Source organism: Enterobacter dykesii (genome assembly GCF_008364625.2).
GTDB lineage: Bacteria > Pseudomonadota > Gammaproteobacteria > Enterobacterales > Enterobacteriaceae > Enterobacter > Enterobacter dykesii.
The window spans coordinates 2,689,606-2,919,304 of record NZ_CP126604.1; the positions used below are offsets into that span (position 1 = coordinate 2,689,606).

General features: G+C 55.0%; 212 protein-coding genes, 7 tRNA genes, 3 pseudogenes, 1 riboswitch and 1 other annotated feature (2 of these 224 running past the window's edge). Of the genes and pseudogenes, 100 read left to right on the forward strand and 122 right to left on the reverse strand.

The genetic code is table 11. From position 1 onward, the window contains the following. The 5 genes from manX to mntP form a co-directional block, all read left to right on the forward strand. Window positions 1–548, forward strand: the 3' portion of a protein-coding gene (gene manX, locus F0320_RS12915) for a PTS mannose transporter subunit IIAB (protein ID WP_032658500.1). 418 nt of this gene lie to the left of the window's left edge; 548 of the gene's 966 nt are visible here — the last part of the coding sequence; the start codon falls outside the window, past its left edge; the stop codon is at window positions 546–548. A 46-nt stretch (window positions 549–594) separates the two neighbouring features. Beyond that, complete coding sequence (gene manY, locus F0320_RS12920; RefSeq protein ID WP_008500490.1) at window positions 595–1,395, forward strand: PTS mannose transporter subunit IIC; 801 nt, start codon at window positions 595–597, stop codon at window positions 1,393–1,395. Between the two features lie 12 nt (window positions 1,396–1,407). After that, on the forward strand, window positions 1,408–2,259 hold the full coding sequence (locus F0320_RS12925; RefSeq protein ID WP_006810994.1) for a PTS mannose transporter subunit IID: 852 nt from the start codon (window positions 1,408–1,410) through the stop codon (window positions 2,257–2,259). A gap of 54 nt (window positions 2,260–2,313) precedes the next feature. Further along, complete coding sequence (locus F0320_RS12930; RefSeq protein WP_045404374.1) at window positions 2,314–2,772, forward strand: DUF986 family protein; 459 nt, start codon at window positions 2,314–2,316, stop codon at window positions 2,770–2,772. A gap of 198 nt (window positions 2,773–2,970) precedes the next feature. Then, window positions 2,971–3,099, forward strand: a riboswitch (yybP-ykoY riboswitch). 71 nt (window positions 3,100–3,170) lie between these two features. After that, a complete protein-coding gene (gene mntP / locus F0320_RS12935) occupies window positions 3,171–3,737 on the forward strand; it encodes a manganese efflux pump MntP (RefSeq protein WP_047652722.1) in 567 nt (188 codons plus the stop codon). On the opposite strand, the gene rlmA is transcribed toward mntP, so the two are convergent. From rlmA to mgrB, 7 genes and pseudogenes are all read right to left on the reverse strand, one after another. After that, the gene (rlmA, locus tag F0320_RS12940) at window positions 3,734–4,549 is read right to left on the reverse strand and encodes a 23S rRNA (guanine(745)-N(1))-methyltransferase (protein WP_047652303.1); all 816 of its coding nucleotides are present in this window, start codon (window positions 4,547–4,549) and stop codon (window positions 3,734–3,736) included. The genes mntP and rlmA overlap by 4 nt on opposite strands. Before the next feature lie 65 nt (window positions 4,550–4,614). Further along, window positions 4,615–6,333 carry a peptidoglycan glycosyltransferase FtsI gene (ftsI, locus tag F0320_RS12945; protein ID WP_126330119.1) on the reverse strand — a complete coding sequence of 573 codons (1,719 nt, stop codon included), beginning with the start codon at window positions 6,331–6,333 and terminating at the stop codon, window positions 4,615–4,617. A 219-nt stretch (window positions 6,334–6,552) separates the two neighbouring features. After that, the gene (gene cspE, locus F0320_RS12950) at window positions 6,553–6,762 is read right to left on the reverse strand and encodes a transcription antiterminator/RNA stability regulator CspE (RefSeq protein WP_001062678.1); all 210 of its coding nucleotides are present in this window, start codon (window positions 6,760–6,762) and stop codon (window positions 6,553–6,555) included. Between the two features lie 13 nt (window positions 6,763–6,775). Then, window positions 6,776–6,920, reverse strand: a pseudogene (locus F0320_RS12955) (DUF2627 domain-containing protein). 525 nt (window positions 6,921–7,445) lie between these two features. Then, window positions 7,446–8,435 carry an MBL fold hydrolase gene (locus tag F0320_RS12960; RefSeq protein ID WP_047652305.1) on the reverse strand — a complete coding sequence of 330 codons (990 nt, stop codon included), beginning with the start codon at window positions 8,433–8,435 and terminating at the stop codon, window positions 7,446–7,448. Between the two features lie 22 nt (window positions 8,436–8,457). Further along, window positions 8,458–8,748: a YebO family protein gene (locus tag F0320_RS12965; protein ID WP_008500484.1), complete on the reverse strand. Its 291-nt coding sequence runs from the start codon at window positions 8,746–8,748 to the stop codon at window positions 8,458–8,460. Window positions 8,749–8,822: 74 nt separating this feature from the next. Next, window positions 8,823–8,966, reverse strand: coding sequence for a PhoP/PhoQ regulator MgrB (gene mgrB / locus F0320_RS12970; RefSeq protein ID WP_006175995.1), 144 nt, complete (start codon window positions 8,964–8,966; stop codon window positions 8,823–8,825). A gap of 161 nt (window positions 8,967–9,127) precedes the next feature. Between mgrB and F0320_RS12975 the strand changes: the two genes are divergently transcribed. Then, window positions 9,128–9,367 (forward strand): YobH family protein, encoded by a 240-nt coding sequence (locus tag F0320_RS12975; RefSeq protein ID WP_023312207.1) that lies wholly within the window; start codon window positions 9,128–9,130, stop codon window positions 9,365–9,367. A gap of 68 nt (window positions 9,368–9,435) precedes the next feature. Here the strand turns inward: F0320_RS12975 and kdgR are convergent, their stop codons facing one another. Beyond that, the gene (gene kdgR / locus F0320_RS12980; protein ID WP_023312208.1) at window positions 9,436–10,227 is read right to left on the reverse strand and encodes a DNA-binding transcriptional regulator KdgR; all 792 of its coding nucleotides are present in this window, start codon (window positions 10,225–10,227) and stop codon (window positions 9,436–9,438) included. Window positions 10,228–10,406: 179 nt separating this feature from the next. On the opposite strand from kdgR, the gene F0320_RS12985 reads away from it, so the two are divergent. Next, window positions 10,407–11,780 carry an MFS transporter gene (locus tag F0320_RS12985; RefSeq protein ID WP_126330121.1) on the forward strand — a complete coding sequence of 458 codons (1,374 nt, stop codon included), beginning with the start codon at window positions 10,407–10,409 and terminating at the stop codon, window positions 11,778–11,780. A 50-nt stretch (window positions 11,781–11,830) separates the two neighbouring features. Here F0320_RS12985 and htpX read toward each other — a convergent pair whose 3' ends face one another. From htpX to F0320_RS13005, 4 genes are all read right to left on the reverse strand, one after another. Next, window positions 11,831–12,712 carry a protease HtpX gene (htpX, locus tag F0320_RS12990; RefSeq protein WP_014884290.1) on the reverse strand — a complete coding sequence of 294 codons (882 nt, stop codon included), beginning with the start codon at window positions 12,710–12,712 and terminating at the stop codon, window positions 11,831–11,833. 193 nt (window positions 12,713–12,905) lie between these two features. After that, window positions 12,906–14,954 (reverse strand): carboxy terminal-processing peptidase, encoded by a 2,049-nt coding sequence (gene prc, locus F0320_RS12995; protein WP_029741991.1) that lies wholly within the window; start codon window positions 14,952–14,954, stop codon window positions 12,906–12,908. Between the two features lie 19 nt (window positions 14,955–14,973). After that, a complete protein-coding gene (proQ, locus tag F0320_RS13000) occupies window positions 14,974–15,660 on the reverse strand; it encodes an RNA chaperone ProQ (protein ID WP_014884292.1) in 687 nt (228 codons plus the stop codon). 96 nt (window positions 15,661–15,756) lie between these two features. After that, window positions 15,757–16,254 (reverse strand): GAF domain-containing protein, encoded by a 498-nt coding sequence (locus F0320_RS13005; protein ID WP_047652307.1) that lies wholly within the window; start codon window positions 16,252–16,254, stop codon window positions 15,757–15,759. Window positions 16,255–16,386: 132 nt separating this feature from the next. On the opposite strand from F0320_RS13005, the gene yebS reads away from it, so the two are divergent. The 4 genes from yebS (at window position 16,387) to F0320_RS13025 (ending at window position 22,138) form a co-directional block, all read left to right on the forward strand. Next, window positions 16,387–17,670, forward strand: a complete 1,284-nt coding sequence (yebS, locus tag F0320_RS13010) for a membrane integrity lipid transport subunit YebS (protein ID WP_023312213.1) — start codon at window positions 16,387–16,389, stop codon at window positions 17,668–17,670. After that, entirely contained in the window at window positions 17,639–20,272 is a 2,634-nt protein-coding gene (locus tag F0320_RS13015) for a PqiB family protein (RefSeq protein ID WP_047652308.1), read from the forward strand. Before yebS ends, F0320_RS13015 begins: the two co-directional genes overlap by 32 nt. A 77-nt stretch (window positions 20,273–20,349) precedes the next feature. Next, window positions 20,350–21,792, forward strand: coding sequence for a 16S rRNA (cytosine(1407)-C(5))-methyltransferase RsmF (rsmF, locus tag F0320_RS13020; RefSeq protein ID WP_149323929.1), 1,443 nt, complete (start codon window positions 20,350–20,352; stop codon window positions 21,790–21,792). 106 nt (window positions 21,793–21,898) lie between these two features. After that, window positions 21,899–22,138, forward strand: coding sequence for a YebV family protein (locus F0320_RS13025; protein WP_008500472.1), 240 nt, complete (start codon window positions 21,899–21,901; stop codon window positions 22,136–22,138). A gap of 34 nt (window positions 22,139–22,172) precedes the next feature. Here F0320_RS13025 and pphA read toward each other — a convergent pair whose 3' ends face one another. Beyond that, window positions 22,173–22,817: a protein-serine/threonine phosphatase gene (pphA, locus tag F0320_RS13030; RefSeq protein ID WP_126330125.1), complete on the reverse strand. Its 645-nt coding sequence runs from the start codon at window positions 22,815–22,817 to the stop codon at window positions 22,173–22,175. Window positions 22,818–22,983: 166 nt separating this feature from the next. On the opposite strand from pphA, the gene F0320_RS13035 reads away from it, so the two are divergent. After that, the gene (locus F0320_RS13035; RefSeq protein WP_126330127.1) at window positions 22,984–23,925 is read left to right on the forward strand and encodes a VirK/YbjX family protein; all 942 of its coding nucleotides are present in this window, start codon (window positions 22,984–22,986) and stop codon (window positions 23,923–23,925) included. A 175-nt stretch (window positions 23,926–24,100) separates the two neighbouring features. After that, window positions 24,101–24,997, forward strand: coding sequence for a benzoate transporter (locus tag F0320_RS13040; protein WP_126330129.1), 897 nt, complete (start codon window positions 24,101–24,103; stop codon window positions 24,995–24,997). Between the two features lie 440 nt (window positions 24,998–25,437). Here F0320_RS13040 and F0320_RS13045 read toward each other — a convergent pair whose 3' ends face one another. From F0320_RS13045 to yobA, 3 genes are read right to left on the reverse strand one after another with little or no spacing between them, the layout of a single operon-like run. Continuing rightward, complete coding sequence (locus tag F0320_RS13045; RefSeq protein ID WP_126330131.1) at window positions 25,438–25,776, reverse strand: YebY family protein; 339 nt, start codon at window positions 25,774–25,776, stop codon at window positions 25,438–25,440. Window positions 25,777–25,792: 16 nt separating this feature from the next. After that, window positions 25,793–26,662 carry a copper homeostasis membrane protein CopD gene (copD, locus tag F0320_RS13050; protein ID WP_126330133.1) on the reverse strand — a complete coding sequence of 290 codons (870 nt, stop codon included), beginning with the start codon at window positions 26,660–26,662 and terminating at the stop codon, window positions 25,793–25,795. A gap of 1 nt (window position 26,663) precedes the next feature. After that, on the reverse strand, window positions 26,664–27,035 hold the full coding sequence (gene yobA, locus F0320_RS13055) for a CopC domain-containing protein YobA (protein WP_126330135.1): 372 nt from the start codon (window positions 27,033–27,035) through the stop codon (window positions 26,664–26,666). Between the two features lie 137 nt (window positions 27,036–27,172). Here yobA and F0320_RS13060 point away from each other — a divergent pair, with 137 nt between their 5' ends. The 3 genes from F0320_RS13060 to exoX all read left to right on the forward strand — a co-directional run bounded on the left by F0320_RS13060 (window position 27,173) and on the right by exoX (window position 28,851). Next, a complete protein-coding gene (locus tag F0320_RS13060) occupies window positions 27,173–27,403 on the forward strand; it encodes a DNA polymerase III subunit theta (protein ID WP_008500465.1) in 231 nt (76 codons plus the stop codon). 110 nt (window positions 27,404–27,513) lie between these two features. Beyond that, window positions 27,514–28,164 (forward strand): carbon-nitrogen hydrolase family protein, encoded by a 651-nt coding sequence (locus F0320_RS13065; protein WP_126330137.1) that lies wholly within the window; start codon window positions 27,514–27,516, stop codon window positions 28,162–28,164. Between the two features lie 24 nt (window positions 28,165–28,188). Then, window positions 28,189–28,851: an exodeoxyribonuclease X gene (gene exoX / locus F0320_RS13070; protein ID WP_126330139.1), complete on the forward strand. Its 663-nt coding sequence runs from the start codon at window positions 28,189–28,191 to the stop codon at window positions 28,849–28,851. On the opposite strand, the gene ptrB is transcribed toward exoX, so the two are convergent. Then, entirely contained in the window at window positions 28,848–30,908 is a 2,061-nt protein-coding gene (gene ptrB, locus F0320_RS13075) for an oligopeptidase B (protein ID WP_126330141.1), read from the reverse strand. The genes exoX and ptrB overlap by 4 nt on opposite strands. 85 nt (window positions 30,909–30,993) lie before the next feature. Next, complete coding sequence (locus F0320_RS13080; RefSeq protein WP_126330143.1) at window positions 30,994–31,641, reverse strand: tellurite resistance TerB family protein; 648 nt, start codon at window positions 31,639–31,641, stop codon at window positions 30,994–30,996. A gap of 171 nt (window positions 31,642–31,812) precedes the next feature. Here F0320_RS13080 and purT point away from each other — a divergent pair, with 171 nt between their 5' ends. Then, entirely contained in the window at window positions 31,813–32,991 is a 1,179-nt protein-coding gene (purT, locus tag F0320_RS13085) for a formate-dependent phosphoribosylglycinamide formyltransferase (RefSeq protein ID WP_126330145.1), read from the forward strand. Window positions 32,992–33,032: 41 nt separating this feature from the next. On the opposite strand, the gene kdgA is transcribed toward purT, so the two are convergent. The 3 genes from kdgA to zwf form a co-directional block, all read right to left on the reverse strand. After that, a complete protein-coding gene (gene kdgA, locus F0320_RS13090; RefSeq protein WP_047652319.1) occupies window positions 33,033–33,674 on the reverse strand; it encodes a bifunctional 4-hydroxy-2-oxoglutarate aldolase/2-dehydro-3-deoxy-phosphogluconate aldolase in 642 nt (213 codons plus the stop codon). 39 nt (window positions 33,675–33,713) lie between these two features. Then, complete coding sequence (gene edd / locus F0320_RS13095) at window positions 33,714–35,525, reverse strand: phosphogluconate dehydratase (RefSeq protein WP_126330147.1); 1,812 nt, start codon at window positions 35,523–35,525, stop codon at window positions 33,714–33,716. Between the two features lie 232 nt (window positions 35,526–35,757). Continuing rightward, the gene (gene zwf / locus F0320_RS13100; RefSeq protein ID WP_023312228.1) at window positions 35,758–37,233 is read right to left on the reverse strand and encodes a glucose-6-phosphate dehydrogenase; all 1,476 of its coding nucleotides are present in this window, start codon (window positions 37,231–37,233) and stop codon (window positions 35,758–35,760) included. Window positions 37,234–37,589: 356 nt separating this feature from the next. Here zwf and F0320_RS13105 point away from each other — a divergent pair, with 356 nt between their 5' ends. Further along, window positions 37,590–38,459, forward strand: coding sequence for a MurR/RpiR family transcriptional regulator (locus F0320_RS13105; RefSeq protein WP_023312229.1), 870 nt, complete (start codon window positions 37,590–37,592; stop codon window positions 38,457–38,459). A gap of 140 nt (window positions 38,460–38,599) precedes the next feature. After that, a complete protein-coding gene (gene pyk, locus F0320_RS13110; protein WP_039263653.1) occupies window positions 38,600–40,042 on the forward strand; it encodes a pyruvate kinase in 1,443 nt (480 codons plus the stop codon). 45 nt (window positions 40,043–40,087) lie between these two features. Here the strand turns inward: pyk and lpxM are convergent, their stop codons facing one another. From lpxM to znuA, 3 genes are all read right to left on the reverse strand, one after another. Next, complete coding sequence (gene lpxM / locus F0320_RS13115) at window positions 40,088–41,059, reverse strand: lauroyl-Kdo(2)-lipid IV(A) myristoyltransferase (protein WP_126330149.1); 972 nt, start codon at window positions 41,057–41,059, stop codon at window positions 40,088–40,090. A 121-nt stretch (window positions 41,060–41,180) separates the two neighbouring features. Then, window positions 41,181–42,500 carry a murein DD-endopeptidase MepM gene (gene mepM, locus F0320_RS13120; protein ID WP_126330151.1) on the reverse strand — a complete coding sequence of 440 codons (1,320 nt, stop codon included), beginning with the start codon at window positions 42,498–42,500 and terminating at the stop codon, window positions 41,181–41,183. Between the two features lie 15 nt (window positions 42,501–42,515). Next, on the reverse strand, window positions 42,516–43,460 hold the full coding sequence (znuA, locus tag F0320_RS13125) for a zinc ABC transporter substrate-binding protein ZnuA (protein WP_126330301.1): 945 nt from the start codon (window positions 43,458–43,460) through the stop codon (window positions 42,516–42,518). 77 nt (window positions 43,461–43,537) lie between these two features. Here znuA and znuC point away from each other — a divergent pair, with 77 nt between their 5' ends. Both znuC and znuB read left to right on the forward strand, forming a co-directional pair. Beyond that, entirely contained in the window at window positions 43,538–44,293 is a 756-nt protein-coding gene (znuC, locus tag F0320_RS13130) for a zinc ABC transporter ATP-binding protein ZnuC (protein WP_023312233.1), read from the forward strand. Next, window positions 44,290–45,075, forward strand: a complete 786-nt coding sequence (znuB, locus tag F0320_RS13135) for a zinc ABC transporter permease subunit ZnuB (RefSeq protein ID WP_126330153.1) — start codon at window positions 44,290–44,292, stop codon at window positions 45,073–45,075. Before znuC ends, znuB begins: the two co-directional genes overlap by 4 nt. Before the next feature lie 59 nt (window positions 45,076–45,134). Here znuB and ruvB read toward each other — a convergent pair whose 3' ends face one another. The 6 genes from ruvB to aspS form a co-directional block, all read right to left on the reverse strand. Beyond that, window positions 45,135–46,145, reverse strand: coding sequence for a Holliday junction branch migration DNA helicase RuvB (ruvB, locus tag F0320_RS13140; protein WP_023312235.1), 1,011 nt, complete (start codon window positions 46,143–46,145; stop codon window positions 45,135–45,137). A gap of 8 nt (window positions 46,146–46,153) precedes the next feature. After that, window positions 46,154–46,768: a Holliday junction branch migration protein RuvA gene (ruvA, locus tag F0320_RS13145; RefSeq protein WP_023312236.1), complete on the reverse strand. Its 615-nt coding sequence runs from the start codon at window positions 46,766–46,768 to the stop codon at window positions 46,154–46,156. Window positions 46,769–46,848: 80 nt separating this feature from the next. Then, window positions 46,849–47,370, reverse strand: coding sequence for a crossover junction endodeoxyribonuclease RuvC (ruvC, locus tag F0320_RS13150; protein WP_003859749.1), 522 nt, complete (start codon window positions 47,368–47,370; stop codon window positions 46,849–46,851). Window positions 47,371–47,404: 34 nt separating this feature from the next. Beyond that, on the reverse strand, window positions 47,405–48,145 hold the full coding sequence (locus tag F0320_RS13155; protein WP_008500447.1) for a YebC/PmpR family DNA-binding transcriptional regulator: 741 nt from the start codon (window positions 48,143–48,145) through the stop codon (window positions 47,405–47,407). Between the two features lie 27 nt (window positions 48,146–48,172). Continuing rightward, a complete protein-coding gene (nudB, locus tag F0320_RS13160) occupies window positions 48,173–48,616 on the reverse strand; it encodes a dihydroneopterin triphosphate diphosphatase (RefSeq protein ID WP_047652324.1) in 444 nt (147 codons plus the stop codon). Window position 48,617: 1 nt separating this feature from the next. After that, the gene (gene aspS / locus F0320_RS13165; protein ID WP_126330155.1) at window positions 48,618–50,390 is read right to left on the reverse strand and encodes an aspartate--tRNA ligase; all 1,773 of its coding nucleotides are present in this window, start codon (window positions 50,388–50,390) and stop codon (window positions 48,618–48,620) included. Window positions 50,391–50,653: 263 nt separating this feature from the next. On the opposite strand from aspS, the gene F0320_RS13170 reads away from it, so the two are divergent. From F0320_RS13170 to cmoB, 5 genes are read left to right on the forward strand one after another with little or no spacing between them, the layout of a single operon-like run. Further along, window positions 50,654–51,220, forward strand: a complete 567-nt coding sequence (locus F0320_RS13170) for a hydrolase (protein ID WP_149323930.1) — start codon at window positions 50,654–50,656, stop codon at window positions 51,218–51,220. Then, complete coding sequence (locus tag F0320_RS13175) at window positions 51,217–52,035, forward strand: DUF72 domain-containing protein (RefSeq protein WP_126330159.1); 819 nt, start codon at window positions 51,217–51,219, stop codon at window positions 52,033–52,035. Before F0320_RS13170 ends, F0320_RS13175 begins: the two co-directional genes overlap by 4 nt. A gap of 51 nt (window positions 52,036–52,086) precedes the next feature. Then, window positions 52,087–52,482: an MAPEG family protein gene (locus F0320_RS13180; RefSeq protein ID WP_021240443.1), complete on the forward strand. Its 396-nt coding sequence runs from the start codon at window positions 52,087–52,089 to the stop codon at window positions 52,480–52,482. 40 nt (window positions 52,483–52,522) lie between these two features. Beyond that, window positions 52,523–53,266 (forward strand): carboxy-S-adenosyl-L-methionine synthase CmoA, encoded by a 744-nt coding sequence (gene cmoA, locus F0320_RS13185; protein WP_029741772.1) that lies wholly within the window; start codon window positions 52,523–52,525, stop codon window positions 53,264–53,266. Then, window positions 53,263–54,234, forward strand: coding sequence for a tRNA 5-methoxyuridine(34)/uridine 5-oxyacetic acid(34) synthase CmoB (gene cmoB / locus F0320_RS13190; RefSeq protein ID WP_126330161.1), 972 nt, complete (start codon window positions 53,263–53,265; stop codon window positions 54,232–54,234). Before cmoA ends, cmoB begins: the two co-directional genes overlap by 4 nt. Window positions 54,235–54,496: 262 nt before the next feature. Here cmoB and cutC read toward each other — a convergent pair whose 3' ends face one another. Next, a complete protein-coding gene (gene cutC / locus F0320_RS13195) occupies window positions 54,497–55,240 on the reverse strand; it encodes a copper homeostasis protein CutC (protein ID WP_045355966.1) in 744 nt (247 codons plus the stop codon). A gap of 78 nt (window positions 55,241–55,318) precedes the next feature. Next, window positions 55,319–55,879, reverse strand: a complete 561-nt coding sequence (locus tag F0320_RS13200; protein ID WP_047652331.1) for a VOC family protein — start codon at window positions 55,877–55,879, stop codon at window positions 55,319–55,321. A 239-nt stretch (window positions 55,880–56,118) separates the two neighbouring features. On the opposite strand from F0320_RS13200, the gene argS reads away from it, so the two are divergent. Beyond that, window positions 56,119–57,852, forward strand: coding sequence for an arginine--tRNA ligase (argS, locus tag F0320_RS13205; RefSeq protein ID WP_045404452.1), 1,734 nt, complete (start codon window positions 56,119–56,121; stop codon window positions 57,850–57,852). Window positions 57,853–57,887: 35 nt separating this feature from the next. On the opposite strand, the gene F0320_RS13210 is transcribed toward argS, so the two are convergent. The 5 genes from F0320_RS13210 to flhB all read right to left on the reverse strand — a co-directional run bounded on the left by F0320_RS13210 (window position 57,888) and on the right by flhB (window position 64,489). Next, window positions 57,888–59,027, reverse strand: coding sequence for a glycoside hydrolase family 88/105 protein (locus F0320_RS13210; RefSeq protein WP_149323937.1), 1,140 nt, complete (start codon window positions 59,025–59,027; stop codon window positions 57,888–57,890). 4 nt (window positions 59,028–59,031) lie between these two features. Further along, window positions 59,032–60,615 (reverse strand): MFS transporter, encoded by a 1,584-nt coding sequence (locus F0320_RS13215; protein WP_126330163.1) that lies wholly within the window; start codon window positions 60,613–60,615, stop codon window positions 59,032–59,034. A 262-nt stretch (window positions 60,616–60,877) separates the two neighbouring features. Next, window positions 60,878–61,270 (reverse strand): flagellar protein FlhE, encoded by a 393-nt coding sequence (gene flhE, locus F0320_RS13220; RefSeq protein WP_047652334.1) that lies wholly within the window; start codon window positions 61,268–61,270, stop codon window positions 60,878–60,880. Next, the gene (flhA, locus tag F0320_RS13225; RefSeq protein WP_126330165.1) at window positions 61,270–63,348 is read right to left on the reverse strand and encodes a flagellar biosynthesis protein FlhA; all 2,079 of its coding nucleotides are present in this window, start codon (window positions 63,346–63,348) and stop codon (window positions 61,270–61,272) included. The genes flhE and flhA overlap by 1 nt, the downstream gene beginning before the upstream one ends. Beyond that, the gene (gene flhB / locus F0320_RS13230) at window positions 63,341–64,489 is read right to left on the reverse strand and encodes a flagellar biosynthesis protein FlhB (protein ID WP_047652336.1); all 1,149 of its coding nucleotides are present in this window, start codon (window positions 64,487–64,489) and stop codon (window positions 63,341–63,343) included. Before flhB ends, flhA begins: the two co-directional genes overlap by 8 nt. Before the next feature lie 466 nt (window positions 64,490–64,955). Here flhB and F0320_RS13235 point away from each other — a divergent pair, with 466 nt between their 5' ends. The 4 genes from F0320_RS13235 (at window position 64,956) to F0320_RS13250 (ending at window position 70,121) form a co-directional block, all read left to right on the forward strand. Then, a complete protein-coding gene (locus tag F0320_RS13235) occupies window positions 64,956–65,570 on the forward strand; it encodes a fimbrial protein (protein ID WP_316326010.1) in 615 nt (204 codons plus the stop codon). Between the two features lie 137 nt (window positions 65,571–65,707). Further along, window positions 65,708–66,400: a fimbrial biogenesis chaperone gene (locus tag F0320_RS13240; protein ID WP_126330167.1), complete on the forward strand. Its 693-nt coding sequence runs from the start codon at window positions 65,708–65,710 to the stop codon at window positions 66,398–66,400. 9 nt (window positions 66,401–66,409) lie between these two features. Continuing rightward, window positions 66,410–68,950 (forward strand): fimbria/pilus outer membrane usher protein, encoded by a 2,541-nt coding sequence (locus F0320_RS13245; RefSeq protein WP_126330169.1) that lies wholly within the window; start codon window positions 66,410–66,412, stop codon window positions 68,948–68,950. Window positions 68,951–68,954: 4 nt separating this feature from the next. Then, window positions 68,955–70,121 carry a fimbrial protein gene (locus F0320_RS13250; RefSeq protein WP_126330171.1) on the forward strand — a complete coding sequence of 389 codons (1,167 nt, stop codon included), beginning with the start codon at window positions 68,955–68,957 and terminating at the stop codon, window positions 70,119–70,121. A gap of 48 nt (window positions 70,122–70,169) precedes the next feature. Here the strand turns inward: F0320_RS13250 and cheZ are convergent, their stop codons facing one another. The 11 genes from cheZ to F0320_RS13305 form a co-directional block, all read right to left on the reverse strand. Beyond that, complete coding sequence (cheZ, locus tag F0320_RS13255) at window positions 70,170–70,814, reverse strand: protein phosphatase CheZ (RefSeq protein ID WP_023312251.1); 645 nt, start codon at window positions 70,812–70,814, stop codon at window positions 70,170–70,172. A gap of 10 nt (window positions 70,815–70,824) precedes the next feature. After that, entirely contained in the window at window positions 70,825–71,214 is a 390-nt protein-coding gene (gene cheY / locus F0320_RS13260) for a chemotaxis response regulator CheY (protein ID WP_008500431.1), read from the reverse strand. Between the two features lie 17 nt (window positions 71,215–71,231). Then, a complete protein-coding gene (locus tag F0320_RS13265) occupies window positions 71,232–72,281 on the reverse strand; it encodes a protein-glutamate methylesterase/protein-glutamine glutaminase (RefSeq protein WP_008500430.1) in 1,050 nt (349 codons plus the stop codon). Next, window positions 72,278–73,144: a protein-glutamate O-methyltransferase CheR gene (gene cheR, locus F0320_RS13270; protein WP_014884342.1), complete on the reverse strand. Its 867-nt coding sequence runs from the start codon at window positions 73,142–73,144 to the stop codon at window positions 72,278–72,280. The genes F0320_RS13265 and cheR overlap by 4 nt, the downstream gene beginning before the upstream one ends. 19 nt (window positions 73,145–73,163) lie before the next feature. Next, complete coding sequence (gene tap, locus F0320_RS13275; protein ID WP_126330173.1) at window positions 73,164–74,765, reverse strand: methyl-accepting chemotaxis protein IV; 1,602 nt, start codon at window positions 74,763–74,765, stop codon at window positions 73,164–73,166. Between the two features lie 44 nt (window positions 74,766–74,809). After that, window positions 74,810–76,477: a methyl-accepting chemotaxis protein II gene (gene tar / locus F0320_RS13280; protein ID WP_126330175.1), complete on the reverse strand. Its 1,668-nt coding sequence runs from the start codon at window positions 76,475–76,477 to the stop codon at window positions 74,810–74,812. 84 nt (window positions 76,478–76,561) lie between these two features. Beyond that, complete coding sequence (locus F0320_RS13285; protein WP_126330177.1) at window positions 76,562–77,524, reverse strand: Csu type fimbrial protein; 963 nt, start codon at window positions 77,522–77,524, stop codon at window positions 76,562–76,564. After that, the gene (locus tag F0320_RS13290; RefSeq protein ID WP_126330179.1) at window positions 77,521–79,905 is read right to left on the reverse strand and encodes a fimbria/pilus outer membrane usher protein; all 2,385 of its coding nucleotides are present in this window, start codon (window positions 79,903–79,905) and stop codon (window positions 77,521–77,523) included. Before F0320_RS13290 ends, F0320_RS13285 begins: the two co-directional genes overlap by 4 nt. Beyond that, complete coding sequence (locus F0320_RS13295; protein WP_126330181.1) at window positions 79,881–80,636, reverse strand: fimbrial biogenesis chaperone; 756 nt, start codon at window positions 80,634–80,636, stop codon at window positions 79,881–79,883. Before F0320_RS13295 ends, F0320_RS13290 begins: the two co-directional genes overlap by 25 nt. 16 nt (window positions 80,637–80,652) lie before the next feature. Continuing rightward, window positions 80,653–81,201, reverse strand: coding sequence for a Csu type fimbrial protein (locus F0320_RS13300; protein ID WP_126330183.1), 549 nt, complete (start codon window positions 81,199–81,201; stop codon window positions 80,653–80,655). Between the two features lie 12 nt (window positions 81,202–81,213). Continuing rightward, window positions 81,214–81,786 (reverse strand): Csu type fimbrial protein, encoded by a 573-nt coding sequence (locus tag F0320_RS13305; protein WP_045404424.1) that lies wholly within the window; start codon window positions 81,784–81,786, stop codon window positions 81,214–81,216. 429 nt (window positions 81,787–82,215) lie between these two features. On the opposite strand from F0320_RS13305, the gene F0320_RS13310 reads away from it, so the two are divergent. Further along, window positions 82,216–83,493, forward strand: a complete 1,278-nt coding sequence (locus F0320_RS13310; protein ID WP_149323931.1) for a dicarboxylate/amino acid:cation symporter — start codon at window positions 82,216–82,218, stop codon at window positions 83,491–83,493. Window positions 83,494–83,597: 104 nt separating this feature from the next. Here the strand turns inward: F0320_RS13310 and cheW are convergent, their stop codons facing one another. The 6 genes from cheW to flhD all read right to left on the reverse strand — a co-directional run bounded on the left by cheW (window position 83,598) and on the right by flhD (window position 89,030). Then, window positions 83,598–84,101, reverse strand: coding sequence for a chemotaxis protein CheW (gene cheW, locus F0320_RS13315; RefSeq protein WP_023312262.1), 504 nt, complete (start codon window positions 84,099–84,101; stop codon window positions 83,598–83,600). A 19-nt stretch (window positions 84,102–84,120) separates the two neighbouring features. Next, the gene (cheA, locus tag F0320_RS13320; RefSeq protein WP_126330187.1) at window positions 84,121–86,157 is read right to left on the reverse strand and encodes a chemotaxis protein CheA; all 2,037 of its coding nucleotides are present in this window, start codon (window positions 86,155–86,157) and stop codon (window positions 84,121–84,123) included. A 4-nt stretch (window positions 86,158–86,161) separates the two neighbouring features. After that, the gene (motB, locus tag F0320_RS13325; protein ID WP_047652349.1) at window positions 86,162–87,091 is read right to left on the reverse strand and encodes a flagellar motor protein MotB; all 930 of its coding nucleotides are present in this window, start codon (window positions 87,089–87,091) and stop codon (window positions 86,162–86,164) included. Further along, window positions 87,088–87,975: a flagellar motor stator protein MotA gene (gene motA, locus F0320_RS13330; protein WP_008500417.1), complete on the reverse strand. Its 888-nt coding sequence runs from the start codon at window positions 87,973–87,975 to the stop codon at window positions 87,088–87,090. The genes motB and motA overlap by 4 nt, the downstream gene beginning before the upstream one ends. A 123-nt stretch (window positions 87,976–88,098) precedes the next feature. Continuing rightward, window positions 88,099–88,677 carry a flagellar transcriptional regulator FlhC gene (flhC, locus tag F0320_RS13335; protein WP_013096051.1) on the reverse strand — a complete coding sequence of 193 codons (579 nt, stop codon included), beginning with the start codon at window positions 88,675–88,677 and terminating at the stop codon, window positions 88,099–88,101. Window positions 88,678–88,679: 2 nt separating this feature from the next. Beyond that, window positions 88,680–89,030, reverse strand: coding sequence for a flagellar transcriptional regulator FlhD (flhD, locus tag F0320_RS13340; RefSeq protein WP_008500415.1), 351 nt, complete (start codon window positions 89,028–89,030; stop codon window positions 88,680–88,682). A gap of 794 nt (window positions 89,031–89,824) precedes the next feature. Here flhD and uspC point away from each other — a divergent pair. Next, a complete protein-coding gene (uspC, locus tag F0320_RS13345) occupies window positions 89,825–90,253 on the forward strand; it encodes a universal stress protein UspC (protein ID WP_033145878.1) in 429 nt (142 codons plus the stop codon). Between the two features lie 15 nt (window positions 90,254–90,268). Here uspC and otsA read toward each other — a convergent pair whose 3' ends face one another. The 5 genes from otsA to araF form a co-directional block, all read right to left on the reverse strand. Beyond that, window positions 90,269–91,693 (reverse strand): alpha,alpha-trehalose-phosphate synthase, encoded by a 1,425-nt coding sequence (gene otsA, locus F0320_RS13350; RefSeq protein WP_126330189.1) that lies wholly within the window; start codon window positions 91,691–91,693, stop codon window positions 90,269–90,271. Then, on the reverse strand, window positions 91,668–92,471 hold the full coding sequence (gene otsB / locus F0320_RS13355; protein ID WP_126330191.1) for a trehalose-phosphatase: 804 nt from the start codon (window positions 92,469–92,471) through the stop codon (window positions 91,668–91,670). The genes otsA and otsB overlap by 26 nt, the downstream gene beginning before the upstream one ends. Before the next feature lie 176 nt (window positions 92,472–92,647). After that, window positions 92,648–93,634: an L-arabinose ABC transporter permease AraH gene (gene araH, locus F0320_RS13360; protein WP_023312268.1), complete on the reverse strand. Its 987-nt coding sequence runs from the start codon at window positions 93,632–93,634 to the stop codon at window positions 92,648–92,650. Window positions 93,635–93,648: 14 nt separating this feature from the next. Further along, window positions 93,649–95,163 carry an L-arabinose ABC transporter ATP-binding protein AraG gene (gene araG / locus F0320_RS13365; protein WP_047652354.1) on the reverse strand — a complete coding sequence of 505 codons (1,515 nt, stop codon included), beginning with the start codon at window positions 95,161–95,163 and terminating at the stop codon, window positions 93,649–93,651. 69 nt (window positions 95,164–95,232) lie between these two features. After that, window positions 95,233–96,222: an arabinose ABC transporter substrate-binding protein AraF gene (gene araF, locus F0320_RS13370; RefSeq protein WP_003859687.1), complete on the reverse strand. Its 990-nt coding sequence runs from the start codon at window positions 96,220–96,222 to the stop codon at window positions 95,233–95,235. A 787-nt stretch (window positions 96,223–97,009) separates the two neighbouring features. Here araF and F0320_RS13375 point away from each other — a divergent pair. Together F0320_RS13375 and F0320_RS13380 are read left to right on the forward strand one after the other, a co-directional pair. After that, entirely contained in the window at window positions 97,010–97,513 is a 504-nt protein-coding gene (locus F0320_RS13375; protein ID WP_126330193.1) for a non-heme ferritin-like protein, read from the forward strand. Between the two features lie 591 nt (window positions 97,514–98,104). After that, on the forward strand, window positions 98,105–99,448 hold the full coding sequence (locus F0320_RS13380) for an anaerobic C4-dicarboxylate transporter (protein WP_126330195.1): 1,344 nt from the start codon (window positions 98,105–98,107) through the stop codon (window positions 99,446–99,448). Window positions 99,449–99,489: 41 nt separating this feature from the next. On the opposite strand, the gene F0320_RS13385 is transcribed toward F0320_RS13380, so the two are convergent. Together F0320_RS13385 and azuC are read right to left on the reverse strand one after the other, a co-directional pair. Then, a complete protein-coding gene (locus F0320_RS13385) occupies window positions 99,490–99,741 on the reverse strand; it encodes a DUF2766 family protein (RefSeq protein ID WP_008500405.1) in 252 nt (83 codons plus the stop codon). Between the two features lie 108 nt (window positions 99,742–99,849). Beyond that, the gene (azuC, locus tag F0320_RS13390) at window positions 99,850–99,933 is read right to left on the reverse strand and encodes a stress response protein AzuC (RefSeq protein ID WP_014884364.1); all 84 of its coding nucleotides are present in this window, start codon (window positions 99,931–99,933) and stop codon (window positions 99,850–99,852) included. A gap of 234 nt (window positions 99,934–100,167) precedes the next feature. On the opposite strand from azuC, the gene yecR reads away from it, so the two are divergent. The 3 genes from yecR to tyrP all read left to right on the forward strand — a co-directional run bounded on the left by yecR (window position 100,168) and on the right by tyrP (window position 102,670). Then, a complete protein-coding gene (gene yecR, locus F0320_RS13395) occupies window positions 100,168–100,506 on the forward strand; it encodes a YecR family lipoprotein (RefSeq protein ID WP_126330197.1) in 339 nt (112 codons plus the stop codon). Window positions 100,507–100,710: 204 nt separating this feature from the next. Then, on the forward strand, window positions 100,711–101,208 hold the full coding sequence (gene ftnA / locus F0320_RS13400) for a non-heme ferritin (RefSeq protein WP_023336146.1): 498 nt from the start codon (window positions 100,711–100,713) through the stop codon (window positions 101,206–101,208). 250 nt (window positions 101,209–101,458) lie between these two features. After that, window positions 101,459–102,670 carry a tyrosine transporter TyrP gene (tyrP, locus tag F0320_RS13405; protein ID WP_126330200.1) on the forward strand — a complete coding sequence of 404 codons (1,212 nt, stop codon included), beginning with the start codon at window positions 101,459–101,461 and terminating at the stop codon, window positions 102,668–102,670. Window positions 102,671–102,703: 33 nt separating this feature from the next. Here tyrP and F0320_RS13410 read toward each other — a convergent pair whose 3' ends face one another. Continuing rightward, window positions 102,704–103,372 (reverse strand): YecA family protein, encoded by a 669-nt coding sequence (locus tag F0320_RS13410; RefSeq protein WP_126330202.1) that lies wholly within the window; start codon window positions 103,370–103,372, stop codon window positions 102,704–102,706. 425 nt (window positions 103,373–103,797) lie between these two features. Here F0320_RS13410 and F0320_RS13415 point away from each other — a divergent pair, with 425 nt between their 5' ends. The 6 genes from F0320_RS13415 to F0320_RS13440 all read left to right on the forward strand — a co-directional run bounded on the left by F0320_RS13415 (window position 103,798) and on the right by F0320_RS13440 (window position 109,632). Further along, window positions 103,798–104,919: a branched-chain amino acid ABC transporter substrate-binding protein gene (locus tag F0320_RS13415; protein ID WP_033145885.1), complete on the forward strand. Its 1,122-nt coding sequence runs from the start codon at window positions 103,798–103,800 to the stop codon at window positions 104,917–104,919. A 99-nt stretch (window positions 104,920–105,018) separates the two neighbouring features. Further along, complete coding sequence (locus F0320_RS13420; protein WP_023312278.1) at window positions 105,019–105,933, forward strand: ABC transporter permease subunit; 915 nt, start codon at window positions 105,019–105,021, stop codon at window positions 105,931–105,933. A gap of 11 nt (window positions 105,934–105,944) precedes the next feature. After that, the gene (gene livM / locus F0320_RS13425) at window positions 105,945–107,219 is read left to right on the forward strand and encodes a high-affinity branched-chain amino acid ABC transporter permease LivM (protein WP_126330307.1); all 1,275 of its coding nucleotides are present in this window, start codon (window positions 105,945–105,947) and stop codon (window positions 107,217–107,219) included. Then, window positions 107,216–108,091, forward strand: coding sequence for an ATP-binding cassette domain-containing protein (locus tag F0320_RS13430; protein WP_126330204.1), 876 nt, complete (start codon window positions 107,216–107,218; stop codon window positions 108,089–108,091). The genes livM and F0320_RS13430 overlap by 4 nt, the downstream gene beginning before the upstream one ends. Continuing rightward, on the forward strand, window positions 108,088–108,804 hold the full coding sequence (locus tag F0320_RS13435; RefSeq protein ID WP_047741683.1) for an ABC transporter ATP-binding protein: 717 nt from the start codon (window positions 108,088–108,090) through the stop codon (window positions 108,802–108,804). The genes F0320_RS13430 and F0320_RS13435 overlap by 4 nt, the downstream gene beginning before the upstream one ends. A 366-nt stretch (window positions 108,805–109,170) precedes the next feature. Continuing rightward, window positions 109,171–109,632 (forward strand): OB-fold protein, encoded by a 462-nt coding sequence (locus F0320_RS13440; protein WP_064672744.1) that lies wholly within the window; start codon window positions 109,171–109,173, stop codon window positions 109,630–109,632. Window positions 109,633–109,915: 283 nt separating this feature from the next. Here F0320_RS13440 and F0320_RS13445 read toward each other — a convergent pair. The 6 genes from F0320_RS13445 to uvrY form a co-directional block, all read right to left on the reverse strand. After that, a tRNA-Leu gene (locus tag F0320_RS13445) sits at window positions 109,916–110,002 on the reverse strand. Window positions 110,003–110,014: 12 nt separating this feature from the next. Next, window positions 110,015–110,088, reverse strand: a tRNA-Cys gene (locus F0320_RS13450). A 46-nt stretch (window positions 110,089–110,134) separates the two neighbouring features. Beyond that, window positions 110,135–110,210 (reverse strand) — tRNA-Gly (locus F0320_RS13455). 152 nt (window positions 110,211–110,362) lie between these two features. Further along, complete coding sequence (gene pgsA / locus F0320_RS13460; RefSeq protein ID WP_008500348.1) at window positions 110,363–110,911, reverse strand: CDP-diacylglycerol--glycerol-3-phosphate 3-phosphatidyltransferase; 549 nt, start codon at window positions 110,909–110,911, stop codon at window positions 110,363–110,365. Between the two features lie 56 nt (window positions 110,912–110,967). Further along, complete coding sequence (gene uvrC / locus F0320_RS13465) at window positions 110,968–112,800, reverse strand: excinuclease ABC subunit UvrC (RefSeq protein WP_126330206.1); 1,833 nt, start codon at window positions 112,798–112,800, stop codon at window positions 110,968–110,970. Continuing rightward, window positions 112,797–113,453 (reverse strand): UvrY/SirA/GacA family response regulator transcription factor, encoded by a 657-nt coding sequence (gene uvrY / locus F0320_RS13470; RefSeq protein ID WP_013096026.1) that lies wholly within the window; start codon window positions 113,451–113,453, stop codon window positions 112,797–112,799. The genes uvrC and uvrY overlap by 4 nt, the downstream gene beginning before the upstream one ends. 387 nt (window positions 113,454–113,840) lie before the next feature. Between uvrY and F0320_RS21815 the strand changes: the two genes are divergently transcribed. Both F0320_RS21815 and F0320_RS13475 read left to right on the forward strand, forming a co-directional pair. After that, window positions 113,841–113,894: a hypothetical protein gene (locus F0320_RS21815; RefSeq protein WP_418885776.1), complete on the forward strand. Its 54-nt coding sequence runs from the start codon at window positions 113,841–113,843 to the stop codon at window positions 113,892–113,894. A gap of 25 nt (window positions 113,895–113,919) precedes the next feature. Then, on the forward strand, window positions 113,920–114,144 hold the full coding sequence (locus F0320_RS13475; protein ID WP_008500345.1) for a DUF2594 family protein: 225 nt from the start codon (window positions 113,920–113,922) through the stop codon (window positions 114,142–114,144). Between the two features lie 66 nt (window positions 114,145–114,210). Here F0320_RS13475 and sdiA read toward each other — a convergent pair whose 3' ends face one another. The 14 genes from sdiA to F0320_RS13545 form a co-directional block, all read right to left on the reverse strand. Continuing rightward, a complete protein-coding gene (gene sdiA, locus F0320_RS13480; protein WP_047652371.1) occupies window positions 114,211–114,933 on the reverse strand; it encodes a transcriptional regulator SdiA in 723 nt (240 codons plus the stop codon). 221 nt (window positions 114,934–115,154) lie between these two features. Beyond that, window positions 115,155–115,907: an L-cystine ABC transporter ATP-binding protein TcyN gene (tcyN, locus tag F0320_RS13485; RefSeq protein WP_047652372.1), complete on the reverse strand. Its 753-nt coding sequence runs from the start codon at window positions 115,905–115,907 to the stop codon at window positions 115,155–115,157. After that, window positions 115,904–116,572 (reverse strand): cystine ABC transporter permease, encoded by a 669-nt coding sequence (tcyL, locus tag F0320_RS13490; RefSeq protein ID WP_014884380.1) that lies wholly within the window; start codon window positions 116,570–116,572, stop codon window positions 115,904–115,906. Before tcyL ends, tcyN begins: the two co-directional genes overlap by 4 nt. 21 nt (window positions 116,573–116,593) lie before the next feature. Next, window positions 116,594–117,580, reverse strand: coding sequence for a D-cysteine desulfhydrase (dcyD, locus tag F0320_RS13495; RefSeq protein WP_126330208.1), 987 nt, complete (start codon window positions 117,578–117,580; stop codon window positions 116,594–116,596). 107 nt (window positions 117,581–117,687) lie between these two features. Further along, window positions 117,688–118,488, reverse strand: a complete 801-nt coding sequence (gene tcyJ / locus F0320_RS13500) for a cystine ABC transporter substrate-binding protein (protein WP_047652374.1) — start codon at window positions 118,486–118,488, stop codon at window positions 117,688–117,690. An 86-nt stretch (window positions 118,489–118,574) separates the two neighbouring features. Further along, the gene (gene fliZ / locus F0320_RS13505; protein WP_008500339.1) at window positions 118,575–119,126 is read right to left on the reverse strand and encodes a flagella biosynthesis regulatory protein FliZ; all 552 of its coding nucleotides are present in this window, start codon (window positions 119,124–119,126) and stop codon (window positions 118,575–118,577) included. Between the two features lie 54 nt (window positions 119,127–119,180). After that, window positions 119,181–119,900 (reverse strand): RNA polymerase sigma factor FliA, encoded by a 720-nt coding sequence (locus tag F0320_RS13510; RefSeq protein WP_014170714.1) that lies wholly within the window; start codon window positions 119,898–119,900, stop codon window positions 119,181–119,183. 101 nt (window positions 119,901–120,001) lie between these two features. Beyond that, window positions 120,002–121,126 carry an FkbM family methyltransferase gene (locus tag F0320_RS13515; RefSeq protein ID WP_126330212.1) on the reverse strand — a complete coding sequence of 375 codons (1,125 nt, stop codon included), beginning with the start codon at window positions 121,124–121,126 and terminating at the stop codon, window positions 120,002–120,004. 22 nt (window positions 121,127–121,148) lie between these two features. Then, a complete protein-coding gene (locus tag F0320_RS13520) occupies window positions 121,149–122,264 on the reverse strand; it encodes a Gfo/Idh/MocA family protein (protein ID WP_126330214.1) in 1,116 nt (371 codons plus the stop codon). A gap of 10 nt (window positions 122,265–122,274) precedes the next feature. Then, entirely contained in the window at window positions 122,275–123,441 is a 1,167-nt protein-coding gene (locus F0320_RS13525; RefSeq protein ID WP_126330216.1) for an ATP-grasp domain-containing protein, read from the reverse strand. Further along, on the reverse strand, window positions 123,438–124,598 hold the full coding sequence (locus F0320_RS13530; protein ID WP_126330218.1) for a DegT/DnrJ/EryC1/StrS family aminotransferase: 1,161 nt from the start codon (window positions 124,596–124,598) through the stop codon (window positions 123,438–123,440). Before F0320_RS13530 ends, F0320_RS13525 begins: the two co-directional genes overlap by 4 nt. A 64-nt stretch (window positions 124,599–124,662) precedes the next feature. Then, on the reverse strand, window positions 124,663–128,004 hold the full coding sequence (locus F0320_RS13535; protein ID WP_126330309.1) for a bifunctional class I SAM-dependent methyltransferase/glycosyltransferase: 3,342 nt from the start codon (window positions 128,002–128,004) through the stop codon (window positions 124,663–124,665). Between the two features lie 45 nt (window positions 128,005–128,049). Further along, on the reverse strand, window positions 128,050–129,444 hold the full coding sequence (locus tag F0320_RS13540; protein ID WP_126330220.1) for a hypothetical protein: 1,395 nt from the start codon (window positions 129,442–129,444) through the stop codon (window positions 128,050–128,052). Window positions 129,445–129,646: 202 nt separating this feature from the next. Continuing rightward, window positions 129,647–130,483, reverse strand: coding sequence for a flagellin (locus tag F0320_RS13545; RefSeq protein ID WP_047652381.1), 837 nt, complete (start codon window positions 130,481–130,483; stop codon window positions 129,647–129,649). A gap of 353 nt (window positions 130,484–130,836) precedes the next feature. On the opposite strand from F0320_RS13545, the gene fliD reads away from it, so the two are divergent. The 4 genes from fliD to amyA all read left to right on the forward strand — a co-directional run bounded on the left by fliD (window position 130,837) and on the right by amyA (window position 134,592). After that, the gene (fliD, locus tag F0320_RS13550) at window positions 130,837–132,255 is read left to right on the forward strand and encodes a flagellar filament capping protein FliD (protein WP_126330222.1); all 1,419 of its coding nucleotides are present in this window, start codon (window positions 130,837–130,839) and stop codon (window positions 132,253–132,255) included. Window positions 132,256–132,268: 13 nt separating this feature from the next. Beyond that, window positions 132,269–132,673, forward strand: a complete 405-nt coding sequence (gene fliS / locus F0320_RS13555; protein WP_023325565.1) for a flagellar export chaperone FliS — start codon at window positions 132,269–132,271, stop codon at window positions 132,671–132,673. A 5-nt stretch (window positions 132,674–132,678) separates the two neighbouring features. Beyond that, window positions 132,679–133,041, forward strand: coding sequence for a flagella biosynthesis regulatory protein FliT (fliT, locus tag F0320_RS13560; protein WP_047652383.1), 363 nt, complete (start codon window positions 132,679–132,681; stop codon window positions 133,039–133,041). A gap of 63 nt (window positions 133,042–133,104) precedes the next feature. Then, window positions 133,105–134,592, forward strand: a complete 1,488-nt coding sequence (gene amyA, locus F0320_RS13565) for an alpha-amylase (RefSeq protein WP_126330311.1) — start codon at window positions 133,105–133,107, stop codon at window positions 134,590–134,592. Window positions 134,593–134,694: 102 nt separating this feature from the next. On the opposite strand, the gene yedD is transcribed toward amyA, so the two are convergent. Next, a complete protein-coding gene (yedD, locus tag F0320_RS13570) occupies window positions 134,695–135,108 on the reverse strand; it encodes a lipoprotein YedD (RefSeq protein ID WP_023312299.1) in 414 nt (137 codons plus the stop codon). Between the two features lie 74 nt (window positions 135,109–135,182). Continuing rightward, the gene (fliE, locus tag F0320_RS13575; RefSeq protein ID WP_008500329.1) at window positions 135,183–135,497 is read right to left on the reverse strand and encodes a flagellar hook-basal body complex protein FliE; all 315 of its coding nucleotides are present in this window, start codon (window positions 135,495–135,497) and stop codon (window positions 135,183–135,185) included. Between the two features lie 228 nt (window positions 135,498–135,725). Between fliE and fliF the strand changes: the two genes are divergently transcribed. The 14 genes and pseudogenes from fliF to rcsA all read left to right on the forward strand — a co-directional run bounded on the left by fliF (window position 135,726) and on the right by rcsA (window position 147,263). Next, the gene (gene fliF / locus F0320_RS13580) at window positions 135,726–137,405 is read left to right on the forward strand and encodes a flagellar basal-body MS-ring/collar protein FliF (RefSeq protein ID WP_047652384.1); all 1,680 of its coding nucleotides are present in this window, start codon (window positions 135,726–135,728) and stop codon (window positions 137,403–137,405) included. Continuing rightward, window positions 137,398–138,396, forward strand: a complete 999-nt coding sequence (gene fliG / locus F0320_RS13585) for a flagellar motor switch protein FliG (RefSeq protein ID WP_023312301.1) — start codon at window positions 137,398–137,400, stop codon at window positions 138,394–138,396. The genes fliF and fliG overlap by 8 nt, the downstream gene beginning before the upstream one ends. Then, window positions 138,389–139,096 carry a flagellar assembly protein FliH gene (gene fliH / locus F0320_RS13590; protein WP_023312302.1) on the forward strand — a complete coding sequence of 236 codons (708 nt, stop codon included), beginning with the start codon at window positions 138,389–138,391 and terminating at the stop codon, window positions 139,094–139,096. The genes fliG and fliH overlap by 8 nt, the downstream gene beginning before the upstream one ends. Next, window positions 139,096–140,466, forward strand: a complete 1,371-nt coding sequence (gene fliI / locus F0320_RS13595; protein ID WP_023312303.1) for a flagellar protein export ATPase FliI — start codon at window positions 139,096–139,098, stop codon at window positions 140,464–140,466. The genes fliH and fliI overlap by 1 nt, the downstream gene beginning before the upstream one ends. Before the next feature lie 21 nt (window positions 140,467–140,487). Then, complete coding sequence (gene fliJ / locus F0320_RS13600; RefSeq protein WP_023312304.1) at window positions 140,488–140,931, forward strand: flagellar export protein FliJ; 444 nt, start codon at window positions 140,488–140,490, stop codon at window positions 140,929–140,931. Further along, window positions 140,928–142,163: a flagellar hook length control protein FliK gene (gene fliK, locus F0320_RS13605; protein ID WP_126330224.1), complete on the forward strand. Its 1,236-nt coding sequence runs from the start codon at window positions 140,928–140,930 to the stop codon at window positions 142,161–142,163. The genes fliJ and fliK overlap by 4 nt, the downstream gene beginning before the upstream one ends. A 106-nt stretch (window positions 142,164–142,269) precedes the next feature. Further along, window positions 142,270–142,740, forward strand: coding sequence for a flagellar basal body-associated protein FliL (gene fliL / locus F0320_RS13610; RefSeq protein ID WP_023312306.1), 471 nt, complete (start codon window positions 142,270–142,272; stop codon window positions 142,738–142,740). 4 nt (window positions 142,741–142,744) lie between these two features. Continuing rightward, entirely contained in the window at window positions 142,745–143,749 is a 1,005-nt protein-coding gene (gene fliM / locus F0320_RS13615; protein WP_023312307.1) for a flagellar motor switch protein FliM, read from the forward strand. Beyond that, window positions 143,746–144,159 (forward strand): flagellar motor switch protein FliN, encoded by a 414-nt coding sequence (fliN, locus tag F0320_RS13620; RefSeq protein ID WP_023312308.1) that lies wholly within the window; start codon window positions 143,746–143,748, stop codon window positions 144,157–144,159. The genes fliM and fliN overlap by 4 nt, the downstream gene beginning before the upstream one ends. 2 nt (window positions 144,160–144,161) lie before the next feature. Next, window positions 144,162–144,536, forward strand: coding sequence for a flagellar biosynthetic protein FliO (gene fliO / locus F0320_RS13625; RefSeq protein ID WP_121424285.1), 375 nt, complete (start codon window positions 144,162–144,164; stop codon window positions 144,534–144,536). Continuing rightward, window positions 144,536–145,273, forward strand: coding sequence for a flagellar type III secretion system pore protein FliP (gene fliP / locus F0320_RS13630; protein WP_126330226.1), 738 nt, complete (start codon window positions 144,536–144,538; stop codon window positions 145,271–145,273). The genes fliO and fliP overlap by 1 nt, the downstream gene beginning before the upstream one ends. A 9-nt stretch (window positions 145,274–145,282) precedes the next feature. Next, window positions 145,283–145,552 (forward strand): flagellar biosynthesis protein FliQ, encoded by a 270-nt coding sequence (gene fliQ, locus F0320_RS13635; RefSeq protein ID WP_008500315.1) that lies wholly within the window; start codon window positions 145,283–145,285, stop codon window positions 145,550–145,552. Between the two features lie 7 nt (window positions 145,553–145,559). Then, a pseudogene (fliR, locus tag F0320_RS13640) lies at window positions 145,560–146,361 on the forward strand (flagellar biosynthetic protein FliR). 278 nt (window positions 146,362–146,639) lie between these two features. Next, entirely contained in the window at window positions 146,640–147,263 is a 624-nt protein-coding gene (rcsA, locus tag F0320_RS13645; protein ID WP_008500313.1) for a transcriptional regulator RcsA, read from the forward strand. A gap of 101 nt (window positions 147,264–147,364) precedes the next feature. On the opposite strand, the gene dsrB is transcribed toward rcsA, so the two are convergent. Beyond that, window positions 147,365–147,553, reverse strand: coding sequence for a protein DsrB (gene dsrB / locus F0320_RS13650; RefSeq protein ID WP_013097741.1), 189 nt, complete (start codon window positions 147,551–147,553; stop codon window positions 147,365–147,367). 129 nt (window positions 147,554–147,682) lie between these two features. Here dsrB and yodD point away from each other — a divergent pair, with 129 nt between their 5' ends. Continuing rightward, window positions 147,683–147,910, forward strand: coding sequence for a YodD family peroxide/acid resistance protein (gene yodD / locus F0320_RS13655; RefSeq protein WP_008500310.1), 228 nt, complete (start codon window positions 147,683–147,685; stop codon window positions 147,908–147,910). A gap of 301 nt (window positions 147,911–148,211) precedes the next feature. Then, on the forward strand, window positions 148,212–149,012 hold the full coding sequence (locus F0320_RS13660) for a mannosyl-3-phosphoglycerate phosphatase-related protein (RefSeq protein WP_126330230.1): 801 nt from the start codon (window positions 148,212–148,214) through the stop codon (window positions 149,010–149,012). Here the strand turns inward: F0320_RS13660 and dgcQ are convergent. From dgcQ to F0320_RS13675, 3 genes are all read right to left on the reverse strand, one after another. Continuing rightward, window positions 148,997–150,697, reverse strand: a complete 1,701-nt coding sequence (dgcQ, locus tag F0320_RS13665; protein ID WP_047652388.1) for a cellulose biosynthesis regulator diguanylate cyclase DgcQ — start codon at window positions 150,695–150,697, stop codon at window positions 148,997–148,999. The two genes, F0320_RS13660 and dgcQ, sit on opposite strands and share 16 nt — an antisense overlap. 72 nt (window positions 150,698–150,769) lie before the next feature. Continuing rightward, window positions 150,770–150,952, reverse strand: coding sequence for a YodC family protein (locus F0320_RS13670; protein WP_023312315.1), 183 nt, complete (start codon window positions 150,950–150,952; stop codon window positions 150,770–150,772). Between the two features lie 78 nt (window positions 150,953–151,030). Next, window positions 151,031–151,942, reverse strand: coding sequence for a DUF808 domain-containing protein (locus F0320_RS13675; RefSeq protein WP_126330232.1), 912 nt, complete (start codon window positions 151,940–151,942; stop codon window positions 151,031–151,033). Window positions 151,943–152,120: 178 nt separating this feature from the next. On the opposite strand from F0320_RS13675, the gene yedA reads away from it, so the two are divergent. Beyond that, entirely contained in the window at window positions 152,121–153,035 is a 915-nt protein-coding gene (gene yedA / locus F0320_RS13680; RefSeq protein ID WP_047652390.1) for a drug/metabolite exporter YedA, read from the forward strand. Here yedA and F0320_RS13685 read toward each other — a convergent pair. The 3 genes from F0320_RS13685 to F0320_RS13695 form a co-directional block, all read right to left on the reverse strand. Next, on the reverse strand, window positions 153,007–153,498 hold the full coding sequence (locus F0320_RS13685; protein ID WP_126330234.1) for a very short patch repair endonuclease: 492 nt from the start codon (window positions 153,496–153,498) through the stop codon (window positions 153,007–153,009). The two genes, yedA and F0320_RS13685, sit on opposite strands and share 29 nt — an antisense overlap. Continuing rightward, window positions 153,479–154,894 carry a DNA cytosine methyltransferase gene (locus tag F0320_RS13690; protein WP_126330236.1) on the reverse strand — a complete coding sequence of 472 codons (1,416 nt, stop codon included), beginning with the start codon at window positions 154,892–154,894 and terminating at the stop codon, window positions 153,479–153,481. Before F0320_RS13690 ends, F0320_RS13685 begins: the two co-directional genes overlap by 20 nt. Before the next feature lie 61 nt (window positions 154,895–154,955). Then, a complete protein-coding gene (locus F0320_RS13695) occupies window positions 154,956–155,657 on the reverse strand; it encodes a phosphohydrolase (protein WP_126330238.1) in 702 nt (233 codons plus the stop codon). 284 nt (window positions 155,658–155,941) lie between these two features. On the opposite strand from F0320_RS13695, the gene ompC reads away from it, so the two are divergent. Beyond that, complete coding sequence (ompC, locus tag F0320_RS13700; RefSeq protein ID WP_126330240.1) at window positions 155,942–157,108, forward strand: porin OmpC; 1,167 nt, start codon at window positions 155,942–155,944, stop codon at window positions 157,106–157,108. Window positions 157,109–157,165: 57 nt separating this feature from the next. Here ompC and F0320_RS13705 read toward each other — a convergent pair whose 3' ends face one another. Next, the gene (locus tag F0320_RS13705; protein WP_126330242.1) at window positions 157,166–158,029 is read right to left on the reverse strand and encodes an N-acetylmuramic acid 6-phosphate etherase; all 864 of its coding nucleotides are present in this window, start codon (window positions 158,027–158,029) and stop codon (window positions 157,166–157,168) included. A gap of 163 nt (window positions 158,030–158,192) precedes the next feature. Between F0320_RS13705 and F0320_RS13710 the strand changes: the two genes are divergently transcribed. Both F0320_RS13710 and dcuR read left to right on the forward strand, forming a co-directional pair. Beyond that, complete coding sequence (locus tag F0320_RS13710) at window positions 158,193–159,809, forward strand: sensor histidine kinase (protein ID WP_029742130.1); 1,617 nt, start codon at window positions 158,193–158,195, stop codon at window positions 159,807–159,809. Next, the gene (dcuR, locus tag F0320_RS13715; RefSeq protein WP_032658686.1) at window positions 159,806–160,525 is read left to right on the forward strand and encodes a two-component system response regulator DcuR; all 720 of its coding nucleotides are present in this window, start codon (window positions 159,806–159,808) and stop codon (window positions 160,523–160,525) included. The genes F0320_RS13710 and dcuR overlap by 4 nt, the downstream gene beginning before the upstream one ends. Here the strand turns inward: dcuR and F0320_RS13720 are convergent. Then, a complete protein-coding gene (locus F0320_RS13720) occupies window positions 160,506–161,468 on the reverse strand; it encodes an FAD:protein FMN transferase (protein ID WP_149323932.1) in 963 nt (320 codons plus the stop codon). The two genes, dcuR and F0320_RS13720, sit on opposite strands and share 20 nt — an antisense overlap. A gap of 94 nt (window positions 161,469–161,562) precedes the next feature. Beyond that, complete coding sequence (locus tag F0320_RS13725; protein ID WP_126330246.1) at window positions 161,563–164,343, reverse strand: flavocytochrome c; 2,781 nt, start codon at window positions 164,341–164,343, stop codon at window positions 161,563–161,565. Window positions 164,344–164,947: 604 nt separating this feature from the next. Here F0320_RS13725 and F0320_RS13730 point away from each other — a divergent pair. The 4 genes from F0320_RS13730 (at window position 164,948) to F0320_RS13745 (ending at window position 170,542) form a co-directional block, all read left to right on the forward strand. Further along, window positions 164,948–166,456 carry an anion permease gene (locus F0320_RS13730; protein WP_023312327.1) on the forward strand — a complete coding sequence of 503 codons (1,509 nt, stop codon included), beginning with the start codon at window positions 164,948–164,950 and terminating at the stop codon, window positions 166,454–166,456. Window positions 166,457–166,511: 55 nt separating this feature from the next. Then, window positions 166,512–168,161: a class I fumarate hydratase FumA gene (gene fumA / locus F0320_RS13735; RefSeq protein WP_126330248.1), complete on the forward strand. Its 1,650-nt coding sequence runs from the start codon at window positions 166,512–166,514 to the stop codon at window positions 168,159–168,161. A gap of 282 nt (window positions 168,162–168,443) precedes the next feature. Continuing rightward, window positions 168,444–169,757 carry an MFS transporter gene (locus F0320_RS13740; RefSeq protein WP_023336204.1) on the forward strand — a complete coding sequence of 438 codons (1,314 nt, stop codon included), beginning with the start codon at window positions 168,444–168,446 and terminating at the stop codon, window positions 169,755–169,757. After that, window positions 169,754–170,542, forward strand: a complete 789-nt coding sequence (locus tag F0320_RS13745; RefSeq protein WP_149323933.1) for a substrate-binding domain-containing protein — start codon at window positions 169,754–169,756, stop codon at window positions 170,540–170,542. Before F0320_RS13740 ends, F0320_RS13745 begins: the two co-directional genes overlap by 4 nt. On the opposite strand, the gene F0320_RS13750 is transcribed toward F0320_RS13745, so the two are convergent. The 3 genes from F0320_RS13750 to F0320_RS13760 all read right to left on the reverse strand — a co-directional run bounded on the left by F0320_RS13750 (window position 170,517) and on the right by F0320_RS13760 (window position 173,181). Next, window positions 170,517–171,416: a LysR family transcriptional regulator gene (locus F0320_RS13750; protein ID WP_047652402.1), complete on the reverse strand. Its 900-nt coding sequence runs from the start codon at window positions 171,414–171,416 to the stop codon at window positions 170,517–170,519. The genes F0320_RS13745 and F0320_RS13750 overlap by 26 nt on opposite strands. A gap of 92 nt (window positions 171,417–171,508) precedes the next feature. Next, on the reverse strand, window positions 171,509–173,038 hold the full coding sequence (locus F0320_RS13755) for a cryptochrome/photolyase family protein (RefSeq protein ID WP_126330252.1): 1,530 nt from the start codon (window positions 173,036–173,038) through the stop codon (window positions 171,509–171,511). Continuing rightward, on the reverse strand, window positions 173,035–173,181 hold the full coding sequence (locus F0320_RS13760; protein ID WP_126330254.1) for a DUF2256 domain-containing protein: 147 nt from the start codon (window positions 173,179–173,181) through the stop codon (window positions 173,035–173,037). The genes F0320_RS13755 and F0320_RS13760 overlap by 4 nt, the downstream gene beginning before the upstream one ends. Before the next feature lie 215 nt (window positions 173,182–173,396). Here F0320_RS13760 and mtfA point away from each other — a divergent pair, with 215 nt between their 5' ends. Further along, the gene (gene mtfA, locus F0320_RS13765; RefSeq protein WP_047652404.1) at window positions 173,397–174,194 is read left to right on the forward strand and encodes a DgsA anti-repressor MtfA; all 798 of its coding nucleotides are present in this window, start codon (window positions 173,397–173,399) and stop codon (window positions 174,192–174,194) included. Here mtfA and F0320_RS13770 read toward each other — a convergent pair. Then, window positions 174,191–175,402, reverse strand: a complete 1,212-nt coding sequence (locus tag F0320_RS13770; RefSeq protein ID WP_126330256.1) for an MFS transporter — start codon at window positions 175,400–175,402, stop codon at window positions 174,191–174,193. The genes mtfA and F0320_RS13770 overlap by 4 nt on opposite strands. Window positions 175,403–175,540: 138 nt before the next feature. On the opposite strand from F0320_RS13770, the gene F0320_RS13775 reads away from it, so the two are divergent. The 7 genes from F0320_RS13775 (at window position 175,541) to F0320_RS13805 (ending at window position 188,322) form a co-directional block, all read left to right on the forward strand. Next, entirely contained in the window at window positions 175,541–177,283 is a 1,743-nt protein-coding gene (locus F0320_RS13775) for an IucA/IucC family protein (RefSeq protein ID WP_126330258.1), read from the forward strand. Then, the gene (locus F0320_RS13780; protein ID WP_126330260.1) at window positions 177,283–178,230 is read left to right on the forward strand and encodes a GNAT family N-acetyltransferase; all 948 of its coding nucleotides are present in this window, start codon (window positions 177,283–177,285) and stop codon (window positions 178,228–178,230) included. Before F0320_RS13775 ends, F0320_RS13780 begins: the two co-directional genes overlap by 1 nt. Further along, window positions 178,227–179,969 carry an IucA/IucC family protein gene (gene iucC / locus F0320_RS13785; protein WP_126330262.1) on the forward strand — a complete coding sequence of 581 codons (1,743 nt, stop codon included), beginning with the start codon at window positions 178,227–178,229 and terminating at the stop codon, window positions 179,967–179,969. The genes F0320_RS13780 and iucC overlap by 4 nt, the downstream gene beginning before the upstream one ends. Next, entirely contained in the window at window positions 179,966–181,291 is a 1,326-nt protein-coding gene (locus tag F0320_RS13790) for a lysine N(6)-hydroxylase/L-ornithine N(5)-oxygenase family protein (RefSeq protein ID WP_126330264.1), read from the forward strand. The genes iucC and F0320_RS13790 overlap by 4 nt, the downstream gene beginning before the upstream one ends. A gap of 26 nt (window positions 181,292–181,317) precedes the next feature. Then, on the forward strand, window positions 181,318–183,507 hold the full coding sequence (locus tag F0320_RS13795) for a TonB-dependent siderophore receptor (RefSeq protein WP_126330266.1): 2,190 nt from the start codon (window positions 181,318–181,320) through the stop codon (window positions 183,505–183,507). A gap of 164 nt (window positions 183,508–183,671) precedes the next feature. Next, a tRNA-Asn gene (locus F0320_RS13800) sits at window positions 183,672–183,747 on the forward strand. Between the two features lie 540 nt (window positions 183,748–184,287). Then, complete coding sequence (locus F0320_RS13805) at window positions 184,288–188,322, forward strand: NACHT domain-containing protein (protein ID WP_126330268.1); 4,035 nt, start codon at window positions 184,288–184,290, stop codon at window positions 188,320–188,322. 236 nt (window positions 188,323–188,558) lie between these two features. Here the strand turns inward: F0320_RS13805 and F0320_RS13810 are convergent, their stop codons facing one another. From F0320_RS13810 to F0320_RS13820, 3 genes are all read right to left on the reverse strand, one after another. Continuing rightward, a complete protein-coding gene (locus F0320_RS13810; protein ID WP_126330270.1) occupies window positions 188,559–188,891 on the reverse strand; it encodes a type II toxin-antitoxin system PemK/MazF family toxin in 333 nt (110 codons plus the stop codon). Further along, a complete protein-coding gene (locus tag F0320_RS13815; RefSeq protein ID WP_126330271.1) occupies window positions 188,892–189,149 on the reverse strand; it encodes an AbrB/MazE/SpoVT family DNA-binding domain-containing protein in 258 nt (85 codons plus the stop codon). Window positions 189,150–189,290: 141 nt separating this feature from the next. After that, window positions 189,291–189,680, reverse strand: coding sequence for a RidA family protein (locus F0320_RS13820; RefSeq protein WP_109845238.1), 390 nt, complete (start codon window positions 189,678–189,680; stop codon window positions 189,291–189,293). Window positions 189,681–189,821: 141 nt separating this feature from the next. Between F0320_RS13820 and F0320_RS13825 the strand changes: the two genes are divergently transcribed. Beyond that, window positions 189,822–190,742, forward strand: a complete 921-nt coding sequence (locus F0320_RS13825) for a LysR family transcriptional regulator (RefSeq protein ID WP_126330273.1) — start codon at window positions 189,822–189,824, stop codon at window positions 190,740–190,742. Window positions 190,743–190,817: 75 nt separating this feature from the next. Here the strand turns inward: F0320_RS13825 and F0320_RS13830 are convergent, their stop codons facing one another. The 3 genes and pseudogenes from F0320_RS13830 to F0320_RS13840 form a co-directional block, all read right to left on the reverse strand. Further along, window positions 190,818–191,120, reverse strand: a complete 303-nt coding sequence (locus tag F0320_RS13830; protein ID WP_029741460.1) for an XRE family transcriptional regulator — start codon at window positions 191,118–191,120, stop codon at window positions 190,818–190,820. 4 nt (window positions 191,121–191,124) lie between these two features. After that, complete coding sequence (locus tag F0320_RS13835; protein ID WP_126330275.1) at window positions 191,125–191,478, reverse strand: type II toxin-antitoxin system RelE/ParE family toxin; 354 nt, start codon at window positions 191,476–191,478, stop codon at window positions 191,125–191,127. Between the two features lie 177 nt (window positions 191,479–191,655). Then, window positions 191,656–192,336: pseudogene (locus F0320_RS13840) on the reverse strand (LysR substrate-binding domain-containing protein); the annotation flags it as partial. A gap of 195 nt (window positions 192,337–192,531) precedes the next feature. On the opposite strand from F0320_RS13840, the gene F0320_RS13845 reads away from it, so the two are divergent. Continuing rightward, a complete protein-coding gene (locus F0320_RS13845) occupies window positions 192,532–193,140 on the forward strand; it encodes a glutathione S-transferase family protein (protein WP_126330277.1) in 609 nt (202 codons plus the stop codon). Between the two features lie 43 nt (window positions 193,141–193,183). On the opposite strand, the gene cbl is transcribed toward F0320_RS13845, so the two are convergent. Beyond that, the gene (gene cbl, locus F0320_RS13850; RefSeq protein WP_047652424.1) at window positions 193,184–194,134 is read right to left on the reverse strand and encodes an HTH-type transcriptional regulator Cbl; all 951 of its coding nucleotides are present in this window, start codon (window positions 194,132–194,134) and stop codon (window positions 193,184–193,186) included. A 96-nt stretch (window positions 194,135–194,230) separates the two neighbouring features. After that, complete coding sequence (gene nac / locus F0320_RS13855) at window positions 194,231–195,148, reverse strand: nitrogen assimilation transcriptional regulator NAC (RefSeq protein WP_047652425.1); 918 nt, start codon at window positions 195,146–195,148, stop codon at window positions 194,231–194,233. A 320-nt stretch (window positions 195,149–195,468) separates the two neighbouring features. Here nac and F0320_RS13860 point away from each other — a divergent pair. Next, window positions 195,469–195,544: transfer RNA gene (locus F0320_RS13860), tRNA-Asn, on the forward strand. A 109-nt stretch (window positions 195,545–195,653) separates the two neighbouring features. Here the strand turns inward: F0320_RS13860 and F0320_RS13865 are convergent. The 5 genes from F0320_RS13865 to F0320_RS13885 all read right to left on the reverse strand — a co-directional run bounded on the left by F0320_RS13865 (window position 195,654) and on the right by F0320_RS13885 (window position 202,660). After that, a complete protein-coding gene (locus tag F0320_RS13865; protein WP_126330281.1) occupies window positions 195,654–196,673 on the reverse strand; it encodes a hypothetical protein in 1,020 nt (339 codons plus the stop codon). Next, the gene (locus F0320_RS13870; protein ID WP_185807260.1) at window positions 196,663–198,369 is read right to left on the reverse strand and encodes an AAA family ATPase; all 1,707 of its coding nucleotides are present in this window, start codon (window positions 198,367–198,369) and stop codon (window positions 196,663–196,665) included. Before F0320_RS13870 ends, F0320_RS13865 begins: the two co-directional genes overlap by 11 nt. A 160-nt stretch (window positions 198,370–198,529) precedes the next feature. Then, window positions 198,530–199,426 carry a L,D-transpeptidase gene (gene ldtA / locus F0320_RS13875; RefSeq protein ID WP_149323934.1) on the reverse strand — a complete coding sequence of 299 codons (897 nt, stop codon included), beginning with the start codon at window positions 199,424–199,426 and terminating at the stop codon, window positions 198,530–198,532. Window positions 199,427–199,487: 61 nt separating this feature from the next. Beyond that, the gene (locus F0320_RS13880; RefSeq protein ID WP_126330287.1) at window positions 199,488–202,181 is read right to left on the reverse strand and encodes a cation-transporting P-type ATPase; all 2,694 of its coding nucleotides are present in this window, start codon (window positions 202,179–202,181) and stop codon (window positions 199,488–199,490) included. Window positions 202,182–202,228: 47 nt separating this feature from the next. Further along, window positions 202,229–202,660: a universal stress protein gene (locus F0320_RS13885; protein ID WP_121424349.1), complete on the reverse strand. Its 432-nt coding sequence runs from the start codon at window positions 202,658–202,660 to the stop codon at window positions 202,229–202,231. 396 nt (window positions 202,661–203,056) lie between these two features. On the opposite strand from F0320_RS13885, the gene F0320_RS13890 reads away from it, so the two are divergent. From F0320_RS13890 to F0320_RS13900, 3 genes are read left to right on the forward strand one after another with little or no spacing between them, the layout of a single operon-like run. Beyond that, the gene (locus tag F0320_RS13890; protein ID WP_185807261.1) at window positions 203,057–204,142 is read left to right on the forward strand and encodes an efflux RND transporter periplasmic adaptor subunit; all 1,086 of its coding nucleotides are present in this window, start codon (window positions 203,057–203,059) and stop codon (window positions 204,140–204,142) included. Next, window positions 204,142–207,204, forward strand: a complete 3,063-nt coding sequence (locus tag F0320_RS13895) for an efflux RND transporter permease subunit (protein ID WP_126330289.1) — start codon at window positions 204,142–204,144, stop codon at window positions 207,202–207,204. The genes F0320_RS13890 and F0320_RS13895 overlap by 1 nt, the downstream gene beginning before the upstream one ends. Further along, the gene (locus F0320_RS13900; protein WP_126330291.1) at window positions 207,201–208,166 is read left to right on the forward strand and encodes an acyltransferase; all 966 of its coding nucleotides are present in this window, start codon (window positions 207,201–207,203) and stop codon (window positions 208,164–208,166) included. The genes F0320_RS13895 and F0320_RS13900 overlap by 4 nt, the downstream gene beginning before the upstream one ends. On the opposite strand, the gene pagP is transcribed toward F0320_RS13900, so the two are convergent. Further along, window positions 208,163–208,738 carry a lipid IV(A) palmitoyltransferase PagP gene (pagP, locus tag F0320_RS13905; protein ID WP_047652432.1) on the reverse strand — a complete coding sequence of 192 codons (576 nt, stop codon included), beginning with the start codon at window positions 208,736–208,738 and terminating at the stop codon, window positions 208,163–208,165. The two genes, F0320_RS13900 and pagP, sit on opposite strands and share 4 nt — an antisense overlap. A gap of 255 nt (window positions 208,739–208,993) precedes the next feature. Between pagP and shiA the strand changes: the two genes are divergently transcribed. The 3 genes from shiA to F0320_RS13920 all read left to right on the forward strand — a co-directional run bounded on the left by shiA (window position 208,994) and on the right by F0320_RS13920 (window position 213,623). Continuing rightward, on the forward strand, window positions 208,994–210,310 hold the full coding sequence (shiA, locus tag F0320_RS13910) for a shikimate transporter (protein ID WP_126330293.1): 1,317 nt from the start codon (window positions 208,994–208,996) through the stop codon (window positions 210,308–210,310). 73 nt (window positions 210,311–210,383) lie between these two features. Beyond that, a complete protein-coding gene (locus F0320_RS13915; protein ID WP_047652434.1) occupies window positions 210,384–211,838 on the forward strand; it encodes an AMP nucleosidase in 1,455 nt (484 codons plus the stop codon). 18 nt (window positions 211,839–211,856) lie between these two features. Continuing rightward, window positions 211,857–213,623, forward strand: a complete 1,767-nt coding sequence (locus F0320_RS13920) for an aminopeptidase P family protein (RefSeq protein WP_149323935.1) — start codon at window positions 211,857–211,859, stop codon at window positions 213,621–213,623. Window positions 213,624–213,766: 143 nt separating this feature from the next. Here F0320_RS13920 and F0320_RS13925 read toward each other — a convergent pair. Both F0320_RS13925 and emmdR read right to left on the reverse strand, forming a co-directional pair. Next, window positions 213,767–213,842 (reverse strand) — tRNA-Asn (locus F0320_RS13925). Window positions 213,843–213,945: 103 nt separating this feature from the next. After that, on the reverse strand, window positions 213,946–215,400 hold the full coding sequence (emmdR, locus tag F0320_RS13930) for a multidrug efflux MATE transporter EmmdR (protein ID WP_126331340.1): 1,455 nt from the start codon (window positions 215,398–215,400) through the stop codon (window positions 213,946–213,948). A gap of 161 nt (window positions 215,401–215,561) precedes the next feature. Here emmdR and F0320_RS13935 point away from each other — a divergent pair. Next, window positions 215,562–215,637: transfer RNA gene (locus F0320_RS13935), tRNA-Asn, on the forward strand. A gap of 53 nt (window positions 215,638–215,690) precedes the next feature. Next, window positions 215,691–216,026, forward strand: a complete 336-nt coding sequence (locus tag F0320_RS13940; RefSeq protein ID WP_126331297.1) for a gamma-glutamylcyclotransferase family protein — start codon at window positions 215,691–215,693, stop codon at window positions 216,024–216,026. 46 nt (window positions 216,027–216,072) lie between these two features. Here F0320_RS13940 and F0320_RS13945 read toward each other — a convergent pair whose 3' ends face one another. The 4 genes from F0320_RS13945 to dacD form a co-directional block, all read right to left on the reverse strand. Further along, on the reverse strand, window positions 216,073–216,408 hold the full coding sequence (locus F0320_RS13945) for a DUF496 family protein (RefSeq protein ID WP_008499467.1): 336 nt from the start codon (window positions 216,406–216,408) through the stop codon (window positions 216,073–216,075). 158 nt (window positions 216,409–216,566) lie between these two features. Then, window positions 216,567–217,625, reverse strand: coding sequence for an FUSC family protein (locus tag F0320_RS13950; protein WP_126331295.1), 1,059 nt, complete (start codon window positions 217,623–217,625; stop codon window positions 216,567–216,569). A 92-nt stretch (window positions 217,626–217,717) separates the two neighbouring features. Beyond that, window positions 217,718–218,191: a DNA gyrase inhibitor SbmC gene (gene sbmC, locus F0320_RS13955; protein ID WP_126331292.1), complete on the reverse strand. Its 474-nt coding sequence runs from the start codon at window positions 218,189–218,191 to the stop codon at window positions 217,718–217,720. 119 nt (window positions 218,192–218,310) lie between these two features. After that, window positions 218,311–219,477, reverse strand: coding sequence for a serine-type D-Ala-D-Ala carboxypeptidase DacD (gene dacD, locus F0320_RS13960; protein WP_126331290.1), 1,167 nt, complete (start codon window positions 219,475–219,477; stop codon window positions 218,311–218,313). A 198-nt stretch (window positions 219,478–219,675) separates the two neighbouring features. On the opposite strand from dacD, the gene sbcB reads away from it, so the two are divergent. Continuing rightward, window positions 219,676–221,112: an exodeoxyribonuclease I gene (gene sbcB / locus F0320_RS13965; RefSeq protein WP_407044002.1), complete on the forward strand. Its 1,437-nt coding sequence runs from the start codon at window positions 219,676–219,678 to the stop codon at window positions 221,110–221,112. A 64-nt stretch (window positions 221,113–221,176) separates the two neighbouring features. Here sbcB and F0320_RS13970 read toward each other — a convergent pair whose 3' ends face one another. The 4 genes from F0320_RS13970 to F0320_RS13985 form a co-directional block, all read right to left on the reverse strand. Further along, window positions 221,177–222,535: an APC family permease gene (locus F0320_RS13970; RefSeq protein ID WP_010432055.1), complete on the reverse strand. Its 1,359-nt coding sequence runs from the start codon at window positions 222,533–222,535 to the stop codon at window positions 221,177–221,179. Next, window positions 222,525–222,587: a membrane protein YoeI gene (gene yoeI, locus F0320_RS13975; protein WP_099458931.1), complete on the reverse strand. Its 63-nt coding sequence runs from the start codon at window positions 222,585–222,587 to the stop codon at window positions 222,525–222,527. Before yoeI ends, F0320_RS13970 begins: the two co-directional genes overlap by 11 nt. A gap of 219 nt (window positions 222,588–222,806) precedes the next feature. Beyond that, the gene (locus tag F0320_RS13980; protein ID WP_047652440.1) at window positions 222,807–223,736 is read right to left on the reverse strand and encodes a LysR substrate-binding domain-containing protein; all 930 of its coding nucleotides are present in this window, start codon (window positions 223,734–223,736) and stop codon (window positions 222,807–222,809) included. Between the two features lie 41 nt (window positions 223,737–223,777). Further along, the gene (locus tag F0320_RS13985; protein WP_149323936.1) at window positions 223,778–224,602 is read right to left on the reverse strand and encodes an SDR family oxidoreductase; all 825 of its coding nucleotides are present in this window, start codon (window positions 224,600–224,602) and stop codon (window positions 223,778–223,780) included. Between the two features lie 175 nt (window positions 224,603–224,777). On the opposite strand from F0320_RS13985, the gene hisL reads away from it, so the two are divergent. The 6 genes from hisL to hisH all read left to right on the forward strand — a co-directional run. Then, on the forward strand, window positions 224,778–224,828 hold the full coding sequence (gene hisL / locus F0320_RS13990; protein ID WP_001364200.1) for a his operon leader peptide: 51 nt from the start codon (window positions 224,778–224,780) through the stop codon (window positions 224,826–224,828). Next, window positions 224,804–224,927: a sequence feature (His leader region), on the forward strand. Its footprint overlaps the gene before it by 25 nt. Before the next feature lie 45 nt (window positions 224,928–224,972). Then, entirely contained in the window at window positions 224,973–225,872 is a 900-nt protein-coding gene (hisG, locus tag F0320_RS13995; protein ID WP_000886595.1) for an ATP phosphoribosyltransferase, read from the forward strand. Between the two features lie 5 nt (window positions 225,873–225,877). Next, entirely contained in the window at window positions 225,878–227,182 is a 1,305-nt protein-coding gene (gene hisD / locus F0320_RS14000) for a histidinol dehydrogenase (protein WP_126331283.1), read from the forward strand. Further along, entirely contained in the window at window positions 227,179–228,240 is a 1,062-nt protein-coding gene (gene hisC, locus F0320_RS14005; protein WP_126331281.1) for a histidinol-phosphate transaminase, read from the forward strand. The genes hisD and hisC overlap by 4 nt, the downstream gene beginning before the upstream one ends. Further along, window positions 228,237–229,304 (forward strand): bifunctional histidinol-phosphatase/imidazoleglycerol-phosphate dehydratase HisB, encoded by a 1,068-nt coding sequence (gene hisB / locus F0320_RS14010; RefSeq protein WP_126331279.1) that lies wholly within the window; start codon window positions 228,237–228,239, stop codon window positions 229,302–229,304. Before hisC ends, hisB begins: the two co-directional genes overlap by 4 nt. Beyond that, window positions 229,304–229,699: the 5' portion of an imidazole glycerol phosphate synthase subunit HisH gene (gene hisH, locus F0320_RS14015; RefSeq protein ID WP_126331277.1), read on the forward strand. 195 nt of this gene lie beyond the right edge of the window; only the first 396 of its 591 coding nucleotides appear in the window; its start codon is at window positions 229,304–229,306; its stop codon lies off the right edge, out of view. Before hisB ends, hisH begins: the two co-directional genes overlap by 1 nt.

Consider the following 229,699-nt stretch of genomic DNA (forward strand, 5'->3'; position numbering starts at 1 on the left):
CGCCTGCAGCGGCACCAAAAGCGGCAGCACCGGCAAAACCGATGGGTCCGAACGATTACATGGTCATCGGCCTGGCGCGTATTGATGACCGCTTAATCCACGGCCAGGTCGCCACGCGCTGGACCAAAGAGACCAACGTTCGACGCATTATCGTGGTCAGCGACGAAGTTGCCGCCGATACCGTTCGTAAAACCCTTCTGACTCAGGTTGCTCCTCCTGGCGTTACCGCGCACGTGGTGGACGTCGCCAAGATGATCCGCGTTTACAACAACCCGAAATACGCGGGTGAACGCGTGATGCTCCTGTTCACTAACCCGACAGACGTTGAGCGCATTGTTGAAGGCGGCGTGAAAATCACCTCCGTGAACATTGGTGGTATGGCCTTCCGTCAGGGCAAAACGCAGGTCAACAACGCCATTTCAGTCGATGCGAAAGATATCGAAGCATTCAACAAGCTGAATGCACGCGGTATTGAGCTGGAAGCCCGTAAGGTTTCCACGGACCAGAAACTGAAAATGATGGATTTGATCGGCAAAGTTGGGAAATAAGCCCGCGCCGGTTCTCATATAAAGTTTATGTAATAGGAGAAGTGCAATGGAGATTACCACTCTTCAGATTGTGCTGGTGTTCGTCGTCGCATGTATTGCGGGTATGGAATCCGTACTTGATGAATTTCAGTTCCACCGCCCTTTGGTGGCCTGTACGCTGATTGGGGCCGTTCTGGGTGACATGAAAACCGGTATCATCATCGGTGGTACCCTGGAAATGATCGCCCTGGGCTGGATGAACATCGGCGCGGCGGTTGCGCCCGATGCCGCTCTGGCCTCTATCATTTCGACCGTTCTGGTTATTGCCGGTCACCAGAGTATTGGTGCCGGTATCGCCCTGGCGATCCCGCTGGCTGCAGCAGGCCAGGTTCTGACCATCATCGTTCGTACTATCACCGTTGCCTTCCAGCACGCGGCGGATAAGGCGGCCGAAAACGGCAACCTCACGGCACTGTCGTGGATCCACGTTTCATCCCTGTTCCTGCAGGCGATGCGTATCGCGATCCCGGCGGTTATCGTGGCGATCTCTGTTGGTACCAGTGAAGTGCAGAGCATGCTGAACGCCATTCCAGAAGTGGTCACCGGCGGTCTGAACATCGCGGGCGGCATGATCGTGGTCGTTGGTTATGCGATGGTCATCAACATGATGCGCGCAGGCTACCTGATGCCGTTCTTCTACCTCGGCTTCGTGACCGCGGCCTTCACTAACTTCAACCTGGTAGCACTGGGAGTGATTGGTGCGGTGATGGCGATTCTCTACATCCAGCTCAGCCCGAAATATAACCGCGTCGCGGGTGCCCCAGCGCAGGCTGCTGGTAACAACGATCTCGATAACGAACTGGACTAACAGGTGAGCGAAATGGTTGATATGACAAAAACTACCACCGAGAAAAAACTCACTCCGGGTGATATTCGTGGCGTGTTCATCCGTTCTAACCTGTTTCAGGGTTCATGGAACTTCGAACGTATGCAGGCGCTGGGCTTCTGCTTCTCCATGGTACCGGCAATCAAACGCCTGTACCCGGAAAACAATGAAGCGCGCCGTCAGGCGATCAAGCGTCACCTGGAATTCTTTAACACCCATCCTTACGTAGCGGCTCCGGTTCTGGGCGTAACGCTGGCGATGGAAGAACAGCGTGCGAACGGCGCAGAGATTGACGACGGTGCTATCAACGGTATCAAAGTCGGCCTGATGGGTCCGCTGGCCGGTGTCGGTGACCCTATCTTCTGGGGTACCGTGCGTCCGGTCTTCGCGGCGCTGGGTGCCGGTATCGCGATGAGCGGCAGCCTGCTTGGCCCGCTGCTGTTCTTCATCCTGTTCAACGCCGTGCGCCTGCTGACCCGTTACTACGGTGTGGCCTACGGCTACCGTAAAGGGGTGGACATCGTTAAGGATATGGGCGGCGGCTTCCTGCAGAAACTGACTGAGGGGGCGTCAATCCTCGGCCTGTTTGTCATGGGGGCGCTGGTTAACAAGTGGACGCATGTGAACATCCCGCTGGTGGTCTCGACCATCACCGGTCAGGATGGTCAGACGCGCGTCACCACCGTGCAGACGATTCTGGACCAGCTGATGCCTGGCCTGGTACCGCTGCTGTTGACCTTTGCCTGCATGTGGCTGCTGCGTAAGAAAGTCAACCCGCTGTGGATTATCGTTGGCTTCTTCGTCATCGGTATCGCGGGCTACGCTGTCGGCCTGCTGGGTCTGTAAGTTTCAATGCTATAGACCGGGGGCTTGCCCCCGGTTTTTTTATCTGGAGGATGAATGACTGTCACGGACATCGTACTGGTTTTATTTATTGCTGCCCTTCTGGCTTACGCGATCTATGACGAATTCATCATGCCCCGCCGTCACGGCGAGACGCTGCTCTCCCTTCCCCTTCTGCGACGCGGGCGCGTGGATGCGTTTATCTTCGCGGGTCTCATCGTTATTCTTATTTACAATAACGTCACCAGTCATGGTGCAATATTAACCACATGGTTATTATGTGCGCTGGCATTAATGGCGGTTTATCTGTTCTGGATCCGCACGCCGAAAATCATTTTTAAATCCCGCGGATTTTTCTTCGCCAATGTGTGGATAGAATATAACCGTATTAAAGAGATGAATTTATCCGAAGACGGTGTGCTGGTGATGCAATTAGAACAACGCCGCTTGCTTATTCGGGTGAAGAATATTGACGACCTGGAAAAGATCTACAAGTTACTCGTTAAAACTCAATGAGTTAAATATATAGCAATGGCTATATTCTGTGTTTATCTTGCGCAAGAAATATAGCCAAAGCTATATCCATTTCGTTAATTTATTCTCTATTTGTTAACGATGCTTTTACGCTTAAAGACAAATGAAAATCGTTATCAATAAGCATTTTAAATAATGCCTCTTCGCTGTTGTTTTATATTCTCAAAATATGTTAAGGTTGCGCCCGTCGTTGGGGAGTAGCCGATTTCCTGTTCTCAGGAAATGTACGTGTCAACATACTCGTTGAAAAACGTGGCGCGTACGGTTCGCTGACAGCACATCTTGTGTGCGGCGCGATCAGGCGAGACCATAGATACATCAACTGCTGTTTACTGGGGGCAGTGATGTGTCATATGGATATCCCCGGTCTGGACGCTGTTATGAATATCTCCGCTACGATCCTCCTCGCTTTTGGCATGTCCATGGACGCATTTGCTGCTTCCATCGGAAAAGGCGCCACGCTCCACAAACCTAAGTTCTCAGAAGCCCTGCGTACCGGCCTCATTTTTGGTGCTATCGAAACGCTTACGCCGCTTATCGGCTGGGGATTTGGCATGCTCGCCAGCCAGTTCGTACTGGAGTGGAACCACTGGATTGCCTTCGTACTGCTGGTGTTTCTCGGTAGCCGAATGGTGATTGAAGGTTTCCGCGGCGGTGATGATGAAGACGAGGAGCCGCAGCACCGCCACGGATTCTGGCTGCTGGTCACCACGGCGATTGCCACCAGCCTTGATGCGATGGCCGTCGGTGTCGGTCTGGCATTCCTGCAGGTCAATATTATCGCCACCGCGCTGGCCATCGGCTGCGCAACGCTGATTATGTCCACGCTGGGCATGATGGTCGGACGGTTTATCGGCCCGCTGCTGGGTAAACGCGCCGAGATCCTGGGGGGAATTGTGCTGATTGGCATTGGCGCCCAGATCCTCTGGGCACATTTCGCCGGTTAATCTTCGCGCTGCCAGACGTGGATACTGAAATCCGTCTGGCAGTTAAATGTAGAGTGTGTAGCTAGCGCTTCCCATACTTCTGGTTTTGCCCGCCATGCGAACGGCGTCATCTGCAGCAGCGCGGTGGCCTCTTCGCCTTTCAGCGTCATTTCATACGCCACGGTTTGCTCCTGCTTAAGGGTAAAACCGGACAGCTGTTCAGAGTGAGGGGCATGCAGTCGCACTTCGTCGTAGATCAGCCCTTTCAGCTCCATAAGATGACGCGGGCCAGGCGTTACGGTGACTACCCATCCGCCCGGTTTCACCACGCGAGCCAGCTCTTCCGCCTTGCAGGGTGCGTAAATGCGGATAACCGCATCCATGCTGGCATCGTCAAACGGCAGCCGATGGCTGGATGCCACGCAGAACGTCACGTCAGCGTAACGCTTTGCCGCCGCGCGAATGGCCACTTTCGACACGTCCAGACCGAATGTCAACGCGCCCTTCTCACGGGCGATCCCGGCAAACCGTGCTGTGTAGTACCCTTCCCCGCAGCCGATATCGAGCATGGCGGTGGCTGAACCCGGCAGAATGTCATTCAGCAACTGCGCGACGGTCTCCCGCAGCGGCAAATAGTGCCCGGCATCCAGAAACGCGCGACGCGCCTGCATCATCTCTGCACTGTCGCCTGGATCGCGGGAGCGCTTATGCTGCACGGGCAGAAGATTCACGTAGCCTTCTTTTGCCACATCAAACTGATGCCCCTGCGGACAGGTATAGCTTTTATCTGAGTGCGTCAGGGGGGCGTGGCAAAGAGGACAGCTGAAGGACATGGTGACTCCGGAGCATAATCAAAGGGCGAAGTGTACCGCTATTCGCCCTGGTTATAAACGCCCGGTTAACGCATAACGATAAGGTGATCGGAGCCCGCCGGTAACCCGTCAGGTTTCACATTCTCCAGACGCAGCACGTTGCCCATAATCTCGCTGAAGACAGGCGCGGAAACGGCCCCGCCGTAGTAGGCCCCATTTTGCGGATCGTTAATGACCACCACCAGAGCGAAGCGCGGATCGCTGGCAGGCGCAACGCCGGCCGTATAGGCGACGTATTTATCGACGTACTTCCCGCTGTCGTCAATTTTCTTCGCCGTACCGGTTTTCACCGCCACCCGGTAATCACGAACGGCGGCCTTAACGCCCCCGCCGCCGGGCAGCGCAACGCTCTCCATCATGTGCTCCACCTCGTGCGCAATCTCTTCCGGCATGACGCGGTGCCCGATAACGGGTGGATCGATACGCGTAATCGAGAGAGGTCGCTCAAGCCCGAAGCCGCCAATCGTGGCGTAGACGTGCGCCAGCTGGAGCGGCGTCACCATCAGCCCGTAGCCGAAGGCAAAGGTCGCACGATCGAGCTGGCTCCAGTATTTACGATTTGGTAACAGCCCCGCGCTCTCGCCCGTTAAGCCAAGCCCCGTATTCGTGCCAAACCCAAAGTTTCGATAGGTATCAATAAGATGCTGGACAGGCATTGCCAGTGAGAGGCGGGACACGCCGGTGTCGCTCGATTTTTGCAGGATCCCGGTCATCGTCAGTTCAGGATAATAGCCCACGTCGCGGATACGATGCCCGTCAAGGGTATACGGGTGAGTGTCAATCACGCTGTCCGGCTGGACCAGGCCCTGCTGCAGGGCCGTCATCAGCACCAGCGGCTTGACCGTCGAACCGGGTTCGAACGTATCGCTGATCGCGCGATTACGAAAATCGTTTATCGTCGCACCTTCCCGATTATTGGGGTTGAAATCCGGATAGCTCGCCATGGCGAGTATTTCCCCGGTTGGGATATTAATTAATACCGATGCCCCAGACTCGGCCTTGTTCCAGACCACGGCGTTATCGAGCGCATCTTCGGTGATGGTTTGCAGCCGCTCGTCAATACTTAAGTGGATGTTATGCGCCGGTGCAGGCGCCACTTCCGTCAGGTTTTCAACCACGCGACCGTAGCGGTCTTCCCTTACCTGCCGCACGCCCGGCTTACCGGTCAGCTGAGCGTTAAAGCTTTTTTCCACGCCTTCAATGCCCTGCCCGTCAATATTGGTGAAGCCAATCAGGTTCGCTGCCACATGGCCAGCAGGATAAAAACGGCGGGATTCATCGCGTAAATTAATGCCGGGCAGATTCAGCTTATCGATCCACTTCGCCTGTGCGGGATCGACCTGACGGGCAAGATAAATAAAACGCCCCTGCGGGTTGGCGTTGATTCGTGCCGAGAGTGTGCCCAGGGAGAGATGCAGCGCGTTTGCCAGCGCCTGCCAGCGTTCGTCAATGCCAACGCCCCCTTTTGCCAGCACCGTTTTAGGATCGGCCCAGACGGCCCGGACGGGCACGCTCACCGCCAGAGGGCGACCTTCGCGATCCATTATCATGCCGCGCGGCGCATCAATCGCCAACTGGCGGAGGGAGCGCATATCTTCCTGCTTCACCAGATTGTCAGGCTTGATGATTTGCAGCCAGGCAACGCGGCCCAGCAAAAAAGCCAGACTACAAAAAATAGCTAAACAGAGCAGCACAAAACGCGCCGGCGTGAAATTTCCAGCGGTCGTTATCAATTTCTTCTTCACCTGAACCCCAGGACTGTTAAACAACGCCCTGATTTAACGGGAAAATATGGGTTAAAGGTGGCAAAACAGTGCTACTAACCTCGCAGCTTTGCAACAAGTTACTAACAAGACCGCCAATGGTAATATTTTGAAAGATAAAGGACATAAAAAAGCCCCGCGTTATGCGAGGCTTTATGTCTGAGATTGAAGTGCCAGGCGCTTCAGTCAGCAGCGGTTCGATCAGATAGCAGTTACGTTAACTGCAGCTGGGCCTTTCTGGCCGTCCTGAATTTCGAACTCAACGTTCTGGCCTTCAGCCAGAGTTTTGAAGCCGTTACCCTGGATTGCAGAGAAGTGTACGAACACGTCTTTGCTGCCGTCAGCAGGAGTAATGAAACCAAAACCTTTAGACTCGTTGAACCACTTAACTTGACCTTTAATCTTTGCCATTTTGCAAAATTCCTTAGAGTGTTTTCTTAGCCCGCAGGCATTAACTGAGATAAAACTGAGACATTACTGCATGAGGCACTAATATAAGGTTCGGCAGAGAAGCGGTATTCAACGACAACGTGTTTACTCAGGACTTCTTTACTGAAAATGCCACACATAAACAGAACTGTACCTCGTTTGACCCAAAACGTGTTATCACACACTATGTTTAATATGGCAAGCCATTTTTAAACATGTCTCGATCCGCCGCACAAATTCGAACAGTGCCTGTCAGGTTTTGCACAATTATGCGCATCACTTACAGACAGCTCTGCTGCGTAACAAAGACCCAGCGTTGCTTTCACAAGCGCTGTAATCTAAGACTTTTTTAACATAGCTCAATCATTACGAAGCGTCCAGCAACCGGGAAAAGAAATCTTACGTCCTGATTGAGTTAGAACAATTTGTGAAAACTTATGCTTAAATCATTGTAACGCGACCAAATTGTTTCAGAGAAAAAACACTGTTAATAACCCGCCCTGAACTGTATTAAAATGCACCAACTAATAAACAGTGTTATGCACCAAAATAATGAAATTTTTATGACTCTGCATCAAAAGAAGGCAAGCAAAACGTTTCGATTAAAATAAAACATTCCTTCACGGGTTTACAAACAGAATATATGCACTACTTTATCGCTTCGTTTATAAGGATAAATATTCACCAATTTTCAGTATCCTGAAAGAATGATTAACTGGTGCTAAATTATCTAGCGCTTCAGTTAACTCCCGCACAGGTTCATCGAGGGCTTCATCTGCCAGTTCAAACACGCCCCAGTGAATGGGAAACGCCAGAGGACAGCCCAGCTGCTGCCACAATGCCACCGCAGATTGCGGATCCATATGATGGACAGCCATGAACCATCGAGGGGCATAGGCACCAATCGGTAACGCGGCAGCATCGATATGGCCCAGGCGTTCAGGTATCAACAGCAGCTCGGGCGAATACCCCGTATCTCCGCTGAACCAGAAACGATGATGTCGACCTTCCATAACCCAGCCACACCATAATGAGCGATTGCGGTTCCATGGCGTGCGCATACTCCAGTGCTGTGCCGGTACGGCAGTCAGCGTCATCCCCTGCCAGGTGAAGCTCTGCCACCAGTCGAGCTCAACCACGCGTTTTGCTCCCCGGCGGCGAAACCAGTCGGCCAGGCCCAGCGGAACAAAAACACTGACGTCGGGAAAGCGTTTGAGAATACGGCGAATGGTCGCATCATCAAGATGATCGTAATGATTATGGGAGATGACGACCGCATCAAGCTGATTGAGTTGATCGACTGACAGCGCGGGAGGCGTTTTGCGCTGGGGTCCCAGGAAAGGCAGCGGAGAAGCGCGCCGTGAAAACACCGGATCGGTAAGGATGATATTGCCGTCCAGCTGCATCATCACGCTCGCGTGTCCCAGCCACCACACCCCATCTTCATGAGGTTGCGTAAGCTCAACCGGTTGCCACCACTGTTGGATAAAGTCTTCATAACCCAGCGCGGGTGGCTTCGGTAAACCGGCTTCTTTACGCGCTTTACGCCAACGGTCAAGGTCGCCGGGTTGATGTCCGACAGGATCGGTATTACGAAAACCGTTCGGGGTGTGATGTTTCAGGGAGGGGTCATACCAGGGATTTTTCCAGACCACAGCCACCTCCCGGACAAAAAGATTAACGCTCAGCCACCAGGCGGATAAAGTCGTCTTCGTCTTTGTTATCTTCAGCGACCGCGTCTTTCGGCGCGTCTTTCTCTTCCGGTTCGTTAGCCTCACACAGACGGCGTAGCAGCGCATTCTGACGTTTTTGCTGATCGAGCAGCGCTTCCAGCAGTTCAATCTGCTCGTTAGTACGGGAGCTGGCGCGGTTCACAAAAAACCAAATGACCAGGCCCACAAGCAGAACAACCAAAGAAATCATCAGGGATGCCATATTCAGCAGCCCTGAATTCAGTAACTCACCCATTTCACCACCTCAATAAAAACGTCTATTTTACCACTGGCGCGAAGGAAGGAAATCACCTTGAGAAAAAATGCGTATTACCACGGAATAAACTTATTAATTGCGCAAACGCCGCTAAAAAACTGTACATCCTGATCGCACATCACATTGATCGTCTGCGTCCATAACACCACGCATGCTATCAGCACGATAATCAGAATTACCCAGCGTATTTTTTTCACTCCAGACTCCGTCTAAAAACCTGATGTAACAAGGTTATCATGCTTATCTTAAACAGGGACTAACTGTACCGCCATCGCGCTTTTTTCAGAATCCTGCACTTGTTTCATGGTGTAAACCGTTTACGCTAGCATTATGATAACAACGACAAAAGAGGTTAATGATGCGCTTCATCATTCGAACAATTATTGCTCTGGCCATCGTCTGGATTGGCCTTCTGCTCACGGGTTACGGTGTGCTAGTGGGAAGCACCGAAAACGCAGCCGGGTTAGGGATTCAGTGTAAATATTTAACGGCACAGGGCGTCAGCACTGCGCAATATCTGCATACTGACAGCGGGATCGTTGGCTTGACCAACTGTCCGGTCCTGCGTAAGACATCCGTCGTGATTGATAATGGCTAATCGGCCGGTGATATGGCTGATATAAAAAACGCCGCAAGAGATGCGGCGTTTTTTTATGCGAGCAGAGATTAAAACGGGTAGTCGTGATAGCCCATTTGTTCAGAAATCTTTCGTGCGGCAGTGTGCAGAATAGCCACATATTCATGCAGGCGCTCTTCGGAGAAGCGTAAGGTTGGGAAGGAGATACTCAAGCCTGCGATCACCACCCCAAAGCGGTCAAACACCGGAACGCCGATGCAGCGCAGCCCCTCTTCCTGCTCTTCGTTATCTTCGCCATACCCCTGCTCGCGTACGCGATCGAGCACCGTTAACAGCGCGTCCGTGCTGGTAATGGTTCGTGAAGTACTTTGCTTGTATTCCACGCCTTCCAGGATCTGCTTCACTTCCTCACGATCGCGCCACGCCAGCAGAACCTTACCAATCGCGGTGCTGTACAGCGGGTTGCGACGACCAATGCGCGAGTACATGCGCAGATTGTACATGGAGTCGATTTTATGGATGTACACAATGCTGTCTTCATCCAGCGCACCGAGATGGATTGTCTCTTTGGTCAAGCGAGAGATTTCACGCATCTGAATATCAGCGCTACGGATCAGGTCAACATTTTGTAGCGCACGGGCGCCCAGCTCAAACAGCTTCAGCGTCAGAGAGTATTTTTCAGATTCGCCTTCCTGGGCTACGTAGCCCAGCGACTTCATGGTTTGTAAAAAGCGATATACGGTGCTTTTAGACATCATGACGCGCTGCGACAACTCTGTAATACCTATTTCACGCTCTTCCCCCAGCGCCTGTAAGATGCCAAACACCTTCAGCACGGAAGAAACAGAATCTGGCTGTTTATCCAAATCCGCAATAGCCATTTACCACCTCATAGAGAGTGTTTTATAAAAATCAGAACCGGTTTTTATTATAAGTTCCCGTCATGTCACCTGCAATCAATCCGCGTTTACTTCGTTACAAATCTGCGACATATCGCGGCTGTAACAATGCTAAAATAGTTATCATGAGAATAATTTCACGCTGAGCTTTTTTAATCCTAATGGAAAAAACCCTTTCCGATGGCCTGCCTTTACCCCAGCGGTACGGCGCTATAGCGACCATCATTATCGGTATCTCAATGGCCGTCCTTGACGGCGCAATCGCGAACGTTGCCCTGCCAACCATCGCCAGCGACCTGCATGCCTCTCCCGCCAGTTCGATATGGATCGTCAACGCCTATCAGATTGCGATTGTGGTTTCCCTGCTCTCGTTCTCTTTCCTGGGCGATATGTTCGGTTACCGTCGGGTGTACCAGTGCGGTCTGGTGGTTTTCACCTTCACGTCGTTGTTATGCGCCCTTTCAGTTTCACTGCATACCCTGACGCTTGCCCGCATAGCGCAGGGTTTTGGCGGCGCGGCGCTCATGAGCGTAAACACGGCGTTGATCCGCTTAATTTATCCGCAGCGTCATCTGGGGCGCGGCATGGGGATAAACTCGTTTATTGTGGCCGTCTCTTCCGCCGCCGGGCCAACCATTGCGGCGGCGATCCTTTCCGTTGCGTCATGGCAATGGCTGTTCGCCATTAACGTGCCGCTGGGTATCGTCGCTATATTCTTTGCCCTGCGCTTTCTACCTGCTAACGGTCCCAAAAGCACCATGCCGCGCTTCGATGTGGCGAGTGCGGTGATGAATGCCCTGACCTTTGGCCTGCTGATTACGGCGCTGAGCGGCTTTGCGCAGGGACAGTCTCTGATGCTTACCGGCGCGGAGCTCATCGCCCTGCTGGCGATCGGCTTCTTCTTTGTTCGCCGCCAGCTCACTCTCCCCGTGCCTTTACTGCCAGTCGATCTGCTGCGTATTCCCCTCTTTTCCCTCTCCATTTGCACGTCCGTCTGCTCGTTTTGCGCCCAGATGCTGGCCCTGGTTTCTCTGCCCTTCTTTCTGCAGAGCGTGGTCGGCCGTTCAGAAGTGGAAACCGGCCTGCTGTTAACCCCCTGGCCGCTGGCGACAATGGTGATGGCGCCGCTGGCAGGTTACTTAATTGAACGCGTCCATGCCGGTTTATTGGGAGCGTTGGGGCTGGCGGTGATGGCGACAGGCCTTTTCGCGCTTGCTCTGCTACCGTCATCGCCAACGGATCTGGACATCATCTGGCGCATGATCCTGTGCGGCGCGGGGTTTGGCCTGTTCCAGTCCCCTAACAACCACACCATTATCACCTCCGCCCCGCGCCATCGCAGCGGAGGTGCCAGCGGCATGCTGGGGACCGCACGCCTTCTGGGACAAAGCAGCGGCGCAGCGCTGGTCGCCCTGATGTTTAACCTTGCCGGGCAAAACGGCAACCATGTTGCGCTTCTCACCGCAGGTGCCCTTGCTTCCCTCGCGGCGGTCATCAGCGGCCTGCGGGTGACCCAGCCCAGGGTTCAGGCATAAAAAAAGCCGGGCGGAGTATTCTCCTGCCCGGCTTATTAGGGTTCTTAGCGTTACTTCAGGTATTCCCCACTGCGCAGCGCTTCGATACGTTTATCCAGCGGTGGGTGAGACATAAACAGCTCGCTCAGCGATTTGGATTTACCGTTAATGCAGAAGGCCATCATGCTGTTCGCTTCCTGCGGCTCGTAGCTGGTTTTCAGACGCTGCAGGGCGGCAATCATCTTCTCACGACCAACCAGCTTCGCCGAGCCGGCATCCGCGTGGAATTCACGGTGGCGGGAGAACCACATGGTGATGATGCTGGCCAGAATACCGAATACCAGCTCCAGAACCATCGACACGGCAAAGTAAATCAGCGGGTTGCCGTTGCTCTCTTCGCCTTCGTCACGGTTGCCACCCATAAAACCTGCCGCGATCTGCGCCAGAATACGGGAGATGAAGATCACGAAGGTGTTCACCACGCCCTGAATCAGGGTCATGGTCACCATGTCACCGTTTGCGATATGGCTGATTTCGTGGGCAATAACCGCTTCGGCCTCGTCACGGCTCATGTTTTGCAGCAAACCTGTGCTGACGGCAACCAGTGACGCATCGCGACGGGCGCCCGTGGCGAAAGCGTTGATGTCCGGTGCATGATAAATCGCTACCTGCGGCATGGCGATCCCGGCCTGGCGGGATTGCTGAGCCACCGTATTCATCAGCCACTGTTCCATGTCGTTACGCGGTTGTTCAATAACCTCACCACCCACCGATTTCAGTGCCATCCACTTCGACATCAGCAGGGAGATGAACGAGCCACCAAAACCAAACAGCAGCGCCATAATCAACAGACCCTGAACGCTGCTCGACTGAATTCCTGTCAGGCTTAGCACGAGCCCGAAAACCACCATAACCGCCAGGTTGGTGAGCAGGAAGAGCGCGATTCGCATCATAATTTTCTTTTTACCTCAGTTTAACAAAACGCACTATGCGATTACCCACATCGTATGGGTATTGCGGCTATTTTCAAGCATCCGGCGGGCGTAAGTCACCAGAAAGACACAACTTTACACAATTGGAAATCTGGCTGACGGAAGGATGCAGAACAAAAAGAAACAGGCACAATTTCTTGTGCCTGTTGGGAGGTTATTTTGCCGGAGCGGGCTGTACGGCAGGTTTCTCTTTTTCCTGATTCGCCAGGTCGAGAGCGATATGCACCGTCTCGTCCAGATACGGATCCGGCTCCTGGTAATCTTTTGGCAGATCGTCCAGTTTCTTGAGCAGAGGCTTGCCTTCGCGCTTGAAGCGATCGTTGATACGCGCCAGGCGGGTTGCATCGTCTTCGTTGTTCTCTTTCTCACGCTGAGCGTAGTTAAGAGAAACGATATTCCGCTTATCTTTCAGGGCATTGAATCGTGCAATGTCCTTCATGATGTACTGGAACTCCGGATCTTTCGCGATACGGTCGTTATGCGCTTTCAGCAGTTCAGGGCCAAATTGCGTCATATCACCCGCTTTCACGTAGGTCGCGGCATTGATGCTGTCCCACGGCAAGGCGTTATCTTCAAACTTCTCGCCGGTTTCGGTCTCTTCCGTGCCTGTCGGCATCATGATGTCCGGCGTTACACCCTTACGCTGCGTACTCCCGCCGTTCACGCGGTAGAATTTCTGAATGGTGTACTGAACCGAGCCCAGCGCAGGCCATTCCGGACGCAGCATCTGATCGTAGATACGATTCAGAGAGCGATACTGCTGAACGGTACCTTTCCCGAAGGTTGGCTCACCGACGATCAGCGCGCGACCATAGTCCTGCATTGCAGCGGCAAAGATTTCAGACGCGGAAGCACTGAAGCGGTCAACCAGGACCACCAGCGGGCCTTTGTAGTAGACCACACCGTCGTTGTCGGCATCTTCACGCACTTTACCGTTGTTATCGCGCACCTGAACCACAGGACCAGATGGAATGAACAGACCGGAGAGTGAAACCGCTTCCGTCAGCGCCCCGCCGCCGTTACTGCGCAGGTCGATGATAATGCTGCTGACGTTCTGCTTTTCAAGCTTCTGCAGCTGAACCTTCACATCGTCAGTCAGCCCCACGTAGAAGCCAGGAATATCCAGAACACCCACCTTCTCTTTACCCACGGTTTTCACCGACATTTTCACCGCGCGATCTTCCAGACGGATACGCTCGCGGGTCAGGGTAACGATACGGGTTTTGGTGCCTTTACCGGCAGGCAGAATTTCCAGACGAACCTTGCTGCCTTTCGGACCTTTGATCAGCGCAACCACGTCATCGAGACGCCAGCCGATCACGTCGACCATGTTCTGGCCTGTTTGTCCTACACCCACAATGCGATCGCCTACGCTAATCGCTTTGCTTTTGGATGCCGGGCCACCCGCGACCATGGAATTGATCACCGTGTAATCATCGTCCATCTGCAGCACCGCGCCGATACCTTCCAGAGACAGGCTCATCTCGGTATTGAACTGTTCGGTGTTGCGTGGAGAAAGATAGTTGGTGTGCGGGTCGATTTCGTGCGCAAAAGCGGTCATCGCGAGTGAGAAAACATCCTCACTGTTGGTCTGCGCCAGACGACGAATGGCAAATTTGTAACGACGCGTCAGCGTGTCACGGATCTCTTTTTCGTCTTTGCCGGTCAGCTTAAGACTCAGTTCGTCGTATTTAACTTTACCGTCCCACAGCGCGTTCAACTCGGCTTCATCTTTCGGCCAGGGTGCTTTACTGCGATCCAGATTAAAGGTGTCAGTACCGGTGAAGTCCATCGGACGTTCCAGCACTTTCAGCGCGTACTGATAGCGTTCAAAGCGGCGCTTTTGCGACAGGTTGTAGAGATCGTAGAACAGATCCAGCTTGCCTGAACGCAACTCGTCACCCACCTCGGATTTGCGCTTAGCGAACTGCTCGACATCGCTGGCGAGCAAAACGTTATGGCTGTAATCCAGCAAGTTCAGATAGCGGTCAAAGATTTTGGCCGAAAAGGCCTGATCGAGATCGAACTGACGATAGTGCGAGCGGGTAAAACGTGAGGTCACGCGCTCGCTCACCGTCGCGTGCTGCGTCTCTTCCTTGAGCACCGGAATTTGATCAACACGCGTGATATCGTCCACTGCAAAAGCGTGACCTGTTATAGCAAACAGGCCCGCCAGCGCGGTGAGCTTAAAAAAAGTGTTCATGCCAGGCTTGGCCTCCGTTTCAGAACAACAAGTGTTCTGCGCGTACAATCATTGACATACCAGAAGTCAGCTGTACACGAACGCCATCTTTGGTGATTTCCAGTACGGTGGCGTCCATAGCATTGTTACCCGCTTTAACCTTCAGTGCCTGACCTACGCTCAGGGCGTTAATGTCAGAAACCGGCGTATGGCGCGGCTCTTCACGAGGGGCACGCGGGGCTTTTGCTGCTGGTTTGTCTGCACGCGGTTTGCGATCGTTATTATCGTGACGACGCGGCGCAGGGCGTGGTTTACGCTCACGACGAGGCGCTTCTTCCTGGCCGTTTGCCGCTGCGGCTTCGCGTTTTTTCGCCTGCTGTTCTGCACGTTGTGCCTGAACGCGTGCTTTGGCTTCTTCAAGCTGCTTACGCGCGTGCTCAACGTGCTGCTCGTCCAGCTCACCACACGGGTTGCCGTCGAGATCCACGCGGGTCGCGCCAGGTTTGATACCGTACAGGTAACGCCAGCTCGAAGTATAAAGACGTAAGGCGGAACGCAGCTGAGTTTTGCTGAGGTTCATTTCCCCTTCAACACGCGCCACCAGATCCTGAAAAATACCGACTTTCAGGGGACGAGCTTCACCTTCCGCGCTGAAGCACTGCGGGAAACGCTCGGCCAGAAATGCGATAACTTCTTTACTGCTATTCAACTTAGGTTGATTTTCCATGAAATTTCCTGATTACAACGGACGTTGCCAACAAGCGCAGGCATGAACAGGCGTCATTATAATGACGCTATCAGTAAATGCTACGTTATCCGTTGATTATCCTGCGACGCTCGCAAAGAATTTTTGATAATCGGTTGCAGCGAGTACGTTTTCCAGATTCGCCACCAGCTCGCGCAGCCCCTGTTCGTCCTCGGTTGTAAAGCGACTGAAGACCGTGCTGTCGATATCCAGAACGCCAATAATCTGATTTTTGACCACCAGCGGCAGAACGATTTCAGAATTACTGGCGGCATCACAGGCAATGTGTCCGTCAAACGCATGAACGTCTTCCACACGCTGTACCTGATTCTCGGCCACCGCCGTGCCGCATACGCCACGCCCCACCGGGATACGCACGCAGGCCAGTTTGCCCTGGAACGGGCCGAGCACCAGCGTGTCACCTTCAAGGAGGTAAAAGCCTGCCCAGTTCACGTCAGAGAGACGTTCAAACAGCAATGCGCTAGTATTTGCCAGAGTGGCTAAGAAGCTGGTCTCACCCGCCATCAATGCCTTAAAATCGCGGTTAAGATCCGCGTAGAATTCTGTTTTGTTCATTATTCAATCACTTAGTTGTCTTACAAATTTACCGCATAGCCTATTAAAATAAGCATTAAATGCGCTCATGCTCAAGATGAATCCGTTCATGAGTTATTATAACTTTCAACAATACTTATTTGTGCGCAGCTGATGGCCTTAAAAACAACCAAAATTACGCCGACAAGAAAGATAACTGTCCATACGGTAAGCGAAGCTTTGCCACGTGCACATTATCAGCGTTGCCCCCAGTGCGATACGCTTTTTATGTTGCCGAAGATGAAATCGCACCAAAGTGCCTTTTGTCCGCGCTGCGACGCCAAAATTCGCGATGGCCGCGACTGGTCGTTGACCCGCCTCGCCGCCATGGCCGTCACCATGCTGCTGCTGATGCCCTTCGCCTGGAGCGAACCGCTGCTAAAGCTCTACCTGCTTGGCGTACGTATTGACGCCAACGTGCTGCAGGGTATCTGGCAGATGACCCGTCAGGGGGATCCCATCACCGCTGCCATGGTGCTGTTCTGTACCGTTGGCGCGCCGCTGGTGCTGGTCGCCGCCATTGCCTATCTTTGGTTTGGCAATATTCTCGGCATGAATCTTCGGCCGGTACTGCTGATGCTGGATAAGCTCAAAGAGTGGGTGATGCTGGATATTTATCTGGTGGGCGTAGGCGTTGCGTCAATAAAGGTGCAGGACTACGCCTTTTTGCAGCCCGGCATCGGACTCTTTGCTTTCATCAGCCTGGTGTTGCTGAGCATACTGACGCTTATCCACCTGAACGTTGAACAGCTCTGGGAGCGATTTTACCCTCAGCGCCCCGCCACGCGTCCTGATGAAAATCTGCGCGTCTGTCTGGGATGTCACTATACCGGCTTGCCCGACGCGCGTGGGCGCTGCCCGCGTTGCCACATTCCGTTGAGACTGCGGCGCAACAACAGCCTGCAAAAATGCTGGGCCGCGCTGATCGCCTCCCTGGTGTTTCTGATCCCAGCCAACATGCTGCCGATTTCCATCATTTACGTGAATGGCGGGCGTCAGGAGGATACTATCCTCTCCGGGATTATCTCCCTTGCACACAGTAATGTCGGGGTGGCTGCGATCGTTTTTATTGCCAGTATTCTGGTTCCCTTTACCAAAGTGGTGGTGATGTTTACCCTGCTCATCAGCATTCACTTTAAGTGTGAACAAGGCTTACGGACCCGCATTCTGCTGCTGCGGTTCGTCACCTGGATTGGCCGCTGGTCAATGTTAGATCTGTTCGTGATTTCGCTGATGATGTCGCTCATCAATCGCGACCAGCTACTTGCTTTTACAATGGGACCCGCGGCTTTTTATTTCGGCTCTGCGGTGATATTGACTATTCTTGCTGTGGAATGGCTGGATAGCCGCTTACTTTGGGATGCACATGAGTCAGGAAACCCCCGCTTCGCCGACTGAAGCGAGAATTAAAACAAAACGCCGCATTTCGCCATTCTGGTTGCTGCCCGTCATCGCCCTGATGATTGCAGGCTGGCTGATCTGGACGAGCTATGAAGATCGCGGGAGTACCGTCACCATTGATTTCCAGACCGCCGACGGCATCGTCGCCGGGCGAACGCCCGTTCGCTTCCAGGGAGTTGAAGTGGGTACGGTTCAGGACATCTCCCTTGGAAAAGGGCTGAACAAGATTCAGGTGCGGGTCAGTATTAAATCTGACATGCAGGATGCCCTTCGCAGCGAAACGCAGTTCTGGCTTGTCACGCCAAAAGCGTCTCTGGCAGGCGTGTCAGGGCTGGATGCGCTCGTGGGCGGTAACTATATTGGCATGATGCCGGGTAAAGGAGAGCCGCAGGATCACTTTGTCGCCCTGGATACACAGCCCAAGTACCGCCTCAACAACGGCGATTTAATGATCCATCTGCAGGCGCCGGATCTCGGTTCTCTGAACAGTGGCTCACTGGTCTATTTCCGCAAAATCCCGGTTGGCCGCGTGTATGATTACGCGATCAACCCGAATAAACAGGGCGTCACCATCGACGTGCTGATCGAGCGTCGCTTCACCAATCTGGTGAAAAAAGGCAGCCGCTTCTGGAACGTCTCCGGCGTGGATGCGGACGTCAGCCTGAGCGGTGCGAAAGTGAAGCTGGAAAGTCTGGCCGCGCTGGTGAATGGTGCCATTGCCTTTGACTCCCCGGAAAACTCAAGCCCTGCCACCGCGGATGACTCATTTGGATTGTACGCTGACCTGGCGCACAGCCAGCGCGGCGTGATCGTCAAACTCGCCCTGCCCGATGCTAAGGGGCTAAAAGCCGGTTCAACGCCGCTGATGTATCAGGGGTTGCAGGTTGGTCAGCTCACCAAAATGACGCTCAACCCGGGCGGCTCGGTCACCGGCGAAATGACGGTCGATCCGAGCGTGGTCGATCTCCTGCGCGAGAAAACGCGTATCGAAATGCGCAGTCCAAAGCTCTCCCTGAACGATGCCAGCCTCAGCACGCTGTTGACCGGCAATACGTTTGAGCTCATCCCCGGCGAAGGTGAGCCCAGCAATAGCTTCGTGATTGCCCCGGCAGATAAATCCCTGCTGCAAAAGCCGGGCGTAGTGACCGTCACGCTGAATGCGCCAGAAAGTTACGGAATCGAAGCCGGTCAGCCGTTAATTTTACACGGCGTGCAGGTCGGCCAGGTGCTGGAGCGTAAGCTCTCCGCGAATGGCGTGACCTTCTCGGTCGCCATCGATCCGCAGTACAGCGACCTGGTGCACGGTGACAGCAAATTCGTGGTGAACAGTCGCGTCGATGTGAAGGTGGGACTGGACGGCGTGGAGTTCCTCGGTGCCAGCGCCAGTGAATGGGTTAACGGCGGCATCCGCATTCTGCCTGGCGATAAAGGCCCCGTTCGCGACAGCTATCCGCTGTATGCCAACCTGGAGAAAGCGGTTGAAAACAGCCTCAGCGATCTCCCTACCACCACGCTGACATTAAGCGCCGAGACGCTGCCGGACGTACAGGCAGGATCCGTGGTGCTGTATCGCAAGTTTGAAGTCGGGGAAGTGATCACCGTTCGCCCGCGTGCGGACGCGTTTGATATCGAACTGCATATCAAGCCGGAGTACCGCAAGCTGCTGACGCCAAACAGCGTCTTCTGGGCCGAAGGCGGCGCGAAAGTTCAGCTTAACGGTAACGGGCTGACCGTGCAGGCCTCCCCGCTCTCACGCGCGCTGCGCGGAGCGATTAGCTTCGATAACCTCAGCGGCGCGGGCGCGAATCTGCGTAAAGGTGATAAGCGTATTCTCTTCCCGTCCGAAACCGCCGCACGCGCCGTGGGTGGACAGATTACCCTGCACGCGTTTGATGCCGGCAAGCTGGCGGAAGGTATGCCAATCCGCTATCTCGGCATTGATATCGGGCAGATCCAGAAGCTGACGCTGATTACCTCGCGCAACGAGGTGCAGGCCACCGCCGTGCTGTACCCGGAATATGTGCAGACCTTCGCCCGCACGGGTTCGCGCTTCTCGGTGGTCACGCCGCAGATCTCGGCCGCGGGCGTTGAGCATCTCGATACCATTTTGCAGCCTTACATCAACGTGGAGCCGGGCCAGGGCAATGCCCGTCGTGATTTCGAGCTGCAGGAAGCCACGATCACCGACTCGCGCTACCTTGGCGGCCTGAGCATCGTGGTGGAAGTGCCGGAAGCCGGCTCGCTGAGCATCGGCACCCCGGTACTGTTCCGCGGCATTGAGGTGGGTACGGTCACGGGCCTGACGCTCGGTACGCTCTCCGACCGCGTGATGGTGGCGTTACGCATCAGCGAGCGTTACCAGCACCTGGTCCGTAATAACTCGGTATTCTGGCTGGCATCCGGCTATTCGCTGGACTTTGGCCTGACGGGAGGCGTGGTGAAAACCGGCACCTTTAACCAGTTCATTCGCGGCGGTATCGCGTTTGCCACGCCGCCGGGCACGCCGCTGGCGCCGAAAGCGCAGCCGGGTAAACACTTCCTGCTGCTCGAAAGCGAACCGAAAGAGTGGCGCGAATGGGGTACCGCCCTGCCGCGTTAATCTGCAAGGCTCCGGTGTCAACGCACCGGAGCCTTTATGTTACACTGCGCACCTGAACTTTTCCCTGTGGTGTGCCCGTGGCTCAAAACTCCGTATTTCTTCCTGAACAATTCCTGGCGCAGATGCGCGAGGCGCTTCCTTCTCACCTGTCGTTAGATGATTTTATCGCCGCCTGCCAGCGTCCGTTACGCCGAAGTATTCGCGTCAACACGCTGAAAATCAGCGTCGATGATTTTCTGGCGCTGGTCTCGCCGTACGGCTGGCAGCTTACGCCGGTACCGTGGTGCGCTGAGGGGTTCTGGATCGAACGTGATGACGAAGCCTCCCTACCGCTGGGCAGTACCGCTGAGCATCTGAGCGGCCTGTTCTATATTCAGGAAGCCAGCTCGATGCTGCCGGTTGCCGCCCTGTTTGCCGATGGCAATGCGCCTGAGCGCGTGATGGATGTTGCCGCGGCGCCCGGCTCAAAAACCACGCAAATTGCCGCCCGGATGGGTAACCACGGGGCGATCCTCGCCAACGAGTTTTCCGCCAGCCGCGTGAAGGTGTTGCATGCCAACATCAGCCGCTGCGGTATTCATAATGTTGCCCTGACGCACTTTGACGGACGCGTGTTTGGCGCCGCTTTACCGGAAGCCTTCGATGCCATTCTGCTGGACGCGCCCTGCTCCGGCGAAGGGGTGGTGCGTAAAGATCCCGACGCGTTAAAGAACTGGTCAGTTGAGAGCAACCTTGAGATCGCCGCCACGCAGCGCGAGCTGATCGAGAGCGCATTTCACGCCCTGCGCCCAGGCGGCACGCTGGTCTATTCAACGTGTACCTTAAACCGCGATGAAAACGAAGATGTCTGCCTGTGGCTGAAAGCGAACTACCCGGAGGCAGTTGAGTTCCTGCCGCTTAACGATCTGTTCGCCTCGGCACAGGAGGCGGTCACGCCGGAGGGTTTCCTTCACGTGTTCCCGCAGATTTACGACTGCGAAGGGTTCTTTGTGGCGCGTCTGCGTAAAACGCAGGCGGTTGCTCCCCTGCCCGCGCCTAAATTCAAGGTCGGCAACTTCCCGTTTTCCCCTCTTAAAGGTCGCGATGCAGCACAGCTTGAAGCCGCCGCTAAAAAGGTTGGGCTGGTATGGGATGAGAGCCTGCACCCCTGGATGCGTGATAAAGAGATCTGGCTGTTCCCGGCACAGATCGAGCCGCTCATCGGAAAGGTCCGTTTTTCACGAATCGGGATCCGCCTGGCGGAAGTGCATAACAAAGGCTATCGCTGGCAGCATGAGGCCGTAATCGCCCTTGCCGGAGGCGAGAATACCTTTGCCCTGACGCATCAGGAAGCAGAGGAGTGGTACCGTGGCCGCGATGTCTATCCGGACAGCACCCCATCAGGTGACGAAGTAATAGTGACGTATCAGGGATATCCGCTGGGTCTGGCAAAAAAGGTCGGCTCAAGGCTGAAAAACAGCTACCCGCGCGAGCTGGTTCGGGACGGTCGGCTGTTTACCGGTAACGATCGCACGGATTGATAAAAAGCGCATTTTTTTACTGGCGATTTTGCTCTCTTTGTCTACGATCAAAAATGGGTGGCCACACTGGTCATACCAGATTTTGACAACCGACCCGGAGAGCACTATGACGAAAACCAGCGTGCGTATTGGCGCTTTTGAGATCGACGACGCAGAGCTGCGCGGCGAAGCACAAGGCGATCGAACGTTAAGTATTCCCTGCAAATCCGACCCGGATTTGTGCATGCAGCTCGATGCATGGGATGCAGACACCAGCGTCCCGGCAATACTTGATGGCGAACATTCTGTCCTTTACCGTGAGCATTACGATAGTAAAACCGATGCCTGGGTCATGCGTCTTGCCTGACCTAAAGAGAACCCGCCCGAAGGCGGGTTATTTATTACTGCAGCTGCGCCAGCGTGAAGTAACCGTCGAAAACTGCCCCCGTATCAATGTAGTGAAGATTATTAAAATCATACCTTCTGTCGAGGGGCGTATGCCCAAACCAGAAATGATCCGCGCCGCTGATGCCCTCTCCTTTGCCCACCATAAATCCCATCAGCCTGTCGCGGTTCCATAAAACGCGCTGGGGACTAACCGGTTTTTGCCACCGGTATTCCGCGGCCGGATAATCAGCATGGGCTATCACATTCAGACCGTTCGCACAGGTTATCTCGATGATATGCGGTAAATCGCGACAGGCATTGAGCAACGATAGGGCCAACTGTTGCTGGTCGCGTTCAAGATGCGAAAACCATATTCCGCCATTCATCGTCCAGAGTGAAAAATCGTTATTATCCAGACTGTCGAGAGCCATTTGCTCATGGTTTCCCCGCACGGCACGAAACCATTTTTCATGAATTAACTGCAGGCATTTAACGCTATCAGGGCCACGATCGATCACATCCCCGACTGAAATAAGTAAATCCTCATATGGGTTAAAATGACGGCGTTTAAGCTCATCCATAAGCCACTGGTAACAACCGTGTATATCGCTGACAACCCAGACGTGACGCCACATCCCACCTTCAATTCGCTGATACATAGAACCTCCTTTAAACAGTATAGCCGCCGCAGAAAAGGCGACAGACAGGCGCGGTCGTCACGAAGTGAAACAAACGGTAAACCAAACAGAAATAAAGATCCTCGCGCTATTAATCCCTTTTTATTGGCTCTTTAGAATAAGGGTATAAAAAAAGAGGGGTCATCACGTGTCTAATACGCACCTGCATAACGATGTTTTTTATCCGCATCGCACAAATATTATTTCCGAGCTGGTGAACGGCAAACGCGTGCCGGGGCCGATCTGGCGCAAACGCGAATATCGCCTGAAGTTCCTTTTACGCTCGCTTCTGTTCTGGTCTTCCACCCATCGCATGCTGGAAGCCCTTTCGGGGCGCGACGATTTTGACAGACTGCTGGCCTCTCAAATTACGTTGCCCAGCAAGACCCACCGACAGTATCTGATGCGCGGCCTGACGGCTAACGATCGCGCCGACGCTATCGTCAACCATTACTCCTGGATTGATAGCCTGAAAGAGAGCGGTCTCGCTCAGGCCCTGAGCAGCCCACAGGAGCAAGCCGTTGTGCATTTCCATGCCAAAGACGGTGTAACCTATACGGTCAATGCATCCTCTGCCGGGAAAGCCGAGCGCGAAGGCGAAAGCACGCTGTGGCTCCGCGACAACGAGGATACGCTGCTGGCCAGTCTGACCTTTAGCGTCGCGCGCAGTAACGGTCAGCAAGTCATAGTCATCGGCGGGCTTCAGGGGCCCCGTCGCTGCGTATCGCGAGATGTCATTAAACAGGCCACCCGCGCCTGCCACGGCCTGTTCCCTAAGCGCGTGTTAATGGAAGTTCTTTTTCAGCTGGCTGCGCAGTCATCTGTCCGGGCGATTTTTGCCGTCAGCGATGAAGGGCACGTTTTCCGCGCGTTGCGATATCGCCTGAGCAAAGGCCGCCATTTCCACGCCAGCTACGATGAATTTTGGGCATCACTGGACGGTAAAAAGCTTTCGGCCTTCTGCTGGCAGCTGCCGCTGCAGATGGAGCGTAAATCGCTTGAAGAGATTGCCAGTAAAAAACGTGCCGAATACCGCCGTCGCTTTGAGCTGCTCGATGAAATAGAGGCATCCGTTAAGTCCCATTTTTAAGCCCGGCTGGCGCCTTCGCCCACTGCATAGCGGATGCATTCTGTTTAAAAGAGGAATGATAAAGCAGTGCACTCTTGCACAGGGCGAGTGCGCTCAGTTAGCATTGCGCGAAATGATACCGGCGAATGCGTTGGGAAAAGCGCAATGTGGGCGCAAAAAATGAGGGACTTCGGTAATGATCTATGACTGCTTCTTATATTACGATGAAGATATGCTTCTCGAAATCAGGCTGAACACGCTCGCGGACGTTGTCGATCGCTTCGTTATCGTTGAGTCAACGCATACCTTTACCGGTAAAAAGAGGCAGCTGCATTTTGACATTAATAAATACAGTCAGTTTAAAGATAAAATTATCTACGTTGTGCATGATAAAGAACCGATTACGAAAGCCGCTGAAGAATCTCATCCGGCCCGAGAAGTGATTCCGGGTCTGCCAGAGGGTATGGTGGTGGATGCGTGGGCAAATGAAGCCGCGCAGAGGAATGCCATCATGCAGGGTTTGACGCATGCCAACGATGATGATTTGATTTTAGTTTCCGATGTCGATGAGATATTTTCACCCCAGGTGGTAGCATCGATAAATCCCAAAAAGCTCTGCACCACTATTTATCAGAATTTCTATAATTATCAGTTCAACCTGCAGGTTTTTAATACTGATAACACGCCAAGAAAATGCAAATTACCGAGAGCCACACAATATAAAAATCTCGTTAGTTTCTTTGGCGGCGAACCTGAATCATTCAGGAATCTTAAACGCACCCGAAGCGTTAAAAACTGGTCCTGGCTAAAGTGGAACTGGTTCAAGATTAACAACAGCATCATTGAAAATGGTGGCTGGCATTTCTCTTGGGTAATGACACCCGAGCGCATCTCAGAAAAAATGTCGACCATATCCCATACCGAATACGATCTTCCTGAGTTTAACAACCCGGAACACATCATGAAGGTCATTAAAAACGCGGAAGATATCTGGGGGCGCGACAGGACGTTAATCAAGCAAGAGCTAACGGTTGAAAACTTCCCGGAGTACATTGTCCGCCACAAAGACAAATTCAGCGCGTTCATTATTTAACTTACGGGTTGCCCTTTCGCACCGCAGAGGGCGTTTGCTCAGCGGTCGCTCTACCACAAAATTTTAACAAAGATCCCAAAAAACCCTGGACGCACGCGGTCATGAGTATGTTATGGTTTAGACAGGATATGGAATGTTCGAGAAAGTTTCGGGTAAGTTAGAGTCAACACCGAACAATGCTTTGAAAAACATACAGATAAAAAGAGACCGAATACGATTCCTGTATTCGGTCCAGGGAAATGGCTCTTGGGAGAGAGCCGTGCGCTAAAAGTTGGCATTAATGCAGGCTAAGTCGCCTTGCCTTTTAAGAATAGATGACGACGCCAGGTTTTCCAGTCCACAGCTAAAGCGGTCGGAAAAAAAGCGCCAGAGCATCATTAAAAGTGAAAAACCGCAGTGCTTTCGCAAGCATCTGCGGTTTTTTATTGGAAACCCGAACGTTAGCAGAGCTTGTCGGCGCGCTCAATAAACGGTGCCAGACTCATTTTTTGTCCCGGATGCGACGGGTCATCGATCTGAATAATGCTAATCGGCTGGCCGCTGCTCTTGCCGCTGGCTACCTGCTGCTCTGCGTTATCATTCAGCGGGTATTGCACCAGCGTGCTCGGGTTGATGGCATACAGTGCATGACCAGGACGGCAGGTCAGCATCACCTCTTCGCGATTGAACGCCCATTTGTCCTTACCCACTTCAAAACGGCTGACGGTGATAACCTGCGGTGCGGCAAGCGCGCTTCCCGTACAGGCCAGCAATATGAGAGAAAGTACTGTCTTTTTCATATGATATTTAACCTTGTCAGAAGGGTTCCCAGGTGGCGAACAGACTGACCGTTGCCAGCACCAGCGCTCCCAGCACCACTTCTGCCTGTGTCATCCTGATAAAAATCTGTTGTGCTCGTCCGCTCTCCGGACGAAACCGTGGCACCAGAAAATACCGATTTGCCAGCGCAATTACCACCATCAACGCCACCAGCGCACATTTGAACAACAAAAACCGCACGTAGCCAGCCTGCCAGGGAATATGGACACCCAGTATCATGAGCGTATTTATCACGCCGGTGAGCAGCACGCCCGCAACGGCGTAATGCCCCACGCGCGAGAAACGCATCATGGTAAAGATGGCGGCATTCTGCCAGCGTCCTTTCGCCAGGCGCATGCAGAACAGCAGAGGCAGTAATCCGCCGAGCCAGGTGGCGGCGCAGATCAGGTGAATAGCATAATTAAGACGCTGCAGCGCCCCCATCGGACCGTCGTTCATCGCCGCGTGCCCTACCCCAGCCAGCAGGATAAGCTGTCCCATTGCGAGCAGCAGCAGCCGCGAACCTTTCAGCGGTGCGAGCCATGCTGCGCCGACCGTTATCGCAGCGAGGATCATTTGCCACAGCCAGACGCCGCCAAAACGGGTTCCCATCACGCTGAACCAGACCTGTGGCGCAAACACATCTCCCCAGCCGTTGCCCATCAATCCGCCCTGCAGCATAAACATCAGGACCGCAGCCGCCAGGCTCACTAAGGCCGCCACTTTCTGCTGCGACTGGAAGCGCCGGGACATCAGACGGTGGAGAGAGGAAGGCGCAAACCAGACGCTGTAAAGCGCGTTGCCAAAAACAAGCATCAGCGCCCCGAAATGGATAAAGCGCAACCCGATATAACACAGCGCCAGCATGCTATTTCACGCTAAAGTGATAGCTGCCTTTGGTTTTATGGCCGTCCACGGAGACCACGTGCCAGTCTACCTGGTACGTCCCTGACGTCAGCGTTTGTTCCAGCGGCACGGTGAGTTGCGCTTTGTTCTGTTCGTCGCGCGTGGCGGTTCCCGTTTTGATGACCTGCTTTTGTGCATCCGTCACCACCACACCGCTAAATCCCGGTTCGATGCCTTCTGAAAAATTCAGCGTAAGTGCCTGCGGAGCGCTCGCCACGCTGTCCGCTGCCGGGCTCTGCTGTTTAAGATGTGCATGTGCCAGCGCGGAGGGCGCCATCATTATCGAGGCTACAAAAACCAGTGCGCATACCGCGCGGGAGGTGGAGAAACCCATCGCAATCATTCCTTTTTGTTATGTCTGTATGCTAAAGAATAACTCTGTATAATAAACGAGTCGAGGATCATCCTGCCTCCGCTTGTCATCGTCGTGCAATCGCGGTAACGTTGCCGCCGCAGAAAAAGGAGAAGGTAATGAAGATCAATCTGGCCGCCCTTCCGCAGGACGAGATGGATAAAGTGAATGTCGATCTCGCTGCCGCTGGCGTCGCGTTCAAAGAGCGTTACAACATGCCCGTCGTGGCTGAAGTCGTGGAACGGGAACAGCCCGCCCATCTGCGCGACTGGTTTCGCGAAAGACTCATCGCCCACCGCCTTGCCTCGGTCAACCTCTCCCGTTTACCGTACGAGCCTAAAGTTAAATAAGCTTAACGAGTCGTTACACTTCCTTACGCGGAATCTGGCAGGATAAGAAAACCCTGATTATTTTAGGTGTATTCTTAAATCTCTGCGACTCAGTGTATAAGGAAGTCACGATGTCACATTGGAATATAGCGGCAGCCCAGTATGGCGGGCTGCATCAGACTGTAGATGACCATGTTAAGCACCACCTGCGCTTCATCGCCGAAGCAGCACGGCAGCGGTGTGATCTGCTGGTTTTCCCTGAACTCTCATTAACGGGCTCTGGCGCTCCGACGCTACCTCCCCCACCCGATGACGCGCAGCTGGAGCCGCTGCTTAATGCAGCACATTTTTACCAGATTACCGTCATTGCAGGACTCCCTCTGGAACAGGATGGGCAGCGCCAGAAAGGCCTGGTGCTGTTTTCGCCTGCTCGCCATCGCATTTTGCGCTATCCGCAAGGGCGCGGAGCCAGCCTGGTGCCGGGGGACAAGCACCTTAGCATCCTTGATGCACATCCCGATTCTCCCAATCTCGATCCCAGAGCAACGCTTGTTACCAGCTGCCAGTCGGTGGGGGATAATCGCTGGCGGCAGTCCATCAGTAACCTGCAGCGCTTCGCGCATAAATATGCCATTGCGGTGCTGATGGCGAACGCCTGCGGCGGCAGCGCGCTGTGGGATGAAAAAGGCCAGCTGATCGTGCGCGCGGATAAGGGCGAGCTTCTGGTGACCGGCACGCTCGGCGGAGAGGGTTGGCAAGGCGATATCATTCCTTTAGGCTAGGCGTTTTAAGCTCAGGAGTTTTCAATGCTGCGCGTCATCGATACCGAAACTTGCGATCTTCAGGGCGGAATAGTGGAAGTGGCCTCTGTCGACGTGGTTGATGGTAAAATCGTCAACCCCATGAGCCATCTGGTGCGTCCCGATCGCCCCATCAGCCCTCAGGCGATGGCTATCCATCGCATTACCGAATCGATGGTGGCGGATAAGCCGTGGATCGAAGAGATCATTCCCCACTACTACGGTAGCCCGTGGTACGTCGCGCATAACGCCAGCTTTGACCGCCGGGTGTTGCCTGAAATGCCGGGGGAATGGATTTGCACCATGAAGCTGGCGCGTCGTCTCTGGCCGGGGATTAAATACAGCAACATGGCGCTGTACAAGTCCCGCAAGCTCAGCGTCCGTACCCCTGAGGGGCTTCACCATCACCGCGCGCTGTATGACTGCTATATCACCGCCGCGCTGCTGATTGATATTATGAATATCTCTGGCTGGACACCGGATGATATGGCGACGATCACCGGACGTCCCGCGCTGCTGACCATATTTACCTTTGGTAAATATCGCGGAAAGCCGGTGTCCGAGGTGGCGGATAAAGATCCGGGCTATTTGCGCTGGCTGTATAACAACCTCGACAGAATGAGCCCGGAGCTGCGCTTAACGCTGAAACATTATCTGGGCGATGCTTAACGCTCTGCACGGCCTGGCAGCGTTTCCTGCGCCAGGCCTATTAAAAAGGCATATTCCAGGGCAACGCCTTCGTACGATTTAAATCGGCCCGATTTACCCCCGTGTCCGGAATCCATGTCGGTACACAGCAGCAGCAGGTTGTCATCGGTTTTCAGCTCTCGCAGTTTCGCTACCCATTTTGCCGGCTCCCAGTATTGCACCTGAGAATCATGCAAACCGGTGGTGACCAGCATATGCGGGTAGGCTTGCGCCTCCACGTTATCGTACGGGCTGTACTCTTTCATATAGCGGTAGTACATCTCATCCTGCGGATTTCCCCACTCCTCAAACTCCCCGGTGGTAAGGGGAATGGATTCATCGAGCATAGTCGTGACCACATCGACAAACGGTACCTGCGCGACAATCCCCTTAAAGCGATCGGGACGCTGGTTGATGACCGCCCCCATCAGCATGCCGCCCGCGCTGCCCCCCATGCCAAAGCATAGCTGCGGAGCGCCGTAGCCCTGCTCAATCAGCGCATCACAGACGTCGAGGTAGTCATTGAAGGTATTTTTCTTTTTAAGGAATTTCCCGTCTTCATACCAGTTCTGGCCCAGCTCACCGCCGCCGCGAATGTGGGCGATGGCGAAAACAAAGCCGCGATCGAGCAGGCTTAACCGACTGCTGCTGAAATCGGCATCCATGCTTGAGCCATACGAGCCATAGCCGTACACCAGGATCGGGTTTTTGCCTTTCTGGAAATGGCCTTTGTGATAGACGAGCGAGACCGGGACCTCAACGCCATCGCGAGCGGTAACCCACAGGTGCTCGCTGCGGTAGTTTTCGGACTCAAACCCTTTGACCTCGGTCTGTTTAATCACTTGCCGCTGCCCGGTATCCATATCCAGCTCAAACAGGGTGTCCGGCGTGGTCATGGAGGAGTAGCCGTAGCGCAACCGCGACGATTCGGGTTCAGGGTTGAAACCAATCCACGTCACGTAGGCCGGGTCATCGAATGCAATCCCCACCACTTCCCGGGTTTTTCGGTTGATTTGCCGGATACTGGTCAGCCCGCGCTGACGCTCTTCCACCACCAGCCAGTCGGTAAAGAGGGTGAACCCTTCCAGCATCACCTGATCCCGCGCGGGGATAAGCACCTCCCACTTGCGCTCATCGCGCACTTTGGTTTTATAGAGACCAAAGTTTTTGCCCTCGCGATTGGAGCGCAAATAAAAGCTGTGCTGGAAGTGATCCAGGCTGTACTCGTGATCCTTGCGGCGCGGCAGGAAACAGAGCGGCTGGGCGTCCGGCAGTTCGGCATCCAGCAGCAGAACTTCCGACGTCGTCGCGCTGGCAAGGAAGATAATCACATAGTGGCGTGAGGAAGTTTTATGCAGGCTGACATAAAACGTTTCGTCTTTCTCTTCGTAAACCAGCTCGTCGTCAGCGGAGTCCGTTCCCACGGTATGTCGCCACACCTGGTAAGGGAGCAGCGTTGACGCGTGCTTTTTGACGTAGTAAACCGTCTCGGAATCATTCGCCCAGACAAAATCCGGGGAGACGTTTTCCAGCATTTCCGGATACCAGTTGCCGGTGTCCAGATTGCGAAACCGCAGGCCGTACTGGCGACGGGAGAGGTAATCCTCCGCCAGCGCCATCACCGCGTTGTCAGGGGAAATGGACATGCCGCCCAGGGTATAAAACTCGCTGTGGGCGGCGCGCTGGTTGGCATCCAGCAGAATATCCCACGCATCCCATTCGGCGCTTAACACCGACTGACGCTGGTAAATAGGATACTCATTGCCGGGCTCGTAAATATGGCGATAGCGATAGCCATTTTTGGTCCAGGGCGCGGAGATATCGCGCTGGGGAATACGCTGCACCATTTCATTCAGCAGCTGGTCCTGAAGCGTCTGCTGGCTGGACATGACCTTGCGGCCATAGTCGTTTTCCTCGTGCAGGTAGTCGAGTACCTCTGGCCGGGAGCGAGAATCGTCCCGTAGCCAGTAATAGTTGTCTATACGCGTATCGCCATGCGTGGTGATCGCATAAGGAGTACGTCGGGCTTTCGGTGGCATGTCATCATTCTTTTTCGTTTTACACCCTATAAGGTTGGCAAAACCCACGCATGATGCAAGCGAAACAGGGTCGCAACGGCGAGAACTATCCCTGTAACGCCTGTTTTTGCTCCCGGATGTCCCGCTCAATGCCTTCACGCACGTCTTGTGGGATCTTTAACGCATCGCCCAGGGCGTTAAGGTAGCTCCGCTCCATAAAGTGATCGATATCGATGGCGGCGCAGCTGAGGAAATAGAGTTCAAGCGCCTCTTCCTCATTTTTCACGCTTTGCGCCAGACGCTGCGGCTCCAGAGGCTGCTCGATGGCCTGCGCCACCAGCGTTCTGCCCTTCTCTTCAACGCCGGCTTCACGCAGCTGCTGCTCGATCGCCGCTCGCTCTTTATCGTCAATATGCCCGTCACTTTTCGCGGCAAAAACCAGCGCAAGAATGAGCCGCTCGGTACGCAGATCCAGCGGCGAGGTGTGCTCGCCGTAATGCGGTTCATCGCTGTGCGCGGTCCTAACTCTGTCCTTGTATTTATTCCACAGCACGGTGCCCGCGATGGCGCCCCCACCGGCCAGCAGTGCGCCTGTCCCGTACTTAGCCAGCAGCTTGCGCGAGGATTTATTCGCGACCAGCAGGCCTGCCAGCCCGCCGAGCGCCCCGGGTACCAGCAGTTTGCTGAGGTCCCGTTCGCCAGACGATGTTTTCTGCCCTAACAGGGATTGCAATTGATTTAACCAGCCAGACATGGTTTCCCTCACTTAACGGTGAACATATTCCACAGCGTAAGCGAGCGGGCGTCAGGAAATGTCTGGACGGGCTAAAGAAGCGCAAATTTCTTCTCCCTTCACCTGGCCATGTACAAGACAGACGCAAACGTTTTCGTTTATACTGCGCGCAACTTTTTCAGGGGGATTGTTATGATTCGTTTAGGAACTGCGCTGCGACCTGCAGCGACGCGAGTGATGCTGTTGGGATCGGGCGAGCTGGGAAAAGAGGTCGCCATCGAGTGCCAGCGTTTAGGTGTGGAAGTCATTGCCGTAGACCGTTACGCCGACGCCCCAGCCATGCACGTCGCCCATCGTTCTTATGTGATTAACATGCTGGATGGCGACGCCCTTCGCGAACTGATTACGCGCGAGAAACCTGATTTTGTCGTGCCGGAAATTGAAGCTATTGCCACCGATACGCTGATCGCCCTGGAGCAGGAAGGCCAGCGCGTGGTGCCCTGCGCGAAAGCCGCAAAGCTGACCATGAACCGCGAAGGCATTCGTCGCCTCGCGGCGGAAGAGCTGGAATTGCCCACCTCGAGCTATCGTTTTGCTGGCGATAAGGCCGCGTTTCTGCAGGCCGTCGAGGAGATTGGCTACCCGTGCATCGTTAAGCCGGTGATGAGCTCCTCCGGTAAAGGACAAAGCTTTATTCGCGACAGCAGCGCGCTGGATAACGCGTGGGATTATGCCCAGCAGGGTGGCCGTGCCGGAGCCGGACGCGTGATCGTCGAAGGCGTCGTGAAGTTTGATTTCGAAATCACCCTGCTGACCGTCAGCGCCGTTGACGGAGTCCATTTCTGCGACCCGATTGGCCACCGTCAGGAAGATGGCGATTACCGCGAATCCTGGCAGCCGCAGCAGATGAGCGCCCTGGCGCTGGAGCGTGCTCAGGAGATCGCCCGTAAAACCGTCCTGGCGCTGGGCGGCTATGGCCTGTTCGGCGTGGAGCTGTTTGTACGCGGTGATGAAGTGATTTTCAGCGAAGTATCCCCTCGCCCGCATGACACCGGCATGGTCACGCTGATTTCGCAGGATCTCTCCGAGTTCGCCCTGCACGTGCGCGCCTTCCTCGGCCTGCCCGTCGGCGGTGTTCGTCAGTATGGTCCGGCCGCCTCGGCGGTGATCCTGCCGCAGTTAACCAGCCAGAACGTCACGTTTGATAACGTCGACGGGGCGGTGGGCGCAGGATTGCAGGTACGTTTGTTCGGCAAGCCGGAGATCGACGGAACTCGCCGTCTTGGCGTGGCATTAGCTACCGGGGATAACGTTGACGACGCCGTGGCGAGAGCGAAAGCGGCCGCTGCGAGCGTCAAGGTAGAGGGATAAAAAAACGGGCCAAAAGGCCCGTTTTTCATGCTGCGATTAACTTACTGTTTCGCGCCTTCAACCGCTTCGCGAGCCAGTTTGGTAATGCGATCCCAGTCGCCCGCTTCCAGCGCATCCGCCGGAACCAGCCATGAACCGCCGATGCACAGCACGCTTTTCAGCGCCAGGTAGTCACGGTAGTTGGCAGGAGAGATACCGCCCGTCGGGCAGAAGCGTACCTGCGAGAAGGGACCCGCAATCGCCTGCAGCGCTTTGGTGCCACCGTTTGCTTCAGCCGGGAAGAATTTGAACTCTTTCAGACCGTAGTCCATGCCCAGCATCAGTTCAGAGACGGTGCTGATGCCAGGGATCAGCGGAATGGTACCTTCGGTGGCGGCTTTCAGCAGCGGCTCGGTCAGGCCCGGGCTGATGGCAAACTGCGCGCCCGCTTCGGTCACTTCAGCCAGCTGTTTTGCGTTCGTCACGGTACCCGCACCGATGATGGCGTCCGGCACTTCTTTCGCGATAGCGCGGATAGCATCCATCGCGCAGGCGGTGCGCAGGGTCACTTCCAGAACGCGAACGCCGCCCGCTACCAGCGCTTTCGCCATCGGTACAGCGTGCTCCAGCTTGTTTACCACGATAACCGGCACGACAGGGCCAGTGGTCAGGATTGCTTCTGCACTTGTTTTCCAGTTTTTCATCAGAGTTTTCTCTCGCCAGATCGTTAAAATCAAGTCGTCTTAAAACGTAATACAGGTTGCGCCCTGCTCCGCACCGGAGAGTTTCTCACGCAGCGCGCTGAACATTTCGCGTCCGGTCCCCACGCGCGATGCGCTCAGGTCAGGAATATGAGGCTGACGTGCCGCCAGCTCGGATTCATCCACCAGCAGGGTTAACTCGCCCGTCTGGCCGTTCACGCGGATCATGTCACCGTCGCGTACTTTCGCCAGCAACCCGCCGTCGTAGGCTTCAGGCGTCACGTGGATGGCTGAAGGCACTTTACCGGATGCCCCGGAGAGGCGTCCATCAGTGACTAACGCAATTTTGAAACGGCGGTCCAATAATACACCAAGTGGTGGCATAAGTTTATGTAATTCTGGCATCCCGTTGGCTTTAGGCCCCTGGTGACGCACCACCACCACGCAGTCTTTATCAAGAAGACCGGCGTCAAAGGCGGGTAATACGTCATGCTGGCTTTCAAACACCACCGCCGGCGCTTCGATAACCTGGTTCTCTTCCGGTACGGCAGAGGTCTTCATCACCGCGCGGCCGAGGTTGCCGCTCAGCACTTTGGTGCCGCCATGAGGAGAGAACGGTTTGTCGATGGTGGCAATCACCTGCGCATCAAGAGAGGCGCTCGCCCCTTCACGCCAGTCCAGCTCGCCGTTGTTCAGCCACGGCTCCTGGGTGTAGCGCTGCAGGCCAAAGCCCGCCACGGTATTCACGTCTTCATGCAGCAGTCCGCCTTTCAGCAGCTCGCGCATCAGCAGCGGTACGCCGCCTGCGGCCTGGAAGTGGTTGATATCCGCCGGACCGTTCGGGTATAGGCGCGCCATCAGCGGCACCACGGAAGAGATCTCAGAGAAGTCATCCCAGTTAATCAGAATGCCCGCCGCACGCGCCATGGCCACCAGATGCATGGTGTGGTTGGTTGACCCCCCGGTTGCCAGCAGCGCGACAATTCCGTTGACGATGACTTTTTCGTCGACCATTTTGCCCATCGGCATCCATTCGTTGCCGTTGCCGGTCAGACGCGTAACCTGACGGGCCGCGGCCTCGGTCAGCGCCTTGCGCAGCGGCGCATCCGGCTGGATAAAGGACGAACCCGGAAGCTGCATCCCCATAAACTCCACCACCATCTGGTTAGTGTTAGCCGTACCGTAGAACGTACAGGTCCCCGGCGCATGATAGGACGCGGCTTCCGCCTCCAGCAGCGCCTGACGGTCTGCTTTCCCTTCCGCATACAGCTGGCGAATACGCACTTTTTCTTTGTTCGGCAGACCGCTCGCCATTGGGCCGGACGGGACGAAGATCGCAGGCAGATGCCCAAACGACAGCGCCGCCATCACCAGGCCCGGGACAATCTTGTCGCACACGCCGAGGTACAGCGCGCCATCAAACATATTGTGTGACAGGCCCACCGCGGCAGACATCGCAATTACTTCGCGGCTCAGCAGGGACAGCTCCATGCCGTCCTGCCCCTGCGTCACGCCGTCACACATAGCAGGTACGCCGCCCGCCACCTGGCCCACCGCATTCACGCTGTGCAGCGCGTTACGGATGATAGTGGGATAGACCTCATACGGCTGGTGGGCGGAAAGCATATCGTTATAGGAGGTAATGATGGCGATATTGTTACGCAACATGCTTTTCAGCGACGCTTTATCATCAGGCTGGCAGGCGGCGAAGCCGTGCGCCAGGTTCCCGCAGGCCAGCTGAGATCGGTGGACGGTGCTGCTCTTTGCCTGTTCAATCCGGGCGAGGTAGGCCGAACGGGTCTCTTTCGAGCGCTCGATAATGCGCTGTGTTACGCGTAACAGTGTCGGATTCATAAAAGCTCCTCTAAATTATCTGTCCGGCTCGGGAGTTTACAAAGTCGCTGGCAGTTGTTAACAACGCTGAAACGCTTGCTGTCCGGAGCTCAGGGGCAAAATCACTTCCGGCAGTGTAATAAAAAAAGCTCCGCGGGTGAATCCACGCGGAGCTTAAAAGTTGAAAATTGTGCCACTAGCTGTGTTAGATCATGTTACCGGTAAAATAACACTTTCGAGCTAGAGGATTATCTTACTCAAATTCGTTCCAGGAGCGGCCATCGCGGGTGATCATCGCCACCGACGCGACAGGTCCCCATGTACCCGCCTGATACGGTTTTGGCGCATCCTGATCGGCAGCCCAGGCTTCGGTGATGGAGTCGACCCATTTCCACGCCTCTTCCACCTCATCGCGGCGCACAAAGAGCGCCTGGATACCGCGCATGGTTTCCAGCAGCAGACGCTCGTAAGCATCGGCCAGGTGCGTCTGATTGAAGGTTTCGGAGTAGCTCAGATCCAGCTTGGTGGTCTGCAGGTTGTGTTTATGATCCAGCCCCGGCACTTTGTTCAGGATCTGGATATCCACCCCTTCGTCCGGCTGCAGACGAATGGTCAGTTTGTTCTGCGGCAGTTCCTGCCAGGACTCTTTGAACAGGTTCAGTTCCGGGTTTTTGAAGTAAACAACCACTTCGGAACATTTGGCCGGCAGACGTTTACCGGTGCGCAGGTAGAACGGAACGCCCGCCCAACGCCAGTCGTCGATATCCACGCGGATCGCCACGAACGTCTCGGTGTTGCTGGACTTGTTCGCGCCCTCTTCTTCCAGGTAGCCCGGCACTTTTTTGCCTTGCGCAAACCCGGCGGTGTACTGGCCGCGGACGGTCTTCTCACGCACGTTGGAGCGGTCGATGCGGCGCAGTGACTTCAGCACTTTCACTTTTGCGTCACGGATGCTGTCAGCCGTCAGGTCAGACGGTGGAGACATGGCAATCATGCACAGAATTTGCAGCAGGTGGTTCTGGATCATGTCGCGCATCTGACCGGCCTGGTCAAAGTAACCCCAGCGACCTTCAATCCCGACCTCTTCCGCCACGGTGATTTCCACGTGGTCGATAGTGCGGTTGTCCCAGTTATTCACAAACAGGGAGTTAGCGAAACGCAGCGCCAGCAGGTTCAGTACCGTCTCTTTACCGAGATAGTGGTCGATACGGTAGACCTGGCACTCTTCAAAGAACTCGCCCACCTGGTCGTTGATTTCACGGGAGGTTGCCAGCGACGTCCCTAGCGGCTTCTCCATCACGACGCGCGCCGGTTTGGCGTTCAGTTTGGCTTCGCCCAGACCTTTGCAGATGGCGCCGAAGGTGCTTGGCGGCATGGCGAAATAGTTAATGGTGACACGGTTTTTCTGATCCAGCATCGCGCCTAAGCGGGTAAACGCGCTGACGTCATTGACGTCCAGGTTGCAGAAATCGAGGCGTCCACTCAGGGTATCCCACAAACTTTCATCAATTTTTTCTTTCATGAAAGTTTCGAGCGCCTCGCGGACGACTTTGGTATAAGCGTCCTTGTCCCAGTCAGCGCGCCCGACACCCAGGATACGGGTATCCGGATGAATTTGGCCCGCTTTCTCCAGTTGATACAGGGAAGGCAGCAATTTTCGGCGTGCAAGATCGCCTTTCGCGCCGAAAATGACCAGGTCACATGCCTGGGCTGTTTGCGTTACCGCCATGTCATTCTCCTCAGTTGGATCACCTGGTACTTCTGCCAGGTATCGTTGTAATTTTATTACAATGCACTGTACTGCTTTTACGTCATTCCCGAAACCATTAGCGCTTATCGTCGCGTGCGATAACGCGATTTTCCCCCCTTTGGAGGATTACGACGGCGCAATGACGCAACAACCGTCGTTTCTTTGCGCAACAGGGTCACAGCAAAACCCGACACCGATCAAGTAATGAAAAAAAACAACAACATTATCTTGTCGATTGTTACCCTTAATGGAAGCCACAAGGGTAATATCGGCTAAATCGAATCACGATTTCATCAATTTATGAAATCGTTTACACCCATGAGCGTCCTGTTAACATGAACATGCTGGAAAAAATCCAGTTTCAACTGGAACACCTTAGCAAATCCGAGCGAAAAGTGGCCGAGGTCATTCTCGCCTCCCCCGCTCAGGCGATTCATTCAAGCATCGCCGCTCTGGCACAGGAAGCGGGTGTTAGCGAACCGACGGTCAATCGCTTTTGCCGCAGCCTCGAAACGCGCGGCTTTCCTGATTTTAAACTGCATCTGGCACAAAGTCTGGCTAACGGCACCCCATATGTTAATCGTAATGTGGATGAAGACGACAGCGTTGATGCCTATACCGCGAAAATTTTTGAATCGGCTATGGCTTCGCTTGACCACGTGCGCCAGTCTCTGGACATGAGTTCCGTGAATCGCGCGGTGGATTTGCTCACCCAGGCCAAGCGGATTGCGTTCTTTGGTCTCGGGTCGTCGGCAGCCGTGGCGCATGACGCCATGAACAAATTTTTCCGCTTTAACGTCCCGGTTATTTATTCCGATGACATTGTGCTGCAACGCATGAGCTGTATGAATTGCAGTGAAGATGACGTCGTGGTACTGATTTCGCATACCGGCCGCACCAAGAGTCAGGTAGAGCTGGCGCAGCTGGCCCGTGAAAACGATGCCATGGTGATTGCCCTCACCACGGCAGGCACGCCGCTGGCCCGTGAGGCGACGCTGGCGATCACCCTCGACGTGCCGGAAGACACCGACATTTATATGCCGATGGTTTCCCGTCTGGCGCAGCTCACCGTGATTGACGTGCTGGCAACCGGTTTTACCTTACGCCGGGGCGCAAAATTCCGGGATAACTTGAAGCGGGTCAAGGAAGCGCTGAAGGAATCGCGTTTTGATAAAGAATTGCTTATAAAGAGCGATGTTCCCTGATAGTTGATAACGAAGACGTAACCAATAATTACGATGTAACGATTTACGGCATTCGGTCCCCTCTCCGCTGCCTTGCAGCAGATGAAGGCCGATTCAATGTTCACGCAACACCAAAGTTGTTTCAGTCAACGGAGTATTACATGTCCAGAAGGCTTCGCAGAACCAAGATCGTAACCACCTTAGGCCCGGCTACCGATCGCGATAATAATCTTGAGAAAATTATCGCCGCCGGCGCCAACGTGGTGCGCATGAACTTCTCTCACGGTACGCCAGAAGACCATAAGTTACGTGCCGATAAAGTGCGTGAAATCGCAGCCAAACTGGGCCGCCACGTTGCTATCCTCGGCGATTTGCAGGGTCCAAAAATCCGCGTATCAACCTTTAAAGAGGGTAAAGTTTTCCTCAATATCGGCGACAAATTCCTGCTTGATGCCAACCTGGGCAAAGGCGAAGGCGATAAAGAGAAAGTCGGTATCGACTATAAAGGCCTGCCGGCTGACGTGGTACCTGGCGATATCCTGCTGCTCGACGACGGTCGCGTACAGCTGAAGGTGCTGGAAGTTCAGGGCATGAAAGTGTTCACCGAAGTCACCGTCGGCGGCCCGCTCTCCAACAATAAAGGCATCAACAAACTGGGTGGCGGCCTCTCTGCTGAAGCGCTTACCGATAAAGACAAAGCGGACATCGTGACGGCTGCGCTGATCGGCGTTGACTATCTGGCGGTCTCCTTCCCGCGCTGCGGCGAAGATCTGAACTATGCGCGTCGCCTGGCACGGGATGCAGGCTGCGATGCTAAAATCGTCGCGAAAGTTGAACGCGCCGAAGCCGTTTGCGATCAGGATGCCATGGACGACGTGATCCTCGCCTCTGACGTGGTGATGGTTGCGCGCGGTGACCTGGGCGTGGAAATCGGCGATCCTGAGCTGGTCGGTATCCAGAAAGCGCTCATTCGTCGCGCACGTCAGCTGAACCGCGCGGTGATCACCGCCACGCAGATGATGGAATCGATGATCACCAACCCAATGCCAACCCGTGCAGAAGTTATGGACGTGGCTAACGCCGTGCTGGACGGCACCGATGCGGTGATGCTCTCTGCGGAAACCGCTGCGGGCCAGTATCCGGCAGAAACCGTGGCCGCCATGGCGCGCGTCTGCCTGGGCGCTGAAAAGATCCCAAGCATCAACGTCTCTAAACACCGTCTGGACGTGCAGTTCGACAACGTGGAAGAAGCGATTGCGATGTCTGCGATGTACGCGGCAAACCACCTGAAGGGCGTTACCGCGATCATCACCATGACCGAATCTGGCCGCACCGCGCTGATGACCTCTCGTATCAGCTCTGGCCTGCCGATCTTCGCCATGTCCCGTCACGAACGCACCCTGAACCTGACGGCGCTGTACCGCGGCGTGACGCCGGTTCACTTCGACAGCACCAGTGACGGCGTAGCTGCGGCACACGATGCCGTAAACCTACTGCGCGACAAAGGCTATCTGGTGTCCGGTGATATCGTCATTGTGACCCAGGGCGACGTGATGAGCACCATCGGCTCAACAAACACCACGCGCGTCATGACCGTCGAGTAATAACGCCTATGTTAAAAAGCCCTCTCCAGATGGAGAGGGCTTTTTTTATTTCTTCGGATAAAGATCTTTGCGTTTATAGGGCTCTGTTTCACCTGGCTTACGCGTTTTAAGCAGCTTCAGGATCCACGTGTACTGTTCGGCATGCGGCCCCACCAGGATTTCCACCTCTTCGTTCATTCGACGCGCGATCGTGTGGTCGTCCGCGGTCAGCAGATCGTCCATCGGCGGACGAACCTCAATACTCAGGCGATGCGTTTTACCGTCATACACCGGAAACAGCGGGATCACGCGGGCACGACAGACTTTCATCAGGCGACCGATCGCGGGAAGCGTTGCTTTGTAGGTCGCAAAGAAATCGACAAACTCGCTGTGTTCAGGGCCGTGGTCCTGATCCGGCAGATAGTAGCCCCAGTAACCCTGACGCACCGACTGAATGAAGGGCTTAATGCCATCGTTACGCGCGTGCAAACGTCCGCCAAAACGACGACGCACCGTATTCCAGACAAAATCGTAGATTTTATTTCCCTGGTTATGGAACATCGCCGCCATTTTCTGGCCCTGAGACGCCATCAGCATCGCCGGAATATCAACGCCCCAGCCGTGGGGGACAAGGAAAATGACTTTCTCGTCGTTGCGGCGCATCTCCTCGATGATGTCCAGCCCTTTCCAGTCAACGCGATCGACGATTTTATCCGGCCCTTTCAGCGCCAGTTCAGCCATCATCGCCATGGCCTGCGGCGCGGTGGTGTACATCTCATCAATGATTGCCTCGCGCTCGGCGTCGCTTTTCTCAGGAAAACAGTAATAGAGGTTGATCTGCGCGCGACGGCGGGCGCTCTTGCCTAAACGCCCGGCCAGACGGCCAATTTTCCCCAAAACGGGATCGCGAACGGAAGCAGGCAGTAACGCCATCCCCGCAAAGGCGTAGACACCAAGCCAAGCGCCCCAGTTGCGCGGATGGCGGAAGGATTTTTCAAACTCAGGAATGTATTCAATATTGTTTTTTTTGGTTTCCATGCTGGATCCAGGGTCTGATGACGCAAAATTTTATTCAGATAGTGTAGCGAGGCAGTCGTCCACGCACAAAAGAAAAAGCCGGCGTCAGTGTGCGCCGGCTTTTTTAACAAAAACAGAGGGCTTAGTTTAAGCTCAGCTGCGGTATCACCTCTTTCACCTGCGCCAGATAATCAGTACGATCTTTACCTGTCAGGCCTTCGGTGCGCGGCAGTTTCGCCGTCAGCGGGTTCACTGCCTGTTGGTTGATCCACACTTCATAGTGCAGGTGCGGGCCGGTAGAGCGTCCGGTATTGCCGGAGATCGCGATACGGTCACCACGCTTCACCTTCTGGCCCGGCTTCACCAGCAGCTTACGCAGGTGCATGTAGCGGGTCGTATAAGTGCGGCCATGACGTACCGCGACATAATATCCGGCGGCACCGCTACGCTTGGCCACCACCACTTCACCATCCCCTACCGCCAGTACCGGCGTGCCCTGCGGCATGGCGAAGTCAACGCCACGGTGCGGCGCGACGCGCCCGGTTACCGGGTTCAGACGACGCGGGTTAAAGTTCGAGGAGACGCGGAACTGTTTTGCCGTCGGGAAGCGCAGGAAGCCTTTCGCAAGGCCCGTACCGCTGCGGTCGTAGAACTTACCGTCTTCGGCGCGGATCGCGTAGTAATCTTTGCCTTCGGAGCGCAGACGTACGCCCAGCAGCTGGCTTTGCTCGCGCTTGCCGTCCAGCATTTCGCGGGACATCAGGACGCAGAACTCATCGCCCTTCTTCAGCTTGCGGAAATCCATCTGCCACTGCATGGCTTTGATCACCGAGCTGATTTCAGCGCTGGTCAGGCCCGCATCGCGCGCGCTGGAGACAAAGCTCGCGCCCACGGTGCCTTTCAGAACACTATTAACCCAGTCACCCTTCTGCAGTTCGCTGGTCATCTTGAAACCGTTTGCAGTGCGATCGTAGGTGCGGGTTTCGCGGCGGGACATTTCCCAGGTCAGACGCTGGAGATCGCCATCCGCCGTTAGTGTCCAGGAGAGCTGTTGTCCGATTTTCAGGTTACGAAGATCTTTATCCGCAGCCGCCAGCTGGCTGATATTACCCATGTCGATGCCGTACTGGTTCAGCACGCTGCTCAGCGTGTCCCCGGTAGAGACAACATATTCGTGGATACCCGCTTCGTTCTCGGTTTTATCGTCCAGCTCATCCTGCGGGATGGCTTCATCTTCCTGAGCCGCCTGGTCAATAGGCTCACTGGCTTCAGGCAGCAAAGAACGGATTTCGCTCTTTTCAAGCTCAATGGTTTTGATGATAGGGGCAGAACTCGGGTGGTAAACATAGGGCCGCCAGACGGCGACCGCTAAGGTGAGAACTGTAAGCGACCCCAGCATAACGCGGTGGGGTCGAGGCAGATTGTTAAATGCCAGGGCGACAGAGCGGGCTATCTGTTGCACGTATTCACTTCCTCGTTATTCTCCTTTCAGGCAGCTCGCATACTGGTTCGCCAGTTGGCTGAGGAACTGCGAATAGCTCGCTTTGCTCAACTGGATATTCGTACCTAGCGGGTCAAGGGTTCCCATGCGCACGGATGTTCCCCTGGCCACGGCTTCTACGACCGCTGGCCTGAACTGTGGCTCAGCAAAAACGCATGTCGCTTTTTGCTCAACCAACTGTGTTCTGATTTCATGTAAACGCTGCGCACCAGGCTGAATTTCAGGGTTGACGGTGAAGTGGCCCAGCGGGGTCAAACCGTAATGTTTTTCGTAATAGCCGTAGGCGTCATGAAAAACGAAATACCCTTTTCCTTTCAACGGTGCGAGCTCATTACCTACCTGCTTATCGGTTGCGGCTAATTGTGCCTCAAAATCCTTCAGGTTGGCGTCTAGTTTGGCTCGACTTTGCGGCATAAGTTCCACTAATTTGTCGTGGATTGCAACCGCTGAAAGCCGCGCTATCTCTGGGGATAACCAAAGATGCATGTTGTACTCGCCGTGATGGTGATCTTCATCACCTTTTTCACCGTCTGCAGCATGATGGTCATGTTCGTCTCCGTCGTCATCCGCCCCTTTCATGAGTAACGGTTTCACGCCGGGGAGGTCGGCAATCGCGACCTGTTTTTCACCCGCCACCTGTTTTGCTGACTTCTGCATGAACGCTTCCATTTCAGGACCAATCCAGACAACTAAGTCCGCGTTTTGTAAGCGTTTTACATCTGACGGGCGCAGGGAATAGTCATGCTCAGAAGCACCATCAGGGAGCAGAACCTGGGTCTCCGTTACGCCGTCGGCAATGGCGGACGCGATGAATCCAAGTGGCTTAAGCGAAGCGACAACCGCAGCGTTAACATCTTGTGCGGTTGTCCCCCAAAGGGCAGCAGATAATGCTGCGAAAAGAAGCGTATTTTTATGTAACATAATGCGACTAATCATCGTAGTGAATGCGTGGAATGTGATATTATAACATTCGTTGACTTCTTCAAGCTTAAAATGACATGACGACATTGGTTTCTCTTGAAAATATTTCGGTCTCATTTGGCCAGCGCCGCGTCCTCTCTGACGTGTCGCTCGATCTGAAGCCCGGCAAAATTCTGACGCTGCTCGGCCCCAATGGCGCAGGCAAATCCACCCTGGTGCGCGTGGTGCTGGGTCTGGTCGCACCCGATGAAGGCGTGATTAAGCGCGAGGAAAAATTGCGTATTGGCTATGTGCCGCAAAAACTACACCTCGACGCCACGCTGCCGCTGACGGTCAGCCGTTTCCTGCGTCTGCGCCCCGGCACTCGTAAAGCCGATATTCTTCCGGCGCTGAAACGCGTGCAGGCGGGCCATCTTGTCGATGCGCCGCTGCAAAAACTGTCCGGCGGTGAAACTCAGCGTGTTTTACTTGCCCGCGCGCTGCTGAGCAGCCCGCAGCTGCTGGTACTGGATGAACCGACTCAGGGTGTGGATGTGAATGGTCAGGTTGCGCTTTATGATTTGATCGACCAGCTGCGCCGGGAGCTTGATTGCGCCGTGCTGATGGTGTCTCACGATCTCCATCTGGTGATGGCAAAAACCGACGAAGTGCTGTGTCTCAACCACCATATCTGCTGCTCCGGTACGCCTGAAGTGGTGTCAATGCACCCGGAATTTATCTCCATGTTCGGCCCACGCGGCGCTGAACAGCTGGGTATTTACCGCCATCATCATAATCATCGCCATGATTTGCAGGGACGAATCGTACTGCGTCGGGGAAATGGACACTCATGATTGAACTGTTACTGCCCGGCTGGCTGGCCGGGATTATGCTTGCCTGCGCCGCGGGTCCGCTCGGCTCGTTTGTTGTCTGGCGCAGAATGTCCTATTTTGGCGATACCCTGGCGCATGCGTCCCTGCTGGGCGTTGCCTTTGGTCTGCTGCTGGATGTAAACCCCTTCTACGCGGTGATTGTGGTCACACTGCTGCTGGCGGCCGGTCTGGTCTGGCTGGAGAAGCGCCCTCACCTCGCTATTGATACGCTGCTTGGTATTATGGCGCACAGTGCCCTGTCGCTGGGCCTGGTGGTGGTCAGCCTGATGTCGAACATCCGCGTGGATCTGATGGCCTACCTCTTCGGTGACCTGCTGGCCGTGACGCCGGAGGATCTCATCGCTATCGCCATAGGCGTCGTGGTGGTACTCGCTATTCTGCTCTGGCAGTGGCGGAATTTACTGGCAATGACCGTCAGTCCGGATCTGGCGTTTGTCGACGGCGTGAAGCTGCAGCGCGTTAAGCTGCTGCTGATGCTGGTGACAGCGCTAACGATTGGTGTCGCAATGAAGTTTGTCGGCGCGCTGATTATTACGTCGCTGCTGATCATCCCTGCGGCTACGGCGCGTCGTTTTGCCCGTACGCCGGAGCAGATGGCCGGCGTGGCCGTGATTATCGGAATGATTGCGGTAACGGGGGGGTTAACCTTCTCGGCGTTCTACGACACGCCTGCGGGGCCGTCTGTGGTGCTTAGTGCAGCGGTGCTGTTTATCCTCAGTATGATGAAGAAGACAGCGAATTAACATGGAGGGCGCTGATGCCCTCACTCTGCCCCTCTCCCACCGGGAGAGGGAATTAAGGATTACGGCATCGCGGGCGGCGTAATGCCGAAATGATTCCACGCCCGCACCGTTGCCATACGTCCACGCGGGGTGCGCTGCAGGAAACCCTGCTGGATCAGATACGGCTCCAGCACATCTTCAATCGTCTCACGCTCTTCCCCAATAGCCGCAGCCAGGTTATCCAACCCGACCGGGCCGCCAAAGAACTTATCCAGCACCGCCAGCAGCAGTTTACGGTCCATATAGTCAAAGCCTTCGGCATCGACGTTAAGCATATCCAGCGCCTGGGCAGCGATCTCGGCGGAAATCGAGCCATCGTGCTTCACCTCGGCAAAGTCACGCACGCGGCGCAGCAGGCGGTTGGCGATACGCGGCGTACCGCGGGAACGCTTCGCCACTTCAAACGCGCCCTCTTCGCTCATTTCGAGCCCCATATAGCGGGCGCTACGGCCAACGATGTGCTGGAGGTCCGCCACCTGGTAAAACTCAAGACGCTGCACGATGCCGAAACGATCGCGCAGCGGAGAGGTCAACGACCCGGCGCGGGTGGTGGCGCCAATCAGGGTAAACGGCGGCAGATCGATTTTGATGGAGCGCGCGGCCGGGCCTTCACCGATCATGATATCCAGCTGGTAATCTTCCATCGCCGGATAGAGCACTTCCTCCACCACCGGCGACAGGCGGTGGATCTCATCGATAAACAGCACGTCATGCGGTTCGAGGTTGGTCAGCATCGCCGCGAGATCGCCCGCCTTCTCCAGCACGGGGCCGGATGTGGTGCGCAGGTTGACGCCCATTTCATTGGCGACGATATTCGCCAGCGTGGTTTTCCCTAAACCGGGAGGGCCAAAAATCAGCAGGTGATCGAGCGCATCGCCGCGCAGCTTTGCCGCCTGGATGAAAATCTCCATCTGGGAACGAACCTGCGGCTGGCCGATATACTCATCAAGCAGCTTAGGGCGAATCGCGCGATCCACCACGTCATCTGCCTGAATAGTGCCTGCCGACACCAGGCGGTCTGCTTCAATCATCCTTTACCTCACAATGCAGCGCGCAGCGCTTCACGAATCAGGGTTTCACTGCTGGCGTCCGGTTTGGCAATTTTGCTCACCATGCGGCTGGCCTCCTGAGGTTTATAGCCCAGCGCCACCAGCGCGGCAACCGCTTCCTGCTCGGCGTCATCATCCGTCGCAGGGCCGCCAGGAGAGGTCAGTACCAAATCAGCTGCCGGAGTGAACAGATCGCCATGCAGACCTTTAAAGCGGTCTTTCATCTCGACAATCAGGCGCTCGGCGGTTTTCTTACCGATGCCCGGAAGCTTAATCAGCGCCGCAGGATCTTCGCGCTCAACGGCATTCACAAACTGTGGTGCCGACATGCCGGACAAAATCGCCAGCGCCAGCTTCGGACCGACGCCGTTGGTTTTAATCAGCTCACGGAACAGGGTCCGTTCCTGCTTGTTATTGAAGCCATAGAGCAGCTGGGCATCTTCACGCACCACAAACTGGGTAAAGACAATCGCCTCTTTGCCCGCGTCCGGCAGCTCGTAGAAGCAGGTCATCGGCATATGGACTTCATAGCCCACGCCACCCACTTCCAGCAGCACTAACGGGGGTTGTTTTTCAATGATGATGCCTCTGAGTCTGCCTATCACGTGACGCTCCTGCGTTCTGGGAGAAATTAACTGCCGACATAATAAAAAAAGGCTGGATGTTTATCCAGCCTGATTTCTGATTATCGTAACCTGCCTCGCGCCAGATTGAGCCGCGACTCGCTCATTTGCATCGCATTCTGGCTGACGTGACAGTGGGTAATCGCAATCGCCAGCGCATCGGCAGCGTCGGCCTGCGGGTTCGCGGGAAGCTTCAGCAAGGTACGCACCATATGCTGCACCTGGCTTTTTTCCGCGCTCCCAATACCCACCACCGTCTGCTTAACCTGACGTGCCGCGTATTCGAATACCGGCAAATCCTGGTTCACGGCAGCGACGATGGCGACCCCGCGCGCCTGACCGAGCTTTAGCGCCGAATCGGCGTTTTTCGCCATAAAGACCTGCTCGATGGCGAAGTAGTCCGGCTGAAACTGGGTGATGATCTCCGACACGCCCGCATAAATGAGCTTCAGGCGCGAAGGAAGATCGTCCACTTTGGTGCGAATACAGCCGCTGCCCAGGTAGGTTAACTGGCGTCCCACCTGACGGATAACGCCATAACCGGTGACGCGTGAGCCTGGGTCAATCCCGAGAATAATCGACATCACGCGTCTCCTGTAACGGATTTATACGCTCTCATTAGAGAGTCGCTGCAACCTCATCAGAGATTTCACCGTTGTGGTACACTTCCTGCACGTCGTCGCAGTCTTCGAGCATGTCGATCAGACGCAGCAGTTTCGGTGCCGTTTCCGCATCCATGTCCGCTTTGGTGGACGGGATCATGGACACTTCAGCGTTGTCCGCTTTCAGGCCAGCCGCTTCCAGCGCGTCGCGCACGGCACCCATCTCTTCCCACGCGGTATAAACGTCGATAGCGCCGTCATCGAAGGTCACTACGTCTTCCGCACCGGCTTCCAGCGCCGCTTCCATGATCGCATCTTCGTCGCCTTTCTCGAAGGAGATGACGCCTTTTTTGCTGAACAGGTACGCAACGGAACCGTCAGTGCCCAGGTTGCCACCGGTTTTGGTGAACGCGTGGCGCACTTCTGCAACGGTACGATTACGGTTGTCGGACAGACATTCAACCATCACCGCCGTACCGCCAGGGCCGTAACCTTCATAAATGATGGTTTCCATGTTCGCGTCTTCGTCACCGCCCACGCCACGTGCGATTGCACGGTTCAGGGTGTCACGCGTCATGTTGTTTGACAGCGCTTTATCTACCGCCGCGCGCAGACGCGGGTTAGAAGCCGGGTCGCCGCCGCCCAGACGCGCTGCTGTCACCAGCTCACGAATGATTTTGGTAAAGATCTTACCGCGCTTGGCATCCTGTGCCGCTTTGCGGTGTTTGGTGTTGGCCCACTTACTATGACCTGCCATAAAAATATCCTCAAAGAGCGCGCCTTTTCAGGCAGCGTTAATTACAAATTCTTCAATCGCCTGCCGGTTGCTCCACGACTTGGTCAGTGCGGCGGCATCCGCCGCATTCACCCAGCGGTAGGTCAGGTGTTCGGTAAACACGATCTCCCGTTCATGGGGGAGCGCGAGACAGAACCACGACTCCGTATTGCGCTCGGTACCCGGCGCGTAGCGATGACGTAAATGGCTAAAAATTTCGAACTCCACCGTGCGCTGACAGTCCTTCAGGGTCAGTTGCTCGCGGACAACGTCAATGGCGACCTCTTCCTTTACTTCACGCGCGGCGGCCTGCGGCGCGGTCTCCCCCTCTTCCAGACTGCCGGTAACCGACTGCCAGAATTCAGGGTCATCGCGCCGCTGCAACATCAGCACCCGCTTCGTGTCTTCTGCATAAATGACCACCAGGACCGAAACGGGGAGCTTATATGTCATATCAGTTTTTCTCTTCCTTCTTCACCACCTCAATGCCCAGCTCAGCCAGTGCGGCCGGGTTGGCAAAGCTTGGCGCTTCGGTCATCAGACACGCTGCGGCAGTGGTTTTCGGGAAGGCAATAACATCACGAATGTTATCGGTGCCGGTCAGCAGCATGGTCAGTCGGTCAAGACCGAAGGCCAGACCCGCGTGCGGCGGCGTACCGTATTTCAGGGCGTCCAGCAGGAAGCCAAACTTCTCGCGCTGCTCCTGCTCGTTGATGCCCAGGATGCCGAACACGGTCTGCTGCATTTCACCGCTGTGAATACGCACGGAACCTCCGCCCACTTCGTAGCCGTTGATGACCATGTCATAAGCGTTGGCGACCGCATCTTCCGGTGCCGCTTTCAGCTCTGCCGCCGTCATCTCTTTCGGGGAGGTGAACGGGTGGTGCATTGCGGTCAGGCCGCCTTCACCGTCGTCTTCAAACATTGGGAAGTCGATAACCCACAGCGGCGCCCATTTGTTTTCGTCGGTCAGGCTCAGGTCTTTGCCGAGCTTCAGACGCAGCGCGCCCATCGCATCCGCCACGACTTTCTTGTTGTCTGCGCCGAAGAAGATCATGTCGCCGTCCTGCGCGCCGGTGCGCTCAAGGATCGCTTCCACGATGTCCGCGTTCAGGAATTTCGCTACCGGGCTGGTGATGCCTTCCAGACCTTTCGCACGCTCGGTCACTTTAATATAGGCCAGACCTTTCGCGCCGTAGATCTTGATGAAGTTGCCGTAGTCGTCGATCTGCTTGCGGCTCAGTGCCGCACCGCCCGGTACGCGCAGCGCTACTACGCGGCCTTTGGCGTCGTTAGCCGGGCCCGCGAAGACCGCGAATTCCACGTCTTTAACCAGATCAGCCACATCCACCAGCTCCATCGGGTTACGCAGGTCGGGTTTGTCGGAGCCGTAACGACGCTCGGCCTCAGCGAAGGTCATGATAGGGAAATCGCCCAGCTCAACGCCTTTCACGTCGTTCCACAGGCTACGCACCAGGGCTTCCATCACTTCACGCACCTGCTCGGCGGTCATGAAGGAGGTTTCCACATCGATCTGGGTAAATTCTGGCTGGCGGTCAGCGCGCAGGTCTTCGTCGCGGAAGCATTTAACGATCTGATAGTAGCGATCGAAGCCGGACATCATCAGCAGCTGTTTGAACAGCTGTGGGGACTGCGGCAGCGCGTAGAATTTGCCTTTATGAACGCGGGATGGGACCAGGTAATCGCGCGCGCCTTCCGGCGTGGCTTTGGTCAGCATCGGGGTTTCGATATCGAGGAAACCGTGGTCATCCATAAAGCGACGCACCAGGCTAGTGATTTTCGCACGGGTTTTCAGGCGCTGAGCCATTTCCGGACGACGCAGATCCAGGTAGCGGTATTTCAGACGCGCTTCTTCAGTGTTGACGTGGTTGGAGTCCAGCGGCAGCGCTTCCGCACGGTTAATGATCGTCAGATCGGACGCCAGCACTTCAATGGCACCCGTCGCCATGTCGGCGTTGACGTTTTTCTCGTCACGCGCGCGCACGGTGCCGGTAACCTGAATGCAGAACTCATTACGCAGCTCAGAGGCCAGCTTCAACGCATCTGCGCGATCCGGATCGAAGAACACCTGAACGATACCTTCGCGGTCGCGCATATCGATAAAGATAAGGCTACCAAGATCACGACGACGATTGACCCAACCACACAGGGTTACCTGCTGTCCGACGTGGGACTGACGCAGCTGCCCGCAATATTCTGTACGCATGAGATATCCCTTAATTAGCCGCAGGCTAAATGTCGCCTGGTATGCAGGCTACTATGTCGCAGCTTTCTGTATGTCACAACTGGATGAAAAAAGGCGGCTATTATACTGGAAATTCCGCCGGACGATAAGAGCGAACCACGGCCTGGCGGTCGTTTGCTGCACTCTTATTGCGCATTCTCACAAAAATTAACAAAATTATCCGCCCAGGAACAGGCCATCACGTCGTATGGTGTCTGGAAGTGATTCATTTAACGGGAGTAACGATGTTAACACTTGATGCCAGTAAAACCGCGCTTGTCGTGATTGATTTACAGGAAGGCATTCTGCCCTTCGCCGGCGGCCCGCATACCGCGGATGATGTGGTCAACCGCACCGCTCGCCTGGCGGAAACATGTCGTGCCAGCGGTGCGCCTGTGGTCATGGTGCGCGTCGGCTGGTCTGCTGATTACGCCGAAGCGTTAAAACAGCCCGTTGATGCCCAGGCTCCTGCACGCGCCCTGCCGGAAAACTGGTGGACGTACCCGGCCAAGCTGGGTAAACGCGACAGCGATATTGAAGTGACCAAACGTCAGTGGGGCGCATTCTACGGCACCGATCTTGAACTGCAGCTCCGCCGTCGCGGCATCGACACCATCATCCTGTGCGGCATTTCTACTAATATCGGCGTGGAGTCTACCGCCCGCAACGCGTGGGAGCTGGGCTTTAACCTGGTGATCGCCGAAGATGCCTGCAGCGCGGCTTCCGCGGAACAGCATCAGGGCAGCATGACCCATATATTCCCGCGCATCGGCCGCGTGCGCAGCACGGATGAGATTGTCAGCGCGCTATGATGTACGTAGGCCTGCCCCAGTGGTCGCACCCGAAATGGGTGCGCCTTGGCATCACCAGCCTTGAGGAATATGCCCGGCACTTCAACTGTGTCGAGGGTAACACCACCCTGTATGCGCTCCCCAAAGCCGAGATTGTTACGCGCTGGCGGGAACAAACGACCGATGACTTCCGCTTCTGCTTTAAGTTTCCGGCCACCATTTCCCACCAGGCCGCGCTGCGCAACTGCGGGGATTTGACCGAAGAGTTTTTTACGCGCATGTCGCCGCTGGCGAACCGCATCGGTCAGTACTGGATCCAGCTACCCGCCACGTTTGGCCCACATGATTTGCCCGCGCTCTGGCAGTTCCTGGATGCCCTGCCCCGTGACTTCACCTACGGCGTTGAAGTCAGGCATCCTGAATTTTTTGCGAAGGGCGAAGCGGAAAAAGCGCTCAATCGCGGCCTGCTTGAGCGTTCCGTAAACCGGGTGATTCTCGATAGCCGCCCGGTGCACAGCGCTGTCCCCCATAACGAAGCCATCGTTGAGGCTCAGCGTAAAAAACCGAAAGTGCCGGTTCACGCCATCGTGACCGCGAATAACCCATTGGTCAGGTTTATCGGCAGCGATAACATGCAGCAAAACCAGGCAATGTTCGCCGTCTGGCTGGAAAAACTGGCCTCGTGGGAGAACACCACCACGCCGTATCTCTTTTTGCATACGCCGGATATCGCCCAGGCGCCCGAACTGGTCGATGCTCTGTGGCAGGCCTTGCAGGCTGCGGTGCCGTCCGTGGGCAGCGCCCCTTCCATCCCACAACAATCTTCTCTTTTCTGATATCACCCCCTATCATAGTGAAGTGCCATCTGCCAAAAACAGGGAGTTTGTATGGTCAGCGCGCTGTATGCGGTGTTAGGTGCATTACTGCTGATTAAGTTTTCATTTGATGTTGTGCGCCTCAGAACGCTGTACCGCGTCTCTTACGGTGACGGCGGATTTTCCGAGCTACAAAGCGCTATCCGCATTCATGGCAACGCGGTCGAATACATCCCCGCAGCCTTAATCCTGCTGCTGTTTATGGAGATGAATGGCGCAGAAACCTGGATGGTGCACATCTGTGGCCTGCTTCTTATTGCTGGCCGCCTGATGCACTATTACGGTTTTCACCACCGCTTAATCCGCTGGCGTCGTTCCGGCATGAGTGCGACCTGGTGTTCGCTTTTGCTGATGGTGCTGGCTAACCTGTGGTATATGCCGTGGGAGTTGGTTTTCTCCCTCCATTAGCGCACAATACGCCACTTTATTTTTCCCGGATTTTTACGTTATGTCAGATCGCGACACGCTTTTTTCCGCGCCTATCGCCAGCCTGGGCGACTGGACCTTCGATGAACGGGTAGCCGAAGTCTTCCCGGATATGATCCAGCGCTCTGTTCCCGGTTATTCCAATATTATCTCTATGATCGGCATGCTGGCTGAGCGCTTCGTTCAACCCGGCACGCAGGTCTATGACCTGGGCTGCTCGCTCGGCGCGGCAACGCTGTCGGTTCGTCGTAACGTTCACCACGAAGGCTGCCGAATCATCGCCGTCGATAACTCCCCGGCCATGGTTGAGCGCTGCCGTCGCCATATTGACGCGTACAAAGCCCCTGTTCCGGTAGACGTGGTGGAAGGCGATATCCGCGAGATTGAGATCAATAACGCGTCGATGGTGGTGCTGAATTTCACCCTGCAGTTCCTGGTGCCTGAAGACCGCCAGCTGCTGCTGGACAAAATTTATCAGGGGCTGAATCCCGGCGGCGCGCTGGTGCTCTCGGAGAAATTCAGCTTCGAAGATGCCGAGGTTGGCGAACTGCTGTTTAATATGCACCACGATTTCAAACGGGCGAACGGCTACAGCGAGCTGGAGATCAGCCAGAAGCGGAGCATGCTCGAAAACGTGATGCTGACGGATTCCGTAGAAACCCATAAAGCGCGTCTGAGCAAAGCCGGGTTTGAGCACAGCGAACTGTGGTTCCAGTGCTTTAACTTTGGCTCTCTGGTGGCGCTGAAAGCGGGAGAATCCGCATGATCGAATTCAGCAACTTCTATCAGCTGATTGCCAAAAACCAGCTCTCCCACTGGCTGGAAACCTTGCCCGCGCAGATTGCCGCCTGGCAGCGCGATCAGCAGCACGGCCTGTTAAAGCAGTGGTCAAACGCGGTGGAGTATCTGCCCGAACTGACCCCGCATCGTCTGGATCTCCTGCACAGCGTCACCGCCGAGAGCGAAGAGCCGCTCCCGGCCGGACAGATCAACCGCATCGAAACGCTGATGCGTAACCTGATGCCGTGGCGTAAAGGACCGTTTTCACTTTACGGCGTGAACATCAATACCGAATGGCGCTCGGACTGGAAATGGGATCGCGTTCTGCCTCACCTTTCCGACCTGACCGGGCGCACCATTCTGGACGTGGGCTGCGGCAGCGGTTACCACATGTGGCGCATGATTGGCGCGGGCGCGCATCTGGCGGTAGGAATTGACCCGATGCAGCTGTTCCTGTGCCAGTTTGAAGCGGTGCGTAAGCTGCTGGGTAACGACCAGCGCGCGCACCTGCTGCCACTGGGCATTGAACAGCTCCCTGCCCTTAAAGCCTTTGATACCGTCTTCTCTATGGGCGTGCTGTACCACCGTCGTTCCCCGCTTGAACACCTGTGGCAATTGAAGGAGCAGCTGGTCAGCGGCGGCGAGCTGGTGCTGGAAACGCTGGTGATTGAAGGCGATGAACATGCCGTTCTGGTCCCGGGCGATCGCTACGCGCAGATGCGCAACGTTTACTTCATCCCTTCCGCGCTGGCGCTGAAGAACTGGCTGGAGAAGTGCGGGTTTGTGGATGTGCGGATTGCCGACGTCAGTGTGACGTCTATCGAAGAACAGCGCCGCACCGACTGGATGATCACCGAATCGCTGGAGCAGTTCCTCGACCCGGCCGACCACAGCAAAACCATCGAAGGCTATCCGGCTCCGATGCGTGCGGTGTTGATTGCGACTAAGCCGTAGCCTTTTAGCCGGGTGGCGGCTACGCCTTACCCGGCCTACTCGTAGCACGTTTTCTCCAAAATAGTTCAAGTTGCAGCAAGGCGGCAACGCAGCGAATCCCCGGGAGCTTACATCAGTAAGTGACCGGGGTGAGCGAGGCGGCCAACGCAGCTGCGGCTTGAAATATGAAGGAGAAAAAAAGGCCCCTGTGTAATTGGCAGGGGCCTGGTACAAGCAAGCATCATATTGGGCGACATGATGCGCGGTAAAAATCGGTACGTTGCTACACGTGATGGCGCTCAATCAGCGACTTCATTTCCGCAACCGACTCTCCCTCTACGCCATAGCGTGAATACTCATCCGCTTCAGCATCCGTCGACATTGACAATCCTGTATTGCGATAACGCATGGGTGAAGGTATCCATTTCCCCGCGGAGCTGTGCAGCTCTTCTACCCCGGCGTTTAAAAACCGTTCCAGATTGCTGGCGCGGACTCCCGCACCCGCCATTATTATTGGAACACCGGAATGTGCTTTTAGTTCCGTAATTAATTGCAGTCCTTTTTCAGCTGACGCCTGCTGACCGGATGTCAGGATGCGCGCCACGCCAAGTTCTCCAAGCGTTTCAAAGGCCTGAAGCGGATCTTTACACATATCAAATGCGCGATGAAAAGTGACGGCCAGCCCCTGCGCGGCGCTCATAATCTGACGCATACGCGGTATATCAATGTTGCCGTCTTCATCCAGCAGGCCAGTCACTAGGCCTGGAAAACCCAGGTCCCGAACGAGCGCGATATCATCAAGCATGGCACTGAACTCGCCCGCCGTGTAACAAAAATCACCGCCGCGCGGACGAATAATCGGGTGAACGGGAATGGTGACGGCCTGACGGGCAGACTTCAACACGCCGTATGACGGCGTCAGCCCGCCCTCTTTGGGTGCCGCACACAGTTCAATGCGGTCAGCCCCGTGCTTTTGCGCGGTCACGGCACACTCCACGCTGTAACAACAAATCTCCAGCAGCGCCATTTAATCCTCCTGAAATTCCACTAAACGAAACATCATGACACGCCGTCCGTTTTCAGTCCCGGCGTGAACTCACATCTCTTACGCTTCGCTGGCAACGATCTGCTCAATGGTCCACGGATGAAACTTCACCGTGACCTGTCCGTCAGTGACGGCCAGCGTCGGATTAGGTAACCGCTCGCGCTCGCCTTTGGGTGAACTCGTCTTCACAAAAATTCCCGGCTGGCTTAAGCCTTCGTCAGAAAGGAGGGCCAGCGCGCGCGCGTTTAACGTCTCCGGCTCACCCGGCAGGACAATTTCGATATGTTCCCAGCCTTCGTGCGGATAGCGTTTCTCTCCCGGCCACGGCAGTTCAACCACGGTGAATTGCCAGTGCGCCACGTTGACCGGCTGATGCAGTTTGAACAGGCAAATAGGGCGACCGTTAATGATGTTCTCGGACAGCAACTCGCCGCACCGTTCGAACCCGCGACGCCAGCGCTCGGCGGTGGCATTCTGATGACAGCGCAAAGAGATGTGATCGGCCTCAAGCGGCGCGATATCCAGACCGAGACGGGTGGCAAGTTCTGTGAACGCCTGGGTAAAGCGCGGTAAATCTGCGGAAATATCATGCAGTTCGTCAATGGATTGCCAGTTCGCCATAAGTCACTCTCTTTTCATGTCGCAAAGCCGCTAATTTACTCTGTTGCCCTGTTTTGACCAACCGCAGAATCCGGCTTTTTGCGACTGCATGATTATGCACACCTTCACCGCCTGGATTCTGAGCAATCTTCAGGCCCCGCAATGCTGACGCCAGAGGGCATTTGCAGTATACTCCCGCCCTAAATTCTTTAACTGGCGCGGGCGGTTGTAAGCCCGCATCAAAAACGTAAGGTATCCAGGTGAATATTCAGGCTCTTCTCTCCGAAAAAGTCAGTCAGGCACTGATTGCCGCAGGCGCGCCTGCGGATTGCGAACCGCAGGTTCGTCAGTCAGCAAAAGTACAGTTTGGCGACTATCAGGCTAATGGCGTGATGGCAGTGGCTAAAAAACTGGGCATGCCGCCGCGACAGCTCGCTGAGCAGGTACTGACGCATCTGGATCTTTCCGGCATTGCCAGCAAAACCGAAATCGCCGGCCCGGGCTTCATTAATATCTTCCTGGAACCTGCGTTCCTGGCAAGCCACGTTGACGCAGCGCTGAAATCTGACCGTCTGGGTGTTTCCCAGCCGGAGGCACAGACCGTCGTGATCGACTACTCTGCCCCGAACGTGGCGAAAGAGATGCACGTTGGCCACCTGCGCTCCACCATCATCGGTGATGCCGCAGTGCGCACGCTCGAGTTCCTCGGTCACAAGGTGATCCGCGCAAACCACGTGGGCGACTGGGGCACCCAGTTCGGCATGCTGATTGCTTACCTGGAAAAACAGCAGCAGGAAAACGCGGGTGAAATGGCGCTGGCGGACCTGGAAGGGTTCTACCGCGAAGCCAAAAAACACTACGACGAAGACGAAGCCTTTGCCGAGCGCGCGCGCAGCTACGTGGTTAAACTGCAGGGCGGCGACCAATACTTCCTCGAGATGTGGCGCAAGCTGGTTGATATCACCATGTCTCAGAACCAGCTGACCTATAACCGTCTGAACGTTACCCTGACCCGTGACGACGTGATGGGTGAAAGCCTCTATAACCCAATGCTGCCCGGCATTGTGGCTGACCTGAAAGCGAAAAACCTGGCGGTAGAGAGCGAAGGCGCAACGGTGGTGTTCCTTGATGAGTACAAAAACAAGGAAGGCGAACCGATGGGCGTGATCATCCAGAAAAAGGATGGCGGCTATCTCTACACCACGACAGACATCGCCTGCGCGAAATACCGTTACGAAACGCTGCATGCCGACCGCGTGCTGTACTACATCGACTCCCGTCAGCACCAGCACCTGATGCAGGCGTGGACCATCGTGCGTAAAGCCGGTTACGTGCCGGATTGCGTTCCGCTGGAACACCACATGTTCGGCATGATGCTGGGTAAAGACGGCAAACCGTTCAAAACCCGTGCGGGCGGAACCGTGAAGCTGTCCGACCTGCTGGACGAAGCGCTGGAGCGCGCCCGCCGTCTGGTGGCCGAGAAGAACCCGGACATGCCTGCCGACGAGCTGGAAAAACTGGCCAACGCCGTGGGTATCGGTGCGGTGAAATACGCGGATCTCTCCAAGAACCGTACCACCGACTATATCTTCGACTGGGATAACATGCTGGCGTTTGAAGGCAACACGGCGCCTTACATGCAGTATGCCTACACCCGCGTGCTCTCGGTGTTCCGTAAGGCGAACATTGATGAAAACGTACTGGCGAATGCGACAGTGACCATCACGGAAGATCGTGAAGCACAGCTTGCGGCGCGCCTGCTGCAGTTTGAAGAGACGCTGACGGTTGTCGCGCGTGACGGCACGCCGCACGTGATGTGTGCTTACCTGTACGATCTGGCGGGTCTGTTCTCCGGCTTCTACGAACACTGCCCTATTCTGTCTGCGGAAAACGAATCGGTCCGCAACAGCCGCCTGAAGCTGGCGCAGCTCACGGCGAAAACCCTGAAGCTGGGTCTGGATACCCTGGGTATCGAAACCGTAGAACGCATGTAATACAAAAAACCCGGCAAGCGCCGGGTTTTTTCTTATCAGAAATACTTCCGCAAATATTCCGTCAAACAGAGAATCGCCATCGCCTGTCCGTACGGCATCGACGTCAGCGGGATCTGGCGATAAAACTCAAGATCGCTGCCCATGCCCGTGCCGAACGACGTTTGCAACAGCTCGCCTTCCGGCGAAATATTTTTGACGATACCGCGAATCGCTTTTTCTGCCACTTCGGCATACTCCGCACCAACGTAGCGCTTGCGCACGGCTTTCAGAATGCCGTAGGCAAAACCTGCCGTGGCGGACGCCTCAAGATAAGAATGTGGATCGTCGAGCAGCGTATGCCATAGCCCGCTGTCGTCCTGATATTTCGCCAACGCGGCAATCTGCGCATTCAATACCTGCACCAGGTAGCGGCGCACCGCGTTGCTTTCCGGCAGATCCACCAGCTCAAGGAAGTCCGGGATGACGATGGTGAGCCAGCTGTTGCCGCGCGCCCAGCGGGCACGGGCAAAGTTATGATTACAGTCATAGCTCCAGCCGTGGAACCACAGCCCGGTCTCCCGGTCCATCAGGTTCTGCACGTGCAGCAGGAACTGATAGACCGCCTCTTCAACGTACTCCGGCTTATTGAGCAGCTTGCCGATTTTCGCCAGCGGCAGCACCGTCATCATCAGCGTGTCATCCCACATCTGTTGATGGTTTTCTTCCGCCAGGGTGATGTGCTGCATCCCGCCGTGTTCCGTGCGCGGCATCTCGGCCATCGCCCATTCCGCCCAGCTTTCCAGCCACGGCAGCCAGGCCTGATTTTTGGTCTCTTCGTAGCGATAAACCAGCGTAAGGAACGGCGACATGGTATTCACGTTTTTGGTGGTCGCGCCTTCCGCAAAGCGGTCGGCAAACCAGCTGTCGATAATGTCTCGCATACCTTCATCGCCGGTCTGGCAGTAATACTGCCAGATACCGTACAGGCCAACGCCGTGCGTCCACTCCCATCCGGCCCAGCCTTTGGTGTCGATCACGCGCCCGTCGTCCAGCCGCAGCAAAAATTCACCCGTTTTGTCGTGGATATTGACCAGGCTATGCGTCACCTTTTGAATCAGCGATTTCAGCTCGTCCCGGGCGATAAAGCGCTCTGGCTGACGCAGTAACGGGCTATGTTTGACAGGCCAAACTTTCATCATCTTAACCTCTGTTGTATGTCGAATTCAGTACCGCGCGCTCTTTCAGAGAGGGTGCCGCTGGCTTGTTGCGATTCAGATAACCGATGTTGTTATTGCCCCACAGCGACTCATAGGGCATACCGGCCAGCATCTCGACGGTGGCGCGGGCGTGTGGCGTCGCTGACTCAGGCATCGCATGACCACACTCACGCATTTTCGCGGTCTCCTCGCGCAGCGTGCTGTGGGTCTGCAAATTGAGCCTGAAGCGCAGGGAAACGAGGAAGCCGCAGAACAGCACCAGGATGGTGCCCACGCTCAGGATCGTCAAAATGGTGTGGCTCACTTCCGCAGGCTGTACTTTCTGACCGCTGACAAAGCCGGACATCTGCATCACAATGCCCACCAGCATCACCGCACCGGCCTGTGACGCCTTACGGGTCAGGGTCATGATGCCCGCGAAGATCCCTTCGCGGCGCTGGCCGGTGATCGCTTCATCCACGTCAGCAATGTAGGTGTAGGTATTCCATGGCACGTAGTTGATACCGCCGCGACCGAGGCCCGCCACCGCAGAGATCAGCAACAGCAGAGCGTAAACGTCGCTCAGGCCCGCGTAATAGAGCACGGCGTAGGAAATTGATGCCAGACCAAACAGCACCACCACCATGCGGTAGGACGGCGCAGGCCCGAAACGGATACACAGCGGGATCATGGCGATAACCGCAAGGAACTGGAAGATGGCCATCGTGCCCAGCAGACTGGACGCCATTGACGCTTCCTGCATCAGCACGAACACCACGTAGTAGGTGAATACCGCATTAAACACGTCCTGCGCGATATAGCCGCCGAGGTACATGCCCAGATGCTGACGGAAAATCTTGATGCGCAGCGTGGAGCTGAGCTCAACGATCAGGCGGTTGAGGCTCTGCCACAGCGTCAGCTTCTTCTTCTCTTCTTCAGCACGCAGCGCCGCTTCAGACCACTCTTCGCGCGGGCGTTCCCAGGTGAAGCACCAGACGAAGGTCAGCATCAGCGCGCAGAGCACGGAGAAGACCAGGCTTGCGTAGAAGAAGGAAACCGCGTTGTCTTTCCCGAACCAGGTCAACAGGATCCCCGGCAGGAAGGAAGCGAGAATGGCAGACATCTGGGCCATAGCGATACGCGCCCCGGAGAACTTGGTTTTCTGCTTAAAGTCATCGGTCATTTCCGGCACCAGCGTTTCGTACGGCACCAGAATCATGGTGTAAACAATATCAAACACCAGATAGGTCAGCAGGTAGTACCCGAAGCTCATGTCCCCAACCCACATCAGCGAGTAGCTGAACACGCACGGGATCCCCAGCAGGATAAAGAACTTACGACGGCCAAAGCGCTTGCCGAGCCAGGTCGTACCAAAGTTATCGGTTAAAAAGCCCATCAACGGGCTAACGACGGCATCCAGTACCCTTGCCGCTGCAAAGATGAACGTTGCTTCGATCGGTGAAAGCCCGCAGAAGGTGGTATAAAAATATAAAAGCCAGGCCGCCGTCAGGGCCGTGGTACCCGCCCCGAGAAAATCGCCTGACCCGTAAGCAAGATAATTCGCGAGTCCAATTTTACGTGTTTTCATTGCCGTCAGCCCTAATCAGTTTCAGGAGACTCCCTGCAAACGCGCTTCGTCCGGGAGCTTTTATACGGCTACAGTAAATGCATCGACCTGTTGATACCTTTCTGTTTCTGCCATTCCAGAGAGGGTGTATGGCAAAAATACAAAGGGTAGGGTCACGCGCGTCACTGATTTATAAAACAGCGTTTCTATTTGATCAAAAGGAGAGGTCAGTTTTGAGAGCCAGCCATCAGAATGTCCTGATGGCTGGTGAAAAGGCAGGGTGTTAGCGATAGTTCACGATGACGGAATTACTCTGGACTTTCAGCGCCGGGATTAAGCGCCCCCCGCCCGGCACTTCCCAGATGAAACGCAAAGGTTCAATGGCCGGTACGCCGTTGAACGCCTGCGTCGTGCCATTTTCACCGTCGATTTCCGTGCAGCGCGTCTGAGAGCAGAGGCGCACTCGCAGGCCTGCGGGTGTTGGGCCAATCAGCCGGTAATTCCAGACCACAAGGCCCATCAGACCGGAAACCTCTTCAGCAGGCGCCAGCGGGTTAGATGACATGGCAACACCCCGGTTGCTGAGGGTCACTCCCATGCTGCTTGCCTGCCACGTGCCCTCCCCGGCAGCCTGCGCCACCAAAGGGAAAAGCAAAATCCAGATCCATTTACCCATTATTTTCCTCCAATCGTCGCGGTCATGCGGATATGACGGTTATCCGACAGCTCCAGATTCGACAGCACGACCAGCTGGTTCAGGCTACGACGCAGGAAGCGCGACAGCAGCGGACGTAGCGCATGGTTCACCAGCAGCACCGGCGGCGCCCCCAGCATCTCCTGACGCGTCAGCGCCTCCTGCGTTTGCGCCAGCAGACGATCCGCCAGGCCCGGCTCCAGGCCGCCCCCGCCCTGCAGGGCCTGCAGCAGCAGGCGTTCAAGCGGCGTATCGAGACCAATGACCTGCACCTCTCCGGTTCCCGGGAACCACTGCTGGGTGATCGCGCGGCCCAGCGCAACGCGTACCACCGCCGTCAGCTCGTGCGGATCGTTTTGGATCGGCGCATGCTCGGCAAGGGTTTCGAGAATGGTGCGCATATCGCGGATCGGCACCTTCTCTTCGAGCAGCTTTTGCAGCACCTTGTGCAGCGTGGTTAAGGTCAGCACGCCCGGGACCAGGTCTTCCGTCAGCTTCGGCATTTCCTGCGTGACGCGGTCAAGCAGCTGCTGCGCTTCCTGACGGCCAAACAGCTCTGCCGAGAATTGCCCGATCAGGTGATTAAGATGGGTTGCCACCACGGTACTGGCTTCAACAACCGTATACCCCTGGATCTGCGCCTGCTCTTTCAGCGCACTTTCAATCCAGATAGCAGCCAGGCCAAAGGCCGGATCGATGGTTTGCTCACCCGGCAGGGTGCCTGCGGCGGTACCCGGGTTAATCGCCAGCCATCGGCCCGGATAGGCATCACCGCTGCCGATTTCGACCCCTTTCATGAGAATGCGATAGCGCGCGGGCGGCAGGTCCATATTGTCGCGGATGTGTACAACCGGCGGCAGGAAGCCCATATCCTGCGCGAATTTTTTACGGATACTGCGGATACGGCCAAGCAGCTCGCCATCCTGCTGGAAATCGACCATCGGGATCAGGCGATAGCCAACTTCCATTCCCAGGGAATCTTCCAGCTGAACGTCGTTCCAGGTCGCTTCGACGGCCTGGGTATTCTCCGGCATTTTTACCTGAACAGGTTCCGCTGCCGGTTTGATTTCACGGCCACGCATCCACCAGGCAAGCCCCAGCAGACCCGCCGTAAACAGCAGGAACACCAGGTTTGGCATACCCGGCACCAGGCCGAGCAAACCCAGAACCGCAGCGGCCAGCAGCATCACGCGCGGGTTGCTGAAGAGCTGGCCCACCATCTGCTCGCCAACGTCCTGGTCGGTACTCACGCGGGTTACAATCACACCCGCCGCAGTAGAGATAACCAGCGCCGGGATCTGCGCGACCAGACCGTCACCAATGGTCAGCAGCGTATAGCTTTCCGCCGCGTGGCCCATGTCCATCCCGTGCTGCAATACACCCACCAGCAGACCGCCGACCACGTTAATCACCATGATCAGAATGCCCGCGATGGCGTCACCGCGCACAAACTTACTTGCACCGTCCATAGAGCCGTAGAAGTCCGCCTCCTGCGTCACTTCCGAACGGCGTTTTTTGGCTTCATCTTCGGCGATAAGACCGGCGTTCAGGTCGGCGTCGATCGCCATCTGTTTGCCCGGCATCCCGTCCAGCACAAAACGCGCGCCCACTTCCGCGATACGCCCTGCACCTTTGGTGATAACCATAAAGTTGATGATAACGAGGATAACGAACACCACGATACCGATAGCGAAATTGCCGCCCACCAGGAAGTGGCCGAACGCCTCCACCACTTTACCTGCCGCTGCAGCACCGGTGTGGCCTTCCATCAGGATGATACGCGTGGAGGCCACGTTAAGCGCCAGTCGGAGCAAGGTGGTAAACAGCAGAATGGTCGGGAATGCGGCGAACTCCAGGGTACGCTGGGTGAACATCGCCACCAGCAGCACCATAATCGACAGCGCAATATTGAAAGTGAAAAGCAGATCGAGGATGAACGCCGGTAGCGGCAGTACCATCATCGACAGAATTAGCAGGATCAGAATCGGCCCGGCAAGGATCTGCCATTGGGTCGATTTCAGGTTGCCGGGCAGGCGCAACATTGCCACCAGATTAGCCATCAGTGTCCTTCTCGTTCATAAAATCCAGCGCGGCAGGCACCGGAAGGTTCTCAGGTTTCACAGGCCGCTGACCGCCAGCCAGACGCCAGCGCTTCAACTGCCACACCCAGGCCAGCACTTCCGCCACCGCGGCGTAGAGTTGTCCCGGGATCTGTTGTCCAATGTCCGCATGGCGGTACAGGGCACGCGCCAGCGGAGGGGCTTCGAGGATCGGCACGCGGTTTTCAGTGCCAATTTCCCGGATGCGCAGTGCGATCAGTCCGGCCCCTTTCGCGACGACCTTCGGCGCGCTCATTTTGTTTTCGTCATAGCGCAGCGCAACGGAATAGTGCGTCGGGTTGGTGACAATGACGTCGGCCTTCGGCACATCTTCCATCATGCGGCGACGGGCGGCGGCACGCTGCATCTGGCGGATGCGCCCTTTTACGTGCGGGTCACCTTCCATCTGCTTATATTCGTCACGAATATCCTGACGCGACATACGCAGCTTTTTGAAGTGGGTATAAAGCTGGAAGATCACGTCAAAACCCACCATCGGGATAATGCTGAGCACCACCAGCAGCGCGCAGAGCCCAACCAGATTCAGCGCGTTGCTCATCGCGGTGAGAGGCGATTCGCTGATAAGACGCATCATTTCCGGCCAGTGGTACCAGAGGTAAAACCCCGCAGAACTGCCCATCAGCACCGATTTGAGAACGGCTTTAAGCAGCTCAGCCCCGGTCTGCGCAGAGAACATTTTCGCAATACCCGACAGCGGGTTCAGTTTGGAAAATTTCGGCTGCAGCGATTTGGCACTGAAAACCAGACCGCCGAGCATCACCGGTGAGACCAGCGCGACCAGCACGACCCCGGTAATCAGAGGCAACAGTGCGACCATGGCCCCTTTGATAAGCTGAATAATCTGGCTGAGGATCAGATTCGGATCGTTGACCATGCTGTGGTCAAAACGTAAGCCGGTGGACAACATTCCCGCCAGCTTGCGGGCGAGCGACTCCCCGCCCCACCAGATAATGCACACCCCTACGATAAGGATCAGCAGGGAGGTTAATTCTCGGGATCGGGGGATCTGCCCTTCCTCACGCGCCTTTTCTAGTCGGTGGGGTGTGGGGGCTTCCGTTTTATCGTCGTTCTCTTCTGCCACAGTGCATGCTCAGCCCATTACGTCACGGGTATCATGCCAGCACAGCCTTTGATCAATGGGCTGATAAACCCCTATAACCGGGTCTTTTTATCCAGTTTAAGCCCACACTCCGCACGTTGGGTGAGAGAAGAGCGAACAAGTAATAACCGAAAAATAGAGTCCAGCTTTTGTGATGCGCTTCATATTACAAAATGAATTAAGCGCAGTTCAAAAGAACGTTTACTCTAAAAAAATTTCGAAAGGAAATTAACATAGCCGTCAATTTTAACTACCTGGTATTGCAGGAATGATATAAATATGTAAATTCAATAATTCAGGGAAATTCAAACCACATAATTCATTACCACACACAATCCAAAAATGAATTAATGCATATAACATTAGCCCTGAAACTCACTTACCAGTAGAATATTAAATGTTATAATTTCACGCGGCGTAATATACTTTTCACTAGAAAGCAAAATTTATGCCAGATATTTCTTTTTTACGTAAAGGGAAAATTAAGATGGATTTCAAAAAGAATATTATTGCGGGCTTAGCCCTTGCAATACTGTCGATGAATAGCTTCGCCGCAGAAATGAATGCCGGCACTATTCACTTCACGGGTGAAATTATCGAATCAAGCTGCACGATTCAGGGTGACAATGATACGGACAGTACTGTCCCGCTGGGTACCTATCCAATATCATTGTTTACTGCTGTTGGGACGGAAAGTGCACTTATGCCATTCTCCATCACGCTTGCCAACTGCCCATTGCAAAGCGATGGGCTTCCGGCTGTACAGCTGACCTTTAACGGCCCAACAACCCTGACCAAGGCCAAAACGCTGCTGGACGTCAGTAAAATTACCACCACGGGCGATACCGCGGCCACCGGTATCGGCGTTGCCGTCAGCCTGGCGGGTAAAGATGATAAGCTCATCACGATGGACGGCGCCGAAGGGCAGGTCTATATCGAACTGGCGTCAAAACCCGAAGATACGATTAAAGCTGATTTTAATGCTCGCTATAAATCATTTGCAACTGCGGTTACGGCCGGTCCGGCAGACGCTGATATGACGGTAAACATTCTTTACCGTTAATAAACACACTGCTGACATTCATAATATAAATAGATTTAGGCCTCATGACGTTTAAGGAGTCATGATCTGATATTAGTCCGAATCCGTATTCGGACTAATATCATTTCGCCTCACCCTCCTTTATTAAAGGTTTCACTATGCGCATATCACTCCATGTCTTATTATGTATTCCTGTCATTGCAAGCACTTTTTGTCACGCAGCAGGTATTCAGATAGGTCGCACACGCATAATCTACGATGCCGCGAAAAAGGAAGTTGCCCTGCCCTTACAAAATAATGATAAAGAGCTTCCATGGTTAATACAGTCATGGACGGATACGGGTGATGGTAAAACGCACGGACCGTTTATCGTGACACCGCCTCTCTTTCGACTCGATCCGCAAAAAGAGCAAAGCCTGCGCATTACCTGGAACGGGACAGCCTTATCCGGGGATAAAGAATCTTTGTTCTATATGAACGTGCGAACCGTCCCTGCCACGGCTACGGATGAGGATGACAAAAACGTCCTGCGGTTAATCTATAAAACGCGTCTGAAACTGTTCTGGCGTCCTGTCGGACTGAGCGGTACGCCCTCTGAATCCTGCAAAAACCTGCGATTTGCTCGTCATGGTCAGCAACTCACCGTCATCAACGCAGGGGCGTTCTACAGCGTCTTTGATTCACTTGCGCTGGGTGCGCACAAAGTGGAAAAAGCCGACATGGTTGCCCCTAAATCCCGCGCTGACATTCCTCTCCCTGGCAATGCTCAGGGGACGAACGTCACCTGGCGCTGCATTACCGATTACGGCAATGCTTCCGAAAAATATACCTCCCCCCTGGCGCAGGATTAAAAGACCTCGATGATGACAGGACGTAATGAGTTGTCATACGAGCGGCGCTTCAGACTGAATCCGCTTCTTCGCTGCCTTGGCGGTGTCTTGCTCATCGCGAGCTTCTCGACGCTGGCCCGTGAGTATCGTTTCTCTCCCTCATCGCTTGAAGGAGACATGCTGGCTCAGCAGGATATCGACCTTTCACTCTTTTCAAAGTCGAATGCTCAGCTACCCGGCACCTATTCTTCACGAGTGCAGGTGAACGAACGCCGCCTCAGCACCACCAATATCGCTTACGTCAGTTCCCCGGAAGGGTCACTGATACCGCAGCTCACACCGGATATGCTGCGGGCATGGGGGATTGCTATCGATCGGTATCCCGCCTTGCTTGCGTTACCCGCAAATAAGGCTTTGCCTGAAGATATCAGCAACTATATCCCTCTGGCCTCCGCGCGGCTTGAGTTTTCAACCATGACATTAGCGTTGAGTATTCCTCAGGCCGCGTTAAGTGGTACCAGTCGCGATTACATCGATCCTTCGCGCTGGGACGACGGTGTCCCCGTGTTGTTCAGTGACTACGCTTTCTCAGGATCAAAAAATAAGGAGAGCGGTGACAACAGCGCCACCAGTCAGTATCTGAATTTGCGCACAGGCGCCAACCTGGGAGGCTGGCGAGTGCGCAACTATTCAACGTGGAGCAATTCTGACAGTGAAAACCTGTGGGAAAACATCAATACCTTCCTGCAGCATGACGTTGACGCCCTCAAGGCGCAGTTCACGGCCGGGGAAAGCAACACGCGGGGCGAGGTATTTGATAGCTTACAGTACCGGGGCGTCAACCTTGCGTCAGATGAAGAGATGCTTCCCTATAGCCAACGCGGCTATGCCCCTGTCATACGCGGCATCGCAAGTTCAAATGCTAAAGTCTCGGTGCGCCAGAATGGCTATCTCATCTATCAGCAAAACGTCGCGCCGGGTGAGTTCGAGATCAACGATCTCTACTCCACGACCAACAGCGGCGATCTGGACGTTACGGTGAAAGAGGCTGACGGCACCGAGCATCACTTTACGCAGCCCTACTCCAGTATTGCGGTTATGCTGCGGCCTGGGCGTATGAAGTACGAAATGACGGCAGGCCGTTATCGTGCTGAAAGCGGGAGCGATCAAAAGGAACCCGACTTTTTCCAGGGAAGCATGATTTACGGTTTAAATAACCTTTTCACCTGGTTTGGAGGGCTGACGCTCTCGAAAGACTATAACGCAGCCAATACCGGTACCGGTATGGCGCTCGGGCCGCTGGGCTCGCTGTCCGCTGACGTTACCCTGGCCGATACCCGCCTGGACGATAACAGCCAGCATACCGGCCAGTCATGGCGTTTGCTTTATACCGGTAAACTGGATTCGACCGATACCAACTTCAGCCTCGGCAGCTACCGATACACCAGCCGCGGATATTACAGCTTTGTCGACGCCAACCAAATGCGTGACGGCCACGAAGACGATCTGCTGTTTCGTTACAATAAACGCAACCGCATTCAGGCCAGCATTAGCCAAACCGTTGCTGGGGCGAGTCTGTATCTTAACGGTTATCAGCAGGACTATTGGGGCACCACTAAAAAAGAGCGCAGCCTGTCGTTTGGATTTAATACCGTTGTTGCCGGCACGAGTTATCACATGGCCTATACGTACAGCAAAACCAACGACGAAGAGTCTGACAGGATGGTCTCTTTGGGATTTAGCATTCCTCTCGCCAGATGGCTGCCACGCGCCTGGAGTAGCTATAACATCAGCAATACTAAAAATGGCTATACGCGGCAAAACGTGGGCCTCAGCGGCACGCTGCTGGACGACGAGCGTTTGAGCTACTCGTTGCAGCAAAGCCATTCCAACCACGACGGGGAGGATATCAGCAGCGTCTATGGCAGCTACCGTTCGCAATACGCCAACCTGACCGCCGGTTATTACGCCTCCACTGATGACTCTCAGCAGCTTAATTACGGCATTAGCGGCGGTATTGTTGCCCATCCTGAGGGAGTCACGCTGGCTCAGCCTCTGGGCAGCCAGTTTGCTATCGTCAACGCCAACGACGCGTCCGGCGTCCGTTTCCTGAACCAGCGTGGTATTCAGACCGACTGGCAGGGTAACGCAGTCATTCCATCGCTCACTCCGTACCAGGAGAACAATATTCGTATTGATACCTCGAGCCTGCCGGAAAATGTAGACACCAGCGATACCGCCATCACCGTCATTCCCTCGCGCAACGCGGCGGTGTTGGCCAGATTTGACGCTCACACAGGCTATCGGATGTTGGTCACCCTGAAGCGTCCAAACGGCCTCCCCGTTCCTTTCGGTGCCATCGCGACCAGTAGCGCCCCGGTGATAAGCGGCATTGTCGATGATACCGGTACCGTCTATCTGGCAGGCCTTAGTGATACCGCACAGCTCACCGTGAAATGGGGCAACGGCAAGGGCCAACAGTGCCGCGCCAGCATTACGCAACAGTCAGCCAACCAAACCGAAAGCCCTAACGGTATTCGCTCGGTTAGCGAGCTTTGTCAGCAGGAATAAGCACATGAGAACAAAACTCAAGAAACAGGCCGTCTGGGCTTCATTGGCCACGGCACTGAGCCTGACCGCAACCTGCCCGTGCAGGGGTGCGGTGACTTTACTTCATAACTGCTTCGGTGCACCGCAAGCCTACACCACGTCGTTCGATCATGAATTTTCGTCCAGCGAAAATATCGCCAATCATGACTATGATGTGCCTAATCATCTGGTCGGCAATGGCCCGGTGATAGTGGCCAACTGCGACTGTCCCGGAAATTTGTTTTCATCAAGCATGGTCTATGAAAAAACGTTTGCCGGGAGTCCGCTGAGTCCGGGAACAAACGGATACGGCTATTTGACCGAAAAGATTGATGCCGATATCACCGCCTACGCGGATGCAATCAACTCTCCGGACGGCACTTCATTGACCCCGATAGCTGTCAATGAATACCCGACGTCCAGAAGTAATATGCGTAACACGACCGAGAATGCACTCGCCAAAACGGAGGGAGATGCCAACGTTTGCAGTAGTGACAGCCAGCCGAGTAATGCCGCTACAGTAAAGCGTAATTTCCGCTGGAACGTCGTTGCGATCCTGCTTCACGTTAAAAAAACCATCCTGGGTGAAGAGGTGATCCCTTCGACGATCGTCGCGCAAAACTATTCCTGTCTTTATTTCGGCTCGGGGGGAAGCTGCGATCCAGGGCAGGCTGACCAGGTCTCTGATATCTGGTTTGGCGGCACACTATCTGCGCCGCTAAGCTGCATCATCAACGCCGGCAGCACCATTGAGGTGGAGTTTGGCGGCATTGTCAGCAAGCAATTCGTCATCAAGGGGCAACCGCCAAAACGTTATGCCCTCAAAAACGTTGATATTGCCTATCACTGTGATGATAACGCAGTGGGAAACACGGACCGGATAAAGCTTACGCTCACAGCAGATCAGGGCGTGGTGGACAGCAGTACACCGTACATTGCAAAACTTCTGGACAGGAACGATCTCGGGGTGCGTATATATGATGAAAACAGTCAGAACGTTGCGCTGGACGGTACCTATGAGTTTCCGGTGACGATGGACGAGCAGGGAAACGGTGTGGTCAAAATTCAGGCTGCGCCGGTCGGCACAACGAATGCCCCCCCTGCCCCGGGCCGCTTTGAAGGTAACGTAACGGTGAAGATGGACCTTCGATAATTGAAATACCCTCAGGTTGACGCCGCAGCCTGAGGGTAATCAGAACAATCAGAAGCCGAGGCTGTCCAGCAGATCGTCGACCTGATCCTGGCTTGCCACAACGCCCGCCTTGCTGGCGTCGAGCTGTGGACCATTGAGCAGGCTTTCGTTCTCGCGTTTTGGACGGGCTGCTGGTTCCGGAATGTTCTCCAGCAGAACCATCAGCAGCTGACGCTCAATCTCCTGGATAACATCCATCATGCGCTTGATCACCTGACCGGTCAGGTCCTGGAAATCCTGCGCCATCATGATGTCCAGCAGCTGGGCGTTGGTGAAGCTGGTGTGCCCCGGCACATCACCCAGGTACTGACGGGTATCCGTCACCAGCTCACGGGCATCCGCCAGCTCGATAGGGTTCTCAAACCACTCGTCCCAGCGTTTGCTCAGCGCTTTCGCCCCCTTTTCCATCGCATCCTGGTGCGGCTGTGACGCTTCAACGCTGTTCAGCGCACGTTCCGCGGCCTGAGCGGTCATCTGCACAACGTAGTCCAGACGATCGCGGGCATCAGGAATGGCTTCCGCCGCTTCGGCAATCGCCTGATCCAGACCCAGCTCACGCAGGCTGTCACGCAGCATGCGCGTCAGGCTGCCGATGCGGACGATAATATCGCTCGGCGAGTGTTCTTCAACGGGTTTCATAGCAGGTTGCAACATTTCCATCACCTCACATGCCGAGTTTCTCGAAGATCTTACCGAGCTTCTCTTCCAGGGTTGCCGCGGTGAATGGCTTCACCACATAGCCGCTTGCGCCCGCCTGTGCAGCGGCGATGATGTTCTCTTTTTTCGCTTCTGCAGTAACCATCAGAACCGGCATAGACGCCATTCCGGCATCGGCACGAATGGTTTTCAGCAGTTCCAGACCGTCCATGTTTGGCATGTTCCAGTCGGAGATAACAAAACCAAACCCGCCAGCCTGCAGTTTGTTCAGCGCATCAACGCCGTCTTCTGCTTCTTCAACGTTGTTGAAGCCCAGCTCTTTCAGCAGGTTGCGCACGATGCGACGCATGGTGGAAAAGTCATCCACAACCAAAAACTTAAGCTCTTTATCCGCCATAAAATAATACTCCTGAGTCAAATACGTATTGCCTGTCCGGCACTGATTTTCGCCAGCATCTGCTGGCTTACCTGGCTAAGATCGACCACTTCGCTCACGCCACCCATATTGATGGCCTCGCGCGGCATGCCGAACACCACACAACTTGCTTCATTCTGCGCAATCGTCCAGGCGCCAGCCTGGTGCATTGCAAGCATTCCGGCGGCACCATCGTTGCCCATCCCCGTCAGGATCACCCCAACGGCGTTGCGCCCCGCATGTTTCGCCACCGAATGAAACAGCACATCCACCGACGGACGGTGCCGGTTGACCGGCGGTCCGTCATGAATTTTGATTTGATAGTTAGCACCGCTGCGCGCCAGCTCCATATGCTTGTCGCCCGGGGCGATATAGGCATGTCCCGGGAGCACGCGCTCGCCGTCTTCCGCCTCTTTCACGCTGATCTGGCACAGCTTGTTCAGGCGTTCGGCGAACGAACGGGTAAAGCCTGGCGGCATATGCTGCGTGATCAGAATACCAGGACTTGAAAGCGGCAATGGCTGGAGTACATGACGAATTGCCTCTGTTCCTCCGGTTGACGCCCCAATGACCAGCAGTTTTTCCGAGCTGAGTAAGGGACCGGCCTTCAGGGTCGCAGGCGCAGCCATCGGCGTGTGGGCGGCAAGCTTCGCACGCGACGCGGTGCGGATCTTCTCGGCGATCATTTCGCTGTACGCCAGCATCCCCTCGCGAATGCCGAGCTGAGGTTTGGTGACAAAATCCACCGCCCCCAGTTCCAGCGCGCGCAGGGTAATTTCCGATCCTTTTCCGGTCAGGGAGGAGACCATTACCACCGGCATGGGCCGAAGCCGCATTAATTTTTCGAGGAAATCTATGCCATCCATGCGCGGCATCTCGACATCCAGCGTTAGCACGTCGGGGTTATATTTTTTAATTAAATCCCGCGCTACCAGAGGATCGGGCGCAGTGGCCACCATCTCCATGTCGCTGTGGCTATTGATAATTTCAGTCATGATCTGACGCATCAGCGCTGAATCATCGACAGACAACACCCTGATTTTACTCATGCTTTTTCCTTACTCAGCGCATACACCGTTTGCCCACGCAGGCTAAACTCACGCGCGAGGTTGCTGAAGTTTTCCGAGTGCCCGGCAAACAGTAAACCGTCAGGCTTGAGCAACGGAACAAACCGACGCAGAATGTCCTGTTGCGTCGTTTTATCAAAATAGATCATGACGTTACGGCAAAAAATGGCGTCGAACGGCCCCGGCACGTTGTACTGCTTATCCAGCAGGTTAACGGGCGCGAATTCGACGCAGTTCGCCAGCTCCTGGCGTACGCGCACCAGGCCTTCATGCGGGCCCGTCCCGCGCATGAAATAACGCTGGAGCTGCTGCGGCGACAGCGTTTTCAGTTCATCCTGGCGATAAACGCCGTTACGCGCCTTCTCCAGCACCTCGGTATCGATATCGCTGGCGTAGACCTTCCAGCGTCCGGGTGCCATTCCCAGCGTGTCGGCAAGAGTGATCGCCAGCGAGTACGGCTCTTCACCCGTCGAGGCGGCAGCGCTCCATACGCGATACTCCCCGGTGCGACGGCGGGCGTGCTCGGCCAGAACCGGGAAGTGGTGAGCTTCACGGAAAAACGCCGTCAGGTTGGTGGTTAACGAGTTAATAAAAGCCTGCCACTCTGCGCTGTTCTGGTTCGCCTCGAGCATGCTCAGATAGCGGCCAAAATCATCCAGCCCCAGCGTACGCAAGCGCCGCACCAGACGGTTGTAGACCATGTCCCGCTTATGATCCGCAAGCACGATCCCCGCACGCTGGTAGATTAACTGACATATCCGACGAAAATGCGCGTCGGACAGCGCGAGGCGCTGTGTCATCTGCAACAATAATGACGTTTGCCCAGGGGGCATTGGTGATGTCATAGCGCCTTCTTAATTACATTCAGGATACAACTGGCACGGCCTGCGACCGCCCGACTTCTGTTACTGCTTCAACGTGCTCTTTCACATTAAACACCGCGACCAGTCCGGTCAGACGATCCGCCTGGCTGGCCAGCTGATCGGTTGCCGCTGCCGCTTCCTCAACTAACGAGGCGTTCTGTTGCGTCACCTTATCCATCTGGCTGACGGCCAGGGCAACCTGCTCAATCCCGCGACGCTGTTCGTCCGACGCCGAGGCGATCTCGCCCATGATGTCGTTGACCCGCGTCACGGAGGTGACGATCTCGTGCATGGTTTTCGCCGCCGTATCCACAAGGGTTGAGCCCTGCTGAACGCGCGAGACCGACTCTTCGATCAGCACCTTAATCTCTTTCGCCGCGTTGGCGCTGCGGCTCGCCAGGTTACGCACTTCCCCCGCCACCACCGCAAATCCGCGCCCTTGCTCACCGGCGCGCGCCGCTTCCACGGCGGCATTCAGCGCCAGAATGTTGGTCTGGAACGCGATACCGTCAATCACGCTGATGATGTCACCAATTTTCTGCGAGCTGGTGGCAATCTCCTGCATGGTGCTGGCGACATGGGACGCCTGGTCCCCGCCTTTCTTTGCCGTCATCGCCGCCTGTTTTGACAGGTCAGACGCCTGACGCGCGTTATCGGCGTTCTGACCTACCGTCGCGGTCAGTTGCTCCATGCTGGCCGCCGTCTGCGCCAGCGAGGCCGCCTGCTGCTCGGTGCGGGACGAGAGATCGTTGTTACCCGCTGCAATCTCAGAGATCCCGGTGTGCATGGCATAACTGCCCTGCCGCACGTCGCTCACCGTTTCCCGCAGCGATCCCTGCATCGCCTTCAGGCTGGCAAAGATCGCCGAAATTTCGTTCTTGCCGAACACCCCCACCGGACGCGCCAGGTCCCCTTTCGCAATACTGTCGAAGTGGCTGCTGATAATGGCCAGCGGCTGCACAATCATTCTGCGCGACCAGAGCAGCGCGGCACCGGTCAGCAACCCTGCCACAATCACCACCACGGCAAAGATGACGCCCGACATGTGATAACTTTGGCGGCTCTGGTCACCGGCACGTTGAACAGACTGGTTAATATCCTGCTGCCATGCGTTAAAGCTGCCGTCAAACGCCGCCTGCGAGGCCTGAACCGGTGCGGTCATAAAGTCCGAAAGCTGGTTGTTCTCAAGCCACGTCGCCTGGTGGTCCAGATTGCTGTACCACTGCTCAAAGTTCGTCTTCATGGCGGTCTTCAGCGCCTTCTCTTTCTCGCTGTCGGCGGCCTGCGCCGTAAAGGCTTTAAACTGTGCGTCAGCCTGTTTCAGGCTGTCGCGCGCGTTGGCCATCAGCGCTTTAATGTCATCCGGCGGATAACTCAGCGCGGTTAAGGTTCCCGCCTTGTTCAGCGCAGTGCTTGCCTGCAACAGCACGGCACGCGTTTGTGCCAGTGCGGAGCGCTGCTGATTACTCGCCTCAACTTCCTGCAAATTCTGATAGCCATCGCGAAACGCCCAAAAAGACAACCCGTTACTGCCAACCTGCAACACACCGCAAAGGATCAGAATCAAAAACAGTGTGGTCGAGATACGAATACGATTTAACATCCACGCTCCCATCAAGCGGCAAGCAGCCGCGGTTTAATTGTCAGTCAAAATGTTTCCCAGTTTTCATCTTGTCCGGTCGTCGCGGTACGCGTACGGAGTGCAGCCTGTTCAGCGGCTGGCGCGCGATACGTCGCCTGCGGGGTGACCGTGTTTCCAGCGAGTGAAGCGAGACGAAACGCCGAGACGGCCATCTTGAGACGGCTCGCCTGGTCTTCCAGGGCAGCGGCCGCCGCAGCGGACTCCTGCACCAGCGCGGCGTTTTGCTGTGTCACGCGATCCATTTCCGATACCGCCAGGGCAACCTGGTCGATACCACGACTCTGCTCATCGGACGCAGAGGCGATTTCACCCATGATGTCCGTCACGCGGGTGACGGCATTCACGATGTCATTCATGGTCTCCCCTGCGCTTTCCACCAGCACGGAGCCGGTATCCACGCGGGAGACGGAATCTTCAATCAGGGACTTGATCTCTTTTGCCGCGTTGGCGCTGCGGCTGGCCAGGTTGCGTACTTCCCCGGCCACCACGGCAAACCCGCGCCCCTGTTCGCCCGCGCGCGCCGCTTCCACGGCGGCGTTTAGCGCCAGAATGTTGGTCTGGAAGGCAATGCCGTCAATGACGCTGATGATGTCGGCGATTTTCTTCGAGCTGTCGGCGATTTCGTGCATGGTTTTCACCACGCCATCCACCACGCGGCCGCCGCGCTGCGCCGTCTCGGAGGCGCTTTCCGCCAGCTGAGACGCCTGGCGGGCGTTATCGGCGTTCTGCTTCACGGTCGCGGTGAGCTGCTCCATGCTGGCGGCCGTCTCTTCCAGGGCGGAAGCCTGCTGCTCGGTGCGGGATGAGAGATCGTTATTCCCCATCGCAATTTCGCTGGTGCCGGTGTAGATAGCCTCCGACCCGTTGCGCACGTTGGCGACGGTTTCGATTAACGAACGCTGCATATGGTCAACGCTGTTTGCCAGCTCGGTGATCTCATTGCGCCCGGAAACGGTCAGCGTTTTGGTCAGGTCACCGCCGGCAATTTCGCGAATGTGGGCAATGACGCGGCCGAGAGGGTTCAGCAGGATATGGCGAATGCCGTACCAGACCGCAACCAGCACAATAACCAGCGCCAGCGCCAGCACCGCCATCTGCCATTTCGCAAAGCGGTAGTCATTCTGGCTTGCAGTAAAGGCCGAGTGATAGAGATCGCCACTGGCCTTCGCGTATTCCCCCAACGCTACGCCGAGCGCGTTTTGCATCCCCTGCGTCGGCTGCGCGAAATAGGCGTCCATATTGCCGCTCTCCAGGAACTGAATCAGCTCTGCCAGACCGGCATGGTAAGCGTTGTATTTTTCGTCAATGTTCTGGCTCACCTGCTCCATCGCAGGCTGTGGGGTAATCTTTTTAAAGGCGTCGTAATGTTTAGCGGCGTCAGCGAGGGTGGCACGGGCATTTTTCAACAGATCGGTTTTGGCGCTGCTCTGCTGATTGTTGGGGTCCATCATCATGCGCGCGGACGAGCGGCTAAGGTTGATACGCGTTTGCAGCATCAGATCCCACGTCGACGTGAGTTCACTCTGCTGCAGGCGGAGATCGTTCGAGGCCGCGAAGCTATCCTGGTTCTGTTTTAATGACGAGAAAAAAAGCCCGCCGGAGATGAGCTGAAGAAGTGCGAAAATGACCAGCACCATCATGAGCATTGTGACAACGCGGATACGGTTCAACATACAACACCTTCTCATAGATTTATTAACGGTGTTATCGGCACAGCCCAGAGGAACTTTACATTTGCGAAAGGGAAAAGCGCGGGGTTAAAACGCCACGTCGACAATCAGCGTGTCGGTGTAGGTTCCGGCGGGCGGCGTGGCCTGATTGGTCAGGACCTTCGCGGTGTAGTTGTAGGTGCGCAGTAAACCGTCGGTACTGACCTGGGACGATACCGCGCTGGACCAGCGCTCGCTGCCGCTGCCGCCCCAGCGGTTACCGGTGGCTTCCTTATAGATGTCGTAGCTCATGGCGTTGCTGCCGCTCACCATCCGCCGCACGTTGTTCAGCGCGTTGGCACCGTTATTAATGCCGATGGTATACGAACTTCCTTTGGTACAGGTGACGGCAATCGCCTGTGAAACGGTGGGGAAACTTTGCACCAGCGGCGCGCTGTTGAAGCTCACATCTGGCGTGGTCATGGCGCTGCAGTCGTTGGTGACGGTCATATCCAGAAGGATGGTGGTTGTCGCGGTTCCCGTCTGGTTGATTGAGCAAAGGCCGAGCGCGCCCACGGAGCAGACGCTGTAGTTAATGCTGAAGGTTAACTGCACCTGATATGGCCCGGCAGTGACGTTTTGCCCGGCGACGGTGCGGAAATAGAGCGGAATGTTGTACTGCTTTGACCCCAGCAACCCCAGCAGGGTACTCCCGCTCCAGGTATACGATTTACTTATCTGTACCTCGCTGCTGCTCGCGCATCCCGATAACCCGCACAGCCGGGTGGGGATCACGTCGGTGATGGCCGCGTTATCCGTGCGTTTCATCGTGGCCCGGCTGCTGCCCGAAACCGATGCCGCAGTGTAGGTCAGCGTTACCGAGTCGCTGGTCAGCAGATTCAGTACGGCATCGCAGGCCACCACCAGCGTTCCGGTGGTTTGAACTTCCCCGCTTCCGCCGAGCGCGAATGAGGTGACGCTGCCAAACGACGCATTAACCGTACTGACGGTACACGCCGCCCAGCCGCCGCCGGAGAACAGCAGCAGGATCAACAGCAGCAGGCGCGTCATGGCTCCCCCCGACAAACCAGCGGCCCGTAGGTTTTCAGCTTGTGCTCCGGATTGGCCCCCACGGTCAGGGTAGTCTTGCAGCGCCTCCCGTCAGGTGCGATCACCTCCAGCGGGTTCACGTCGCTGAGATTTTCCAGCCAGGCGATGCCGTCATACCCCACCACCGCATTGCTGCGCGAGGCGCGTCGAACCTGGCTTCCCACCGGCAACGCCTTCCCGTTCGTATCATGCAGAATGACGCTTGCCACCCGCTCCTGCTCCATCGGGAAATCGACCAGATAGCCGCTGTGACGGCGGATTGCGATCCGGCGCTCGGTCTCTTTCAGACGGGTATCCGCCGGCAGATTCAGGGTATCAATCCGGTAGCTGGCCGGGTAATACGCCGACACCCCGCTCACCAGCAGGTAGCCGTTATTATTGGTTTTACCGACGGGCTGGTTCTCATAGCTGACGGGCACGTCCGGGTGGCCGTCGGTGCTGATGACCACAAACGCATCGTTAATCTTATTCGCCGCGAACAGCTCGCCGTCCATAAGCACAATGGCGCCCATCGCCTCGCCCCACCAGGTCATGGTATCCCTTTCGCCATAGCCGCCGCCCTGCAGCTCAATGTTGTTATTGCGCCAGCCCAGCGTACCCTGTTGATAATCACTGGATCTTGACTGGTTGGCCCAGGCCATGTTCCAGCTGAACCCACCGTCAGAAGGCATGGAGTGGTTATAGTTAATGCGCTGGGTACTGCCGGCATTCGGGGTATTTTCAACGGTGACGGCAGCGCTGTCGCGAGCCCCCAGCGGCACCTGCAGCGACAGCGCGACCGTCCAGTCTCCCCGCTGCCGATCCCGGCTGCCGGCCAGGTAAATGCTGCTCGCCCCCCACAGGTTGCGGCTCCAGGAGAGATTGAGCAGCTCGGTTTTTTGGCTGTCAAAACTCTCCACGCCGATCCAGGCCGCACCGATGTTGCCGTACCGTCCCAGATTGAAGGTCAGAGAATACTGGTCCGTGTTACGACTAAAGCTGGCGATGGGCTTATCGTTTTCGTCATACACCGTCGGCTGGTCGTAGAGGGCCAGATTGCCAAAGCCGCGATCGCGACGGGTGTGCTGGGTGGCGACGCTAAACTCGCTGGTACTGTACTGGTAACCCCAGTTGATTTGCCCGCCCGCATCACCGCGCATGCGGCTCTGCGAGTAAGCGGTATTCACCACGCCAAACTGGCCGAGTTTTATCACCGTCCCCGCGCCGCCCAGCGCCAGCTCCTGCGCCGCTTCCGCGTGGCCCTCCAGCGTAAGCCAGTCCGTCACCCCGTAGCGATACGAGCCGCTGCCTGCCGCCGAGCCGTAGTCAAAATTCTTGATACCGTAATTACGCCGCAGGCTGCCGAGCGTCACGGCACCATCGCTCAGCCCTTGTTTAAGCAGGTCGCTGGTGACGTAAAACGGGAGCGTGGTGCTCACCTGGCGCCCCAGCGCATCCGTTGTGACCAGTACCGCATCCCCGGCGCCGTTGATATAGGGCAGATTAGTCAGGGTGAAGGGGCCAGGCTGAAGCTGCGTTGAGCCGGAGCGATAGCCGTTGATAAAAAGATCGACCGAGGTGGGTACCGCGGCTTCCCCTGCGAACTCGGGCAGCGGCCATGTCACCAGGTCAGGACGCAGGGAGAAATCCCGCCCGACGCTTATCCCCCCCATCCGCACGCTGGAGCTCCAGCTCAGCGCATCGCTGATCACGTCCCCGGCGCTCCAGCTCATCGCGTCATCTTCGTTGGTGAACAGCAGGGTCGTGTCATAGCGGACATACCCTTCCTGCTGTCCGTCGTTACCGGTGAAATTTTCCCGCGCGTAACCGGTCGAGGAAAACGAGCCGTTTTCGTTGAAGTAGCGGAACTCATGCCAGATCGACGCCTGACCGCCGATATGTTCCGTGTGGTTGGTGTAGAGATCGTAATTCAGCAGCGCGCCGCGCCCGTAGTGCGGTTTGGCCTGCGCCGCTTGCGCGCTGAAAGGCGTCACGCGGGCCGTCACCCAGTCGCGGGGAACGGTCAGCAGCAGGCGCTGCGCGGCGCTGTCGTACTCCACCCGAACCTGAGCAAGCGAGGAGAGATTTACCTCTCCGGTGGGAACATGCGCCGGGGGCAGCCCCGCGCGCAGCAAATCGGCGCTGGAGATAAAGAAAGCGCCTTTACGCTGCGTCACGGGCACGACCAGGCCGGTGTCGTAGTGATTGACCACGATGGCCAGCTGGAAAACCGCTTCATCATTTATCGCCTGCGCCTGGGGAGGCGGCGGTAAACTGTCGTCGCCGGGCCCGGCCAGAGTCGCGGAACTGACGCATAGCAGTAACATCATCGCCGGCTTCAGTTGACGGGCGTCGACTGCCATTGTTCGTCCCTGGCATTAATCTGCGCGCTCATCCGCTCTGGCTGACGAACGCCAGCGGGTATAGGCCAGCTGCGGGTGCTGCCCGGCAGGACGTAACCCAGCAATCCTTCCGCCACCGTACGTTTCTGACCTCCCTGCTCCAGCGCCACCTGGCTCAGCCTGACGTGGACATCCCCCCGATTTTTAACCTCCAGCGCAGGCTTATCCTCCGCCTGCGTCACCCGCCAGCTCAGGTTTTGGGTCTCCGCCAGCGCGTGATGCGCGCCCTCTTTGATGGTCGGGATCCCCTGCCCATATACGAACAGAGGGATGGAGTAACGCATCTGCAATTTCAGGCCGATGGCGGGTTCGGTTTTGGCATCTGGCTGGGGGATTTCATCGACGATAATGCGATAGGCCTGTTCGACCCCTGCGGGAACCGAAGCCTGTTTGATAAGCCGAATAAGCTGCTTGCTGCCTGTGCCAATCGTGACGATGGGCGGGCTGGCGACCACGTCCTGCTGCGCGGTATAGCGCTCGTGTCCGTCCTCCTGCTTCCAGCGCACGATGCGAACCTGCATCGTCGTGGCGCTGTTTCCCTGGTTCTGGATCCACAGTTCCGTGGCGTTGGCGTCTGCAGCAAGCCAGGGATCGATCGGCCAGAGCAGGATGGTGGCCGCCGCCTGCGCCTGGCCAGCACCCGCCATTCCCAACGCGCCCGCCAGACAAACCGGTCTGAAAAATGGCTTCATCAACACTCTCCCTTTATTACCATGACAAGGTCACGGTGAGCTGATCGGAATAGGTTCCCGCCGGGCTAAACCCGGTCAGTAGCGCCACGCCAAAAAGCGGCAGCGCGATGTTATTGCTGTTGGTATAGGTCACCGCTATCGCCTGGTTGACGCCAATTTCGCTGTTCGCGGCCAGCGAGCTGCTGCTGTAGAGCCGGTATGGCACCATCTCGGCGCCGTTAGCACGCTTCATGCGGCGAACGGATGAATAATTTTGACCGCCATTAATGCTCATGCTCAGCGCCACGCCTGGCGTACAGGCAATAGACAACGCCCCGTTTGGCACAAAGCTGGTGCTCACCGGCGCGCTCTCGACGCCGTTATGGCTGCCAAAGTCCAGCGTACCGAGAAGCCCTCCGCTACCGGTGGCCACCGCGCATCCCGGGACAATCGTCGCGCTGACCTTAAACGACTGGGATGTCACCGCATCCGCCGTGGGCATCATGAGCAATCCGACGATCAGCGCGAAAAAAGGCTGCACGCGTCCCTCTGCGCGTTTGCGCAGACCTGTGAGAGATGCCTTCATGGCGGTTCGGGACTAGTAGGTGACGCTGACGTTAATCGTGTCTGTGTAGGTTCCCGGAACGACCGTCACGCTGTTACCGCCGCCGGTAATCCGTCCGTAGAGGGTGTAACTGTCCACCCCTCCGGCCGTAGACGCGATCGGCAGCGCGGCGTTATTGGCAATAACGGTATTAAACCCGCTGTCGCTGTACAGGCTGTAAGCCACGCCCTGTGCCGCGTTGGCCGTATTCACCAGATAGCGTTCAGGCGTGCCCGGCGAACCGACAACGGAGCCGGGCGCGGTGGAGTGGGTATTACCGGTGATCGCGACCGTATAGCTGGCGGTCGTGCATTGAATGGTGAAGGTGTTTCCGCCGCTGGCGCCGCTCAGCTGCGTCGTAAGCGTGGAGAAGGTAGCCGGATGGGTACCGAAATCGAGCGTACCGAAGTTGATGCCACTTTGCGCGGGCGATCCGTTTATCAGACACCCGTTTGTCAGCGTCAGCGTCGCGCCTATAGTGCCGCTGCTGGTGACGGCCAGCGCCTGATGGGCCATTGTCGCAGTCAGTAAGGTGCCTGCGCCGATCAAAAGAAGTTTTCTTTTCATTTACCACCCTCCAGAAGACGTCTCCGTTCCCTTGCCACATTTTATTTTTGTCGTTCAAGATGTTAGCCCCGCTTAACGTTCCTCAGAGGGGGTTACTGAGAATTTAGTTTACGGATATCGCTTCGACCACCTGCCCCTTAACGCATAAGGCATATGTCTTATTGACTAAATTTCATTATAAATAACAGTAAGTTAAATAAATTCAGGCAGCGTTTTTTTTATATCAGGGGAGAATATATCCATTAAAGTGTGACGACGATCACAATATATCGTCGGCGTATTAACAACAAAATTAATAAAACTTAAAAAGGAGTTGTATCCCCCTACACTTTGCGTCAATTTATGTGCCGAATAATTTCCCGCATCGTAATAAAAAATTTATATGTATTGATGCGGGCTACATCTGAAGCGCATAGAGGGTCTTTTTTCGTGGCAAGTGCAAACAAACTCACACTCTTCATCGTGATATTCATGCTGGCGGGTATTCTTTCAGGGGCAGCAATTCATGAGTATGCATCTGCGGATGCCATCAAAGCCTGGTCGGATAATATTACCCTTCTGACCGATATTTTCCTCCGTCTGATCAAAATGGTCATTGCACCGTTGGTCTTCAGCACGCTCACCGTCGGCATTATGAAGCTGGGCGAAACCTCCACCATTGGCCGCGTTGGCGGCAAAGCGATGGTGTGGTTTATCAGCTCATCCGTGCTCTCTATCTTGGTTGGCCTGTTTATCGTCACGCTGGAGCATCCGGGAAGCGGTCTGAACCTGACGGTTCCGACAGAAGCAGTGGATACCGGCCTGGCCGTGGGCGGCATGACGCTGAAAGCGTTCCTGTCGCACACCATTCCGACCAGTATCGCGGGGGCGATGTCGAACAATGAGATCCTGCAGATTGTGGTGTTCTCGATGTTCTTCGGCATCGGCGGCGCGTCGCTGGGGCAGAAATTCAACGCCCCGCTGGTGGCCGCGCTGGATGTGGTTTCCCATATCATGCTGAAGGTCACAGGTTACGTGATGTACGTTGCGCCGCTGGCCATTTTCGCGGCGATTTCATCCGTTATTGCCACGCAGGGTCTGGGCATTCTGCTGAACTACGCCTCCTTTATTGGCGGTTACTATGTTGCCATTCTTCTCACCTGCATGGTGCTGCTGGCCGTGGGTTACATGGTGCTGAAAAAAGAGGTGTTTCGCCTGGTGAGCATGCTGAAAGATCCGGTTCTGGTGGCGTTTACCACCAGCAGCTCTGAAGCCGCCTACCCGAAAACGCTGGAGCAGCTGGAGCGTTTTGGCTGCTCGCGCAACATCGCCTCTTTCGTTCTGCCGATTGGCTACTCCTTCAACTTGGTGGGTTCGATGGTGTACTGCTCATTCGCCTCAATGTTTATCGCGCAGGCGTACAACATTCATCTGAGCTTCTCGGAGGTGACGGTGCTGATGCTGACTCTGATGCTGGCGTCGAAAGGGATTGCGGGCGTACCGCGTTCTTCACTGGTGGTGCTGGCAGCAACCATTCCGAGCTTTAATATTCCGGTGGCGGGGATTCTGCTGCTGATGGGGATCGACCACTTCCTGGATATGGGCCGTTCAGCAATTAACGTGCTGGGGAATGGGATCGCAACCGCAATGCTGTCGCAGAATGAAGGCGCGCGGGAAGCAGAAGCAGAAGCAGAAGCAGAAGCAGAGCTGTTAAAGCAGGAAGCGTAAGGTGAAAAAAAGGGTGAGGCCTGATGCCCTCACCCCTGCCCTCTCCCACAGAGAGAGGGAGCAAACACAAAAAACGGCAACCTGGGTTGCCGTTTTGCATTTACCTACGCTACGTGACTCGCGGCGATATCCAGCAGCGCCATCTCATCGCTGTTCAGCAGCTTCTCAATGTTCACCAGAATCAGCATACGCTCGCCGAGCGCGCCCAGTCCGGTCAAATATTCGGTCGACAGCGTGACCGCAAACTCCGGTGCAGGACGAATTTGGTCAGAGGTCAGGGAAAGCACATCAGATACGCCATCCACCACGATACCTACCACGCGCTGCCCCAGATTCAGAACGATCACCACGGTATTGTCGTCGTAGTCAACGTCGCCCTGGCTGAACTTCACGCGCAGGTCCACGATTGGCACAATGACGCCACGCAGGTTGGTGACACCTTTAATAAATGCAGGCGTGTTAGCGATGCGGGTAACCTGGTCGTAACCACGAATTTCCTGCACTTTCAGGATATCGATGCCGTACTCCTCATCGCCTAAAGTGAATACCAGGAATTCCTGCCCTGATGGCTCGCCCGCCAGTTTCGTTACATTACTCATACCGGTCATGTTATTACCTTCTACTTAATCAGGCGGCTGTGTACGCCACACGTTGTTCACGATTTAATCCCTGAAGCGCCGACACATCGACGATCAGCGCCACGCTACCATCACCCAGAATGGTGGCGGCAGAAATACCCGGCACTTTGCGGTAGTTGCTTTCGAGGTTCTTCACTACCACCTGGTGCTGGCCAATCAGCTGATCGACCAGCAGCGCGTAGCGGCGGCCCGCGCTTTGCAGGATCACAACGATGCCCTGCGTGGCCTCTGTCTTCGCCCCGTCCACTTCGAACACTTTCCACAGTTCCACCAGCGGCAGGTACTCACCGCGCACTTCGAGGACGCGTTCGCCGCCCGCCAGCGGATGCAGATCTTCTTCACGCGGCTGCAGGGATTCCATCACGGCGTTCAGCGGCAGGATAAAGACTTCGTCCGCCACTTTGACTGACATGCCGTCGAGGATCGCCAGCGTCAGCGGCAGCAGGATGCGAATGGTGGTGCCGGAACCCTGTTTAGACTGGATCTCAACGTGGCCGCCCATCTCCTGGATGTTACGTTTCACCACGTCCATGCCTACGCCGCGTCCAGACACGTCAGTCACCTGCTCCGCGGTAGAGAAGCCCGGCGCGAAGATCAGCATGCCCACTTCTTCGTCGGTCATGTTGTCATTGACCGCCATCCCCTGCGAAATCGCTTTTGCCAGGATGCGCTCGCGGTTAAGACCGGCGCCGTCGTCGGTCACTTCGATGCAGATGTTCCCGCCCTGGTGTTCCGCAGAGAGGATCAGGTTACCGACCGGCGATTTTCCGGCGGCAATGCGGTTTTCCGGCAGTTCGATACCGTGGTCGAGGCTGTTACGCACCAGGTGCGTTAACGGGTCGATAATGCGCTCGATCAGGCTCTTATCCAGTTCGGTTGAGCTGCCCATCAGGGTCAGTTCAATCTGTTTATTCAGCTTGCTTGCAAGGTCGCGAACCAGACGCGGGAAGCGGCTGAAGACATATTCCATCGGCATCATACGAATGGACATGACCGATTCCTGCAGGTCGCGGGCGTTACGCTGCAGCTGACCCATGCTGGTGATCAGATCGCCGTGCGTGACCGGGTCCAGTTCGTTAGATCGCTGGGCCAGCATCGACTGGGTGATCACCAGTTCGCCAACCAGGTTAATCAGCTGGTCGACCTTCTCAACGGCAACGCGGATGCTGGTTGACTCGCTGGAGCGCGCGGCAGGTTTCTCCCCACGTCCAGGTGCCGCGGCCTCTTTTGGCACGGCCTTCAGCGCCGGGGCCGCAGGGGCCACAGCCGGTGCGGCGGCCTGAGCGACAACGGCCACCTCTTCCGTAGCGGCAGGGGCGTCAACCTCAGCCGTTTCGGTTTCGAAGGCGATCTGGTCAGCTTCAATCACAAAGCACAGTACCGCCACGATATCGTCCTGGCCAATACCGTCATCAAGCGTCGCGGCAAGGCTGTCTTTGCCTTTGACCACGTTGCTTAATTTCGCCAGGTTACCCAGCTCTTCTTCCAGCAGGTTAACTTCGTTCTCTTTGAGGCGTGACAGCACAACGCGCAGTTTGCCCGCTTGTGCAGCGGCTGGCGCGGCCTCGTCGGCAGCAACCGCATCGACAACGCTCAGTTTCGCCGCAGGGACAACGGCTGCAGCGACCTCACCTTTTGCTTCCAGGGCGAGCTGGCGCAGCGCATTGCAGATGTATTCAAAGCTGGCGGCATCAGGCTCTGCCGAACTTTTATAGGCGTCGAGCTGTTCCTGCATAATATCTTTGGTTTCCAAAAACAGGTTGATAATGTCGGTATTGAGCTGCATCTCACCGCGTCGTGCTTCATCAAGCAGGTTTTCCATTAAATGGGTTGTTTCCTGCAGGATGGTAAATCCAAACGTTCCGGCTCCGCCTTTAATAGAGTGCGCCGCACGGAAGATGGCATTGAGCTGCTCGGAGTCCGGTGCTTCGGGCACCAAATCGAGCAAGTGTTGCTCCATATCGGCCAACAATTCGTCGGCTTCATCAAAGAATGTCTGGTAAAAATCGCTAATATCCATGCTCACGCTATCACCTCGGATTGGCTGGTGGCGATGTTGGAACGGCAGCCGAAGGAACGGCCCCAGGCTGTTTTAAATCGTCCAGTGACTCATTCTGACTTTCGGCGTTTTCATGCAGGATGGCCTGCTCCGCCTGCTGGTTCAGCACTAAAAGACTGATACGACGGTTGATGGCATCATCCGGCCCGCGGTCGGAAACGCGCATGGTTGCGGCCATGCCGACTACGCGCAGTACCTTGCCATCATCAAGCCCACCTACCACCAGCTCGCGACGCGAGGCGTTGGCACGATCGGCAGAAAGCTCCCAGTTGCTGTATCCCTTCTCCCCACTGGCGTACGGGAAATCATCCGTGTGTCCTGACAGGCTGATTCGGTTAGGAATGCCGTTCAGCACCGGAGCAATAGCACGCAGAATGTCGCGCATGTACGGTTCAACTTCCGCACTTCCGGTTTTAAACATTGGTCGGTTCTGGCTGTCAATAATCTGAATACGCAGCCCTTCCTGCACCAGGTCGATCTTCAGATGCGGGCGCAGCGCGCGCAGTTTCGGATCCGCTTCAATCAGCTGATCGAGATCGCCACGCAGTTTCTTCAGGCGCGCCTGCTCCATCTTTCTTTTCAGCTCGTCGATGTTCGGCTCTTTTTTCACCTCACCCTTCTGCTGGGTGTAATCATCGCCGCCGCCCGGGATCGGGCTGTCGCTGTTAGAGATTCGCGGCCCACCGGTTACCGCCGTTGCCAGCGGCGTGCGGAAATATTCGGCAATCTGGATCAGTTCTTTTGGGCTGGAGATGGAGATCAGCCACATCACCAGAAAGAACGCCATCATTGCAGTCATAAAGTCGGCGTACGCAATTTTCCACGAGCCGTGTGCGCCATGCCCGCCGCCCTTGTGCTTGCGTTTTTTTACGATGACGATCGGATGGGACTGGTTTTTCATGCGTCCTCAGTTGTCGTCTGTTGGTTTGGGTTTTTCACCGCACGCACGTGTTCTTCAAGCTCGATAAACGACGGACGCTCGCTGGAGTAAAGCGTTTTACGGCCAAACTCAACCGCGATCGGTGGCGCGTAACCGTTGAGATTAGAGAGCAGCGTGATCTTCACGCACTGCATCATTTTGGTGGTTTCCGCGCTCTTCTGGCGCAGAACGCTCGCCAGCGGAGAGATAAAGCCGTACGCCAGCAAAATACCGAGAAAAGTTCCCACCATCGCGTGGGCAATCAGCGCACCCAGCTCGGCTGCCGGACGGTCTGCCGAGGCCAGAGCGTGAACCACGCCCATTACTGCGGCAACGATACCGAATGCCGGAAGCGAGTCGCCGACCAGCGCCAGGCTGTTGGCCGGCACTTCAGATTCGCTTTCGTGGGTTTCGATCTCTTCGTCCATCAGCGCTTCGATTTCGAAGGTATTCATGTTGCCGCTGATGATCAGTCGCAGATAGTCGACGATGAAATCCAGCATCATGGCGTCAGCAAGAATGCGCGGATAGCTGGCAAAAATTTCGCTCTCTTTCGGGTTTTCAATATCCCGTTCAAGGGAGAACATGCCCTGCTGACGCGACTTCGCCATCAGGCGATAGAGCAGTGCCAGCAGATCCATATACATGCTTTTGGTGTATTTCGAGCGACGGAACAGCAACGGAATCGCTTTCAGCGTGCCCTTGATCGATTTACCGTTGTTGCCAACGATAAAAGCCCCTACCCCTGCGCCGCCGATGATAATAAGTTCAGCCGGTTGATAGAGTGCTCCAAGGTGCCCGCCGGTCATCATGTAACCGCCGAAAACTGTACCGAGAACTACCAGGTAACCTAATAAGATAAGCACGACATCATCCTTCCGCTAGTGACTATGGCAAGGACGTCCAGCTCGCAGCGTTTACCGTTTGCGGGGTAAAAAAAAGCAGCGGTAATTGCTTACCGCTGCTGGAATTTTTCCCACACGTTCGGGTTAAACAGCTTGTTCGATCTGTTCATCCAGCAGTTGTGGAATAATATCGGCAGCATCCCGGGAAAGTTTACGTCTTTTTACTGCGCGGGATGGAGGCTGACATAAACTACAGGCGAAGCTGCCTGCAGGTTGATGAGCATGGGTAATAAAATTGCCGTCGCAGCAGTTGCAGCGCGACAGTTCAAGCATTCCGCTCTCAACAAAACGCACCAGCGTCCATGCGCGGGTCAGCGCCAGCAGAGGGCCTTCTTCCTGCTGTGGGCATTGTTCAAGGTAAAGTTTGTACGCTTTGATCACGGCGTCAACGCCGCTACACAAACCGGTTTTGAGAAGATACTGCCAGGCATTACAGAACATGGAAGCATGAATATTCTGCTCCCACGTCATAAACCAGTCGGTAGAAAACGGCAGCATGCCTTTCGGCGGGGGACTACCACGTAACTCTTTGTACAGTTTGATAAGACGACCACGGCTCAGTTGAGTCTCGCTTTCCAGCATTTGTAAACGAGCACCCAGTGTAATCAGCTCCATGGCCAACTGTATGTCACGCGCTTCCTGAACAATGCTTTTCTCGCTCATTGCTAGGCCCTTTTCTTACGGGCTACGTCATCAGGCTGGCTGATTTCGTTAAGCAAGCGAGTGGAAAGAAGAATACCGGTATGGATCTGTTGAAGATCGTCCACACGGGATTCCTGCGTCAGACGCGTTATTGTCTGTGAATCATCGAAACGGAACTGGCAAACCAGTTGATTCGTTTCAGCCAGTTTAACCATCTGCGGGAGGGTTAAACCGCCCAGCATGGTTGCCATTTCTTCGTTAATACCCAGACGAAACATCGCGGACGCCTTGTCCTGACTAATCAAACGCTGCGCGAGCAGTAAATACGACAAATTGATGTCATAGATATGTTTTAGCAACTCGGATGTATGCATTGTTCCCATCCCGAATAACCAACTATTATTTTTATGCGGAAAGACCGCACCCCGTGATGTCGCCGGGAAATCACCCGGTATAAAAAAGAAAAGGCTAAATGCATAGTTGAATTTAGGTTTGTATTCACTGAAACCGTAAGAGAGAAACCGCGAATGCGTCTCTTACATGATTTATCATTTCTTACAAATAACTAAGATTTTTCCTAATTCGACGCAAACTCTACTCGTCAGTTTTGCCACATACAATCCAGCCACCCTCAAATTTAAAAAAAATGTGATCCACATCACACAATTTAAGTGAATATGACCCATAAATCCATCAGTATGACTTGTAATTTGTTCAATATTTAGCCAATCGGTACTGTTTTGTATTCTTAATTGACGAATACTCATGCAGAAGGGTGATCCAAACTGGCATGCAACGTGCTTTTCCTGCGGTAAGCGCCGCGCGGAAACATTTACATCAGGCCCCTTTCCTGGAAACATTTTTCTTACCGTGAAAAAACATATAGTTATGCAGGCAGTACAAAAAAGATGTTTCATAACGTGATCATTCGAAATGAGTTTGTAACGGATCAAAACGATTTAACCGTCAAAGCGTGGAATTGTGTGATTTACGTTAAGTTGTTAATTTTTTTCATTTAGGCGCATTTTTCAGTTATTCTTCTTATAAGAATAATTAATGAATAATTATGATAAGCTTCACACTAATGTCGTAATCTGCTCTTGCAGAACCGGAGATTTCGCGGTAAAGGTGGTTAAACGCTGTCTTTGAGACATCTAAGGAGTGCGCCATGAGTTACTCCCATCTTCTTGTTTCCGTTGCAGTTTCCCCCGAAAGCCATCAACTCGTCGCCCGGGCAGTTTCCATTGCCAGACCTCACAATGCACGCATCAGCCTCATTACGCTCGCCGCAGAGCCAGAGATGTATAATCAGCTGGCCGCCCCCATGCTGGAGGATATTCGTGAGGTTCTTCAGGAAGAGACGCAGCAATTTCTGCGAGAATTAGTGGAAAAGGCACAATATCCCGTTTATGAAACCGTTATTGCGACCGGGGAACTCAATGCCCATATTCTCGATATGTGTCGCAGACAAAATATTGATTTAGTGATTTGCGGGAACCATAACCACAGCTTTTTATCGCGCGCAGCCTGTGCGGCGAAATCTATTGTTGCGTCAAGCCAGGTTGATGTGCTGTTAGTACCGCTTGGGGGGCATTAACCCCCCAGCAGAAAATCATGCGAGTTTAGGGAAGGTCGCGATCTTTTTTTGCAGATTGCACTCATGACTTTGCGGAACGATATCCCGGAGATCCTGAATAAAACGCGCCTGCCAGTGGTTAATATCGTTCTTCCGGATCGTCTCCATCATGTCAGCATGGCGGGAAATACGTTCCGTGAGCGGCATTGTCAGGGCACGATTCAGCGCGTTCGCCACGTCATCCCTGTCGTAAGGGTTAACGATGAGCGCCGACGTGAGCTCATTTGCGGCCCCGGCAAACTGGGAAAGCACAAGAACCCCCGGGTCGGCAGGATCCTGCGCCGCCACGTACTCTTTCGCCACCAGGTTCATCCCGTCGCGCAGCGGCGTGACCAGCCCAACGTCCGCATAGCGGAAGACCTTCATCAGGATCTTACGGTCAAAATGCTGATTCAGGTAAAACAGCGGAGTCCAGCCCAGCTGGCCGTAGCGGCCATTAATGCGCCCTGCTTCTGTCTCCAGCTGATGACGAATATCCTGATAAGCCTGAACCTCACCGCGCGACGTCGGCGCGATCTGGGTATAGCGAATTTTCCCGTGATGCTGCGGGTATTTATCCAGCAGCGTTTCATACGCCAGGAAGCGTTCCGGCAGCCCTTTGGAATAATCAAGACGTTCTACCGAGAAGATATTTTTCACGTGCTTGAGTTCATTCTTAAGCTGCGCCAGCTTCGGCGGCAGCGGGCCGGAAGCCTGCTCCGCGATTTCGTCTGGTTCAATCCCTATAGGATAGACCTCGGTGTGGAAAGTTTTCCCCCACGCCGTATGGGTTTTCCCGCCTTTGGTCACCAGACGCGCTTTACCTGACACGGAGTCAAGGAACGCGAGGCGGTCATTTTCGGTCTGGAAGCCGAGCAAATCGTAATCGCACAGCGCTTCCAGCAGCTCTTCATGCGGCGGCAGCGCGGTAAAAATTTCCGGCGTCGGGAACGGGATATGCAGGAAGAAACCAATGCGGTTATTCACCCCCCTCTTTCGCAGCTCTCTCGCGAAGGGTAACAGGTGATAATCGTGGATCCATAAAATATCGTCTTCTTCTATTAATGGCAGCAGTTTATCCGCCAGCAGCGCATTCACGCGCGAGTAGCCTTCGAAGGATTCACGCTGGAATTTGACCAGGTCAAGACGATAGTGAAACGCAGGCCACAGGACGGCATTTGAGAACTGCGAGTAATACTCGTCATAGTCTTTCTCTTTCAATGCAAATGAAGCCCACGTAATGTTTCCGCGCGTTACCTTTTTCAGCGGTTTCTCTTCTTCACTGATTTCTCCACTCCAGCCAAACCACAGCCCGCCAGCGGCTTTTAAGGCACCTAACACCCCTACCGCCAGGCCACCTGCACTGGCTTTTTTATCGTCAGGCGGTGCGATTCGGTTAGAGACGACGACTAAGCGACCCATAATGGTTTCCCCCTTTGCTTTGCGCTATTTGTTGTTGTTGCTGGTTAGCGATGTCAGATATCCACTGCCAGACGCTGGCGACATCCGCCAGTCGCCATTCGGCAACCGTGTCACCAGGCCCCACCTTGACGGCGATCCCTCCGGCCTGATTCACTACGCGAAACCCGGCCTCGTCGGTCAGGTCATCCCCAATGAAAACGGGCGTTCGCCCTTTAAAAGGCGGCGACGCCATAAACGCGGCGATGGCCGCGCCTTTATTAATCCCTTTCGGTTTTAACTCCACCACGCATTTGCCGGGCTGCAACGCCAGCTGTGAATGCGCATCTGCAATCTTCTGAGCAAGCGCAAGCACGGCCTCCTCATGCTGCGGCGCCTGACGATAATGCAGGGCAAAGGCCATGCCTTTGGCTTCCAGCTCGGTGCCGGGCAGTTCGGCCAGCGCTGCAGAGAGCTGCTTATGCAGCGTTTGCGTGAGTGCGTCGGGGAGTGAAACGATATGCGTGTGATCATGGATGTCGCGGCGCTCCGCTCCGTGTACACCGGCCAGCGGAAAGTGGTAAGGACTGGCGAGCGTATCCAGCTCGGCCATTGAGCGCCCTGATATCAATGCCAGTGCTCCCTCGTTCATGAGCGAGAGCTGATGCAAATCCTGTAACACCGCATCCGGAATAGACACCTGATCAGGGTGCGGTTTTATCCCGGCGAGCGTGCCGTCGAGATCAAAAAAGAAAGCATAGTGTCCGGGCAGTACAGGCGGTGCGGTTAACATGTCAGCCACCCTTTTCCTCCTTACGGTTTACGAGAGGTAAACGCCTTTACCTCTTTCATAGCCATGTAAGTATAGACAGTGTGACGTCGCTCGCCATTTGACAACCGCCCCGCCAGTTTTACTGGCGGGGCGGTTAAGGGGTCAACTATGGTTATAAGTTGAGCAATAAAAGACGGGGAAAAGGGTTACACGGTACGCTTCGCTTTTTGCTTGTAACGGTCGAAAATCACGGCTGCCAGCAGGATCAGACCACGAACCACGTACTGCGAGAACGGCGAAATATTCAGCAGGTTCATGGCGTTCTCCACCGTCCCTAAAATCAGGATACCGGCCACCACATATGAGATTTTTCCGATGCCGCCCTTGAGGGAAACGCCCCCTAAAACGCAGGCCGAAATGACGATCAGCTCGTAACCAATAGAGGTCATCGGCTGGCCGCTGGTCATACGCGAAGCCAGAATGATCCCCGCGGCGGCAGAAACCAGCCCTGAGAGCACGAAGATAATAATCTTGGTGCGCACCACTGGCACCCCGGCCAGACGGGCAGCCTCCTCGTTACCGCCAATCGCCAGCGTATTGCGGCCAAAGGTGGTCCGGTTGAGCAGGAAGCCGAACAGGATCAGGCAGGCCACGGTAAGCCAGATGGGCGCAGGCAGACCCAGCCAGTTGGCGTAACCCAGGGTAAAGAAGCGCTCGTCTTCAATCCCCACCGCTTTACCGTCGGAGATGATATAGGCCAGCCCGCGGACAATTTGCATTGTCGCAAGCGTGGTGATCAGGGCATTAATCTTCAGACGTGCGATAACAAAACCGTTCACCAGACCGCTGATGACGCCGAGTAGCAGACCAGCCAGAACGCCAATCCACAGGCTTTCCGTCATGTTGATCACCACTGCCGTCGTGACGCCCGCACAGGCAATAACCGACGCCACCGACAGGTCAAAATCGCCGGAGGCCAGGCAGAACAGCATCCCGCAGGCCACCATCCCGGACATGGAAATGGCCAGCCCCAGCCCTTTCATATTAATAAAGGTGGCAAAATTAGGGACAAAGATCGCGCAGGCGAGGAACAGCGCGGCAAAGACCACCAGCATGCCGTACTGATCCCAGATACGCCCAAAACTCAGCGCCGACTTCGACTTCGGCGCTCCGGATGTAGTAACAGAGGACATCATTAACTCCTTACTCAGGCGACAGCCTGGCTGACTTTAGGCATGGCGAGGTTCAACGCCTGTTGTTCATTCGCCTGTTCATGAAGTAATTCACCGGCAATTTCGCCTTCACGCATCACCACAATGCGGTCGGCCACGCCAAGCACCTCCGGCAGATCGCTGGAGGCGAAGAGCACCGCCACGCCGCGTTTTGCCAGCTCATAGATCACGTTATAAATTTCGTGTTTTGCCCCCACATCGATACCGCGCGTCGGCTCGTCCAGCAAAATGACCTTCATGTCTTCCGACAGCCAGCGGCCTAAAATCGCCTTCTGCTGGTTTCCGCCTGACAGATTCATGATCAGCTGTTCCGGACCCGGCGTTTTGATGTTAAGCGAGCGAATATGGTGGTCGGCGTTGCTCGACTCCCAGCCATCGTTTATCAGGCAGCCTGCGCGAATAAACTTGCGGCGAGCGGAAATATTGATGTTGTCGCGAACCGAATGCACCGGAATAATCCCCTCGGCTTTACGGTCTTCCGGGCAGAGCATCATGCCCGCCCTGATCGCGTGAGCCGGTTTCTGGATATCGACCCGTTCACCGTCAATAGAAACCTGCCCTTCGGTAATGCGGGTACCGCCGAACAGGCCTTTCATTAATTCACTGCGCCCCGCCCCCACCAGACCAAACAGCCCGACAATTTCGCCGCTGCGAACCGATAACGAAATCGGCGTGCGCACGCCCGGCGCTTTGACGCTGTCCAGACGCAGGCGTTCAGGGCCGTACTGGCGCGGCTGCCAGTGATAAATATCCCCCAGATCGCGCCCGACCATCGCCTGAACAAGCTGGTCATGGTTAACCTGCTGCATATCAGTAAAGGTGCGCACATAGCGCCCATCTTTAAAGACGGTGATGGCGTCACTCAGGGCAAATATCTCTTCCATGCGGTGCGAGACATATAAAATCGTACGGCCTTCCTGACGCAATTCGCGGATCACGCGGAACAGATTTTCAATTTCACGCGCAGAGAGCGAACTGGTGGGCTCATCGAAGGCGATAATTCTGGCGTTACGCGCCAGCGCCTTGGCAATTTCAACCATCTGCCACTGGCCGATGGAAAGATATTTCAGCGGCGTCTGGGGATCGACGTCCAGACCCAGGTGTTTAAGCTGCAGCCCCGCTTCATAATTAAGTAGCGAACGATTTACCACGCCGCCTTTGTGCGGAAGCTGACCTAAATAGATGTTTTCCGCCACGGTCATCTCGGGAATGAGGTGCAGCTCCTGATAGATGATCGCAACCCCGGCATTGAGCGCCGCCGTGGTATCGGCAAACGCCACCTCTTCGCCGCGAATGGCCAGCGTGCCGGTCGTAGGCGCGTAGTTGCCGCTGAGGATCTTCAACAGCGTGGATTTCCCCGCGCCGTTTTCCCCCATCAGGGCGTGGACCTGGCCGGCATAGCAGTCGAAGCTGATATCGGTCAGCGCGTTAACACCGGGGAAAGTTTTCCCGATGCCGCGAAAAGAGAGATACGGATCAGACTGTCGCATAACGTCTCCGTGATTCCTGTAGTGTGTACGTCTGGCCCCTCACGATGCGAGGGGCACAATCACAGCGTATTACTTACCGCCCAGCCCTTTTTTCGCCAGTTCCTCTTTGAAGTTGTCGCGGGTAATCAGCACCACGTCGGTCACTTCGGTAAATTTCGGCGGTTCGGCCCCTTTGGTTACCCAGTTGTAGAGCATCTCACTGGATTTGTAGCCGTGAACGTCCGGGCTCGGCAGCAGAGAACCGTAGAAGCCGGTAGCCTGCGCTTTAGACAGCTCGCTGACGGCGTCAACGCCGTTGATGCCAATCCCGATCACGTCAGGCGCTTTGAAGCCCTGGCCTTCCGTCGCGCGTACTCCGCCCAGCACGGTGTTGTCGTTCATGCCGACCACCAGCCAGTGTTTGACCTCCGGATGCTGGACCAGCATAGAGTTCGCGGCGTCGAATGCGCCCGGGATATCGTTGGATTTGGTTGGGACTTTATAGATCTGTTTTTCCGGGAAGCCGGCCGCTTTCAGCGCATCCATTGAACCGGTAGTACGACGACGGGCGGTGTCCAGCTCGTCAGCGGTGATAGCCATTACCGCGGTCTCTTTGACATCCCAGCCGCGCTTTTGCATCTCTTTATAGAGCTCCTGGCCCTGGCGTTCGCCGATTTTGGTCGCCGCCATCATGACCAGCGGGACGGTGTCCATCGGCTTGCCTTTGGCGTTAACGAACTGATCGTCAACCGCGATGACCTTCATGTCGTAACCGCGCGCTTTCGCCGCGATTGCCGATCCCAGTTTTGGATCCGGGGTACAGATAACGAAACCTTTTGCACCGCTGGCCGCCAGGCTGTCGATGGCGTTCAGGGTTTTTTCGCCGTCAGGCACGGCGATTTTAATGACTTCAAAACCTAAATCTTTCCCGGCTTTATCTGCGAATTTCCACTCAGTCTGGAACCAGGGCTCTTCGGGCTGTTTTACCAAAAAACCGAGTTTTAAATTCTCAGCGATAGCGGATTGTGACATAACGGCAGCCAGACCGATGGCCGCCAGCGCTTTAGTAAATTTGTGCATGGTAAACTCCAGCTTTAGCATTCTTTTCTGTAGGGAATAAGTGCGTGCTTCTTATTTAATCGGACTTAAAACAAGGCATTAGCGCTTACCTCGTCATAAGCGTTATTGCTGGTGATAGTTTTAGCGGGAAATTAATCATCCATAAGAGAGCCCCATCACACCGCAGAATTACAGTAATTGCGTACATAAATTCAGCGAAAAATGACATAAAAAAGACAGGATTTGTCAGACAAATAGAAGGGGGTTAAGCAGAATTATCCATAAGACTAGCCAAGATATCCCTGATGCCCCTCAGCGGGCAAAACGGCACCTGGCGTTAAAAGGGTTCAACATGTTTTTCATCACGAATGAACAATGCACCTGAAAAACGCTATTCCGCAGAATTTGATTTAGCGCAATTTTATTGACACATCATATATTCGAAACGATTAAACCGTATTTCTGTTTTTAACGGAGTAATATTCCAACTTAATATTCCCGAAAGAGCAACAATGCACTCTCACGGTAAAAACCCTTAATTATTATCACTTTAAATAAAACTCCATTTATGGCTAGCTAATTTTATTTCTGTACTATATTAAACTTTGTAATGTATGGTAAACACAGCCTAATTAAGAGTTTTCTTAGACCAAAGACAAAGGTATGCTTATTTATATCGAACACAGGAAGTGAATTTCGGTCGATTTCGCTCACGGCAGAATGTCTATATCTGCTTTTATCTTCGTATTTGCCTGGCGCTCAGGTTAAGCAACGGACATCACGTCCCACAGTCAATAAGGATATGAGTATGGCTACCCAAACGATGATGCAAAAACTTAACGCGCAGATGAACCTTGAGTTCTACGCCTCGAATCTGCACCTTCACTTAAGCGCGTGGTGTGCCGAGAATAGTCTCACGGGATCTGCCACCTTCTTTCGCTCGCAGGCGCAAAGTAACGTCACGCATATGATGCGTGTCTTTAACTTTCTGAAAGCCGCAGGGGCAAATCCTGTCGTCAAAGCCCTTGATGGGATAAACGAAAACTACTCTTGCCTGGAAGAACTGTTCCAGAAAACGCTTGAAGAGTACGAGCAACGCTGCAGCACGCTCAGCAAACTGGCCGATGAAGCCAAAGAGCAGCAGGACATTACGACGCTCAGATTCTTACGCGATATGGATAAAGAACAGCAGCAGGATGGCATGCTGCTGAAGACGCTGGCGGATGAGATCCATCACGCGCAGCAGGCGGGTTTATGTCCTGAGCAGACCGACCGTCATCTGCTCGACATTGTGTCGGTGCAGCAACACTGAGTTTTTTAATCTGCTCCAACCGGGCTGAGGGTTTCCCAAGAATTTATTAACCTGAAGCGATTAATTTTGTTTCAGGCAAGTGAATAACTGACAGCGATGTCCTGGTCCGGCTGTAAATCGCCGAAGCGTTTCCGTAAGGCCGGGGCGAGGCGCAGGGATGCGCCGAGAGGGTGTGGCCTGCAGGGATGCAGGCTCATGCCCGACCCGATAGCCTGAAGGAATAAGCTGAGGGCACCGCGAAGCGGCGATTTACCGCCGGGAGCCCGGGTCGCCAGGGCGGCGGCGATTGAGCCGCCCTGGCACGTTCACCGGTCATGTCGTTAAAGAGTAGCAAGGAACATGAAGTGAACGGAATGACCACCACAGCCGTATGTTCCCCCTCACCCCAGCCCTCTCCCTCAAGGGAGAGGGAGTCGTCCGTGCAGGCATTGTTTTGTGGGGATCCCTCCTCCCACCTGCGGCAGGATTCCTTTTCCCATCTCCAACCATCTGCTTTTGCTGACATTTAACAAATCAGATCTGGCTCCCAATGATTAACCACACAACGTGTGATGATTTATTTAGTTACATAATCATTGACGAGGGAGCATCATGATCACCATTGAGTTTGTTGTCATTCTCCTCTGCCTGCTGACGGGTACGCGTTTCGGCGGTATGGGGCTTGGGTTAATCAGCGGTATTGGTCTTTTTATTCTATGTTTTGTCTTTGGTCTGCAACCGGGTAAACCGCCGGTTGACGTTATGCTGACCATCCTTGCGGTGATCGGCTGTGCGGCTACGCTGCAGACTGCGGGCGGCCTCAACGTCATGATGCAGTTTGCTGAACGTCTGCTGCGCAAACACCCGCAGCACATCACCCTGCTCGCCCCTTTCACCACATGGATGCTGACCTTTCTGTGCGGCACCGGACATGTGGTCTACACCATGTTCCCCATCATTGCGGATATCGCCCTGAAAAAAGGGATCCGCCCGGAGCGCCCCATGGCCGTGGCATCGGTGGCATCACAGATGGCGATTACGGCATCCCCCGTTTCCGTTGCCGTTGTGTCGCTGGTGTCTATCCTGGCGGCCCAGCATGGGATCGGCCAAGCGCGGGGGATCCTGGAAATTCTCGCCGTGTCGGTTCCCGCTTCGCTTTTCGGCGTAGCCATTGCGGCCCTGTGGAGCTTACGCCGTGGGAAAGATTTGGCGGACGACATTGAGTTTCAGGAAAAGCTGAAAGATCCTAAGCAGCGCGAGTTTATCTATGGCGGAACGGAGACGTTAATGAATCAGCGTTTCCCTAAACAGGCCTACTGGTCCACGTGGATTTTCTTTGCCGGCATTGCCGTGGTCGTTCTGCTGGGCGCGTTCCCTGAGCTGCGCCCCGCCTTTGAGCTAAAAGGCAAAATGACGGCGCTGTCGATGAACCTTGTCATCCAGATGATGATGTTAATTGCGGGGGCCGTGATGCTGATGGCCTGTAAGGTCAACGCGTCGGCTATTTCCAACGGCGCGGTGTTCAAGGCTGGTATGGTCGCGATCTTCTCAGTATTTGGCGTGGCGTGGATGAGCGATACCTTTTTCCAGGCGCATCTCGACGAATTAAAGCTGGCGCTGGAAGGCGTGGTGAAAAGCCACCCGTGGACGTATGCCATCGTGCTGTTTCTGGTATCAAAACTGGTAAACAGCCAGGCGGCGGCGCTGACGGCCGTTGCGCCTATGGGGCTGATGTTAGGCATCGACCCGAAAATGCTGATCGCCTTTTTCCCGGCGTCATACGGCTATTTTGTCCTGCCGACCTATCCAAGTGATTTGGCCTGCATCGGCTTTGACCGGTCAGGCACGACCCGCATCGGCAAATTTATCATCAACCACAGCTTCATTTTGCCAGGGCTGATTGGGGTAAGCTGTGCGTGCGCGGCGAGCTACCTGCTGGTCCAGACGTTCTTCTGACCGCATAAAAGGGCGACACGTCCCGTCGCCCCTTCCCTGCTTCAGTGGGACTCACCCTGCGGCGTAAATCGTAGTTCAATCAGCGCGATGGCTTTCTGGATCGCACGAAGCGTAACCGGGTCTGCGGCTGCGGGATGGCTGGCGAAATCGATGTTTTTCAGCTGGGTAGACATCTTCTCGCGCACTTCAACCGGCGCAATCACGTCCAGAACATCAAGAATTTGTTTGATAACCAGCTGGCAGGCGACAACGTCAGAGACCAGTTCCTGATCGGCGCTCAGGTTTTGTGACATGGGGTTTTCTCCTTATTTAAAGGCCGCCATAGTAGCAAAACACGCCCCCTGACATCTTCCCTTCATCGCTTGCAGGTACAAAAAAACCCGCCGAAGCAGGTTTTTTTATCAGAACATGGCGCCTGGCGGCACGTCTTTGAACGTACGGCAGTAATTGGCCCACATGCTTTTCAGGATTTTGCGCAGTTTCACGATGATGCTCCATTAACTTGTTATACAACTTTATTGTCAACGTGCTTATAATATGACCATCGTCACAAAAATCAATCATTTTGTGATGCTCATCACATTTTTATAAGGGATTGACCTGATAGCACTCCCCTCTGACCCGTTGCGAAGAGTGAGGGCAGATTGTCCGGCTATTCCAGGCATTGCAGCGGGCATCTGCGGGTACGATAACGTATTTCCATCCACTCAGAGCGAACCATGAAAAGAGTCATTGTAGCCGGCACACTCCTGCTGCTCGCGGGATGCAGTATTAACGGCCAGGCGGAAGTCAGCAGCCTCGACGCGCCGAACGGCATCGTCCGCCTCGATTACGGCCAGGCAATGCTGCAAAATGCGTATTCCGATGAGTATGTGAATAACGGCACGGCGGCAAAAGCGTGTCAGAGCATGGGGTATGCCACCGCTTCAGCCTATGGTCAGCCCATTAAAACCTGCACCCTGACGAGCGGCTCTTTGTGTCTGAACGAGAGCGTGACTATCCAGTATAAATGTATGGGTTACGCCATTAACCCTAAGTCAAATAATCCCTGGTATTAATCAACGCTGCCAGCGTTTGCTGGCAGTGTATTTCATTACGAACAAAAACAATTCTCATTAATAAATTATAAAAATCGCCAATGCGTTTTATTCCCATTCGTATTTTAAATAAATAAAATAAAAATTTTACGTTTTGCAAATAATTAAATAACAACTTATAGTGTCGCTCATCGTGAACCAGAAATAATAACCCGGAGCGTCACCATGCTGAAAACTGAAATGATCGACAAGCTCAACGCGCAAATGAACCTTGAGCTTTTTTCATCCCTCCTCTACCAGCAGATGAGCGCCTGGTGCAGCTACCACAGCTTCGAAGGTGCGGCCGCGTTTCTGCGTCGTCACGCTCAGGAAGAGATGACCCACATGCAGCGTCTGTTTGATTATCTGACGGATACGGGCAGCCTGCCGCGCATTGAAACCGTGACATCACCTTTCGCTGAGTATAATTCTCTCGATGAACTGTTCCGCGCCACCTACGAGCACGAGCAGCTGATCACGCAGAAAATTAACGAACTGGTTCATGCGGCGATGACCAGCCAGGATTATCCAACCTTTAATTTCCTGCAGTGGTACGTCGCTGAACAACACGAAGAAGAGAAGCTGTTTAAATCTGTGCTGGATAAACTATCTCTGGTAGGTAAATCCGGCGAAGGTCTTTACTTTATTGATAAAGAACTTTCCACGCTAGATACTCAAAATTAATTTCTACGCGGTGCCGGTTTCCGGCACCGCGTTAATTTATCTTCCCTCCCCGCATCGAAATACCCATTTTATTCCCTGTACGCCCTGTTTACGTCACGCCTGAGCGTCGCCCCACGTGATAGAATTGCCGGCAGCGCAATGCGTAAACTTTTAATTACACTACTTGTAACGGTGATTTGACGAGTTACGGCTTTTCCCTTACTCTGCGCCGCAGATTTTGTCGCGGTTAAGAAGCGTTGTAGAGGAAAGCGTGAAAAACAGAACCCTGGGAAGTATTTTTATCGTCGCCGGAACGACAATTGGCGCAGGAATGCTGGCAATGCCCCTGGCAGCCGCGGGCGTGGGATTTGGCATGACCCTGCTGCTGCTGGGCACGCTTTGGGCACTAATGTGCTACACCGCCCTGCTGCTGCTTGAGGTTTACCAGCACGTGCCCGCCGACACCGGTCTGGGTTCGCTGGCGGCGCGCTATCTGGGACGCTATGGCCAGTGGATAACCGGCTTTAGCATGATGTTTCTGATGTACGCCCTGACCGCCGCCTATATCAGCGGTGCCGGAGAGCTCATCGCCTCCAGCGTCAACGACTGGTTTGGCTCTGACATTACCCCTGCGACGGGCGCTATCTTCTTTGCGCTCATCGGCGGCGGCGTGGTCTGCGTGGGGACATCGCTGGTCGATCTGTTTAACCGCTTTCTGTTCAGCGCCAAAATTCTCTTCCTGATTATCATGCTGGTGCTGCTGGCGCCGCACGTGCACAAGGTCAACCTGCTGACGCTGCCGCTGGAAAAAGGGCTGGCGCTTTCCGCGATCCCGGTCATTTTCACCTCGTTTGGCTTCCACGGCAGCGTGCCGAGCATCGTCAGCTATATGAACGGCGATATCCGCAAGCTGCGCCGCGTCTTTGTTATCGGCAGTGCCATTCCGCTGATCGCCTATATTTTCTGGCAGCTGGTGACGCTGGGCAGCATTGACTCCTCAACCTTTATTGGGCTGATGGCGCAACATGCTGGCCTGAACGGTTTTTTACTGGCGCTGCGCGAAGTCGTCACCTCCCCGCACGTGGAGCTGGCGGTACACCTGTTTGCCGACCTGGCGCTGGCAACCTCGTTCCTGGGCGTGGCGCTCGGCCTGTTTGATTACCTGGCCGACCTGTTCCAGCGTCGCAATACCGCGGCCGGACGGTTGCAGACGGGGGCCATCACCTTCCTGCCGCCGCTCGCTTTTGCGCTGTTTTATCCACGCGGGTTTGTGATGGCGCTGGGGTATGCGGGGGTAGCGCTCTCTATCCTGGCCCTGCTGCTCCCTTCCCTGCTGGCGTGGAAAAGCCGCCAGCAGCATCCTCAGCAAGGGTATCGCGTGGCGGGAGGAAAACCGCTGCTGTGCGTGGTGTTTTGCTGTGGTGTGGTGATTATTCTGGTGCAAGTGTTGATTGCAGCCGGGATGCTGCCGGAAGTGGGATAAATAAAAAAGGGGCTATCATCAGCCCCTTTTTTATTAGTGCAAACAGCAGCTCTTAAACTTCTTCCCGCTGCCGCAAGGACACGGATCGTTACGCCCGACCTTCGTGCCGTTCACCGTCGGCTTCTTCGCTTCCGGCTGCTGCGGGTTGTTTACCCAGTAGTTATACAGGCGCAGCGCCGCAGGCTGGATGCTTTCGATGCTGGAGATGTACTCCTCTTCGGACAGTTCATCAAGCTTCTCGCTGTTCTCTTCCGTCCCGTGCAGGGCAATCACGTCAAGATCGGCCTTCAGGGCTTCCGGCAAGGTTGACCAGTCCGTCAGCGCCACGCCGCGCATATAGCCATAGCACCACTCTTCCACCACGGTATAGCTCTCACCGTCCACGTCGTTATAACCGAACATCGGTTCAAACTGATCCGGGTACTCGCTCAGGCGCTCGGCAATATCGTTCATGTGCTTAAAGCAGAGATCGATAAAACGGTTCATCTCACGATCGTTTTTCCAGCGCGGAATGTACTTCTCGCCACCCCACACCGCCACCAGCCAGGCATCTGGCTCAACGACAACAGGACCGGAAAGCACTGCGGTAAGCATGCCGTCCAGTTCGGACACGTCAATCACGGACGCGTCGTCATGACCGTAAGACATTAACGTCTCTTCAAGCCACGCCATTTCGCTTTCATTCAATGGGCCTTCAGTCATCGCTGATACTCCTGCAAAAAAGGAAACGATCCTAACACATATCTCACGCCTCTCCGGGCTGAAGTTTAGGTCTTTATTGCTGCAAAAACGTGCAAATCGTGACCTTTGCACAACTTATGGGCTTTATTGTTAACGATATGTGATCTCCGCTGTAATTTCTTCTCCTCCCCTAAGGCGGCATAACGCGGCGCTCTATACTCAAACATGTCGCAAGCTCGTCAATGGGTTAACCATTCTGGCAACGTTTTTGCTTAACGTTCTTCGTGCGCCTCTGTGCAGGGAAATCTCGCCGTAATATGCAGGATGCCGTCTGTATCTTGTTCGTTTAGTGCATTTTGTTCTTGCTCGTGTTTCGGATTGGCTGCGCCGTCGGGCGTTCGGGTTTACGCCGTGGTGCAAAAACCTCTTTGCTAAGGAACATAATAATGTCGCTGAAATTAATCAGAACTCCTCTTTCTCTTGTGTTGGCCGGTTGCCTGGTGACGGCGTTTTCCGCCCGGGCAGATATTGTGATTGGCGTGGCCGGGCCGTTTACGGGTCCCAATGCGACCTATGGCGATCAGTACTGGCATGGCGCAACGCAGGCCGCTGAAGACATTAATGCCGCAGGCGGCATTAACGGCGAGAAGATCAAACTGGTTCAGGGGGATGACGCCTGCGAGCCCAAGCAGGCCGTCGCCGTCGCAAACCGTTTAGTTGACCAGGATAAAGTCAACGCCGTGGTCGGCCATTTCTGCTCCTCTTCCACCATGCCCGCCTCCGAGGTGTACAGCGACGCGGGCATTATCGCCATCACCCCAGGCTCGACTAACCCGCTGATCACCGAACGCGGCATGAGCGACATGTTCCGCATGTGCGGCCGCGATGACCAGCAGGGTCAGGTGGCCAGCGACTTCATCATCGACAAGCTAAAAGCCAAACGCGTGGTCATCATTCACGATAAAGACACCTATGGTCAGGGTCTGGCTGACGCCACCAAAGCGGCGCTGGCGAAGCGCGGGGTTCAGGATGTGATGTACGAGGGGTTATCCCGCGGTGAAAAAGACTTTAACGCGCTGGTGACCAAGATCGGCGCGCAAAAACCGGACGTCGTATTCTTCGGTGGCTGTCACCCGGAAGCCGGCCCGCTGGTTCGCCAGATGCGTGAACAGGGCGTGCAGGCGAAATTCTTCTCCGGCGACTGTATTGTCAACGAGGAGATGGTGACCGCCGCGGGTGGCCCGCAATACACCAACGGCATTTACATGACCTTCGGTAAAGATCCACGCCTTATTCCGGACGGTAAAGCGGTTATCGAGAAATTCCGCGCCGGTAAATTCGAGCCGGAAGGTTACACCCTTTACTCCTATGCCTCCGTCCAGGCCATAGCCGCGGCCTTCAAGGCCACCGGCGGCAAGGACTCTGCCAAAGCCAGCGAGTGGCTGAAAGCCAATTCCGTCGACACGGTGATGGGCAAAAAAGCCTGGGACAGCAAAGGCGATCTGAAAGTGTCTGACTACGTGGTTTACCAGTGGGACGACAAAGGAAAATATAAGGAAGTGCAGTAACGGGACGGAGTCACGCTCAACGTCGGCGGGTTTGCCCGCCGGCGCGTAATAAACATCAGGCTGCGCGGCTCGCGCAGCCTATAAAACGAGCGCGCTAAGATGAGTACATTCTTCCTGCAACAGTTAATCAATGGTTTAACGCTGGGCTCCGTCTACGGTTTAATCGCTATCGGCTACACCATGGTGTACGGCATTATTGGGATGATCAATTTCGCCCACGGCGAAGTGTATATGATTTCCGCCTATCTCTGCGCCATCGGCCTGGCGCTGCTCTCGTTCTTCGGTCTGCAGTCGTTCCCGCTGCTGATCCTTGGGACGCTGGTGTTCACCATCGTGGTCACCGGGGTGTACGGCTGGACCATCGAACGTATCGCCTACAAGCCGCTGCGCAACTCCACGCGCCTGGCACCGCTGATCTCCGCCATCGGGATGTCGCTTATCCTGCAAAACTACGCGCAGCTGAGCCAGGGTCCGCGTCAGCAAGGGGTGCCAACCATGCTGGACGGCGTGATTCGCCTGCATCTGGGCGACGGGTTCGTGCAGATAACCTACACCAAAGTGTTTATCCTGGTTGCCTCGTTTGCCGGCATGCTGGTACTCACCTGGATTATCAACCATACCCGGCTGGGCCGGATGTGCCGCGCGGTCCAGCAGGATCGTAAGATGGCCTCCATTCTGGGGATTAACACCGACCGGATTATTTCGCTGGTCTTTGTCATCGGCGCGGCGATGGCCGGTCTGGCGGGGGTGTTGATCACCATGAATTACGGCACCTTTGATTTTTACGTCGGGTTCGTGATCGGCATTAAAGCCTTTACTGCAGCGGTGCTCGGCGGCATCGGTTCCCTCCCCGGCGCCATGCTCGGTGGCCTTATCCTGGGCGTGGCGGAAGCCCAGTTCTCGGGCATGGTGAATTCGGACTATAAAGACGTCTTCTCATTCGGCCTGCTGGTCATGATCCTTATTTTCCGTCCACAGGGGCTGCTTGGGCGCCCGATTGTGGCCAAAGTGTGAGGGAGAGAATGATGACATCACACGGTTTTTCACTTAAACGCTGCATCCAGGACGCGATTTTTTCCGGGCTGATTGCGCTGATTATTTTCGGCCCCATTGCGGGCGTGGTGCTGGACGGATACAGCTTTAACTTCGCCGGGCAGCGACTGGCCTGGATGGTCGGCATCGTCATGCTCGGGCGTTTTCTGCTGAGCGCTTTTTTAGGTACCGCCGCGGGCGCCCGTTTCCAGGCGCGCTTCGAAGCCGATAGCGCGGGCGTATATGTCCGGCCACCGGAATATAAAAGCCGCATGCGCTGGATTATTCCTCTGGTGATCGCTCTTGCGATTTGCTTTCCGTTTGTCGCAACGAAATATGTACTGACCGTCGCCATTCTCGGGCTGATCTACGTGCTTCTCGGGCTGGGGCTGAATATCGTCGTGGGTCTGGCCGGCCTGCTGGATCTGGGATATGTCGCGTTCTACGCAATTGGCGCGTACGGTCTGGCGCTGGGATACCAGTATCTCGGCTTAGGCTTCTGGAGCATGCTGCCGCTGGCGGCCATCATGGCCGCCGCCGCAGGCGCCCTGCTCGGCTTCCCGGTACTGCGCATGCACGGTGACTATCTGGCCATCGTCACCCTCGGGTTCGGGGAGATCATTCGCCTGATACTGAACAACTGGTTGACCTTCACCGGCGGCCCAAACGGCGTCTCGGCCCCTCCCCCCACTTTTTTCGGCCTGGAATTTGGACGACGCGCGAAAGAAGGCGGCGTGCCCTTCCACGAATTTTTCCACCTGACCTACAACCCTAACATGAAGTTTATTTTTATCTACGCGGTACTGTTCCTGGTGGTGATGCTGGTGCTCTATATCAAGCACCGCCTGACGCGGATGCCGATTGGTCGGGCGTGGGAAGCCCTGCGTGAAGACGAAATAGCGTGCCGATCAATGGGGTTAAATCATGTTCTGGTTAAGCTGTCGGCCTTTACGCTGGGCGCCTCGACCGCGGGCATTGCCGGAGTGTTCTTCGCCACCTATCAGGGGTTCGTGAATCCCACCTCCTTTACCTTCTTTGAATCGGCGCTGATCCTCGCCATTGTGGTGCTGGGCGGTATGGGCTCTACGCTAGGCGTGGTGCTTGCCGCCTTTGTGCTCACGGTCACGCCGGAACTGCTGCGCAGTTTTGCCGAGTACCGCGTCCTGCTGTTTGGCATGCTCATGGTGGTAATGATGATCTGGCGTCCACGCGGTTTGATCCGCATTAACCGCAGCGGGTTTGCCGTGCGTAAGGGCGTAGCGCCATGAACGGAACGATATTGCGCGTTGAACATCTGATGATGCACTTCGGCGGGATTAAGGCGCTAAACGACGTCAACCTGGACGTGCAGCGCGGCTCAATTACCGCCCTGATTGGGCCAAACGGGGCGGGAAAAACAACCGTGTTCAACTGTCTGACGGGCTTCTACAGAGCCTCCGGCGGCAACATTTTATTTGATACCCGCCATAAAACGACAAACGTTATTCAGGTGCTCGGACAAAAATTCCAGCCGGGTGACTGGATTAACCCCGCGCAGTTCGGGCAGCGTCTGTTCTACAAAATGTTTGGCGGAACGCATCTGGTCAACCGCGCAGGGCTGGCGCGCACGTTTCAAAATATCCGTCTTTTTCGCGAGATGTCGGTCGTGGAAAACCTGCTGGTTGCGCAGCATATGCGCGTTAACCGCAATCTGCTCGCCGGGATCTTAAATACGCCGGCATACCGGCGGGCGGAAAGCGACGCCCTGGACAGGGCCTTCTACTGGCTGGAAGTGGTGGATCTGGTGGAGTGCGCCAATCGCCTGGCGGGAGAGATGTCGTACGGCCAGCAGCGGCGTCTGGAAATTGCGCGAGCAATGTGCACCGGGCCGGAAATGATCTGTCTGGATGAACCCGCCGCCGGGCTGAACCCGGTTGAAACGCATAAGCTCAGCAGCATTATTCGTTTTCTGCGGGATCATCATGACATCACGGTATTACTGATTGAGCATGATATGGGGATGGTGATGGAAATTTCGGACGACATTATCGTGCTCGACCACGGCGATGTCATCGCCAGAGGTAAACCCGAGCAGATCCAACATGACGAAAAGGTCATTGCCGCCTATCTGGGCACGGACGAAAGCGAGGTCACCCTATGAGCGAACCGCTGCTGGCATTTCGCGAGGTGGATGTGTTTTACGGCGTCATTCAGGCGCTGAAGCAGGTCTCCCTCGAGGTGAATAAGGGTGAAACCGTGGCGCTGATCGGCGCAAACGGCGCGGGCAAATCGACATTGCTGATGTCTATCTTCGGCCAGCCCCGTATCCGCAGCGGGCAGATCCTGTTTAGTGGTGAAGATATCAGCCATAAATCCACCCACTACGTCGCGTCCGGCGGCATTGCGCAGGCGCCGGAAGGCAGACGAATCTTCCCGGATATGACCGTTGAAGAGAACCTGCTGATGGGGACCATCCCCATCGGCAGCCAGTTTGCGGCTGAAGATATGCAAACCATGTTTGACCTCTTCCCTCGCCTTAAAGAGCGGCGCAAGCAACGCGCGATGACCATGTCCGGTGGGGAGCAGCAGATGCTGGCGATCGCCCGGGCGCTGATGAGCCGTCCTAAGCTGCTGCTGCTGGATGAACCCAGCCTGGGCTTAGCCCCGATAGTGGTGAAACAGATCTTCCAGACGCTGCGCGAGCTGGCCCGCAACGGCATGACCATCTTTCTGGTGGAGCAGAATGCGCATCACGCGCTGAAGCTTTCCGACCGCGGATATGTGATGGTTAACGGGCAGATCCGGCTGAGCGGCAGCGGTGAAGAGTTGCTGGGGAATCAGGAGGTGAGGAAGGCGTATTTGGGCGGGGTTTGACTACACGATGTTCATGAGCCATCGAATCACCTTTATACTGTTTAACATCGGCGTTTCAGCTGGCTTTCATGACGTGTGTCGCTGCGCTTCTTCTCCTCTAAGCCAAAACTATATCAATAAATCGCACTATTTATTGTAGGCCCGAGCAAGCGTAGCTCCAGCGGGAGGAACGCAAAAAGATACTTTGTCAGCAGTCTTAAGCTCTCCTTTTTGGGATATCACAACAATGCTTTCCTTGAAAAAGGATAAAATAATTTACTCGCGTAAATCCTTTTTATAGGCAATAAGCGTCCTTATGCGATAAAGTAATAAGGTGAAAACTTCACATTACTTACACAGCAAAACTATTAGCTTACAGGTGATTACATGAAGAAATTTATTAAATGGATTTTCTATATCTTTATTGCTTTGATGGTTCTGGGATATATCGTCGGTAAAAACGACAAATCTGAAGCAGGCGCGACTTCGTCTTCTGCATCAGTTGCGGATACGCAAGAGTCAGTACCGCAAAAAGAAGTGTTTACAACCTCCGCAAGGCAGCTTTTTAAAGCTTATGAAGAAAATGAAGTTGCAACCGATGAAAACATGAAAGGTAAGCTCATCGCAGTCAAGGGGGTTGTTCAGTCCATTGATAAAGATTTTACAGACTCAATTATCATCGGCTTACAAACAGACAACCAGTTCATGCCTGCACGAATGGAGATGGAAAACTCAGAAAAGGCTACTGCTGCAGCAATGAAAAAAGGACAGCAGGTCACTGTGATTTGTAAAAAAATGATCCGAGTAATGGGTGCTCCTTCTGGACGAGATTGTTTATTCGCAAAATAACGAATCGGGAGGGTTGCCCTCCCATTCCATTCTCCCGATCCATCCTGTCGCCAACATCATGCCACTTATCCATACCTGATATGCTTATATAATACCCTTATTCCACACGCCAATCGCGTTGCAGTATCGGGGTAACATAAAGATATGTAGACGCAATGATGTAATCGCCTGGCTGTACTTGCGAAAAGCTGGAATAATCGGAGAGCGAAATCAGAAAATAAAAAACCACCTTTCGGTGGTTTATACGACACTGCTTATTGCTTTGATTATTCTTTGTTTCCCATGGTACCCGGAGTGGGACTTGAACCCACACAGCGCGAACGCCGAGGGATTTTAAATCCCTTGTGTCTACCGATTCCACCATCCGGGCTCGGGAAGAAAGTGGAGGCGCGTTCCGGAGTCGAACCGGACTAGACGGATTTGCAATCCGCTACATAACCGCTTTGCTAACGCGCCGTAAAACTTTTCAAACTGACACCCGCTACTGCGCATGTCTTTAATCTGGAGCGGGAAACGAGACTCGAACTCGCGACCCCGACCTTGGCAAGGTCGTGCTCTACCAACTGAGCTATTCCCGCATGTCATCAAGTAAACATCTAACCACTTGATTTCATTATCGTCCGGCTTGCTGTGCCGCCGTTCGATGCGTTGCATTCTACTGATATGACGTTATGAGTCAACGTTATTTTTTGTATCCCCGGATCGTTTGCTGAAAATTACGGCGAAACGATCACTGATCAAGCAAATCCCCGCGCGCAGCGTTCAAATATTGCAGCATTGACCACAACGTCAGCACTGCCGCCACCCACAGGAGGCCAATCCCCGCCCACTCAACCCAGGCGTTCGGACGCCAGAGCATCCAGACCAGCGCCGCCATCTGCGCCGTCGTTTTCACTTTGCCAATCCAGGAGACCGCCACGCTGCTGCGTTTCCCCAGTTCCGCCATCCACTCGCGCAGCGCAGAGATAATGATCTCGCGGCCGATCATGGTTGCAGCAGGCAGCGTCACCCACCAGGTGTGATAGTGCTCGGCCACCAGCACCATGGCGATCGCGACCATCACTTTGTCCGCCACCGGATCGAGGAAGGCGCCGAAACGGGTGCTTTGATTCCAGCGGCGCGCCAGGTAGCCATCAAACCAGTCTGTTACCGCTGCGATAAGGAAGATCAACGCGCAGGCAAAGGGTGCCCAGACAACCGGCAGGTAAAATGCCAGTACAAAGAACGGGATGAGTACAACACGAAAGAGAGTGAGCAACGTAGGGATATTATATTGCATAGTGACGGTAACTATTTGTTGTCAGTAAAATTTAGCTCTATGTTGCTACAGAGCCCTCAATGTTTCAACGAGTAGTAGATCTTTTCTGCCAGCCCTTGCGAAATACCCGGCACTTTTGCAATTTCCTCCATGCTGGCGTTGAGTAATCCTTGCAATCCGCCCATATATTTCAGCAGCATCTGGCGACGTTTTGGCCCCACGCCTTCAATCGTTTCCAGGCTACTGGTGTTTTTCACCTTCGCCCGTTTTTTTCGGTGACCGCTGATGGCATGATCGTGTGATTCATCGCGAATATGCTGGATGACGTGCAGCGCCGGGGAGTCCGGCGGCAGGCTGAAGCCCTCACCTTCCGGCTCGAAGAACAGTGTCTCCAGACCGGCCTTACGATCGGCCCCTTTTGCGACACCCAGCAGCAGCGGATGGTTTTTGTCCCAGCTGACATCAAGCGATTCAAATACCGCTTTCGCCTGGCCGAGCTGCCCTTTCCCGCCGTCAATCAGGATCACATCCGGGATTTTGCTCTCCTCTATGGCTTTACCATAACGACGACGCAGCACCTGATTCATGGCCGCATAGTCATCGCCCGGCGTGATCCCGGTGATGTTATAGCGGCGATACTCGGCGCGCAGTGGGCCATTCGCATCAAACACCACGCAAGACGCCACCGTCTGTTCCCCCATCGTGTGACTGATGTCGAAACACTCCATCCGTTTCACTTCCGGAAGCTTCAGTAGCGCCGCCAGGGCCGCTAAGCGCTGGTGCACCGTCGACTGCTGCGACAGCTTAGTGGTGAGTGCCGTCGCTGCGTTGGTTCGTGCCAGCTTCAGATAACGCGCACGATCGCCGCGCGGTTTGGTCTGTACATTGACCCGACGGCCCGCCAGTTCAGAGAGCGAATCGGCCAGCAGGGTTTTATCGTCAAGGTTAAAATCGAGCAGGATCTCAGAAGGCAGCGTGCGCATCTGGCTCCCCTGCAGATAGAACTGGCCGACAAAGGTTTCCACCACTTCACCCAGTTCGGTACCGCCGGGCACTTTCGGGAAATAGCTGCGGCTGCCGAGCACTTTGCCCTGGCGAATAAACAGCACGTGCACGCAGGCCATCCCGGCGTCAAAGGCTACGCCGATGACGTCGAGATCGTCACCGGTATTCGAGACAAACTGTTTCTCAGTGACTCTGCGCACCGCCTGGATTTGGTCGCGGATACGCGCGGCCTCTTCGAACTCGAGTGCGGCGCTGGCTTTTTCCATCCGCGCGATCAGCTGCGTTAAGACCTGATCGTCTTTTCCGGCTAAGAACAGGCGCACATAATCCACCTGCTGGGCATACTCTTCTTCGCTTACCAGCCCTTCCACGCAGGGCCCCAGGCAGCGTCCAATCTGGTACTGCAGGCACGGGCGCGAGCGGTTACGGTAAACGCTGTTTTCACACTGGCGGATCGGGAAGATTTTTTGCAGCAGCGCCAGCGTTTCACGCACGGCATAGCCGTTAGGGAACGGCCCGAAGTATTCGCCCTTAGCGTGTTTTGCACCGCGGTGCATGGCGAGGCGCGGATGGGTGTCGCCGCTCAGAAAAATAAACGGGTAGGATTTATCATCACGCAACAGGACGTTATAGCGAGGCTGGTAGAGCTTAATATAATTGTGCTCAAGCAGCAGCGCTTCTGTCTCGGTGTGCGTGACGGTGACATCAATATTCTGAATGAGTGAGACCAGCGCTTCGGTCTTACGGGAGGCCAGGTTACTGCGAAAATAGCTGGAGAGGCGTTTTTTAAGATCTTTTGCCTTCCCCACGTAGATAACCGTACCGCCAGCGTCATACATGCGATAGACGCCAGGCTGGCTGGTTACGGTTTTCAGAAATGCTTTTGAATCGAACACATCACTCACTGACTTAACAACGTCTCCGCATTACACAAACCGTGCCGAATGGCCAGGTGCGTCAGTTCAACGTCGCCATGAATGTTCAGTTTACTGAACATCCGGTAACGATAGCTGTTCACCGTTTTCGGGCTAAGATTCAGCTGTTCCGAGATCTCATTTACCTTCTGACCTTTGGTGATCATCAGCATAATCTGTAATTCACGCTCGGACAAACTGGCAAACGGTGATTCGGTTTTCTCGGGCTCGATCTGACTCAGCGCCATCTGCTGGGCAATGTCGGAAGCTATGTAGCGCTGTCCGGCAAACACGGAACGGATTGCATTGACGACTTCCTGCGGCGCAGCACCTTTACTCAGGTAGCCCGCTGCACCCGCCTGCATCACTTTCGCGGGCAGTGGGTTTTCGGTATGCACGGTCAGCATGATGACTTTGGTATCAACAAAGGTACGCGCGATTTTGCGTGTTGCTTCAAGACCACCGATACCGGGCATGTTCATATCCATCAGTACCACATCGGCCGAGTTTGTGCGGCACCATTTTACCGCATCTTCGCCGCAGCACGCTTCACCGGCAACTTTAATACCTTTAATATCTTCAAGAATGCGTCGTATCCCTGCGCGCACCAGTTCGTGGTCATCAACAAGAAGGACGTTGATCAAAGGAAATGTCTCCAGAATAGGGATAACGCTACTGAGTGATAATTTGGTTTATATTAACGGTTTTCCTCGCAAGATTAAAACGTTAAAAAACCGGCTATTCGATTTTGCTCTCGTTTTTGGAAATTAGGCTGTACAGTCCGTGGAAAGAGAGACCATGCATTCAGGGCTTTTGCAGCTTTTTTTAAGCATCTGTATTCAAAAAGTTACAAAAAACTTGCAGGCTTTTCCTGCAAAAAAACAGATCTCAAATTTTTGTAACAATAATTAACGGCAAGCGAGCCGGGCATAAACAATTAATAGCCTTTAACGGCGGTTAAGTTTACCGGTACGTTCTGTTTACGCAATTAAACATCCACGTAAAAGTACAAAAAACAACCACTGCATTTTTTGCTTCAGCTTGTGGTATACTCCGCCGCCTTGACTTTCGTCGTCGCGCTTTAGCGCCGTTTAATAATGAGGAAAATAAATGAGCACACCTGAATTTGCCACTGCGGAGAATAACCAGGAACTGGCACAGGAAGTAAACTGCCTGAAAGCATTGCTAACGTTGATGCTGCAGGCGATGGGCCAGGCTGATGCCGGTCGTGTGATCATTAAAATGGAAAAACAAATCGCGGAGATGGAAGACCAGGCTGAATCTGCGGTATTTGCTAACACCGTTAAGCAAATCAAACAAGCCTACCGCCAGTAACAAAAAACGGCTGGATGCAGTGCATTCAGCCGTTCCCTCGTCTGTCACGCAGAACGTATTATCCTGTCAGATCAGCCCCGTTGCCGCCGCGTAACACGCAATCTGGGTTTTGTTAGGCGCATTGAATTTCTTCTGCATATTTTTCTGATGGAAGTTAACGGTATTCTCAGAGATAGAGAGAATGATCGCTATTTCCGCTGACGTCTTCCCTTCCGCAGTCCATTTCAGAATTTCGCGCTCGCGTTTGCTGAATTTCATTTCGGGTGGCATGACCATCTCATCTTCAAAACGCACCAGAGAAGTTAAGGCCATTTGCACCAACATTTGCAACCGCAGTTCTATTTCCTCACGGGCAAAAGGCCCTTCCAGTACACTAGTACGAGAAACAGACAGGAAGCCAAGCGCATGATTAGGCAACATCAGACACTGTGTTATTCCCTCGCGTAAACCGTGGTCCTGCGCGCTGTGCCATAATTCCTGCGCGTCCGCGAATAATGCGTCTGTCCAGGGTAAATGACCCTGAATGAAATTCTCCGGTTTTAAGACGGGATCAATAGCGAAATAGTTCGCGGATTGATATTGCGCCATCCACTGCTTTGGATAAGTGGTATGCACAGAGATCTTAGGCCGGGTAAACGGCACGGGATGGCGCACGCAGAGCGCGTAACAATCGAATTCAAGCGTCTGAGTTTGTCGCTGTAATTCCTGATATACCTCGTCGACACAGGTCAATTCCTGAAACCGGAGGGAGCAATCCCGTCGCCAGGTGAAAAAGTCTGAATCCTTCATACTTACTAAATGAAGCCTCTGAAAAAATAATCATTATTATGGTGAATATAACCTAACACATAAAACTTTTTTCTAACTACAAAATATCGGCAATAGCACAATTAACTTTGCTATTGATAAGGTTTTTCCGAGCTGGATGGAATAAAAAAACAAACGACAGCCCCCGAAGGGAGAATAATTTGCTCCAGCCTAAATTTCTGGAGCAAATTAGTGCGAAAATGCTACTGCATAAGGAATTTTTCAAGGAACTGACGGGTTCGCGGCTGTTGAGGGTTAGCGAACAGGCTTTTCGCCGGCCCCTGCTCCACAATCCGCCCCTGATCCATGAAGATGGCTCTGTCAGCAACATCGCGTGCAAAGCTCATTTCGTGCGTCACGATCACCATCGTCCGTTTTTCCTGCGCCAGCTGGCGAATGGTGTTCAGCACCTCACCCACCAGTTCAGGATCGAGCGCAGAGGTCGGTTCATCAAAAAGGATCACGTCAGGGCGCATAGCCAGCGCGCGCGCTATCGCCACACGCTGCTGTTGTCCGCCAGACAGACGGCGCGGATAGCTGGTCTCTTTCCCCGCCAGCCCAACTTTGGCGAGCAGTTCACGAGCCCGCGCAGTCGCTTCCTCTTTTGGCTCACCTTTAACGATAACCGGTCCTTCGATGATGTTCTCCAGCACCGTACGGTGCGGGAAGAGGTTAAAGTTCTGGAAAACGAAGCCGACATGCTGGCGCAGGCGGCGAATTAACCCTTTCTGCTGACTGATGGATTTCCCGGTATCAATCGTTATGTCCCCTACCCGAATGGTGCCGCCTTCCGGCTGTTCTAGCAGGTTAATACTACGCAGCAGCGTCGTCTTTCCCGAACCGCTCGGTCCGATAATCGCCACTACTTCACCCTGCTCGACTTCAAGATCGATCCCGTGGAGCACCGTTTGACCGTGGAATTTTTTCACCAGGTTTTTGACGTCGATAGCACTCATTTTGGATCACGCTCCTGGCGGTTAAGCTGGTTTTCGAAGTAGTTTTGCAGAGCAGACAGCACCGTCGCCATCACCCAGTAAATCAGCGAGGCGGCCAGATACATGGTAAAGACTTCAAGCGTGCGCGAAGTAATGAGCTGCGCCTGACGGAACAGTTCCGGTACCTGAATCGTTGCCGCCAGGGACGTATCTTTCACCAGGCTAATGAAGCTGTTACTCAGCGGTGGAAGAGCCACGCGCGCCGCCTGAGGCAGAATGGCCCGACGCAGCGTCTGCCATGGCGTCATCCCGATACTGGCCGCCGCCTCCCACTGCCCTTTGTCAATGGAGGAGATCGCTGCTCGCAGGGTTTCTGAGGTGTACGCCGCGGTATTGAGCGACAGACCAATCATCGCTGCGGGAATCGGATCCAGCTCGATACCAAACTGCGGCAAACCGTAGTAGATCATAAAGAGCTGGGCGATAAGCGGCGTGCCGCGAAATACGGAGATATAAAAGCGCGCCAGCCAGCGTACCGGCAGGATGGGTGACATGCGCATTAATGCCAGCACAAATCCCAGCACCAGGCCGAAGAACATCCCGCCGATGCTGAGCTGTAACGTAAATACCGCACCTTTCAGCAGATACGGCAGAGAATCAATAACCAGTTGAATACTTTCTTGCATTATTATTTTTCGACCTGATTTTTAGACATGAGGATGGTAGGCAAACAGCGCAGGCGCCCCGCCGGTATGGACAAATAAAATCGGCCCTTCATCCTTAAAGCGTTTCTGCGCAATGCCGTCAATCAGTCCGGCCATCGCTTTGCCGGTATAGACCGGATCGAGCAGTATCCCCTCGAGGCGCGCCAGCAACTTCACCGCTTCCATGCCCTCTTCGTTAGGCGTACCGTAACCCGGCGCAAAATAGTCGTCCCAGAGCAGAATATCGGCCTTTGCCTTCAGCTCGAGCTGCGCGGCTACCGCCTGCTGTAAAGTGACCACTTTTGGCTTCTGGTCCGCGACGCTGCGGGACACCGTCACGCCAATCAGCTCGACGTCCGGCAGCAGTTGTTCCAGCCCCACCGCCAGCCCGGCATGCGTGCCAGCGCTGCCGGATGCGACAACCACGGAGGAGAGGTTCACCGCGCCCTCGCACTGCTGCGCGATTTCCAGCGCACTTTCCACATACCCCAGCGCGCCCAGGGCGTTCGAACCGCCGACGGGGATAACGTAGGGGCGGAAACCCTGCGCTTCCAGACGCGTCGCCAGCTCGTCAAGCTGAGCGGCCGGGTTGGTCAACGCATCCACCATCTCAACCTGCACGTTAAACAGGTCCAGCAGCAGGCGGTTACCGTTGGTCAGATAGTTTTCTGCCCGCGTGCCAATCGGGTTTTCCAGCAATGCCACGCAGTGGAGTCCGAGCTTTGCCGCCACTGCCGCCGTCTGACGAACGTGGTTGGACTGGATAGCCCCGGCGGTAATGAGCGTATCCGCGCCTTCGCGCAGTGCGTCAGCCGCCAGAAACTCCAGCTTGCGCAGCTTATTGCCCCCCATCGCCATCGGCGTCACGTCATCACGCTTAATAAAAATATCGCGGCCTAAATAATCAGAAAATCGCGGCAGGTACTCCAGCGGCGTTGGCGCGCCGATAAACTCCAGGCGTGGAAAGCGCGTTAAATTCTGTAGTGGCATGGGTTCTCCGGTAACTCAGACAAAATGTGATATTTTTCATTATGCACGCAGACGCGTAAGAAATAAAAAAGGCGCTTTTAAAAGCGCCTTTTTTTACGTCAAAAGACTTATTTGGTGACGTCTGCACCGAACCACTTCTCGGAGAGCGCCTTCAGGCTGCCGTCTTTTTGCATGTCAGCAATCGCGGAATCAATCGCTTTGACCAGGTCTTCGTTACCTTTACGAACGGCAACGCCTGATTCCTGACGAGAGAACGCATCACCCGCTACCGCCAGGGTATTGTTGGTTTTCTTCACCAGATCCAGCGCGGCCAGGCGGTCAACCAGAATGGCGTCGATACGGCCCACGCGCAGATCCTGGTATTTCGTCGGGTCATCATCATAGGTACGGATATCCACGCCCTGCACGTTCTGGCGCAGCCACTCTTCGTAGTTGGTACCCAGACCGACACCGACTTTCTTCCCTTTCAGATCCGCAGCCGTTTTAATGGAGCCTTCGTTGCCTTTCTTCACCAGCGCCTGAATACCGGACACGGTGTACGGCGTAGAGAAGTCATATTTCTTCTTACGCTCGTCAGAAATGGTCACCTGATTAATCACCACATCAATACGTTTGGAATCCAGCGACGCCAGCATACCGTCCCATTTGGTCGGTTTCAGTGACGCTTTAACGCCGAGGTGCTTCGCCAGCTCTTCAGCAAACTCCACTTCAAAACCGGTCAGCTTACCGTCATCGCCCTGGAAGCTGAACGGAGGATAGGTTCCTTCCAGCCCGACCAGCAGCGTACCGCGCTCTTTTACTTTATTCAGCAGGTTTTCTGCGGCGAACGTTTTCACGCTCATGCCCGCAACCAGCGCAACGGCCATAACACCCATCAGCGCCTGACGACCCAGAAGTGCAAATTTCATAAATACCCCGATATAGTGGAATTTTTACGTAGTGTAGAGAAATCGCCTGCCACGTCAAAGGCGACTGCGCTACATCTTATTCTTTTTTAATATATATCAGAAGTTGTTCCGGCGTGGGCTTTCTGCTTTATGGCACCCGGCATTTGTACCTTGTATTGCGCATACTTGCGCAGCGCAATTCGGTAGTTATTGGTGCTGGTCGCAGGCAGCCACGGCTCCAGATTTTCATCCAGATAACCCGTTTTCAGCAGATCGCGAGAAATATTGTTTACGGTCAGATGTTGCCCAAGGCGTCGCAGGCGAACGACATATTCGCGAACGGTGCCGTGGCTCATCTCCGTTTGTTCAAACAGGAACTGCTTGAAGCCGATAATATCGAAGAAGTCGCTTTGCTCTTTGCAGTGGAGATCGCCACAGAAACGGCAAAGCGCCACCCACTCTTTTTGCTCTTCGAGCCATGCTGCTTCGTCCATCAACGTGTCGAGACGCGAAATCGCAATCTTATTGACGATTTCGCCCCGGCGAACCAGCGTGATACGATCGAGTAACTTGTTACAGTGGGCGCAATGCGTCTGGCTGTGTTTAAAGTCTTTCAGGTAGCGGCTTAAAGGCCGTCTTTTAGATTGCTGCACCGTCATGATAACTCCTGGTTGTCAATACGTTGTGCGGCATTTTTAAGGTGAATCAATCACCTATAACTTACCCAGCTTGGTTCGTAAGCGTTTAATGGCCTGGCTGTGCAGCTGGCTCACCCGCGACTCTCCCACCTCCAGAACAGCGCCAATCTCTTTGAGGTTAAGCTCTTCCTGGTAATAAAGGGTCAACACCAGCTGTTCGCGTTCAGGCAGAGCTTCAATAGCCTCCATGACGCGCTGGCGTAAATTCCCTTCCATTAAATGGTGTAACGGGTTTTCCTGCTGGTGCTCGTCCGTCACCAGCTCGATGCTATCGCCATGCTCTTCTCGCCACTCGTCATAAGAGAAGAGTTGGCTATTATTGGTATCGAGCAACATCTGACGATACTCTTCAACAGCAATGCCAAGACGTTCCGCCACTTCGGTTTCCGTTGCGTTACGTCCCAGTTCCTGTTCCAGCTGCCCCATCGCATGCGCCACTTCGCGCGCGTTGCGGCGAACGCTGCGCGGCACCCAGTCGCGGCTGCGCAGCTCGTCCAGCATCGCACCACGAATACGCTGAACTGCGTAAGTCGTAAATGCCGTTCCTTGCAGAGCGTCGTATCGGTCAACTGCATTCAATAACCCGATACCGCCCGCCTGTAGCAGATCGTCGAGTTCCACGCTCGCCGGCAAGCGCACCTGGAGGCGCAATGCTTCGTGACGCACCAGCGGGACATAACGCTGCCACAGCGAGTGTTTATCCATTACACCTTCAGCGGTATAGAGTGAATTCACGATAAACAGCCCTGCGTTAGTTGAGTTATCGGCATGATTATCCGATTCTGGAGGGCAATCAATTGGATGAATAATGGGTGAAATGGGCGTTTATTTGCCTATTACTGTAATAACCTCGATTTCGGCACAGCATATAAAACCAGTTCAAAAGCAAGTTCCGGATGGTGGCCACGAAGATAAAAATGGTAATCAGCGCTGAGTGATTGAATATATTGTGGAATAGTCAGAAGATCTTCCGGCTTATGATAAAGACTAATCGCTAATAGTGGGTGCCAGGCGCGAATGGTGCCCGCGGCGCCCTGGAGTGCTTTGAGCTCTGCACCTTCGACATCCATTTTTATGAAAGTGGCTTTACCGCCCTGCAAGATATTATCAATGCTATCGAGCTCAATCGTAACCGTATCGCGGCTTTGCTCCACAAGCCGCGAAGAGAGCGCATTTCCAGATTGAAAAGAGAGCACGGTTTTATTCTCCCATACCCCTTTTTGCACTGGCTGGCAGAATGGCCATTGTCGGGTATTATCACAAAGCTGAGAAAAATTACCGGCATCAGGTTCGAAACCGACAATTTTCTCCGGCATCTCAACGCCCTGATGGGCAACTTCCTGCATAAACGCGCCGATGCTATCACCATTGTAGGCACCACAATCAATGAACACTTCGTTATTCTGCAGGCGGAGTATATCGGCAGGAAAATAGTGGACTGGCTCGTATACTGCCTGGTAATAGCCGCGGGTTGCGCTGAGACGCTGTTTAAGGAACGCGACCAGCGTTTCTCTTGAACGTTCGTCCGCGAGGCCGGCATAGACGGCTTCAAGGGTATCGCTATGCTCGTCACAAAACGACTGTGTATACCACAGCGTGGTGCTGACTCCGATAAAGGCAGGATCGTAAACCAGCACGTTTGCGCCGCCGCGACGTAATTCCTGTTGCAATGCATCACGGACGTATTGCAGCGCAACGATACAGTTAAATTTACCGGGTTGTTCGATAAGGTCTTCAATTGCCACCACCGGCAGGCCATGGAAGGTCATGCCTTCAGTGATGTATTGTCGGTTTAACGCTACCTTATCGAGAGGCATATTTTCCCGGAACATAAATTCCGCGGTCATCTGCCCAAGGCAACCGGCTCCATAGAGAACCAGCGGAAGTCCGTTGGCGCGCATGTCGCGGATGCCCTTGAAGAAATGATTATCGTAGCCCTGTATCTGTTCGAGTAATGTCATGTAGTCCTCAGCTCAACCTTTATTAGCGATGTAAATTGACTTTGGCAGACGTCACGGCGCTCTGCTGCGCTTTTTCGAGAAACTCGAGACCGCGAACGGCCGTATCACAACTGAAGCTATATTCCGTAGGTTCACCGCGTAAACTAGCGGCGATGTCGGCGTAGTAGTTAGCGAATGCCTCAATGAATCCGGCAGGATGCCCGGCTTTAAAACGACAATAGCGAGGCTGATTAGCCACCTTGTTGTCCCCTGCCGTTCGATCAATCAGACGCACGTTGCCATGCCGATCGGCGAGTCGGAGATATTCTGGCTCCATTTGCAGCCATTCTGCGCTGCCTTCTGACCCATATATACGGATTCGCAAACCATTGCGGTAACCGAGCGCTGCCTTGCCGTACCAGTAGTTACAGACCATGTCGTCGCTATAGCGGGAGATCAGGTTAATCGTATCGATAACGTCCGATACGCGGGCAAAGGTGCTGTTGATCGCATAGACATCTTCGGCTTGCTTATCCGTCAGAAACTCCACCAGCTGGTGCACATGGACACCCAGGTCGAGCGAAACAGTAGGAATATCCCCATCAACTCGTCGCCATTCCTGAGGCTGAGGCACGCTGCCATCCTCGCGGCTGCGAATAAACCCTTCCTGGGGCATTTCAACCATAACATGCTGAATTTTGCCCAACTCGCCGCTAAGCAGACGATTACGCAATTCGCGAACCATGGGATAACCGGTGTAGTTATAGGTGACGTACAGTTGTCCTTTCATCTCGAAGACTCGCCGGGCGATATCCCTCGCGTCGCCTACACTTGCAACCATCGCTTTTTCACTGATCACCGGCAGGCCATACTCCAGACAGGCCAGGATAATTTCACGGTGTGAGGGTGTGGGCGTCAGTATGACGACAGCATCCATCTGCGCATGTTGTTCTTCAAGCAATGTGACTGCGCTGGAGTAAATGGCCTCGTCTTTAACCCCCCAAGCTCGACCCGTCTGCTGGTTCAGCGACGTATCGCGGCTAAAGCAGCCCGTAGTAAGCTGAAAATGCCCGTCCATTTGACTAGCGATGTTGTGAGTGAGACCGATGGCAGAATTGATCCCACCGCCGATAAACCCGAGAGACAGAGGCCTGTGCATAATCCGGTCCTTACAATGAATTAAATGAGAAATAGTTTTTTAGCTGCGGCGTGTAGCGTGCCATGGCATTGAGTTCGGTAAATTCAGCAAAAACCAGTCCGGCACGATCCTCTGGTGCTGGTCCGAGTTCATCGCCCGGCTTTTTCAGCGGGATAGTTTGAATGATCGTGGCTGGTAGCGGAGCGTAGCTGAAGCCAAAAAATCGACTCTGCTGTTCGCAAGAGACCGTATGGCGTACAACGTATCGCTGGCGCGCCGGTCGCCGATTCGGGAACGCACTCTCCCCACCGATAAAGGGCAACACAAATTCACGGCAATAATCTACGCCCGTCGAGAGTTCAATCAATTTCGAGTAGAGATCGCCTGGGCATCGGCGGGTGACTTCAATCAACCAAAAATCCTGTTCGTCAGCGATGAGTTGCGTGTGCAACAAACCATCCACCAGAGCTAAATCGCTGACAATGGCCTGCATACACTCGCTGATGCGGTCGCGCATCAGCTCGCTGAGATTGACGCTCAAGCAACTGCTATTTACCTGCCACGGATAGACCGTGCAAAACTCATCAACAAAAAATTCGCAGACAATTTGCCCATTGCGAATAAAAGCAGAATGGCTATATAGGGCTCCCTGGCAGAATGTTTCAATGACACACTGCCCTCCCGGCGATGCAGAGCAGGCGATTTTTACCGCCTCATCCAGCTCTGACGGCTGATGAATAAGTGAAATCCCCATACCACTGTAAGCATCAACAGGTTTAACCAGCAGCGGGAATGCTAGCAAGTGCGCGTCCTGCGGGCTTCTTACAGCCCGCGGTATTGGGTAGCCTTGGGCGCTGGCCCATTTTCTGAAGCGATCTTTCAAAAAGAGAAGATCGCTGACTTCGGGTGAGTCGAAGCCTGGAAGGCCAAGCTCATCCGCCACACGGCAACCTGAAAGATAGGACACATCAGTTACGCCGGGGGATAGCGCAGTAATTTTTTCATTACGGGCAATCGCCAGTACGGCTTTGCTATCGGCATAATTTTGCACGCAGGTCGCGTTGGCATATTTCATACCTGCATCCTGAGCTTTGCCGCTACAGGCGAGCGTACGAAAACCCGCCGCTTTTATGGCCTGTTGTAACGGCAGTGAGGCAAAACCCGCATCCAGGATCATTGCAGTGCGCATCACGGTCATACTACGAGCCCCGCGTATATTGCCGACTCGTTAGACGGTACCTCACCAGACAGAGATGCGCGTCTAAGAGCATTCACTACGCGATCTTGATCCTCTGGCGTTAATCCGGGATAAATTGGAAGGCACAGCACCTTGTCGGCGATATCATTGGCAACAGGCAGATGCTCTTCAGCAGAAGAAGGAAACCCTCTGTACATCGCAAAAGAACTAATTAATGGATAGAAATAGCGGCGAGTCAGAATGCCGTCAGCTTTAAATAATGTATAAACATCATCGCGACTCATGCCAAATTTCGGCTCAATGAGCACCGGGAAATACGCATGGTTCCAGCTCACATCGTCTGGCACGTCGACAAACGTTAATCCTTCCAGTCCTTTTAACAGCTCGCAATAGCGTTGATGAATCGCTTTGCGTTCTTCCAGAGCTTTATCAATATGCTTAAGTTGCAGAAGACCAAACGCCGCTTCCACTTCATTCATTTTGGCGTTTATGCCTGGTGCCACGATGCGGGTCTCACCGGCAAAACCAAAGTTCTTTAGATAGTCGATGCGCTGTTTAGTTTTAAGATCCTGGGAAATGATCGCCCCCCCCTCAAAGGTGTTAAAAACTTTGGTGGCATGGAAGCTGAGTACCGACAAATCACCATGGTTTAGAATGCTGATATCATTTTTTCGAACATTAAACGCATGCGCGGCATCATAAATTACCCGTAAGCCATAGACGTCAGCAATTTTCTGTATTTTGTCGATGTCGCAAGGGATACCATAACAATGGACAGGCAAAATGGCCGTGGTATTTGGCGTAATTAATTCTTCGATGCAATCCGGGTTAATATTATAGGTTCGTGGATCAATATCAGCGAAGACAGGCGTTAAGCCATTCCACAGCAAACTGTGTGAGGTCGCCACAAAGGAATACGGCGTAGTGATTACCTCTCCGCTCAGACGCAATGCCTGAAATGCCGTCAGCAGCGCCAGCGTACCGTTAGCGAATAGAGAAAGGTGCTTAACGCCAAGGTATTGCGCCAGAGCCTCTTCCAGCTGCTGGTGGAAAGGCCCGCCATTTGTCAGAGTCTTGTTTTGCCAGATTTTCTCCAGATAAGGAATAAACTCCTCCAAAGGGGGCAAAAATGGACTGGTTACGTAAATTTCATTCATAGCGTACCTCGGTATTGATACCGTTAAATTTTGCCCAACTGGCAGCCTGATAATCGATTGCCATTCACGAACGCTCCTCGGCAATGAGAAACGGATGTGGCTTTTCTCCCCGACAATAGATTTCCCATGCTTCACGCAGCGCCCGCTCAAAATTTTCGGCAATATTAAAATCTGGTAAGGGATTAACCGGGATCCTATCGCGCATCCCCAGACGTATTTCAGCTAACGCTGGAATATGTTGACGCCAGCCAATTGCCTTATAAATATAATCATCCTCATCATCAGCGATAAACTGTTCCAGCCCGTAAGAACGCATAATATCTACTCCCTGCTGGCAGGGTATGGTCGGACCATTCATCGTAATTGTCGGAACGCCCATCCAGGCTCCATGATGCGTCGTTGTTCCGCCGCTGTAGGGGAAGGCATCAAGTAAAATATCGATTTCATGGTGCAGAGCCAGGTATTCGTCCAGTTCGACCAGGCCACGGAAAAGTAATCTGTCTTGCGAAACTCCACGCTGTTTAAAGCGCTTCGTCATGGCAGAGATCATTTCGGCATCGGTCATATTACCGATTAAGAGACGACTTTCAGGGTAGCCCTGCAAAATTGAAGCCCACGTATTCAGAACCTGGTCATTTATTTTTTTTGACCGGTTGAAGCTTCCAAACGTGATAAAACCATTTTGCAGCGCAGGTAAGGGGTTAATATCGGGGCTTCGCGGGTGAGGTTCGAAACTCTTACGCGTCGCCACGAACATCGCATTTTCCACCAGCTGTTTTTCAAGGGCCGGAGACTGTGCCAGGCTCGCCGAAAGCAGAATATAATCCATCTCTTTCATCCCGGTGGTGCCAGGGTATCCTATCCATGTAATCTGGATCGGTGCCGGGCGCAGAGCGAAGACCGGTAGCCGGTTATAAGCGGTATGGCCCGATAAATCGAACAGAATATCAATCCCATCTTCTGCGATCAGTTTCGCCAGCTCAATATCGCTGATAGCATCAACCTGGCGCCAAAGGGTAGCGCTCTGACGCAGGTGGCGATAAACGTCATCCTCTTCCAGGAAAAGCGTGTTATAGGCAACCAAATCATATTTTTCGCGATTAATGGCGTCCCAGTATGGCAGCAGGAAATTTGCCACCGGATGTTTACGCAAATCTCCGGAAACAAAACCGAGCCGAAGTTTGCGCTGAGGTTCCTGGGAATTAGTTAGCGTCAGCTTTACCCCGGTCTCTTCAGCCCAGGACGCCGTACGACGGCCAAACTCGATATGCTTTTCCAGCAGCTCTTCAGCCTTCACGCTAGCGTCATGACTCATCACAAAAAGTAAATTGCTGAAGTAACCAAAATTGTAATTACTGAGCTCAACAGCCTTTTCCATAAAATAGCGCGCTTCTGCCATTTTATGGTTGTCACTCAGGACAATGCCGGTGAGTCCAAGCGAACTTGGGCCGGGATGCTGAAAACGCATAATTTCCCTACAGCATTTTTCTGCCAACGACATATCGCCGTAAGCATGGTGCAGCGATGCCATACTGAGCCAGTAATCAATATTTTTTTTATTCAGGCGCAGTAAAGTACGGACAATCAGCCGCGAACCGTAAAACTCACGCTTGCGCTGAAGTACTGTGGCGAGATCATAATAGATATCAAGGCTGGAAAAATAATATCCCATTAGCGTACAAAGCGATGCCAGAGCGTCATCCCAGGCAGAGGTTAAGACGCACGTTTTTGAGTAGCAGCGAAGCACATGAATATTGTCGGGTTTTTTCTCCATCAATGCGCGGGCGTACTCCCGGGCTTCTTGAGATCGCCCTTCCTGAATGAGACTGTTCGCTCGTGCATAAATGGCATCGACGTCAGGATCGGCTAATTCGGATTCGGCGTTGCCCTTCAGCAGCAATCCCCCCTGTGCCTTGTCGACGCTCAATAATAACAGCAGCGAAAGCTGCGATTTGAGTACGTCGAGCATGCCCGCACGCAGAAAACACTGCAGATGTTTTTTCCATGCCTCCGGAGAGCCCGTCAGCAGCCCTTTAATTTTCAGCGACGAGTAGTGTTGCCAGTTTGCCAGTCCTGCTCTGTTCATATCGTACTGAAGATAACGCCACTCGTCGGGCGTTAAGGAGGCCCACTCTCCCCACAAATTCATGATGCGGATGGCATCCAACGGCTGTTCGGAAGGCAGCCCCCCCACCGGTGCCAGCTCATCGTTTTGCGCAGCGTTATAGGGGCCTGGAGCCGCACTCCAAAAGAGGCCGTCCGCGCCTGTCATAAACAGCGTTGTGAGGGCATCCAGGACCGTATCCTGATAATCCTCCTGCGTTTCAGGGGCATGGCAGTTGAGCAGTAGCTGCTCGAAACTTAAGGACATCGGCCAGACATTACCCAGCAATTCCATGATGCGGATAATAACGGCGTTGTCGGTGCGAATGATTCGACCGTTACTGTTCCTGAATTGATGCGGTGCTTTTGCGGGATCCATTTCGACCGGCACAAAGCTTCCGGCCCAGTGCAGGTTTCTAAGCTGATTAAGATCCGGTTTGATGGGAGGCTGGTGGCTATTCAGGTGACACAGCAGAGTAAAGCGTTCTGAGCGCTGCACGGCATAGTCAAGATACTGCTGTGCCATTGTTCTGCTGGCTCCGGCACTGACGGCCTCGAGCAGTTCTTCAATTGTCGGATTATAATAGCTTCCTAGCTCTGACTGCGGAAGGATATCGCCCAGATACTGCAGACCCACCTGTTCCGCCTGTGAACAGAAGGCAGCCAAAGTACATGCCCCGTCAGTCGGGGTTAAGAAGGCGAGAATCAGTGCGTTGTCGTCCATTTTTTCAGCACGTAGGACTTCGTTCTTGAGCGCGCCTTCCTCCAGTGTTAATAGCATAAAACTCAGCATGGCACGGGCAGAAGCCAGCAGATCGCTGCCCGCTTCTGCCCGTTCAAGATGAAAGCGTAGCGCTTCACCCAACGCGAGACGCGCTGAACTTCCCGGCAGCACAGACCATTTTATGGCGATAACACCATTTATGGATAAATGCGCGTGACACCACTGCAAGAGTGCTTCTCGCTCGCTTTTGCCCAGAAAAGCAAAACTCTGGTGGATAATGATGTAATCAAACTCGCCGGGATCGACCGCAAGCAAATCCCCTAACCCTGCCTCAAACAGTTCAACATTCTGACAACCCAGCCCTGCAACCAACTGCTTCCCCTTCAGGATCGCCTGTCCATCAATATCCACACCAATAGCTATACTCTCCGGGTGAGCCCAGGCGTGCATAATGAGGCTCGTTGCTGATCCACAACCAATCTCCATGACATGAGCAAATGCAGGAACCGGCGTGGCCAGGAGATTAAGTGCCGCAGCAGCATAAAGGGTCTCAGGGCTGACCCGTTGGTTGGGATACATTGTCGTCACGTTTATTCCAGATTCTCGTTATTACAGGGCCAGTGTTTAGCGTTGGTATTTACCGATAAGTGTTGATTTAAACTCCTGATAGGGGCCCTCTGCCTTCATCGCCACCCAGCAAAACGCCTCATCCACAGCGGGGCTACCCAGTACTGCGCAACGCTCAGCACGGGTAATCGAATGCTGGTCTTGTGGCGAAAGGCTATCCAGGCACGCAAAGAGTGCGACCTGTTCCAGGCCCGGCGCACAGTTGCCGCTGGTAAGGTTAACGTCGATAAAGTGTGCGGCCCGATCGAGATAGCGTTGTGCGATGCCGCAAGGTCTGGCGTAGATAAAACCGGCAAAGACCTCTTCCCAGAACGGTGAGTCTTCGGTTTGTAACAACAGTAGCGACGCGTCGGGCTCGGCCCAGGGTTTACGCGCAAGCACATTTGAATTAATGGCAATAACAGATGTATTAAAAGTGCTCAGAGCATGGCGCAGGAAAACAATGCGACGCGCAGCGCTGATCACTGAGGTGTCCTTATTGCTGGCAATCGTCTCATGGCTGGCAGAGAGATTGAGCTCGGGAAATTGTTCCCGAAGCGCCAGCAGACTTTCTTTTATCTCATTGCTACCATTGAAAACGTGAACGTGAACATCCAGGACGTCGCGATTGGTTTCATAGAGGGAGTAAAGCGTCGGTACGGCGTGTTCGAAATATTCTTCGCGAGTGCAGGTTAGCAATACCGTCGTTTTGGTCTCTGAGGTTTTTACAATCCAGTTTTCCCAGGCCCCCTTCACCGCTACGTACTCGCTCGCTTTAAGCGATCTAAAATCAATGTAAGAATCCGGAATGCCTCCAAGCCGGTAGATGCCGCAAGTAATCATCAACAGGGCCATAGGGTCTTCGCCGATTAATGCAGCGTCTGCCGTCAGGGCCTGGATAACAACCATCGCCTGGTTGAAATCATTTTCAATTAAACAGATTAACAGCAGGATTTTCAGCACAGGTGCCGAATTGCTGACCAGCGAAAGGTTGTTGTTTATTAAGAATAGTGCTGAGCTGATTTCATTTACGCGAAACAGTAGCTGAATGGCGGCGACAAGATAATGAATATTACTGTCGGCGTTTAATGCCGAGACAACATATTCGGTCAGCTGTGCACATTGGGATGAAGATAATATCTGTTTATCGCCAGTACGGGACTCATCAAGCGCACTGTTGGCCAGCACGATGGCACATAGCATGTCTTTTAATGCCGCATCTTTTTCAGCATCCAGCCCCGTTTCGGCCGCGCGAATCATCGGTTCGAGAGCGGTAAAATTAGTGCTTTTAAAACTGAAAATTTCGGCCGTAATGTTGGCAGGCATAATATCGGCTTCTGGCAGATCAATGAATCGGGTAAACACATTCCGATAAAACTGACGCATAGCCCGGCTACGTGCGAATTCACTCATCTTATAACTCTTCGGTAAACTGTCGTCAGACGACCAGAACAGGAGATTTTAGGCAGAGTAACACTGTGTCTCAGGAGTGATGGCGGGAAAACGCTGATAAATGCAGCCTTATTTTACAGATTACCACCCGGTGATTTTACGGAACAATAGTGAAAAAAAAGGCTGCTGTTTCCAGCAACCTTTTTTAAATATTTGGCGTCTATTAACGCAGCAGGGACAGCATAGCCTGTGGAACCTGGTTTGCCTGAGACAGCACGGAAGTACCAGCCTGCTGCAGGATCTGCGCGCGAGACATGTTAGAAACTTCAGTTGCATAGTCAGCGTCCTGGATACGGGACTGAGCAGCAGACAGGTTAGTGATAGAGTTGTTCAGGTTGTTGATGGTAGATTCGAAACGGTTCTGAATCGCACCCATGTTAGAACGCGCGGTATCAATTTTGGAGATAGCGTTGTCTGCAGCAGTGATGAACGCTTTTGCAGTGCTGTTATCGGTGATAGTACCGGTCAGTCCAGTGTCGAGGCTGGTTGCTTTTGCGTTGATCAGTGCGCCAGTGGTGATAGCGATGCTATCAGTTGCGCCAGTACCTGCACCAACCTGGATGTTCAGGGAAGCTGTCTGGCTACCGTCCAGCAGTTTTTTGCCGTTGAAGTTAGCAGCGCCAGCGATACGATCGATTTCACCCAGGCGCTGAGTGATTTCAGTGCTGATTGAGGTGTAGTCAGTAGTACCGTTAGTGTCGTTCGCAGCCTGAACAGCCAGCTCACGGATACGCTGTAAGTTGGAGTTGATCTCGTTCAGGTTACCTTCAGCGGTCTGAACCAGAGAGATACCGTCGTTAGCGTTACGTGCAGCCTGAGTCATCCCTTTGATCTGAGAGTTCATGCGGTTTGCAATTGCCTGACCAGCAGCGTCATCTTTAGAGCTGTTGATACGCAGACCGGAAGACAGACGCTCGATAGCGGTGCCCAGAGAAGACTGAGATTTGTTCAGGTTGTTCTGAGTGGTCAGGGACAACAGGTTAGTATTGATAACTGCCATAATTTTAATTCCTTCAAAAATGGTTTCTAGGGTCGGTGCCTAACACTCACGGCGTCTCTCACCGTCAACAAGGTTATCGACGCCCTTGAAGCAGACTTTAGAAAATATCGAAGAAAAAAAATAACATTTTGTTTTATAACAATTTATTTAGCAGTAATGGCACTAAGAATACCAACCAGTTGTAAAATGTTAAGGCTAGTTGCTTTATTTTTACCCTCCTCAATAACGACCTGTCAGACGTTAAAAGCGAAATAATGAACGCTTATTGCGCGATTATTTTTTAAAACTCGCCGTAAACTTTTTGCAAGATGGGCCGATAAACGACTGAAACATCCATTGAAAAGGAACATTACATGGCGACTATCAGTAATCTCGGGGTGGGCGTGCCCGGCCTGTCGGATCTGTACGATAAGCTGCAGGCAGCAGAAGAGACTAAATTAACGGCGATTGCCAAACAAAAGACTACTTACGACGCGCAAATCACCGGTTACGGAAAATTACAAAGCGCCCTGACCACCCTGCAAACCGCAGCAGCAAAGCTGGCAAAGACGGATACCTGGAACTCTACGTCCGTTTCCAGCACCAACACCGCATTCTCCGCTATCAGTACCTCCAGCGCTAACGTTGGCGACGTTACTATTAATGTCGGTAAGATCGCGAAAGGCCAGGTTCTGACGACTACTCCCGGCACCATTGATAGCAACACAAAGCAGTTGGGGGGGGCAACGGGTTCCAATAGCCGAACCATTACCATCACCCAAGCAGGAGCTGACAGCAAACCACTGACGGTAACGCTCGCCGATGGCGATACTTCACTGAACGGGATTGCAAAAGCTATCAATGCGGCCAACGGCAACGTATCAGCAAGCGTGGTGAAAGCCGATGACGGCGACTACCGTCTGATGCTGACCTCAAAAACCACGGGTACCGATTCCGATATGACGGTATCGGTGACCGGGGACGATACGCTGAACGCCGTCATCGGCAGCGCCGCGCTGAGTGTGCAGGTTAAGTCACAAAATGCCGTCATTAACGTGAACGGTATTCAAATTGTTCGCCAGAGCAATACCATTACTGACGCTCTGCCTGGCGTAACATTAACCCTGAAAGCCCCGAGCACGGCAGATGAAACTCTGACGGTAGCCCGCTCTACCGACGATAACAAAAAAGCCATTACGGACTGGGTTAATGCCTATAACTCTCTGCAGTCTACCATCGCTTCTCTGACCAAATACGAGCCGCCTGCAGTGGGTGCAACCGCCCAGTCTTCGAACAACGGCGTGTTAATGGGTGACAGCACTATCCGCGGAGTACAATCCGATCTTCGTGCTTTATTGACCAATGTACAAAGTGGATCCTATGCCATCATGGCTCAACTTGGCATCACTCAGGACCCGGTCAAAGGCGCAGATGGTGCGATTGGCAACCTAAAAATTGATGATAAAAAATTAACCAAGATCCTCACCGACGATCCGGCTGGTGTGCAGGCCTATTTTGTGGGTGACGGAAAACAAACCGGTTTCGCCACACAAATGAATAACACCTTGACCGATATGCTGAGCACCTCTATCGGTAAAGAGGGTGTGATTCAGAATGCGAAGGACGGTATTAACGCCACGCTCAAATCCATCGGCAAACGTTACGACGCGATGGAATTAACCATTGAAGCCACGATGGCGCGTTATAAAAAGCAATTTAACGATTTGGATAAGCTGGTCACTAAATTCAATGGCACGGCCACTTATTTAAACCAACAGTTCAGCAGTAAGTAATAAAGGAACCGATATGTATAGCAAATCTGGTGTACAAGCCTATCAACAGGTAGGTCTTGAATCTGCTGTCTTGAGTGCCAGCCCGCACCAGTTGGTAGTCATGCTGTTCGACGGTATCCATAGCGCGCTTATTCGGGCGCGCCTTTTCCTTGAGCAGGGAGATATCCCAGCGAAAGGAGAGGCCCTGTCTAAGGCCATTAATATTATCGAAAATGGCCTTAAGGCTGGGTTAAATATGGATGTGGGGGGGGAACTCCCCCGCAACCTTTCTGCGCTCTATGACTATATGGTACGCCGTTTGTTACATGCCAACCTGCGCAATGACATCGAGGCAATTACCGAAGTCGAGGCTCTGCTGCTCAATATTTCTGACGCCTGGAAGCAAATCGGCCCGGGTTATTCTCCCAAGCAGGATTAACAGTAATGAACAACTCCAGCTTATCCCTAAAAAAGTGGCATGCCCTTAATGCGCTTAGTAATACCATGCTAAGCCTTGCTCAATCCGGGAAATGGGATGAGCTTATTGACCAGGAAGTTGCGTACGTTTCGCTGGTTGAAGAGATCAGCACGACCCCATTTCCGCCGGACAGTAAGTCTGTTCAGGACCAGGCTATGGTGATACTGAATCAGGTGCTTCAGAATGAAATCATTCTTAAAGAGTTGCTACAGGAAAGGATGAGCGAGCTGAGCGGCCTTATTGCGCAAACCAACAAGCAAAAAAACGTAAACGTGACCTACGGTAGGCTTTCTGGCAACATTTTATTTCCCGGAGAGATGAATCAATAATACACATTAGCGATTCATCATCCATACTCCAGAAGTCTGCCAACGGCTTCTGGAGCAAGGATGATGAAAAACCCCACCCTGTTACAATGTTTTCACTGGTACTACCCTGCTGGCGGTGAATTGTGGCGAGAGGTCACGGCGTTAGCCCCCAACCTTAACGAAATCGGCATCAACATGATCTGGCTGCCGCCCGCGTATAAAGGCGCATCAGGCGGGTATTCTGTCGGCTATGACTCCTATGACCTGTTCGATCTGGGCGAGTTTGACCAGAAAGGCAGTATCGCCACCAAATACGGCGACAAAGCGCAGCTGCTGGAGGCCATCGACGCCCTCAAGAGCAACGACATTGCCGTACTGCTGGACGTGGTGGTCAACCACAAAATGGGCGCCGATGAAAAAGAGCCTGTGCGCGTGCAGCGCGTGAACGAGCAGGACCGCACGCAAATTGATGACGAAGTCATTGAGTGCGAAGCCTGGACCCGCTACACCTTCCCTGCCCGGGCCGGGCAGTACTCACAGTTTATCTGGGACTACAAATGCTTCAGCGGCGTCGACCACATTGAAAACCCCGATGAAGACGGCATCTTTAAAATCGTCAACGACTACACCGGCGAAGGCTGGAACGATCAGGTTGATGATGAGATGGGTAACTTCGACTATCTGATGGGCGAAAATATCGACTTTCGCAATCACGCCGTGACCGAGGAGATCAAATACTGGGCCCGCTGGGTCATGGAACAGACGCGCTGCGACGGTTTTCGTCTGGACGCCGTCAAGCATATTCCCGCCTGGTTCTACAAAGAGTGGATTGAGCACGTTCAGGAAGTCGCCGACCAGCCGCTGTTTATCGTCGCGGAATACTGGTCCCATGAGGTGGATAAACTTCAGGCCTATATTGACCAGGTCGAAGGCAAAACCATGCTCTTTGATGCTCCTCTGCAGATGAAATTCCACGAGGCGTCACGTCAGGGCCGGGATTACGACATGAGCCAAATCTTCACCGGCACCCTGGTAGAAGCCGATCCGTTTCATGCTGTCACCCTCGTCGCGAACCACGACACCCAGCCTTTGCAGGCGCTGGAAGCCCCGGTCGAAGCCTGGTTTAAACCGCTGGCGTACGCGCTGATCCTGCTGCGAGAAAATGGCGTGCCGAGCGTCTTTTATCCGGATCTTTTCGGCGCCAGCTATGACGACGCGGGAGGAGACGGTGAAACGTACCATATTGATATGCCGGTCATTGAGCAGCTTCACGAGCTGATCCTCGCTCGACAGCGTTTTGCCCACGGCGTGCAAACGCTGTTTTTTGACCATCCTAACTGCATCGCCTTCAGCCGCAGCGGCACGGATGACGATCCCGGCTGCGTGGTGGTGCTGTCGAACGGGGACGACGGCGAGAAAGTGATTTGTCTTGGGGAAAACTACGGCAACAAAACGTGGCGGGATTTTCTCGGCAATCGCGAAGAAACCATCACCACGGCGGCGGATGGCGAAGGGACGTTTACCTGTAATGGGGGAAGCGTCAGCGTTTGGGTAATAGAGGATGCGCTGTAGAACGTGAAACGTGCGGCCTGATGCCCTCACCCCGTCCCTCTCCCACGGGGAGAGGGCGCAAACACCAAAAACGGCAACGAGGTTGCCGTTTTGCTTTTACCCTTAGGGCAGCTTACTCTCCAGCGGATTCTTGCTCAGGTAATCGGCACACTCAACCGTTGGGCGATCGACCTTCTGCAGCTCCAGCCCGTCGTACTCAAGCGTCGAGCCATCACGCTCCAGCGGATAGATATCCAGCTTACGCGTCACGTTGTAATAACTGTCTGAACGCAGCATGATTTTACCCGGCACGGCAATCACGCGCTGCCACTGACGGCAGTCCAGCGTATCGCCCTCTTCCGTCACCACCAGCGTGGCAATCGCCTTCGGGCTGACCATGTTGCTCTGGGGCCCTTTCGACTGCCAGTATCCCGCCAGATGCGCCGGGACAGGATGCTTGATCACGTCGTTATAGTTATCGACCTGAACGCACCCGGTCAGTGCCAGCAGCGCGCCAGCAATTGCTATTTTTTTCATCATCTTTCCTGCATTCGAAGAAAAAAATATTGTGGCATTAAAGCGCTGCGGCTGCCAGCGAAGATCGACAGGTCTTAAACCTGCATCCCCATGACTTCCTGATAGGCCGACACCAGCTTGTTACGCACCTGGATCCCCATCTGCAGGGAAACCGAGGCTTTTTGCAGATCGGTCATGACATCATTCAGCGCCACGCCCGGCTCACCGAGGGTGAACTTTTCAGCCTGAGTGCGTGCTGCGGTCTGGGTATCACTGATACGGTCAAGAGCGGCATGCAGTTGCCCCGCGAAGCTGATGCTCGGCTGCTGATCTGCCACATTCTGATTACGGGCCGTCATCGCCGTTGCCTGCAGCTGACTGATTACCCCTTCAATGCCCTGTATAGCCATGACTCTCCCCTGGATGGTTTTTTACGCGGTCAAGACTAACAGCTTGTCAATAAGATAATGGCGGTAAATAGCATGAAAAAACCAGGTTATTTGACGCATAGAAAATCACGAATCATCAAATAATGGCAGGGCCATCAATATGGAACTTTTGTCGTGTTTGCCGACCCGGGAGTCAGTTTTGTTTCTCTACACGAATAACGTAAACCACCAGGATTTAAGAGGTGCGCAATGAGTGCAACAGCATCGACAGCGCCGCAGAATAAATCACTCGAGTGGATGAACCGCCTTCGCGCGAATCCTAAAATCCCGTTGATCGTGGCAGGCGCTGCCGCAATTGCGATCCTTGTAGCGATGGTCCTGTGGGCGAAAAGCCCTGATTACCGGACGCTCTACAGCAACCTTTCCGATCAGGATGGCGGCGCCATCGTCACCCAGCTTACCCAGATGAACATTCCTTATCGCTTTGCCGATAATGGCGGTGCGCTGGAGGTCCCGGCTGATAAGGTGCACGAACTGCGTCTGCGTCTGGCTCAGCAGGGGCTGCCGAAAGGCGGCGCGGTGGGCTTTGAGCTGCTGGATCAGGAAAAATTCGGTATCAGCCAGTTCAGCGAGCAGGTGAACTACCAGCGTGCGCTGGAAGGTGAACTGGCCCGCACCATTGAAACATTAGGCCCGGTGAAGAGTGCCCGCGTGCACCTGGCGATGCCTAAACCTTCTTTATTTGTCCGTGAACAGAAATCACCTTCAGCTTCCGTTACCGTGAACCTTGAGCCTGGCCGCGCGCTGGACGAAGGGCAAATCAGCGCGGTGACGCATCTCGTCTCCAGCGCCGTCGCCGGTCTGCCGCCGGGTAACGTGACGCTGGTTGACCAAAGCGGTCACCTGCTGACGCAATCCAATACCGCCGGTCGCGATCTGAATGATGCGCAGCTGAAGTATGCCGCCGATGTCGAAAACCGTCTCCAGCGCCGAATTGAAGCCATCCTCGGCCCAGTCGTGGGTAACAGCAACGTACACGCGCAGGTTACCGCGCAGATCGACTTCGCGAATAAAGAACAAACTGAAGAACAATACAGCCCGAACGGCGATGCGGCTCAGGCGGTGATGCGTTCACGCCAGATCAATTCGAACGAACAGATCGGCGGTGCCTACCCGGGCGGCGTGCCGGGCGCGCTGTCTAACCAGCCTGCCCCGGCTAACGCGGCACCGATCTCTACGCCGCCAGCCAATCAGCAGAACGGTCAGCAAAATAATCAGCAGACCACCTCAACGACCAATAACGCCGGTCCGCGCACCAGCAGCCGTAACGAAACCACGAACTACGAAGTGGATCGGACGATTCGCCACACTAAACTGAACGTTGGCGATATTCAGCGTCTTTCCGTTGCGGTAGTGGTGAATTACAAAACGCTGGCGGACGGCAAACCGCTGCCGTTGACTGCCGAGCAGATGAAGCAGATTGAAAACCTGACCCGTGAAGCGATGGGTTACTCCGAGAAGCGCGGCGATACCCTCAACGTGGTGAACTCACCGTTCAACTCGGTTGATGAGACCGGCGGTGAACTGCCGTTCTGGCAACAGCAGGCGTTTATCGATCAGCTGATGTCCGCAGGACGCTGGCTGCTGGTGCTGATTGTCGCGTGGCTGCTGTGGCGTAAGGGCGTTCGTCCGCAGCTCCAGCGCCGTGCTGAAGCCGAAAAAGCGGCTCGCGAGCAGATGTCTGCGCGTCAGGAAACGGAAGAAGCGGTTGAAGTTCGCCTCAGCAAAGATGAACAGATACAGCAGCGTCGTGCTAACCAGCGCATGGGCGCTGAGGTCATGAGCCAGCGCATTCGCGAAATGTCAGATAACGATCCGCGCGTCGTGGCGCTGGTCATCCGCCAGTGGATGGGTAACGAACATGAGTAATACGCTTACGGGCACCGATAAAAGCGTCATCCTGCTGATGACCATTGGCGAAGATCGTGCGGCAGAGGTGTTTAAACACCTTTCCCAGCGAGAAGTGCAAATTCTCAGTGCGGCCATGGCCAACGTGCGTCAGATCTCCAACAAGCAGCTGACCGAAGTGCTGGCAGAGTTTGAACAGGAAGCTGAACAGTTTGCCGCGCTCAACATCAACGCCAACGACTACCTGCGCTCCGTGCTGGTCAAGGCGCTGGGCGAAGAGCGTGCCTCCAGCCTGCTGGAAGATATTCTGGAAACGCGCGATACCGCCAGCGGTATCGAAACGCTCAACTTTATGGAGCCGCAGAGTGCCGCCGACCTTATTCGCGACGAGCACCCGCAGATTATCGCCACCATCCTTGTCCACCTCAAACGTGGCCAGGCGGCCGATATTCTGGCGCTGTTCGAAGAGCGCCTGCGTCACGATGTGATGCTGCGTATCGCGACCTTCGGCGGCGTCCAGCCGGCCGCGCTGGCGGAGCTGACAGAAGTGCTGAACAACCTGCTTGACGGCCAGAACCTCAAGCGCAGCAAAATGGGCGGCGTGAGAACGGCGGCGGAAATCATCAACCTGATGAAAACGCAGCAGGAAGAGGCCGTCATTACGGCGGTTCGCGAATTCGACGGCGAGCTGGCACAGAAAATCATCGACGAGATGTTCCTGTTCGAAAACCTCGTGGAAGTGGACGACCGCAGCATCCAGCGCCTGCTCCAGGAAGTGGATTCCGAGTCGCTGCTTATCGCCCTCAAAGGCGCCGAGCAGCCGCTGCGCGAGAAGTTCCTGCGCAACATGTCTCAGCGTGCGGCCGATATCCTGCGCGACGACCTTGCCAACCGCGGCCCGGTTCGTCTGTCTCAGGTGGAAAACGAACAGAAAGCCATTCTGCTTATTGTTCGTCGTCTGGCGGAAACCGGCGAGATGGTGATTGGCAGCGGAGACGACACCTATGTCTAATGAGCTGCCCTGGAAGCGCTGGACGCCGGACGATCTGGCGCCTCCCCTCTCCGAGTTCACGCCGGCCGTCATCGCAACCGAAGAGCTTGACCCGGACGTCGAGCAGCCCGAGCTGACCGAAGAGGAGCAGCAGGCCCAGATGCTGGCGCAGCTGCAAATGCAGGCGCACGAGCAGGGCTATAACGCCGGTCTGAACGAAGGACGCCAGAAAGGCCACGAGCAGGGGTATCAGGAAGGTCTGGCGAAAGGGTTAGAGCACGGTATCGATCAGGCGCGCCAGCAGCAGGCGCCGATCCATGCCCGCATGCAGCAGCTGGTCAGCGAGTTCCAGCACACCCTGGACGCGCTGGACAGCGTGATTGCCTCGCGACTGATGCAGATGGCGCTGGAAGCCGCGCGTCAGGTTATCGGCCAGACCCCCGTGGTGGATAACACTGCGCTTATCAAACAAATTCAGGGGCTGCTTCAGCAGGAGCCGCTGTTCAGCGGGAAGCCGCAGCTTCGCGTCCATCCGGACGACCTGCAGCGCGTTGAAGAAAGCCTGGGCGCGACGCTTAACCTGCACGGCTGGCGCCTGCGCGGCGATCCGTCGCTACATCACGGCGGCTGCAAAGTCTCTGCCGATGAAGGCGATCTGGATGCCAGCGTCGCCACCCGCTGGCAGGAACTGTGCCGCCTGGCGGCACCGGGAGTCGTCTGATGACCGCGCGCCTCACCCGCTGGCTCACCACGCTCGACAACTTTGAGACGAAGATGGCGCTACTGCCATCCGTTCGTCGTTATGGGCGACTGACGCGCGCCACCGGCCTGGTTCTCGAAGCCACCGGCCTGCAGCTTCCGCTCGGTGCGACCTGCGTCATTGAGCGTCAGGATGGTCTGGAAACGCGTGAAGTTGAAAGCGAAGTGGTCGGATTTAACGGCCAGCGCCTGTTCCTGATGCCGCTTGAAGAGGTCGAAGGCATTCTGCCCGGCGCGCGCGTGTATGCCAAAAACATTTCTGGCGATGGGCTGCAAAGCGGGAAACAGCTGCCGCTTGGCCCTGCCCTGCTGGGCCGCGTGCTGGACGGCAGCGGGAAACCGCTCGACGGACTGCCCTCACCGGACACCACCGAAACCGGCGCGCTGATCACCCAGCCGTTTAACCCCCTGCAGCGTACCCCTATTGAGCACGTGCTGGACACCGGTGTGCGCCCGATTAACGCCCTGCTGACCGTGGGACGTGGACAACGTATGGGCCTGTTCGCCGGCTCAGGCGTGGGCAAATCCGTCCTGCTCGGCATGATGGCGCGCTACACCCAAGCCGATGTTATCGTTGTTGGCCTGATCGGCGAACGTGGTCGCGAAGTAAAAGACTTTATTGAAAACATACTGGGTGCGGAAGGCCGCGCCCGCTCGGTGGTGATCGCCGCACCGGCAGACGTGTCGCCGCTGCTGCGCATGCAGGGTGCCGCGTATGCCACCCGTATCGCCGAAGATTTTCGTGACCGCGGCAAACACGTGCTGCTGATCATGGATTCCCTGACCCGTTACGCGATGGCGCAGCGTGAAATCGCGCTGGCCATCGGTGAGCCACCGGCGACCAAAGGCTATCCGCCTTCGGTATTCGCCAAACTCCCTGCGCTGGTGGAACGCGCGGGGAACGGCATCAGCGGCGGCGGATCCATCACCGCGTTCTATACGGTACTGACGGAAGGCGATGACCAGCAGGACCCGATTGCCGACTCCGCGCGCGCGATCCTTGACGGTCATATTGTGCTGTCGCGTCGTCTGGCCGAAGCCGGACACTATCCGGCCATCGATATTGAAGCCTCTATCAGCCGCGCAATGACGGCGCTGATAACCGAGAAGCACTACGCCCGCGTGCGTAACTTCAAACAACTGCTTTCCAGCTTCCAGCGCAACCGCGATCTGGTCAGCGTGGGGGCGTATGCCAAAGGCAGCGACCCGATGCTCGACAAGGCGATTAGCCTGTGGCCGCAGCTGGAGGCATTTTTGCAACAAGGCATTTTTGAACGCGCCGACTGGGAAGATTCAATTCAGGCACTGGAGCTGATTTTCCCGCAGGTGTAACACAGGTGGAGGGCGAAGGTCATGGCGCAAAACAGCGCGTTATCAACGCTGAAAGATCTGGCTGAAAAAGAAGTTGATGATGCCGCATTGCAGCTAGGGGCAATGCGACGCGGGTGCCAGCAGGCTGAAGAACAGTTGAAGATGTTAATCGACTATCAGCATGAATATCGCACCAACCTCAATACCGATATGACACAGGGCATTGGAAGCCAGCGCTGGATTAACTATCAGCAGTTTATCCAGACGCTGGAGAAGGCGATAGATCAGCATCGCCAGCAGCTTAACCAGTGGACCCAGAAAGTCGATACGGCGCTTAATTTCTGGCGCGAGAAGAAGCAGCGACTGCAGGCCTGGCAGACTTTACAGGACCGACAGATCGCGGCAACGACCCTGGCGGAAAACCGTCTGGATCAGAAGAAAATGGATGAGTTTGCCCAGCGCGCATCAATGAGGAAACCGGAATGATCACACTGCAACAACTGCTGATGAGCGACAGCGACCTGTCAGGCGGCACGCAAACGGGGAAAGGCACCGACGGTGCACAGGACTTTCTCTCTCTGCTGGCGGGCGCCCTCTCGGACGCAACGGGCAAGGGCAAAGATGCGCCGCTGACCCTGGCTGACCTGAAAGCCGCCGGCAGTAAACTGTCAAAAGTGGCTCAGGACGCCAAAGAGGATACCACCCTGCAGGCCAAAATCGCCGACCTGCTTTCGCGCCAGTCCGCGCTGAACGGCGATGAAACGTCGCCCGTCACGTCGCTTGATACGCTGGTTTCCGGGCTGGTACCGCTGTCTAAGGGCGACGCGCTGAAGACGCTCAATGCGGCGAACAGCAAAGATGACGGTAAAAGCGAGCTGAGCGAAGAAGAGCTGGCCGGATTAAGCGCGCTGATGGCGATGCTACCGCACCAGCAGCAAACTACCGCCTCTCGCGCGGCAGGCAATGACGGCGTTTCCGCCACCTCGACGCTCAATTCCGCGGCGCTTTCGCAAAACGGCGCGGGTCAACCATCCCTGAACGCGGCTACGGGAAGCCACGATAAAGCGCAGCTTTCTGGGTCTTATCAGAGCCAGGTGAAAAATAACGACCCGGCCCTGCAGGGCAACGCGCCTGCTACACCGGCCGTGGCCGCGTCGGCAGAAAAGCAGGAGCTCGCCAGTTCGTCCTCTTCATCATCACCAACGGCCACCCTGGCCCCTATTATGTCCAGCCATGCGACCAGTCAGACGGCCGCCACCGTCGCCACCGCGCCGGTGTTAAGCCAGCCTCTGGGGACCCACGAATGGCAGCAGTCCCTGAGCCAGCACATCACCCTGTTCACTAAGCAGGGCCAGCAGACGGCAGAGCTGCGCCTGCACCCGGAAGATCTGGGTCAGGTGCAAATTTCGCTTAAGCTGGATGATAACCAGGCGCAGCTGCAGATGGTCTCTGCGCACAGCCATGTTCGTGCGGCACTGGAAGCCGCGCTGCCGGTACTGCGGACCTCACTGGCGGAAAACGGTATTCAGCTTGCCCAGAGCAGCGTCAGCAGCGAGAGCTTCGCCGGGCAGCAGCAGTCCTCATCCCAGCAGCAGCACCAGGCTTCGCGTTCCGGCAACACCGGCAGTTTTAATGAAGAGAGCGATGAGTTACTGCCTGTTCCTGCCGCCCTGCAGTCCGCAGCGCGCGGTAACAGTGCCGTAGACATCTTCGCCTAAACGCCAGAGGTAGCGTGATTATCCCCGTCTTTTCCACGCTTTGACGACAGCAGGACACGGGATAATCACCTTATTAAGCTGTACCGAAACAGGAAGCTCGTATCAGATGACTGACTCCGCTATCACCAAAAAAAGTAAGCGTTCCATCTGGATCCCGCTGCTGGTGTTGATCACGCTCGCCGCCTGCGCTACCGCGGGCTATAGTTACTGGCGTATGCAGCAGGAACCGACCACCGCTGCAGCCAAAGCTGAAGCACCTCCTCCGCCGGCTCCAGTGTTCTTCCCGCTGGATACCTTCACCGTCAATCTGGGTGATGCGGATCGCGTGCTTTACGTTGGCATTACGCTGCGCCTGAAAGATGAAGCCACCCGTTCACGTCTGAACGATTACCTTCCTGAAGTGCGTAGCCGCCTTCTGCTGCTGTTCTCTCGTCAGGACGCTTCGGCGCTGGCTACCGATGTGGGTAAGCAAAAGCTGGTCGACGCCATTAAACAAACGCTGGCGACCCCGCTGGTAAACGGCCAACCTAAGCAGGAAGTCACTGACGTTCTGTATACAGCATTCATTCTGCGGTAACGACATGGGCGACAGTATTCTTTCTCAGGCAGAAATCGATGCGCTGCTCAACGGCGACAGCGATAACAATGATGATCCGCAACCGGGTATTGGCGGCGATAGCGATATTCGTCCCTATGACCCGAATACCCAGCGTCGCGTGGTACGTGAACGTCTGCAGGCGCTGGAGATCATTAACGAACGTTTTGCACGTCAGTTCCGTATGGGGCTGTTTAACCTGCTGCGTCGTAGCCCGGATATCACGGTCGGTGCGATCCGCATTCAGCCGTACCATGAGTTTGCCCGCAACCTGCCGGTGCCGACCAACCTTAACCTGATTCATCTGAAGCCGCTGCGCGGCACTGGCCTGGTGGTGTTTTCGCCAAGCCTGGTGTTCATCGCGGTGGATAACCTGTTCGGCGGCGACGGGCGTTTCCCGACCAAAGTAGAAGGTCGCGAATTCACCCACACCGAACAGCGCGTCATTAACCGCATGCTGAAGCTGGCGCTGGAGTCTTATAGCGACGCGTGGAAAGCGATTAACCCGCTGGAAGTGGAGTACGTCCGTTCTGAGATGCAGGTGAAATTTACCAATATCACCACCTCCCCGAACGATATCGTCGTTAACACCCCGTTCCACGTGGAGATCGGTAACCTGACCGGCGAGTTCAACATCTGCCTGCCGTTCAGCATGATCGAACCGCTGCGCGAGCTGCTGGTTAACCCGCCGCTGGAGAACTCCCGCAACGAAGACCAGAACTGGCGTGAAAACCTGGTCCGCCAGGTCCAGCATTCGCAGCTTGAACTGGTGGCGAGCTTCGCCGATATCCCGCTGCGGTTATCTCAGATCCTGAAATTACAACCCGGTGATGTTTTGCCGATAGAAAAACCCGACCGCATTATTGCCCATGTGGATGGTGTCCCCGTGCTGACAAGCCAGTACGGCACGATTAACGGTCAGTATGCGTTACGCGTTGAGCACTTGATCAACCCGATTTTGAATTCGCTGAATGAGGAACAGCCCAAATGAGTGACATGAACAATCCGTCCGATGAGAACAGCGGAGCACTGGACGATCTGTGGGCTGACGCGTTAAACGAGCAAAAAGCACCCCCGGCCAAAAGTGCAGCGGATGCCGTATTCCAGCAGCTCGGCGGCGGTGACGTCAGCGGCACGCTGCAGGACATCGACCTGATTATGGATATCCCGGTTAAGCTGACCGTTGAGCTGGGACGCACCCGTATGACCATTAAAGAGCTGCTGCGCCTGACGCAGGGTTCCGTGGTGGCCCTTGACGGTCTGGCCGGCGAGCCGCTGGATATTCTGATCAACGGTTATCTGATTGCCCAGGGTGAAGTGGTGGTGGTTGCTGATAAATACGGCGTACGCATCACCGACATCATTACCCCGTCTGAACGTATGCGTCGTCTGAGCCGTTAAGCATGAAAACCCAGGCAACAATATCACAGCCTTCTGCCGTTCCCGGCTCGCCTCTGCTCCAGGTGAGCGGGGCATTGTTCGGTATTATTGCCTTTATTCTTATCGCCGCCTGGCTGGCGAAGCGCTTTGGCCTGGCGGGTAAAACCGCCGGTGCCCGCGGCCTGAAGGTCAGCGCGAGCACCACGCTGGGGCCACGCGAGCGCGTGGTCATCGTCGAGGTAGACGATGCGCGTCTGGTTTTGGGCGTAACGGCCTCAAACATCAGCGTATTACACAAGCTGCCGCCCGCCCCTGCTGTGGTGGACGAGCGCGCAGACGCCCCTGCGGATTTTCAGTCCGTCATGAAGAGTTTGCTTAAGCGTTCCGGGAGATCCTAATGCGCCGTTTGTTATCCCTGACGCTTGCGGGCGTTGGCCTGTTTGCTCCCGCAGTCTATGCACAGCTGCCCGGTCTGGTCTCCACCCCTCTCTCAGGCGGCGGACAAAGCTGGTCGCTTCCGGTGCAGACGCTGGTATTCATCACCTCGCTGACGTTTATTCCGGCTATCCTGCTGATGATGACCAGCTTCACCCGCATCATCATCGTCTTTGGTCTGCTGCGAAACGCGCTGGGAACCCCTTCCGCCCCACCAAACCAGGTTCTGCTGGGGCTGGCGCTGTTTTTGACTTTTTTCATTATGTCGCCGGTTATCGACAAGATTTATACCGACGCCTATCAGCCGTTCAGCGAAGACAAAATCTCCATGCAGGAGGCGCTGGATAAAGGCGCGCAGCCGCTGCGGGAATTTATGCTGCGCCAGACCCGCGAAGCCGACCTGGCCCTCTTTGCCCGCCTGTCCAACACCGGCGAGCTGCAGGGACCGGAATCAGTGCCAATGCGTATTCTTCTGCCTGCCTATGTCACCAGCGAGCTGAAAACCGCATTCCAGATTGGCTTTACCATCTTTATTCCGTTCCTGATTATCGACCTGGTGATCGCCAGCGTCCTGATGGCGCTCGGGATGATGATGGTGCCGCCCGCGACCATTGCCCTGCCCTTTAAGATCATGCTCTTTGTGCTGGTCGACGGCTGGCAGTTGCTGGTCAGTTCGCTGGCGCAGAGTTTCTACAGTTAAGGAACGGCAATGACACCCGAATCGGTCATGATGATGGGCACGGAAGCGATGAAAATCGCGATTGCCGTTGCCGCGCCGCTGCTGCTTGTCGCGCTGGTTACCGGTCTGATTATCAGTATCCTGCAGGCCGCCACGCAGATTAACGAAATGACGCTGTCGTTCATCCCGAAAATCATCGCCGTGTTCGTGGCGATTATCGTGGCCGGGCCGTGGATGCTGAACCTGTTGCTGGACTATATGCGCAACCTGTTTACCAATCTGCCGTACATCATCGGCTGACCTGACGATGCTGCACTTCACCAGCGACCAGTGGGTTCAGTGGCTCGGCGTCTACTTCTGGCCGATGCTGCGCATCATGGCGCTGATCTCCACCGCCCCCATTCTCAGTGAGAAATCGATACCCAAGCGCGTCAAGGTGGGGCTGGGCATCATCATTTCAATTATCGTCGCGCCCTCTCTTCCCCCCGTGGATATTCCGATCTTCTCGGCGAATGCAGTGTGGGTGGCCTTGCAGCAGGTGATGATTGGCGTCGCCGTCGGCTTTACCATGCAGCTCGCCTTTGCCGCGGTGCGTACCGCAGGGGAACTGATCGGCCTGCAGATGGGGCTATCGTTCGCCACGTTTGTCGATCCCGGTAGTCATCTCAATATGCCCGTGCTGGCGCGCATTATCGATCTGCTCGCCATGCTGCTGTTCCTGTCGTTCAACGGCCATCTCTGGCTTATCTCCATGCTGGTGGATACGTTCCATACGCTGCCGATTGGCGAAAATCCGGTGAACAGCAACGCTTTCCTGGCGCTCACCCGAGCGGCGGGGCTAATTTTCCTGAACGGGCTGATGCTGGCACTGCCGATCATCACCCTGCTGCTGACCGTCAACCTGGCGTTAGGTTTACTCAACCGAATGGCGCCGCAGCTTTCAGTGTTTGTCATTGGTTTTCCGCTGACGCTGACGGTTGGGATTTTATTAATGTCATTACTGATGCCACTTATCGCTCCCTTCTGTGAACATTTATTCGGCGAGATATTCAACCTGTTAGCGGATATTGTCAGCGAGCTGCCACGTAAATAATAACCCTCACGGTTGATATTGTCTTTCTGAGGATATTCCTAAAATAAAACACGTAAAACATCTTCCAGGATATATCTGACGCGGTTTAATTGTTTCTAACCATCTCACAATACTTAATATTTACTTTACTTTAAGAAGATTCCTGGCAAATTATACGTAACTTTACGGGATAGTGAGTCCGCCTGAAAGTCTTTGTCATGCTCACAGGTTTATTATTTTTTTCCATCCCGTATGGCTGTTTTGAGCTCTCAGGCAGATGGTGAATTATCGTTACGCATTGAGTGAGGGTATGCCATGTCAACGATCATTATGGATTTATGCAGCTACACCCGGCTAGGGTTAACCGGGTACCTGGCAAGCAGAGGGGTAAGAAAGAGAGACATCAACGATGCACACACCGTTGACGAACTCGCAGCCGCTTGTGACGAACTAAAACCAGGCGTGGTGTTTATTAATGAGGACTGTTTCATTCACGATCCAGCCAACAGTCAGCACATTAAGCAAATCATTAATCAGCATCCAAAAACCCTGTTTATTGTTTTTATGGCGATCGCGAATATCCATTTCGATGAGTATTTGTTGGTCCGTAAAAATTTATTGATCAGTTCTAAATCGATTAAACCCGAGTCGCTGGATGACATTCTGGGTGATTATTTGAATAAAGAAGTTAAAAATGTAGGAGCGGTTAACTTACCCACCCTATCATTAAGCAGGACTGAATCAAGTATGCTGCGAATGTGGATGGCGGGACAAGGAACTATTCAGATCTCTGACCAGATGAATATTAAAGCGAAAACCGTTTCGTCACACAAAGGAAATATTAAAAGGAAAATTAAAACGCATAATAAGCAAGTGATCTACCACGTGGTACGCCTGACCGATAATGTGACGAACGGGATTTTCGTCAACATGCGTTAGACGCTTAAGACCTGTGCACCCTACCTTTGATCTCTGGCCTGGCCAGAGATTTTTGCTTTTGCAGAGGGTGTCGGGCACGCGCTGTGCTACCCGACGCCGTGCTACTCCGCCTTCTCGACAAAAATGCCGTCCGGATGCCCCAGTTCGTTAAAAAACCAGATGCCGAGCGGGTAGTCTTCAAGCGATACCAGGTACATTGTGCCTTCGCTAAACTCTTCAATTGCCAGCACTACACCCGGGCGGCGCGGCCCTCCGTCCGTTTTAACGGTTACCCGATCGTTGACCTTCATACGTTCCTCCTCTGGTTTTGAGCCAGTGTAGAACAAAACGCAAAAACGCACATCGCCGCCCGGCGTGATTGGCGTTTTTATGCACAGTCTATACTTACCGTTGGACACGGTTGAATGAGGAACCCCGTAATGAAGACCGATAAAGAGTACAGCGACACCATCAAGCGCGAAGTCGAGGTGGATGTCGATGCCCTGCTGGCCGCCATCAATGAGATCAGTGAGTCAGAAGTCCGCCGGTCGGACGATAATTCGGACCGCGTCATTGTCAACGGAAGGGATTATCACACCTATCGCGAGCTGGCGGAGGCCTTCGAGCTTGATATTCACGACTTTAGCGTGTCTGAAGCCAATCGGTAGGGCGAAAAAAATCCCGGTCATGGGGATGACCGGGATCAAAACTTGCTTATGCAAGAAGCACTTGAAAATTCGTTACACCAGGAAATCTGATGTACATGCCACACTATCCCCAACGAATTTGGCTGACAAGCATATATTCTTACGATGAATATAATATTTTTAACATAATGCTTTTCGTTATGAGCAATAACACGCGCCGAATGCGGGTTTGCCAGGGGCATCCCTCTTTTCTCCGGTTTTCGCCTTAATTATTTTTTAGGAATTTTCTTAGACCGAGACGCATCTGTTACCAGGAGTCGCTATGCCTTCACTGCAGGATACATTGCTGATTTTCTCTGACCTGGATGGTTCACTGCTGGATATTCACACCTATGAGTGGCAACCCGCCATGCCCTGGCTGGACAGGCTGCTGGATAATCAGGTTCCGGTCATTCTTTGCAGCAGCAAGACCGCGGCAGAGATGCTCGATCTCCAGCTGGATCTGGGGCTTGAAGGCTTGCCTTTTATTGCCGAGAACGGCGCGGTGATTCAGCCTGACGTGCGCTGGAATAAGGTTCAGCGCCAGATCAGGGGGATGACGCACCGGGATATTCGCCCGCGAATCGAGCAAATCCGTCTGCAGACGGGCTATAAATTCACCACTTTTGACGATGTGGATGATCATGTTATCAGCGAGTGGACCGGACTGACGCGCTACCGTTCGGCGCTTGCCCGCAAGCATGAAGCGTCCGTCACGCTCATCTGGCGGGATACTGACGAGAAACTGGTCCAGTTTGAAGAGGAACTGGCGAATGTCGGCCTGAAATGCCTGCAGGGCGCGCGCTTCTGGCATGTTCTGGACGCCCGCTGCGGCAAAGACGTTGCGGTGAACTGGCTGATTGAGCAATACCGCGAGCAGGAAGAGATTGAACCCACCACGCTGGGGCTCGGCGACGGTCCCAATGATGCGCCGCTGCTCGACAGCGTTGACTTCGCGGTGGTGATTAAGGGCATTAACCGCCAGGGCATCACGCTACGGGACGATAATCCCGCCCGGGTTTATCACACCCGGCAGCCCGGCCCGGCGGGCTGGCAGGAGGGGCTGGATCACTTCCTGTCCTGATCCCGCCAGACGACACGGTTACGCCCGCTCTGTTTGGCCTGATACAGCCGGGCGTCCGCCACGGACTGCAGCTGTTCAAACTCGTAGTTACCCGCTTCATCCGCGCTGCTGACCCCCAGCGACGCGCTGACGCGCAGGGTCGTGCTCTTCTTCACCAGGATCTCCTTACTGTTGATCCGGCAACGTATACGGTCCGCGACGCTTCTCGCCTCCTCCAGACCGATCCCCGGCAGGACGATGCAAAATTCTTCCCCGCCTACGCGCCCTGCCACATCATTCTTGCGTAGCGCGCTGGCAATCAGTCCTGCCGTGTGGGAGAGCACTTTATCCCCGGCCTGATGGCCGAAGCGGTCGTTGATGTTTTTAAAACAGTCGAGATCGATCTGAATCACAGAGAACGGCAGCGACTGCTGGCGACAGGTTTCCGCCAGCAATTTTGCCCGGTCGAACAGCGCGCCGCGATTATTCAGCCGCGTAAGCGGATCATGCCAGGCCTGCCACTGGAGCGAGTGCTGAAGCGTGTACATGTTACTCACCATGCGGCGGATCACCAGCCACGAGATCAATAGCATGGCGGTAAAGAGCGCCCACAGTAGCGCCAGCACGATGCTGATGCTGCCGAAGTCGTCCTGTACCCCTTCGTGCAGGGTGTGGATCCGCAGGACGACGCCGTCGAAGTGATCGAGCCGTTCCCAGCTGACAAAACGGCTTCCGAGGCGGATCCCGCCGCCGGTAGCGTGCTCAATCGCCTGCGCAATCTGCGCCGTTTCACGTTCGTCAAAATGGTTAACCACGTTTCCCGTACGGGCAGAGGTGGCAATCATATTGAGCCGGGTATCGTACAGCTGATACTCCCCTTCCGTTCGGTCTTCCGTCGCATCGGCCAGCAGGCGCTGCATCGTGCTAAGCGTAAAATCCATCGCCACGACGCCATACCAGTAATGATCGAAATAGATGGGAACGCTGGCGGTGATCGTACGTTCATCATTGGTCCAGGATGACGGGGTAGAGATAAACCAGCGCACCGCGCGAGCGCGATTGTTCCGCTCTGACTGCTGGGTAAACCAGGGCTGCGTGACCAGATGGTAATAGCGGGAGGTAATATCCCCCGCCTGGTCCGGCGTATCCGTGGAAAGGAAAAAACCGGCACGAGAGACGTAGATCACCCGCGCTTCCGTTTGTGCTCTCGACGACGCCAGCCTGAGAAGATACCCCACTTCGAGCGCGGCAGAAATTTCATGACTGATGCGCTCAGCGTCCCGATTCAGAAGCGTGGTTTTATCCACGAACACATCCGAGACCCCGTTTATGGGAAGCGTGCGCTTTTTATCAACGGCAATCTGCCAGGTTGGAAGCATGCGGACGGTATTAAAGCGTGATACCGCATCCTGTAAGACTTCAAAGGCCAGCGGCGTCTCGATCGCATCATGCATGCCCTGACGGAAAAACAGCATCCTGTCCACGCTGTTCTGCAGCTGCCGGTCCAGAGAACTGGCCACCGTATCCAGATGATTGCGCTGGCTGGAGATGTAGGCCTCTTCCAGTACCACCACTTCACGCCAGGTCAGTAGAGTGGAAAATACCAGAACCACCAGAAAACAGAGATTAACAATCAACCCCGGATTGCTACGCTTATGCAGCCACTGCAAAAAAGATTGTCTTACAACAAAGGTATCGCGCTGCACACACACTCCCTGATCGCTGCTTTCACCCGGTACTTGAGATAAAAACGCCCGGCAAAGCCGGGCGTTATGTGATTAAGCCTTGTCCCGCTGGTGCTGCCCGTCCCCCGGCTGAAGCTCATCTTCACGAAATGCTTCCCGCTTGATGCCATAGCCATCGTGCCACCGGCATTCCACCATTCCGCTGGAATAGCCGGTCACAATCATACGTGGGCCGCCCTTCTTAGGCTTAACTTCATCACTGACCAAAAAGACCATACCTGCCTCCTGTATCAGGGTGAAACTGTTTCAATTTAGACGAGGAATGGTCTTTTTGCATCCCACAGCGGGTAACAATTAGTGCGACGTGCCGCGTATTTTTTCAACCAGCTTCACCACCGCAACCACGATAGCGCCAATGATAAAGCCCAGCACCAGATTCAGCAGCGTGGGCAGAATTGCGGCGACAAGAGCCCCCTGCGCCGCGGAGAAATGTTCGATAGCATGGTGCAGCGGCGCGATACCGTGAACCACGATCCCGCCGCCCACGAGAAACATCGCCAGCGTGCCTACCACCGACAAACTCTTCATCAGCCACGGGGCCAGCACCAGCAGGCTTTTGCCGATGCCTCTTGCCACCGCGCTCGTTTTCTCTTCCAGCCAGTAGCCAATATCGTCCAGCTTGACGATCAGTCCCACCAGGCCGTACACGCCCACGGTGACCAGAATCGCGATGCCGGAGAGGATCAGGACCTGATTCAGGAGCGGCGCGTCAGACACGATGCCCAGCGTGATGGCGACAATCTCCGCAGACAGGATAAAGTCGGTCCGAATAGCGCCTTTGACCTTATCGCGCTCGAAGGTTTTCGGATCCTGCGCGGCCAGCGCTTCAAGACGCTGCTGGCGCACCTCCGGCGTATCGCTCTGCTTGCGCGCGCTAAAGGAGTGCAGCACCTTCTCCACACCCTCGAAGCAGAGAAACGCCCCGCCAATCATCAGCAGCGGCGTGATGGCCCAGGGAATAAACGCGCTGATCAGCAGCGCCAGCGGCACCAGAATCACCTTGTTCAGGAAGGAGCCTTTCGCCACGCCCCACACCACCGGCAGTTCACGGTTAGCCCTCACCCCACTCACCTGCTGGGCGTTAAGCGATAAATCATCGCCCAGCACGCCTGCGGTTTTCTTCGCCGCCAGTTTCCCCATCACTGAAATGTCGTCCAGTAAGGTGGCAATATCATCCAGCAATGTTAATAAGCTACTTCCTGCCAAAATCGTAACCCTTCATTTTTTGGTAATTAAGTGAATAGTATGGAGCAAAAGCGCAAACCCGGAAACACCCACCTCGCGTCAACAAAAAATTCACATCTGCCACACAATTAAAGGGCTCGCCAGCGCGATAGTTTTCGCGTTTACTATCAGCGACCTTTTTATTTCGTCGTGAGGGATTATGCGTTTCCGGCAATTGCTACCGCTCATCGGGGCACTCTTTTCGCTGTACATCATCTGGGGCTCAACCTACTTTGTCATTCGCATCGGCGTGGAAAGCTGGCCGCCGCTAATGATGGCGGGCATTCGCTTCCTCTCGGCGGGCATCCTGCTGCTGGCCTTCCTGCTCCTGCGCGGGCATAAGCTTCCCCCGCTGCGCCCGCTGCTGAATGCCGCCCTGATCGGCCTGCTGCTGCTGGCGGTGGGAAATGGCTTTGTAACGATTGCCGAACACCAGAACGTACCGTCCGGGATCGCCGCAGTGGTCGTTGCCACCGTACCGCTGTTTACCCTTTGCTTTAGCCGCCTTTTTGGTATCCGCACCCGCAAGCTGGAATGGCTGGGGATTGGTATTGGCCTTGCCGGCATCATTCTGCTGAACAGCGGCGGTAACCTGAGCGGGAATCCGTGGGGCGCAATCATCATTCTGATTGGCTCGATGAGCTGGGCGTTTGGCTCCGTCTACGGTTCGCGTATCGAACTGCCGACCGGCATGATGGCGGGCGCGATTGAGATGCTCGCCGCAGGGATTGTACTGCTGCTCGCCTCCACGCTGACGGGAGAAAAGCTGACGACCCTGCCGCCGCTGTCGGGCTTTCTGGCGGTAGGCTACCTGGCGCTGTTTGGTTCTATCATCGCCATTAACGCCTATATGTTCCTGATCCGCAATGTCTCTCCGGCTGTCGCCACCAGCTACGCCTACGTCAACCCGGTCGTGGCCGTGCTGCTCGGAACAGGACTGGGGGGAGAAACGCTCTCACCTGTGGAATGGATTGCTCTTGGGATCATCGTGTTTGCCGTCGTGCTGGTCACCCTGGGCAAATATTTACTGCCCGCAAAACCGGTGGTCACGCCTTGCGAGGTGGAGAAACCTTAAGCAGGTGAATACCCTGCGTGTCGATCTGCGCGGTCTGGCCGCCGCCGCAGATCCACTCTTCCAGCCGTTCGCTCAGATCGGTATCGTTCAGCTTTAATCGGCCTCTCAGCGCACACTCCCAGACGATCAGTACCCGCCAGCCCTGCGCAATCAGCGCGGTGAGATCCCGGCTGTCACGCTCGACGTTCTTGCCAATTTTATCCAGCCAGAAATCGGTGCGCGTCGCGGGGACTTTAAACAGGTAGCAGTCGTGGTGATGCCAGAAACAGCCGTGGGTAAAGATGATGCACTGCCAGGCGTCGATGACGAAATCCGGACGCCCCGCAAGCGCGGGATCCTGCACGCGGAAATCAAACCCCGCCTGCGTCAGCAGCCCGGCCAGGCGCTTTTCGATGGCGGTGTCACGGGTGCCGATGGCGCGCATATTTTTGCTGCGCGTGGCCTTATCGTGAACATCCGTCATTGACGGCCTCACCCTGACGGAGCGCCACCGCCTGTCTGATGCGTGAGGCCAGCAGTTTTGCCACGGCCGCGAACGCGGGAACCACCACCGAGTTACCAAACTGGCGGTAGGCCTGGGTATCCGAAACCGGAATGCGGAAGCGGTAACCCTGCGGGGTTTCAAATCCCATCAACCGGGCGCATTCCCGCGGCGTTAAGCGTCGCGGACGGTGACGCTGGTTGTGCGGATCGTCGAAATCTTTTTCACCCAGCGCCTTGTCCCAGCCTCTGTCGATCAGGATCTCTGCCCCATCCTTATAGTAGCGAGCGGACAGCGTACGGGTCACGCTGTGCGGATCGTTGGGGTTTACCATCCCAAAACCGAAGCCGTTGCCCTTCGCCTGATGCTTCTTGGCATAGCGGTAGAGGTATTTCCACAGCACCGGGGTAAGAATAAATTTCGCGTCAACGACAGGTTCCAGCAGGTCGGCAACGGTAGGACGCCGCTCGGGATACAGAGACGGGATATCCCGAAGGGTAAAATCCCCCTTGAGATTGAGATCGCGGCGGAACCCCACCATCACGATACGTTCGCGATGCTGGGGCAGAAAATGTTTTCCATCAATGATTTTGGGATCGTCCGCGCCCATATCCTGTGAATCAGCCACGTCATACCCCAGCTCGTCCAGGGTCTGCATGATAATGCGGAAGGTTTTTCCGCCGTCGTGGCTCTTTAGATTTTTGACGTTTTCCAGCACAAAGATGGCCGGGCGGCAGGCGTCAATGATGCGCGCCACATCAAAAAACAGCGTTCCCTGGGTATCGCAGGCGAAGCCGTGGGCGCGTCCAAGGGCATTCTTTTTGGAGACACCGGCCAGCGAGAAGGGCTGACACGGGAAGCCGGCCAGCAGCACGTCATGCGCCGGGATCGTCTGTCGAATGTGCTCGGCGGCCTGTTCATCGCTCACGCCGCTTTTATGGCTCAGGGTGACATCGCGGATGTCCGCGTTGAAATGGTGCTCGTTCGGATCGCAGTACCAGTTGGCCTTATAGGTCCGGACGGCATGTTTGTTCCACTCGCTGGTAAACACGCACTGTCCGCCGATAGCTTCAAAACCGTGTCGGATACCGCCGATACCGGCGAACAGATCGATAAAGCGGAAGGCATAGTTCGGATGCGCGGCAGGAGGACGCGGAAGCAGGTTTTGCAGATAACGAAACTCGCCTTCGCTCAGGCGACGCCCTGCGCGTTCGCTGGTCAGAAGACGCTTAAGGATCGCCGGGCTCCAGTGGCTCTCGCCGTGCGCCACCAGCAGATTGGCCAGCGTTTTAGCATCATAGATATCCAACAGCTGGCGCAGCAACGCCTGCACCGTTGCCGTTGATTTCTCAGCCTGCTCTGGCGCGGGCTCTGTCACTGATCGATTTTCCTGCATTCTTTTAACCGGAGAGTAAAGACTGGGAACAGATTACCACAGTTCAGTTGCGCAAACTGCGACGGAAGCGGCTCAACACCTGGCTATCCAGCCCGATGCAGTCGCCGTGTAATTCGGCACTGAGTTTCGCCATAAACTGGATCAGGAAATCGGCATTGTGGCGAGCCAGCTCGCGGCCCATTTCCGTTTGCATTGTATCAGGCAATCGCAGCAGCTTGGTCTGAAAATGGTCGAGGGCAAACGCACGGTCGTCAAGGATACGCGCATCAGCGAAGGGATCGTCTGCATCAAAAAGCGGCACGCCCAGCGCGCCCGAGACGGCAAAAACCCGCGCCAGGCCGATAGCGCCTAACGCTTCCAGCCGGTCAGCGTCCTGCACGATTTTGGCTTCCATGCTCTGCGGCGCAATCCCGGCGCTGAAGCTGTGCGCCTCAATCGCGTGCGCGACGGCGGCTGCGTGCTCTGGCGGAAACTCAGGGAAGTCGCGGCGCAGAATGTCACACGTTTTAAGTGCGGCGAGCCGTGACGACTGGCTGCGTTCGGGATGGTTTTTCGGCAGGCTGACAATATCGTGGAAATAGCATGCGGTCAGGATCACCAGCGGCTCCACCGCCTGGTCAGCCATAATTTTTTGCGCCGTCATCCAGACCCGACGAAAATGCGAAATATCATGTGCGGTATCGTCGGTGCTGTAGTTTTCCTCAAGCCAGCGCTCAAATCGCTGCTGCCACCGGGCAAGTTCCATCGTCATATCCTGTTGTTTAAAAGAGAATCAATTATAACATAGCCGAATTAAATCAATCTAAAAATAGAACCACGAAATACTTAATAATAATTACACCGTATAAATTCAATGAATTAATTCACCAGAAAAATAAAGAGATTACTAGAAATATTTGGCAATATTTCATAGGATTTAATTACATTTATTTTTGAAACTAAATTACACTTCCTGGAATAGTATCAAGCCTGTAATTGCGGAGGGTGATTACATATATTCATATAAATTATGACTGAAGGGAATATATAATGAAAAGAAAAGTTTTGGCAATTGTGGTACCCGCGTTATTAATGGCAGGCGCAGCCAATGCGGCTGAAATGTACAACAAAAACGGCAACAAAGTTGACCTGTACGGCAAAGTCGATGCGCGCCACACCTTCTCTGACAACGCTGGCGACGACGGCGACGAAACCTATGTACAGATTGGTTTCAAAGGCGAAACCCAGATCGCTAACGACCTGATCGGCTACGGTCAGTGGGAATACAAAACCTTCGCTAACGATACCGAAGGCGCGGGTGACAAATCATTTAACCGCCTGGCATATGCTGGTCTGAAATATGGCGAATACGGTTCATTTGATTATGGCCGTAATTACGGCGTCGTGTACGACGTTGAAGCCTGGACCGATATGCTGCCTGTATTTGGCGGTGACTCTTACACCTGGACCGATAACTTTATGAACGGTCGTGCTAACGGTCTGGCAACCTATCGTAACCAGGATTTCTTCGGTCTGGTTGAGGGGTTGAATTTCGCGCTGCAGTATCAGGGTGCGAATGAAGGCCAGGATGCAACAGAAGATCAGGAAGGCACGAAAAACGGCCATGATGATGTTCGTTTCCAGAACGGCGACGGCTTCGGTATGTCTACCACCTATGATTTTGACTTCGGTCTGAGCCTGGGTGCGGCATATTCATCTTCCGACCGCACGAACAAACAGGTTGCATACGGTGCAGGTAACTACAACCGCTACAGCCCATATGCAGGTGGCGAACGCGCTGAAGCCTGGACCATTGGCGCAAAATATGATGCGCAGGGTGTTTACCTGGCCATGATGTATGCGGAAACCCGCAACATGACGCCGTATGGTAATTTTGGTATCGCCAACCAGACTCAGAACTTTGAAGCCGTCGCGCAGTACCAGTTCGACTTCGGCCTGCGTCCGTCTCTGGCATGGGTTTACTCCAAAGGTAAAGACATTGGCGGCAATGATTACAACCCAGGTAATACTTACGACTATGTTGATCAGGATCTGGTGAACTATGTCGATGTCGGTATGACCTACAGCTTCAACAAAAACTTCTCGACTTACGTTGATTATAAAATCAACCTGCTGGACAACGATGAAAGCTTCTACGAAGCCAATGGCATCTCAACTGATGACATCGTTGGCGTAGGCATGACCTACCAGTTCTAATCCCCCAAAATACCAAAGGCCGCAATTGCGGCCTTTTTTATTTCTTCACTATCTCTACTACGGTGCTTCCTGCAGCGCCACGCGGATAAAACCGTTATTCTGCGCCAGCAGCTCATGGGCCTTCCACGCATCCAGCCCTGTCAGCACCATCAATACCGCCGTTTTACAGTTATGGTTACAGCTCTCCAGCGCGGTTTTTGCCTCCATCCGGCTGCATCCCCCCGCTTCCATCACAATGGCGATTTGCCGTTCAGTCCATTTGGTCGTGCTTGCCTCAAGATCCACGCGCAGGTTGCTGTAAACCCGTCCGGTTCGGACGGCCAGCCCGGTAGCGATCATCGAGAGGATCATTTTTTGCGCGATCCCCGCTTTGGTGTTGATATAGCCTGCGACGACGTCGGCCCCCAGCTCCGGAGCGATAACCATGCTTGCCAGCTGCGCGGCTTCGCTTTGCGCATCACCGGTAACAATGGCGACCGGTGAACCCAGCGACCACGCATGGCGCATTGCCCCCCAGACCCACGGCGTTTTTCCGCTGACGGTCACGGCCAGCATCATATCGCGTTCACCAAACTTGATGGCCTGCAGATCGGCAACGCCGCGCTCGTAGCTCCCTTCCCCTTCTTGTGCCGTAACGGCCATCACAGGGGTTTTGCCCGGCGCATATTCATCGGCAACCTGTTGCGCAATGCGCCCCGACGGCCCCGCGCCAACAACGATCAGGCGACCGCCGTGGCTGATCGTCGCGGCAGCGTTGTCGACCACGCGGGCAATTGTATCTAAACAGGGGGTAATCGCAGCAGAAATGAGTGCATCATCCTGGTGAATGACTTTCAGCATGTCCAGCGTGGACAATCTATCAATATTCATCGTGCTGGCGTGCCGTCTTTCCTTGACCGAACCGGTAAGCATAACGCTCATAAACAGCCTCCTTATTATGAGTACCCACACACTATAAAGTGTTTTATATAGATGACCTGCGAGGAGGGTCACGAAAAGAGGACCAAATCCACGCCTTTACATGGCTTTAAGAAAAGCGCGTCATCGGCGATAATTACCCCTTCTTAATTATCGCGGAGTGTTGATGAGCGATTTGCAGCCTTTCCTTACGACGCGCAAGCGCCCCATGAAGCTGAACACCCTGGTCACGCTGATGGTATGCGCGATTATTGCCTCTGTGCTGCTGGTGGTTTTTGCGCTCTACTCCGTGCAAATCACCCGGGCGACCCGCGATGATGTTAAAGATACGGCTCTGGGTATCGCCAGAACGCTGGCCAACAGCCCGGAGATCCAGCGCGGCCTGATGCAGCCACCGCAGGCGGATATCATTCAGCCCATCGCCAAAGCCGTCACCCAACGCAACGATCTGCTGCTCACCGTGGTGACCGACATGCGGGGGATTCGCTACTCGCACCCGAACGAAGCCCTCATCGGCCTGCACTTTATTGGTAACGACCTGGAGCCTGCGCTGGAAGGTAAAGAGAATGTCTCCGTAAACCGTGGCGCCCTCGCGGAAGCGCTTCGCGTCTTCACTCCCGTTTACGACAGCCAGCACGACCAGATCGGCGTGGTGGTGGTCGGTATCTCCCTCAAAAAAGTGGAAGATCAGATTGCCCGCGGGCGGCTAAACGCCGTCTGGACCATTTTGTTCAGTATTTTTATGAGCTCGATGGCGATTTGGGGTCTGGTGCGGGTACTGAAACGCATCCTGTTCGGGCTCGAACCTTACGAAATTTCCGCCTTGTTCGAACAGCGTCAGGCAATGCTGCAGTCGCTTCGCGAGGGGGTACTGGCCGTCGATATTCACGGGCGCGTGACGATGATCAACCAGACCGCCAGAGAAATATTGCTTCTCCCATCCGGCAAGCAGACCGAAAACGCCAGCGCGCCCCTGCTGGCCAGCCTGCGCGAAGTTTCAAAGACGGGCGTCGCGCGTCAGGATCAGGAGATCAGCTGTAACGGGCGTCTATTGCTCTGCAACATGGTGCCCGTTAAAAGCCAGGATCGGGTGATCGGCGCCATTACCACCTTCCGTGATAAAACGGAAATCAGCCAGCTGATGCAGCGTATTGATGGCATGGTTAACTACGTCGACGCCCTGCGCAGCCATACGCACGAGTTTATGAATAAACTGCATGTGATCCTGGGCCTGCTGCACATGAAGCGCTACGACAAGCTGGAAGAGTACATCATCCAGACGGCACATAATTACCAGACGGATATCGGTACGATACAGAGCAAGGTAAAATCCCCGGTCATTGCCGGGTTCCTGCTGGGTAAAATCAATCGGGCGAAAGAAGCGGGCGTCACCCTGACGCTGGCGGATGAATGCCAGATACCGGATACCGCGAGCGAAGAGCAGGTCGCGGTGCTGATCACCGTGCTGGGTAACCTCATTGAAAACGCGCTCGACGCGATGGAAGGACAGCAGGAAGGTGAGATCGGCCTGCTGCTGCATTATCAGAACGGCTGGCTCAGCTGCGAAGTCAGCGACGATGGCCCCGGCATTGATCCCGCTCAGCTGGAGGCTATTTTTACAAAGGGCTTCTCAACAAAAGGTGAAAACCGTGGCGTTGGGCTGTTCCTTGCTCGCCAGCAAATCCAGAACCTCGGCGGCGATATCACCGTCGAGTCTGAGCCAGGCGTATTTACCCAATTTTTTGTTCACATCCCCTGGGATAGCGAGAGGAATATCGCGTGATAAATGTATTAATTGTCGATGATGACGCCATGGTAGCCGACCTCAACCGTCTGTATGTCAACCGTGTTGAAGGTTTTAGCTGCTGCGGCGTCGCCTCCACGCTAAACCAGGCCGAGGCCATCATTAATAACCCCGGGCAGCCTGTCGATCTGGTGCTGCTGGATGTCTATATGCAGCAGGATAACGGGCTGGATCTGCTGCCCGTGATTCGCGCGTCCGGTCGCCCAATCGATGTGATTATGATCTCGTCGGCTGCCGACGCCGCCACGATCCAGACCTCCATTCATTACGGCGTGGTGGATTATCTGATCAAGCCGTTCCAGTTCCCGCGCTTTGAAGAGGCGCTGAACGGCTGGAAGGCAAAGCATAGCCTGATGGGTTCGCACCAGTATTATGAGCAGGCCGACGTCGACCGGCTGATCCACGGCGGGGCGCCGGAACTGGCGGACAGCAAAAAGCTGCCGAAGGGGTTAACGCCGCAAACGCTGCGCACGATTTGCCAGTGGATTGACGCTCACCCGGAGACGGAATTTTCTACCGATGACCTGGCAAACGCCGTCAATATTTCCCGCGTGTCCTGTCGCAAATACCTGATTTGGCTCGCGCAAATCAACATTCTGTTCACCAGCATTCACTACGGTGCCACCGGGCGTCCGGTGTATCGCTACCGTCTCCAGCCGGAGCAGACCGGCCTGCTCAAGCAATACTGTCAGTAACGCGGTAGTCGTTATCCAGCAGCGTAAAACGGAAGTGGTGTGCTGAAGAGAACACCACTTCTTTTGTTTTGGTCACAAAAATCGCTTCAATATCGGGGCGAGAGCGCAGCACAGCACAGCCCTTCTCTACCCCCATGCCGTACATCAGCGTGGTCCAGATATCGCCGTCGATGGAGTCCTTCGAAACAATCGTTACGCTGTCCAGCTCGTTGTCCAGCGGATACCCTGTGCGCGGATCGAGAATATGGTGATAGCGCTTGCCGTTTTGCTCAAAGTAGCGCTCGTAGGTTCCCGACGTCACGACGGAGAGGTTCTCTACGGTCATCGTGCCGATCAGCGCATCACCGGCGAACGGTTTTTTCAGCCCCACGCTCCAGCCCCCTTCCGGTGAGCCTAACGTCTGAATGTTTCCACCGAGGTTGATAAGCCCCAGCTCGGCGCCCTCTTTATGCAGGTAATCACGCACCCTGTCGGCGATATAGCCTTTGGCGATAGCCCCAAGATCGATCTCCATCCCCGCTTTGGTCAGAAACACGCTGCTGCTGGCCTCCTCAAGGAGGACATCTTCAGGACGGGTAATCGCCAGCAGCGACACGATTTCATCTGCAGGCGGAACGCTGTCGCCCTGAAAACCAATTTTCCAGCGCTTCACCAGCGGACCTATCGCCAGGTTAAAGGCGCTGTCCCTGAACAGGCTTGCCGCTTTGGCACAGCGGATCAGCTCAAACACCGGCCGGCTGACGGTGACCGGATGCTGGCCCGCAGCATGGTTAATGTCCATCACCTGCGAGTGCGCGCGGTTAACCGTAAGCAGATTTTCGTACTGTTTGATCAGGCGAAACACGCGGGACGCGAGGGCTTCGTCGTGGGAGAAGAGTTTCAGGAGAATGGGCGAGCCCATCAGGACGGCGGAGTAGCTGTAAACGCGATGGCTATCAGGCATGGCTGGAGTCCTCAGATGTAGCCCCGGCAGGCACCGTGCCGCCGGGGAAAATGCCGGATAGCGCTGGGCGTATCCGGCCTACAACACAGGGGTCTTACTGCTTTTTCGAACGCATAGCCGCCTGATGTCCTGCAAGCGTACCAAAAATAATGATATCTGCCACTGCGTTACCGCCGATACGGTTAGCACCGTGGATCCCGCCAACCACTTCACCGGCCGCAAACGCGCCTGGCAGCACGTTGTGGTTGCTGTCCAGCACGCAGGTTTCGGTGTTGATGGTCACGCCGCCCATGGTGTGGTGCACGCCCGGCGCAATCTGAATGGCGTAGAAAGGCCCTTCGTTGATTGGCGCGCGCAGCGCGGTGGTACGACCAAAATCGTCATCGTGCTGTTTCTCAACGAAACCGTTGTAGCGTTCCAGGGTCGCCAGGAAAGCGTGGTGATCCATACCGAGCGCTTCCGCCAGGGCTTTTGGCGAGCTGGCGCTGGTCACGAAACCTTTGGCGATGTACTCATCCGCGGCTTTGTTTTTGGCACGTACGTGCTCGTCAAAGACGATGTATGCGTATTTCTCCGGCAGCGCGATGATTGACGCCGAGACCTTATCGCGGGTCGACATTTCGTTATAGAAGCGCTCCCCTTTCTGATTGACCAGAATCGCCCCGCCGCCGCGAATGGATTCGGAAATCAGGTACGAAGTTTTCTGCTCAACGGTTGGGTGAATTTGAATTTCGCCCATATCCACGGTACCCGCCCCGATGCGCTCCAGCAGCGCGATGCCGCCGCCGGTTGCCCCTGTGTGGTTGGTGGTGACGAACCCTTCCAGATCCGGACGGTATTTCACCACCATCTGGCTGTTGGCGCTGAAGCCGCCGGTGGCGACAATCACGCTTTTGGTTGCCACGGTGACGGTTTCGTTCTCTTCGGTGGTCAGACGTACGCCGGTCACTTCGCCGTTCTCGAAGATGATGTCGCTGACGGAGGTATCCAGCATCACCTCGATGTTGCGTTTGTTGACGTTACGCACCAGGCCGCTGATCAGATAGCCGCCTACTGCTGAACCGTCTTTTGGACGGTGAGTACGGTCGATGCTCATCCCTCCGGTGGTGGTGATGTCGTTCAGCATGATGCCGCGCGTGGCCAGCCACTCAATTGCCTGCGGCGCGTTTTCGACGAAGCGACGCAGCAGTTCCGGGTTGTTCTTGTTGCCGCCGCCTTTCAGGCTTTCCTGATAGAACAGCTCTTTGCTGTCCTGAATGCCCTTCACGCGCTGGAAGCGGGTTTCGGCGGCGTTCATACCGGCAGAGGCTTTAATGGTGTTCCCGCCGATGGTCGGCATTTTCTCGACAATCAGCACGCTCGCGCCTTCGTCGTGAGCCTGGATCGCCGCCGCCAGACCGGCGCCGCCGCTCCCGACAACGACCACGTCCACGCTGCGGGTTTCGTTCGGGTCAACGCCCTCTTCCGCGGCCAGCGCTTTGCTGGATTTCAGCATCGCTTTCGAGACCGCTTTCTTCACCGCCTCGCTCTGGCTGGTTGCGCCGGTGATGGCATCCACGTGCGGGGTGTTGGCATCCAGTATGCGGGTACGGATCTCTTCAAAGCTGGTCACAAACTCAACGTCTTCGCTCGGGCCGGAGGCCAGTTCGATGTCCGCAATGCGGTCGGTCTCCAGGCTGACGTTAATCACCAGCTCGTTAGCGTCATCCTGCACTTTCTCAGCAAAGGTACCCGGTTTGAATTTGGATTCGCCCATGCTCATGTCGCGGATCATCGCTTCTACCAGCGAGAAGCGCCACAGCGGTTCAGGAATGTTCAGCGCCTCGCGCTGGGTGCTGTCCATAAACAGCTCAAGGCTTTCGCCCGCTGCAATGCGATCGGTCCAGTCAGGGTACGCGATGGTCGCACGACCCACGGCAATCAGGTCGTAACCGTGGTCCAGCGCTTCATTCACATCAGAAGCATTCACCACGCCGCCCACGCCCATGACCGGAACCTGCGCCAGCGTTTCAGAACGCATCGCGCAGTATTTTTCGATAAGCGGGGTGGGATCCTGGGTGTCGACAATAGAAGGACGCAGGGTCGCGCCGACGGAGAAGTGCAGATAGTCCACGCCGCGCGCCGCCAGTTTTTCCAGCAGGTACATGGTGTCGTCAAAGCGGATGCCCGGGACTTCCATCTCTTCAGGGGAGAAGCGGTAGCCAATAATAAACGCGTCGTCCGCGTACTGGCGCACCATTTTGTGGGTAATGTCCAGCACGGCCAGCGGGAACTTCGCGCGGTTATCGCGGCTGCCGCCCCACTCGTCATCGCGCTGGTTTGAATTCGGTGAGTAGAACTGCTGAATCAGATAGGTGTTCGCCCCGTGGATTTCCACACCGTCGAAACCGGCCTGGATGGCTCGACGCACCGCCTCACCAAACTTGCCGATCATGCCTTCCACTTCTTCAGCGGTCAGAGCAACCGGCGTTGCGGCACCTTCACGCGGCGCGGCTACGGCGCTCGGGCCAACCGGGGTACGGCCACCAATCAGTTTTGGGTCGACCATGCGGCCGCCGTGGTAGATCTGCAGCAGCGCCTTAGAACCTTTGGATTTAATGGCCTCCGCGATTTTCGCCAGCCCGGCAATTTTCTCATCATTATCAATACCGATGGCCCCCGGGAAGGCGAGACCGAGATCGTCGACGAAGCAACACTCCACAATGATGGTGCCAATGCTGCCGGAACGGGCCCGATAGTACTCCACCAGCTCGCTGGTGACGGTGCCGTCAAAATAGCCGGTACAGGTTGTCATAGGGGCCATTAACAAACGGTTTTTCAGTTCAGTACCATTCGGTAATGTGAAGGGGCTAAGAATGCGTTCGTTAGTGCTCATAATAGAAACTCCAAACTTTTAAAAATTAAGAATTCGTTATCGGATTGATTTTTTATTTCGTCGTTATTTGCCGATGTCATGATATTAATATAATGATTTTTTTAGTTTCTAAAGTTATTACGTTAGTTAAAAAACTATTTAATCCCTTCGATAACACAAATAACACATTGGTGTTAGCGATTGTAATTCAGCCATTCACAATAATTTAAAATTCGTTAAATGATTAATGGTAAAACCAATTCACCAAAGCGAACAAATAATGAATAAAAACAACACACTACAAACACACCAAAATCTAACCTGTTAAAAAAATGATAAAAAATACGCGAAAAACAGGCAATAACCACATACGCCAGAGTGGTTATTAATAAAAGCATAAAAATAACGCTGCAATTCTATTTTTTTGATCGCGATCAATAGTTATGGCATTCAAAAGCGCAATATAAAAACATCATCATTTTTTAATTTAGCGCACACAAAAACGCGTTAAATCGCTATTACTGAAAAAACACGAAAGCACCTTTAATAACTAATAAAAGCAAAGAAACTTAAGAAAGTGTTTTTTCAGTGCGACCGAATTTTTGACAACTTAAGACGTGAAACTATGAATACAAAAACTGCTGTAACGCCCCCTGTGGCGAACCAGGCATCAAATGGAAACGCAAAACGATTGCTGATGATGGCGCTACCCGTCATCGTCGCCGTACTGCTGCTGTTTGTTCCCGTTCCTGAAGGCTTGCCGCCTTACGCATGGCACTACTTCGCCATTTTTGTCGGCGTGATCGTCGGTCTGATCTTCGAACCGCTGCCGGGTGCGGTGATCGGCCTGACCGGCGTGGTCGCCATTGCCCTGTGCAGCCAGTGGGTGCTGTTCAGCCCCGATCAGCTGGCTGACCCGAAATTCAAGCTGGCGGGCGCCTCCTTTAAGTGGGCGGTGAGCGGGTTTGGTAACTCTACCGTCTGGCTGATTTTCGGTGCCTTTATGTTCGCCGCTGGCTATGACAAAACCCGCTTCGGCCGCCGTCTGGCGCTGATTCTGGTGAAGTACCTCGGCCGTCGCAGCCTGACGCTCGGTTACGCCATTACGTTTGCGGACCTGCTGCTGGCACCGTTCACCCCGTCCAACACCGCGCGCAGCGGCGGGACCATCTACCCGATTATCGCTAACCTGCCGCCGCTGTACGGTTCAAAACCCAACGACCCAAGCGCGCGTAAGATTGGTTCGTACCTGATGTGGGTGGCGATCACCGCGGCCTGTATCACCAGCTCAATGTTCCTCTCCGCCCTCGCGCCAAACCTGCTGGCCCTGGCGCTGGTGAAAAGTACGGTTGGGATTGATATCTCCTGGGGCACCTGGTTCCTCGCCTTCCTGCCGCTGGGTATCCTGCTGATTCTGACCATGCCGCTGCTGGCCTACTGGTTCTACCCACCTGAAGTCAAAGTGAATAACGAAGTGCCGCTGTGGGCGACCCGCGAGCTGGAAAAACTCGGCAAACTGTCCCGCAACGAAATTTTGCTGCTGGTGTTCGTGTGCTGTGCGCTGCTGATGTGGATCTTCGCCGCCGCGTGGATTGAGCCTGCCATGGCGGCCCTGCTCATCGTCGGTCTGATGCTGTGGACCGGCGTGCTGGAGTGGAACGATATCACCGGTAACAAGGCCGCATGGAACACCTTCGTCTGGTTCGCCACCCTGGTGGCACTGGCGGATGGCCTCTCCTCCACCGGCTTTATCAGCTGGTTAGGTAAAGAAGGCGGCCTGCTGATGAGCGGTATCTCTCCGGGCGTAGCGACCATCGTCCTGCTGCTGGCGTTCTACCTGCTGCACTACCTGTTTGCCAGCACCACCGCGCACACCACGGCGCTGCTGCCGGCGATGCTGACCATCGCCTCCACCATTCCGGGCATGAATATGGAAGTGTTCGTTCTGCTGATGGTGACCTCGCTGGGCGTGATGGGGATTATCACCCCGTACGGTACTGGCCCAAGCCCGATTTACTACGGTAGCGGCTACCTGCCAACCAAAGACTACTGGCGCCTCGGCACCATCTTCGGTGCCATCTTCCTGGCGGCCCTGCTGCTGATTGGCTATCCGTGGATGTCCATGATGTTCTGATTCCTGACCGCCGGACTTCTCCTCCGGCGGTTTTATTTTTGTGGAGCAATACGCTATGTCAAACAAACCCTTTATCTACCAGAACCCCTTCCCTCTTTCCCATGACGACACCGAATACTACCTGCTGACCAAAGAGCACGTTTCCGTTGCCGAATTCGACGGTCAGGAAGTGCTGAAAGTGGAGCCGGAAGCCCTGACCCTGCTGGCGCAGCAGGCCTTCCACGATGCCGCGTTTATGCTGCGTCCTTCCCATCAGAAGCAGGTTGCCGCGATCCTGAACGACCCGGAAGCCAGCCAGAACGACAAATACGTTGCCCTGCAGTTCCTGCGTAACTCTGAAATCGCGGCCAAAGGCGTGCTGCCAACCTGTCAGGATACCGGCACCGCGATCATCATGGGTAAAAAAGGCCAGCGCGTCTGGACCGGCGGCGGTGACGAAGCGGCGCTGAGCCAGGGCGTGTATAACACCTACATTGAAGATAACCTGCGCTATTCGCAGAATGCGGCGCTGGACATGTATAAAGAGGTGAATACCGGCACCAACCTGCCCGCGCAGATCGATCTCTACAGCGTGGACGGGGACGAATACAAATTCCTGTGCATGGCAAAAGGCGGCGGTTCTGCCAACAAAACCTACCTCTATCAGGAAACCAAAGCGCTGATCACCCCGGCGAAGCTGAAAAACTACCTGGTTGAGAAGATGCGCACTCTGGGCACTGCGGCCTGCCCGCCTTACCATATCGCATTTGTGATTGGCGGTACGTCAGCGGAAGCCACGCTGAAAACCGTGAAGCTCGCTTCCACGCGCTACTACGACGCGCTGCCGACGGAAGGTAATGAACACGGCCAGGCGTTCCGCGACGTTCAGCTCGAACAGGAACTGCTCCAGGAAGCGCAGAACCTCGGCCTCGGCGCGCAGTTCGGCGGTAAATACTTCGCCCACGATATCCGCGTGATCCGCCTGCCGCGCCACGGCGCCTCCTGCCCAATCGGCATGGGCGTCTCCTGCTCCGCAGACCGCAACATCAAAGCGAAAATCAACCGCGACGGGATCTGGATTGAGAAGCTGGAACACAACCCGGGCCAGTATATTCCTGAATCACTGCGCCAGCAGGGCGAAGGCGACGTGGTGAGCATCAATCTGGACAAGCCGATGAATGAGATCCTGGCGCAGCTTTCCGCGCACCCGGTCTCTACCCGCCTGTCCCTGAACGGGACCATCATCGTGGCGCGCGATATTGCCCACGCGAAGCTGAAAGAGCTGCTCGACAACGGTGAAGAACTGCCGCAGTACGTCAAAGATCATCCGATTTACTACGCAGGCCCGGCCAAAACGCCGGAAGGCTACGCGTCTGGCTCGCTCGGCCCGACCACGGCGGGCCGTATGGACTCGTATGTGGACTTACTGCAATCCCACGGCGCGAGCATGATCATGCTGGCGAAAGGCAACCGCAGCCAGCAGGTGACGGACGCCTGCCATAAGCACGGCGGTTTCTACCTGGGCAGCATTGGCGGCCCGGCAGCGGTATTGGCGCAAAACAGCATTAAGAGCCTGGAATGCGTCGCGTATCCGGAGCTGGGAATGGAAGCCATCTGGAAAATTGAAGTCGAGAACTTCCCGGCGTTTATCCTGGTGGATGACAAAGGTAACGATTTCTTCCAGCAGATCCAGAACAAACAGTGCGCGGGTTGTTCACAGCGCTAGGTTGAGACAGTCCGGGTGGCGCAACGCTGCCCGGCAGTCGCAGAAAGACATGCGCCTGCGTCATGTCACAAAACCGTGATATCAGCCACTTAGCAAAACGTGGTGAATAAAAAATCAATTAATTGTTAAGTTATTGTTGTCATTAATTGTATTTATCCCGCGCAGGCTATTCATGCGAAAAGTGCATCAGCCGATGCGGCATTTGCGCTTATCTATTTCCTCATCCTGATCCAGTTTTCAAAAACAGACGCGTAATACGTCAACAATAAACTGGAGATAACCATGTTTTCCTCAACCTCACCTGCAACCGTACGCTCGAAAGCGGGCGCCATACTCCGCGTGACGTCCGGCAACTTTCTTGAGCAGTTCGATTTCTTTCTGTTCGGCTTCTATGCCACCTACATCGCCCACACGTTCTTCCCGGCGAGCAGTGAATTTGCGTCGCTGATGATGACCTTCGCCGTCTTCGGCGCGGGCTTTTTGATGCGTCCAATAGGCGCCATTGTGCTAGGCGCGTATATCGACAAGGTAGGTCGCAGAAAGGGGCTGATCGTCACGCTTTCCATCATGGCGGCGGGGACGTTCCTGATTGTGCTTATCCCCTCTTATCAAAGCATCGGTCTGTGGGCGCCGCTGCTGGTGCTGACGGGCCGTCTGCTGCAGGGCTTTTCCGCCGGTGCGGAGCTTGGAGGCGTCTCGGTTTATCTGGCTGAAATCGCCACGCCGGGCCGCAAAGGGTTTTACACCAGCTGGCAGTCCGGCAGCCAGCAGGTCGCCATTATGGTCGCCGCGGCGATGGGCTTTGCCCTGAATGCCCTGATGGAGGAGAGCGCCATTCGCGAATGGGGCTGGCGCATCCCGTTCCTGTTCGGCTGCTTAATCGTGCCGTTTATCTTTTTCCTGCGCCGCAAGCTGGAGGAGACGGAAGAGTTCAGCGCGCGCCGCCATCATCTCGAGATGCGCCAGGTCTTTAAAACGCTGCTTGGCAACTGGCAGGTGGTGGTCGCAGGCATGCTGATGGTGGCGATGACCACCACCGCGTTCTACCTGATCACCGTCTACGCCCCCACCTTTGGCAAAAAGGTGCTGATGCTCAGCGCCTCGGACAGCCTGCTGGTCACCCTGCTGGTGGCGATTTCTAACTTCATCTGGCTGCCGGTGGGCGGCGCGCTGTCGGATCGCTTCGGGCGCAAGCCGGTGCTGATTGCCATGGCCCTGCTGGCGCTGGCGACCAGCTACCCTGCCCTGACGCTGCTGGCGAGCGCGCCCAGCTTTTCCATGATGCTGAGCGTGCTGCTGTGGCTCTCCTTCCTCTACGGCCTGTATAACGGCGCGATGATCCCGGCCCTGACGGAGATTATGCCTGCTGAAGTGCGCGTGGCGGGGTTCTCTCTGGCTTACAGCCTGGCAACGGCGGTTTTCGGCGGCTTTACCCCGGTCATGTCCACCGCGCTGATCGAATACACCGGTGACAAAGCCTCGCCTGGCTACTGGATGAGTTTCGCTGCCGTGTGTGCCCTGCTGGCCACGCTCTACCTCTACCGCCGCCGCGCGGTATCGCTGCAAAACACCGTCAAGTCACAGGGGGCAGTATGAAACGCACCTATCACTTTACCGCCAGCGCGCTGGTGCTTGCGCTCCTGAGCGTGAATGCCTGCGCTCAGGACGTAAAGGTCATGATTTCAGGCGGCTTCAAAGCCGCCCTGGAAAAGCTGGCCCCGGACTATGAACGTCGGACCGGGGATAAAATCGTGATTATCCCCGGCCCCTCAATGGGCGCTACGCCGCAGGCGATCCCAAACCGACTGGCGCGCGGCGAGAAAGCCGACGTGGTGATTATGGTGGGCGATGCGCTGGAGAAGCTCGAAAAAACCGGCCAGACCCAGCCGGGTTCGCGAACGGAACTCGCGGACTCCCCCGTTGGCATGGTGGTAAAAAAAGGGGCGGATGTCCCTGATATCAGCAGCGAGGCGGCTCTGCGTAAAGCGCTGCTGCAGGCCAGCTCCATCGCCTACTCTGACAGCGCCAGCGGCAGGTACGTCAGCCAGACGTTGTTCAAAAAAATGGGGATCGAAAAAGAAGTGGCGGATAAAGCGACAATGGTTGAGCGTATCCCGGTCGCCTCAGAAGTGGCGAAAGGAAAATACGCCGTCGGTTTCCAGCAGGTCAGCGAGCTGCTGCCGGTTCAGGGCGTCACTTTTATCGGGAAAATCCCGGATAATCTGCAGTACATCACGCGCTTCGCGGGTGCGGTCACCCGTCACGCAGAACATCCCGCGGAGGGGAAAGCGCTGCTGACCTATCTCGCCTCACCGCCCTCCAGGGCCGTCATCCAGAAGACGGGGATGATCCCCGTTACGTCCGGCGATACTGCTCGGTGATCTGCTTTTCCAGTTCAGCCGCAATGTAGGACTGGATACGCCCCCGGCGCCGGATAAGCCCCACGGTGCGTTTCACTTCCGGCGCCACCAGCGGCAGATGCGTCAGCAGCGTGTGCTCTGACGTCGGCATCGACATGGCAGGAACGGCAGCAATGCCGATCCCCGCCTCTACCATGCCGAGCATCGTGGTAACGTGACGCGTTTCGCAGACGCTCGGGCGTTCGGGAACGATATCCCCCAGCATCCGATCGAGCAGGTTACGGTTACCTGACGTTTTATCGAGGGAGATATAATCCTGCTGGTAAAAGGCCTGCCACGTCAGATGACTCTTCTGCGCCAGCGGGTGATCCTTTCGGCACGCCGCAACATAGACATCCTCCACCAGCGGGAAAAATTCGATTTCGGACGGCAGGTTTCCTGCGAAGCTGATGCCAAAATCCGCCTGGCTTCGGGCCACGGCGTCAATCACATTCCCCGCGCTGCTGTCGATGAGCTTAATGCGAACGCGCGGATAGCGAGACTGAAAGCGACGGATCACATCGGGCATAAAGTAACAGGCCGCGGAAGGGACCGTAGCAACCGTGATCAGCCCCGTCCGCTCTTCGCTGACCTTATCGACATCCGCCAGCATTGACTCAACGTTGTCGAGCAGCTGCGCGGAGCGTTCAGCAAAGTTTTGCCCGTATAACGTTAAGGCCACGCGGCGGGTGGTACGGTCAAACAGCCGGTTTCCCAGCGCGGCTTCCAGCTTTTCAATCCTGCGGCTCAGCGCCGACTGGGATAAGCAGATAGATTCAGCAGCGACACGGAAGTTACCGTATTCCACTAACGCTCTGAAAGCATAAAGATCGTTAAGGTCAAAATTCACGGGCATAGCGTCTGGATGTCCTGTCGGGGAATACGCAGCAAAGTCAAAAATAATAGCGTCTTATTGACCCACCGCAACCGGCGCGGTGTTGAAATACGTCAGAGCTCGTTGAGATGCAGGCGAACATACCCGGCGCGATCGGCAATGGCCTGCCGCTCCTCTTCCTTCATGTCCGCAAGCTGTTTAAAGACAATGCCCAGGCGGGGATTGTTACCCAGACGCGCCTGGTTGCGAGCAAAGAAATCCCAGTAAAGGGCATTGAAGGGGCACGCCAGCTCTCCGGTACGCTGGCTGTGTTGATACCGGCACCCCTGACAGTAGTTACTCATCTTATGAATATACGACGCGCTCGAGACGTAGGGCTTACTGGCCAGCAATCCGCCATCGCCAAACTGGCTCATGCCGAGGGTATTGGGCAGCTCCACCCATTCAAAGGCATCAATATAGACTCCCAGATACCATTCATGAACCGCCTGCGGCGACAGGCCGCTGAGCAGGCTAAAGTTCCCAATGACCATCAGGCGCTGGATATGGTGGGCGTAAGCCTCGGTGAGCGACTGTCCAACGGCATGCGCCAGGCAGCGCATCTGCGTCCTGCCGGTCCAGAACCAGTCCGGCAGCGGGGCGTGCTGGTCTAAGGCATTCAGATCCCGATAGCCCGGCATCTGCGACCAGTAAATCCCGCGCACGTATTCCCGCCAGCCGAGAATTTGTCGAATAAACCCTTCAACGGCTGGCAGCGGCGCATGGCCCGAACGCCATGCCTGCTCGGCGGCAGCCACCACTTCCCGCGGATTAAGCATTTTGGTATTCAGCGCGAATGAAATTAACGAGTGGAAAAGAAAAGGCTCCTCCGCGTGCATCGCGTCCTGCCAGGCGCCGAACTGGGGGAGCACGTTAGCGATAAATTCATCCAGCCTTGCTTTGGCTTCCGAACGGTTGAGCGGCCAGCGAAAATTCCCGGCCTGCGGTTCGCCGAAGGTGTTTACGCCGCAGCGTTGGATCTCCGCCCATAAGGCTGAATAATCGTGGCTGGGACGCGCGTCTTCCGGCGCGGGCGGCTCGCCGGACCAGCGCTTACGGTTTTCAGCATCAAAATTCCATTTTCCCCCTTCCGGCTCGCCTTCTGTGGTTAACAGTATGCCGTGCTGACGACGCATTTCCCGGTAAAAGTACTCCATTCGCCAGCTTTTGCGCGTCGCAAAGAACGCGCTCACCTGTCCACGGGTGGTGAAGAAATGCTCGCTGCTGACGCAGGCCGTTTCGACGGACGCCGCTTTCGCCCACGCCTGCAGCTGCGTATCCAGGCGCCATTCGTCGGGCTCCTGCCATATCACCCTGTCGGCGCCGTAATGCGCGACCAGCGCGTTGAGATTGTCTTCCAGCGCGCCGCGGTTTGAGCCGTCAGAAAGCCGGACATACCTCACCCGATGCCCCTTCTCCTTTAACGCAGAGGCAAACGCGCGCATGGCGGCAAAAATGGCGATCACTTTCTGAGCGTGGTGAAGCACGTACGCGGTTTCTGCCCGCAGCTCCAGCATCACGTAAATGACGTTCGGATTGCAGGCATCAAACCAGCTGTGGTGCGGATTAAGCTGATCGCCCAGGATCAGGCGCAGTTCGGTCAACGGTGGCTCCTGCGACAACGCTCCGAACAGTATTTGACATCATCCCAGCATTTCGCCCATTTTTTGCGCCACGTCATGGGCCGCTGGCAGTGCGCGCACGCCCGGCTGGGCAGGTTCTGCTTGTTACCTTTGAAATCGCTCATCTTTTCAATACCGTACTGATTTCTTCACTGAACCTGTGGATGAAGGCTACGACAGACTTCACAAAATGAAGGTGATGCCCGTAAACCGCTACCCACCGCTACGTACGAATGATAGTTTATTCAGGCTGGAATTGTCGCAGTGAGCGATTTTCTGGCATCTTAACCGAACCTGACTTTCCCATTTTTGTTCAAGTGACGAGTTTGCGAGCAAAGCGATGATAAAGTGGCCCTGGAAAACGAATGAAGCTGGCCGGGATATGGCGCTGCCATGGGATGACGCGCTGACGATCCCGGTTCTGGCTAACCTAAACCCGGATGAACAAGCGAAACTGGTTCAGCTAGCGGATCGTTTTTTACAGCAAAAACGCCTGGTTCCACTGCAGGGTTTCGAACTCGATCCCCTGAAAAACGCGCGCATCGCCCTGCTTTTCTGTCTGCCGGTGCTTGAGCTCGGCATTGAGTGGCTGGACGGTTTCCACGAGGTGCTGATCTATCCGGCCCCCTTTATCGTCGATGACGAGTGGGAAGATGACATCGGGCTGGTGCACAACCAGCGCGTGGTGCAGTCCGGACAAAGCTGGCAGCAGGGGCCGATTATCCTCAACTGGCTCGACATTCAGGACTCGTTCGATGCGTCCGGTTTTAATCTGGTTATCCATGAAGTGGCGCACAAGCTGGACACCCGCAACGGCGATCGCGCCAGCGGTGTCCCTCTTATCCCGCTTCGTGAAGTGGCCGGATGGGAGCACGACCTGCATGCGGCGATGGAGAATATCCAGGATGAGATAGACCTGGTCGGCGAAAGCGCGGCCAGCATTGACGCCTATGCGGCAACCGACCCGGCCGAGTGCTTTGCGGTGCTCTCGGAGTATTTCTTCAGCGCGCCCGAGCTCTTCGCGCCCCGTTTCCCGGCGCTGTGGCAGCGTTTCTGCCAGTTTTATCAGCAGGATCCGCTCCAGCGTCTGCGGCAAAATGAGGAGTCTGGCGGCCATTCCTCCCGCCAGATCCATTAAGGTTTTTCAGTAGGGGGACGCTCGGTTGACCGTACCCCTATGCTCAACGCTAAAAACAGCACTGCCATTCCCCATGCGGCTACCGTTAAAGACTGCTCGCCGTAAAAACGCGTCACCACGGGCACCAGCAGCGCGCTGACGCCGTAGCCTAACGTGTGGCTGGTGGCGATGACGCCCGCCCCTTTCCCGGTGGTCAGCCTGTCGTTCAGCAGCAGCTGGTAGCCCGGCGTGGCCATCGCCGCCCCGAGTGACGTGATAACAATCCCCACGTAGAACAGCGTTAAACCGGCGACGGTCATCAGCCCAAGCCCTGCGACCATTAACACCGCCGCGATGCAGAGCAACGTCACCGGGGTGAAATGCTGCGGGCGGACCACCAGAAACTGCGCCGCGAGCGTGGCCAGCGCGGCCAGGCTCAGCAGAAGCGCAACATGATGGCTGATGTCCCGGGCGTTGCCCTCCAGCAGGGGGCTAAGATGCGGTGACAGGCCAAGCTGCATCAGGCTGACCAGCGCCGCCAGCAGCAGCGCCAGCAGCAGGAACGGCAGCATCGAGGCCTGCAGCCGGGTCGCCTGGTGTGCGACCGGCGGCAGCGGCGGGTCTGCGGCTTCGCGAAGCACCAGCAGCAGCGCGATTAACGGCGCGATCGCCATCAGCCAGAGCGGCGCCACCGGGCTGACGCTGAGCATCAGCGCCGCCAGCGGCGGGCCGAGCAAACGTCCGCAGCTGAGGCCGGAGCTTATCGTCGCCAGCGCCGCCATTCTCTTCTCCAGCCCCGCGCGCTGAATCGCCCACGTCTGGGCCGCAGGCACCAGCCCCGAGACCGTCAGTCCGTAAAGCAGACGTGAAAGAATCAGCCCCGCCAGTCCCCAGACGGTATCCAGCCTCCCGGCCGCCATCGCCCAGACCACCAGCGCCATCACAACAAAACTGGCCAGATAGCCGCTCAGCGAGGCCAGCATCACGGCCTTACATCCCCGCCGCTCGCTCTGGCGCCCCCACCAGGGCGAGGCCGGTAAAAAGAGCATGGATCCGAACATCAACAGCCCGGCCCAGACCGAGAGCGACAGCCCGGTCAGGGTCACCAGCTGCGGGAGCATCACCAGCAGGCCGTTTTGCCCGATACCTAATAAACCCGCACATAACGCCAGGGGCCAGTTGGCTTTTGAGGTGACGTTTTCGGTCAATACTTCAGAGTCTGTGCGCATGAGAATGTGAACATAGTGTCAATAAATGTGTGGAAATTATGAAGTTTATGAAAACAAATATTGCAAAAATGGTTGCGACTGTAAACAGAATGAATATCATAACGAGAATTATTATCAATCACGGAATGAGGTACATCTATGCGTGCTCTGCCCCGCTCTGCCGGTACAGACGTTGCAGCCCAGTGTTTTTTGAACGCCCTGTTGCGCGAAACGAAGGACTGGCGCTATCTCCCCGCTACCGATGCGGATGCGTTACCGAACATTCATATCCCGCTGTCCCAAACCCAGGCGCTTCGGGTTCCGGTACGCTATTTCTCTCCCACCCAGCATCATCAGTACCGTTTCCCGGCCACGCTTATTCAGAGCAACAGCGACGAGGGTGACGCTGTCACATTCGCTCAACTTGTTGATTTAATTCTTGAAAAGCCGTCAGTAAAAGGATCGCTGGATGCCGATACGCTGGGGCGTTTTAAGCAGCGCGTTCTCGAAAGCCATGCGCACACCTGGCAGGCGATCGATCTGCGTCACGGCTGGGCAAACCTGCGCGATAAGCCGCTGACGTTTGCCGAAGCGGAACAGGCGCTGCTGGTCGGCCACGCGTTTCATCCGGCGCCGAAGTCGCACGAGCCGTTCAACGAAACAGAGGCGCGTCGCTATCTGCCCGATTTCGCCTCCCGCTTCCCGCTGCGCTGGTTTGCCGTTGAGAGCACGCTCGTTGCCGGCGACAGCCTGAACGTCTCCCTGCGCGAGCGTCTGCTGCGCTTCGCGGCCCAGAGCGCGCCTGAGCTGCTCGGCCACTTCACCGACACCCGCTGGCTGCTGCCGATGCACCCGTGGCAGGCCGACTATCTGCTGGAGCAGGAGTGGTGCCAGCGTCTGGCGGAAAACGGTTCACTGCAGGACCTGGGCGAAGCGGGCGCACAGTGGCTGCCCACCAGCTCATCCCGCTCGCTGTACAGCGAAACCAACAGCGACATGATTAAGTTCTCCCTCAGCGTGCGCCTGACCAACTCCGTGCGCACGCTGTCGGTCAAAGAAGTTAAGCGCGGAATGCGCCTGGCGCGCCTGGCGAAAACGGAACGCTGGCAAGATTTACAGGCACGCTACCCGACCATGCGCGTGATGCAGGAGGACGGCTGGGCCGGGCTGCGTGACGAAAGGGGCGTTATTCAGGAAGAGAGCCTGATGGCCCTGCGCGTCAATCTGCTGTTCGATACGCCAGAGACCCAGACCAACGTGCTGGTGAGCCTGACCCAGGCCGCGCCGGACGGCGGCGACAGCCTGCTGGCCGCGGCGGTGCGCCGTCTCAGCCAGCGTCTCAATTTACCGCTCGCACGGGCCGCCCGCTGCTGGCTGGACGCCTACTGCGACCGCGTATTACTTCCGCTGTTCAGCGCCGAGGCGGACTACGGTCTGGTCCTGCTGGCGCACCAGCAAAATATCCTCGTTGAGATGCAGCAGGACTTCCCCGTCGGGCTTATCTACCGCGACTGCCAGGGCAGCGCGTGGACCGAAGGGGCCGACGCGTGGCTGAAAGAGACGGGCGAAACGGAGGTGGAAAACCGCTTCGGTGAGAGCCAGCTGCTGCGCTACTTCCCTTATTACCTGCTGCTGAACTCTACCCTTGCCGTCACCGCCGCCCTTGCCGCCGCCGGTTTTGACAGCGAGGAGAGCCTGATGTCCCGCGTGCGCGACGCGCTGGCCGAACTGCGCCGCACGGCGAAGCAGACCCGCTGCCTCGACTACGTTCTCGACAGCCCGACCTGGAACTGCAAAGGCAACTTCTTCTGCTACCTGCACGATCGCAATGAAAACACCATCGTCGATCCGGCGGTGATCTATTTCGACTTTAGCAACCCGTTTTACAAGGAGAAGGCGTAATGACCATCGCGAATATCGTCCATTCCGGCTTCGGCTTTCGCTGCACCGCAACGGATCGCGCGCTGCCGCTGACGTTGGGTCTCGACGGCAGCGCGGTGCTGGAGCGTCTGAATGGGATCCCGGACGGCTGGCTGGTCGAAGCACTCGATCAGCTGTTTGTTGCCGCCCCCGCGCTGACCGGCATTACCCTGCCCTGGGCGACCTGGCAGGATGAACCCCAGGCGCAGGCGCTATTTAGCCTGGCCCACGGGGACTATCTGGCACGCGAAACCTTCTGGCAGCTGCCGCTGTGGCTGAAAGGCGAACGGCCGCAGGCCAGCGGCGGAATGCAGTTTGATGAGAGCCGTCAGCTGTACTTCCCGCTGCGTCCTCACCGCCCGCAGGGCGAAGTGTACCGTCGCTACGATCCGCAAATTAAGCGCACCCTCAGCTTCCGCGTGGCCGACGTGGCGCTGGACGGCGAACGCTTCACCCAATGGATGAACAACCCGCGCGTGAACGCCTTCTGGGAGATGGCGGGCCCGCAGGCCGAGCAGGAAAACTACCTGCGCCGTCAGCTTGACTCCACCTACTGCTACCCGGTGATCGGCTGCTTCGACGACCAGCCGTTCGGCTATTTTGAGCTCTATTGGGCGCCAGAAGACCGCATTGGCCGTCACTACCGCTGGCAGCCGTTTGACCGCGGGCTGCACATGCTGGTGGGCGAAGAGAACTGGCGCGGCGCGCAGTACATCCGCAGCTGGCTGCGCGGCCTGAGCCACTATCTGTATCTCGATGAACCGCGCACCGCGCGCATCGTCGCCGAGCCGCGCTTCGATAACCAGCGTCTGTTCCGTCATCTGGCCTCCGCCGGTTTCGAGACGATGAAAGAGTTCGACTTCCCGCACAAGCGCTCGCGCCTGATCATGAGCCAGCGTCACCGCTTCTTCAGCGAGGTGGGCCTGTGAACGCGCTCTGGCAGAAAGTGAACCGCGAGATGGTGGCGAAGATCCTCGCCGAGCTGGAATACGAACGCACCCTGCGCGCTGAACCGGTTTCGTCGGGAGTCTGGCGCATCGCCATGGGCAACGAGTCCTGGCAGTTTCGCGCCACGCGCGGGATCTGGGGCTGGCTGCATATCGACCCGGACAGCCTGTCCACCGCCAGCGGCGAGGCCGTGGAAGCGGAAAGCGCACTCCTGCAGCTGGCGACGGTGCTGGAGATGAGCGACGCGCAAACGGCAGAGCATATGGAAGATCTCTACGCCACGCTGCGCGGCGACATGCAGCTGCTTCAGGCGCGTGAAGCGATGGACGCGGACGCGCTGATCCAGCTCGACCCGGACGAATTACAGTGTCTGATGAGCGGTCACCCGAAGTTTATTTTCAACAAAGGCCGCCGCGGCTGGGGGCTGGACGCGCTGCGTCAGTACGCGCCTGAGTATCGCGGACGTTTTCGTCTGCACTGGGTTGCCGTTCAGCGGGAGCATCTGGTCTGGAGCAGCGACGCCGATTGCGACATTCACACTCTGCTGGCGAGCGCCATGGACAACGCCGAGCGCGCCCGCTTTGACGCCCGCTGGCAGGCGCTGGGTCTCAACGAAGGCTGGCTGCCGGTGCCGCTGCACCCGTGGCAGTGGCAGCAGAAGATTGCCGTTCATTTCCTGGCCCAGCTGGCGCGCGGAGAGATGGTTGAGCTGGGCGAGTTTGGCGACGAGTATCTGGCGCAGCAGTCCCTGCGCACGCTCACCAACGCCAGCCGTCGCGCGCCGTATGACATCAAGCTTCCGCTGACCATCTACAACACCTCCTGCTATCGCGGCATTCCGGGCAAGTACATTGCCGCCGGGCCGCTGGCCTCGCGCTGGCTGCAAGAGCAGTTTGCTACCGACGCCACGCTTGCCCGCTCTGGTGCGCAGGTGCTTGGCGAACCCGCCGCCGGTTATCTGTCGCATCCGGGCTATTCGGCTCTGTCGAAAGCGCCCTACCGCTATCAGGAGATGCTGGGGGTGATCTGGCGCGAGAACCCGTCCTGTTATTTAGAAGACGGTGAACAGGCGGTGCTGATGGCCGCGCTGATGGAGACCGATAACGCCGGGCGCCCGCTGATCGACGCGTGGATTAAACGCTCGGGGCTAAGCGCCGACGCGTGGCTTGAAAAGCTGTTTGAGGCAACGGTGATCCCGTTCTATCACCTGCTCTGCCGCTACGGCGTGGCGCTGATCGCCCACGGCCAGAACGTGACGCTGGTGATGAAGGATTACGTCCCGCAGCGCATCCTGCTGAAGGATTTCCAGGGCGACATGCGCCTGGTGGATGAAGATTTCCCGCAGGCACAGACCCTGCCGGAACAGGTGAAAGCCGTCACGGCGCGCCTCAGCGCGGATTACATTATTCACGACCTGCAAACCGGTAACTTTGTGACGGTGCTGCGCTTTATCTCGCGCCTCACGCTGCAATGCGGCGTGAGCGAAACGCGCTTCTACCAGATTCTGGCCGGGGTTTTACGGGAGTATATGGCGGCGCACCCGGATCTGGCAGAACGCTTCGCGAAGTTCGACCTGTTTAAGCCGCAGATTATTCGCGTGATCCTCAACCCGGTCAAACTGACCTTCTCCGAACACGACGGCGGCAGCCGCATGCTGCCTAACTACGTCACCGACCTTGATAACCCTCTTTTTCTGGCCTCCCGGGAGTCAGCGCAATGAAAACCTATGATTTCATCGGCATTGGTATTGGCCCGTTTAACCTCAGCATCGCCGCTCTGGCCGAAGGGCTGGACGGCTTTAGCTCGCTGTTCCTCGAGCGTAAACCGCACTTCTCCTGGCACCCGGGAATGATGGTGCCGGACTGCCACATGCAGACCAGCTTCCTGAAGGATCTGGTCAGCGCCGTGGAGCCCACCAACCGCCACAGCTTCCTGAACTACCTGGTGCAGCGCAAAAAGTTCTACCGCTTCCTGACCACCGAGCAGCGCACCGTCTCCCGCGAGGAGTTTGCGGACTACCTGTGCTGGGCGGCGGAAAACCTCACCAATCTCTCCTTCAGCCAGCAGGTGCAGCAGGTGAGCTTTGATGAGAAAAGCGGCCTGTTTGAGGTAGTGACCCAGCGCGACCGCTTCCTGGCGCGCCACGTCTGCGTGGGGATTGGCAAACAGATCAATCTGCCTGACTGCGTCACCGCGCAGGACGATACCTGCTTCCACGCCAGCGAGATGATGCTGCGCACGCCGGATCTCGCGGGCAAGCGCGTCACCGTCGTCGGCGGCGGCCAGAGCGGGGCCGACCTGTTTTTGAATATCTTCCGCGGCGAATGGGGCCAGCCGCTGAGCCTGAACTGGGTATCGCGCCGCAATAACTACAACGCGCTGGATGAAGCCGCCTTTGCCAACGAGTATTTCACGCCGGAGTACGTGGACAGCTTCTCAACGCTGGGTGAAGAGGCCCGTCGTCAGATGTTGCACGAGCAGAAGATGACGTCCGACGGGATCACCACCGAGTCCCTGCTGGCGATTTACCGCGCCATGTACCACCGCTTCGAAGTGCTGCGTGAAAAACCCTGGGCACACCTGATGCCGTCCCGCTCGGTGACGGCGCTGACGCGCCAGGAAAACGGCCATCGCCTGAGCATTCAGCATCACCTCGACGGCGGCCGCGAGCAGCTGGAGAGCGACGTGGTGATTTTCGCCACCGGCTACCGCGCCGTGCAGCCCGCGTTCCTCGCGCCGCTGTCTCACCGCCTGCATTTGGACACGGACGAAGCCTTCTGCATTAACAACGATTTCACCCTCGAATGGGACGGCCCGCAGAGCAACCGCCTGTTCGCCGTGAATGCCGGGATGCACCGTCTCGGCATTGCCGAACCCCAGCTCAGCCTGATGGCCTGGCGCGCGGCGCGAATTCTTAATCGCGCACATGCCGACGAGCCGTTTGAGCTGGCTACCACACCCGGCGTTATCCACTGGCGCAGCACCACCAGCCCGGAGAACAGCCCGGTTTTTAAATCGTTAGCAAAAACCACCGAGTACTGACACACACAATCAGGATCAACATAACAATGAAACGTTCTCATCTTTGGGTTTTAAATCCTTGCTTGCTTGCAATGCTTTCTACCTCTGCGTGGGCGGAAGAACAAAAGGAAGAAAATATCGTGGTCTCCGCCAGCCGCGCGCACCGCAGCGTGGCGGAGATGGCGCAGACCACCTGGGTCATTGAACGGGCTGAAATTGAACAGCAGGTTCAGGGCGGGAAAGAGATTAAAGAGGTGCTGGCGCAGCTGATCCCGGGCATGGACGTCAGCAGCCAGGGCCGTACCAACTACGGTATGAACCTGCGCGGCCGTTCCATGATGGTGATGGTGGACGGCGTTCGCCTGAACTCGTCCCGCAGCGACAGCCGCCAGCTGGACTCTATCGATCCGTTCAACATTGACCGTATCGAAGTGATCTCCGGCGCCACCTCGCTCTACGGCGGCGGCAGCACCGGCGGCCTGGTGAACATCGTCACCAAAAAGGGCCAGCCGGATACCGAAGTTGAGTTCCAGACCGGGGCAAAAAGCGGGTTTAACAGCCATAACGATCACGATGAGAACGTGTCGGCCGCCGTAAGCGGCGGTAATGACAACGCCTCAGGTCGCCTGTCGGTGTCGTATCAGCGCTACGGCGGCTGGTATGACGGCAAAGGCAACGAGGTGATTATTGATAACACCCAGACCGGCCTCCAGTATTCCGACCGTATTGATGTGATGGGAACAGGCACCATCAACATTGACGATAGCCAGCAGCTGCAGCTGACGACGCAGTACTACAAGAGCGAGTCCGACGGCAAGCATGGGCTGTATCTCGGGAAGAACTTCTCGGCGGTAACGGGCGATGCGACCGCGTACAACAAAGGTAATCTCGATTCTGACCGCGTACCGGGCACCGAGCGCCATCTGATTAACCTGCAGTACTCCAATACCGATTTCTGGGGCCAGGATCTGGTCGCGCAGATTTACTATCGCGACGAGAGCCTGACCTATTATCCGTTCCCGACCCTGACCAAAGGCGTGGTGAGCAGCATCGGCGCGTCCCAGCAGAAGACCGATTTTTACGGCGGCAAGCTGACGCTGAACAGCAAGCCGGTGGACGATTTAACGCTGACCTGGGGTGTCGATGCCGACCACGAAACCTTCGATGCCAACCAGCAGTTCTTCAACCTGAGCAAGGCCGCGGCGAGCGGCGGCATGGAGCTGGATAACGCCTACAACGTGGGCCGTTACCCGGGCTACAGCATCACCAACCTCGCCCCGTTCCTGCAGGCCAGCTACGACATTGACGCCATTACCCTGAGCGGCGGCGTACGTTATCAGTACACCGAAAACAAGGTGGACGACTTTGTCGGTTACACCCAGCAGCAGGCCATCGCCACCGGGAAAGCCACCTCCGCCGACGCGGTACCGGGCGGGAAAACCGATTACAACAACTTCCTGTTTAACGCCGGGATCCTCGGTCGCCTGACCGAACAGCAGCAGCTGTGGTTTAACTTCTCCCAGGGCTTCGAAATTCCGGACCTGGCGAAGTACTACGGCTCCGGTACCTATCAGCTCAGCAACGGTCACTATCGCCTGCTGAACAGCGTCAACGTGAACGACTCGACGCTGGACGGTATCAAGGTCAACGCTTACGAGCTGGGCTGGCGTTATACCGGCGATAACCTGCGCACGCAGGTCGCGGCGTATTACTCGCTCTCGGATAAAACCATCACCATCAACAAGACGGATATGACCATCAACCTTGAAGACGACAAGCGTCGTATCTACGGGGTGGAAGGTCAGGTGGACTATTTCTTCACCGACAGCGACTGGAGCACCGGTGCGAACTTTAACGCCATCAAGTCTGAAACCCGCGAAAACGGGAAATGGGAGAAGCTGACGGTCGACAGCGCCAGCCCGTCGAAAGCCAGCGCATGGGTCAACTGGGCGCCGGGCGACTGGACCCTGCGCGTGCAGAGCACGCAGACCTTTGACGTCTCTGACTCCGACGGCAAGAAGATCGATGGCTATAACACGGTCGACTTCCTGGGCAGCTACGCCCTGCCGGTGGGTAAGGTCAGCTTCAGCGTGGAAAACCTGCTGGACAAAGACTACACCACCGCCTGGGGCCAGCGCGCACCGGGGCTGTATAGCCCAACCTACGGTGCACCGGGCCTGTATACCTATAAAGGCCGCGGACGTACGTTTGGTCTGAACTACTCCGTACTGTTCTGATCCTGCGCGCCGCCTGCGGGCGGCGCATTTTGCTGTGTAATTTCAACGCGAATTTGCTATAAAATCAGCGATTTGCTGAAATTGTCGGCAAACGAAAGAAAAGTGCGTTTTCACCCTTTGACAAGGCGTACCGAGGTCGCTACTATGCGCCTCGTTCACACGATTCCTCTGTAGTTCAGTCGGTAGAACGGCGGACTGTTAATCCGTATGTCACTGGTTCGAGTCCAGTCAGAGGAGCCAAATTTGAAAAGCCTGCTTAAGGAAACTTGAGCGGGCTTTTTTGCTTTTCTGCGTCTTTTAATCACATCATAAGCATCGGTTCACGATTGCATTAGGTATACGTTGTTCAAGGCTTCCGTATCAGTGATTCTGGGCTGCTCACAGCGAATAGCGCCCGTTTTATGTTCTTGCATATGGCAAAACCCAGGTATTCACCGCTGGTGATGGGAACAACAAAGAGTAGCAGGGCGAAATAGCTAAATAGTGTCGCAATTAGACAATAGCAGCAGGTGTGGGGTTCTCGAAGCAGATCACCGAAAATAAAAAATCTACGGACAAGACCGCCATAACAGGAAAGGTTTAATATCTGTTACCCAGCATATCGCGATTGTGAAATGTGATGCATGTCAATAAGTTGTATAATGTGTCCTTCAGTTAATAAAACAGCCCCCAAATAAAGAAAAAATGCCGTACTATCTCTGATATAAGCAAGAAAATTCAGGCGCAGCTTTCCTTTCTGCTGGAATATTTGGGCTATTCAACACGAAGTATTTTGTAACTATGAATTCAACCTTCTATCTTGAACGTAATTTTACACACGGTGACAGGACGTACACAGAGACAGAGTTGCTGGCTGCATCAACGCACATTGTTGTGTTAGCAGAACCCGGCGGCGGGAAAACGGAGCTGATGAAGAGTCTTGCTCAAAAACTGAACACTTCAGTATTAAATGCCAGTGTATTTGCCTACGTGGGAGCGGATAAAGAAAATAGCCCGCTGATAATTGACGCCGTTGATGAAGTCGCCAGGATCGATCAATCCGGTATTCATAAACTTCTTGCGCATACCAGAACATCAAAGCCGACTCGCGTAATCATGTCGAGTAGGTCAAGCGAATGGGGACAGGCGTCTACAGGTATTTTTGAAAAATTTCTTGGTTTCCCCCCGATGGTTGTGAGGCTGAGAGAGTTCGATCAAGACGAACAACACGCCATCTTTAAGCACCATGCGCCAGAAGAAGACTTCTTTGCATTCCAGACCGAAGTAACACGGTTTAGTTTAGATATGTTGTTACCAAACCCTCAGTTTCTGAAAATGTTCATCGATGCCTATTTAGAAAGTGGCAGGCAATTTGCTGACAAACGTTCAATCTTTGCTTTAGCGGTAGAACGACTGGCTAAGGAAATCAACCCAGATATTCCGAAAGCCTCTGTATCTCTTTCAATTGCGCAGAAGATTTCATTTTCTGCCGAGGTTTATACCAAACTTCTGTTGTCTGGCGCAGAAGGAGTCTGTACCACCGATGTGACTGCAAACCGGATGTATCCCATGCTGCCAGCGTTGTTTAGTGGCAGTACTGCTTGTTACGACATATTGTCCACTCAGCTTTTCAAACCTGGGGATAATGAAGACCAGCACCGTCCGGTCCACAAGATCGTCGCTGAATACTGCGCAGCGGATTATTTGATTAAACGAATAGCCGACCCTGTAGATGTTCTCACTTTAACAAAGTGCTTGCCTGTTATTGCACCGAATGGTATTGCCAGAGATGAGTTGAGAGGTCTGCTCGGGTGGATGGCGGCACTAGGCAACAGGTCGGTACAGGAATCCATTATTGATCTTGACGCCTATGCGGTGCTCGCAAACGGCGATCCATCGCAGCTTGAACGCTCGTCAAAACGACAACTTCTTCATCGACTCAAAGAGATTGAAGCCGCTGACCCTTACTTTCGTCGTAGCGATTTCTGGCGCCGGTTCAGCGCGGCTGGTTTTTTCACGCAAGATGTTGTTGAAGAAATAAAGCCTCTATTAACGATGGGTAATGATGGTCATTTACGTAATTTAATTTTAGAGCTTCTAGCAGGCTCTCCGGTAAACAATCAGTTGGTGCCTGAATTGAGCCAGCTTACGTTAAACACAAACGAGTCTGAACATATTCGTACATTAGCAAGCAGATGCTTACTCAATGTCAAAGAATACGATTTCATTGGCGCTTTAGCAGTATTGATTTTCGAAGCCAGTCATATTTCACTCAATATTGCTGCCAATATAATCAAAGTCACAGGGCCAGAAAAATTTAATCACACATATCTCTCTGGATTCTTCCGTGTCTGTGCGAACCTCTATCCCGATCACAAAGCACACTTTGAAAGAGTGGTAGGCACTCGTTATTTTATTAAGAAGCTAATCTCCTGTTTTTCACAGCATACACTTGAACTTCTTCTGGACGAATTAACCCATAACCTTCATTGCCATTGTGGGAAAAAATCCTATGAGTGTGATTGTCGCAATGGAATAAGCAAGATCGTAGGTTCAATGGTCGATCGCTATTTTGAACTAACTCAAGCTCCGTTTGACCCGGTGAGGATCTGGCAATGGATAGGTAATCTCAATTTTCATCGTCAATGCCAACCCGATCAAAGCAAATCGGTACAGGTACTTCGGGAAAATGAAACGCTTCGTCAGGGGATCATTACCTATGTATTTGGGCCTTTAACGGATCGTAACGCGATATTTAACATAAGAGTATGGAAATTCGACGGAAACCTACATTCACATTCAGGCCTTCATTTATGTAGGAATGACTATAAATTCATCCTCAATCTGGCGTTTAAAACAGATAACGTTGACCTGTGGGCGAGCTTCCTTGTCAACCATCAACGTTACAAAAACAAGGAAGACCAAGGTTCTGATGATTTGCGGACGCAAATGCGTCAGCACTCCCTTTCCAAACCCGCATTTATGCGCGAATGGGCCCGATACAACAATGCAATGAAATTATCCGAGCAGGAGAACCAGTTATGGAAATTCAGACATAGCCGAAGCAGGAAACGTCATGACAAAAAACAACGAGAGATTCATGCTAAAAACATAAAATTTGTTAATGAAAACAGAGATATTGTTGAGCGCGGTCGTCACTGGCAATGTCTGTTGCGTTTTGCAGAACTCGTGCTCATGCATCCGGAAAGGATTGAATTAGAATTTGGTGACGAGAAACTGGTTCGGAATGCTTTAAGAAATTGCCTGGATTTTATTACTCCTGAGGTTCCCACACTTCGTGAGCTGGCGGCCCTGAAATGCGAATCTAAATACAACCATTCAGAGACGATCTTATATGCAGCTTGTCTGGAGATTCTACGTGCAGAAGGTAATCTTGAATGCGTCAATATCGGGTTGCTTACAGCGTTAAGAACTAACATTCACATGGGATATGACTCGGTTACGATGGAAGAACGTGATGCGCTACAAACTGAAATAGACCGCCTCATTTTTCCTGATAATGAAAGTGCTGAAAAATATCTCCGACAGTATGTTGAACCCCAACTCGCTCAACCATGCCCTCACCCTGAAATTTGGATGTTAAGTGGAGAAGAGGTCTTCAATAATTCACGGGCCAAACTTTCCATTGAGTGGCTTCATCGTTTTACTGATTTATCCCTTGACTCAGTAGATACTCTTTTTGAAATTGCTGCTCAATACGGCGATCGTGAAGTCTTAAAAGAGATTATTGCAGAGCGATGCTCAGAGATGGTTTCAGAACAGCCCAATTCAACAAAAAATGAGGATATTGAACGGAAGAAAATATTCTGGATGGTACGTGAGTTCTACTTTATGGAGAATATTACGGATAATTATTGGGCATGGCTAAAATCTGACAAAAATAATTTACTGCATTTTTATGAACGTTCCGGGCGTATGAGTCGAAGTGAGCACCGAGCCTGGCCGGAACTTACCTCAATGAAGGTTGAAGCCATTTTAGACGCTTTTATTGAACACTGGCCGCATGTTGATCTACCTAATAGCTGGGGTAGTGATAGTCCTAAAGAAGAGAAAGCCTACCGCTTTTTAACTGATTTGATTTGGTCAATTAACTCGGACAAACCCGATATTGCAATACCGGTGCTGAACCGTCTTCTTAATGATCCACGAATCACCAATCTACATAAGGAATTGCAAAGCATAAACGCCGATCAGATCAGAAAAAAAGCGCTCAGGGATTTTGAACCACCGACGCCGAACGAGATAGTCCAACGCCTGGATTGTGACTCAGTAGTTACTGTTGAAGGCCTGCGTCAGTTAGTGATTCAGGAGCTTAATGATTTCCAGAAAGCAATTGATGGGGGGGAGTTTAACTCCGTAGATCGCTTCTATGAGAAAAATGACCGCCTTGATGAGGTAAAATCCACAGAGATTATTGCAGAACGTCTGAATTTAAGACTTCAGCCTCAGGGCATCACTATAACTCCAGAGCATCAGCTGAAAGGGAAAAACAGGAGTGATTTCACAGCATCTAAATTAATAGGCGGAAGAAGACGGTTGCTGGTTACGGAAGTCAAAGGTCAGTGGCACAGAGAGTTATATTCTGCCGCTTCAGCTCAACTCTATGACCGTTATTCCATTCACCCTGATGCAGAACAGCAAGGTATCTTTCTTGTTATATGGTTTGGAGAAAGCGAAACCGTTGCTGGCCGCAAAGCCCACGGAATAAAAACCGCTCAGGAGCTTAAAATTAGTATTGAAGCAGTATTACAGTCCGATCTCCGTGGATTAATTGATGTTTTCGTTTTAGATGTTGCACGGCGCAGTAAACACTAACATAAGTAATATCGAACATAAATATCCGATATCACTACAGGTGTGAGATCAGGCGTTTACCACCGGCACAAAGAGGTTATTAAGAAGTAGTGGTAATTCAAGTGGTCTTGACAGGTAGCTGATTACGATTTGGCTTTTTATTAGCTAGTTACTTGCAATGGTAATCCCAGCCAGAGGAGCCAAATTTGAAAAGCCTGCTTTTGAAGCAGGCTTTTTGCTTTTCTGCGTCACTGATGTTAATTCAGAATCGCATCCAGCCTGGCAAGCACCTCATTTACAACGGCGTCAGGTATGCGTTCCAGCCGCATGCCGTTCCGGGCCGCCATATCAATGGTTCTGGGCTGGTCGCAGCGAATAACGCCCGTTGTTTTTGTCCCCGCCCCTTCCAGTGAAACGGTGAAACCTGCTGTACGTGCAAAGTTTCCGCCGCTGGTAACGGGAACCACCACCGGTAGCCGGGTCAGCTTGTTAAACGATGCCTTCGATACGATAAGAACCGGACGTTTTCCACTTTGCTCGTGGCCAGCAATCGGATCCAGTGAAACAAGCCAGATTTCCCCTCTTTCCATTTACAGGATCTCCCTGCCCACCGCAGGCGCATCGATCCATTCCCGATCCTCTTCGCTCATTTCAGCGTGCGGATCGCACTGCGCCAGCAGTTCCTCAAGCGAATAGTGAGGCCGCTTCTGGGGTTCAATAATCAGGCAGCCATTATTAATAGTCATGCCGACTTCGCTGTCCGTCGACAGCTCCAGCGTTTTCAGTACGGCGGGAGGAACCGCCAGCATGATGGATCCGCCGACCTTTTTCAGACGAGTTGTATACATAGCGCACCTCCGAATATTATATTTTAATATAACATTCATGGCGGGAGGTGCGCAATTATTCATCAGATTCATGGTGATTTCCTTTTCGTATTTAAGTGTCCATAAAGCCCTTATCCATCGAAGGGCAAAGACCCATAACCCTTAGGGCAGCCTGGCAATCACCTTAATCTCAAACTGGAATCCGTACAGCCACGTCACGCCGATCCCGGTCAACGTCGGGTAAGGCGCTTCCCCCCAATATTCTGGCAGGATACTCCAGATAGCGTCGAGGTTTGACTCGGGATCGACGACAAAGAGGGTAACGTCAACCACGTCATCGAACGTGCAGCCCGCAGCCGTGAGGACAGCATTAAGGTTATCGAATGCCAGCCGGATCTGCGCGTTGAGATCCTCTTCAGGCGAACCATCCTCCCGGCTACCAACCTGCCCCGAAACAAACAGGAAGCCGTTAGATTTGATGGCCGGTGAATACCGGTTGCGCTCGTAGAGCGCCTGCCGACCGAAGGGAAAAACGGCTTCGCGTGTTGTCATGTTTGTGCCTCTGTAATGGGGCGAAATCTGCCCGCTGAACATAAAGGCACTTTACAGGTGCCAACTCGGGCGGATAAACAAGCGACTTTGTCCATCATTGTTTGTAATATCCAAACAATCGATGAAAAGAGAGGACAAAGGATGGATCGTTTCGATGCGATGCGCGCCTTTGCTCGCGTGGTGGAGGCAGGCAGTTTCACCAAGGCTGCCCAAACGCTTCACATGAGCAAAACCACGGTGACGCAGCTTATTCAGCAGCTTGAAGCGCGCCTACGCGTCAAGCTGCTCCATCGCACCACCCGCAGGCTCGGCGTCACTCCTGATGGCGCGGTCTACTACGAACGCGTCATCCGCCTGCTGGCGGACATGGAAGATGCTGAAAACAGCCTGTCCAGTTCGGCGAAAGCGCCCAGGGGAAGGCTACGGGTAGATGTGCCCACTCCCCTCGCCCGCCTTGTGCTGGTGCCCGCGCTACCGGCTTTTCACGCGCGCTACCCTGATATCCAGTTCGACATGGGGGTGAGTGACCGGGTGGTGGATCTGATCGGCGATAACGTGGATTGCGTCCTGCGAGGCGGTGAAATCAACGATCAGTCCCTGATCGCACGCCATGTTGGCGATTTGCAAATCGGTGTTTACGTCGCGCCGAGCTATGTGGAACGCCTAGGCGTCCCTGCGCATCCGCGAGAGCTGGAGAACACGGACCATCGCATAGTTGGATTCTTGTCCTCACGCACCGGTAAGGTTGATCCTCTGGTACTGCGCTGTGAGAGTGAACATTTGGAAATCACGGGCAGCTACGTGCTTGCTGTGGATGATGGCAACGCCTACCTCGAAGCCGGGCTCGCGGGATTAGGCGTGATTGCGCTACCCGTTTATATGGCGGCAGCACATCAGGCTTGTGGCTCCTTGATTCCGCTATTTGAAGACTGGCGTATTGATCCAATGCCCCTGTATCTGGCCTTTCCGCCGAACCGCCACGTTAACGCCAAGCTGCGCGTTTTTATTGATTGGATCGTTGAATTGATGCGGCAGCATGTCCCCACTTCTACCCATAAGTAACTGCATCTATTCGCTCATCACCGCCGAGTGACGGTCATGCTGGCGGTTTTGAAGCAGGCTTTATGCTTTTCTGCCCTACAGCACAAACTCATAGTGCGAGCCATCCGGCAGCTCCACATCAAGCCGCAGCTTTCCGCCCGCAGCCTCAACGTAGCGCTTGAGAGAAGAGAGTTTCAAATCGCGCCCGGGCTTTTCCATTACCGCAACGGTAGGTTGCCTGATACCCAACGCCTGCGCCATTTCTACCTGCGTTTTTTGTACTTTCTCGCGTAACTCAGCAAGATGAATGTTGAGCAAAATATCCGTTGCTATCGCCTGAGCGCTGGCGACAACCTCCGGCTTTTCATCCGCTATAAGCTGCTCAAGGGTTCTTCCCATCGCGCTATTCCCTCTCTTTTAATGTATTCAGCCAGTGAGTGAATTCCCGGTCAGCAACGAGAAGCATCTCATCGTAGAATCGCCTTTCATTGCCGACCTTATTGCCCGCACAAAGCACGATCCCCATTCGGTTTGGATCAAAGGCGAAAAACGCCCGCAAGGGATCGCCCTTACTCTGAATACGTAGCTCTTTCATGTTGCTGTGACGAGAGCCTTTAAGCGTATCAGCGTAGGGTCTCGATAAACCCGGGCCCTTCTCTCGCAAAACCAGCAGCGCTGCAAGTACGCTGGCGCGTTCGGTATCGTCAAGCGAAGTGAACCAGCGATCAAACCTGTCCGTCGTGTTAATTGCCCACACAAGACCTCCCATTCAATATAGATCAAAAGCTATATACATGCAAAGCTATAGCGATGATTATGCAGAGATGGAAAAGCGGAATCTTGTGGGGTTACGGAAATACTGAATGCGTGCCGGAGTAATTCGATGTATCCCTTATCTGAAATTCATTTTGTTACGAGCAGCATCGAAAAAAGTTCAGCAGCCCACCAACTGCCTCCAGGCCGCCACTTCCTCCTCCAGCCATGCCTTAAAGAGTGTCACCTCCGGCTTCGCCTCCGTTGACTGCGCCGTTACCAACCAGTAAGGCCAGGGATATGGTGCGGTGATGGAGGTTAGCTGGACCAGTTCGCTCCGGGTGATGGCATCCTGAACCAGAGAGCGACGCTCCAGCGCGATACCTTTCCCGAGCCGAACGGCTTCGATAATGATATTGGAGTCGTTAATGCATAAACCGTCAGGCACGATCTCTTTCTCAAGACCCGCATTCATGCACCACGTTTTCCACGACTCCATAGAGAAAATAATATGACTCTTTGCAATCTTCGCTGGCGTAGCGGGCAGCACACCGTCGTTATAGCCAGGTGCGGCCACCACAATGAGTTCGTCGGAAAAAAGGTAATGGCTTTCACTCCCTTCTCAGTTCCCCTGCCCCATCCGTATCGCGATGTCTATCCCTTCCTGCTGCAGGCTGGTGACCGTCAGGCTGGCCTGGATCCGAAGGGTGATAAGCGGATATTTCGCCCGAAAACGAGCCAGACGCGGTAATAACCAGTGGCATCTAAATGACGGCACCATCGCCAGCGTCAGCTCCTGCTTTCTCGGCTTCACCTGTACGAGCCGGGTGGCATCCGCGATGTGGTTCAACGCTTCGTAAACTGGCGATGGGTGGAAAATCCGACATGAAAGCACTTCCTTATCTGCGCTGGATATACAGCCGCAACCTGACCATATGTCAGTAATACTAACCCTTACGGTAAGATACTGAAGATATTCGCCATGCAAATTGTATTGTAATGTCGGGTCATCCTTTTCAATGACGCGTTCTTTCACGGAGACAGGAAAACGGGAAAGATGATTAAGCTTGTTGGCATGATGGATTCACCTTATGTACGGCGCGTGGCGATCTCCCTTGAGCTTTATGGCGTTGAGTTTGAAAGCCAGCCGCTGTCAGTCTTTAGCACCTTCAACGCGTTCTCCCGGATCAACCCGGCTGTAAAAGCGCCAACGCTGATTCTGGATAACGGAATACGGCTGATGGACTCTTCGCTGATACTGAATTATTTTGAGGCTCAAGCTGCCTCCGAGCGGAAACTCCTGCCCGTCGCGCCGGATGCGCTGGCAAAGGATCTTCAGACGCTGGGCTTTATCCTCGCCGCCGCTGAAAAAGCGGTGCAAAATGTGTATGAGCACAACCAGCGTCCGGCGGAAAAGCAGCACGCCTTATGGGTCGAACGCATTACAATTCAGCTGCTGGCGGCCTGCAGGGAATGGAATACCTTACTGGAGACGCGTCCGGCGACCGCAACTCCCGATCAGGTTGCCGTCACGAGTACGGTTGTCTGGACGTTTATTCAGTCGATGATCCCGCACGTCGTTAACGTAGCGGATTTTAGAGAGATTCAGGCGTTTGCCGAATCATTCGAATCACAGGCATTTTTTAAAAAATATCCGTTCAACTAAATGACGAGCCCGGTCAGTTCAGCGCTACCGGGCAGGCCAGCGCCTAAATCTGATAATCAATCGCCACTTCTTCCGGTTCCATCACCTGGCGTTTAATCTCATCCACCGACAGCCCGGCGTTGCAGAGCTCGATAAAGCGCCACACGTAGTTGCGCTGCAGCTGCCCGCGCTTCAGGCCAAGCCATACGGTGTTGGCATCAAACAGGTGACGCGTATCAAGACGCACCAGGTTCCCGTCCTCGCGTTCTCCGCTGGACTGTTCCGCCACCAGACCAATGCCCAGACCCAGCTCGACGTAGGTTTTGATCACGTCAGAATCCTGTGCGCTCAGCACCACGTCCGGCGTTAGCCCTTTGCGGTTGAAGGCTTCATCAATGCGCGAGCGTCCGGTGATCCCCTGGCGGTAGGTAATCAGCGGCCATTTCGCAATGTCTTCCAGCGACAGAGGGGAAACCTGATTCAGCGGATGGTCGACCGGAAGTAATAAGCTGTGGTACCAGCGGAACCAGGGGAACGCCACCAGCAGCGGGTCGTTGCTCAGGCGTTCGCTGGCGATGCCGATATCCGCCCCACCGTTTTGCAGCAGCACTTCGATTTCCTGCGGCGTGCCCTGGATGAGCTCCAGACGGACGTCGGGGAAAAGTTCGCGGAACGCTTTGATAACCGGCGGCAGGCTGTAGCGCGCCTGGGTGTGGGTGGTGGCGATGGTGAGTACGCCCGAGGCGTCATTGGTGAAGAGATCCGCCAGACGACGCACGTTGCTGGCCTCGTTGAGGATCCGCTCTGCAATGGTGAGCAAAGCCTTACCCGGCTCCGTCATGCCGAGCAGCCGCTTGCCGCGACGGATAAAGATCTCTATGCCCAGCTCCTCTTCCAGCTCGCGGATGTGGCGGCTGACACCGGACTGAGAGGTATAGAGCATATTGGCGACCTCGGTCAGGTTGTAGTCCCGCCTGGCCGCCTCACGGATAATTTTAAGTTGCTGGAAATTCACGATTCACTCCGGCGCATCTGACATAGCTCTATTGTTAGAGTCAGCCGCGCTGCAGAACAAATAATAAAAACCAGCATCTTATGCTTTTATGGAATATCAGCTCACGAGCTGAAGTTCACGATTCTCAAGCGACGGCTTGCTGACCAGCGACATCAAAATCTCTTTTACCGCCTGCGCCTGCGGCGTCAGCGAACCGCGTGCAGACATGTTCAGCGACAGCGGCAGGCTCATGGAAGGCGTGGTGATGCGTGCCATCCAGCCGTTCGCCGCGCTGCACAGCGAGCGGGCTGCAGATTCTGGCAGAACCGTCACGCCCATTCCGCTGGCAATGGCTGCGGTCAGCGTGGAGATCGAGTCGATTTCACCGATGATTTTGGCCGTCAGACGGCGCAGGGAGAACGCTTCGTCCACGCGCACGCGCACGGCGCTGTAGTCGCGCGGCAGATAAAGGTTCATCTCTGCCACGGCGGTAAGGTCTACGCTCTGGCCCGGACAGTCGCGGGTGCCCACGAGGTAGAGATCTTCTTTCAGCAGCGGCTGGCTGGTAATGCCGGCGACCGGGGAGCGATCGTAAAGGACCGCCATATCCAGCTGGCCGTTGAGCAGTTTGTCATTCAGCATGGAGCCGCTGTTTTCGTGCAGGTATACCAGCACCTCAGGCAGCTCGGCGCGGACGGCCTGCAGCAGCGGCATGGTAATAGAGGACGCGGCCGTTCCCGGCGCCAGGCCGATAGAAACGTGCCCGCTCAGGGTCTGGCCCACGTTATTCACCGCGAGCTGCGCCTGTTCACACTGGCGGAGGATGGTGCGCGCATGGGTATACAGGATCTTACCTGCTTCCGTTGGCGTAACGCCGCGTTTGGTGCGAATCAGTAACTGCTGATCCATCTCGCCTTCCAGAGTAGCCACCTGCTGGCTCAGCGCAGGCTGCGCGATATGCAGCACTTCTGCCGCTTGAGTCAGGCTGCCGATATCGACGATTTTTACGAAGTATTTCAGTCGTCTTAAGTTCATTTTGCCCCCTGTTCGAAATGCTGTGCCGGAACCGGCTGTCGTTGTTGAACAGGTTTTGCAATATGAATGCCACTTTTACCAGGCGGTCTGAATTGTTCGCTAAGCGCCTGAAAATAAGGAAACCTAATCATGGAGGGGGGTATTATTACCGAAACAGCAGTTTATGATCTGCCCCATTAGGGGTATACCCGCACCATGACGGTGCATTCCGCTGCCAAAAACATCACTTTGCCGATTTTGTCAGCAAACGATCAAAAGGCGTTGATCCACCCTTTGACAAGGCGAACGCAGGTCGATAATATGCGCCCCGTTCACACGATTCCTCTGTAGTTCAGTCGGTAGAACGGCGGACTGTTAATCCGTATGTCACTGGTTCGAGTCCAGTCAGAGGAGCCAAATTTGAAAAGCCTGCTTTTAAAGCAGGCTTTTTCCGTTTCGGGTGAGACCGTCTGGAGGCCTTTGAAGAGGCCTCTTTGTCTGGTCAGAATATGTCTACGGCTGTGAGTTAGTCCAGAATGTTATCGTTAAACACGTCCAGATCTCTTACCAGATCGTCAATAAGCTTGGTTAACGGTTGTAATCGAACCGACGGCTGGCTGAAATTAAACTGACCCAGCAGCAATTGTCTGAGTTCTGTCTGAGTAAAGGTGAGGTCATACATAGACTGCAACTCCTTAAGCCAGTCTGATGTGTAAATACGTTTAAGCTGTGCCAGATAATCCACCACTGCTGTCATGTTCTCATAACGATCATCAAGCGCAAACGTCTCATTTAGCTCCTTTAGCGCATCAGATTTTCCCACCAGGAAACGCTGTTTTATCTTTACGTTTAACACCTGGTAATTTGAGAGCGCAATAACTCTGTCGCTATCAGATAAACAAAACTGAAAAACTGAGTCAAGAGTTTCATTCATGGGATGGAAATGCTCAAGTTTCTTTTTGCTTTTCTTCTTATTACAAACAGCGCATACCGGGACAAAGTTATAGATGTTCAAGGCATAATAGCTGTACGTTGATTTATCCAAATAATGATCAAGCTCACCGTAAAATTTTTTAGTAACATCCAGAAAGGCTTTATCACAGTATGGGCAAACAGGGGTATTTAATGCTCCGGCAAAACGCGGTGCTGAAACTGAATCTCGAAAACAAGTATAATTTTCTTTCATCCAGTCATCAAAAACCACTTTATAAGCCGCAGGTAGACTTGTAAGCGCCTTCTCAAAAGAAACGCTTTGGGCACTTAATACTTTTTTTTGCCATGGGGAAATTAGAAATGCAGCTCTCACGCATGAAAACTGCGGATTCTGAAGTATACTTCGCAACTTTTTAAGTTTATCAGCCGATGTTTTACATTTCTGCATTTCGGCGATAGCGTTGTTAAATGCCAGATAATTTTCCTTTATCCCTGCGAAAAAAATGGCAATTATAGTATCCCTCAGTATATCCTTTCCTCGTGATGGTCTGTTGAATTCTTCGAAGAATTTACTTCGCACGCACCATTCAAGAAAAGCCGTATCATTTCTCACTAAGTTTTCCTCTGACCATAGCACGCTGTTCATCCGTCAACTGTGAGATAAAGTATTCAATTTCACGTCTCTCCAGCAGAGCGGGTTTGTCCAGTTTGCGTTGAAGCGCGTACGTCACAACAGGCTCTCCGACTTCAGATATCAAAAAGCGTAATGTTGTTTCATCTATATCCGGATTCTTCAGCGCATCTCGTATTTTTTTGCTGGCAAACTCTCCAACGGATTGCTCCACAAAAAAGCGATGTTTATACAAATCATGAATATTACTTCCAAATGTTTTACCCAGCTCTTCATGGCCTGGCGCAACGGGTATGACACTTGCCCGGGGCAAATCTGAAATCACTATCGGGTTGTGGCTGGAGATGATGAGCTGAAAATAAACGTCTGGATAGGCAGACAGTATATCAAGCACCGTTTTAATTAAACGTGCCTGTCGTTTAGGATGTAAATCAGAATCTGGTTCATCAAGCAGTAGCTGAATGTTTTTAGATTTTAGTCGGGCGTCCTCAGCTTTACGTTGTAGCGTAGCATAAAGATCAACGAGCTTCCATTCTCCGGTGCTGAAGGGCGGATCAATCGTAAACCGACATTCGGGGACCTTCTCCCTCATCAGCATCATTATTTTCAGCAAAACAGGAAGAACATGGTTAAAAGGTATCTCATAATTTTCGGAAGGACCAAACTCGTACCGCACGGTACCTTTTTGACTACTACGGCCTTTTTGAATATATGATAAAAATTTCACCAATGTATAAGTGTCGATTAAAAAGAGAGATTGACACAATGGATCAAATTTCTCCAGCAACTCAAGTATTTTCGCATTTGAATTAAGTTGAACAATATCTTCAAGCAGTTCCATACGCTCAGGAATGATATCCAGTAGCTGTAATGATACATTAGCCTCTTTCCAGAAACCTGTGTTTTCTTCGGCATAACTCACCATCAACCAAAAAAGCTTCAATACAACAAGCGAAGCCAAATAAACGTTCTTCGAGAAGCGCTGATTGACTTGTTTTATTTTTACATCTACTCCCTGAAAATGTTGATACCAGGAAGCCTGAACACGCCAGGTATAAAAGCGTGGAGCGATACTCTCCCTTAGTTCAAAATAATCCATTGCCTGGTAGGCATGATAAATTTCATAGGGAGCTGCATAGCTATTATATCGACGGCGTTGCGCAATCGATAAATCGTGGCGGGAAATTTTACTGAACGCAACGCTCAACTGAACGTTATTTGATGCGTAATACCAGGTGTTAGCGATAGGTGTTGATGATATAGATTCACAGTGGAGCGCCATTGAGCCAACGACGTCATTGCAACGCGCTTTCCATAAATTGATAATCACACCCTGTTTTACCTGTATCACATACAGACACGCTGAATGTTTAAAAATATAGGTGAAAGCCTGTCGCATTGCCTGCTCGCCAGTATCTACACGCTGCCCCCGCTCTAATTTCATCCCTGTTAGATTTAGCATGCCCATGACAGCAGTTTTACCGCTGCCATTTATTCCAGTCAGGCAGACCACTTCAGCATTGACGCCAAAAAAATTGACCGGAACAGCGTCATCCCGGGGAGAAACTTCTATAACGGATTTTTCCTGATTAAAGCGATATCGATACTGTAAGGAAAAGTCATAGGTCTGGTCGGTAATATTGCGCCAGCATTCAATACAGAGAGAAAGTGCACTCATTAGCTTTTCCTTGCGGAAGGGGAAATACGTCAAGAATATCATCAACTATTTATCGTTGTGTATTAAATTTGCCCCTTACTCCCTGATTCTGGGGAGCCAAATTTGAAAAGCCTGCTTTTAAAGCAGGCTTTTTGCTTTTCTGTGCCTGGAAAGATGGCCCTCACATGCCAATCTTAACCGGCATCCCCGACCGCCGTTCCAGTTCGGCTCCTGCCCCCTCGTTTATCAGCTGCGTCCGCTGCGCGGCGGAGATGGGCAGCGGCACCTTGCGGGTTGATTCAAACTCCGCACGGTTACGTGATAATGGCTCGTGAACTTCCACCCATCGGCTGCCGTCCGGCTCCGTGGTCATCTTTACAGGCCGATCGATAAGCTGCACGCGGGTACCTACGGGAACGTTATCGAAAAGATACTTGATGTCGTTATTGCGCAGACGGATACAGCCCTGGCTCACCCGCAGCCCGATGCCGAAATTCGAGTTGGTGCCGTGAATGGCATACAGCCTTCCGATATAAATCGCATACAGGCCCATCGGGTTATCCGGCCCGGCGGGCACGAATGCCGGCAGCGTTTTCCCTTCCGCCGCATAGGCACGGCGCGTATTCGGCGTCGGAGACCAGGTTGGCCCCTCCTGCTTACGCTCAACGGCCGTCACCCAGTTACGCGGGGTTTCACGCCCGGCCTGACCGATGCCGATGGGCAGCACTTCAACGGTATTGCCGCCAGGCGGGTAGTAGTAGAGGCGCATTTCCGCCGCATTCACGATAATGCCCTCGCGGACGGTGTCAGGCAAAATCAGCTGCTGGGGTATAACCAGCCGGGTGCCGGGTTTGGGTAAAAAAGGATCCACGCCCGGATTCGCTTCCAGCAGGTTGCTCAGCCCCTGCCCATACTGCGCGGCAAAGGCTTCCAGAGGCAGCGTATTGCCTTCGGGAACGGTGATGACAATCGGGGTTCCCACCAGACGACTGCCTTCCGGCGGGAGTGTATAGGTTACGGCAAACGCGCCGGGAACAGCGGCACACAGCGTAAGGACGAACCAGGTCAGTCGAATCATAGTTTTCTGCGCTCAAAAAAGAGAAAGCCCGGACTCAGGCAGGCTTTCTCAGTTTACGCTATCACGCCTCGGTTTTGCGCCACCTGCGGGTCAGCACTTTCTCCGCCTCGACAATAAGGAACATCACAAAACCAATCAGGAAGGTGATGACCCAGTAGCGGAACGGCAGCGCTTCGGTGCCAAACAGCATCTGCATGAACGGTGCGTAGATGATAAGAAGCTGTAGCGCCAGCAGTACGCCGCTCACGATCCAAATCCCTTTGTTCGCCAGCAGGCCTTTGCTCAGCGAGAAGCCATCATTAACGCGGCAGTTGAGCATGTAGAACCACTGCGCGGTCACCAGGGTTTGCAGCAGCACGGTGCGGATAAACTCCGCCGAGTAGCCGCGCGGCTGTAGCCAGGCTTCCAGCACGAAGGCGCTAATGGCAATCATCAGACCGACAAACACCACGCGCCAGATGGCATAGCCGTCCATCACATGGAGATTCGCCTTGCGCGGTGGCCGGTTCATGATGTCCTTCTCACCCGCTTCAAATGCCAGTCCAAACGACAGGGTCGCCGACGTCGCCATGTTCATCCACAGGATCAGGACCGGCGTCAGCGGGATCAGGTTCCCCGCCAGCAGCGCGATGATGATCAGCAGAGCCTGCGCGATGTTACTGGGGATAACGAACAGAATGGTCTTTTTCAGGTTGTCGTAAACCCGGCGTCCCTCGTGCACCGCGCTGGCAATGGTGGCAAAGTTGTCATCCGTTAACACCATGTCGGCGGCTTCCTTGGTCACTTCCGTCCCCTTAATTCCCATGGCGATACCCACATCCGCCCGCTTGAGCGCCGGGGCATCATTTACGCCATCCCCGGTCATGCCCACGACTTCCTGCTTACTTTGCAGGGCCTGCACGAGGCGGAATTTATCCTCCGGGCTGGTTCGGGCGAAAATATCGTACTGCTGCGCGGCATCGCTCAGCTGACGGTCGTCCATCGCCTCCAGCTCACGTCCGGTGATAGCGCTTGCGGCGTTACCAATCCCCAACATTTGCCCAATGCTCATTGCCGTTTGCGGGTGGTCGCCGGTGATCATTTTCACGCGGATCCCGGCCTGCAGACAGTCGGCAATGGCGGTAATGGCCTCCGGACGCGGTGGATCCATCATTCCGGCAATGCCCAGCAGGATCACGCCGTCATGCAGGTCCGGGTGATCCAGCTCGCGCTGTCCCTCGCGGGCAGGTTTCCAGGCCGCGGCCACCATGCGCAGACCTTCCCGGGCATACTCTTCAATCTTCCCTTCCCAATAGGGCTGATCGAACGGCTGCAGCCCGTCATTCGTCTGCTGGTACTGGCAGAGGCGGAACAGAACGTCCGGCGCGCCGGTGATTAAAATCGCCTCTTCATCGCCCAGCCGGTATAGCGTGGACATGTATTTATACTGCGAATCAAACGGGATTTTGCTGCGCATTTCGGTATCGAGCGGTGGGAGCGGAATTTTCGCCGCCAGCACCTTCAGCGCGCCCTCGGTTGGGCCCCCGGTGATTTTCCACAGCCCCTGCTCGTCTTTGATCAGCTGGCTGTCATTACAGAGATCGATGGTGCGAAGATAGCGTTCCAGCAGGGAACCCTGCGTCACGCTGACGGGCGTCGGGTCATCTACGGGGTGAATATTCCCCACCGGTTCGTAGCTGTCGCCCTCCACGCGATAGGTCGTGTCAGCGGTAATCACCGCTTTGACCGTCATTTCATTCATCGTCAGGGTGCCGGTTTTATCCGAGCAGATGACCGTCATCGCGCCCAGCGTTTCCACCGTAGGCAGCTTGCGAATGATGGCCTTGCGACGCGCCATGGCCTGTACGCCAAGCGAAAGGATGATGGAGATGATGGCCGGCAGGCCTTCCGGTACGGCGGCAACGGCGAGGCTAATAAGCGACAGTACCAGTTCAGAAACCGGCATATCCCGGAACAGGAGGCTAAAGACAAACAGCGCCACCATCATCACCAGGATAGTGATGAAGATGGTCTTACCGAGCTTATCCATCTGCACCATCAGCGGCGTGCGGTGCTTTTCAATGTCGGACATCATCTGATTGATGTGGCCCAGCTCGGTCTCGCCCCCGGTAGCCACCACCACGCCTTTACCGCCGCCGGAGCTGACGGTGGTGCCTGAGTAGAGCAGATTATACCGGTCACCTAAAGGCAGTTCCCCGCTTAACGCATCGCTGTTTTTCTCAACAACGGTGGATTCGCCGGTCAGGATGGCCTCCTCCACGCGAAGGTTATGCGCTTCAATCACGCGCAGGTCCGCAGGGATACGATCCCCGGCGCGGATCACCACGATATCTCCCGGGACCAGCGCCGTAGTGGGGATCGTTTCATGATTCCCCTGTCGTACCACCACGGCTTCGCTGGAGAGCATATTGCGAATACTCTGCAACGATTTTTCAGCATTGCTCTCCTGAATATGGCCAATCAGCGCGTTAATGATGGCAACACCAAGGATCACAAACATGTCTACCCAGTGGCCCATAAAGAGCTTAAGCAACGCGGCCACCAGCAGAACGTAAATCAATACGTCGTTAAAATGCGCCAGGAAGCGCAGCCAGGCGGGTTTACCCTTTTTTTGCGGTAACGCATTCTCACCGTGCTGCTGAAGTCGGGCTGATGCCTCAGTGCCGCTAAGGCCTTCCAGGGTGGAGTGGATATTCGACAGGGTTTCGTCAACGGTTTGTTGATAGTACGGACGTTCAGGTTTTCCTGTTTTCATCGTTCCTTCCTCAGGTTCTATTCAGAAATCACCTTGCTTCTCTGTAATTAACGAATAACGAAAACAGGAACATGTGCGTAACGAACAATACTTGCCGCCTCTGAACCTAACAAATGGGTTTGAATATTGGGATTGCGGGAGCCGACGATAATCGCGCCGACGGTAAGTTCATCCGCCAGCTTAATAACCTCATCACGAACATTTCCGCTACGGACGTGGAGATGAACCCGTTCTTCTGGCAGATTCAATTTTTTGACCAGGTCAGACAGCTTTTCTTTCGAATTATTAATCATATATTCATCCATTTTGCGCGCATCGGAAATAAAACCACGCGTCAGTTCGGCTGAAAATTTGGGCATGACGTGCAGCAGATGAATGTCACCCGATGCGCTTTGCGCCAGAAACTGTGCATGCTGCAACGCTTTATCCGCCAGGCTTGTCTCGTAGACATCCACCGGAACGAGAATATTTTTATACATATCGAGCATCCTTTTTATAACCAACACGAGAGTGAATGAAGCAAAAAAACGCATTAAATGCAGGGACTTGCCCTTAATGCCAGTTACGGTAAAAAAAGATGATTAATATTAAACGTAGCACAGGAATATCAGGTTTAGCGCTTCCCCACTGATAATGGTTATTTAACATTTATCTTTTCGCCGACTATGCTCATAGTCAGCTACCGCTTCCGGCTCATGGAGGAATGTATGTATGGTTTAAGCCTGATCCGTCTGGGTATGTTTATTGCGCTTGCCATTATCGCCAGCACGGCGATTGGTTTATTTACCTATATGGTCGTCACTGTTCTGGCAGAATAGTGTCACCCCTGTCCAGGCTATGGAATAAATAAAACAGTTATTTATTAGGGGAATACAGTGAACCGCTACCTCTCTCTTTTACCGTTCGTTTTGTTAACGCTCACGGCGTGCGACCCGAAACCGAAGCAAGCCGCCCCCCTGCCCAGGATGGTAAAAGTGGCGGAGGTGACGGTTCCCGGTCACGCCCAGCAGCGAATTTTTCCCGCCCGCATTGAATCGGGCGATGCCACAGACCTTTCCTTCAAGCGCGCAGGTCAAATTGAAGCGCTCGATGTGCGTCAGGGCGCAGCCATCAAGCAGGGGCAACAGCTAGCCAGATTAAACGCCCGTGAAGCCCAGCAGCGGGTTAACGACAGACAAACGGCGGCGACGCTGGCCCAGAGGCAATTCGATCGATTCCAGACGCTGGCGGGCCGCCAGGCGATTTCGAAAGCAGAAATGGACGTGCAGCGTGCGAACCGCGATTCGGCGAATGCGGCGCTACAAATTGCCCAGGAAGAGCTGAATCAGATGACGCTCGTCGCCCCCTTCAGCGGGACGGCGGCCAGCGTGCATGTCCGAAACCATCAGGTGGTGTCTGCCGGTCAGCCCATCGCGACGTTAACCCGCACCGACCTGCTTGACGTGGTGTTCAGCATCCCTGAAAACCTGTTTAAGACCTTTGATATCCGTAACGCCCAGTATCGCCCGGTGGTGAAAATCAACGCCATTCCGGATCGGGAATTTACCGCCGTCTACAAAGAACACTCGGGCAGCAGCGACAGCAATACCCTGACCTGGCAGGTGATACTGACCATGCCGCGCCCGGATGATTTTCCCGCCGTCGGTGGCGTAAGCGGTACGGTGACCATCAATTTAAGCAACCTCCCGGCGGGCGCGGGCGATCAGGCGCTGGTCGTACCGGTTGAGTCAGTCTTTAACCCGGACAACAGACCGCGCAATGAGCCGCACGTCTGGGTCGTAACGGGCGAAGGCGACGCGCTCCATCTTGAAGACCGCAAGGTCAGCGTGGGGCAAGTGAGTACCGAAGGCGTGATGATTACCAGCGGGCTTAAGGCGGGTGAGCGCGTGGTGGCCGCTGGCGTTGGGGAGCTTCATGCTAACCAGCCGGTGCGTATCTGGACGCGTGAACGGGGACTGTAATGGATATCTCTCGTCAATTTATTAATAACCCCGTTCGCGTCTGGCTAACGATCCTGCTGCTGGGCATCGGGGGTATTTTTGCCCTGTTGAATATCGGCAGGCTGGAAGATCCCGCCTTTACCATTAAAACCGCAGTGGTGGTCACCCACTACCCCGGCGCATCCGCTCAGCAGGTGGAAGAAGAGGTGACGCTTCCGCTGGAGAATGCCCTTCAGCAGTTGCCCTATCTGGACAACGTAAGCTCTATCTCCTCAAACGGCCTGTCGCAAATCACCGTGAACATTGCCTCGCGCTATCACTCGAACGAGCTGCCGCAGATCTGGGATGAACTGCGCCGCCGCGTGGGCGATGCCTCGCGTCTGTTCCCGCCCGGCGTCGTCACGCCCTTTGTAAATGACGATTTCGGCGACGTGTTCGGCTTCTTCTTCGCCATTTCCGGAGACGAATTCAGTAATCCTGAACTGGTGAGATATGCGGAGCAGCTGCGCCGCGAGTTAATTCTGGTCCCCGGGGTCGCGAAGGTCGCCATCGGCGGGGCCATTGGTCAACAGGTCAACATCGATATCTCCCTGACCAAAATGGCCGCGCGCGGCATTACGCTGAACCAGCTTTCCGCCCTGCTCAGCAGACTTAACGTCGTTTCCAGCGCCGGAGAAATCACCTCCGGCACCGAATCCATTCGCCTGCACCCGACCGGTGAGTTCGAAAATCTTGATGAACTGGCGGATCTCATCATCACGCCTTCCGGCACCGGGGCGGCGACGCGTCTGCGGGATATCGCCACGCTGTCGCGCGGGCTGAACGAATCGCCAGCCAGTATCTACCATGCCAACGGCAAAAAAGCCGTCACCATGGGCGTCTCGTTTATTCCCGGCGTGAACGTGATCGACGTGGGCCACGCGCTGGAGTCAAAGCTAAACCAGATGTCGGCGGAAAAACCGGCAGGCATACAGATAGACCTGTTTTACGATCAGGCAGCCGAAGTGGGCCATTCCGTTAACGGTTTTATTATTAACTTCCTGATGGCGCTGGCGATCGTCATCGGCGTGCTGCTGATCTTTATGGGCGTACGCAGCGGGATCATCATTGCGGTTTCTCTCGCCCTTAACGTGCTGGGCACGCTGCTGATTATGTATCTGTGTGGCATTGAGCTGCAGCGGATCTCGCTCGGGGCGCTGATTATCGCCCTCAGCATGCTGGTGGATAATGCCATCGTGATCGTCGAAGGGGTGTTGATTGCCCGACAGCAGGGCTCTCCGCTGTTAACCGCCGTAAACTACATCATCCGCCGCTCCGCCCTGCCGCTGCTGGGAGCGACGGTGATTGCCATCCTGGCGTTTGCGCCTATCGGGCTGTCGCAAGATTCCACCGGGGAATACTGTAAATCCCTGTTCCAGGTGCTGCTGATTTCCCTGATGCTGAGCTGGTTCTCTGCGCTCACCCTCACCCCGGTGCTGATTAAGTGGTGGTTGTTTAAAAACGACAGCGCGCCCGATAAAACCGACGAGTCAGATCCTTACGACAAACGACTCTACCGCGCCTACCAGCGCCTGCTTAACACGCTGCTGCACCATAGGGCACCGACGCTCATTGTGATGGCTGCGCTGCTGGCGGCGTCCATTTGGGGCTTCGGCGCCGTACGGCAAAATTTTTTCCCGTCGTCTAATACGCCGATTTTCTTTGTCGACCTGTGGCTACCCTACGGGACCGATATCAAGTGGACCGAGAAAATGACCGGCGATATCGAAAAAACCATTAACGGCCAGCCGGGGGTGGAGACCACCGTCTCGACCATTGGTCAGGGCAGTATGCGCTTTATTCTCACCTACAGCGGACAGCGGCAGTACGGCAACTATGCGCAGATCATGGTGCGCATGGACGACCAGCGCAACATCTCCGCCCTGACGCGCCACGTGGACGAGTACATCGCGCGAAACTATCCGCAGGTCAACGCCAGCACCAAACGGGTGATGTTTGGCCCCTCCGGCGACAGCGCCATTGAGGTGCGCATTAAAGGCCCCGACCCTGACCGGCTGCGCCTGATTGCCAGCCAGGTGGACGACATCCTCACGCGCGATCCTGCTACTGGCAGCGTCAGGAACGACTGGCAAAACCGCAGCAAGGTCATCCGCCCACAGTACGTTGCCGCCCTGGGCCGCGAGCTTGGCGTGGATAAACAGGACGTCGACAACGCGCTGGAGATGAATTTCTCCGGCAGCCGGGCGGGGCTGTATCGGGAAGGCAGCGACCTGCTGCCCGTGGTGGTGAGGCCCCCGGAAAGCGAAAGGCTGGATGCCAGTCACCTGAACAACGTGCTGGTGTGGAGCCAGACGCGGCAGCAGTATATCCCGCTGAGTAACGTCGTCAGCCGCTTCTCGCTGGAGTGGGAAGATCCGCTCATCCTTCGACGCGACCGCTCGCGGGTGCTGACGGTGCAGACGGACCCGGACCCGCTGAGCCAGCAAACCTCCGGGGACATTCTCGCCCGCGTGAAGCCGCAGATTGATGCCCTTAGCCTGCCACACGGCTACAGTATCGAGTGGGGGGGCGACGCGGAAAACTCCAGCGAAGCGCAGCAGGGGCTATTCACTACGCTGCCGATTGGGTATCTGGTGATGTTTGTCATCACGGTGCTGATGTTCAGCTCGGTGAAAAATGCCGTCGCCATCTGGCTGACCGTGCCGCTGGCGCTGATTGGCGTCACGCCGGGATTTTTACTTACCGGCATTCCCTTTGGCTTTATGGCGCTGATTGGCCTGCTGAGCCTGAGCGGGATGCTCATCCGCAACGGCATCGTGCTGGTGGAAGAGATCGAACAGCAGAAAACGCAAAAGGATCAGCACAGCGCGATCGTGTACGCCGCGACCTCGCGCCTGCGCCCTATCCTGCTCACCGCGTTCACTACCGTACTTGGCCTGGCTCCGCTGCTGCTGGACGTTTTCTTCCAGAGCATGGCCGTTGTCATTATGTTTGGACTGGGGTTTGCTACAATCCTGACGCTGCTGGTACTCCCCGTGATCTACGCGTGTTTCCATCGTAAGGACGAAGCCAAACAACAATGAATGCGACAGGGCTGAACATAATCAAGACGCTGGGCTGTATGACGGCGGTTACCTTCTTCACCATCTACAACACCTGGGATCATTATGATTATGACTATCACTGGATCCTGGGGTTTTTAACCTTTATCTCGACGATTGCCACACCGCTGTTTTTTGTGGTGTCGGGCTATCTCGACGGACAATCGCGGCACGGCACGCGCTGGCAGCTGGGTAAAATTAAAAGTCTGGTGATTGTTTTTCTGTTCTGGATAACGATCTACTACCTGTGGGAGCCTTATCAGCGCGGGTATTTAATCCAGCCCTGGTTCGTATTCGCCTTTGTGGTGATTTACACCTTCCACCCGGCGGTGGAGTGGCTTAGCCAGCGGCGAGCGCTGTTCTGCGGCGCGATTGCTGCCCTGCTGCTCTTTTCCTACGGATACGATCTGCTATCGGCGCTCTATCCTGAAACGCACGTCCTTTCGCTTTCACCGCAGTATCGGCTGTGGACGTGGCTGCTGTTTTATCTGACGGGGCAACTTTTCTGTGACCCGAAAATCGCCGAGTGGATTAGCCGCAAAAAAGTCGTCAGGGCGGCGGTTGTCGCCATCCCGTTTATTTATCTCTTCACCTGGTTTTACGAGCGCCACTTCTTCTTCGCGCTGTTCAAGGCGGACAGAAACGCCTTTATCCTCACCGGCTCTCAAATTTACATTTTGATCATCGCGCTGGTGATTGCGGCGAACGGCGTGCGCTTTCGCCGCAATGCTGAATTTAAGGAGTCTATTCTGGCCGCCATCAGCAAAACGATGACCGGCGTGTATATTGTGCACTACTCGGTGTTTCATCTGCTGACGGCGCTGATTCCGGTGACCTCTCTCGGTATGAAGCTGGCGTTGATTGTGCTCACCTTCGTCACCTCTGTTCTGTTCTCCATGCTGGTATTGTCTAACGCCGTGGCAAAAAAGGTGATCACCCTTTAAAAGCCTAAGCGCAGCCAGGCAAAGAGCACGTTGCCGTTGTTATACGTTCCGGGAATATAGGTGAACTGGACGGTAACGCGCTTATACCCGGCTGAAAACAGCGGGAAGATGAAGGGGAGCGGGACATAGTTTGCAAAATCATCTCGCGCCGTGATGCCCGCTGCGGCACCGAGCCCAAGGCGGAAATCTTTGGCATTATCCAGGTACCAGCCCTTCTCCCAGCCATACCCCATCGCGGGCTGCCATTCGTTGTGCGAGTCCTTGAACATCATCGCGAACAGCGCGCTCCAGTTGCCCTCTTCGTTATAGCGAGAAACGCCCAGACCACCGCCCCACGGCATTTCATTGTAATTGTCCGTTTTTTCTTTGTCGTACATAAAGCGAGCGTGCCAGCTCAGAAACGGCAGGTACAGGTCGTAACGTTGGGGCTCTTTCCAGGTTTGTGAAATATCATCCGTCAGCGCATTCCACCAGCCGCTGATACGCTGTTCACCATAGACGTTGGGCTCCGCATGAAGCGGTGCGACGAATAAAAACAGAATCATCCAGAATGCCGAAAAGGTGCGTTGCATCATTATTCCCTCAGCTTAACTCACGCGGCGGTCACTATTACTGTAAACCATTCAGCCTTTAACGGAACCAGAAGACACAATTATCTCGCCGCAGGCGAAGATGAAATTTATTTATTCAACGCCTTCCGGAAAGATAAAAACGTTTTCTCAGGCGTTTTGTCGCGGTAGTCTCATAGGTTCCGTTTATATGACGGGCGCAATGTGAGTGACCTTTTCTTATACCAATAATTAAAAATTAGTACGGACAGGACAACTATGGACTCCACCCTCATCTCCGATCGTCCCAACGAGGAGACACCTTCGCTCAATCGTGCCCGCCGCGCAGCCTTAGGCAGCTTCGCGGGTGCCGTCGTCGACTGGTATGATTTTCTGCTTTACGGCATCACCGCCGCCCTGGTGTTTAACCGGGAATTCTTTCCTCAGGTCAGCCCCGCGATGGGCACGCTCGCCGCGTTTGCCACCTTCGGCGTCGGCTTTCTGTTTCGCCCGCTGGGCGGGGTGATCTTCGGCCACTTCGGCGACCGCCTGGGCCGCAAGCGCATGCTGATGCTCACCGTCTGGATGATGGGGATCGCCACCGCGCTTATCGGTATTCTCCCCTCGTTTGCCTCTATCGGCTGGTGGGCACCGGTACTGCTGGTCACCCTGCGCGCCATCCAGGGCTTCGCCGTAGGCGGCGAATGGGGCGGTGCGGCGCTGCTGTCCGTTGAGAGCGCGCCGAAGCACAGAAAAGCGTTTTACAGCAGCGGCGTGCAGGTCGGGTACGGCGTAGGCCTGCTGCTTTCCACCGGGCTGGTATCGCTCATCAGCCAGCTTACTACCGACGAGCAGTTCCTGAGCTGGGGCTGGCGCATTCCGTTCATATTCAGCATCGTGCTGGTCATCGCCGCACTGTGGATCCGTAACGGGATGGAGGAGTCGGCTGAGTTTGACAAACAACAGCTGGAAAAACCGCTCGCCAAAAAGCGTCTGCCTGTGATGGAAGCGCTGGTTCAGCACCCTGGCGCTTTTCTGAAAATTATCGCCCTGCGCCTGTGCGAGCTGCTGACGATGTATATCGTCACCGCGTTTGCCCTGAACTACTCGACGCAGAACCTCGGTCTTCCCCGCGAGCTGTTCCTCAATATTGGCCTGCTGGTCGGCGGGATCAGCTGTCTGACTATACCCTGCTTCGCCTGGCTGGCGGACAGGTTTGGCCGCCGTCGCGTTTACATCACCGGAGCGCTGATTGGCACCCTCAGCGCCTGGCCGTTCTTTATGGCGCTCGAGGCGCAGTCGATCTTCTGGATTGTCTTCTTCGCCATCATGCTCGCCAACATCGCTCACGACATGGTGGTGTGCGTGCAGCAGCCGATGTTCACCGAGCTGTTTGGCGCAAGCTACCGCTACAGCGGCGCGGGCGTGGGATACCAGGTCGCAAGCGTGGTCGGCGGCGGATTTACGCCGTTTATTGCCGCCGCGCTGGTGACCTTCTCCGGCGGCAACTGGCACAGCGTGGCGATTTATCTGCTGGCCGGCTGCCTGCTGTCGGCGGCAACGGCGCTGCTGATGAAAGAGACGAGCCACGGCTGATCTCCCTTTTGTTTCACGGGCGTGTGACATACTATCGGGTAGAGTCGCACACCTGTGGAACAAGGAGACAGAGATGAATAATAAGGGCTCCAGCCTGACCCCGGCTCAGGCGCTGGAAAAACTCGACGCGCTGTATGAACAGTCCGTCAACGCGCTGCGCAGCGCCATTAGCGAATATATCGAAACAGGGAAACTCCCCGATCAAAAGGCCAGAACCGAGGGCCTTTTTGTTTATCCATCGCTCTCTGTGACCTGGGACGGCAGCGCCAGCAGTAATCCCAAAACCCGCGCCTACGCCCGTTTTACCCACTCCGGCTGCTACAGCACCACCGTCACCCGCCCTGCGCTGTTCCGACCGTATCTTGAAGAACAGCTTACGCTGTTGTATCAGGATTACGGCGCGCACATTGCCGTTGAGCCCTCGCAGCATGAGATCCCGTATCCGTACGTGATTGACGGTTCGGCGTTAACCCTTGACCGCTCCATGAGCGCGGGGCTGACCCGCCACTTCCCGACCACCGAGCTTTCGCAGATTGGCGATGAGACGGCAGACGGGATTTATCACCCGGCCGAATTTTCTCCTCTGTCGCACTTTGACGCCCGCCGGGTCGATTTCTCCCTGGCACGTCTGCGCCACTACACCGGTACGCCAGTCGAACATTTCCAGCCGTTCGTGCTCTTTACCAACTACACCCGCTACGTTGATGAGTTTGTCCGCTGGGGCTGCAGCCAGATCCTCGACCCGGAGAGCCCGTATATCGCGCTCTCCTGCGCGGGCGGGATCTGGATCACCGCTGAAACCGAAGCGCCCGAGCAGGCCATTTCCGACCTGGCGTGGAAAAAGCACCAGATGCCCGCCTGGCACCTGATCACCGCCGACGGTCAGGGCATTACGCTGATCAACATCGGCGTTGGCCCGTCAAATGCCAAGACCATCTGCGACCATCTGGCGGTACTGCGCCCGGACGTATGGCTGATGATTGGCCACTGCGGCGGCCTGCGCGAAAGCCAGCTGATTGGAGACTACGTGCTGGCCCATGCGTATCTGCGCGATGACCACGTGCTTGATGCGGTGCTGCCGCCGGATATCCCAATCCCGAGCATCGCCGAAGTCCAGCGCGCGCTGTATGACGCTACCAAAGAGGTTAGCGGCATGCCAGGAGAAGAGGTTAAACAGCGCCTGCGCACCGGTACGGTCGTCACGACGGATGACCGCAACTGGGAGCTGCGCTACTCCGCATCGGCGCTGCGCTTCAACCTGAGCCGCGCGGTGGCGATCGATATGGAGAGCGCCACCATCGCCGCGCAGGGATATCGCTTCCGCGTTCCGTACGGCACGCTGCTGTGCGTCTCCGATAAGCCGCTGCACGGCGAAATTAAGCTGCCCGGCCAGGCCAACCGTTTCTACGAAGGGGCTATCTCAGAGCATCTGCAAATCGGCATTCGCGCCATCGACCTGCTTCGGGCGGAAGGTGACAGGCTGCATTCCCGCAAGCTGCGCACCTTCAACGAGCCGCCGTTCCGCTAATAACGATAAGGAAAAACAATGTCCAGCACATCACCGCTCTCTGCCCTACGCCACTGGCTTGAGGCCAGCCATCTCGACGGGATGATCGTCCCGCGCGCGGATGCCTGGCAGAGCGAATACTGCGCGCCGTACGACGAAAAGCTGGCCTGGCTGACGGGCTTTGACGGCTCTGCCGGCGTGGCGCTGGTGCTGAAAAACAAAGCGCTGCTGTTCGTCGACGGGCGCTATCAGGTTCAGGCCCGCGTTCAGGTGAATCTGGGCGAGATTGAAATTCACCACCTGCACAACGAGCCGCTGGCTCAATGGCTGGCAGAAAACGTTGATGCAGGCACGCGCATCGGTTTTGACCCGCTGCTGATGACCAACGCGGAGTTTGAGCAACTGTCAGCCACGCCGTGCGAGCTGGTGCCTCTGAAGGCCTCGCCGTTTGACACGCTATGGACCGATCGCCCTGCCGGACCGACGGGGCTTATCCGTGAAATGCCGGTTGACCACAGCGGAGAACGCAGCGCGGACAAACGTCAGCGCGTCGCCGCCGTGCTGGCCGCGAACAACGTCGATTATCTCGCCGTTACCCTGCCGGATAACATCGCCTGGCTGCTAAACGTGCGCGGTGCGGATATCCCTTACAGCCCGGTACCGCTCTCATTTGCCCTTCTTGGACGTGACGGTCACGTTGAGTGGTTTGTTAACGACAACAAGCTCAGCGCCCTGCCTGAAGATGTGCGCAATGCGTTTAGCATTGCACCACAGAACGCCTTTGTCGAACGCTGCCAGCAGATTGCTGAAGGCAAGCGGGTGATGGTTGATGCAGATTCCGCGCCGGTTGCCCTGCGCTTCGCCATTGAACCACGCGGAGAAATTGTCTGGCGGACCGACCCTATCACCCTGATGAAAGCCACCAAAAACCCGGTCGAGCTGGCAGGCTATCGCGAGTGCCATCACCGGGACGGTGCCGCGTGGGTTAACTTCCTCGCCTGGCTGAGCCGTGAAGTGCCGCTGCGCGAGGCGGCTGGGCAACCGCTAACCGAGCTGGACGCTCAGGCGCAGCAGCTTGCGTTCCGTCAACAGCAGCCTGGGTTCATCGAGCAGAGTTTTGCGACCATCTCCGCCTCTTCGAGCAATGCGGCGATGTGCCACTATCATTCGAGCGAGGCCAGCAATAAGCCTATCGGCTATAACCATTTTTACCTGAACGATTCCGGCGGCCAGTATGCTAACGGCACCACCGACGCCACGCGCACGCTGGCGTGGGGTCAGGTCGATCCGCAGCAGCGCCTGCACTACACTGCCGTGCTGAGAGGCTTCCTGTCGCTCATTACCCTGCAGTTCCCTTCCGGGACTCAGGGGCATCAGTTGGATGCGTTTGCGCGTCGCCCGCTGTGGGAGATGGGGCTGGATTACGATCACGGCACGGGGCACGGCGTGGGGCACCAGCTGCTGATCCACGAGAACCCGCATCGCATCGCCAAAAAGGTCAACCCGTGGCCGCTGGTGGCGGGCAATATCATGACTATCGAGCCGGGCTACTATCTGGGTGATAGCCACGGTATTCGCATTGAAAACCAGGTGGAGATTGTGGAGAGCCGTCCGGGGTTCTGCAAATTTGCCTCGCTGACGCTGATCCCGATCGACTTAAGTCAGGTTGAGCTGCATCTGCTGAGCGAGCAGGAAAAGCAGTGGCTGGATGAATATCATCAGCAGGTACGGAAGGCATTGTCACCGCTGGTGGATAGCGATGCGCGTGAGTGGCTGGTTGAGGCGACGGCGCCGATTGGTGTGTAATTTCGTGCGGTCTGGTGCCCTCACCCCAACCCTCTCCCACGGGAGAGGGTGCAAACACTAAAAACGGCAACAAGGTTGCCGTTTTGCATTTTGCCTTGCGCAGAAAAGCAAAAAGCCTGCTTTAAAAGCAGGCTTTTTAAATTTGGCTCCTCTGACTGGACTCGAACCAGTGACATACGGATTAACAGTCCGCCGTTCTACCGACTGAACTACAGAGGAATCGTGTGAACGGGGCGCATATTATCGATGCTCCCCCGGGATGTCAAAGGCAGAATGCACATTTCCGATCGTTTGCCGAATTATTCTCCACTTCGCGCAATTGTCAGGCATTTTTCCGCGGATATTTCCACAGCCAGCGCCCGCTGACCATCCGCCAGTAGAACAGCGCGCCCCGCACGGCCCAGTCGAGGAACATCCCCAGCCAGACGCCGACCACACCCCATCCGAGCATCACCCCGAGCGTATACCCCACGACAACGCGACATCCCCACATGCCGAGCATCGATACCCACATCGCAAAGCGGGCATCGCGCGCCCCCTTAAGCCCGGCGGGTAGTACCCATGAGGCTGCCCAGATGGGCATAAAGGCCGCGTTGAGCCAGATGAGGATCTTAACAACCTCTTTAACGTCGTCTTCGTGGGTATAGAACGAAGCCATCAGCCCGGCAAACGGCGCAGTTCCCCAGGCGATCAGCGTTAGCCCAATGGTCGACAGCCAGAACACGTGCCGCAGCTGCCGCTCCGCCTGGCCTATCTGCCCTTTCCCGAGCCGCTTACCCGTAATAATGGTGGACGCTGAACCCAGCGCGTTACCCGGCAGGTTAATCAGCGAGGCAATAGAGAAGGCGATAAAGTTACCGGCGATAACGTCGGTCCCCATCCCGGCGACAAACATCTGCGTGAGCAACTTCCCGCCGTTGAATAACACCGATTCTATGCTCGCGGGAATGCCAATCCCCATCACTTCCCAGATAATGGCGAAATTAAAGGGACGGAAATAGCTTTTCAGCGTCAGACGCAGCGAGGGGGTAATCCCGGCCATCAGCACCCCGATGATGGCTGCCGCACCGATATAGCGTGAAATGGTTAAGCCCAGCCCGGCACCGACGAACCCCAGCCCCTCCCACGAGAACACGCCGTAAATCAGTACGCTGCTGATAATGATGTTCAGGATATTCATCCCGCCGTTGATCAGCAGCGGAATTTTGGTGTTGCCCGCCCCGCGCAGCGCGCCGCTGCCAATCAGGGCAATGGCTGCCGCTGGATAGCTTATGACGGTCATCTCGAGGTAGGTCAGCGCCAGGTCTTTAACCTCGTTCGTGGCCTCCCCGGCGACAAAATCGATAATCTCTTTACCGAAATAGTGGATCACCGCCGCCAGAACGATCGAAAAAATGGTCATGATCATCAGTGACTGGCGGGCCGCCTCGCGTGCACGTTTGGGATCCAGCTTGCCGAGGCTAAAGGCCACCACCACCGTCGTCCCGAGGTCTATGGCGGCAAAGAACGAGATCACCACCATGTTAAAGCTGTCCGCCAACCCAACCCCAGCCATCGCCTCTTTCCCCAGCCAGCTCACCAGAAAAGTGCTCAGAACCCCCATCAGCAGAACGCAGGTATTTTCCAGGAAGATAGGCACGGCAAGAGGGGTGATTTCACGCCAGAACAGGACACGATAGCTTTTACGTTTTGCATACCATGGCGTGCGCGTTATCGCCTGGCGTAAGGAGGCAGTGACGTTCAAAATGGACCTTAGCGAGAAAAGTTGAAACTCCATTTCAAATGATGGGGGACAAATGCTAATCCTGCAAAGTATTTTCCTGAAAAAGATGTGTGGATTTACAACAAACTGACGACAGAATCAGCAATCAGTCGATTTTCCCTAAGATCAGGTTTGACAAAACTTTTTTCGCCGCTAAGATAAGCCTCCACAACGATTCCTCTGTAGTTCAGTCGGTAGAACGGCGGACTGTTAATCCGTATGTCACTGGTTCGAGTCCAGTCAGAGGAGCCAAATTTAAAAAGCCTGCTTTTAAAGCAGGCTTTTTGCTTTGCGGATGAGGGAAAATGAACGCTCTGTTTGTCTACGGCACGCTGCGCCCGGGCCACTGTAATGCGCATATTCTTGAAAACATCGGCGGCGAATGGCTGGCCGGTTCCGTATCCGGCACGTTTTACGAACGCGGCTGGGGCGCTGCGGCGGACTTCCCGGGAATTGTGCTCCACCCTGACGGCCCCCGCGTCGAAGGCTATCTGTTTATCTCTGATAACCTTGCCGCACACTGGCAGATGCTGGATGAGTTTGAAGACGGCTACGATCGGGTTGAGGTCACGGTGACCACCCTTGAAGGCAAGCAGGTTCAGGCCTGGATTTATCAGCTACAGCCGCGTTCTGAATCATAAAAAAGGCTCTCTGTCACCAGAGAGCCTTTTTCACCATTCGCTGCGATTACTCGCTTTTTGCTTCGCCGTTTTTGATTTCGCCCATCACTTTCAGCTTTTTAGAGATGTCACGGCGCTCTTTGGACAGCTCAGCATTTTTGATGATGTAGTCATCAACGCGGTCTTCATAGTCGCTCTTCATGCTGGCGATGATGCCCTGAATAGCTTCAACGCTCATGCCTGGCTTGATGTAGTCGCTCAGGTTGTCGAGCAGCAGAACACGTTTCTGGTTGTCACGGATCTTCTTCTCAACGTCCTGGATTTCACGCTGCAGCTTGTTTTTGCGGCGGAACAGGCGGACGAATTCCAGAACATCCTGGAACGAAGGCTTGGTAGTTTCCATTTTTACACCCCTGATAATGTGAGATTCGGATTCGTTAAGGCAACCGTTGTAACAATAACCTTACTGACAGCGGCTGCGAATGACAATGAGTATATCGTTTAAAGCTATCATAACCCCAATTGCTGCTGAATCGAAGCAGCAGGCGTCACATACGCCTTTTATTTGCGCAGCGCCCGGCAAATAAGGTGCGATAACAGCTCAAGCTGCCGCGCCAGTTCCATGCTCAGCCAGACGTAGCCATGAATAGGGGTTTCCGCCACGTTATCGCTCTGGCGTTCATTGATTAACTGCTTCAGCTCCGCGACGATCTCATTCAGTCGTTCGCTGTTGGCCAGTATCGGCTGAGGGTTCCCTTCATAGAGCGCATGAGCGATGGTCAACAGCGTCTGCTGCGTCATCTGCTGGGTCTCTTTGAGGGTCTGCGCGTTAAGCATCAAAAGATGGCTGGGACGCGAAGCCCAGTGGGCGTTGATTTGCAGTTCAAGCATGCAGACCAGGTTGCGGCTTACCGTCTGGATGGCTTCGAAAATCGATTTTTGAATGCGGGTTTCTTTGCTGGCGGGAGTGATCAGGCCGCGCATTTTGACCACGTCGTTGAGGATGGTTTGCAGATGCTTTTCCAGCCGGGGACGCTCGACCAGATTCGGAGAAAAACCGGCCTGATAGACGCGGTTAAAGGCGGTGACGTAGTTCGCCATCTGAATACGCCAGTGCAGAAAAGCGCGCTGCGGCCAGATGCCGGTGAAGAGCATGGCCAGCAGTGACCCCAGGATGACATCCCCGCTTCGCCACAGCGCAGTGGTCATATCCCCGGCGGGCGCACCGACAACCACCGCGAGCGTAATACCAATCAGCAGCGCCTGATACGGTCTTTTGCCCAACGCCAGCCAGCCGCACAGGAACATGGCGGCCCCGCACCATACCAGCATCACGGGAAACGAGATAAGCTCCAGCTTAAGGGCAATAAGCCCAAGGGCCGAGCCTAAAACCGTCCCGCCAATTCGCTCAAAGGCGCGCGGAACAACGTTCCCCCAAAACGAGATGGGCCCCATCACCACCACCAGGGTGATCAGCGGCCACGTCCCTTCCGGAACATCAAGCAAACGGACCAGTACAAACGTCAATACGAACGCCAGCGCGATGCGACACCCGTGCACCACGCGGTAATGTTTGTACAACCGAATTTCAAAAGGGGTTAATGATTTGTCGGGACGCACACCCGCTCTCCAGCTACACGGCAAATCACAATTGTACTGTGTTTTCAGCCGGGCGGATCGCCCCCGGCTGAAAAACCCTTCGTTTAGCAGGCTTAAGCCGTTTTACGCTCTACCGCGATATACATTTCGATATCCCAGTAGCCGTCTGCATTGCCGTCATTGAGATAGCGTTCGAAGCAGGGTTTAAGCGCCATCTGGTACTTATTGTCCTGCAGCAGAGAGTTGAAGAACTGATACCACGGCGTGGCGAAGTCGTAGTTTTCCACGCGCGCCGTCGCCACGGCATAATCCCCGGCCGCGATTTCCGTCATCATGACGCCTTCGCTGTTTTCCGGGATAACGAAATCGTCCGGCACCGTAACGGCCGTATCGCAGCGCAGTTTTTCTGCCGGGACTTCATCGGGGTTATCGTAGTAGACCGCAACCCACTCCAGCGGCTCAATGTGGCGCCCGTCCACCCACATGACCAGCTGTTCAAAGCCCTGTTTTACCGTTTGTTCCCACGGTCCGACCAAATGAAAACCGGCAATCTTACGTTTCTGTTGCTGCTTGATGCTGTAGTCCATGCTGCCTCCACTTATTACTGTATATTTATACACTATAAAGCTGGATTACTATTATCGGCAAACGAGGAGTGTTTATTATGTGAGCAGACTCGCAACCCTGCCAGTCTGCCCATCAGCGGTTAAAGCGTGTGATGCAGATAATCGCTCATGCGTGAGAACAGGCCGCCCTTATCAACGGCTTCCAGCGTCACCAGCGGCCAGTGCGCCACCACCTTGTCGCGATCGTAGAGCTGGATCTCCCCGACCCGCTGGTGCGCAGCAATCGGCGCTTCCAGCTCTTTTTTATCCAGCATATATTTGGCTTTGATGTTCGGCACTTCCGCTTTCGGCAAGGCCAGCCAGAAGTCCTGGTCGGTGCCCAGTTTCACCTGCTCCTTATCGCCGTACCAGATACGCTCTGTCCCCACTTTTTTACCGCTATGCAGGATTTGCACCGTATCGAAATTCTGCTGCCCCCAGTGCAGCAGTTTCCGGGCCTGGTCCTCACGCCCTTTCGGGCTGTCCGCCCCCATCACCACCGCGATTAAACGGCGCTGCCCGTCAACGGCGGACGCAATCAGATTAAAGCCCGCCCCCGAGGTGTGCCCCGTTTTAAGCCCGTCCACGTTCATGGTTTTATCCCATAGCAGGCCGTTACGGTTTTGCTGGGTGATCCCGTTCCAGGTCAGGCTCTTTTCGCTGTACATATGATAAAACTCAGGCTCGCCGTGAATGATGGCCCGGGAGAGTACGGCCAGGTCATAGGCCGAGCTGTGCTGGCCCGGCGCATCCAGCCCGTGGACGGTTTCAAAGTGCGTATCGCGCAGGTTAAGCTTCTGCACGTAGTCGTTCATCATCTTCACAAACTGCGGCTGACCGCCCGCCACGTGATCGGCCAGCGCCACGCAGGCGTCGTTGCCGGAATCGACAATCAGACCGCGGCTTAAATCGCGCACGCTGACGCGATCGCCCTCTTTCAGGAACATCAGAGACGAGCCGTCAAAAACCGGGTTACCTTTTGCCCAGGCGTCACGCCCTACTGTGACAATGTCGTCCGGCGTAATGCGATGGCTATCAATGGCCCGATCAACCACATACCCCGTCATCAGCTTGGTCAGGCTCGCCGGATTACGTTGTTGATGTTCGTTGCCCGCCGTTAAGATCTGACCAGTCGTGTAGTCCATCAGCACCCAGGAGCCAGCCTGAATGGCCGGAGGCTGCGGCGAAAAATCCAGCGGTTCGGCCGCAAAAGCAGATGAGACACTCGAAGCGAGTAAAGAAACAGCAATAAACAGACGGCGTTTCAACGGTATATCCTCAGGTCATTAAAAATCGATGACCTTTTTACGGGAGTTCTGATGTCGTTACCTGGCTTAATTGCAAAAAAATGTGACAGAGCACAGGTTTTTCTCTGAAGCTGACGCGCAAATTTGCTCGACGGCGGTGCTTTTTATTCGGTCTGAACCGCACGATCGTTTACCATAGTGACGTCATTTTTTAACAGGATGGTATTACTGGTGTCTGACTCTGCCGCTCGCCCGACTTTTTTATTTCATGACTACGAAACCTTTGGCACGCACCCGGCGCTGGACCGACCGGCGCAGTTTGCCGCCATCCGTACCGACGACGAATTCAACATTATTGGCGAGCCTGAGGTCTTTTACTGCAAACCGGCTGATGACTACCTGCCGCAGCCCGGGGCGGTCATGGTCACCGGGATCACTCCTCAGGAAGCGCGCGAGAAAGGCGTTAACGAGGCAGAATTCGCCCGACGCATCCACGATCTGTTTACTGTCCCCAATACCTGCGTGGTCGGTTATAACAACATCCGCTTCGATGACGAAGTCACGCGCAACATCTTCTATCGCAACTTCTACGATCCCTATGCCTGGAGCTGGCAGAACCGCAATTCACGCTGGGATTTGCTCGACATCATGCGCGCCTGTTATGCCCTGCGTCCTGAGGGGATTAACTGGCCGGAAAATGAGGAAGGGCTGACCAGCTTCCGGCTGGAACACCTGACGCGCGCCAACGGCATCGAGCACAGCAATGCCCACGACGCGATGGCGGACGTCTATGCCACCATTGCCATGGCGAAGCTGGTGAAAAACGCGCAGCCCCGGCTGTTTGAGTATCTGCTTAGCCACCGCAGCAAGCAGAAGCTCATGACCCTTATCGACGTACCGCAGATGAAACCCCTGGTGCATATTTCCGGCATGTTTGGTGCCTGGCGCGGTAATACCAGCTGGGTTGCCCCGCTGGCCTGGCATCCGGACAACCGTAATGCGGTCATCATGGTGGATTTAGCCGGCGATATTTCGCCGCTGCTTGAGCTCGACAGCGATACCCTGCGCGAACGGCTTTATACACCGAAAAATGAGCTCGGCGATCTGCCTGCGGTGCCGGTCAAACTGGTGCATATCAATAAATGTCCGGTACTCGCGCAGGCGAATACGCTGCGCCAGGAAGATGCGGACAGACTGGGCATTAACCGTCAGCACTGCCTCGATAACCTGAAAGTGCTGCGCGAAAACCCGCAGGTGCGCGAGAAAGTGGTTGCCATCTTTGCCGAAGCGGAGCCGTTCGTGCCGTCTGAAAACGTGGATGCCCAGCTCTATAACGGTTTCTTCAGCGATGCCGATCGCGCGGCGATGAATATCGTTCTGCAAACCGAGCCGCGTAACTTACCGGCGCTGGATATTACTTTCGCAGATAAACGCATCGAAAAGCTGATGTTTAACTACCGCGCGCGTAACTATCCAGGCACGCTGGACGAAGCAGAGCAGGATCGCTGGCTGCAGCATCGTCGTAATGTCTTTACCCCGGAGTTCCTTAACAGCTATGCCCAGGAGCTGGAAATGCTTTATGGCCAGTATGAAGGGGATGCTGAAAAGCAGGCTCTGTTGAAATCCCTGTTCCAGTACGCTCAAGAGATTGTCTGAGCGAGGGGTATAAAAAAAGCCGGAGGCGATGTCTCCGGCTTTTTTTTGCCCGATGGCGCTGCGCTTACGCGACGTCTTCGTACTGTGGAACCGGGTTACGGAAGCTCTTCGTAACGCAGGCCAGGTAAATCAGACCGATAGCACCCCAGATCAGACCCAGAACCATAGAGCTCTCTTCCAGGTTAATCCACAGCGCACCCACCGTCAGGGCGCCACACATTGGCAGCACCAGATAGTTGAAGTGGTCTTTCAGCGTTTTATTACGCTTCTCGCGGATCCAGAACTGAGAGATCACCGAGAGGTTAACAAAGGTAAATGCCACCAGCGCACCAAAGTTAATCAGCGCGGTTGCAGTCACCAGGTCAAATTTAATGGCCATCAGTGCGATTGCGCCAACCAGCAGTACGTTCCACGCCGGAGTTCGCCATTTCGGATGAACGTAGCCGAAGAAACGGGTTGGGAACACACCATCACGACCCATTACGTACATCAGGCGAGAAACACCTGCGTGTGCCGCCATACCGGATGCCAGTACGGTTACGCTGGAGAAGATCAGCACGCCCCACTGGAAGGTTTTCCCTGCAACATACAGCATGATTTCAGGCTGTGATGCGTCCGGCTCTTTAAAGCGAGAGATGTCCGGGAAGTACAGTTGCAGGAAGTAGGAAGCTCCGATAAAGATCATGCCGCCAATAAGCGCGGTCAGGAAAATCGCTCTCGGGATCACGCGCTCGGCGTCTTTGGTCTCTTCAGACAGAGAAGAGATACCGTCAAAGCCCAGGAACGAGAAGCACAGGATGGTCGCACCGGTGATCATCGGCACAACGTGCGCGCCTTCAGACCAGAACGGACGGGTGCTGGCCAGCGTACCTGCGCCTTCACCGTGGGACACGCCGTAAATGATTAACCCCACGATAACCGCAACGATACCCATCTGCAGAATAACAATCAGGGTGTTGAAGTTCGCCACGGTCTTGATGCTGCGCAGGTTAGAGATGGTCATAAAGGCCACCAGCGCGACAACGAAGATCCACGATGGAACAGAAGGCACCAGCGCTTCGAAGTAAATTTTTGCCAGCAGAATGTTGATCATCGGCATGAACAGATAGTCCAGCAGAGATGACCAGCCCACCATAAAGCCAACCGCCGGGCTAATGGATTTCTGAGCATAGGTATAGGCAGAGCCTGCAGACGGGAAACGGCGAACCAGTTTTCCGTAGCTCAGCGCTGTAAAGAGAATGGCGACCAGCGCAAAGGCGTACGCCGTTGCAACGTGACCGTCAGTAAGGCCTGATACGATACCGAATGTATCGAACAGCGTCATCGGTTGCATATAGGCCAGGCCCATCATAACAACCGGAATCAACGTAAGCGTTTTACGTAATTCCACGCGAGAGGTGTTTGGAGTTGCGTTATGCGACATAGTTATTCTCCTTTACGGTGATAACCGCCACGTAAGCGAAAAATTGCCCCATTTGTTTCTTCCTCAGCGACAACAACTGTCGGATTTTAGTAAATATCTATCCGGTACGAAGCCCGGCCTCTTGGTTTTTAGTTTCGTTTCGTACATGCAAAAAAAAATAACCGACGCCTTTTATATCGTCGATTATTCATTTGGTTGCAGCGGCCGCATTTTGCCCCACTTCGGATACAAAAGGCAATACTTTGCAAAGCGCGGGTCGATTTTCTTTTTGCTAACTGGCTGATTTCTGGACGCCGGGCTGAGAGTAAACGGCGGCGATAGCACTATTTGCTAAAATTTCGTCCCGCCACCAGGCGCTGGCAAGCCCGGCAGTTTGTTCATTCCAGCCGACCCACACCGATTCATTACTGCTTTGAGCAAGTACCTGTTTTTCAACAAGCGCACCGCTGTCAATAAACCGCTGCGCCAGATAGCGCGGTAAATAGCCGCAGCCGAGGCCGCTTATTTGCAGTTCCAGCTTGGTTTTAAAGTCGAAAACGGTAATGGCCTCCTGCTCATCAAGCAGCTGCGAGGAGACCGAGCATTCCGGACGAGAACTGTCCCCAACAACTATGGCGCGGTAGCCTTTAATTACGCGACGGTTAAGCGGCTCGGATTCCTGAGCCAGCGGGTGATGGGGTGCCACGGCAAATACCTGCTCCAGCACGCCGAGGCGGGCAAAACCAAAATCACTCAGCTGGGGAGGCTCATGGAGTGCACCGACGAAAATGTCCGCCCTGCCCTGCGTTAAGGCATCCCAGGATCCACCCAGCACGCCGTTGATAAAGATAAGCCGGGTCACGCTGTGGTGTTGATAGAAGGCTTCAATCAGCGGCGTCAGGAGAGAAAACGGAAAGGTATCATCCACGCCAATAACCAGCTCGTTTTCCCATCCCTGATGGAGTTTTACGGCCTGTTTTTCGAGCTCACGAACGGTATGGAGGACTTCGCGGCCTTTTTCCAGCAGCATCTGTCCGGTACGGGTGAAACGTGCGCGGTGTCCGGAACGATCGAGGATCTGGATATTGAGATCGCTTTCCAGTTTTTGAACGGTATAGCTCAGCGCTGACGGGGTTTTGTAGAGCTTTGCTGACGCAGCGGCAAAGCTCCCCTCTTTTTCCAGAGCATCCAGAATAATAAGAACATCCAGCAGCGGTTTCATGCTCGCCCCCTTCTGGTGCGCGACCGTCTCCGCTGCGGGTCTTATTCCATGGGCATCACCAGCGGATCGGGATACTGATACTCAAACCCCAGTTCATGACAAATGCGATTGCCATCAACAATTTTGCCTTTGCTGTCATCCTTTGCCTCACCAAAAACCGGCGGAGCCAGGCCCAGCTGACGTGCCATCAGCGGGTAAAACGTGCTGCGTGCCGGATGAGAAGGTGCACATATATTATAGATGTGTCCACCTTTCGGAGCCTGCAAGAGTAGCTCAATCGCGCCTACAACATCGTCAAGATGCACAAGATTGACAACATGCTGACCGTCTGGCGCAGACTTTCCGGCAAAAAAGCGTCCCGGGTGGCGGCCAGGACCCACCAGCCCCGCCAGACGTAAGATATCGACCTGCGTGCCGGGAAGATTATGCAGCCAGTCTTCCAGCTCTTTCAGAACCTGACCGCTCGCCGTCACGGGACGGCGCTCGGAACTCTCTTTCACCACGCCCTCAACTTCGCCATACACCGACGTCGAGCTGGTAAAAATGATGCGCGGAACATGGTGCGCCAGCGCGCTGTCGACGATCTCCTGCATCGCCTGCAGATAAAATGACTCGCCCGACCCGCTGCGCCGCGCGGGGAGCGTGATCACCAGCGCATCGACGTTCATCAGCGTGTCCAGATCGTCAGCATCACACACCAGCTCCGGTTCAAGGCGCAGCTCAACGCCGTCAATACCGCACATGCGCGCCGCCTCTACCCCATCCGCCGTGGTTTTGCTCCCGGTCACCTGCCAGCCTTTCGCGGCTAATGACATCGCCAGCGGCATTCCCAGCCATCCTAAACCGACAATCGCGACCTTTTTCATGCGAATTCTCCTGACTCTCACTCGTCTTTTATAAGGCTACGCCAGCCCGGCAGAACACACAATTCATAGCATCAATATGAAATGAATTAATGATCAAAAAAAGCCCTTGCAATATGTCGTACAACTGGTTTAGGTTAAAAGACATCAAATGAATAAGCATTCATCGAGAATTTATATGACACGCGTTCAATTTAAACACCACCATCATCACCATCATCCTGACTAGTCTTTCAGGCGATGTGTGCTGGAAGACGTTTGGATCTTCCAGTGGTGCATGAACGCATGAAAAAGCCCCCGGAAGATCTTCTTCCGGGGGCTTTTTTTTGGACCGAATTCAGACAGGTTAAAACAGGTTAACGAGGAATAAAGAATGTTAGATAACTCACGCTTACGCATAGCTATTCAAAAATCAGGCCGTTTGAGCGACGACTCACGCGAACTGCTGGCCCGCTGCGGGATTAAAATTAACCTGCACACCCAGCGCCTGATTGCTCTGGCTGAAAACATGCCCATCGACATTCTGCGCGTGCGTGATGACGATATTCCCGGCCTGGTCATGGATGGCGTCGTTGACCTCGGCATTATCGGGGAAAACGTGCTTGAAGAAGAGCTGCTGACCCGCCGCGCGCAGGGCGAAGACCCGCGTTACTTCACCCTGCGTCGTCTGGACTTCGGCGGCTGCCGCCTGTCCCTGGCAACGCCGGTTGACGAAGCGTGGGACGGCCCGGCCGCGCTGAACGGCAAACGTATCGCCACCTCTTACCCTCACCTGTTAAAGCGTTATCTCGACCAGAAAGGCGTGCAGTTTAAGTCCTGCTTGCTGAACGGCTCCGTTGAAGTGGCGCCGCGTGCAGGTCTGGCGGACGCCATCTGTGACCTCGTCTCTACCGGGGCGACGCTGGAAGCCAACGGTCTGCGCGAAGTGGAAGTGATCTACCGCTCTAAAGCGTGCCTGATTCAGCGTGACGGCGAGATGGCCGACGCCAAACAGCAGCTGATCGACAAATTGCTGACCCGTATTCAGGGCGTAATTCAGGCGCGTGAGTCTAAATACATCATGATGCACGCCCCAACCGAGCGTCTGGATGAAGTGATTGCCCTGCTGCCAGGCGCCGAACGCCCAACCATCCTGCCGCTGGCGGGCGATCAGCAGCGCGTGGCGATGCACATGGTGAGCAGCGAAACCCTGTTCTGGGAAACCATGGAAAAACTGAAGGCGCTGGGCGCAAGCTCCATCCTGGTGCTGCCGATTGAGAAGATGATGGAGTAATGGCCATGAGCTTTAACACAATCATCGACTGGAATACCTGTAGCAACGCACAGCAGCGCGAGCTGCTGATGCGCCCGGCGATTTCCGCCTCAGAGAGCATCTCACGCACCGTGGCGGAGATCCTGGATAACGTCAAAGCCCGTGGCGATGACGCGCTGCGTGAATACAGCGCGAAGTTTGATAAGACGGAAGTCGGCGCATTACAGGTTACCGAGCAGGAAATCATTGATGCCAGCAATCGTCTGGGTGACGACATCAAGCAGGCGATGGCCGTTGCGGTGAAAAACATTGATACCTTCCACACCGCGCAAAAGCTGCAGACCGTGGATGTCGAAACCCTGCCCGGCGTGCGTTGCCAGCAGGTCACGCGCCCGGTTGCATCCGTCGGCCTCTATATTCCCGGCGGCTCTGCCCCGCTTTTCTCCACCGTACTGATGCTGGCGACTCCCGCGCGAATTGCCGGGTGTCAGAAAGTGGTGCTGTGCTCACCGCCACCGATTGCCGACGAGATCCTCTACGCGGCGAAGCTGTGCGGCGTGCAGGCGGTCTATAAAGTGGGCGGCGCGCAGGCGATTTCGGCCCTGGCGTTTGGCACGGAATCCATTCCGAAGGTCGACAAAATTTTTGGTCCGGGCAATGCGTATGTGACCGAAGCCAAGCGCCAGGTCAGCCAGCGTCTGGACGGCGCGGCCATAGATATGCCTGCCGGCCCGTCTGAGGTGCTGGTGATTGCCGACAGCGGCGCAACGCCGGACTTCGTGGCGTCCGACCTGCTTTCTCAGGCGGAACACGGCCCGGACTCGCAGGTTATCCTGCTGACGCCGGATGCCGATATGGCGAAACGCGTGGGCGAAGCCGTTGAGCGCCAGCTTGCCGACCTGCCCCGCGCCGACACGGCACGCCAGGCGTTAGCGGCCAGCCGCCTGATTGTGGCGCGCGACCTGGACCAGTGCATTGCCATCTCCAACCAGTACGGCCCGGAGCACCTGATTATTCAGACCCGCAGCGCGCGCGATCTGGTCGACAGCATTACCAGCGCAGGCTCGGTGTTCCTCGGTGACTGGTCACCGGAGTCCGCGGGCGATTACGCCTCCGGCACCAACCACGTGCTGCCCACGTATGGCTACACCTCAACCTGTTCGAGCCTGGGTCTGGCGGATTTCCAGAAACGCATGACCGTGCAGGAGCTCTCCCGCGAAGGGTTTGCGTCACTGGCTTCAACTATTGAAACCCTGGCCGCCGCTGAGCGGCTGACTGCCCACAAAAATGCCGTTACGCTGCGCGTTGCAGCCCTGAAGGAGCAAGCATGAGCATTGAAGAGTTAGCCCGCGAAAATGTCCGTCGCCTGACGCCTTACCAGTCGGCGCGTCGTCTCGGAGGCAAAGGAGATGTCTGGCTGAACGCTAACGAATTCCCGACGGCGGTACAGTTTGAACTGTCGCAGCAAACGCTTAACCGCTATCCGGAGTGTCAGCCGAAAGCCGTTATTGAGAACTACGCTCAGTACGCAGGGGTGAAGCCAGAGCAGGTGCTGGTCAGCCGCGGCGCGGATGAGGGCATTGAACTGCTGATCCGCGCGTTCTGCGAGCCGGGCAAAGATGCGGTGATGTACTGTCAGCCGACCTACGGCATGTACAGCGTCAGCGCGGAAACCTTCGGCGTGGCGTGCCGCAACGTGCAGGCGCTGGAAAACTGGCAGCTGGATCTTCAGGGGATTGCCGACAATCTCGATGGCGTAAAAGTCGTGTTTGTCTGTAGCCCGAACAACCCGACCGGACAGGTTATCAACCCGCAGGATATTCGCACCCTGCTGGAGATGACGCGCGGTAAAGCGCTGGTGGTGGCCGACGAAGCCTACATCGAGTTCTGCCCGCAGGCGACGCTGGCAGGCTGGCTGGAAGAGTATCCGCACCTGGTGGTGCTGCGTACGCTGTCGAAAGCCTTTGCCCTCGCGGGCCTGCGCTGCGGATTCACCCTGGCGAATAAAGAGGTCATCGACCTGCTGCTGAAAGTGATCGCCCCATACCCGCTCTCGACGCCGGTTGCTGATATTGCGGCACAGGCGCTGAAGCCTCAGGGGATCAACGCGATGCGCGAGCGCGTGGCGCAAATTCTGGAGGAACGTCAGTATCTGGTGACCGCCCTGAAGGGTATCCCTTGCGTGGAGCAGGTATTCGACTCGGAAACTAACTACATCCTGGTGCGCTTCACCGCATCGAGTGCCGTATTTAAATCTTTATGGGATCAGGGCATTATCTTACGAGACCAGAATAAACAACCTTCTCTGAGTGGCTGCCTGCGCATTACCGTCGGCACCCGCGCAGAGAGCCAGCGCGTGATTGACGCCCTGAAAGCGGAGAAAGTATGACCCAGAAGATCCTTTTCATCGATCGTGACGGCACCCTTATTTCGGAGCCACCAGCCGATTTTCAGGTCGATCGATTCGACAAGCTGGCCTTTGAACCGGACGTGATCCCGGTGCTGCTCAAGCTGCAAAAAGCAGGCTTTAAGCTGGTGATGATCACCAACCAGGATGGTCTGGGTACCGACAGCTTCCCGCAGGCGGACTTTGACGGCCCGCATAATCTGATGATGCAGGTGCTGACCTCTCAGGGCGTGGTATTTGATGAAGTGCTGATTTGCCCGCACATGCCGGCCGACGAGTGCGACTGCCGTAAGCCAAAGGTGAAGCTGGTAGAGCGCTACCTGGCTGAAGATACGCTGGATAAAACCAACAGCTATGTCATCGGCGATCGCATCACCGATATTACGCTGGCGGAAAACATGGGCATCGCGGGACTGCGCTACGACCGCAACAACCTTAACTGGGCGAAGATTGGCGAGCAGCTGACAAAACGCGACCGCTATTCCCACGTTGAGCGCAACACCAAAGAGACGCAGATTGACGTGAAGGTCTGGCTGGACCGTGAAGGCGGCAGCAAGATCCACACCGGCGTCGGTTTCTTCGACCACATGCTCGACCAGATTGCCACCCACGGCGGATTCCGCATGGAAATTACGGTAAAAGGCGATCTCTACATTGACGATCACCACACCGTGGAAGATACCGGCCTGGCGCTGGGTGAAGCCCTGAAGCTGGCGCTCGGCGACAAGCGCGGTATTAACCGTTTTGGCTTTGTTCTGCCGATGGACGAATGTCTGGCGCGCTGCGCGATGGACATCTCCGGTCGTCCGCACCTGGAGTATAAAGCCGATTTCACCTACCAGCGCGTGGGCGATCTGAGCACCGAAATGGTGGAGCATTTCTTCCGTTCATTGTCCTACACCATGGGCCTGACGCTGCACCTGAAGACCAAAGGTAAGAACGACCACCACCGCGTGGAGAGTCTCTTCAAAGCCTTTGGCCGTACCCTGCGCCAGGCAATTCGCGTGGAAGGTGACGCCCTGCCTTCATCGAAAGGAGTGCTGTAATGAATGTGGTCATTCTGGATACCGGATGCGCCAACCTAAACTCCGTGAAATCGGCGATTTCGCGCCACGGCTATGAGCCGGTGGTGAGCCGAGACCCGGACCTGGTGCTGCGCGCCGACAAACTCTTTTTACCGGGCGTGGGCACCGCGCAGGCGGCGATGGATCAAATTCGCGAACGCGAGCTGGTCGACCTGATCAAAGCCTGTACCCAGCCGGTGCTGGGCATTTGCCTGGGCATGCAGATCCTGGGCCGTCGCAGCGAAGAGAGCAACGGCGTTGACCTGCTGGGCATTATTGATGAAGACGTGCCGAAAATGACCGATCGCGGTCTGCCTCTGCCGCATATGGGCTGGAACCGCGTGTACGCCAAAGCGGGCGACAGGCTGTTTCGCGGC

What these genes read in the sequence shown, in the direction of transcription:
- manY (WP_008500490.1), top strand. Translation starts at nt 595, where the DNA reads ATGGAGATTACCACTCTTCAGATTGTGCTGGTGTTCGTCGTCGCATGT.
- F0320_RS12925 (WP_006810994.1), top strand. Translation starts at nt 1,408, where the DNA reads ATGGTTGATATGACAAAAACTACCACCGAGAAAAAACTCACTCCGGGT.
- F0320_RS12930 (WP_045404374.1), top strand. Translation starts at nt 2,314, where the DNA reads ATGACTGTCACGGACATCGTACTGGTTTTATTTATTGCTGCCCTTCTG.
- mntP (WP_047652722.1), top strand. Translation starts at nt 3,171, where the DNA reads ATGAATATCTCCGCTACGATCCTCCTCGCTTTTGGCATGTCCATGGAC.
- rlmA (WP_047652303.1), bottom strand. Translation starts at nt 4,549, where the DNA reads ATGTCCTTCAGCTGTCCTCTTTGCCACGCCCCCCTGACGCACTCAGAT.
- cspE (WP_001062678.1), bottom strand. Translation starts at nt 6,762, where the DNA reads ATGGCAAAGATTAAAGGTCAAGTTAAGTGGTTCAACGAGTCTAAAGGT.
- F0320_RS12965 (WP_008500484.1), bottom strand. Translation starts at nt 8,748, where the DNA reads ATGGGTGAGTTACTGAATTCAGGGCTGCTGAATATGGCATCCCTGATG.
- F0320_RS12975 (WP_023312207.1), top strand. Translation starts at nt 9,128, where the DNA reads ATGCGCTTCATCATTCGAACAATTATTGCTCTGGCCATCGTCTGGATT.
- kdgR (WP_023312208.1), bottom strand. Translation starts at nt 10,227, where the DNA reads ATGGCTATTGCGGATTTGGATAAACAGCCAGATTCTGTTTCTTCCGTG.
- F0320_RS12985 (WP_126330121.1), top strand. Translation starts at nt 10,407, where the DNA reads ATGGAAAAAACCCTTTCCGATGGCCTGCCTTTACCCCAGCGGTACGGC.
- htpX (WP_014884290.1), bottom strand. Translation starts at nt 12,712, where the DNA reads ATGATGCGAATCGCGCTCTTCCTGCTCACCAACCTGGCGGTTATGGTG.
- prc (WP_029741991.1), bottom strand. Translation starts at nt 14,954, where the DNA reads ATGAACACTTTTTTTAAGCTCACCGCGCTGGCGGGCCTGTTTGCTATA.
- proQ (WP_014884292.1), bottom strand. Translation starts at nt 15,660, where the DNA reads ATGGAAAATCAACCTAAGTTGAATAGCAGTAAAGAAGTTATCGCATTT.
- F0320_RS13005 (WP_047652307.1), bottom strand. Translation starts at nt 16,254, where the DNA reads ATGAACAAAACAGAATTCTACGCGGATCTTAACCGCGATTTTAAGGCA.
- yebS (WP_023312213.1), top strand. Translation starts at nt 16,387, where the DNA reads ATGGCCTTAAAAACAACCAAAATTACGCCGACAAGAAAGATAACTGTC.
- F0320_RS13015 (WP_047652308.1), top strand. Translation starts at nt 17,639, where the DNA reads ATGAGTCAGGAAACCCCCGCTTCGCCGACTGAAGCGAGAATTAAAACA.
- F0320_RS13025 (WP_008500472.1), top strand. Translation starts at nt 21,899, where the DNA reads ATGACGAAAACCAGCGTGCGTATTGGCGCTTTTGAGATCGACGACGCA.
- pphA (WP_126330125.1), bottom strand. Translation starts at nt 22,817, where the DNA reads ATGTATCAGCGAATTGAAGGTGGGATGTGGCGTCACGTCTGGGTTGTC.
- F0320_RS13040 (WP_126330129.1), top strand. Translation starts at nt 24,101, where the DNA reads ATGATCTATGACTGCTTCTTATATTACGATGAAGATATGCTTCTCGAA.
- F0320_RS13045 (WP_126330131.1), bottom strand. Translation starts at nt 25,776, where the DNA reads ATGAAAAAGACAGTACTTTCTCTCATATTGCTGGCCTGTACGGGAAGC.
- copD (WP_126330133.1), bottom strand. Translation starts at nt 26,662, where the DNA reads ATGCTGGCGCTGTGTTATATCGGGTTGCGCTTTATCCATTTCGGGGCG.
- yobA (WP_126330135.1), bottom strand. Translation starts at nt 27,035, where the DNA reads ATGGGTTTCTCCACCTCCCGCGCGGTATGCGCACTGGTTTTTGTAGCC.
- F0320_RS13060 (WP_008500465.1), top strand. Translation starts at nt 27,173, where the DNA reads ATGAAGATCAATCTGGCCGCCCTTCCGCAGGACGAGATGGATAAAGTG.
- F0320_RS13065 (WP_126330137.1), top strand. Translation starts at nt 27,514, where the DNA reads ATGTCACATTGGAATATAGCGGCAGCCCAGTATGGCGGGCTGCATCAG.
- exoX (WP_126330139.1), top strand. Translation starts at nt 28,189, where the DNA reads ATGCTGCGCGTCATCGATACCGAAACTTGCGATCTTCAGGGCGGAATA.
- ptrB (WP_126330141.1), bottom strand. Translation starts at nt 30,908, where the DNA reads ATGCCACCGAAAGCCCGACGTACTCCTTATGCGATCACCACGCATGGC.
- F0320_RS13080 (WP_126330143.1), bottom strand. Translation starts at nt 31,641, where the DNA reads ATGTCTGGCTGGTTAAATCAATTGCAATCCCTGTTAGGGCAGAAAACA.
- purT (WP_126330145.1), top strand. Translation starts at nt 31,813, where the DNA reads ATGATTCGTTTAGGAACTGCGCTGCGACCTGCAGCGACGCGAGTGATG.
- kdgA (WP_047652319.1), bottom strand. Translation starts at nt 33,674, where the DNA reads ATGAAAAACTGGAAAACAAGTGCAGAAGCAATCCTGACCACTGGCCCT.
- edd (WP_126330147.1), bottom strand. Translation starts at nt 35,525, where the DNA reads ATGAATCCGACACTGTTACGCGTAACACAGCGCATTATCGAGCGCTCG.
- zwf (WP_023312228.1), bottom strand. Translation starts at nt 37,233, where the DNA reads ATGGCGGTAACGCAAACAGCCCAGGCATGTGACCTGGTCATTTTCGGC.
- F0320_RS13105 (WP_023312229.1), top strand. Translation starts at nt 37,590, where the DNA reads ATGAACATGCTGGAAAAAATCCAGTTTCAACTGGAACACCTTAGCAAA.
- pyk (WP_039263653.1), top strand. Translation starts at nt 38,600, where the DNA reads ATGTCCAGAAGGCTTCGCAGAACCAAGATCGTAACCACCTTAGGCCCG.
- lpxM (WP_126330149.1), bottom strand. Translation starts at nt 41,059, where the DNA reads ATGGAAACCAAAAAAAACAATATTGAATACATTCCTGAGTTTGAAAAA.
- znuA (WP_126330301.1), bottom strand. Translation starts at nt 43,460, where the DNA reads ATGTTACATAAAAATACGCTTCTTTTCGCAGCATTATCTGCTGCCCTT.
- znuC (WP_023312233.1), top strand. Translation starts at nt 43,538, where the DNA reads ATGACGACATTGGTTTCTCTTGAAAATATTTCGGTCTCATTTGGCCAG.
- znuB (WP_126330153.1), top strand. Translation starts at nt 44,290, where the DNA reads ATGATTGAACTGTTACTGCCCGGCTGGCTGGCCGGGATTATGCTTGCC.
- ruvB (WP_023312235.1), bottom strand. Translation starts at nt 46,145, where the DNA reads ATGATTGAAGCAGACCGCCTGGTGTCGGCAGGCACTATTCAGGCAGAT.
- ruvC (WP_003859749.1), bottom strand. Translation starts at nt 47,370, where the DNA reads ATGTCGATTATTCTCGGGATTGACCCAGGCTCACGCGTCACCGGTTAT.
- F0320_RS13155 (WP_008500447.1), bottom strand. Translation starts at nt 48,145, where the DNA reads ATGGCAGGTCATAGTAAGTGGGCCAACACCAAACACCGCAAAGCGGCA.
- nudB (WP_047652324.1), bottom strand. Translation starts at nt 48,616, where the DNA reads ATGACATATAAGCTCCCCGTTTCGGTCCTGGTGGTCATTTATGCAGAA.
- aspS (WP_126330155.1), bottom strand. Translation starts at nt 50,390, where the DNA reads ATGCGTACAGAATATTGCGGGCAGCTGCGTCAGTCCCACGTCGGACAG.
- F0320_RS13170 (WP_149323930.1), top strand. Translation starts at nt 50,654, where the DNA reads ATGTTAACACTTGATGCCAGTAAAACCGCGCTTGTCGTGATTGATTTA.
- F0320_RS13175 (WP_126330159.1), top strand. Translation starts at nt 51,217, where the DNA reads ATGATGTACGTAGGCCTGCCCCAGTGGTCGCACCCGAAATGGGTGCGC.
- F0320_RS13180 (WP_021240443.1), top strand. Translation starts at nt 52,087, where the DNA reads ATGGTCAGCGCGCTGTATGCGGTGTTAGGTGCATTACTGCTGATTAAG.
- cmoA (WP_029741772.1), top strand. Translation starts at nt 52,523, where the DNA reads ATGTCAGATCGCGACACGCTTTTTTCCGCGCCTATCGCCAGCCTGGGC.
- cmoB (WP_126330161.1), top strand. Translation starts at nt 53,263, where the DNA reads ATGATCGAATTCAGCAACTTCTATCAGCTGATTGCCAAAAACCAGCTC.
- cutC (WP_045355966.1), bottom strand. Translation starts at nt 55,240, where the DNA reads ATGGCGCTGCTGGAGATTTGTTGTTACAGCGTGGAGTGTGCCGTGACC.
- F0320_RS13200 (WP_047652331.1), bottom strand. Translation starts at nt 55,879, where the DNA reads ATGGCGAACTGGCAATCCATTGACGAACTGCATGATATTTCCGCAGAT.
- F0320_RS13210 (WP_149323937.1), bottom strand. Translation starts at nt 59,027, where the DNA reads ATGAAAGTTTGGCCTGTCAAACATAGCCCGTTACTGCGTCAGCCAGAG.
- F0320_RS13215 (WP_126330163.1), bottom strand. Translation starts at nt 60,615, where the DNA reads ATGAAAACACGTAAAATTGGACTCGCGAATTATCTTGCTTACGGGTCA.
- flhE (WP_047652334.1), bottom strand. Translation starts at nt 61,270, where the DNA reads ATGGGTAAATGGATCTGGATTTTGCTTTTCCCTTTGGTGGCGCAGGCT.
- flhA (WP_126330165.1), bottom strand. Translation starts at nt 63,348, where the DNA reads ATGGCTAATCTGGTGGCAATGTTGCGCCTGCCCGGCAACCTGAAATCG.
- F0320_RS13235 (WP_316326010.1), top strand. Translation starts at nt 64,956, where the DNA reads ATGCCAGATATTTCTTTTTTACGTAAAGGGAAAATTAAGATGGATTTC.
- F0320_RS13240 (WP_126330167.1), top strand. Translation starts at nt 65,708, where the DNA reads ATGCGCATATCACTCCATGTCTTATTATGTATTCCTGTCATTGCAAGC.
- F0320_RS13245 (WP_126330169.1), top strand. Translation starts at nt 66,410, where the DNA reads ATGATGACAGGACGTAATGAGTTGTCATACGAGCGGCGCTTCAGACTG.
- F0320_RS13250 (WP_126330171.1), top strand. Translation starts at nt 68,955, where the DNA reads ATGAGAACAAAACTCAAGAAACAGGCCGTCTGGGCTTCATTGGCCACG.
- cheZ (WP_023312251.1), bottom strand. Translation starts at nt 70,814, where the DNA reads ATGTTGCAACCTGCTATGAAACCCGTTGAAGAACACTCGCCGAGCGAT.
- cheY (WP_008500431.1), bottom strand. Translation starts at nt 71,214, where the DNA reads ATGGCGGATAAAGAGCTTAAGTTTTTGGTTGTGGATGACTTTTCCACC.
- F0320_RS13265 (WP_008500430.1), bottom strand. Translation starts at nt 72,281, where the DNA reads ATGAGTAAAATCAGGGTGTTGTCTGTCGATGATTCAGCGCTGATGCGT.
- cheR (WP_014884342.1), bottom strand. Translation starts at nt 73,144, where the DNA reads ATGACATCACCAATGCCCCCTGGGCAAACGTCATTATTGTTGCAGATG.
- tap (WP_126330173.1), bottom strand. Translation starts at nt 74,765, where the DNA reads ATGTTAAATCGTATTCGTATCTCGACCACACTGTTTTTGATTCTGATC.
- tar (WP_126330175.1), bottom strand. Translation starts at nt 76,477, where the DNA reads ATGTTGAACCGTATCCGCGTTGTCACAATGCTCATGATGGTGCTGGTC.
- F0320_RS13285 (WP_126330177.1), bottom strand. Translation starts at nt 77,524, where the DNA reads ATGACGCGCCTGCTGCTGTTGATCCTGCTGCTGTTCTCCGGCGGCGGC.
- F0320_RS13290 (WP_126330179.1), bottom strand. Translation starts at nt 79,905, where the DNA reads ATGGCAGTCGACGCCCGTCAACTGAAGCCGGCGATGATGTTACTGCTA.
- F0320_RS13295 (WP_126330181.1), bottom strand. Translation starts at nt 80,636, where the DNA reads ATGAAGCCATTTTTCAGACCGGTTTGTCTGGCGGGCGCGTTGGGAATG.
- F0320_RS13300 (WP_126330183.1), bottom strand. Translation starts at nt 81,201, where the DNA reads ATGAAGGCATCTCTCACAGGTCTGCGCAAACGCGCAGAGGGACGCGTG.
- F0320_RS13305 (WP_045404424.1), bottom strand. Translation starts at nt 81,786, where the DNA reads ATGAAAAGAAAACTTCTTTTGATCGGCGCAGGCACCTTACTGACTGCG.
- cheW (WP_023312262.1), bottom strand. Translation starts at nt 84,101, where the DNA reads ATGACCGGTATGAGTAATGTAACGAAACTGGCGGGCGAGCCATCAGGG.
- motB (WP_047652349.1), bottom strand. Translation starts at nt 87,091, where the DNA reads ATGAAAAACCAGTCCCATCCGATCGTCATCGTAAAAAAACGCAAGCAC.
- flhC (WP_013096051.1), bottom strand. Translation starts at nt 88,677, where the DNA reads ATGAGCGAGAAAAGCATTGTTCAGGAAGCGCGTGACATACAGTTGGCC.
- flhD (WP_008500415.1), bottom strand. Translation starts at nt 89,030, where the DNA reads ATGCATACATCCGAGTTGCTAAAACATATCTATGACATCAATTTGTCG.
- uspC (WP_033145878.1), top strand. Translation starts at nt 89,825, where the DNA reads ATGAGTTACTCCCATCTTCTTGTTTCCGTTGCAGTTTCCCCCGAAAGC.
- otsA (WP_126330189.1), bottom strand. Translation starts at nt 91,693, where the DNA reads ATGGGTCGCTTAGTCGTCGTCTCTAACCGAATCGCACCGCCTGACGAT.
- araH (WP_023312268.1), bottom strand. Translation starts at nt 93,634, where the DNA reads ATGTCCTCTGTTACTACATCCGGAGCGCCGAAGTCGAAGTCGGCGCTG.
- araG (WP_047652354.1), bottom strand. Translation starts at nt 95,163, where the DNA reads ATGCGACAGTCTGATCCGTATCTCTCTTTTCGCGGCATCGGGAAAACT.
- araF (WP_003859687.1), bottom strand. Translation starts at nt 96,222, where the DNA reads ATGCACAAATTTACTAAAGCGCTGGCGGCCATCGGTCTGGCTGCCGTT.
- F0320_RS13375 (WP_126330193.1), top strand. Translation starts at nt 97,010, where the DNA reads ATGGCTACCCAAACGATGATGCAAAAACTTAACGCGCAGATGAACCTT.
- F0320_RS13380 (WP_126330195.1), top strand. Translation starts at nt 98,105, where the DNA reads ATGATCACCATTGAGTTTGTTGTCATTCTCCTCTGCCTGCTGACGGGT.
- F0320_RS13385 (WP_008500405.1), bottom strand. Translation starts at nt 99,741, where the DNA reads ATGTCACAAAACCTGAGCGCCGATCAGGAACTGGTCTCTGACGTTGTC.
- yecR (WP_126330197.1), top strand. Translation starts at nt 100,168, where the DNA reads ATGAAAAGAGTCATTGTAGCCGGCACACTCCTGCTGCTCGCGGGATGC.
- ftnA (WP_023336146.1), top strand. Translation starts at nt 100,711, where the DNA reads ATGCTGAAAACTGAAATGATCGACAAGCTCAACGCGCAAATGAACCTT.
- F0320_RS13410 (WP_126330202.1), bottom strand. Translation starts at nt 103,372, where the DNA reads ATGACTGAAGGCCCATTGAATGAAAGCGAAATGGCGTGGCTTGAAGAG.
- F0320_RS13415 (WP_033145885.1), top strand. Translation starts at nt 103,798, where the DNA reads ATGTCGCTGAAATTAATCAGAACTCCTCTTTCTCTTGTGTTGGCCGGT.
- F0320_RS13420 (WP_023312278.1), top strand. Translation starts at nt 105,019, where the DNA reads ATGAGTACATTCTTCCTGCAACAGTTAATCAATGGTTTAACGCTGGGC.
- livM (WP_126330307.1), top strand. Translation starts at nt 105,945, where the DNA reads ATGACATCACACGGTTTTTCACTTAAACGCTGCATCCAGGACGCGATT.
- F0320_RS13430 (WP_126330204.1), top strand. Translation starts at nt 107,216, where the DNA reads ATGAACGGAACGATATTGCGCGTTGAACATCTGATGATGCACTTCGGC.
- F0320_RS13435 (WP_047741683.1), top strand. Translation starts at nt 108,088, where the DNA reads ATGAGCGAACCGCTGCTGGCATTTCGCGAGGTGGATGTGTTTTACGGC.
- F0320_RS13440 (WP_064672744.1), top strand. Translation starts at nt 109,171, where the DNA reads ATGAAGAAATTTATTAAATGGATTTTCTATATCTTTATTGCTTTGATG.
- pgsA (WP_008500348.1), bottom strand. Translation starts at nt 110,911, where the DNA reads ATGCAATATAATATCCCTACGTTGCTCACTCTCTTTCGTGTTGTACTC.
- F0320_RS13475 (WP_008500345.1), top strand. Translation starts at nt 113,920, where the DNA reads ATGAGCACACCTGAATTTGCCACTGCGGAGAATAACCAGGAACTGGCA.
- sdiA (WP_047652371.1), bottom strand. Translation starts at nt 114,933, where the DNA reads ATGAAGGATTCAGACTTTTTCACCTGGCGACGGGATTGCTCCCTCCGG.
- tcyN (WP_047652372.1), bottom strand. Translation starts at nt 115,907, where the DNA reads ATGAGTGCTATCGACGTCAAAAACCTGGTGAAAAAATTCCACGGTCAA.
- tcyL (WP_014884380.1), bottom strand. Translation starts at nt 116,572, where the DNA reads ATGCAAGAAAGTATTCAACTGGTTATTGATTCTCTGCCGTATCTGCTG.
- dcyD (WP_126330208.1), bottom strand. Translation starts at nt 117,580, where the DNA reads ATGCCACTACAGAATTTAACGCGCTTTCCACGCCTGGAGTTTATCGGC.
- tcyJ (WP_047652374.1), bottom strand. Translation starts at nt 118,488, where the DNA reads ATGAAATTTGCACTTCTGGGTCGTCAGGCGCTGATGGGTGTTATGGCC.
- fliZ (WP_008500339.1), bottom strand. Translation starts at nt 119,126, where the DNA reads ATGACGGTGCAGCAATCTAAAAGACGGCCTTTAAGCCGCTACCTGAAA.
- F0320_RS13515 (WP_126330212.1), bottom strand. Translation starts at nt 121,126, where the DNA reads ATGACATTACTCGAACAGATACAGGGCTACGATAATCATTTCTTCAAG.
- F0320_RS13520 (WP_126330214.1), bottom strand. Translation starts at nt 122,264, where the DNA reads ATGCACAGGCCTCTGTCTCTCGGGTTTATCGGCGGTGGGATCAATTCT.
- F0320_RS13525 (WP_126330216.1), bottom strand. Translation starts at nt 123,441, where the DNA reads ATGACCGTGATGCGCACTGCAATGATCCTGGATGCGGGTTTTGCCTCA.
- F0320_RS13530 (WP_126330218.1), bottom strand. Translation starts at nt 124,598, where the DNA reads ATGAATGAAATTTACGTAACCAGTCCATTTTTGCCCCCTTTGGAGGAG.
- F0320_RS13535 (WP_126330309.1), bottom strand. Translation starts at nt 128,004, where the DNA reads ATGTATCCCAACCAACGGGTCAGCCCTGAGACCCTTTATGCTGCTGCG.
- F0320_RS13540 (WP_126330220.1), bottom strand. Translation starts at nt 129,444, where the DNA reads ATGAGTGAATTCGCACGTAGCCGGGCTATGCGTCAGTTTTATCGGAAT.
- F0320_RS13545 (WP_047652381.1), bottom strand. Translation starts at nt 130,483, where the DNA reads ATGGCAGTTATCAATACTAACCTGTTGTCCCTGACCACTCAGAACAAC.
- fliD (WP_126330222.1), top strand. Translation starts at nt 130,837, where the DNA reads ATGGCGACTATCAGTAATCTCGGGGTGGGCGTGCCCGGCCTGTCGGAT.
- fliS (WP_023325565.1), top strand. Translation starts at nt 132,269, where the DNA reads ATGTATAGCAAATCTGGTGTACAAGCCTATCAACAGGTAGGTCTTGAA.
- fliT (WP_047652383.1), top strand. Translation starts at nt 132,679, where the DNA reads ATGAACAACTCCAGCTTATCCCTAAAAAAGTGGCATGCCCTTAATGCG.
- amyA (WP_126330311.1), top strand. Translation starts at nt 133,105, where the DNA reads ATGAAAAACCCCACCCTGTTACAATGTTTTCACTGGTACTACCCTGCT.
- yedD (WP_023312299.1), bottom strand. Translation starts at nt 135,108, where the DNA reads ATGAAAAAAATAGCAATTGCTGGCGCGCTGCTGGCACTGACCGGGTGC.
- fliE (WP_008500329.1), bottom strand. Translation starts at nt 135,497, where the DNA reads ATGGCTATACAGGGCATTGAAGGGGTAATCAGTCAGCTGCAGGCAACG.
- fliF (WP_047652384.1), top strand. Translation starts at nt 135,726, where the DNA reads ATGAGTGCAACAGCATCGACAGCGCCGCAGAATAAATCACTCGAGTGG.
- fliG (WP_023312301.1), top strand. Translation starts at nt 137,398, where the DNA reads ATGAGTAATACGCTTACGGGCACCGATAAAAGCGTCATCCTGCTGATG.
- fliH (WP_023312302.1), top strand. Translation starts at nt 138,389, where the DNA reads ATGTCTAATGAGCTGCCCTGGAAGCGCTGGACGCCGGACGATCTGGCG.
- fliI (WP_023312303.1), top strand. Translation starts at nt 139,096, where the DNA reads ATGACCGCGCGCCTCACCCGCTGGCTCACCACGCTCGACAACTTTGAG.
- fliJ (WP_023312304.1), top strand. Translation starts at nt 140,488, where the DNA reads ATGGCGCAAAACAGCGCGTTATCAACGCTGAAAGATCTGGCTGAAAAA.
- fliK (WP_126330224.1), top strand. Translation starts at nt 140,928, where the DNA reads ATGATCACACTGCAACAACTGCTGATGAGCGACAGCGACCTGTCAGGC.
- fliL (WP_023312306.1), top strand. Translation starts at nt 142,270, where the DNA reads ATGACTGACTCCGCTATCACCAAAAAAAGTAAGCGTTCCATCTGGATC.
- fliM (WP_023312307.1), top strand. Translation starts at nt 142,745, where the DNA reads ATGGGCGACAGTATTCTTTCTCAGGCAGAAATCGATGCGCTGCTCAAC.
- fliN (WP_023312308.1), top strand. Translation starts at nt 143,746, where the DNA reads ATGAGTGACATGAACAATCCGTCCGATGAGAACAGCGGAGCACTGGAC.
- fliO (WP_121424285.1), top strand. Translation starts at nt 144,162, where the DNA reads ATGAAAACCCAGGCAACAATATCACAGCCTTCTGCCGTTCCCGGCTCG.
- fliP (WP_126330226.1), top strand. Translation starts at nt 144,536, where the DNA reads ATGCGCCGTTTGTTATCCCTGACGCTTGCGGGCGTTGGCCTGTTTGCT.
- fliQ (WP_008500315.1), top strand. Translation starts at nt 145,283, where the DNA reads ATGACACCCGAATCGGTCATGATGATGGGCACGGAAGCGATGAAAATC.
- rcsA (WP_008500313.1), top strand. Translation starts at nt 146,640, where the DNA reads ATGTCAACGATCATTATGGATTTATGCAGCTACACCCGGCTAGGGTTA.
- dsrB (WP_013097741.1), bottom strand. Translation starts at nt 147,553, where the DNA reads ATGAAGGTCAACGATCGGGTAACCGTTAAAACGGACGGAGGGCCGCGC.
- yodD (WP_008500310.1), top strand. Translation starts at nt 147,683, where the DNA reads ATGAAGACCGATAAAGAGTACAGCGACACCATCAAGCGCGAAGTCGAG.
- F0320_RS13660 (WP_126330230.1), top strand. Translation starts at nt 148,212, where the DNA reads ATGCCTTCACTGCAGGATACATTGCTGATTTTCTCTGACCTGGATGGT.
- F0320_RS13670 (WP_023312315.1), bottom strand. Translation starts at nt 150,952, where the DNA reads ATGGTCTTTTTGGTCAGTGATGAAGTTAAGCCTAAGAAGGGCGGCCCA.
- yedA (WP_047652390.1), top strand. Translation starts at nt 152,121, where the DNA reads ATGCGTTTCCGGCAATTGCTACCGCTCATCGGGGCACTCTTTTCGCTG.
- F0320_RS13685 (WP_126330234.1), bottom strand. Translation starts at nt 153,498, where the DNA reads ATGACGGATGTTCACGATAAGGCCACGCGCAGCAAAAATATGCGCGCC.
- F0320_RS13695 (WP_126330238.1), bottom strand. Translation starts at nt 155,657, where the DNA reads ATGGAACTTGCCCGGTGGCAGCAGCGATTTGAGCGCTGGCTTGAGGAA.
- ompC (WP_126330240.1), top strand. Translation starts at nt 155,942, where the DNA reads ATGAAAAGAAAAGTTTTGGCAATTGTGGTACCCGCGTTATTAATGGCA.
- F0320_RS13705 (WP_126330242.1), bottom strand. Translation starts at nt 158,029, where the DNA reads ATGAGCGTTATGCTTACCGGTTCGGTCAAGGAAAGACGGCACGCCAGC.
- F0320_RS13710 (WP_029742130.1), top strand. Translation starts at nt 158,193, where the DNA reads ATGAGCGATTTGCAGCCTTTCCTTACGACGCGCAAGCGCCCCATGAAG.
- F0320_RS13720 (WP_149323932.1), bottom strand. Translation starts at nt 161,468, where the DNA reads ATGCCTGATAGCCATCGCGTTTACAGCTACTCCGCCGTCCTGATGGGC.
- F0320_RS13725 (WP_126330246.1), bottom strand. Translation starts at nt 164,343, where the DNA reads ATGAGCACTAACGAACGCATTCTTAGCCCCTTCACATTACCGAATGGT.
- F0320_RS13730 (WP_023312327.1), top strand. Translation starts at nt 164,948, where the DNA reads ATGAATACAAAAACTGCTGTAACGCCCCCTGTGGCGAACCAGGCATCA.
- fumA (WP_126330248.1), top strand. Translation starts at nt 166,512, where the DNA reads ATGTCAAACAAACCCTTTATCTACCAGAACCCCTTCCCTCTTTCCCAT.
- F0320_RS13740 (WP_023336204.1), top strand. Translation starts at nt 168,444, where the DNA reads ATGTTTTCCTCAACCTCACCTGCAACCGTACGCTCGAAAGCGGGCGCC.
- F0320_RS13745 (WP_149323933.1), top strand. Translation starts at nt 169,754, where the DNA reads ATGAAACGCACCTATCACTTTACCGCCAGCGCGCTGGTGCTTGCGCTC.
- F0320_RS13750 (WP_047652402.1), bottom strand. Translation starts at nt 171,416, where the DNA reads ATGCCCGTGAATTTTGACCTTAACGATCTTTATGCTTTCAGAGCGTTA.
- F0320_RS13760 (WP_126330254.1), bottom strand. Translation starts at nt 173,181, where the DNA reads ATGAGCGATTTCAAAGGTAACAAGCAGAACCTGCCCAGCCGGGCGTGC.
- mtfA (WP_047652404.1), top strand. Translation starts at nt 173,397, where the DNA reads ATGATAAAGTGGCCCTGGAAAACGAATGAAGCTGGCCGGGATATGGCG.
- F0320_RS13770 (WP_126330256.1), bottom strand. Translation starts at nt 175,402, where the DNA reads ATGCGCACAGACTCTGAAGTATTGACCGAAAACGTCACCTCAAAAGCC.
- F0320_RS13775 (WP_126330258.1), top strand. Translation starts at nt 175,541, where the DNA reads ATGCGTGCTCTGCCCCGCTCTGCCGGTACAGACGTTGCAGCCCAGTGT.
- F0320_RS13780 (WP_126330260.1), top strand. Translation starts at nt 177,283, where the DNA reads ATGACCATCGCGAATATCGTCCATTCCGGCTTCGGCTTTCGCTGCACC.
- F0320_RS13790 (WP_126330264.1), top strand. Translation starts at nt 179,966, where the DNA reads ATGAAAACCTATGATTTCATCGGCATTGGTATTGGCCCGTTTAACCTC.
- F0320_RS13795 (WP_126330266.1), top strand. Translation starts at nt 181,318, where the DNA reads ATGAAACGTTCTCATCTTTGGGTTTTAAATCCTTGCTTGCTTGCAATG.
- F0320_RS13805 (WP_126330268.1), top strand. Translation starts at nt 184,288, where the DNA reads ATGAATTCAACCTTCTATCTTGAACGTAATTTTACACACGGTGACAGG.
- F0320_RS13810 (WP_126330270.1), bottom strand. Translation starts at nt 188,891, where the DNA reads ATGGAAAGAGGGGAAATCTGGCTTGTTTCACTGGATCCGATTGCTGGC.
- F0320_RS13815 (WP_126330271.1), bottom strand. Translation starts at nt 189,149, where the DNA reads ATGTATACAACTCGTCTGAAAAAGGTCGGCGGATCCATCATGCTGGCG.
- F0320_RS13820 (WP_109845238.1), bottom strand. Translation starts at nt 189,680, where the DNA reads ATGACAACACGCGAAGCCGTTTTTCCCTTCGGTCGGCAGGCGCTCTAC.
- F0320_RS13825 (WP_126330273.1), top strand. Translation starts at nt 189,822, where the DNA reads ATGGATCGTTTCGATGCGATGCGCGCCTTTGCTCGCGTGGTGGAGGCA.
- F0320_RS13830 (WP_029741460.1), bottom strand. Translation starts at nt 191,120, where the DNA reads ATGGGAAGAACCCTTGAGCAGCTTATAGCGGATGAAAAGCCGGAGGTT.
- F0320_RS13845 (WP_126330277.1), top strand. Translation starts at nt 192,532, where the DNA reads ATGATTAAGCTTGTTGGCATGATGGATTCACCTTATGTACGGCGCGTG.
- nac (WP_047652425.1), bottom strand. Translation starts at nt 195,148, where the DNA reads ATGAACTTAAGACGACTGAAATACTTCGTAAAAATCGTCGATATCGGC.
- F0320_RS13870 (WP_185807260.1), bottom strand. Translation starts at nt 198,369, where the DNA reads ATGAGTGCACTTTCTCTCTGTATTGAATGCTGGCGCAATATTACCGAC.
- ldtA (WP_149323934.1), bottom strand. Translation starts at nt 199,426, where the DNA reads ATGATTCGACTGACCTGGTTCGTCCTTACGCTGTGTGCCGCTGTTCCC.
- F0320_RS13880 (WP_126330287.1), bottom strand. Translation starts at nt 202,181, where the DNA reads ATGAAAACAGGAAAACCTGAACGTCCGTACTATCAACAAACCGTTGAC.
- F0320_RS13885 (WP_121424349.1), bottom strand. Translation starts at nt 202,660, where the DNA reads ATGTATAAAAATATTCTCGTTCCGGTGGATGTCTACGAGACAAGCCTG.
- F0320_RS13895 (WP_126330289.1), top strand. Translation starts at nt 204,142, where the DNA reads ATGGATATCTCTCGTCAATTTATTAATAACCCCGTTCGCGTCTGGCTA.
- F0320_RS13900 (WP_126330291.1), top strand. Translation starts at nt 207,201, where the DNA reads ATGAATGCGACAGGGCTGAACATAATCAAGACGCTGGGCTGTATGACG.
- pagP (WP_047652432.1), bottom strand. Translation starts at nt 208,738, where the DNA reads ATGCAACGCACCTTTTCGGCATTCTGGATGATTCTGTTTTTATTCGTC.
- shiA (WP_126330293.1), top strand. Translation starts at nt 208,994, where the DNA reads ATGGACTCCACCCTCATCTCCGATCGTCCCAACGAGGAGACACCTTCG.
- F0320_RS13915 (WP_047652434.1), top strand. Translation starts at nt 210,384, where the DNA reads ATGAATAATAAGGGCTCCAGCCTGACCCCGGCTCAGGCGCTGGAAAAA.
- F0320_RS13920 (WP_149323935.1), top strand. Translation starts at nt 211,857, where the DNA reads ATGTCCAGCACATCACCGCTCTCTGCCCTACGCCACTGGCTTGAGGCC.
- emmdR (WP_126331340.1), bottom strand. Translation starts at nt 215,400, where the DNA reads ATGGAGTTTCAACTTTTCTCGCTAAGGTCCATTTTGAACGTCACTGCC.
- F0320_RS13940 (WP_126331297.1), top strand. Translation starts at nt 215,691, where the DNA reads ATGAACGCTCTGTTTGTCTACGGCACGCTGCGCCCGGGCCACTGTAAT.
- F0320_RS13945 (WP_008499467.1), bottom strand. Translation starts at nt 216,408, where the DNA reads ATGGAAACTACCAAGCCTTCGTTCCAGGATGTTCTGGAATTCGTCCGC.
- sbmC (WP_126331292.1), bottom strand. Translation starts at nt 218,191, where the DNA reads ATGGACTACAGCATCAAGCAGCAACAGAAACGTAAGATTGCCGGTTTT.
- sbcB (WP_407044002.1), top strand. Translation starts at nt 219,676, where the DNA reads ATGGTATTACTGGTGTCTGACTCTGCCGCTCGCCCGACTTTTTTATTT.
- F0320_RS13970 (WP_010432055.1), bottom strand. Translation starts at nt 222,535, where the DNA reads ATGTCGCATAACGCAACTCCAAACACCTCTCGCGTGGAATTACGTAAA.
- F0320_RS13980 (WP_047652440.1), bottom strand. Translation starts at nt 223,736, where the DNA reads ATGAAACCGCTGCTGGATGTTCTTATTATTCTGGATGCTCTGGAAAAA.
- F0320_RS13985 (WP_149323936.1), bottom strand. Translation starts at nt 224,602, where the DNA reads ATGAAAAAGGTCGCGATTGTCGGTTTAGGATGGCTGGGAATGCCGCTG.
- hisG (WP_000886595.1), top strand. Translation starts at nt 224,973, where the DNA reads ATGTTAGATAACTCACGCTTACGCATAGCTATTCAAAAATCAGGCCGT.
- hisD (WP_126331283.1), top strand. Translation starts at nt 225,878, where the DNA reads ATGAGCTTTAACACAATCATCGACTGGAATACCTGTAGCAACGCACAG.
- hisC (WP_126331281.1), top strand. Translation starts at nt 227,179, where the DNA reads ATGAGCATTGAAGAGTTAGCCCGCGAAAATGTCCGTCGCCTGACGCCT.
- hisB (WP_126331279.1), top strand. Translation starts at nt 228,237, where the DNA reads ATGACCCAGAAGATCCTTTTCATCGATCGTGACGGCACCCTTATTTCG.